The organism is Paenibacillus wenxiniae (assembly GCF_039822605.1).
Lineage (GTDB): Bacteria > Bacillota > Bacilli > Paenibacillales > Paenibacillaceae > Saccharibacillus > Saccharibacillus wenxiniae.
On record NZ_JBCGUH010000002.1, the window covers coordinates 1 to 230686 of the forward strand.

Genomic DNA, 230686 nt, shown 5'->3' on the forward strand with positions numbered 1-230686 from the left:
CTGGTTCTGGTTCTGGTTCTGGTTCTGGTTCTGGTTCTGGTTCTGGTTCTGGTTCTGGTTCTGGTTCTGGTTCTGGTGGTTCCTTGAATACGTCTCAGGTAGCGCCTGAGACTGAGAGGGCAGCAAGGGACTCCAATGAGATAGCTACTGATACAGAGTCTGCGCAGTTATCTGGAGATAGCAGCTTATTAGATCACACAAACCAAGCAAACCAAGCTCCTACTTCCGACGGCTTTGCATGGATAACGAATATGCCGCTGTCAGAGCTATTACGCAATTTTACAAATGCTCAGCTGGAGGAAGTGGATTTTCGACTCGGTTTGGATGAGCAAATCGTCACTATGCACGACACGTTACTTACCGTGCGTTTATGTCAGGCTGGAATCGATGTTTCATTTCAACGTGATCATGATGATCCGGCGACAGCACTCTGTTCTGTAAAAACGAAAGATGCTCCAATCTACCGCTTAGAGGCGTTGCTTCGCTATCGGCAGCAGCAAGGAATCGACGATCAATTGTCGCTGGAGCAGCAGCTATATACATTTGCTGCTCATCCACATGTATTTCAGGAAGCGAAGCAGCTTTTTTGTGAACTGTTGTTGACCGGGCTGGCAAGGCTACCGCAAACGGTAACTGCTCGACTGGAAACGCTAGCGATTACCGCACGAAGTCAAGGCATGCCCAATCTGGAGCTGCTTTTGCGAGGGATTCAAGGAGAGCTGGAATTGTTTTTTGCGCGTCATGTTCGTTTTCAAATGGCTGTCCTGCGCACACGCTTGATGGAGGCGTATTTATCGCTGGAGTCATGGCAGCAAGAAATTAGTGCTGCCCAGCGTGCCCGTCTGGCAGGAAGTTTTCGCACCAAATATTATACGGTGTCCCAGCTCCAGTTATACGGTATGGGTGCCGAGCCGTGGGAGACGCGATCCGGTTATCGTGGCATTACCTGTTATTTATACTGTCCGGCGGATCAACGTATGTATACCTATACCGATACACGTCCGGTTTATTATGAATCGACGAATTTCAATTACAGTACACAGTATCAACAATCTATACCGTGGCGTCATGCGATATCGTTGCAGCGATTTGCAAAAGGGCACTGGTCATTCCGCGCGGTCAAAATCAATCGGGATCGCCGGTTATCCACCGGAGAGGTCGCAGGTTTGGAAGAACATTCACGTCAATGGGTAGAGGAATTGGATTTTGAACCGTATGCGCTAGGGAAGGATGGAATAATACATTTCACTACAGCGCTGACGATGCAGCCGTCTTTATTTGGTGAAAATAACAGACGGTTGCATATCCTATTCATCGCTCGGGTGGAGTCGATTGATTTTGATCGTTTATCCCAGACGACTCGGATGATCGTGGAAACCGAAGCAGCAGAAAAGATCGAGCTGACTTTGCTGGATCATCCTGAATGGCGTCAACAGTTGAAACGGATTGAGCGTAGTGAAGCGATTCGCAAGCTAGTTCATTTTCGAGCGCTGGTCCAAACGGACGGACGTCAATGGTATCCGATTAGCTTTTTGCAAGAAGATCGGATATTGAATCTGATGCTGGATCAGTTGTAGTTGTATGGCTCCATTATGTGCTGTACTACTTTATATGTGCTGTCATTGCATATAATCGAGCAATATACCACGTATCGTTAGCGATACACAACGTGTCGTTAGCAGTGCATAGCGTACACATGAGCCACATCGTACACAGGAGACATTCGGATTGCACTCTGATTTAAGAAAGGCAATGTATCGGTATCCTCACATGCCCTGGCACAGTGACGATACCGAATAAATATAAATAGGGAATATGAAAATAAAGATGGGATAGTAACTTGAACACTATTGGCATGCTGGAGGGAGTAGCTTTACATGAATCCGACTGAACAATTAATATCAGAGCTTACCGCATGGCTGGATAGTGCATTGCTGCGCGGACTTCATCAGCTACGACTGGACGATCTGCCAGAATTGGAGCGTTTGATTCAAACTGCTGAGCGATTAGGCATGGATACACTGGTCAAGCTGTTAAAGGAACAAACGGATTATATTCGTCAGTATACACTGGAGCAGTTGGAGCCGAATGACTGGATCGGCAGCTTTTTCCGACTGGCTGCTTATGCGAAGATGGCAGCTTAAATTGCCGTATAATTACTATATAATAGTTACGTTAAAAAGTCATACGCAAAAAATTACACAAAAAAGTTACACAAAAAAGTTACACAAAAAAGTTACACAAAAAAGTTACACAAAAAAGTCACGTGGAGCACGTTATACTAAAAAGCAGGAGCTACAGGCAATATGCCATAGCTTCTGCTTTTTGGTGTGTATCGTAGATTAGACTCCATTATATATAGTGTTCTATGCTTCGGGTAGCTTGACCAGGTTAAATCGTATGATGGATCGCGCGCTGGCATTTTATAGCGCTGGATTTGAATCGGATATCAAGTTGAAATTCATCTCGGTCAACGTACTGGTATGTTGACCGTAGTAAATTTTAATCATGATTATATGTCGGACTGGCTATGATTCAGTATGTGATAAGCCATCCTTCGTCGACAGATGATCTGGCTCTTTCCATGCCTGCCCATCAGATTCCAGCTCGGCGGTTTGATGGGATGTAGATGTAGATGCAAGAGTAGAAGACCTTTCATAACGCGCTAAGGCACGAAGCGCGGTATCTTTCATACGTCGTTTAAAATCGTCCCCTTCTACAATCTGTACGCGTTTACCTAGAAAACGCAGGCGATTTAGCACATATTCACGTTCACTATTCGTGAATCGTACCTCAATAAAATACGTATGCTGTTGTTCGTCAAAGCGGACACGTTTATCAAAGCAGGAAAAAGCATGCAAAATACGAGTAAGCTCTTTGTTATAAATCGGCAGTACCTGTACCGAAATTTCCTGCTGCTCTGCCTGCATATAGGATTCCATGCGCCGGCGAACAAATTCGTGTTGCTGTTGTCTAAACGATTGCTTCGTTACCGTCTGAATATGCTTTAACCGCGTCGTCATCGGTGCGGAACGCTGTAGATTGAACCAGTACAAATACCATTCCTGACGCGCAGCTGAATATTCCAACTTCCACGGTACACCATGTTCTGGAGCGATCTCTTGTCCATACTTGTTCTGACGCTGGAGCAATACGGCTTGCTGTTGACGCATAATCCGGCGCAGCGGCGTTAACACCGATGGGAAATCGGTATGTTGACTGGAAGCAGCTTTCTCCACGATCACGTCCTGTACACCTGGCATCGTATCCGATTCCAATCGTTGCTGTAAACGGACAAGCGTCGTTTCCTGGAAGGCCTGTTCAGCAGCAGTGCTCGATAGCATTAGTTTCAGCCATGCACGCTCCTGCGAAGTGAGTGTGAAGATTTGCTGTTCCTCCAGCCGGGAAGCGAGCTGATAGCTAAATATTTTCTCAAACGGATTCATAATATCCAGCCAACTCCTTCCATTCTTCAATCAATGAGTTGCGTAAGCCGATCGGTTCCAGCACTTCGCAGGAGGAGCCAAAGCTGCGCAGCCACGGTCGAATCTCAACCCAGCCATTGACTTCAATTTCAAACATAAAGCTAGTCGCATCCTCTTCGGTAATCGTACCCCATTGACCCTGCATACAGACACGTTCACGGATAAAATCATGCTGCGTAACCGGTGGTTTGAAAAAGCGTGCTTTGACTTTCACCGTATCGCCGGTATCGACCAGCCAGCTATGACGAATTTTACCGTCCACACGAGCACGTCGATTCGTAAATGTATTCGGTTCGACTGTATCCTCTCCAGTAATATCGACGATTCCGTCCATCCGAAACTTGACGATTCGCCCGCCTTCCAGTGTACCGAGCAAATACCAGCGTCCATATTGATGGTCATAAATGATACGTGCTGGCAATATACGCTGACGCAGTGGCTCCAAGCCGCTACTAAATAGCGGATTCGTGTTGCGTGCAGCATAGGTACGTTTACGACTGGGCGAATAATATTGAAACGATACATATCGTTGTTGCTCGATCATACTTAACAATGCGGACAGATGAGCTTCATCGAGAATACGTGCTTCATAATGATAGCGATAGCAGAACGGTTCCAGCAGTGTATCATTCCATTGCGACTCTGGCACAGCTGCACGAAGCGCAATTTTCAGATTGTCACGTAACAGATAACCCTGTACCGATGGAATGCGTGTATGTGCCATCACATCGACGAATTCATACAGATCGAGCAGTTCGTCAGCAGACAGTTCCTGGATCAGATCATGATTAAGTCGGTAACGATAAGGTCGTCCGCCAGCTTCACGCCGCACGACGCCCATCTCCTCTAAATAACGCAGATCAGAACGAATCGTCTTTTCATCCGGTGGGGCGGTTGCATAATCAGCAAGCTGTTCATCGCATAGCTCTAACAATTCAGACGCAGTATGTGCTTGTTGCTGTAGAGCCGTAAGCAAAATCGGCAGGCGCCGGCTTTCCGATTCTTTCATCGATTTGGCACGGAACAGAAACATCAATGCCGGCTCAGCCGAATCTGTATAGCGGTAACGGAACAGTTCAGTCAGATCATTTTCGCCATTAAGTTCTTTGAGTCGTCGGATCGTTTTATCAAATGTATGTACAGAAATACCGAGTCGCCCTGCAAATTGCTGCCGATCAAACGCATCTCCGGTTAACGCCAGCAGACGCAAAAACTGAATTTCTTTATCAAAGCTTTCTTTTGCCATCGTTGTCATCCTCCAATCTTACCTGTATGGCTTGCATATATATGCTATATAGCTGAGCGATAATACGATCAATTGCCGCTATTCATACTGCTATTATTGTAGCACCAATTGCTAATGTAGCCAGTCCAGCTTATAAACACATTCCATCATAACTATACATTCCTTATATCATATCTCATATATGCTTTATAGTTTTGCGATCGGAGCCTGCCAACCTAACTGTAGCTTTTTTGGACATAAACAGCAATTCGCCATACTTTCGCCCTGTTGCTGTATTCTAATCCATGAGAAGATAGGTTCAACAAAGGAACGGTGCACAACATCATGCACCGACCATCATATCCGAGGCGCTTGAAAGGGTTACTTCGACTGTTAATCGACAGGTCGCCGGTTCGAATCCGGCTTCTGCCGTTCATGGCAGAATAGCTCAGTGGTAGAGCGGTACCGTACCTTTTCACCATTTTCCTCGGATATGTCCTTTTATTAAAAGTATTGAACATAATTACTATAAATTTCATCATGATGCTTGTAAGGATGAAGCGCTTGATCATTATAGTTTCTATCCAAAGTCTTTTAAAAAACAATGTATCCATATCCGAGGCGCCTGGAAGGGTTACTTCGAATCTAATCGACAGGTCGCCGGTTCGAATCCGGTTTCCGCCGTTCATGGCGGAATAGCTCAGTGGCAGAGCGGTAATGTACCTTTCCACCCTTTTTCCTCGGATATGATTTTAAGTTTGTATAGGATGTAGGAGATGTAAGATAAGCGTATTTCTGTGTAGTGGATGAGTGGAGAGCAAAGAACGTAGGAAAGGCAATAAAAGTGAGCAAGGAAATAAAGGATTAGGACGATTTTGGAACCGGGAAAGCTACATTTTCTATTGTATCGATTCCCGTATTTCACCTAAGCATGTTCTTTATTTCTTACCGAAAGTGATGCATCATTTCACCTGAGTTTTTATAGAACGCCTAGCAATCAACGATACACATAAGTTATAGCACCCACATAAGTAACATTACCAAATATCATAATTAGCAATTTATAGCTTTATATAAAATATATAGTCTTATAAAAAATCACCTAACAACGTACAGAAAACAAAATAAAGGTGATCTGAGATTTGCTTAATTCCAGTTCCCACCATCCACTATACAGAAATGCATCTTATCACTATAAGTCATCTACACTCAATGATGAGTTCACTTTAGCTGTATCACATAAGCAACATGACCAGTTACTTACTCATAGCTATCTAATCTATAAAACAAACCAACAACCCGTAAAAAGGAGGAACGATCATGAGCCAGGCTAAAAAATTATTCGACCGTCCGACAGCATCCATTTCCAACCGTGAAGGGTACAGAGCGTACAATCGCAGCGTAGAAGAGGAATATGTACAATTGCTAATGACCAATACATTTGCTAACACCTTTTATGCGGATAGCCAGCAGTTGATCGCTGAAGCACGTAGTATGCATGAGACGATGCTGGAGCTGGATGCTGAATTTATGGCGCGTGCATTAGTATTTGCACGTAATGAAGGCTTTATGCGGATGCAGCCATTATTCGGACTGGCACTACTGTCTAAAGCGCGTCCGGATTTGTTTGCCGCTGTATTTTCCCGCGTTGTACGTATTCCGTCTGATCTGGCTGATTTTCTGACCATTTTGCGCGGGATGGGACGTGGACAGGGAGGACGTGCCGTGAAGCGTCAGGTCACTCGTTTTCTTGGCGGAGTGAGCGAATACTGGGCGCTTAAATATAATGGTCGCGGTCGTGGATTTAGTCTCGGCGATGCGATTGCAACTGCACACCCAACGCCACAGAACGAGCAACAGCGTGAGTTATACCGATATTTATGCGGACAGGACGCAGATTTAACGCAGCTTCCACAGCTACAGGCACTGGAGCAACTGAAAATAGCCCAAACTGACGAGGAGCGTCTTCAACATATCCGTGCCGGTAAGCTTCCTTATGAAACGGTAACGAGTACACTGCAACCAAGTCGTCGCGTATGGATTGAACTCATGCAGCAAATGCCTGCGTTTGCATTACTGCGTCATCTGAATACACTGCATCGTCAAGGCGTATTTACAGGAGCAGGTACGCATAAAGTGCGTAAGCTAAAAACACAGCATATCAACTATATCCGGAGCCGTTTGCATGATACCGAGGCACTGCGGAAGGCGAAAATTTTACCGTTCCGCTTTGCACGCGCTTATCGTGAGATAGAGCTGCCGGAGTTGCGCGATATTCTTGCCGAAGCGGTGGAATTAAGTTTTAACAATTTGCCAAGTATGCCTGGACGAACTGCTATTTTCCTCGATATTTCAGGTTCGATGAATGGTGAATATTTGCAAACCGGTTCGATCTTTGCGCTCGCCCTGTATAAAAAGACGAGTGGTAACTCGCTATTTTGGACATTTGATACGCTGGTGCAGGATGCGCGTCCTTCGCATGAAGAAAGTATTATGAAGCAAGCGGAGCGAATTCATGCACGCGGTGGTACTGATACAGGAGCGCCGGTACGCGAATTGATTCGTCAAAAATACAAAGTAGATCAGATCATTATGATCACCGATGAGCAGCAAAATACAGGCAGCCCATTCTACAAAGAGCTGCAAACGTATCGTCATAGCGTAAATCGCGATGCGAAAGCATTCATTATTGATATTGCACCTTACCGTAGCACGATGACACCACCGGAAGATCTCCATACCTTTTATGTGTATGGTTGGAGTGATACAGTGCTATCGTTTATCGCGCAGGCTTCGCGAGGTTTTGGCGGTATGGTGAAGACGGTTCAGCAGATAGAACTTGAAGACGATTCTATGTCATCGCGTTAACGCATAAAATAGTAACATATAACGCTATATGAAAATTCAACGCTACAATGAAAATTCACTCCTGAAAATCGTAGTTTTATAGCTACGGTTTTTAAGAGTGCCTAATCGTATTTTAGACTTATAACATACTGTAAGCACGGATAAAGGTGAATTCGTTTATCATTATAGTCTGATAACTATAATCTCGTTACATTCAGCTAATGATTATAATAACTTTACGATCATCATAGTAGTATGATCATGTCAGTCCGATCGCATAAAGCTGATCTATAAAAGTTCATTTGAACGATTATGCTACAAGCGCACAAACAAAGATTTTAAAACTGCTATCCAAAAACTATCCAGGCACACTACGCAAACAGATCGCACCCTTCACGCGGATGCGATCTGTTTTGCATAGGATGAAATTAAGAAGCTGTACCTGTTACATTATTACCGTTTTTCGTAATTTTATACGTCACCGTCTCGCCGCTCCAGAAGTAGAACTTCAAATTGACGACACCATCCTGTGTTTCATTAAACAGCTCAGGCTGTAGCTTGATGGAGTTACCGCTGTAATTTGGGCTAAAGGTCGTTTCAAATTCTTTGTACGATGTCCAGTTTTGCGGGCCGGCATTGCCGCCGTTCGCATACGTTGCTTCCATTGTCGCCAGTTGATCTCCGTTAAACGTAGTTGGGATACTGAATGAGCTTGTTGTTCCCTGTGTGCTCGACAGTTTCGGTGTATTGTACAGAATCACTTTGAATTTCCAGTCTGCCCCTTTATTAAACTTGGCAGTTAACGTAGCGCTTGTACCCAGTTGACCGGATGCGGTGAGCTTGGACAGCTGACTTGCTTTGATCGTTAGCACATTACCATTGATATCGTAGTCTGTTCCTTTTTGCAGCACTGTATTGCCTGCACTAAGGGAAACGAATTGATTGCCGTTCAGATTCAAGTTGACCGACTTATCCTGTACCGCAGCGCCTTTTTTCACGTAGATCAGATCGCTATCGGCTGTAGAGGAGCGTGTCGTCCAGCTCGTTTTGATCATGTTGAACAGCTCTGGATCAGACCATTGGGAATTGGTACGGCTAAAGTGCTGGCCATTATCCCATAACATGGTCGCGATTTTTTTCTGTTTGGTGTAATAGCCGATATATTCGAAAAATTTAAGCTTTTCGCCCTGTTCGATGACACCTGTGCTTTTATCAAATCCGAGTAGACCATACTCGCCGAGAATGACGGGAATGCCGCGCGCCGTAAACGTATTGTACACATTATCAAATGTAGTCGTCACATCCTGCTGGACTTCGCTATTGAATTTAGTATAGCCAGCGATGTTGACGCTAAATGGCCAGAAGCCATAATAATGCACAGTAGCGATCAGGTTGCTGTCATTTAGCTTGGTCATCATATTATATAATGCGGTCATCCGTGTCTGTGTTGGCGATGCTTCCAGTGTAGACAGAACGAGTGGACGAGTTGCATTTTGTCCGCCGGAGCTACGTAAAATTTTGTGGAACGAGACATTCAGTTCATCAAGCAGTTGTTGTTGCTTGCCTTCATCTGTCGTTCCTCCTTCTTTAAAGCGCGGTTCGTTTACACTTTCAAACATGAGCTTCGTCGACGTGTTTTTGAAGCGATTGGCGATCTGTGTCCAGACGGCATTGTAGCGTGCCAGTGTCGCATCATGCTGCGGTTCCATTTTGCTAATCCAGACCCACGAATCATGGTGCACATTAATCATCACGTACAGATTTTCGTTTAATGCCCAGTTTACCACTTCTTCTACACGATTTAAGTAAGTGGCATCAATCGTGTAATTAGGAGCAGCACCGATATGTGAATCCCAGGTTACCGGAATGCGGATACTTTTATAGCCTTGAGCAGCAATTTGTTTGATCAGCGATTGGGTAATGCGCGGATTGCCCCAGGCGGTTTCATCCGCACCGACCGAGTCCAGTGAGTTGCCGAGATTCCAGCCAGGCTGCATCGCATCTACGTAAGACTGCATGTTAGCCGCAGCAGCGACAGCGGTTTGGGGCTGATCGGTTTCTTCCAAACTTGCTGCGGCTGCAAATGAAGCAGGAAGAAGAGAAAGTAACAGTGCGGTAGCCATAGTGAAGGAAAACCAAGCGTTATACCTGCGTTTAGTCATTATATTCTCCTTTGGCATCGTTATTTTTAATATTGAAAGCGCTTTCTGATTTATAAATTATCATACTACTAATTTAAATAACACCTAAAAAATTACAGATAAAATCATATGGAAATTAGTGATTTTCCATATAACGTATAAATATATAATATATAGGAAATTGGGATAATGAGCTATGTATGGTTGTTGTGCAAAGAGTTTGAAAGTGAATAAGAGAAGGGGCATACCTATTTTATTCATTGTTATATGTAGTAAAGGGTATGGAAAGGAACGAAGTGGAAAGATTATAGGGGGGAAGAAGATAGCAAGACCAGCACCATTTAATACGGTAGTTTATGTTGTTTGTTCTAAGCAGCGGTGACTTATACCGCCATTTACAAACTGATATCACTCCAGATTCCCATAATTCACCTTGCGTGCGAAAAGAAGATATTGTGTCATGTGAAGCCGCATTCCTGCCCACAGCAATACGGCATGTCACACAAGGTCATTTTCTTGTACCGACTGATTTGAACTGGGATATAAGCTTTAACAGATACGAGTCATTCTATTTATAAATCTTGAATGGCGAGCAAATTACAGAAACATCACCATCAGTTCTTCATCATGATACGCATCATCGATTTTGAGCGCACGCCAGTCTTTACCGTAAGCTTCAAAACCGAGTGCCATATACAGACGTTTGGCAGGCTCATTATGCGCCATAACGGACAGATAAATCTGTTCGATCCCACCAAGTCCGCGCGCCAGATCGATCGCCTGCTCCATCAATTGGCGACCCGTGCCGGAACCGCGATGCTCGGGGCGAACATACATCGCTACAATGTTAGCGCGATGCTTGAGCTTTGTGCGTTGTTCAGGAATGAGTGTAACGGTACCGATCAATAGCTGATCCAGCCAGGCACCGAGTGTGAATTTGTCCTCTGTACTTAAACGCTGGCCAAAGCGCTCAATCGGCCAGGCTCGTTCTTCTTCATAGCTGGAAGCAAACGCTTCCGGGTAATGCTCCAGTGCTTCCAGTCGCAATTGCCGATAGGCTTCAGCATGACTGGCGTCCAATGGATGGATATTCATTATGACCCTCCTTTTGTCCGCAACAAAGATGGAATTCGTAAACCAATCTCCTACATTATAGCTTGCCAGATCGGTATTGTCTGCTTTGATTATGAACAATCATAACGAATTTCTAGCACAAAGACAAAGAGCCACCGCGATTCATACACGGTGACTCCTGCTTTGATTCGGGCATGTATTGAAGTTGCTATATCAGCCCATACATAAATTCGAGATGTAGAGCAATTAGCAAGATCGGCGTATTTTAACAATGAAATAGGGAAGCCTACTTTACCGTTTTAGCTTATTGGAAAATGCCTGCTTTTTTCGAGGTGGCTTTAATTCCGTTCGTGTCATTGACGACTGTATTACCAAACGAAGTCAGGCTACCATTTGGCCCTGTAGCCAGATCCAGATAGCTCAGATCGCTATTGTTACCGTACCAGGACCAGGCTAGCCAGCCGACTCCTTTTTGCTGACCATAGCGCATAATCGCCAGCTCATCCACATCGCCATTCGTATGCTGTCCGCCAAATTCACCGATGATCAGCGGTAGACCTTTGTTCAATACACCTTCCATATTCGCTTTCACCATCGCATCGGTTCCACCTGCATACTCATACATATGGATCGAGAAGACGGTATTTTTTAATGAATCGGCAGCAAATACACTTTGACCATAGTCAACGATCGATTGTGGATATTGGCCCCAACCGGCAGCGTCGACAATCAATGTATTTTTGATACCGGCATTACGCAGCTTAGGGATCGCCTGTTTGTAACCGTCTGCCCATGCGCTACCATTCCATGTGCCATACCATTCATTGGCGATATTGACGATAACACGATCTTCTTTGCCAATCAGCGCATCTTTAATGCTAATCCAGTAGTTTACTGCGGCATCGAGTGATGCATAATCGTCTTTGCCTGTTGCATCATGAACCTCCAGTACTGCGATCATTTTGTTCTGGTTAACGAGGGAAATAATATTTTTAACAGAAGTTACATCATCTTTTGTATACTGCATGCCGTTGGACAATACGATCCGTACTGTATTTGCGCCTGTTTTAGCGATAGCAGGGATCGCGGCGTTCAGGTCATTTTTGAACCACGTATGTGAATGATTCACACCGCGCATGACAAATGGTTTGCCTGTCGAATCATATAGTTTGTTACCGCTTACATAAAAACCTGTAGCAGCCGAGACGCCACCTGCCAGTCCAGTCAGTCCATACATTGCTAACATGACAATTAAGGTCGACAGTATTCCCTTGCGTAGTAGCCTTTTCATACATCAGCCTCCAGTTGTTCATTTTATTTATTTTAACCTGCGGCAGCGCTGTATCATGCATCTACTTCACAGGCTGGCCAGCCATGCGCCTTCGCAAGATTAAAATCATAGGGAAGAAGGGTAAGCCATCCAGCGATCATAATTTCATTATTAGTATCTTATTCATAATTTCATCGTTTTAAAATTACATTTTATTAAAAATAAAGCAATATTATACAGTAGAATTGATGGGGAAATATAGCGATTTTATACAATGTATATCGCATCATTCGCTTAACTTATTTAACCGTTGCGCCTGTAGTCTGTGCTATTTACAAACTCTGCTAACTCAATTAACTGAATCAACCCAATCAACTAAATCATTTTAATCAACCCGATCCATTCAATCCTATTAGTCATGCCACTATGTCCATCATGTTAAACTGCCGACCACCGACCACATGTGTAGTCGATGGGGCAGCTAGCTTATACAGATAACATATCGTCCATCGCTTACAACAGCGATTGGACCGAATTACGATAAATAATTTTCCCCTGAACGAGTACGCGTCCGAAACGCGTTTCCGGTGAGCTGATCTTTTGGATCATCGACTGTACAGCGGTGCATGCCATTTGCTGAATGTCGACCTCTACGGTTGTCAGATGAGGTTCGGATAACGTGGCATAGATGTCATTGTCAAAGCCGACGACCGAACAATCCGCGGGCACATGATAGCCTTTAGCTTGTAACTTTTGTAAGAGCAGATGAGCGACCTGATCACAGTTACATACAAAAGCAGATGGCATCTGCTCCGGTAGTTCCAGTTCAAGAAATGTTCCATGCTCATCCCGATCGCTTACGATCCACTGTGGTTTTAGCTCTAACCGATGCTCCAATAGGGATTTATAATAGCCGAGAAATCGATCCTGAATACTACTCGTAGCGTACAGATTACCAACATAAGCGATATCGCGATGTCCCTGACGGATGAGCGAATTAGTTAATTCGTATGCACCGTAAAAGTTATCGGTGATGATCGCATCGATATCGGAATGCTCATCGTAAAAATCGAGAAACATTTTCGGCTGCTCAATTTGCTCGATAATCTCAATATATTCCTTGCTTACCTGACCGAGCATAATGAAGCCGTCGACTTTTTGTTCATGGTAAATACGAGGCAGGTTTAGCTGCTCTTCATCCTGATGGCTTAAAATATGCAGGATGCCATAATAGTTATGCTGCTGCAAAGCAACCGCAATTTCTTGATACAGACGCAGGTAGAACGTTTGCGTTGTATCGGTGAAGCGTTCGGGAATAATGACGCCTATGTTGTAGGTCAGTCCTTCACGCATTGATTTAGCGACCGAATTGATACGATAGCCCATTTCCCAGGCAGCTAGCTTGATCTTTTCTTTTAGCTCGTCGCTAACGCCGTCTTTATCGTTCAGTGCTTTCGATACCGTAACACTGCTAACTCCCATCTTCAGGGCAATATCGCGCATGGTGATATTTTTATTCATCTCTCATCTCCTGGGCTTCTGTAGGTTAACTGCCGTCCGCCGTAGAGCAGCCTATTGCTTCCTCAGAAGCAACAAGCATGCCCAATAACGTGTGCGATAATAACAACAGTATAACGTTTCGCTATCTAGTAATAAAGAGATGTTGGCTGACGGTACGGCAAATGACCTATTCAGCTGGAGTGAGGGTGGAAGCAAGCAGTTGTTCGTTGCGTTCGATCAGCTCGCCGCGCTGTTTGGCACAATCAAGCGAGCGAAGTGGATCAGCAGGCGTGTTGAACGCATAGTCGAGTAGGCGTTCAATCGTTGTTGTAGCCACATGAATACGCGTATCGCTGGAAGCATAATAAATGAACACCTGACCGTGCTCATTCACAACCGCACCGTTGCAAAAAATAACATTGGACACATCACCTACACGCTCCGCATCATAAGGAGCGATAAAATGTCCGCCAGGCTTTGCGATCATCTGTGCCGGATTGTCCAGACTCGTAACAAACACATACAGCACATAACGTAAGCCGGCTGCCGTATTGCGCACACCGTGGGCGATATGAATCCAGCCGCGATCCGTTTTGATAGGAGCTGGACCCTGACCATTTTTCGTTTCATAGACCGTATGATAACGACGTTCGTCAATGACCGTTTCGTGATCGATAACCGGATGATGGATATCATCGCAATAGCCAAACGCGATCCCGCCGCCAGAGCCAGTCGAGATAAAGCCATCCTGTGGACGTGTATAAAATGCATATTTACCATTAACGAATTCCGGATGTAGCACAACATTGCGCTGCTGTGGAGAGGAGGTCGTAATATTAGGCAGACGCTCCCATGTTTTCAGATCGCGTGTACGTACAAGACCTGCCTGCGCCACCGCACTGGACGTATCATGAGCAGGTGCCGCCGGGTCTTTTTGCTCGGAACAGTAAATGCCATAAATCCAGCCATCTTCGTGCTTTACCAGCCGCATATCATACATATTCGTTTCATTCGGATCGATATCATCCCACACCAGTGGCTTGCCGACAAAGCGGAAGCCATCGATTCCGTTATCGCTTTCCGCCAGTGCAAAAAACGATTTGCGATCCAATCCTTCTGTACGGGAAACGAGAATATATTTCCCCTCATGATAAATCGCCCCCGGATTTAATGCTGCATTCACGCCAAGCCGCTCCAAAAACAACGGATTTGTCTCCTTGTTCAGATCAAAGCGCCAGTGTAAGGGCACATGATGGCGTGTGAGCACCGGATACCGATAACGTTCATACACGCCATTGTAAAATGATGAATCTACTCCATTACTGCGCTGGATCAGTTCCTCTTGTCTGGCTGCATACACAGCATATTGTTCATGAATCATTGCTCATTCATCCTCTCTATCAATTCAATGCAAAAGCGGCTGTTATGATACGGACATTTCCACATGCCAGCCATTTCGCGTGTACCTGGTTGTCCATCGTCGCCGACGGACCAAAACCACTCACTGCCTGGACGCGTATCGATCATATAGGAGCGGGTATAGCGCCATAATCCAGCAACCTTTTCCAGAAAAGAGGCATCGCCTGTACGCTGATACGCATTGTAAAATCCGACCATCGCTTCCGCCTGTACCCACCAGATTCGCGTCGTATCGATATGTTCATCTTGCTGCTCGTTCATTAACGAGCCATCCGGTTGAATGGCATCGTTAGCTACACGATAAGCGAGACCTTTAACCATATCGATATAGTCTGGCTTTTCGCAATCAATCGCCTTCATTGCATCATCAATTAGCCAGCTCGCTTCAATATCATGTCCAAACGATGTTAGATTAAGTAGCGAATTCCAGTTTCGATCGAAAAATACATTCAGGCGTTGTTTAACTCCATCATACATATGCTCATGCAAAATGGTCAGCAATCGCTCCAGAGCAGCCTTCACGCGCGTATCCGGCCAAATTCGATAGAGCGTCGTATACGCTTCCAATACATGAATATGGGTATTCATCGTAATGTCTGCCATGATCCCATTTTCGCTCAACATTTCATTCGGTTGCTCCTGCCAGAAGCGGTCGAATTCTTCACGATAAGCGCCTGTATGAGTATCATAACCAATCGTTTCGATCAAATGGAATAACGCAATCGCTTGTTCCAGCGCGGATTCGGTTGCGGTTGCACGATAATATTCACTGAGTGCATAGACCGCAAATGCCTGATTGTACACATGCTTGCGTGTGTCGAGTGGCTTGCCTGTATAATCGACCGACCAGTAAATCCCTTGATGCTCCTGATCTGTAAGCGCTCCGGTCAAAAAAGAATAGGCATGATGCGCATGGTCAGCAAGCTGCGGATCGCCAGTTACCCGATAAGCAGCTGCGAACGACCACAATAATCGTGCGGTAGCGATACCGCCCTTCGCATAGTTATCCATACGTTCCAGCTCAATATTCACTTCTCCATAGTAGCCACCATATTGCTCATCCTTCAGCTGCATCCAGAAAGGAAGAATATGTTCCAGCCATTCTTGCTTAATTTCATTGCGTAGTTGCACGGTTGATATGATTGACACATAAACACCTCTATCATAACTTTATCGATTACTTTATAAATCAATATAATAACATTGGCAGAGCATTGTCAATTGAAAAATATAGAAATAAAAGTATAGCAAGCTTAAACAATAAAACAAAATAGGGATTGACTGGAAAGCGTTATCATTATAGAATCCATTTGTAACCTAATCGATTAGGTTAAATTAAGTAACGGAATGAGAAAGGGGATTATTATGAAGATGCGCAAATGGGTTATCGGTGCAGTAGCATCTGTGCTCGCAGTTTCACTTCTTAGTGGATGCGGCAGCAACAGTTCAGAAGCCGGTAACGATCCAAATCAGATTTCTGGCGAGATTACCGTCATTACTCAACGTACAGACATTGTCGATACGGTATTTCAAGATTACGCTAAGGAATTTGAAAAGTTGTACCCAGATGTAAAGGTGAATTTTGAAGCTTTGTCCGATTATGAAGGTCAGATCAAAGTACGGATGAGTACGAAGGACTACGGGGATGTACTGCTCATTCCAACGAGTATTCCGATTAAAGATATTCCCGATTTCTTCGAACCACTCGGTTCTTACGATGAAATGAAGGATCAATACACAGGCATTGAAGAGCGAATGGTAGACAATCAGGTGTACGGCATCCCGGTTGCGATTACATATTCGGGAATTATTTATAATAAAGCCGTATTCAAGCAAGCCGGCATTACTGCAATCCCACGGACAACAGAACAATTTATTAGCGCGTTACAGCAGGTGAAGCAGAAGACGCAGGCGGTGCCGCTGTATACGAACTATGCTTCCGGCTGGGCGCTCACACAGTGGGAATCTGATCTGACTACAGTAGCGGGTGACCCGGACTATGTGAATATAAAGCAGCCTGCTTCAGACGAGAATTTTGTAGCAGGTCAGCCGCATTATGATCTGTATAAAGTGATGTATGATGCAGCCAAAAACGGACTGATTGAGAAAGATCCGACGACTACCGACTGGGAAACGTCCAAAGCTGATCTAGCTAGCGGCAAAATCGCTACGATGGTACTCGGCTCGTGGGCCATTGATCAGGTGAAAAGTCTGGCTACGAATAAGGATGATATCGGCTTTATGCCATTCCCTACCAACGCTTCCAACGTCATCGTACCGCTCGCAGCTGACTACAATCTGGCTATTAATGTGAACAGTGAAAACAAAGCGGCTGCGCGTGCATGGATTGACTGGTTTACGAACAAATCGAATTATGCCGTCGAGCAAGCAGGCAGCATCAGTCCGGCTAAAGGTGCAGAACTGCCAGCTATTTTAAAAGAGTATGAACAAGATGGCGTGGAGTTCAAAACGATCACCCCAGCCAAAGCCGGTGAAGAAGGACGGGTGGATAAAATCGATAAAGAGGGCGAAATCGGTCTGTGGCAACCTGATTTCAAAAAACGCATCATTGAAGCGGCCATTGGAAATACGAATGAATCCTATGATGACATTATGAAATCGCTGAACGAGGCATGGACGAAAGCCAGAGCAGCGGTTGCACAATAAAAAGGTTGTCGGCAGCGGAGTATGGCGGAAAGGGCAACACGCCCTTTTCCGCTCTTTCCGCCTGCTTATACACGGGTATGTGAGCCAGGCTGGATGGAGGTCATGGAGTTGAAATTTGCTAATCTTAGTTATGCAAACCAGCGTAAAGTCATTATTGTTGGTTTCTCGGCATTGCCGTTATTGTTACTAATCGTATTTTCATACTTGCCTGTGATTAATATGTTCAAATACAGCTTTACCGACTGGAATGGTTACAGCAAGCATATGGATTACATCGGCTTTAAAAACTATATTCGCATTTTTACAGAGCCGGAATATTTCTCGGTCTTTAAAGTGAGCTTGTATTATTTCTTTGCGACATTTATACAAATGGGGCTGGCGCTATATTTTGCGACGATTTTGAGTTTTAGCGTTCGCTTCAAAAATTGGTTTAAAGGCATACTGTTTTTCCCTTATATGCTGAACGGGGTAGCAATTGGCTTTATTTTCTTATTCTTTTTCCGTCCAGACGGTACGCTCGATACGTTGCTATCAGCACTTGGGTTAGGGCAATATGTGCAGCTATGGCTCGGTAATCCGAATATGATTAACTATTCGCTTGCAGGTGCATCGGTATGGCGCTATATGGGCTTTAACTTTATTATTTTCCTCGGTGCGATTTCATCGATTGACCGTGATGTGTACGAAGCGTCAGATATCGATGGAGCGAATCGCTGGCATCAGTTCCGTCATATTATTTTGCCAAGTATTCAGAAAATTGTGCAGCTCAATATCATTCTGGCGATCAGCGGGGCGATCAGTGCCTTTGATATTCCGTACATTATGGTGGATGGCTCGAACGGCAGTGAAACGTTTGTCATTCAGACGATCAATCTGGCGTTCAAATATAGCAAGCTTGGTCTTGCTTCTGCACTGGCTGTCGTGCTGTTATTTATCGTTATTATCGTTACGCTGCTACAGCGCACATTGATCAAGGAGGATCGTTAACTTATGTATACGCTCAAATATTCAACGATGTCGGTTCTCAAATACGCTTCCCTGATCCTCGGTGCGCTGGTTGCGCTGCTGCCGATTATCGTCGTCTTTTTCGCTTCTTTTAAAACCAAACAGGAATACGCGGCGACCAGTCCGCTCATGCCGCCAACGAACTGGCTGAACGTCAGCAATTACACCAAAGCTTTTGTCGATGGCAAAATGCTGCTTGGCTTCGGCAATACTGCCTTTATTTTGATCGTCTCTATTGTCGGTGCGACACTGCTCGGTTCGATGATTGCCTTTGTGCTGAATCGCTTCAAATTTCGCGGCAGCAAGCTGATTATGGCTGCATTCCTGCTGGCGACACTCATTCCAAGTGTAACGACGCAGGTGGCGACATTTCAGATCGTCAATGCGCTCGATCTGGTCAATACACGCTGGGCAGCGATTATTTTGTATCTCGGTACAGATATTATCGCGGTGTACATTTTCCTGCAATTTCTCGATTCGATCTCAACCGCACTTGATGAGTCGGCAATGCTGGATGGTGCGTCGTATTTTACGATCTACTGGAAAATCATTCTGCCGCTGCTTAAGCCGGCAATTGTAACCGTCATTATCGTCAAAGGCGTTAATATTTACAATGATTTCTATACGCCATTTCTGTACATGCCCAAGTCAGGGCTACAGGTGATATCAACCGCTTTATTTAAATTCAAAGGACCGTATGGCTCGCAGTGGGAAGTCATATGCGCTGGGATTATGATTGCAATTATTCCGACGTTAATCATTTTCTTGATTTTGCAAAAGTATATTTATAACGGCTTTACGAACGGTTCGGTCAAGTGATCTGCTGGGTCAGTTTGTATCGTTGGTGCATGTAGACAAGTAAGATCGCCTTTAGTTGCTATTCGTTTACCCTAGCGATACTGGCATGCAAATGGGATGACCGAACAATCATTCAACAGCTACACCACACTTATCTTTGTATAGAGACAGGAGAGAACATAACGATGACGAATCTTACACAGTCTATTCATATTATTGGTGAGGCATTACCTAATCTACCGTGGCAAAACAAGCCGGAGGGCTATGAATTTCCAGTCTGGCGGCATACCGATAATCCGATCATTCACCGTAATCCTGTCAAAGGGGTAGCACGTATTTTTAACAGTGCGGTCGTGCCGTATGAAGGTCGATTTGTCGGTGTATTCCGCGCCGAGACGACGAATGGGCGTCCGCATCTTCATCTGGGCTGGAGCGAGGATGGACTGAACTGGCAGATTGAGGAGCAGCGTATCGATTTCCGTGACGAACAGGGCGAATCATTCCAGCCGAATTACGCCTATGATCCGCGTGTTGTGCGCGTCGAAGATACCTATTATGTGATCTGGTGCACGGACTTTTACGGTGCGGCGATTGGTTTCGCCAGCACCCAGGATTTCCAAACGTTTACCCGTCTTGAAAATCCATTTTTGCCGTTCAACCGTAATGGCGTATTGTTCCCGCGCAAAATGAACGATAAATTTCTGATGCTGTCCCGTCCGAGTGATAGCGGTCATACGCCATTTGGCGATGTGTTTGTGAGCGAAAGCCCGGATCTGGTGCACTGGGGCAAACATCGTCATGTGATGGCAAAAGGCGGTCAGGGCTGGTGGCAAGCTGTGAAAATCGGCGGTGGGCCTGCACCGATCGAAACGAGTGCAGGCTGGCTGATGTTCTATCATGGCGTAACCGGCACCTGTAATGGATTGGTATACAGTATGGGTGCTGTTATTTTGGATCGTGATGAGCCGTCTCGCGTCAAATATCGTGCATCGACTTTTGTGCTCACACCGGAAGAGTGGTATGAGGAAAGAGGCTTTGTATCGAATGTGGTGTTCCCCTGCGCGACTTTGCATGATGCAGACACCGGACGCATCGCTATCTATTATGGCGCTGCCGATACGTATGTTGGCGTAGCGTATACGACGGTGGAAGAGATTGTTCAATATACGATTGATCATCATGAAGATATCGCAGACGATCGTGAAATTGGTCGTATGTAAATGAGAGATTCGTACAATCGGTGTATACGCTGTGCGGGTTGAATACTCATTGAATACAGATCTAATCGGGATCAAAAACTTATCGAAAACAGATCAAAGACAGATCAAAGACAGATCAAAGACAGATCAAATATCGTTTGTCTACAACTGTACAGTAACAGAAAGGACGGATCATGGACTATATTAAAGGTTTTACTTACGGCTGGCTCAGTGGTCGTGGCGATTTTCGCACTGAAGCAGCTAAACAATCGTTACGTCTGCTACAAGAACGAACAGGAAGCGAGTACGTTATTTTCGCATTAGCAGCACTTCAGGACACACCCCATACAACTGAGGTTGATTATACAGGCGAGCATATAGTAGATGATGAAGAGTTGCTTGAGATGCTGCACTATGCCCATTCGCTCGGTTTACGGACGATTTTGAAACCGACCGTAAATTGCCGCAATGGTACATGGCGTGCACATATTAACTTTTTCGATCGAGATGTACCCTGTGAACCACAATGGCATCAGTGGTTTGCCAGTTATACCGACTATCAGCGTCATTATGCCCGTATGGCGCAGCAAGCAGGCTGTAGCATGATCATCATAGGCTGTGAAATGGTACAAACCGAGCGCCGTTCGGCACAATGGCGTCAGCTCATTCATCAGGTTCGTCAGCATTATTCCGGCTCGGTTAGTTATAATACAGATAAATATCAGGAAGCCAATGTAGATTGGTGGGACGCGGTCGATGTGATCTCATCCAGCGGTTATTATCCTCAGCATGATTGGGAAGGACAACTGGATCGGATTGAGCAGATTGTGAAGCCATATAGTAAACCGTTCTTTTTCGCTGAAGCTGGTTGTCCGAGTCGTACCGGTTCCGCAGCGATCCCTAACGATTGGGGATTAGCAGGGGCAGCCAATGCGCAGGAACAGGCAGCATATTATGAAACGATGTTTCAGCATGCAGGCCAACGTGACTGGGTAAAAGGCTTCGGTTTATGGGATTGGAGTGCGCTGCTGTATGATGAGCATGCAGCTAGTATGGATGATGGCTATGGTGTATTTGGCAAGCCAGCGGAGCGCATTATCCGTAACTTTTACAGATCGGTTCAGCGTTAATAGGGACAGCGTAGTTAGGATTTATATTGCTAAATGCACAAGTATGAAGTGTCGAACTACCGAGATTCGTCTTCACAAATATAGGATTACCCGACAGCTTAGTCTCGGGATTCAAAGTATCGGATACAGCAGCATGAGCTATTCTAGTGTGAGTGGTCGATATCAATAAACCGAATCAACAGAAAGACAATAGTAAAAAACCAAAATATACAATAAGCTAGCAAACAAGTACAATAGAAACCGGATACAGTACAACCATACCTATGATTTGTGATTTTGGATCGATTTGAAGGAGGAACTCATATGCCAGATATGCCACTTACACAAATGAAAGAGTATAAAGGCAGCAGCCCCAAACCTGCTGATTTTGACGAGTATTGGAAGCGAGCACTGGAGGAATTGGATCGCCAGCCGCTTGATTATGAGCTAGTACGAGCGGATTTTCAATCGCCACTGGCAGAATGCTTTCATTTGTATTTTACAGGAGTCGGTGGAGCTAGAGTACATGCCAAACTCGTTCGTCCGACGGAACGTTCTAATGCAAAGCGGGGACCCGGGCTGGCGATGTTCCACGGCTATACTGGCGATAGTGGAGAGTGGTTCAACAAAGTTAACTATGCCGCTCATGGTTTTACCGTACTGGCACTCGATTGCCGCGGCCAGGGAGGTCTTTCGCTTGATCCTGTCACCATTAAGGGCACAACCGTCCGCGGTCATATTATCCGCGGCATCGACGACCCTGATCCAGATAAGCTGTATTATCGCAATGTATTTCTCGATACCGTACAAACCGTACGTATTCTGATGAACATGGAACATGTCGATGAGAATCGTATCGGTGTATACGGTGAATCTCAGGGCGGCGCACTGGCTACCGCCTGCGCTGCATTGGAACCACGCGTCCGCATCGCTGTGCCTGTCTATCCGTTCCTGTCCGATTACAAACGAGCATTTGAAGTCAACCCAACGACATCTGCCTATGAAGAACTCGTCTATTACTTCCGCAAGTTCGACCCGAACCACCTGCGTGAGGACGAAATTTTCAATAAACTGGGCTATATCGACATTCAAAATTTGGCAGATCGTATTCAGGCTGACGTGTTATGGGTAACTGCCTTCAGCGACATCGTCTGCCCACCATCTACACAATTTGCAGCCTACAATAAAATTGAGTCTACTAAAGAACTGCTCATCTACCACGAATACGGTCATGAAGAACTTCCATATCTGGGTGATAAGGCACTCAGCAAGCTGATGAATTTATAAATATCTTATACTTACTAAGGTATAGATTGGAGCATCGGAGCATCAACCACTCTGGCAAGGACATAAGGGGAAAGAACGATTTTGGCAAGGCGGGAATCTACATTGTATTCCTAATCCGTAGATTCCCGCGGCTCCACGGAGTCTGTCCGCTTATTGCTTGCCGGAATGATTCCTGTCTGCCCAACACATGATATTGCCCCCCAATCCGTTAACATTTATGTAAACAATTATCCCAAAAAGGACATGGATTATTTACCAGAAGCTGGTGTACACTATGTTCATACTTTCATTTACAAGGAGGAAAGAATATGGAAAACGCCAAGTTTGGTTCGCTGTTTTTGGAAATTTCCGTCCAACGTATGTGTGAGCTATATCGCAATAAGTTTAGCGCAGCTTTGGAGCAGTTGACTACCGAGCAACTGTGGATTCAGCCCTATGACGGTGCCAATACGACAGGTGGCATTGTGCTGCATGTGATTGAGCATATTCATCGTAATGTGCTTCGTCTGAATGAACGTGAAAGTCTGCTGCCCTCCGGCTTTTCCAACTATTTCCCCGATACGTATGAGTCGCCGCAGATCATTATGGTGCGGCTGGATACCGAACTGTCGTTATGGCGTGAAACAGTCAGCCGGCTGATGGAAAATCCGACCACCATTCAATCTGATCATATGCATGATATTTATCACCTGGTGGAACATACAAGCTATCATCTCGGTCAGTTGTTAGATCGTACACGTGCTGCAACCGGAGTCGAATTTGATTTTGCGCAAAATGGCTTGAATGAACGCAATCTGCGTAGCAGTATTGAACACAATCGCCGTCGTCAGGAATTTATAGCACGTAAACATGCAATGGCAATGTTACCAACCGAAGCGCTATAAAGCAGCGTAAACACAAAGAGGGTACTATTTTCTATGTAACGAACTTCTATGTACCGCACTTTTATGTACCGAAATTCATCCACTACCGAGCAGTGGATAGCTGTTCATCTCACGACGAACTACAGAAGGAATGATTATGGATAGAACGGACAATTTCAATATAATTCTAGTCTGCAATGGAATGGCATAAAAGCCTTAGACTGCTCTCATGAAAACAATGAGCAAGCTAAGGCTTTTGTGTTGCATAGATGACCGCAATTCCTTACACGAGCATAGCAATACTAACGGCTACAGATACAAGCTCGACTTCCGATTGCAATCAAGCCATACATACTGGATAATACAATAGACTGTCCTGCACATATACTGCCTACTTTTAATGCGGTAAAATACATTACTGTCATTTTCTACACGATACCGAAATAAAGATATGGAGAATGAAATGTCTGAATCTAAACAACATCAACGACGCTTATATACCAAAATGGCTATTCGCGTCATCCTTACGTTAGTGATTGCTTATGTCGTCCTATTTGCCTTTTCCGCGTATACGATCTGGACGTTTGGTCAGAAAAATGAAGTGGCCACGACAGATGCAGCGATTGTGCTTGGCGCAGCTGTAGATGGGGATCAGCCGTCACCTGTATTCCGCGAACGTATTCGGCATGCCGTCTGGCTATATAAGCAGGAGCTGGTGCGTAACATTATTTTCACAGGTGGAACCGATCATGCCAGTCAACCGAGCGAAGCTGAGGTAGCGCGTCGTTACGCAATAACGCAGGGGGTAAAAGAGGACGATATTTTCACCGATACGACCTCACGTTGGACGACTGAAAATATACAGCATGCCGCAGCGATTGCTCGCAGTCATGGTTGGCAAACATTCACCCTTGTGAGCGATCCACTGCATATGAGACGTGCCCAGTTGATTGCCGAGACGGAAGGACTCAAAGCGTATTCTTCGCCAACTACGACTTCAGCATACACCAGTCTCAGCACGCAGATTCCATTTTTGCTGCGTGAAACGTTCTTTTATACCGGATATTTAATGACGATACCGTTTCGCTGAGTTCCGTTTAGGAGCGGCAAGAAATGATGAGCACCTGAATGTACAGCACATAACGAGATAGGTAGACAGACTATAAGTAGGGTAGACGAGTTAGAAGACGAGTAGAGTAGAAAACGACGGTATCGATAGCTGTAAAAGAGGCGATGGAATAAGCCGTAGCGAAGATACCGAGAGCATATACCAGGAGAAAATATCAATAAGAATGACGGCAAACGAGATGCTTCTATATATTGTCTACTTGAAATTAATTTTTAAGTGATCGCTTTCAAGTGATCATGAATACACAAAGAAAAAATAAAGATAGAGACAAAAACAAAAACTTATCGCAAAAGCACCTGCATTGGATCGCGACTTTCAACCCTGAGAGTTGGCGAAAGTAGCAGGTGCTTTTTGATGAGTAGCGATAGGTATTATCCGATTGATCTTACTGCTTATAATGATCCTCACGGTTCCATCGTATCATTATGCCATTCCAGTAATCGTTTCGCATTGTTATGACCACTAACTACGAGCCAGCCGACATTGTCATTTTGCATAATCAGCTTACTGTCCAGCGGAACAGATTCACCGCGTTTATTCAGATAAAAGTTAAATCGATATTTAATTTACGTGAAATAGAGCATTTCGTTTAGACAGGCGTATTATAATCGCTAATTAAACAAGCACAGTATACGCCAGTCATGTGTTAAGCTGATTGATGCAAGAGATGGGCAGGGTAATTAGAAACAGAAAGCGAGATGCAGTATAGCGATGTAGAAGATGACAATGTATCAAAATGTACAGGTCAGTAGATTGCCAGTCAGAGGGCATCCATTAGATTTTTTGGAGTGGCTTTTCTGTTTTTTCAAAGAGTTTCTACAAAGAGTTTCTACAATGTAGCAAAAATACGATTAGTTCTAACTTTATTGCCTGGAAATCCAATTACGTAGTACATTTTGATTCTATCCTCATTCATCCCATTTCAAAGGAGCACGATATGATGCGTTATATTTTGCTGGTCATCTGGCTTGCTTTTATCGGATATGCTCTATTTTTCACACCGGATACGGGAGGTGCTGATCCTTATTTGCGTTCCTTGCTCACCTTGCAATCTAAAGAGCCTTCCTTAATGGCGATGTTCTCCTTGCTCGGTTTATATCCGCTATCATATGCCTGTTTGTTGCTGCGCGGGGATGATCGCCGCGTTCCGGCATGGCCTTTTGTGCTCGGTTCATTTGCGCTTGGAGCGTTTGCATTGCTGCCTTATTTTATATTAACAGCGTCAGGTCGCTGGGCAGAGCATCGCCCTCGTATTCGCACGGCTCGTTCGATTCGTGGCAGTGTAGAAGGTGCTGCAACGCATTGGATTTTGCTACTTATTACTGTAGGGGTAATTGCATACGGATGGATAGGTGGTCATAGCGTCGCCTATGCGCAGGCATTCAACAGCTCATCGTTTGTGCATACGATGACGATTGATTTTGTGGTTTTGACACTTTTATCAGTATACGCAATTCATCAGGATCAGCGAGTAACAAGGCAGCCAGCAGGTATAATGTGGATCGGTCTTATTCCGGTGATCGGACTGCTGCTATATGTATGGCGGACGAGAGAGCCTGTGCGTTCATAATGTAAACAATAGATAGAGAATACTATAATGATATCAAAGGAGCGTCTACATCAGTGAAAGTTCTGCATCGTGAACAGAGTCAATACGAGCAGATTGTCGTATATGAAACCGATCAACTTTATGAAGAAAAAGGTCATTTTCGCGTATTACAATTTGCCAATGCCGATATCCAGGGAGCGCTTGATCTTCATCATCCGCAGCGGATTGTATTTGAGTATCCACGCGCGATTATTCATCTGCTGGAGCATAATGTGGAGGATTTACAGCGGTTATTTATTATCGGTCAGGGGATTGGCACGCTGGGTCATTATTTTGCCGATCGTGAAGTACAGATTGCCGAGCTGGATGTGGCAGTGGCGCGTGTGAGTGTGAATTATTTTGGCTGTGATGCGGATTCGATTCTAATCGGTGATGGGCGTGATATTTTGTCCCTACAACCTCAGCAGCATTATGATGTGATTGTACTGGATGCATTTAGTGAAGAGGGAACACCGCTACATCTCGTTTCGCTAGAATGTTTGTATATGATGCGTACCAAGTTGCATGATTCCGGTTATATCATTATGAATCTGATCGGACGGGGACCGAATGATATGCGGATTCATGCGATTTATACTACACTATGCGAAGTGTTTGAACAGGTGCAATGCTTTCAATTGCCAGTTGAAAAGAATAGCGATGTGCGCAATATTGTTATGATGGCAGGCAATGATCCGATCCGCTATCAATTGCGACAGATGGCAGGCTTTACGATGATGCAGCCGGAACTGGCGTATATTTTGTATGATAAATAGACCAACGGTTCAGCTGTACTTGCATTTCAGCGGTACATTTATTCGTTCAACCGTACCTGATTCCGGCATGACATTTGCCCAATAAACCAAGTCGTAATCGATATAAGGAGACCCTATGACAAATAGTGTTCATTCGCATTCGATAGCAGCTCCGCCAGCACTTACCGAAATGGAAACGATTGTATGTCGCATGAATCAACTTGCTGTGCGCGAAGGAAGTTATGCGTCTGCACTGGAATGGTTGTATTTAAATCGGTACTCACAGTCACAATCTACCGAACAATTGTATGCGATGAATTGGCCGATTGTAGGCATTGCTGTGCAGGGCGGCAAACGTATGCGTGTCGGTGAGCAGAGTTTTACATATGGTGGAGCGCGCCTTTTTGTAGCACCGGTGTCGCTTCCGATTACGTTTCAGACGATGCAAGCGAGTATAACGGAACCATTTCTTGGCATCGGCCTCTATCTTGATCCGCAGCGAATCGCTGAACTGGTTCCGAATGTGTATCCGCAAGGATTACCTCCTATGGACAAACGCGAAGCTGGCTATGTGATCGATGCGGATGCTGCGCTGTTAAATGCAGTAGCACGATTGCTAGAATGTTTGCAAGATCCAGGCGATATGCACCTGTTAGCACCATTAATACGCGATGAGATCTATATCCGCTTGCTGCGCAGTTCAGTAGGCGTGTATATAGCTGAAACGGTATTCGCTGATTCGGTCGTGCAGCGGATGGTACAGGCTATTTCATGGCTACGTGACCATTATGATCAGCCATTTAAAGTACCGGAGCTGGCAAGTCGGATTCATTTGAGCGAATCGGCTTTTCGGGAACAATTTAAGGCAGTGACCGGTTTCAGTCCGCTGCAATATCAGAAAATGCTGCGTTTGCAGGAATCACGGCGTTTGATGCTATCCGCAGGTATGGACGCAACTAGTGCAAGTCGTATGGTAGGCTATGTGAGCGATTCTCAGTTCAGTCGGGATTATAGTCGATTGTTTGGCGATGCACCGAGTCGTGATATTGCCCGTCTGAAAATGGGCAGTCGCCCTGTTGTCCGTTGAATCAGGCAAACATAGTGTTAAAATGTGTAAATATGCACCTTATCCTCCTCCTATAATGTAAGAAAAGAAAGCCAACCGCTGCATTGTCTATACATGTGGCAGTTGAGCCTAGCAGAGAAGTGGTATCGTAAACCCGATATCATAGGAGGAGCATCGTATGCGTGTACTCGTTACAGGAGCAAGCGGCTTTATCGGTTCAGCCATTATCCAGGAATTGATTGCAAACGGTCATGAAGTAAGAGGTCTTGTCCGCTCGTCAGAAGCAGCAACAGCATTGCGACGTCAGGGAGTGGAAGCGATTCAAGGCTCGATTGAACATACCGCTATTTTACGTCAAGCGGGGCAGCAGATGGATGGTGTTGTGCATACTGCTTTTTTTCATTCATTTGCTCATGCAGGCTGGCGTGCCAAGCTGCGCATTATGTTTGGCGGGCACTTCAAGCATGCACCTGTACGGTTTATGAAAGCGGCGGTACAGACTGATCAACATGTGATTGAAACGATGGGGAACCTATTATCGTCTTCCGGCGGTTCGTTGGTCATTGCGATGCCAACGATGACGATGACTGCTGGGCGGCTAGCTTTAGAAGAACATGCAGCAGATGTTCAGTCGGTGGGCGGGCCGCGTGCTGCTTCGGAACATACGGCGCTGGCGATGGCACAGCGCGGTGTGCATGCTTCTATTGTACGACTTCCGCCGATTGTATATGGTGAAGGTGATCGCGGAGGACTGTTGCCCTCGTTAATTCAAAGCGCACGAAAGGCAGGAAAGTCTGCTTATATCGATGATGGTAGCAACCGCTGGGCATCGATTCATCGGTTGGACGCTGCCCGTGTATTCCGTCTCGCTTTGGAAAAAGGTAACGGATCATCACGCTTTCATGCAGTCGCAGATGAGGGCATCGCTTTTCGTAAGATTGCCGGTTATATCGGAGACTCCTTGCAATTGCCGACTGAAAGTCTAACGACAGAGCAGGGAAATGCACATTTCAGCTGGTTGTCTTCTTTTGCAGCGACCGACAATCCGGTATCGGCGGATGCAACAATGAAAAGCTTAAACTGGCGACCAGAGCAGCCTTCTTTACAGGACGAATGGGCAAAAGGATATTATATTCAGTCTAGCCGCCAGCGATAATATGCAATAGATTGACTACTAAATAATTGAACGGCAAAAAGAACTACAAAAAACGATAAAAAGAACAATAAGAGAAAAAATAACATTGATTCTAAAAAAGACAATAAAAAAACCGACAATGACGAATATCGTCGCTGTCGGTTTTTTTGTGTACTTTTACTTTTTACTGTATAGACGATGACTTACACATTCACTTCAACTTCCTGACCAAGTTGACGACGAATATCGTGAGCCGCTTCCACCATCAGTTTCAGCGCAGCGACCGTTTCTGGATGCTGACGCGTTTTCAGACCGCAGTCCGGGTTGATCCAGAACAATTTCGGATCAAGTACACGCAGGGCGCGCTCGATTAGCTGTACGATTTCTTCTTTGGCTGGTACACGTGGGCTATGGATATCGTATACGCCAAGACCGATTCCTTTGTCATAGCCATGTACTTCAAATGAAGAGATCAATTCGCCGTGGCTACGGGATGTTTCGATCGAGATCACATCCGCATCCATCGCTTTGATCGCATCGATAATATCATGGAATTCCGAATAGCACATATGTGTATGGATTTGTGTCGTTTCTTTCACCGCAGCGGTGGAGAGACGGAACGAACCGACTGCCCATTCCAGATACTCCTGCCATTTGGAACGTTTCAGTGGTAAGCCTTCACGCAGTGCAGGCTCATCGACTTGAATCATTTCGATACCCGCCGCTTCGAGCGCCAGAATTTCATCGGAGATCGCGCGTGCAATCTGGTACGATACCTGACTACGTGCAATATCGTCACGTACAAACGACCAGTTCAGAATCGTAACCGGACCTGTCAGCATGCCTTTGACCGGCTTGGAAGTGAGGGATTGTGCATATTTCGTTTCTTTGACCGTCATCGGTTTCACAAAGCTGACATTACCGTAAATAACCGGCGGTTTCACGCAACGGGAACCGTATGATTGTACCCAGCCATTTTTCGTAAATGCAAAGCCATCCAGCTGCTCACCGAAAAATTCAACCATATCTGTACGTTCAAATTCACCATGTACAAGCACATCAATACCAAGCTCTTCCTGAATATCGATCCACTCGCGGATTTCATTTTCAATAAATTGCTCGTATTGTTGTTGCGACCATTCACCGTTACGCCATAAGCGACGGGCACGACGAACTTCAACCGTTTGCGGGAAGCTACCGATCGTTGTTGTGGGCAATACAGGCAACTGCCATTTTTGCTCATGGATGCTGCGACGCTCTTCGAATGGTACATTACGAGTAGCCGAATGATCAGTATGCGGCTCTTTGGCTGTGCGCCATGCAGAGGACGCGAGACTGGATACCGCTTTGCGGCTTTGCTCCAGTTCTTCCTGTACAGCCGCTCCGCCCGCATTCGCAGCGCGTGCCAGCAATGCCAGCTCGCCCAGCTTCTCATCGGCGAAAGCAAGCGCATCACGCAATACAGGTTCCAGCGCGGTTTCATGCTTCGTTGTTACCGGAACGAGTTGCAGGCTGCAAGACGGTTGAAGCAGGATGCGGTCACGGGATACCGTTTGCGCGATCACATTAATTAGACCGAGCTTTTCCTCCAGATTCGAGCGCCAGATGTTACGTCCATCGATCAGACCGACACCGATCACTTTATCTTCTGGGAAGCCCCAGTCGTCCAGTGCGTTCAAATTTTGCTCCAGACCGTATACAAAGTCGAGACCAATACCCTGTACAGGCAGCTCGATCAGCTTGCCGAAGCCGTCTACACCTTCAAAGTACGTTTGCACGAGCAAGTTGCTTGTACCAGAAGCTTCATTTAGCTTAGTATACGCTTGTTGTACAAGTTCCCACTCTTCTGCCGATACGTCCAGTGCGAGAGAAGGCTCATCGATCTGAATCCAGTTTGCGCCAGCTTCGTTCAGCTCGCTCAGCACCTGTGCATATAATGGAACGAGTTTGTCCAGCCAGGCTGCCAGTTCATTGTTTTCATAACCTCTGGACAATTTCAGGAATGTAAATGGCCCTACAATGACCGGTTTACCTTCGATACCGAGTTCTTTTTTCGCTTCCAAATATAATTTCAGCACGCGGTTTTCCGTCAATTGAGGAGTTAAACCGTTTAGCTCTGGCACGATATAATGGTAGTTGGTGTTAAACCATTTGACCATCGCGCCTGCCGCTGCATCCTTCGTACCGCGAGCGATGCCAAAGTATTGCTCCAGCGTCACCTCTCCACCTGTATAGCCGAAACGGGAAGGTACAAGTCCGAATGTAACCGCCGTATCAAGCACATGATCGTAATACGAGAAGTCGCCAACCGGGATCAGATCGATGCCGGCTTGTTGCTGCTTACGCAGATGATCAAGGCGAAGTTCTTTCATCGTTGCCAGGAACGTTTCTTTATCCGTTTTACCGCTCCAATAACTTTCCAGTGTCTTCTTCCATTCACGCTGTTCGCCGAGGCGAGGGTATCCGAGGTTACTGCTGAGAACTCTTGGCATATTCATTTCCTCCTAAGTTTTGGACTGCGCTGCAATCGCTTGAGTTGTTTATCATATTACATGATCCTGCGTAAATGTGGTTATACGTTTTGGCTATACCATTTAATGGTATTGAACTATACCAGGCCGATTAGTCGGCGAAAAGGCTGTAGCTACGCGCTTTTTGAGGAATAGAAACAAACAAATCGGCTATTCCGATATGACCGATTTATATGGTTGGTTTTATAAACGGCTATTTGGGAAAATGGTTGGAGGATGGTAATATAGTAGAGTTCCTGCCCTTTGAAGACGTTTCGTACCTAGCAGGTTATAGCGATAGCATATAACAGACGATAAGCTTCGTTATACGGGGATCAAAATGTGCTAATTGTAGATGTCGGCTTTGCTATCTATCGTATATTCATATTCAAGTACATATGGAAAGATAGCAACGGTATGGCATCTTAAACGGAGGGCGAAGAGGCAAAAGGGGGATTAGCATGAGTTTTATGTATTTTTTCTGGGGATTTTTAAGCCAATGGGCGCTGGGACTTGTCACATCCGCATTCAGCACTTCCGGTATGACAGGATCGTGGATTGATCAGGTTCCGCTGCTGGTCGGTTATTTGTTCCATTTTATCGGCTTTATGAAGTTAAAACCTGCTAATGTAGCCTTTGGCAAAGGAAGCATTAGCGCGCTGGTCTTGATTTTACTGTCTATTGTGCAAATGCTGTTACCAGTGAACAGTACACTCACCAGTCAGCCGTGGTGGGGCAGTGTGCTGACCGTTATCGTCATTGTGCCGGAAATGTTTATGATCTATTATTTGTGCCGTGGAATTGGCGAGCTGGCAGAAGCACAGCGGCGTCCGAATTTACGAGAAATCGCAGCACGTCGCTGGCGGTTATTCGTGTATTGCCAGGTAACGATTGCACTTGCATTAGTAACGAGCATATTCGCAAATCCAAGCGAGCCGAATGCGTGGGGGGTTGTAGCGGGTATACTTAGTATTGTCTATGTCATCCTTAATCTGATTGTGTATATTATGTTGCTTACGTTCACCTGGCGTACCCATAAGGAACTGGAGCTTGATTCATTGTAAGTAGGATCGTACTGGAACAACGGAGTAGCAGTGGATGGTACATGCACCTGCTCGGAAAGTGATTGATTATAGTTATCATTTTATCAACTTATTGCTATCGTTCTCTCAACATATAGCTAAAGTTCTTTTAACGAAAACGTAGCAAAGGATCAAGACGAACGATAGCAAAACGACATCCATTATCATCCAACTGGGAGGTTGAAGTGTTATGGCAAAAGTATTAGTCATTGGTGGTACCCGTTTTTTTGGCAAAAATTTGGTCGAGCTACTGCTATACCGCGATCATAACGTTACTTTACTAACACGCGGTCAAACAAATGACCCATTTGGTGATCAGATTCAGCGACTGGTAGCCGATCGTACGGATGAAACTGCCTTGCGGCAAGCCGTTGGTGAACAACAGTATGATGTCGTATATGACAATATCTGTTATACACCGCAGGAAGCATTAGCTGCATGTCGTATTTTTAGCGGTCAAACGAAGCGGTATATTGTCACTTCATCGCTGTCGGTATATTCGTTTGGTCGTGATCCGCTCCAAGAGCAGGATGTGGATACGAAGCAGATGTCGATCAATTATGATCCAGAAGCCGAATTTGATTATGCAGAAGGCAAGCGTCAGGTGGAAGCTGTCTTTTTGCAGCAAAGCGATTTTGCGGCAGCGGCTGTACGTTTCCCAATCGTACTCGGCCCGAATGATTATACAAAAAGATTGCATTTTCATGTAGGACGCGTGCTGCGCGCGGAGACGATTGTCATTCCTAATCCCGATGCACAGATGAACTTTATTCATGAAGAAGAAGCCGCGCGTTTTCTATACTGGCTTGGTTTGGATAGCGAGTTGACAGGTCCAGTCAACGCTCGTTCCGAAGAGGAGATTACACTCGTTGCGCTCATAAATGAAATTGAACGTCAAACGGGCTGTCGTGCAATTGTGAAAAGCAAGGGTGAAGAGGCGGATCAATCACCATTTGGCGTACCGGACTCATGGATCATGGACACGTCGCTGGCGTTTCATGAAGGATTCCGCTTCTACCGTTTATCCGAGTGGTTACCGGAACTGATCAGTTATATAGCCGCAGAGGAAAAGGGCGAACAGTAATCTGTATTCATTCAAAATTAAATTTGATCCCAGCAGAGACTCTGCATATTAATGCATAGTGTCAGTACGAGATCGACTGTACACGAGACTGACTTTAAATATACAAATATACTGCAAATAGCAAATCCAATTTAGACGTTATGTATGCTGTATAAAATATAAAAGTAGGAGACAGGAAGGAGGATGGTTGCACATGAATAAACCAGTTATACGCAATGATCTATTTGCAGCAGATGTACCGCTCGTGGATGGGACTATTGAGCATGTCGCTTTGCTACGCGACCATACCAAAGTGCATTTTCGCACCGAGCAGGGAGAGCAGGCTATATTTACATTTCAGCAGACAGTAGGCGTATGGGATCGTCGCGCAGTAGGGCAGGAGATCGGCGGACTGTCTACGCTTCCTGTAGCATTAGCTAATCTGTACCTGAAAGAACTATTGTATAACGATGTGGAATTTGGCGAGCTAGATCAACAGACACTGGATAGCGTATCGGTGTATTCGTTTACAAATAGCTGGAGCGAAATGCCGATTTTGGAAATCGCGGCGGTTGAAATGTTAGTGCAGCGAGGCGGTTTATAAAGCGAGTGGATTGGATCGAATCGTAAAAGTGGCAGTAATTGTTGATCGATATAAGACTGCTACAAAACCGTTACAAAACCGCTGTAAGAAAGCTAAAAGATCGTTAGCTGTAAAAAAGCTAAAAGATTGTTAAAAGATAGTTGAAAGATCGCTAAGAGATCGCTAAGAGATCGCTAAGAGATCGCCAAGAGATCGCTAAGAGATCGCTACAAGGCTGCTATAACACTGTTTAATCCTTAACCTATCGTATCGAATGAATATGCAAATTATCCAAAATTCGTATAAAATCGATACAGCAATCAATGAAATCAATATAGAAATCAATGCAAAAAGCAGACTGCTTACAGGTCTGCTTTTTTATGTTCATTCCATTGCTTTTATACATTCGCCAGTCTCTATTTTCGCGTATATTTATCCCAATTAAGTGGCCTCCCAATGAACTGAAAATAAACTAAAAACGAATTATATACGGACTAAAAGTGAATTAAAAACGAATTAAAAACAACCTGTAAATCAACCTCAATATCAACCTCAATATCAACCAATTCACCTACCAAAAATTAGCTATGTACAAAACAATAGGATGTTTGTTTTTCCAACGATCCGGTTAAAGGATACCCAGACGCCTTGTTAGTTGCAAATGGTTAGTTACAAATTTGCATAGAGCAGAACCTTGCAAATAAGGCACAAGAATCCAGCATGTCGGTCACCGAAACGCTACTTGTATATCGAAACGCTACTTGTATATTTTTAGCCAATTGAGTATAACTTTAGCCGATTGAGCAGATTGTACAGCTTCAGCATCTTGATCAGCGATACCGATCCAATGAAATAACTCTGGTAACTAAAGTTATAGCAGCCGAAGTTATAACAATTGAAGCTGTCGCAAGAGCACAAGAGCACAAGAGCACAAGAGCACAAGAACACAAGAACAAACCAATAGGAAGGATTGCCCGTTTCCGATAACAATTGCGAGCAATCACGACTTATTATGGCGCATCCGCATGCTAATCATAGGAGGAAAACAACATGACACTCGTACAATCGAAATTTGCAAAATGGAGTAAACAATATATTGCAGGTGAATGGATCGATGGCAGTTCGGATAAAACGGTGAAAAACATTAACCCATACAATGGCGAACTGCTCGTCGAAATGCAGGCATCCAGCGAAGAGGATCTGGATCGCGCCTATCGTACAGCCGAAAAAGCAGGGAAAGAATGAGCGAAAACGCCGCTCGCGACCAGAGCACAGGTAATGTATAAAGCCGTTGCCCAGTTAGACGAGCGCAAAGATGAAGTGATCGAGCTGCTCATCGCCGAATCCGGCAGTACGCGTATTAAAGCAGAGCGTGAATGGGCAGCGGCAAGGCGTGTAGTGGAAGAATCCGCCTCGTTCCCTTATCGAATGAAAGGCGAGATTATCGGCTCGGATATTCCAGGTAAAGAGAATCGTGTTGTACGCGAGCCAAAAGGCGTGATCGGTATGATCGGGCCGTGGAATTTCCCCTTGCATCTGTGTCTGCGCTCGGTTGCACCTGCACTAGCACTTGGAAATGGTGTTGTCATTAAGCCTGCATCTGATACGCCAATTACAGCCGGACTGCTCATCGCAGATATTTTTGAACAATCAGGCTTACCTAAAGGTGTGCTCAGTGTTGTGAGCGGCAGCGGTAGCGAAATTGGCGATGCGTTTGTGAAGCATCCAACGCCGAAACTTGTATCCTTTACCGGCTCGACTGAAGTAGGACGCGGCATTGGCAAACTGGCTGGCGAGCATTTGAAAGATGTAGCGCTGGAGCTGGGCGGAAACAATGCGATGATCGTGCTGGACGATGCCGATCTGGATCGTGCGGTCGAAGCCGCTGTATTCGGCAAGTTTTTCCATCAAGGACAGATTTGTATGGCGCTCAACCGTATCATTATCGATGAATCGATCTATGATGCGTTTACAGAGAAATTTGTAGCGGTTGTACAAAAATTGCCTTATGGCGATCCTTCGCTAAAAGAAACAGTTGTAGGTCCGCTCATTCACGAGAAAGAAGTAGAGCGCCTGCTGGGTGTTGTGGAAAAAGCACAGGAGGCAGGAGCAAAGCTACTATATGGTGGCAAGGCAGAAGGCACTGTGTTACAACCAACGGTACTGAGCGAAGTGAAACCAGACAGCGACGCTGCTCAAAATGAATTGTTTGGTCCGGTAGCACTGTTGATTCGTGCCAAAGATGAGCAAGATGCGATCCGTATAATGAACAATAGCGACTACGGCCTTAGCGGTTCGGTATTCACAACGAATCTGGAACGTGGCTATGATGTGGCCCAGCAGATGGAGACAGGCATGATTCACGTCAATGATCAATCGGTCAATGATGAGGCACATGTGATGTTTGGCGGCGAAAAGGCATCGGGTGTCGGTCGTTTTGGCGGAGAATGGGCGATTGATAAGTTTACACGCACCCGTTGGATTAGTATTCAAAAGCCGTATCGTGACTTTTTCTAAGAGGGTATTTGCGTAATTGCACCGTCTCGGTAGCTTTGTTTATGGGACTAGAGTCAGTCCAGTAACATGCAAAATTAGGACCCACCTCTATACGTAAAACACCGAGAAAACGGTTTGAGCATAGGCAAAAAAGGTTATTAAAGAATACCGGAAATGAACAGCAACTATTATGCTCACATTACCGGAATCAAGAGATTGGCGAAAGAATAAAGGAGTGAACGGGCATGTCTATCGATCGTTTTATTTTAGAAAAATTAAGAAATGCTGATCAGCATACACGTACGAATTTGTTGCGTTTATTCATTATTCGTATTCGTCGAGCAGAAAAAGTAGAAGCCGGCAGATCAAGGCAACCCGTTAGCCACTAATCGCACTCTCTATGACCTTCTAATTCAACCATGCCTTCATCGAATATCGGAATCGTTGCCGCATTGTGATAGACGTCCGGGTGTACCAGCGTATCGCAATAGCACATAAATAGAATGGCTAGTGCTGTATTAGCCATAGCAAATAACCGGCTTCCTTATGGAAACCGGTTATTTGTTGTACATTAACGTATCGTCGTTCATTAATTGGCAAGCTCGCTATAGGCCTCTTCTTTGCAAGTAGAAGCAGGTTCTACCCAATCCTGGGACCAATCTTGAATGCCACGGATGACACTTTCAAGTGCAAGACCCTTCGAAGTCAATTCATATTCAATACGCACGGGAGTCTCCGGATAAACATGACGAACAACCATGCCTTCATGTTCAAGATCCTTTAGACGCTCGGATAGCAGACGGCCGCTTACAGGCAAGGACGACTGAATGGAGCAAAAGCGCTGTGGACCATTAAGCAGTTGATAAATAATCAGACCATTCCAGCGTTTACTTAAAATTTGCATCCCTTTTTCAAATCGGGGACAAAGCATTGAAGTATCCATCTATATCACCTCTTTTGTAGTTCTATTATAACACACAATATACATTTGATACAGACTAACCTTTTTGATATAAGATAACTTTTTACGTATCTCTTTTAAAAAGCTATCAAATTACTTAAAGTCATATTGTGTTCAATTGGGTTTGATTCAAAGTAGTTAACATGGAGTTTACGTACACAATTATAATTTGACATAAAAATACCGAACTCCTGCAATAGTTAAAAAATCGCTGGAATTCGGTGTCATGATTATATGTACTATGGACGAGCTGGATCGTGAAAAGGGTTCTAAAAACAGAAAGGGCCGTGTGCGGAATCAAATTCCGTGTTCCAGGCCCGTCTATGCAACCAAATATGTTGTTATGTTCTTTCTCTCTCTGCGGCTCAATAGAGCGAAAGTGCTAACGTGTCACTCTCACGATAAGTATGCAAAATTGCTTCAGAGCCGACTACCTCAATACTGATTACTGTATCCAGGCAGTTTTTGATCATTTTTTTGCCGTTTGTAATTTTATTCTCAAGGGTTCTGCGCAGTAGTCTCAACAGTTTGGATACTGGCTGTGTATTATCGGCGTTAAAGTAAACAGGAACGATTTTGTCCTCTAACAGAATTGTCGTCTTCACTATTAATCACCTCATTCATAATAGATAATTCAAAGTTAGAAGTTAAGCGGTTGAAGCTCGTTTGCAATACGCTTGGTAGTTGTTCATATCCGCTAACTTGAGTTTATTGTAATCACCTTTCCTTAAAGAAAACTTAAAAGAACCTGATATTCACCTAAAACCTCGCACGATTTGTAGGATGGAGACACAAAATATTCAAAACCACGGTAGGCTTTATCACTTCAAATTCGGGTTAATTACGAATAAGCGTTGTATTACATTACGGCGTTAACAATAGACTGCACAAACATTTGAAAATAATTGACAAATTTAAGTCTATAGTGCTACATTTAAATGGGAAATAAGAACCTTACAAATAAAGAAAATGAACATGAATACCCTTTTATATAGATATAAAAGCTTACATGTCAATATTGAAGGGAGAAGACCCGCCATATGTTCGCTCTTGATTCTTTTAACAGTAGAAAGCTGACCTTAGACGAAAAAGAGCTTTTTTTCCTGGCTGGTATGATGGGCTTTAACCGGGTAGCGGGAATTCGTAATCCTTTTCCGAATGATCGAATGGAAGAATGGATTACCGGTTGGAAACAGGTCGGGGTGTCATTATTGCAAAAAGGCTGTATTAGTGGCGAAGTGCTAGAACAGCTGCTTGCGCATCCACCTTATGGACACACAAACCTTGATCGACATATAGTATACAAGCGCGGTTGCTGCCTGCGTTATAGTCAGGTTCCCGAATCGGGCCAGCTTGCTGTCAATGTACATTATTATTTGAACGACGATGGAATTTTTAAGATTTCTCTGGCAGATGGATTATCAGGACAGTATGAATTGACTCGGCTGGGAACGTTACAGCAATCTTCCGATCATGTGCTGAATCACCTTCAATTAAATAGTTATGGAGCAGCAGAAATGCCTGCGCTAACGTTCCCGCGCCAATGGTTTGATGAACATGTGCATTTGCGGGATCTATTTTATTTGCCAGAACTGACGCATGAACTGTTTGCGATGACAGGTGATGAAGAAGGTGCTCATTTGTTTGCTGGTGTTATTGCCGATAATCGGTTATATGCTGAGCTACAGTTTTCACATTTGGAGCCTTCAGGCTGGCAACGGCAAGGTGCAGTATTGCTTGCAGATCGCACTACCAACTGGATTGTGCGTCAAATGAGCCGCCAGGAAGAAGAGTGGGTAATCGCTGTGCCGCTCGACAAACAACATTTTCATAATATTTTGTTAGATTGGATTGATCAATCAGATGCAACGCAGTGAGCTATGGAATTCAGCTAACGGGGCTTCGAAGTGGACCAATCAGTCATAAAACCGGATTGCTGAGAGCAGTCCGGTTTTTTTGGTCGCATTGGAAGCGTTTCAAGAAGGATAAATATACATTAATATGATTTCATAACAGGATCTTTTGGGTAATTCCTGTAGCAAGATACCAGGCATTTTGTCTACACTAATTATTCTGGAGGAGTGAATGAATATGGAAACGACCACACAGCCACAGCGTTTTACAGGTCAAGTTGCTCTGGTCACGGGAGCTGGATCGGGAATTGGACGTGCCACAGCGCTCAAGTTTGCCCAGCAGGGTGCGCGTGTTATTATTTGTGATCTGTCTCCTGAACGCATTCACGAGACGGAAGCAGAAATTAATGAGCAGTATCCGGATGCGGCGAAAGCGTTTGTTACGAACATTACCGATGAAGACCAGATGAAGCATGCGGTGCAGGAAGGTGCGGCTCACTTTGGTGGCTTGGATGTCGTATTTGCGAATGCAGGTATTAATGGAGCAGTAGCACCGATCGATGAGATTAGCTATGAAGACTGGCAACGGACGATCAATACGAATCTAGGTGGTACCTTTTTAACGATCAAGTATGCGTTGCCTTATTTAAAAGAACATGGTGGCGGTAGTATTGTGATCACGAGTTCGATTAATGGCAATACGACATTTGCAAGCTTTGGGATGTCGGCCTATAGTGCATCCAAAGCAGGTCAGGTTGCTTTTGCGAAAATGGCAGCATTGGAACTGGCTCGCTTCAAAATTCGTGTAAATGTCATCTGCCCAGGTGCAATCTCAACTAATATCGATCAAAGTACCGAACGCAATGAATTAGTAGAGAAAATTGCCATTCCGATGGAATTTCCACAGGGTAGACAGCCGCTAGCAGGTCAGTCGGGATCTGGAGAAAATGTTGCCGATCTGGTCACATTCCTTTCTTCATCGGAAGCGTCTCATATTACAGGTGCACAAATTACAATTGACGGGGCAGAGTCGCTACTCTGTTAAATCAGGAACAGGATGGAGCGGCGATAAAGGGATAGTTAAGGCTATACTTTTATCCGATACGTATGCTGAATACCATGTATACTTATTAGGCGGTTTGCGCTTGAACCTGAGAATCAGCTTTTGTATGAATGTAGTACTGTATGAAATGATGCACAATATTGCAGACCGTAACCGTTTAGGCATAGAGAATGCACAACAATGTACATTATTATTCCACATAAGTATACGTGAGCTGCTCCAATCTAATCATGAGAAAAGTAGCTGTAGGGTGACGATAAGCTAGTTATATAGCCGCAGTTGCATAGATGATTACAAGATGATGATGAGCTAGTTATATAGCCATAGTTGCATAGATGATTACAAAGTGATGATGAGCTAGTTATATAGCCATAGTTGCATAGATGATTACAAAGTGATGATGAGCTAGTTATACAGCCATAGTTGAATAGATGACTATATGATGTTTAAAATTTGTGATAATTGTTATTTTTGTAATATAAACTCATGTTATGATGCAGCATTGTAATTTTGTGATATCAGGTTGTATAAGTAAAAAAAGGCTGTATGAATATAAAAAGATTGTACAAATGAGAAAAGACTGTACGAGTGCAAAGAGATATGTGCATGCAAAGACATCATCATAAAAAGTAATCTTGATGTTCTGGTTACGCTTACAATCGAGATGTTAGAAACAATAGCTGCTTATCCTGTGATGAAATCGAAAGATGGAACACTGGGTAAGCGGCTATTTTGATGGTATATTAAGGCTAGGAAGCGCAATAACAACAACGATGAACAGACGAGTATGTAAACAGACAAACGAATAAACTGATCATTAGATGAACGACGAAAAGTGATAAAGAGGTGAATCGATATGCTATCATGGCTGGCGGATCAGATGATTGAAGAGGCAATGAAGCGTGGCGAATTTGATGATTTGCCGGGTAAAGGGAAGCCATTAGAACTGGACGACCTTTCCCATGTACCAGCAGAATTGCGTTCTGCTTATAAAATAATGAAAAATGCGAATATTGTACCAGAGGAATTGACGCTCCGACAGGAAATGCTGACATTGAGCGATCTAATTGCTGCCTGCCAGCATGACGAGGAGCGACATCAGTTACGGAAAAAACTAGATGAAAAAACGCTGCGGCTCCATATGCTAAACGCGCAACAAGATTGGAGTAACAACTCCGCGTATGGGAGATACGAAAGCAAAATTCGGCAACGGCTTACAGGCTGGTAAATGAGACGACAGCCAAATTTAACGGGAAAGGACCTGTTTTTTTGACGGATTTATACAATGACAATCAACATAAAACAGAACAAAATAAAGCGCAGCCACATAAAGTACAGCAAAATGAAATGCGGCAAGATGATAAACAACAAGATAAAATACAGCAATATAACAAACAAAAATATAACAAACAAAAAGACCATACTATACAGGCTACACAGGGACACGGTTCTTCATCTTTGCCAGTAGATGAATTGATTCCTGCTTTAACCGAGCATTTGCAAGACAAAGGTGTCGCTGTACTTATCGCTGAGCCAGGTGCAGGCAAAACGACACGTATTCCGCTGGCGTTGATGAAGGCATCGTGGCTGGATGGTTGGCGTATTGTGATGCTGGAACCGCGCAGATTGGCGGCGATCTCGGCGGCACGCTATATGGCAGCTACACTCGGTGAAAAGGTCGGTCAGACTGTCGGTTACCGAGTCGCGTTGGATACACGGGTCAGTGCAGCAACACGGATTGAAGTGGTGACAGAAGGTGTACTCACTCGCATGCTACAGCATGACCCATCGCTGGAGGGGATCGGACTCGTTATCTTTGACGAGTTTCACGAGCGTAATCTGAATGCGGATCTGGGGCTTGCTTTCACGCTGGAAAGCAGGTCTCTTTTGCGTGATGATCTGCGTGTGCTGGTGATGTCGGCTACGATGGAACCTGAGCCTGTAGCACAGCTGCTAGGCGAGGCACCTATACTGCGCAGTGGAGGACGAACTTATCCAGTAGAAACGTATTATGAAGCAGGGGAATCGGTATTTACGCTCTATCGTAAGCGGGGGGCACCGATCCAAGCTAAAATCGTAAACGTTATTCATAAAGCATTGCATAAGCATGATGGCGAACTGCTTGTCTTTTTGCCGGGCATACGTGAAATTCGGCGGGTGCAACATGAGCTGTTAAGCGCCAAACAACCACTACCTGCTGGTGTCGAAGTCGTTATTTTACACGGCGGTTTGAAGGCGGAGCAACAGGATGAAGCCGTGCGTGTTCGCACGGATGGTACACGCCGGATTATTTTATCGACTTCATTGGCGGAATCGAGTGTAACGATTGAAGGCGTAACGATCGTGATCGATAGTGGGTTGATGCGAACTCGTGTATTTTCACCGACAACAGGTATGGAACGGATGGAAACGCGGCAAGTATCAATCGATGCAGCCGACCAACGGCGCGGACGTGCAGGCAGACAGCGACCGGGCGTATGTTATCGGCTATGGAGCGCGGAAGAACATCGCATATTGCCAGCTGAACGTAAACCGGAAATACTGCAAAGTGATCTGGCACCGCTGGCGCTGGAAGTTGCTGCCTGGGGCAGAGATGTGCAGGAGATGGCATGGCTAACATCGCCGCCTGAAGCCGCTTATCGTGAAGGACAGCGTTTGCTTCAGCAGCTCGAAGCGCTGGATGAACAGCTGCGGATGACGACCCACGGGCGGCATATGACAGTCATCGGTGCTCATCCTCGGCTTGCCCATATGATCATCAAAGGAGGCGGGTTAGGTGGCATTGCCGAAGCATGCGATCTGGCAGCTTTGCTACAGGAACGAGATATTTTACCGCCTGCCGCGGGGATTGAGCTGGTGGAGCGTATGCGCGCATTATATGGACAAAGCAAACATCGTGTAGAGTCAGCGGCTGTTCAACGGATCAAGGAATGGAGTGAGCGCTTTGCGCGTCAATGGCATGAATTGGAGCTTGCTAAGGATGGTAAGACGCTGACAAAGGATGCTGTTGTGAAAAAGTCGCTTTTTGCTTCGGAGCAGCATTCAAAAGAGCATCCAGAGCAATCTTTAAAGCAGCAGTCTTCTATCAAAGAGCAGTATTCAAAAGAACAGTCTTTAAAAGAACAGCTTTCGTCATCCACCAGCTGGATCGGTGCACTATTATCGTTCGCATACCCGGATCGTATCGGGCAAAATCGCGGTGATGGACGATTTTTGCTGCGGTTAGGACGCGGAGCATTGTTGCCAACGGGATCTGGCGGAACGCATTTGCTTGCAGGTGCACCTTATATTGTAGCGGCTGAGCTAGAAGATAGCGGCAGCGACAGCCGTATTTTACTGGCAGCTGAGTTACAGGAAGATATACTACAGCAGCTTCATGCCGCTTCGATTACAGATCGTACTGAAGTAACCTATGATGCAGAGCGAGAAGCCATTCGTGCGCAAAAGGTACAGCGACTCGGCGCTATTGTACTGCGTGCAGTCAATGATGCTGCCCCATCTGTGGAAGCGATTCGAATCGCGCTCATGGAGGCGTTACAAGCTCATCCACGCGGACTGGACTGGTTCAACTGGACCAAACCAGCGGTGCAATTACGTCAACGCATGGCACTGATGCATGTGTTACAGCCTGAGCATTATCCAGCGGTGGACGATGCAGCGCTATTGTCGCGAGCAGAAGATTGGTTACTTCCTTATATGGGCGATATTCGGCGTTTATCCGAGTTGCGTCGCCTATCTGTTAACGAGCTATTGCTCAGTATGCTCGATTGGCAACAACGTCAGGAAATGGAGCAAATGGCACCTACTCATATAACCGTGCCGAGCGGATCACGGATTCCGATTGATTATAGCGATCCAGCGCAGCCTTTTATCGCGGTACGATTACAGGAAATGTTTGGCTGTACGTCTACACCATTGCTTGGTGGACGCATTCCACTGACGATTCAACTGCTTTCGCCAGCCAATCGTCCTGTGCAGGTCACTCGTGATCTAGCAAGCTTCTGGGCAAATACGTATTTTGAAGTGAAAAAGGATTTGAAAGGACGCTACCCCAAACACTACTGGCCGGATGATCCGTTGCAGGCACAGGCGACGAATCGAACGAAGCCGAGGCAGAGTTAATGCGTGGACACAAGTTATAGGGAATGCTAATTCATATGGGGTACTACAGTGTACTAAAGCGTACTGAAGCGTGCTGAAGTGTGATGAATGCTTATCTATGCTGATGATGAATCTTATTCATACGACGTATAGTAGAATGATAAAGAATAAATAGCATAGAGAAAATAAATATACAAAATATAAAGATCAGGTCATGGAGTGTAGTTTGGGGCAGTGCTTTGGCGAATCCATCTGTCTAAGCACTCTCCTCTCCTTCATAAGCAAACATAAGTAAAGTTGTCTATAAGCACATTATAGATGAACAATAAATAACAGATAGACAATGAATGATAGACGAACAATCAATAATCATTATCATATATTGTATATCACACATCACATATCGCGTCGCGAAAATAATGCACCGTCTGTTACCTCGCAATGAACAGTTCGAGATCCGTTCAACTTTCACTTTTCGTTTAAACAGATGCCCATAAGGGTAATAGAGAAGAAGCCGGATAATCACGGCATGTAGATGAGTGAATTTGCGACAGGAGGCTATCAACATGACAGATCAAGACGAACAACACGTAAACAAAGATAATCAGCCGCATAACCATCGTACCGAGGATGATCCGAAACATTCGGAGACACGCAAGGATGTCAAGCCAAAGGACACCAATGAGGACAGCCAAGGCTCAGACAACAAAATCACTTCTTATTCGAATGGTGGATACGGCGTGTAAGCCGCATCACCAGCCACGATTATATACAAGCATATATGGATGAGCGTACTCTACTGGTGAGTTCTGAATGTATGACATCCCGCTACTTCTAAGAAGGATTGATTTCTTCCTGAGATGTAGCTCTTGCAGACCCATTCTCGGGCTTTAATCTCTCGAGAATGGGTCTTTCGTCATTATTTGGCAAGGTTCGACCTCAATTCTAGTGAATAATTATGGATTCGGTTATAAATGCCCTATTCGTTTCATGGAATTGAAGTTATACTGACAGTGGAAGGCTGAGTGCCTTTCAAAATAAATGGGGAGGTAATTCTGATGCAAGCAATGATGTCAACTGGCATGACGGACAATTATCAGACACCCGGCCAGACGTCAAGTTCGCTGAAAGAGAAAAAGAAAGCTCGCCGCAAATGGATGAAAAAGCTTCGCAATGAACTACGTATGCCAGGTGCACCACAATCACCCAATCCAATTCCTGCTCCCAAAATGCCTGTTCCACAATCGGCGCCTCAGCCGGAATGGAGCATCGAGGGCGCTCTCATTTGTAAATAATGCCGGAGCACAGCAGCACGATTGGCATCGGAAGGATGATAGAAAAGAAGAATGAGTTCAAAACAAAGACTTGGCGAAATCGAGATTTTGCGTGGCATGGCCTTTGCCGCCGTTGTGCTACAGCATTCGATCGCTCATTATTCCGTTGCGCCCGAACTAGCCATGGCAGATGGCGCGAGGCTCACACTTTTGCTCATAGCGGCCAAATTTGCAGTACCGGCCTTTATTTTCATTACGGGGCTGGTGCTTTTTTATAACTACGATGGCGAGCTGGCGTATGGCTCGTTTATTCGTAAACGATGTAAGGATATTGTTGTTCCTTATCTCGTATGGACGCTATTTTATACGGTACTGGCAGGCACGTTTGCGATGAAGCCTGTACAGGAGTGGATACCGACCGTACTCCGTTATATATTTACCGGAAAATCGAGCTATCATCTATGGTATATCGTAATGATTATTCCGATGTATCTGCTTTTTCCGTGGCTGCGTAAACTTGTACGAAAGTTATCGGAAGCGTTCAAAGGAAATGGACGGCGTGCACTGTTCATTATGATGGGCTTAACGGTTGCTTATGAGCTATTGCTAATGCTGCTTCCGTGGTTCATCAAATCTTTTCAAGCATGGCAAATTCCAGTGTTGACGCCGTATTTTACGACGTATGCAGATCGGAATATCGTATATTATTTGTATTATTTTGTGCTTGGTGCACTGGCTGGTCTACATATAAAGGTATTCCTGGATGTTTTGCAGCGGATCAAATGGATAGTGCTGCTCGTATGCGGGGTTTTTGCTATGTATTACACCGGTGTCGTGCTGGGTAATTTCCCGGTGGACACAGGTTTTGGACGGCGCTTTATGTCACTGGTATTATTGCAACCATTGATGGCGCTGTTTCTTGTCGCCCTTGTGCTGCTTGTCTATGCAGTGGCACTCCGGATCAATCGTACTGCCAGTGAACGCACAAAGCAGTTATGGCTTGCACTCAGTCGTTATTCATACGGAGGTTATCTGGCGCATGCTTATATGCTTCGTCTGACTTATTCGCTTGACGAATGGCTGTTTAGCAGCTGGAATGTTACGCTGCGTATGACGATAGTATGGTTGCTTGCTCTCGCCCTGTCGATTGTATTGACTTATATGCTGTCACGCCTTCGTTTTGGCGTATGGTTGACTGGAATTCCATATCGAAAAGCCCGTTAGGGCTTTTTTTGTTGTTCAAAACGGTGAAAATTTCATATAATAGAGAAGGATTCCATTTGCCTTAATGCGAAAGGAGTGAGCAGGATGGCATTTATGATCGCACAGCGAGCATTTATTAAGCTGTATTTAATTACAATGGTCGAAGAGCATCGCGGTTACGGTTATGAGATGCTGGAAAGTATGAAAGAACGCTTTAAAGATTTTGGCTATTCACCGCCACAGAGTGAGATTTATCGTGCGCTGCATGAGCTGGTGCATGATGGTATTTTTTATCGAACCAAGCAGCTGAAAGGTAATGATCCTAAAGTTGATTTTCAGGAAATTGTTATTTATCATTTTACAGATGATGGACCTGAAAAGGCGAAGCTGTATAAAAAGCAGGTGAAAACCGATCTGGATCGGTGCATCGGCATGTTGACGCGAGCAGAAGCGGACAATTACAGGTAGTGATCGCAGGCAGTGACCATCGGAAGCGATGCTGAACAAGGTCACAGGTACAAGGCAGATCGGGAATCTATCAAGCCAGCCTAGTAGCGTATCAGTTCGCCTGAGTGTATCGATAGCTGGATATTTGCCGATTGCAAACGGTTGCCACTGCTATCCAAATGACATGCTAGAGGCAGGTGATATGCGGAATATATATGCATATTTGTCAACAAGGGCGCCACAATGATGATTGGATTTGCCTGCCTTTGCCTGCTTCTGCTTGTTGGGCATGATGCTGAAGAAGCTTTGTCCAGCCATGCGTTTTATAAAGTGAAACGGTCTGACCTGCTCTCAAGGATGAAGTGAAGGGAGAGTGCAATCGTGACGGAGCGTAAATTGCAATGGGGAATCATCAGCACAGCCGAGATTGCTGTAAGCGTCATCATACCGTCGATTCAGGAATCTGCGCGCAATGAGATACTGGCGATTTCCAGTCGGCATATCGAACAGGCTGCCGAGGTCGCTGAGCGCTGTCATATTCCTCGTTTCTATGGCAGTTATGAGGAGATGCTGGCTGACCCGGATATCGATGCTGTCTACATTCCATTGCCGAATCATCTGCATAAGGAATGGACGATCAAGTCGGCGCAGGCAGGCAAGCATGTATTATGTGAAAAGCCCGCAGCATTGGATGCGGCTGATGCCGCGGAGATGGTTGATGTGTGCCGTAAGCAGGGCGTGACCTTTGCCGAAGGATTTATGTATCGCTATCATCCGAAGCATGATCGCGTTCGCGAAATTATTCATTCAGGTGAGATTGGAATGCTGCGCAGTATGCATGGTCGTTTCACTTCTAACAATGCGGATGATCTGGAAAATGTACGGTATCGGCGTGAGATGGGTGGCGGCTCACTGTATGATCTAGGTGTATATCCTGTCTCGGCAGCACGTATGTATTTTGGGGCGGAGCCAACAGCGGTAACGGTGCATGCGATGTTTTCCGCCAAGCATGATCATGTCGATATGATGGCTTCTGGCTTGCTGGAATTTCCGAATAGTCGCTCGGCTACATTTGAGTGCGGCATGTGGGCATATCCAAGCTGTGCGCTGGAAATTATCGGTACGAAAGGTCGAATTAAATTGCCATATGCTTTCCGACGCGATGATAGTGAAGAGGAGCCGCAGATTACCATTTATACGGATGAAGGCAAGCGTGAGGAACATATCGAGCTTGCCAATCATTTTACATTACAGGTGGATGCTTTTGCGGCGGCAGTGCTGGATGGAACGCCGCTACCGTACAGCCCGGAGGATGCAATTCGCAATACGCGCGTCATTGCCGCCTGTCTGGAATCTGCTCGCAAAGGTGAAAAGATTCGTATCGTGTAATACGTATTGTGCACACTAATTAGGATAGGGAAAAGGGGAATTGTAATGTCTAATCATGTCAGTGCTTTTGAACAAGCTTATCAAGGTGAACCAGCGGTATGGCTTCGCTATCATGATCTTGAAGCGGTTGTACTGCCCGGCGTGGGTGCCAATCTGATCGCTTATCGTGATCATGCCCACGGTTATTCTTTCCTGCGCGAACCACAGGAGAATGAGATGGATGATTTCCGCGCAAGTCCAGGTACACATGGTATTCCGGTGTTGTTCCCGCCGAACCGGTATGAAGATGGTACATTCACATGGAACGGACGTACTTACAATTTTCCAATCAATGAACTAGCGACGAACAACCATTTGCACGGATTCCTACATACGATTGTGTGGGACGTCGATTATTATGAAGCGAATGAAATGGAAAGTCGTGTTGCGCTGAGCGTGACGATTGATGAGTCACATCCGGTGTATACGTACTGGCCGCACTCTTTTACAGCACGCCTTGTGTATACGTTATCCGAACGTGGCTTGCAGCAGCAGATCAGCGTACAAAATCTGGGCAATGACCCGATGCCGATGATGCTGGCATTCCATACGGCACTCAATGCTCCATTTGCTCCAGATAGCACGGCAGACGATATGAGTTTCAAAGCGACCTTTGGTCAGCGTCGGGCGATGAGTGAGCGTATGCTGCCTACCGGACAGTTCCAGCCATTATCCGATTGGGAAGAACAGCTGAAAACAACCGGTGCGAATCCATATACCGAAGCGATGGACAATCATTACACAGCAGCCCCGCAAAATGGACGCAATCTCGCTGAACTGGCGGATAAGCGTCTTGGGGTGAAGCTTGTGTATGATGTGGGCACAGGCTACAAACATTGGATGATCTGGAACTGTGAATCGTCAGGTACATTCCTCTGCCCGGAACCGCAAACGAATCTGGTCAATGCGCCGAATGTGGATTTGCCAGATGAAGAGAAAGGTTTCATTCATTTAAATCAGGGTGAGATCTGGGAAGAAACATCCCGTCTGTATGTGGTGAATCAGCTGTAAAGTCGTCTACTAGATGGGGATGAGATGGGTTTGGCTAATTCCACGATTGTTAGTTGACTTTGCGATTGTTAGTTGAAGCAATCAGACGTAGCTAGGCAGTATGAGCTATTGTATGATGAAATAGATCATATTGTGTGATCAGTTAGCCTATTCGTATAATAGTTATATAAGAGTATAGGAAATAAAAGAGGAATCTCTATGCGAGGTTCCTTTTTTATGCTGTGTGCGGTTGATCGTTAGGAGAAAGTATTGCGCGTGATTATGTATTTTATCGTGATTATGTATTCTATATAGAAGAAACAGATACGGCTAAGGCATTATACGTTTTTAGTAGATAATCTAATGCGTATTGTTATCCCACATTCACAACGATTAGATCGTGGCTAAATCGTAATTATTTTGTTTAAAGCCTTGACAATGCTAACATGGCAGGAGTAAAGTAAATCAGGTGATATTCGTAATACTTACGAAGAAAAGAAAAATGACCGGAATACCAATGAAAAAGGCATACGCTGATGCCGATATGATGATATAGATCATGAGTAATTGTGCAGCAAAGACTAGCATGGCAATGGGAAAGGAGTGCTTTACGTGTTATTGGCTTCTATGGAAGATGTCGTATTTGGTTATGATCGCGAGCCGGTGGTAAATCGGTTATCGATGGACATATATAGCAATGAGTTTATGGCACTTAGCGGACCGAATGGTGCCTCCAAAACAACCTCGCTCAAACTGCTACTCGGTATTTTGAAGCCGTGGAGTGGACGAGTACAAATTAATCGTAATGAAAATGGAGGCAAACCGATCATCGGTTATGTGCCTCAACAGGTGGCTTCTTTTAATAGTGGCTTCCCTAGCACCGTGTATGAGCTAGTACGTTCGGGCTGCTCGATGCGTTTGGGATTGTTCAAGCGCTTTGGTAACAAGCAGGCCGCACTGGTACAAAGCTCGCTTGAAGCCGTCGGCATGTGGGAACTACGCGATCGCAAAATTGGCGAGTTATCCGGTGGTCAGAAACAACGTGTCTGTATTGCGCGTGCGCTGGCACAGGAACCGGATGTGTTAATTTTGGATGAACCGACGACCGGGATGGATCTGGAAAGTCGGAAAGGATTTTATGAACTGATGCGCCACCATGTGAAGGCGCACGGACGAACTGTTGTGATGGTAACGCACGGTCTGGAAGAGGCAGAGCCTTATCTGGATCGTACGATTCGTCTGGAACGAGAGGAGGGCGGAGGATGGGCATGTTTGACTACGAGTTCATGCAGCGTGCATTTTGGGCCGGAGGCATGATCGCAATTATCGCCCCTCTGCTAGGTGTGTATCTCGTTTTACGCAGACAGGTACTAATGGCAGATACGCTGTCTCACGTATCGCTGGCTGGTGTAGCGATCGGTGCGATTGCTGGAATTAACCCGTCTGTAGGCGGATTTTTGATTGCTGTGCTAGGGGCACTGATTATTGAACGACTGCGGCAAAACTTCCGCGGTTATGGCGAAGTATCGATTGCTGTCATTATGACCGGTGGTCTGGCACTGGCTCTCGTATTAATGAGCATGGATTCCGGACTTAATCGTAGCTTTAGCTCGTACCTGTTTGGCTCTATCGTTGCCGTCAGTACAGAGCAGCTATGGATTATTGGGGCGGTATTCGTGATTGTGCTTGGATTCTGGGTAGTGATGCGGCGTCCGCTGTACAATATTACATTTGATGAAGAAACTGCGCAGATTGGTGGCACACATGTGCGCTGGTTGTCGCAGACGTTCTCTGTACTGACAGGGATGACGGTAGCAGCGGCGATGCCAATTGTTGGTGTGCTGCTCGTATCTGCACTGATGGCTTTACCCGCAGCGTTATCGCTGCGTTTTGCACGAGGCTTCGCTTCGGCACTCATTATGGCAGTACTGATCGGTTTGACCGGCATGTTCGGCGGTCTGACCACTTCCTATTATGTGAACACACCTCCGGGTGCTACTGTAGCTCTGTTATTGCTTGCATTTCTGCTGATTGGACTAGGTATTCAGCGTATTTTGCACCGTATGCGCCGGGGCAACGATATGTTGGAAGGGCCGGATCTGGATAGTCGTCGTTTCTGGCAACGCCAGAGTGGTCATTCGCAGAAGAGCAAAGTGCAAACCGAGGTGCTTCATAAAAATTAAATATAGGGGCAGGTCGCTAACACGGCTTGCCTTCACTATTCTATGGAGTGGGAAGGAGAACACATATTCATGAAAAACAATGGAAAAAAACGCAATTGGTTGATGATGTCTTCAGCAGCTTTGCTGAGCCTGGGAGTTGTGCTTGCTGGCTGCGGTAATAGCGGCAGTAATCAGGCAGCAACGAATAGTACAGCAGGATCGGAAACGTCCGGTACGTCCAAGCTTCATATTATTACAAGCTTTTATCCAATGGAGGAATTCACATCCAAAGTTGCAGGTGATCTCGCTGATGTTGAGGTTCTGATCCCACCAGGTACAGAGCCGCATGATTGGGAACCTACTCCACAGGATATCGCTAAAATGACCCAGGCCAATATGATCGTGTACAATGGCGCAGGCATGGAAGGCTGGATCGATCAGGTCAAAGATTCGCTCGGCAGCAATGGTCCGGTACTCGTCGAAGCAAGTAAAGGCGTTCAAATTCTTCAAGGTACAGAAGAAGAGGATCATGAACATGAAGGCGAAGCGGGAGATCATAGCGAAGAAGCAGCCGGTCATAGCGAAGAAGGCCACGATCATGGCGGATATGATCCTCACGTATGGCTGTCACCAAAACAAGCACAAACCGAAGTGAAAAACATCGAAGCCGCACTCGTACAGCTTGACCCAACCCATGCTGACCAATACAAACAAAATGCGGATGCATATATCAAGGAATTGTCGCAACTCGACAGCGACTATCAAACCGGTCTGTCCAAAGCGAAACGTAAAGATTTCATTACCCAGCACGCTGCTTTTGCCTACATGGCACGCGACTATGGTTTGACACAGGTACCGATCAGCGGTCTGTCACCAGAACAAGAGCCAACTGCTGCACAAATGGCGAAAGTCGTTGATTTTGCCAAACAACATAATGTGAAAACGATCTTCTTTGAAACACTCGTATCACCCAAAATCGCCGAAACGATCGCAAACGAAGTCGGTGCTAAAACAGCAGTGCTCAACCCACTCGAAGGCCTAACCGACGATCAGGTTAAAGCAGGCGAAAACTACATTACCGTTATGCGCGAAAACCTGAAAGGTTTGGAGCAAGCGCTGAACGAGTAGTTGCACAGACCGTATCGATCAAACGGAGTCGTAACTCGAACAGCAAAGTGAGTGGTAAGCAGGTTGAATAACATAATAAACGATATGGATTCAGCAATCAGCTAACCACAGTTTAACAAATGAAAAACCCGTATGCAGATCAGTGAATTGCATCATTGACCACTTTCACACGGACACCAACATATATGGCTCCATAACAAAACCGGAAGATTCTCCACCAGAGAACTTTCCGGTTTTTTGCGATGTTAATTTGTTTACATATACATACAAGCGAATTATAAATAAAGCCATAAATCAAAAAATAGTGAAAAATTTACATACACCACGTTTGACTTTCCAAATAACGAGGTATAAAATAGTAAGTAAGAACTGACGGGTTCTCATAGTACCGTCAGGTTTTGTTTTGAAGGGGTATAAACAAACCTATCAATTACTCAACCTTGTAGGAGATGCATCTGTATGGGAAACGATCGTAAAAAAGCAGTGTTAAAAGCGGGCGGCCAATTGTTTGCAGAAAAAGGATACTTTGCGACGACCGTACAGGATATTGCGGAGCAATGTAATATGTCCAAAGCATCCATATATAAAATGTTCGAATCCAAAGAGGACATTTTGCTGCAAATTATTCGTACCCTGCATGAGGAAATTGTAGGCTCGACCAGCTCGCTTCATTTTGAGGATGATGTGGCTCTGCGCGATCAACTTATTCATAAAATAGCTGTACAGTTGCAATCATTTGTCGTGAAGCACGATTTCTTTGTGAATTTAAATCAAAATATGCCGATGGAACTCGGTTCGCAGATTCGTCAGGTGATGCTCGATTTTAAACGAATGATGCTGAACTGGCAAAAAGAAGAGTTGCTACTCGCGTATGGAAGCCGAATTGAGCCGATGGTATGGGATCTATCGGTATGTATGCAAGCGATGTCCAGAGAGATGCTATTTCTGACCCGTCTGGATCGTAAGCGCCAGATTACGGAAGCGCATATTAGTCATGTCGCCGAATTAATTGTTGATGCAATTGAAGGCATGATGGAAAAGCGTCTTGGACGTCCGCCGGTCATTGATGAGGAAGCAGCAGAGCGTATGAAGCTATACGAGCCTGATTCCAGCCGGCGCTATTTTGGCGAGAGTGAATGGCGTAAAAGTGTGCGTGAGCTACTACAAGCGATTCGTAAACATAGCCCGGCATCGATTCAAGCGGATCTGATTGCAGCGGTGGAACGTCTGGACGTTGAACGTAGAAAAAAAGTTCCGCAAACCTTCATGATGGATGCATTAATCTCCTATCTGAAACAACGCGACGAACTTCAGGCCGAGGTTGCCTACTTACAACAAGTTTATTTTGCCAATGGGGAGGACGAGAAACATGGCTAACACAGCGCCTAATACGGTAGAAGAGCCAAGGCCTAAAGTGAATATTAAGGTCATTGTCGGAATTATGCTGGCAGGTGCGTTTGTGGCGATTCTGAATCAGACGCTACTCGTTACCGCACTACCGCATATTATGAGAGATTTAAAAATCGATGCCACGGCTGCACAGTGGCTAACTACGATTTTTATGCTGGTGAACGGGATTATGATTCCGATTACCGCATATTTGATTGATAAATTCAATACGAGAGCACTATTTATTACCTCGATCGGCTTGTTTGCACTCGGTACATTGATTGCAGCGATCTCGCCAACGTTTGGCGTGCTGCTTGTAGGTCGCGTCATTCAGGCAGCAGGTGCAGGTATCGTTATGCCACTCATGCAAACTGTATTCCTCGTTATTTTCCCAAAAGAAAGTCGCGGGGCAGCGATGGGGATGATCGGTCTCGTTATTTCGTTTGCACCGGCGATCGGCCCAACATTGTCGGGCTGGGTAGTGGATACATTCTCCTGGCGTGATCTGTTCTATATCATTTTACCAATCGCTGTGCTTGACCTTGTGATTGCGATCTTTGCTTTGAAAAATGTCGGTAAATTGCGCGATCCGAAGCTGGATATGACATCTGTCGTATTATCGACGATCGGGTTTGGTGGTTTATTGTACGGATTCAGTACTGCTTCCAAAGGCTGGAATGATCCGATTGTGATCATTACAATCGCGGTTGGCGCGATCAGTTTACTGCTGTTTGTACGCAGACAGTTTAAGCTGGAACAGCCACTGCTCGAATTCCGTGTGTTTAAAGATCGTCTGTTTACGATTTCGATGATTATTACGGTAATTGTGTTTACTGCGATGATCGGTGCGTCGACACTATTACCATTATATATTCAAAATGCACGTCATCTGTCTGCCGTTCAGTCCGGTTTGATCGTATTGCCGGGGGCGATTTTGATGGGAATTATGTCTCCGATTACAGGTCGTATTTTCGATAAAATTGGTGCAAAGACGCTCGGTGTAACCGGGCTTGCGCTGCTGCTCATCGGTACGGTTCCATTTACGATGCTGAGCGATCAGACGCCAGTATGGCTCATTATGGTTATGTTTGCGATGCGTATGCTTGGCCTATCGATGGTTATGATGCCAGTAACGACAGCAGGTCTGAATCAACTGCCTACCCATCTGCTATCTCACGCCACAGCAATGAACAATACGCTGCGTCAGGTAGGCGGCTCGATCGGTACAGCCGTGCTAATCACGGTGTTTACAAATGCGTCAGCTTCTGCCGCTATGTCGGGTAAACCAGCCGATCTGTCGATGATTCATGGTACAAATATGGCGTTTATGGTTGCTTCGATTTTGTCAGCAGCTGCACTGGTCATGATTTTCTTCTTAAAAGAACCACCTCGCCGAGACCGTCAATCCGGTACAGCAAAAGCGGCAAAGAGTGAAGGTCAACGCAATTCGTCATCTCAACAAGCCAAACCGGTATCGCAATCTTGATACCGGTTTTTCCTTGCATCTCATCATGTTGGAGCATGTTCATACTCATGTTCCGCTTCTTCTACAACGCCATCCATCAGCCACTGTAGAAGACAGATGACTGTGTAGTGACAACAACTGTAGAGCATAGAGGACTGTCTAGTTGCAACGATTCACAGACTATAGCATAGTTACAGCAACCCCAATGAAGTTACTGCACTTTCGTTATATCGCCTATAATACGGTGTAAATATACATCGACCTTCATTTCCATTGATACATCGTAGTGGACTAATCGGTTCACCGTTAAACGGTAAAGGTAAAAGTAATAGTAATAGTAATAGTAATAGTAATAGTAATAGTAAAGGCAAAGTTTAGGCTCCTAAGTAAGATTGGATACAAGAAAAACTTGCGCAATGTTAAATTGTTTACTATACTATACTTTGTTACTTATAATAATAATGATCTGGCAATAATAATTTGCAATTGACCAGCTCGTACATTAACCTCACGATAGAGATAGGAGAGATCCACTATGAATTCCAAATATCAAGCATTATTTCAACCGTTCACATTGAACGATGGGATTGAACTGAAAAACCGCCTCGTACTGGCGCCGATGACACACTCTTCTTCCAATCCGGATGAAACGGTATCCGATGCGGAGCTAGAATATTATGCAAGCCGCACAGCAGGTGTAGGGATGGCGATCACAGCTGTTGCACATGTCACTCCAAATGGTAAAGGTTTTGCTAACCAGTTCCGTGCCGTAGGGGAGCAATTCACACCGGGTTTGACTCGTCTGGCAGATACGCTAAAAAAGAACGGCTCTAAAGCCGTATTGCAAATTTTCCACGCAGGTCGTCTGTCTCCGCCTGAGCTAGTTGATGGCGATGTTGTTGCACCAAGCGCTGTGCCAAGCGAACGCGGTGATGGCGGTCAAGGCCCAACGCCTCGTGAGCTGACCGACCAAGAAATTCAAAACATTATTAAAGACTTTGGTACAGCTACAGCAAACGCGATTGCAGCAGGCTTTGATGGCGTGGAAATTCACGGTGCGAACGGCTACCTGATCCAACAATTTTTCTCCCCACATTCCAACCGTCGTGAAGACAAATGGGGCGGCGATGTGAATGCACGTCTGGCGTTCCCACTGGCTGTTGTGGATGAAGTCCAACGTGTCGTAAAAGAGCAAGCGAAAGGACCATTTATCGTCGGTTATCGCTTCTCGCCAGAAGAACCGGAAACTCCGGGTATTACGATGGCAGACACACTGGTGCTGATCGACGCACTGGCTGAGAAAAACCTGAGCTATCTGCACGTATCCCTGATGGAATACAACTCTGTACCTCGTCGTGGCGTAGACGATACACGTTCCCGTCTGACGATCATTCAAGAGCGCGTCGGCAATAAAGTACCGGTGATCGGTGTAGGTTCGGTGAAAACGCCGGATGATGCAGCCGCTGTACTGGAAACCGGTGCACCGCTCGTTGCGCTCGGTCGCCAATTGATCGTTGATCCAAACTGGGTTGAAAAAGTACAATCCGGTCGTGAAAACGAAATTCTGTACACTCTAAGCAAAAATGATCAAAAATCGCTTATTTTGCCTGATCCACTGTGGAATATGGTCATTAACATTCCAGGCTGGTTCCCTGTTGTTGAAGCACAGGAAGTTAATAAATAAAATAAGCTTACTCTAATGAATAGCCCTGCATGTGTTAAAGCATGCAGGGCTATTTTTGTGATGATTCGCGATGCAGATGGAGTTTTTTTAGGTAGCGTAGTTTCTTTTATGTAGTGTAGTTTCTTTCATGTAGTGTAGTTTCTTTCATGTAGTGTAGTTTCTTTCATGTAGTGTAGTTTCTTTCGTGTAGTGTAGTTTCTTTCGTGTAGTGTAGTTTCTTTCGTGTAGTGTAGTTTCTTTCGTATAGGTTAGTGTCCTTTGTGTAGCGTCATATGTTTGAAATAACGCTCTATTAAGATAAGTCCGTACAGCACTATACTTTTAATGTAGCTATAGCCATGTCCCTCACAGATCCTCGTGACATGTATGGCATGTTATACACTTAGGTAGTGCAATGTCATCAGATTAGCATAACGTTCACAGCGATACATTGTTAACATAAGGCGATGTGCTCGTAAGTGATTGAGCGCTACGCTATCCATTACGAGCATTATCAGTTAAGACGAGATTAGATTTAAAATAAAGCCAATGAGGGGTTCGTATCTAATGAAGCAGTCCTATTTATAGCGCGAGCTACATGTTCATATCATATGCAACATGTAGATCTACATTATTCATCACCATTCCGATGTCGTCTTATTCCGAATACGTCTGACCGTTCGCATCCACATAGACAGATTTAATTAACGTCCGCTTGTATGGCTTGCCTGCTGCGGTTACACCGCTAATATCCGTGGTGATCACATAGTTAGAAGGTTCGCCTGTAGTCGGTGTTGGAATACTCGTTTCCATTTCACCGGCGATTAGCGAACGCTGGGAGGTGGTCGGTGGAGCGATGCGTTTACCGTCTGCATCATAGTAATCAACAGTATATTTGGCTGTTGTACGTTCGGAACGCAATCCTTCCGTTTCCAGCTTCATATCAAGTGTATCGCTGGAAAGGGATGTGTGTAGACTTGCATTGCTCGTGTTGGAGGCATAGACAGCGGTCATCAAATACGCGCCGGAGCCATCGTTCACACCGCGTACTTGCCAGTTTCCTGCAACAGGCTGATTCAGGCGTGCAATCTGATGATAAGCCCCTTTGAAAATATCGTCATCTTTGGCGCTCTCTACGCTGATCTGCTGGCGTTTGCCATCTGGAGCAATAATTTGTAGTTCACGTAATGGTTTGTTGCTTATCCAATCGAGCGTGATCGATTGCACGCCATCTTCTACCGTTAAGGCTTCGCTGGCTGTACCGTTTGTTTGACCTCCGCGCACATATAGATGGCCATTCGGCAATGCAGCATCTGCGGATGCATTGCTGACAGAATCATTTGAAACTGAAGAGCTTACCGTTCCATCTGCCGCTGGTGAAGTAGGCGCTGTTCCATACACATTGCCTGCGACTGTCGAGTCATGATATACATTAGCGCTAACGGTAGTTGCAGTAGCCGAGCGAGTGAGCGAGGAAAAAGCTGGTACGGCGCTTGTAACCGCTCCGCTAACTGTACCAATATACGATTTGAACAGATCGAAAGTGTAGGAGCCAGTACGTACCGTTGCATGATTCCACGAACCTGAACGAATGAGAGTAGCTCCTGGCAGTTGTGCGCTTGCTGTCGTAACTACACCATCATTACTGCCAAATACCGATAAATACGCACCACCAAACGTATACGCGGCTTTACCAGAGCCAGACCATTTGTCACCGCTCATGGTGTAAAATGGAACTTTATTCACATCCGGGTCTTTATCCATTTCAGAGCGAAAATATTGCATATACGATGTTTGCAGAGAACTCGTACCCGGACTTTGCGAACCGACCAGATCAGCAAGCCAACCCGCCCAGCTGCTATAAGCAAGATCAGCCAGTTCAGAGCCATGATGGGGTGTGCTCAGCGTAATGACGCGGCTCACATAGGGATACGCATTGTAGCGCACGAGCGCAGCCTGTGTATCGACGCCACCTTTACTGTGAGCGATAATAACGATTTTTTTACCGCCGTAACGCTGGCTGATTTCTTTAATTTTGGCTGCCAGTAGCTCGCCATCTTTCCACATATCTTCCGGCGTGCCCGTAATATCATACATGTTAATAAATGCCGTTTGGTAGCCATTATTGTAGGCGTACTGATACATATCATTGTTCTCGTACCAGATTTTTGCCTGACTGGTCAGTCCGTGCACGAATAGCAAAACAGGTTTATCCGGTGCCAGATTCGGTGGGGTCTGTCCGGCTGACCATGCCCCAGGCGTCGCTGCTACTGCCGGATTAGCCGCTGCCATATAAGCGTGATCCGGCATCAACGGGAATGCCATACTCATCGCAAGTACACCCGCCAGCCATTTGTTTCGTACCATCATTATTGTCCTCCTCGACTATGTAATATATGGAAAAATTCAATCCTCAATCAATGTATAGCACTTGTATTAAATGCGTTACTTAAATTTGTGATCGCTATGTTTAACTGTACAAAATGCTTGTTAAAATTTTAATTACTCAGCATGTGTATAAATGTGAGGTATTTTTTATCATTTTGGGTATAATAGAGGTCGTGACTACATATATGACGATAGGCGAGTAGCATACTGATATTATTCATAATGGAAAAGTATGTAACAAAAAGTACAAGCCTATCGAGAAAAAGGGGTTATGGGATGAATAATATGGAGCTACTGCGTAATCCAAAGCAGCGTAAGCTGTTATTCAGCGCGGGTTTCAGCTGGATGTTCGATGCGATGGAGGTAGGCATGATCTCCTTTATTGCGGCGGCGTTAGCGAAAAGCTGGGAGCTTAGCCCACAACAAATCGGCTATCTGACCAGCATTAACTCGGTCGGGATGGCGGTCGGTGCAATTGCAGCCGGTTATTTGGCAGATCGGTATGGACGGAAATCGATCCTGCTCTGGACGCTGCTCATTTTCTCCATTGCCAGCGGATTATCTGCACTGGCAACTGGATTTGGTGTATTGCTGTTGCTGCGCTTTATTGCAGGCTTTGGTCTCGGCGGTGAACTGCCAGTAGCTTCGACACTTGTATCCGAGTCGGTATCGGTAAAAGATCGCGGACGGGCGGTCGTGCTGCTGGAGAGCTTCTGGGCATTTGGCTGGATCATTTCCGCTATCGTAGCGTACTTTGTCATCGCCAAATACGGCTGGCAATGGGGCTTTGTGATCGGTGCAGTGCCTGCATTATATGCGCTCTACTTGCGCCGTGCGATTGAAGATTCACCTCGTTATTTGAACAAGAAAGCCATAGAACGCACTTCATTTAAACAGGGATTAAAAGACATCTGGAGCAGCCAGCATCGCCGTGCGACAATCATGGCGTGGATTTTGTGGTTTACGGTAGTCTTTTCCTACTATGGCATGTTCCTATGGTTGCCCTCCGTTATGGGCTTGAAAGGCTTCACGCTAATCAAAAGTTTCGAATACGTGCTCATTATGACGCTGGCACAATTGCCGGGTTATTTTACAGCCGCCTATTTTATCGAGAAATTCGGTCGCAAATTCGTGCTCGTACTGTACCTGCTGCTCACCGCAGTAAGCGCAATCTGGTTCGGTTTTGCCACAAGCGAATTGTCGCTCATTCTAGCAGGCATCTGCCTGTCCTTCTTTAATCTGGGCGCATGGGGCGGTCTGTACGCCTACACACCTGAACTGTATCCAACCCGGATCCGCTCCACCGGCACAGGAATGGCAGCCGGCTTCGGACGAATCGGCGGCGTCATCGCCCCATTCCTCGTCGGCATGCTCATCGGAAACGGCGTAGCTGTAAGCAGCATCTTCATCATCTTCTTCATCGCCATCCTAATCGGCGCCGCTGCGGTACTATTCCTCGGTAAAGAAACCAAAGGAATCGAACTGGATTAATCGCTAGTGATCTAAGCAATAAAGAGCATCCGATTACACGTAATGATGACCAAAAGGAAACTAAAGGGTGTGCAGGCAAACTTTTTTGCTGAAACAGACACCACTCTGGCAAGGAATAAGGGATGGATTCCAGTCTTGCACAGCAATCTACGGAGTAGGATATTATTGTAGATTCACGTGCTCGAAAGAAGAAAGATATTTTGCTTCGCAAAAATCGTTTTTCATTAAACCCCGTGTTAGGAAACCACTAACACTAGAAGAAGAAAGATATTTTGCTTCGCAAAAATCATTTTTCATTAAACCCCGTGTTAGGAAACCACTAACACTAGAAGAAGAAAGATATTTTGTTTTCGCAAAAATCACTCTCTCATTGCACCCTGTGTGAGGAGATCGCTAACACTGTAAGTCGTCCTTTTTCCTTATTTCCTTCCCACAGTGAAGTGCTACTGACACACATACGAGTTTATGTACACGCCCTAACTAATCCATCGTTTTTCACATAAAAGCTGCACGTCATCGCTTCAAATTAGCGATCCAACGTGCAGCTTTTATGGTTTATAGATCTTTTACATCAACTGCTTCTCCACCCCCATCATTTTGCAGCATGAACTGCACTATGCACGTTTTGGCTCAAGCACATACATACCACTCATGGTGCATCAAGCACAGAACGGAGGCAAGGAAATAAGGGGAAAGGACGACTTTGGAGGGGCGGGAATCTTCATTCTCACCCAAATCCAAAAGATTCCCGCGGCTCCACCCGAGTCCGTCCCCTTATTCCTTGCCGAAGTGGTGTACCTTATACCTCCCATCCCCCCCCCATATGCGCCCACCAACTCCCCCCATTTCATCTGCAATTTCACCCAATCTTCATTCACAAATTGGACAAAAAAAAGAAATGATTCACTTTTTCGTTGGAAATTGTTTTATAATGAATCCATGCAGGTAAAAAAAGGTAATGTAACCGTTTAATCCGTCACATTTGTTACGTCATCGCCAGATGCGCAATCTGCATCAGTCTGTAACCATAGTGGCAAAAACGGCTATCGATGCCAATCATGGACGCGCTACATGCTACACAGTGCGGTCCCCTATCTGTACTCGTTCCACCTGATCCAGTCGGCGGCAGAGATGTTGCCTTGTTTTCCGTGTCACCATGTAGGCAAGGTTTCAGCAAACTTATACTTTCTTGAAAGGCGGAAGATTTTATGGCAGATGATAACAAAAAGCAACCGCAATCGAATGATCAAGAAGAAAATGTAACGCTGACGAATCGACAGGGACATCCTGTCACAGACAACCAGAATGTGAGAACGGTAGGCAACCGTGGACCCATTACGATGGAAAACTACAATTTCCTCGAAAAAATTACTCATTTTGACCGTGAACGTGTGCCTGAGCGTGTCGTTCATGCTCGCGGAGCAGGTGCGCATGGCGTATTTGAAGCGTATGGCACAGTAGGTGACGAACCGATCTCCAAATATACACGTGCGAAGCTGTTTCAGGAAAAGGGCAAGCAGACACCGGTATTTGTACGCTTTTCAACGGTTGTACATGGTGGACATTCTCCAGAGACATTACGCGATCCGCGCGGTTTTGCGACTAAATTTTATACCGAAGATGGGAACTGGGATCTGGTCGGTAACAACTTGAAAATTTTCTTTATCCGTGATCCGCTCAAATTCCCAGATATGGTGCATGCGTTTAAACCTGATCCGATTACCAATGTGCAGGATATGGAGCGCTTTTTCGACTTTATCGGCAATAGCCCTGAAGCTACACATATGATTACATTCCTGTTCTCACCGTGGGGCATTCCTGCCAATTACCGTGAGATGCAAGGTTCCGGTGTGAACACCTATAAATGGGTCAATGAAGCAGGTGAAGCGGTATTGATCAAATATCACTGGGAGCCGCTGCAAGGTATCCGCAATCTATTGCAGGATGAGGCCAACCAGATTCAATCGCTTGATTTTAACCATGCGACGATCGATCTGTACGATGCGATTGAGAATGGGAATTATCCAGAGTGGGAATTGTGTGTCCAGATTATGGAAGACAATTACCATCCAGAGCTGGATTTTGATCCGCTTGATCCAACGAAGCTGTGGCCAGAAGATAAATTCCCCTTTTTGAAAGTGGGCAAAATGATTCTGAACCGCAATCCAGACGATTATTTTAATGAAGTGGAGCAGGTAGCATTCGGTACAGGGGTACTCGTGGACGGTTTGGACTTCTCGGACGATAAGCTATTGCAAGGACGTACATTCTCGTATTCCGATACGCAGCGTCACCGTGTAGGCTCCAACTATCAGCAACTGCCGATTAATGCTCCGCATAGCCGTGTAGCGACGAATCATTCCGGCGGCCAGATGCGTTATCAGAGCGATCGTGCGCCTGGACAAAATCCGCACGTCAACTATGAGCCATCTTCGCTCGGTGGTCTGAAAGAAGCGCCAAAACCCGGCAAAGATCACGAGCCAGAATATTATGATGCACGTCTGATGCGAGAGAAGATTGACCGCCCGAATGATTTTGCTCAAGCTGGCGAGACGTATCGCAATTTCGAAGATTGGGAACGCGATGAGCTGGTGAAAAATCTCGGTGCGAACCTTGCTCAGTGCAACGAAGAAATTCGCAGTCTGGTACTTGGCAATATCAAGCAGGCAGACGAAGAATACCATCGCCGTGTACAGGAAGAGCTGGACAAAGTGCTGGCTGATCCGAATATGGGTAAGCCACTGCATCGTGCTCATGCGGCTGCGAAAAAAGCGGAAGATAAAGGGCATGACGCGAAGCCGTATTAAGAGAGAAGCGAGCGCTGAAGTGCTATGCTTCATTTGATCGTCGTTAGGGTAGATGGATGGCTATAGTAATAAGCATCCGATCGGTCGTTATGTCTACTATTTGAATCAATGTATAGCCCAAAAAGACCAATTGCCTTTATGCGAATTGGTCTTTTTGTTACGTTTATATACTGGACTCGTGGGAAGCCTGCTGTTTAACTGACTCAGCAATTCGTTTAAATATACGTAGAAGTTCTTCATCCGATGAACTATACAACAACAGCTGCAATCCATTTATGTAAAGCAATCGAATAATCACGTAAAGTGACTCCAACAAAGGCGGCGATCAATATGAAAATTATCATCACACAGGAAGAAGCAGTGCAAAAAGGCGTCTGGAACGACGTGATGAGTATGTTCGGCGTACAAAATGAAGATGAGACGTACCCGCAGGAACAATTCATTTTGACCGAGGAGCAAGCGAAGCAATTAAAGTTGATTTCTTGATTGGATGATATTCATGTAAAAGGAGCCTTCCTTATCGAAGGCTCTTTTTTAATTTAGGATTGAGAAGACTTAGCCTATTGAATCGTGAAGAACACAATAATGAAGACGACGCAGTAATAGAGTGGATTTTTAAAAACACTCATGTTCAATGCAAATTGCCATAACATCCACAAAATAAAGATCACACTCAGCAACAACATATTCACCAAATGTCCACCAGATTGCCTGAAACCAAACCCATTTTCAAGGGTAAACAATAGATAACCAGTAGGTTGTTAGCAGATATTCAAATAAATACATAACAGCCGCAGGACTTTATCGGGGACAGGAGTGGTGAGAATGGAGTTTTACCGTACCGGTGAACAGGAGACACTGGCAGAGGTAGAAAGTACAGAACAGGGACTGTCACAACAGGAAGCACAGCGCAGGCTGGAGCAGGAAGGATATAACGAGCTAAAGGGGAAGAAACGCACACCGACCTGGAAGTTATTTGTTGAAAATGTACGTGATCCGATGGTAATCGTGTTGCTGATTGCTTCGGCAGTACAGATTGTGCTAGGTCATGTGGTCGAAGCAGGCATTATTATTTTCGTGCTCATTTTGAATGCAGTGATCAGTGTCGTTCAGACACGTAAGGCAGAAAGCTCGATTGAAGCGTTACGACAAATGTCAGCCCCGGAAGCGAAAGTAAAGCGGGATGGGCATGTACAAGCGATGCCTGCGCGTGAGCTGGTGCGAGGGGATATTATTGTCCTTGAAGCAGGAGATTATGTGCCGGCTGATGCACGTTTGTTAGAGTCGAGTAGTTTGAAGGTTGATGAAGGGATGCTGACAGGTGAATCGGAAGCGGTGGAGAAACATACCGATATTATTGCCGATGAAGCACCGATCGGTGACCGTAAAAATATGGTATTCAGCGGTGCATTGGTCGTATACGGTCGTGGATTGGCTGTCGTTACCGGAACAGCGCAGCAGACTGAGATCGGTAAAATTGCCGGTTTGATCGAAAGTGCAGAAGCCAAACAAACGCCATTGCAGCGTAAGCTGGAAAGCTTTAGTAAAAAGCTCGGTATATTCATTTTATTGCTCTGTATCGTGATCTTTGGCGTAGAAGCGCTGCGTATCTGGTTTGGCGACGATTCGATCGATACGACAGCGGCGATTCTGGATGCGCTTATGTTTGCAGTCGCTGTTGCAGTGGCGGCGATTCCAGAAGCATTATCTTCAATCGTCACGATCGTCCTCTCGGTTGGCACGAACAAAATGGCACGTCAGCATGCGATCATCCGCCGTTTACCTGCGGTCGAATCGCTTGGTTCGACCAGCGTCATTTGTACCGATAAGACAGGCACATTGACGGAAAATCGGATGACGGTAGTCGATTACTTTTTACCGGATGGCAGTCGGGATGATTTTCCAGATGATCCAGACAAATGGTCGGTTGGCGAGCGCAGGCTTGTGCATATTGCGGTGCTCTGTAACGATTCTGGTATTGATGAAGAAGGCAAGGAAATGGGCGATCCGACCGAAGTGGCGCTCATTGCTTTCAGTAATGCGAACAATAAACCATATACCGAAATTCGCGATAGCTTTCCACGTGAGCATGAAATTCCATTTGATTCGGATCGCAAGCTCATGTCGACTGTGCATACGTTTGACGGTAAAAAGGCGATGCTGACCAAAGGTGGCCCGGATGTGCTGATCAGTCGCTGTCGTCATGTGTTGCTGGGCGACCAGGTCGTACCACTTGACGAAGAGATTCGGCAACGAGTATTTCAGGCTAATGAAGACTTCTCTGAGCGCGCACTGCGTGTGCTTGCTTACGGCTATCGCGAGCTACCAGCAGGACAGGATCGGATCGGGCTAGACGATGAGTATGATCTGGTGCTGGTTGGTCTGACCGCGATGATCGATCCGCCACGCGAAGCGGTATACGGCTCGATTGAGCAGTCGAAGCGTGCTGGCATTCGCACAATTATGATTACCGGCGATCATAAAACGACAGCACAGGCGATTGGACGCGAAATTGGTCTGATGGAAAAAGAAGATGTTGCTTTAACCGGACAGGAACTCGACAAGCTGTCCGATCAGGAGCTAGAAGAGAAACTGGAACATATTTCGGTCTATGCCCGTGTATCACCGGAAAACAAAATCCGCATTGTGCGCGCATGGCAAAAAAAAGGACGTATTACCGCTATGACAGGCGACGGTGTGAACGATGCGCCTGCGCTCAAACAAGCCGATATCGGAGTGGCGATGGGCAGCGGTACAGATGTGGCGAAGGACTCTGCCGCGATGATTTTGACCGATGATAATTTCGTTTCGATTGTGAATGCAGTTAGCGTAGGCCGGACGGTATTTGATAACATCAAAAAGTCGATTGCTTATTTATTTGCCGGCAATCTGGGTGCGATCATTGCGATTTTGTTCGCGCTGGTCATGGACTGGGTGAATCCATTTACGGCAATCCAGCTCTTGTTTATTAATCTAGCGAATGATTCTCTGCCTGCTATTTCACTCGGGATGGAAAAAGAAGAGCCGGGTGTGATGGATCGTAAGCCGCGGGATATTAACGAGGGGATTTTTGCCGGCGGTACGATGCGGGCGGTCATTACACGCGGATTATTGATCGGAATCGCGGTCATCATTTCGCAATATATCGGACTTCAGCATTCGCCAGAGATGAGCGTGGCGATGGCATTTACAACATTGATTCTTGGACGCACATTGCAAACGTTTGCCGCTCGTTCCAATGTACAGACAGCGATCGGTGCCGGACTGTTTAGCAACAAATATGTGATCGGTTCGGTCGTGCTCTGCTTTGTATTGTATGGTATGACATTGCTGCCGGGAGTTCGTCCGTTTTTCGCGATTCCGGATAGCTTTGGCGTACAGGAGTGGCTGATTGCGACTGGTTTGGCGGCAGCAGCATTATTGCTGATGGAGATTGAAAAGTTAATCCGCCGTGCGACCTCCGGTCAACAGCCTAATATGGCAAAAGGGTAACCTGCACTTGTTCATATATTGCTGGATGACTCGATAAAAGGTACAAAAAGCGAAGGGAAAGTGGGATGGGCATGTGCAGGCAGCATTCCTAATGATTGTATATATACGATAATGCACATCGTATGCTGAGCGAATACCAAAAGGAGCCTTCTAAAGTGAAGGCTCCTTTTGGTATGGGTGTAAAATGATTAACATTCATTACACAAGCCTGTACATCAAAAATGACATGAACTCGTACATCAAACACATACTATGCAACCGTAGATCGTATGCAGCAAAAAGCCGTTCATCGTATGATGCAAGTGTAGGTTGTATAAGATCATAAGATACAGTAACTGAATAAAATGATCTGTATACGCATAGTTCGGTTAACAAAAAAAGACAACATCGATCATCATGACCGATGTTGTCTGCTATGTGAGTGATCACAGTTATAAGTCTAGTTCATAAAAAGATAACGTGCGACCGGATTACTTGTCGGAATCCTTTTTATCCTGATCTTCGTCACCTGCGGCAACTGGAGATGGCTTGGCTACCCAGTCATCTGCCTGCGTTTCCGGGTTGGCGCCATTTTCCTTTTTGCGCTTCTCCATCAATGTATCCTCTGAATTCGGGTTTTCCATTTTGTTATCTTCTGCCATGTTACTCTCCTCCTTATGTTGTCCTAAGCTGATGTTGTCTTGACTCTTCTTTACATTACCCGTTTGACAAGAATGAAAACATGACGATGGAGTCGGCGTGATCTGCTCTTTAAAAATGATGATACAAAAAGGGTTGACATTTATCTTAAAGTAAAGTAATATTGCCTCATAACCAATTATCTTTAAATTAAGATTTATTAAATAAGGCGAATATAGCCGATAAAATAATGACGCATCACTGCATAATCCATCACACAAACAAAGGGGACGATAATGATGAACAAACACACAATGGGTATTCACCACATTACAGCAATCGTAGGGCATCCACAGGAAAACGTTGATTTTTACGCAGGTGTGCTTGGCTTGCGATTGGTGAAACAAACCGTGAATTTTGATGACCCTGGTACATACCATCTGTACTTTGGTAATGAAGGCGGCAAGCCGGGTACGATCATTACTTTTTTCCCGTGGGCAGGTGCTCGGCAAGGTGTCATTGGAGATGGACAGGTGGGCGTGACTTCTTATGTTGTGCCACAAGGAACACTCGACTTTTGGGCGAAACGGTTAGAGCAGTTTGGAATTAAGTATCATACGGACATGCGTTTTGGCGAAACATATCTGGCATTTGATGATCCGCATGGTTTGCATCTGGAACTGGTTGCTCGCGGTGGAGCCGATCGTAACGGCTGGAACTTTGGTGGTGTGAGTGCTGATATGGCGATCAAAGGTTTTGGAGGAGCGACATTGTACTCCTCGCAGCCTGCACAGACGGCTCAACTGCTGGAGCAGGTGATGGGATTGGAGCGTGTAGCAGAGGAAGGTGACTATACTCGCTATCATTCGCAGGCAGAAATCGGCAATGTGATTGATCTGAAAATGACAGCTGGCGTTCGCGGTGAAATGGGTGTCGGTACTGTACATCATATCGCATGGCGTGCAGTTGATGACACGGATCAACTGGAATGGCAGGAGTTTGTAGGCAATCAAGGTTATGGTGTCACGGCTGTGCGTGATCGTAATTACTTTAATGCGATTTACTTTAGAGAGCATGGCGAAATTTTGTTCGAAATTGCTACCGATCCGCCGGGCTTTGCTCATGATGAGTCCTATGAAACGATGGGTCAGAAATTGATGCTGCCCGAACAGTATGAACCGCATCGTGCCAAATTAGAGCAAATCTTACTGCCGTTTGAAGTGCGCGAACTGGATTGAGATGTAAGGATCGGATGGAGGCAAACGTACAATGAGACACATGATGAGAGTGGAGTCCAAGTTGTAGCGATGACGATAACAACGTATGATGCCTTGCTGGCAACGTAACTAGCAACATAGCTAACAAGGCTAAAGCATAGTAGATCATGATTAAGTTATAGCGGTAATAGGAGCACAAGCAATCAGGCAATCCATTACCAAATTCAAAAAGAACAAAAAACAAAATCATATAATCAAAAAATCATACAATCAAAAACAAAACAGATACAAAAGTATAACAGACTCATCATGTTTGCAGTGTGAAAATATTTAAATATCTATTACAGCTAAAGGAGTGTTTTACAATGGAAGATTTCGGTTTATTGCTTATTCGTTTGATGATCGGTGTCGTGTTTCTCTTTTACGGTACACAGAAATTGTTTGGCTGGTTCGGCGGTTATGGGATTAAAGGAACAGGTGGCTGGTTTGAGTCGATCGGTATTAAACCGGGCCATGTAGCTGCAACATTAAGCGGTATTGCTGAGCTGCTGAGCGGTCTTCTGTTCGTGCTCGGTCTGTGGTTACCACTGGCAGCTGTACTCGTTGTTGTTGTAATGCTGGGCGCAATCGCTAAAGTTCACGGCCCGAAAGGCTTCGCTAACGGTGGTGGTGGTTTTGAATACAATTTGTTTCTGATCGTTGTCGCGATTGGTCTTGCTTTGATCGGTCCAGGCGCATGGGCGTTGCATTTCTAAATGGAATACAGGTTGAGGATGTTTGTTAAAGATGTAAGTTAAAGTAGATCGTGATGACTATCCATCATCGTAATGCCATATAGGTAGCAACTAGAGCATCGATGCAAACTCGTATAGGTGTCAGTCTCAGCACACACATTTTGCCTCAGCACAAATATTTGGCGTATACACTCTAAATTAAATAAAACAATTTAATCCTTCACAAGGCTCTGTCAGCTGCAAGCAACATTCAATGCAGCTGGTAGGGTCTTTTTATAATGAAAATTTTATGATGAGCATACAATAAAGACATGTGCTCTATAAAGAAATTTTATTTATTTTATTCTGTTTAAGCGTTACCAATTTTAAATATATTTTTGTTTATTTCCGTTTTATATATATTCAAACCAAAACAAAAATGATATACTGCTGAAAAAGGAACCCTAACGTCGAATCATCATCAGTCCGAAGCAGCGGGTTCAATAGCAGGAAGCAGCAGTTATAGCGCATGTACTAGATTGTCCAAAACTGCTGTGACCAAGCCAATATATGGAGGATGAAGCATGATACCAAATCAATGGGATTCCAGTCAGGCAGCAGCGATTCAGGAAGGTGTCGATCAGCTTGTGTATCGTTCCAATCTGATCGGTTCGGATCGTCGGGTGTGTAACTGGGGCGGTGGCAATACGTCGACCAAGACGGTGATACAGGATTTTCGCGGACGTGATGTGGAAGTGATGTATGTGAAAGGCAGTGGCTCGGATCTAGCTTCGATGAAGGCGCAGCATTTTACCGGATTGCGGATGGAGGATATTCGCCCATTGTTCGAACGCACGGAAATGTCAGATGAGGATATGGTCGCTTATCTTGCCAATTGTATGATTGATCCGAAGGCACCGCGTCCATCGATTGAGACGCTATTGCATGCCTTCCTTCCATTTCGTCATGTCGATCATACGCATCCCGACTCGATTATTAGTCTATGCTGTGCACATAACGGCAAAGAGATAGCGAAAGAAATTTTTGGAGACCGGTTCGTCTGGGTGCCTTATATTCGCCCAGGTTTTACCTTATCAAAAATGATCGCTCAAGGTGTGCTAGATCATCCAAACGCGGAACTGGTGCTGATGGAAAAGCATGGTCTGGTCACATGGGGCGAGACGCAGGAAGAGTGTTATAACAAAACGATTGAGATCATTAATCGCGCGGCACAATATATTGCGGAGCAGGCAAGTAAAAAAGAAGCGTTTGGCGGAGCAAAAGTGCAAGCGTTATCATCTGAGCAGCGCCAGCAGCTGGTAGCCAGTCTGATGCCAGCGCTGCGTGGAGCGGTGAGTGACAGCAAGCGAATGATCTTAACATTCGATGATGCAGACGATGTGCTCACCTTTGTTAATGGACAGGATTCGGCTGCTTTATCTCAGGTAGGAGCAGCTTGTCCGGATCATCTCGTCCATACGAAGATGACGCCCTTGTATATCGATTGGACACCAGCAGCCGATGATTATGAAGGTTTAAAGCAAGCAGTGCTTCAAGGTGTACAACAGTACAAACAGCAGTATAAAGCGTATTTTGAACGTAACCATAGCGAAGGCGATGTGATGTTTGAACCTGCGCCCCGTGTCATTCTGATTCCAGGAATAGGGATGATCAATACAGGTAAAAGTCATGCGATGTCACTCGTCAGCGGTGCACTCTATCATCGTGCGATTGCAGTCATGGGTGGGGCGACAGCACTAGGGCAATTTGTGTCCTTAAGCGAATCGGAATCGTATCATGTGGAATACTGGCCGCTGGAGCTGTATAAGCTAACACTGGCACCGCCAGAAGCGGAATTTTCCCGTCAGATTGCGCTCATTACAGGTGGAGCAGGTGGCATCGGCAGCGCAACTGCACATCGTCTCGTCAGCGAAGGCGCACATGTCGTGCTGGCAGACCTGAATTTGGAAGGGGCGCAACAGGTAGCGGATGAACTAAATGCTAGCTTTGGCGTTGGCCGCGCACTAGCGGTACGTATGGACGTGACGAATGAAGCGCTTGTAGAAGCGGCATTTGCTCAGACGTCGCTCGCTTACGGCGGTGTTGATATTTTGATCAATAATGCAGGACTAGCAACCTCCAGTCCATTTGATGAAACATCGCTCAAAGAATGGGAGCTGAATATGAATGTGCTCGGTACCGGCTACTTCCTCGTCGCACGCGAAGCATTCAAGGTGATGAAACAGCAGCAACTGGGCGGTAGCATGGTATTCATCGGCTCCAAAAATTCCATCTACGCAGGCAAAAACGTCACTGCCTACAGTTCTGCCAAAGCACTTGAAGCCCATCTGGCACGCTGTATCGCAGCCGAAGGCGGCGAACTCGGTATTCGTGTTAATACGATTTTACCTGACGCGATCTTGCAGGGATCGGCGATCTGGAACTCGAACTGGCGCAACGAACGCGCCGCTGCCTATGGTATCGAACCGGATCAGCTGGAAGATCATTACCGCAAACGGACAACACTGCTCGTCAATATCTACCCCGACGATATCGCCGAAGGTGTAGCTTACTTTGCCTCATCGAAAGCAGCCAAAACGACCGGCTGTATGCTCACGATCGATGGCGGCGTGCCTGCGGCATTTACGAGATAGAGAGTGGATACGATGACAGTAATTGCAAAAAGTAAAGCGCTGCAAAGCTCCAAATGTTTGCAGTGATAACTGACATAAGTATTGGTACTACTCCTAGATAGATAAGCTAAGTTCCTTAAAAAACCAATTACAAAAGTACAAAAGCAATCGAAACATGAGATTACAAAGTAACTGTGTATGAAGTAATCCTATGCAAACAACCCTATATAAAATAATGATATATTTTCTATCATTAGAGCTTATCAGCGTAAGGATTAAAATTAAATCTAAACAACGCGCTGTCTGTTATCACGGTGAGATGTATAGCTGTAAAAACTGAAATAAACCTATCTTGACCAAAATAAAGTCATAACTGTTATATCTAAAAGTTTTTCAGATACTCCCTAGCACATTGAACACCATCAATTGAAACTTTGAGTTCATTCATGTTTTGTTCTATATAGATCAGCATCTGATCAACATTCATATGTAAAGCGATCAACGTACTAACAAGTAAAGTACCTTAACCGCATTAAAGGTAAAGTTTGATGTTATACAACAGATGCAATAGAAATGAGTTTATTGTTTGGTATAAGCCTAATTTCATAAGGTAAAGCAGATTAGCTTTTCGATTTGAATTGATCAAGATACCAGTATGCTAAAAGCGAGCCATTTTAAATTTGAATCGGTTTCCAATTCTGAATGATAGAAATGTAAGCAAACAATCAAAGTTAACATTTAACATGTTCAATCTACCAGGTTTAGACCCTCATGCTCCCAAACTAATTGTGTGTGCGAACAGGCATGTTGCGAGTATCGCTGAACGGAGGGAAGGAAATAAGGGATGAGGACGACTTACAGTGTTAGTGATTTCCTAACACGAGGTTCAATGAGAGAGTGATTTTTGCGAAAGCAAAATATCTTACTGCTTTAGTGTTAGCGATTTCCTAACACGAGGTTCAATGAGAGAGTGATTTTTGCGAAAGCAAAATATCTTACTGCTTCAGTGTTAGCGATTTCCTAACACGAGGTTCAATGAGAGAGTGATTTTTGCGAAAGCAAAATATCTTACTGCTTCAGTGTTAGCGATTTCCTAACACGAGGTTCAATGAGAGAGTGATTTTTGCAAAGCAAAATATCTTACTGCTTCAGTGTTAGCGATTTCCTAACACGAGGTTCAATGAGAGAGTGATTTTTGCAAAGCAAAATATCTTACTGCTTCCGAGCACGGGAATCTGCATTTACTACACATTCGTAGATTCCTGTGCGAGACGGGAGTCGATCCCCTTATTCCTTCCCGGAGTGGATGCTGCTCAATTACATCTGTTCGCACACCACAACACTGAAAACAAGGAGGCACCACCATGACCGATAAAGCGTATGCCTTATTCGAAGAACAGCAGCAAGCACGCGGAATGGACTTGAACAAAATCAAATCCCGGCTCAAAGCGCTCCAGATCGAGACCCCATCCTGGGGTTATGGCGATTCGGGTACACGGTTTAAAGTGTTCCAAAAAGAAGGCGTGCCACGCGATCCATTTGAAAAGCTGGAAGATGCCGCACAGGTTCACCGCTTAACCGGACTATGCCCATCCGTTGCCATTCATATTCCGTGGGATCATGTGGACGATTATGGCAAGCTACGCAGTCATGCAGAGAGTCTGAATTTGCAGATTGGCGCGATTAACCCGAACTTATTTCAGCAAGAGGATTATATGCTCGGTAGTGTTACGCATACGGATCCGGCAGTACGGCGTAAGGCAACTGCGCATTTGCTGGAATGTGTAGATATTGCGCGAGCGACAGGTTCGCGCGATATTAGTCTCTGGTTTGCCGATGGGACGAACTATCCGGGACAGGGGAGTATTCGTCAGCGTAAACATTGGATGCTGGAAGCGCTGGCAGAGATGTACAGCGCATTATCGCCGGATATGCGGATGCTGATCGAATATAAGGCGTTTGAGCCAGCGTTTTACCATACCGATATTGCGGATTGGGGCATGGCGTACAATCTGGCGCTCAAACTCGGTGAGCAGGCACAGGTGCTTGTTGATACCGGGCATCATCTGCCAGGTGCCAATGTAGAACATATCGTATCGTATTTGATCGATGAAGGACGATTGGGCGGATTTCATTTTAATAGTTATAAATATGCGGATGATGATCTGATCGTGGGGGCGATTAATCCGTATGAGCTGTTTTTGATCTTTTATCAGATTTTGGATGCGGCCGAGAGTGGAGAGCAGCGTCTGATCGATGCGGTGAATAGCATCGCCTACATGATCGATCAGTCGCACAATATTGAGCAGAAAATTCCAGCGATGATCCGGTCGGTGCTGAATGTACAAACGCAATATGCCAAAGCGCTGCTGGTCGATCATCGCGAAGTAGCCGAGGCGCAGCAACGCGGCGATGTGCTGGGGGCGGAAGATGCGGTTAGACGTGCATTTGAGTTTGATGTGACACCATTGCTTCATGCCGTGCGTGAAGAGCAGGGGTTGCCAGTTGACCCGATGCGAGCCTATCTGGATGATTCATATGGACAGCGTATTCTCGTCCGTGGTAAAGGCGGTGCCAGCTGGTGACGATCCTTGCTTATGATCTGGGCGCAGGCAGCGGCAGAGCCATTGTCGGCAGACTGACAGACTACCAGATCGTGACGCAGGAGATTCACCGTTTTGCGAATGAGCCGGTAAAGGTTGGTCAGCATCTGTACTGGGATATTTTAAGGTTATACTATGAGTTGCAACAAGGTTTAGTCACGGCTAAACAGGAACGGATCATACCGGAAAGTATCGGTATCGATTCGTGGGCGGTTGATTTTGGTTTGATCGGACGTAGTGGCGAGCTGCTGGGCAATCCGTATCATTATCGTGATCCGCATACGACCGGAATGATGGAAGAGCTAATGGCTGAGCTGACAGCGGAACGAATTTTTGAAGCGACCGGGATTCAGTTTCTGAGCTTTAATACGCTGTATCAGCTGGCGGCAATGCGGCGTGATGATTCGTCGATGCTTAAGGAAGCCCAGCGTTTGCTGATGATTCCAGATCTGCTGCGTTATTTTATGACCGGTGAGATGATCAATGAATTTACAAATGCGACAACGACGCAGCTGTACAACACGCGTCAGCATGAGTGGGATCGGAAGCTGTTATCGCATATTGGCATTCCATCGTCATGGTTTGGTAAGCCTGTGCAGCCCGGTACAGCGGCCGGGCGTTTGCGCTCTTCACTAATGGAAGAGCTTGGGTTGCCTGCCATTCCGGTTACCGCAGTGGCAGAACATGATACAGCATCGGCAGTCGTAGCGGTTCCGGCTTTGTCCGACACATTTGCTTACTTAAGCTGTGGAACATGGTCGCTGATGGGCACCGAAGTAACGGAGCCGGTCATCAATGAGCAGGCGCTAAAGCTTAATTTTACGAATGAAGGCGGTGCATATGGCACGTATCGTCTGCTCAAAAATATTATGGGCTTGTGGATTTTTCAAGAGTATAAGCGTGAGTGTGAGCGAGATGGGCACTATGCTTCCTATGCGGATTGGCTGTCTGGCGCCGAGCAAGCGCCCCCATTTCAGTCATTTATCGATCCGGATGATCCCGTCTTTCTGCATGCAGGGGATATGGCGAAGCGGATTGCGGATTATTGTCGTCGCAGTCATCAGCCTGTTCCACAATCGCGCGGTGCCGTAGCACGCTGCATTTTTGAAAGTCTCGTATTAAAATATCGTTATGTGTTAGAGCTGACCGAGCAACTGTCAGGTCAAGCCTTCGATGGTCTGCATATGGTAGGCGGTGGCATTCAAAATCGTCTACTTTGCCAGTGGACGGCGAATGCGATTGAACGTCCGGTATGGGCAGGACCAGCCGAAGGAAGCGCAATTGGCAATCTGGCGGTACAATGGATAGCACAGGGGACGTTTCGAGATATTCGGGAAGCGCGCGCTGTTATCCGTGATTCCTTTCCAGTGGATGTGTATGAGCCACAGGAGGGAGACATGTGGCAGCAGGCGTATCAACGCTTTTGCCGATATATTGAAGTGCCCGTACAATAACGAGTCGGAGTTGAGGATATGATGCTAGTGGCACAGCGATATGACAAGATTGTGAAGCTGGTCAATGAACATGGAAGTATGCGCGTGACGGAGCTGAGCGAACGCTGTCAGGTGACCGAGGAAACGATTCGCCGCGATTTGGATCGTCTGGAACGGCAGGGTCTGCTGCGGCGCTCGCATGGCGGTGCGATAAGCGTACAGGGTGAACAACCGGAGACACCGTTCTCCGAACGTGAAATTATGCATGCCGAAGAAAAACGTCGCATCGCCGAGCAGGCGGTAGGACTGATTGAGCCACATGATCGGATTCTGCTTGATGCGAGTACGACGGCGTGGTATATGGCAGCATCGCTACCGGATATTCCGCTGACCGTACTAACCAATTCGATTCGTGTAGCGACCCAGCTGAGCAATCGGGAGAAAATTGAAGTTATCGCGACTGGTGGTCAGCTGGTGTCGCGCTCCCTGTCGTTTGTCGGCCCGCTGGCAGAACGTTCGTTGGAGACGTATTATGTAAATAAGCTGTTTTTATCGTGTCAGGGTGTGCATTTGGAACGTGGTGTAAGTGAATCGAATGAGCTGCAAGGACGGGTAAAGCAAAAAATGGTCGGTATGGCAGACCAGGTCATTTTACTGGCAGATGCAAGCAAGTTCGGCGTGCAAGCATTTGCCCATGTGATGAATCTGAACGAGGTGGATCAGCTCATTACCGACAGCCGTATTGAACGTAGTATTGTAGAGCGATTGCAGGAACAGGATATCAATGTGACGGTTGTCTGATCATCATACATCACGTTCCGCATGGTCATAAGTAGCTAGATCCTATTTTAAAATAAGCATGGATATAATAAGTAGGGATGAATAAGATGGCGGTCATGCGGCGAATTGCATGTGTATGCCCGGAGCGCCGGGTGTCGGGTACGTTTTCGCAGCGGGATGTCATCTTTTTCATTTTCCATGAAGAGGAGGTACGGCAATGAAAGTATCGCTATTTATTACCTGTCTGAGTGATGCAATCTATCCACAGGTTGGCGAGGCGATGGTTCGTCTGCTGGCAGCGCACGGAGTGAAGCTGGATTTTCCTTCCGTGCAGACATGCTGCGGACAGCCTTCGTACAATAGCGGCTATTGGGAAGAGACGCGTACAACCGCAAAGACGATTTTGAAAGCGTTTCAAGATAGTGACTTTGTCGTCTCGCCATCAGGTTCGTGTACGTATATGATTCATCATTATGCAGAGCTGTTCAAAGATGATCCGATCTGGTTAGAACAGGCACATGCGCTGGAAGCGAAGACGTATGAGTTTACTCAATTTCTCGTACAGGTGCTTGGCATTACCGATGTGGGTGCTCATTTTCCGCATCGCGTAACCTATCATCCGTCCTGCCACGGTAGCCGTCTGCTGGGCGTAAAAGAAGAGCCGATGGCGCTGCTAGCTCACGTAAGCGGATTGGAGCTAGTACCATTGCCGTTTGCCGATGATTGCTGTGGCTTTGGCGGTACATTTGCCGTGAAGATGGCGGACATCTCCGGTGCGATGGTCTCGGAAAAGGTAGATCATATTAAGGAAACGGAGGCGGAAGTGCTCGTCGGTCTGGATATGGCGTGTCTGATGAATATTGCGGGCAATTTGCGTCATCGCGGTGAGCAGGTACGGGTCATGCATCTGGCAGAACTGCTGTATGAGGGGGTGGCGGTGCGATGAGTACGAGCGAACAGCGATCTACAACTGTAAAAGAGCGTGCCGATATTGCGCTGAACAATGACTTTCTGCGTAAAGCCGTTCGGTTTACGACCGAGCGACTGCGTAACGGCAAGCAAATCGCTTCAACCGAACATGGAAATTGGGACGAATGGCGTGAACGGGGCAGACAGATTCGTTTGCATACGATCGCGCATCTGGATTATTACCTGAATCTATTTGTAGACAATGCGCGTGCTAATGGGGTGCATGTACATTTTGCCGAGGATACAGCGGCTGCAACCGAAATTGTAATGACGATTGCCCGGCATAAACAAGCCCAATCGGTCGTTAAATCGAAATCGATGGTGTCGGAAGAACTGCATATTAACCATGCGCTGGAGGAAGCCGGTATTGAAGCGGTGGAAAGTGATCTGGGCGAGTATATTATTCAGCTCGCCGGTGAAGGCCCATCCCATATCGTCATTCCAGCCATTCACAAAAACCGCTATCAAATTGCCGAGCTATTATCCGAGGATGCCGGCGAACAACTGCCGCCAGATACAACGATACTGGCAGGCTATGTACGGCGGAAGCTACGGGAGAAGTTTCTGGATGCCGATATCGGGATGACGGGGTGTAACTTTGCCATTGCCGAAACCGGCTCGATGGTGCTATTTGAAAATGAAGGCAATGCCCGTATGGTGACCACGGTGCCCAAAACGCAAATTACACTAATGGGCATGGAGCGCATCATTCCATCATGGGAAGACCTGGAAGTTATGGCTACATTATTGCCCCGTTCGGCGACCGGTCAGCGATTAACGATGTATATGTCTGGCATTACCGGCCCTAAACGTCAGCAAGACGGCGACGGACCGGAAGAAATGCATATCGTGATCGTAGATAATGGACGCTCCAGTCAGCTCGGTGATCCGGAATTTCAGGAGTTGCTCAATTGTATTCGCTGTGGTGCATGTCTAAATGTGTGCCCGGTCTATCGGCAAATTGGCGGACATTCGTATGGTGGGACGTATAGTGGCCCGATCGGTGCGGTATTAACACCTGCATTGAATCGCAATGTAGCTGAATGGGATGATATCGCCAATGCCTCCAGTCTGTGCGGAGCTTGTTATGAAGCCTGTCCGGTGAAAATTCCGCTGCATGATATGCTCGTCTATTTGCGTCGTCGTAAGGTCGAACGTGGTCTCGGCAATCGCTGGGAATCGCTCGGTATGAAGGGCTTTGCAGTCGTGATGGGCAATTCCAAACGTCTTGGTGCAGCGCTAAAGATGGGACGGCTGTTCCAGAAGCCGATCGTTCATAACGGCACGATTTCATTGAAAGTCGGTCCGCTCAAAGGCTGGAATACGTACCGGGATATGCCGTCAATGGCAGATGATCCATTCCGCGAGCGCTGGACGAAGTTAGAGCAGGAGCTAGATCAGCAAAGCGTGACGATGGATCAGACGATGCAGGATCGGATGGAACAATTGATTCAAGCGAGACAACGAAGACAAAGAGGTGACCGCAATGAGTCGTAATACGAATCCATCTATGAACGAAGCGAAATTTAGCGATACGGAAAAGGGAGCATCGTCTGTTCCTGCCCATGTTGAACACACGATGAATACTCCACTTACTAGGAACAATGGAAATTCTGCAACTCATAAAAATACTATAACTAATGAGAATTTTATAAATCCGGCAAATATAGAAAATGCCGAACATACAAACAATATCGCAAGTGCCACGAATACCGCGAATAACGCGAATGACGAACAGGCTCAACCATCATGGCTAGCTGAACTGGAGCAGCAATCGCGGCGCCAACAGCAAACATTTATCGATCATATTTCGTCTCGACTCGGACGTCCGCGAGCTACAGAGCCACCGCAACATCCATTTCGTGGTGCGCCCACTTTTTGGAATGAATGGAGCTGGAATGAACAGGAGCGCATAGAGCGCTTTACCGCTCATTTTCAAGAAGTGGGTGGACATGTCGTATCGGTTGATAGTTTGGAAGCCGCAGGAGAGTGGATCGTTCAGTATGCGCAGGAATTAAAAGCACGTGAAATTGTAAGACAGCAGCTGCCTGAGTTGCAGCAGCTCCGTTTGGAGCAACGTCTGCCTGATGTGCATATCGCCGTCTGGAATGAAAATGTACAGATCGACTGGCGTGCCACAGCCGCAGGTGCGGATATCGGCATTGTCATGGCAGACGGCGCGGCTGCTTATACCGGAACGGTTATGGTCACTTCATCTGCCGTGCAGGGACGATCGGTAAGTTTGCTGCCGACCGTATGTATCGTGCTGTTGTACAAAGAAAACTTGCATACACGACTCGGCGAGCTGTTAATTCCAATGGATCAGCGCGGACGTGAGCAATTGCCGGCAGGTGTACATTTTATCTCAGGTCCAAGTCGTTCATCCGATATTGAAAATGATCTGACGATCGGTGTGCATGGTCCGGGCATTATTTATACATTGCTGATCGGCTGAATGCGATGCTGTATCAGATGATGCAAGGTAGATACGAACATGAACTGCATTAGCTTTCTAACTGGGCAGGTTGTGTATGTAAAGTTATGTAGTGAGACAACGACTATTCTGATGAAGGAGAAGGGGATAGACGCTGGTCTCGTATCGTAATCGACGTAGTAGAAAAGAAAGCAAATTCCGCTGTATTGGGCATCGAAAAAAATTTACCTGTACAGCCTAAATTATGTTCAGATAGGCACAAATCGGCTGTAAGCTAGATGTAGATGTAGCAATTACAGCGATCACACCTGCTCTAATATCTAAGAAAAGGATAAGCGCCGACAGATGTATATGGTATCGGTGCTTTTTTCTTGGATAAAATGCTGACGGATGGATATGTTAATGGCTATGTTATCGGTGCAAAGCGTAAATTGAAAAGCTGAGGGATTGAATCGCAGATAAAGTTAAATGGTGCAACTTCAAATGCTCTTCACCTCTCTAAATTAACAAAACCTAAAAACCTCAAAATCCCAAAATCCCAAAATCCCAAAATCCCAAAATCCCAAAATCCCAAAATCCTCCTACTGCTACCCCAGCGATTGCAAAAATGAAATCGTCATCCTTCAAAATTGTTTCTTTTCCCGTGTATTCATCCTGTAAGCTAATAAAGAATCCCATAATTATACATATGTAGCGTGAGCAGTTTGCTTATGTTCACTCAGGAGGTACACGTATGCAATCGTTAAAACCAATCCAACGCAGTTCACTACGCATCTATGCCGGCAAAAAGTATTATCGTGCACGCCGCTATGTTCGCTGGTTACTGGATCATAAATCCTATGCAACAGAGCGGCAGCAAGACCTGTTGCCCCATGTCATTTTCACCCATCAAACGCCGCTATTACGCGAATTGAAGGACGTAGACATGTGGCTACAGCACAATAAAGTGGTCAATCTTAAACTCGCCGTCAACCAAATTCACGGACTCATAATCAAGCCCCAGCAAACTTTTTCCTACTGGCGTACGATTGGCAATACGACGCGCCGCAAAGGATATGTGGATGCGATGATTTTATTTTACGGACAGGTGCGTACCGGAGTGGGTGGTGGGTTATGTCAGCTATCCAATCTGATCTATTGGATGACACTGCATTCGCCACTTACCGTGACTGAACGTTATCGACATAGCTATGACGTGTTTCCAGATGCACGCAGAAGCCAACCATTTGGTAGCGGAGCGACATGCGCGTACAACTATCTTGATCTGCAAATTAAAAATGAAACGACACAATCGTACCAGCTTGTGCTTTATGTGACGGATACGCATCTCGTCGGCGAATGGCGTTCCAACCTGCAACCGCTACACAGTTATGAAATTTATGAAAAAGATCACTGGATCACGTCCGAATACTGGGGTGGTCATGTGCGTCATAATACGATTTATCATAAAACGTACAATCGGGAAGGCGAATGCGTGCGCGACGAACAGATTACGGAAAACCATGCGATTATGATGTACGAACCCCTACTACCCGCAGGAAATGAGGAGAATAAACGGTGAAATAGAAGCCAAAGGATAACGAAGTCAAAATATAAAAGAGGAACGTAGCATTCACTTTAAACATAACGAGATCAGCAGTCATAACCCGACAGTCAGCTATGGATTGCGTGTACAGTCATAACCCGACATTCAGCTATGGATTACGTATACAGTCATAACATAAGCAGTCATGCTTTAGGCGAGGCAAGCAATCGAAATCAATATAAGAAATAACAAAAAAGGTCATCCTTCAGAGGATGACCTTTACATATAATTTGTTCTCAAAAATAACGACTTGCCAGACAACCGACAGGTACAAAATTAGGAACTTAACAACATCCTTATTTCGCACTTTTACACGTTATCCCCATCTGGGTAACGTCGCTATTCCGCTCTGTCAAACACCCTAATGATCTTGTTAGCCTTATGATGCCGCACTGTCACGCACAATCATGATCTATCTGTTCAATATCGTGCATTCGCTTTTTAAAATACGATCCTGATCTCGTTAATCTCATGATTCCGCTTTAGCACAAACCATAATCATCAAATCAGAAGAAGGGACAAACGGCGTTCGATCCCAATCCGCATATTGATGCTGAATCTCAAATCCATTGGAAGTTAGCAGCTCTATCAGCGCATCATGATCGGTAAACCGACAGGCAATCCGCGATATCGTCCGTTTGTGCGGCCATGTGCGATACGTGACCCAGTGCATAATGCTGCGGCTTGCATCATACGTTTGGCTGCCAGACACCTGAACCAGCTGTCCGTCCTGATCCGTAAATGTACTCCACGGCGATTCTTCTTCATCGGACAGATCGGTAGCAGCCGGATTCCTGGTTTCAAAAATAAAACGACCACCTGGCTGCAAATGTTGATGCACGGTACGCAGTAAAGCGAGCTGATCCTCATCACTCAAAAATGCCTGAAATGCATTCCCCGTTAGATAAATTAAAGAAAACCGTTGATCCGACTGAAAAGTTCGTGCATCCGCCTGGATAAAATGAGCCGGCAATCCTTGACCTTTCACTCGTGCATACGCGAGCATCGGTTCTGCAATATCGACACCGACGATAGCAATCCCTGCTTCGGCGAGAGGTAAGGTGACCAGACCTGTTCCACACGCTAATTCCAGCACCGTACCGGGCATTTCTTTTGCCGAGTCCAGATAAAATTGATATTTTTTCGTCTCGCCGCCGAACTCCAGATCGTAATGGATCGGGTCGCTATATTCTTCTAAATTATCGTGGTCGATCATCGTTCATTCCTTTCCGGATGGGCATAGGATGGAGCTTGTCTATAATGTTAATGAATGTCTGCATCACAGGCTACAAGCGATCGATTAATTTGCCAATTCTTCAGTTTCTTCATTCGCATCATTCAGCATCTTTTCAATATATTCACGCAAGCGTGCTTCATTCACTCCAAGTACAGCCGCACCACGCACCGTTTTCGCTTCTAGCAACGAATTAGGCGGAATCTGTACCTTCACCGTGCGATTCACATTCACATCCAGCCCAAGCCGTGACAGCTTTAACATCGTAGAGGTAGGCATATTCGTTTCAATATAAGGGGCAACGCTATTAAGAATGCCGGGCAGCTTGATCAGCGAGCTTGAACTTTGCAATTTCGCCGCCAGTGCGGTCAGAAACTTGCGCTGTCGCTCGGTACGGGTGAAATCCGATGTGGCATCATGGCGGAAACGAACATATTGTAGCGCATGGGTGCCATCGAGTGTTTGTAATCCTTTTTTCAGATCGATATCGTAGCGATGTCCATCACCGCTATCGGTATACTTCATATCTTTTTCCACATCGATCTCAACACCATCGACCGTATCGACCAGTGATTTGAAGCCTTCAAAATCAATTTTTACATAATGATCGATAGGAATACCGAGCAGTTTACCGACCGTTTCCATCGCCAGCGGTGCACCACCATAAGAATAAGCAGCATTGATCCGACTGTAACCATGACCAGGTATATCTACATAGGTATCACGCAAAATAGACATCAAGTACGTCCGCTTGGTGACCGGATCAATCGTAGCAACCATCATCGAATCAGATCGTCCATTACTGTCGGCATCCCGGCTGTCTGTACCGAGCAATAACAAATGCACAGGCTCCGTACCATCCCATTCCGGAATGACAGGCAGCTCGCCGCCCGTACCTGCGCCAGATGGATCAACCTCCGAATGACTACGCTCAGCTGTAGAAATGGATGAAGCAAAATGAGCAATAGAATAGGCGTAATAACTAGCTATACCGCCGCCTGCCAGCAAGATGACAAGCAGAAACCATTTCCATACTTTAAATGATTTTTTCAAAATAACGCTCCTTCCACCATTCATTATGATTTGAAATTAGGGTCAACATAACGAATGGATCACAACATATTCCGGTCATTCGACCTGTAGCAACCTTATAAATCATAGACAGAAACAAACATAATGTCAATTTTGGAGCGATATAATAGCGAATTTGAAATCAAAATCATCATTTAATTTGCGAAAAGATCTCATATGTCATTATTGGATTACATAAATTACTTTAATGGATAAGATGGTACTTCAATAGCAGAATAACCTTGCATCCTATCACAATATGCTCTATACTTTATTAATAGTAATTATTACGATTAAAATGATAAAGAAATGGAGTGTTTATTTTTGGCTAAAAAATCAAAAGTAGTTCGCCAACGCCAGCGCGAGGCATTGGTTGCCAAATATGCGGAAAAACGTCGTCAGTTAAAAGAGGCAGGAGATTACGAAGCGCTGAGCAAGTTGCCACGTGATTCTTCACCGACTCGTTTACACAATCGTTGTCAGGTAACAGGACGTCCGCACGGATATTTGAGCAAATTCAAAGTATCTCGGATCGTATTCCGTGAACTGGCCTATCAAGGACAAATTCCTGGTGTGAAAAAGGCAAGCTGGTAAGTACAAGTCAGTCATCTGTACACATAATCCAACCTAAACGGTCTGCTATCGGTAAAAGGATAGCAGATCGTTTTCATCATTTCATATTGAAAGCGCTTCAAAAAATGCTATAATGAATAGCAAATGATGGATTGTTACCGGAACTCCGGGCGAAACCTGATTTGGCAAACGTCTGTACCTGTGTGTACATACGGTTGTCGGATCAGGTTTTTTGTTTGTCCGCAGGACTACAGCGTATTACTGCGTTCGCTTACATAGCTGTCGTCTGCATAACAATCTTCATTCGATGATAAGCCCAACATGCATGAACACGAGAGGTGGAGGTATAATGAGTACAACGAACAAACGGTATATGGCGGCAATAATGACATGGCTACTGTTGCTATGTACATGGGGTACGAATAATGTAGCGGCAGCAACAAGTAGCGAGATAGGAAGTGAACAGATGACCTATACGTATCAGGCAAGTCTCGTCCAACCGACATCACAGGCGATCGTAAACGGTGTAAAGGCAAAATCTGCTAACACGTGGACATGGCTCGGCGTGCCTTATGCCAAACCGCCAGTCGGTGAGTTACGCTGGCGTGCGCCACAAGCACCTGAACCGACACCAGCGCAAACGATCGCTGCGACGCAATTGCCGCAAGTCTGTACGCAGTTAGCGAACGGCAAAGTAATAGGTAGCGAAGATTGTCTGTATTTAAATATTTATCGTCCAGCAACTGCGGATACTGCGCTGCCTGTGCTTGTCTTTTTGCATGGAGGTGGCAATGTAACGGGAAGTGGCGGTTCATTGGATGCGAGTAAACTGGCTGAGCAGACCGATTCCGTCATCGTTACAGTTAACTATCGGCTGGGCTTGCTTGGCTGGATGCGTTCGGCGGCACTGCAAACGGGCAATGCTGCCGAAGATTCCGGCAATTTTGCCCTGCTGGATCAAATTCAGGCGCTAAAATGGGTGCAGCAGCATATCGCCAGCATTGGCGGCAATGCAGCCAATGTTACACTTGGCGGACAATCAGCAGGTGCACGTGACGTGCTGGCATTAACTATTTCTCCACTGGCAAAAGGGCTATTTGCTAAGGCGATGCCACTAAGTGGAGGAATGACCACATCCACACCATCAGAAGGAGAAGCGTATGATAGCCAAAAGCTAGCTGATGTGCTGGTGAAAGCTGGCATCGTGCAGACGGCAGAAGAAGGGGTTCGTTATTTGAAAGAAACCGATCCAGCTCAATTACAGCAGACACTGCGTAGCCTGGACAGTCGCTTGCTGGTCGAAGCGGTTGGAACGGTCATGATCCGTATGTCTGAATTTCCGCATCTGTTCACAGACGGTACAGTATTGCCAGAGCAGGGCTTTAATGTCGTCGATCATGGGCAGTACAATCGTGTACCGATGTTAATCGGCAGTATGCAGCATGAGTTCAACGCGTTTGCGGCGTTTGATCCGACATTTACGACCAGCTTCATGAACAACACATGGGAGCCAGCGTTGCAAAAGCAGTTCTGGCAAGCGACTACGTATGGAAGCGAGCTGTATTCTTCCTTTAACGCGGATCAGGTAGCAGCGAAGTATAGTAAAGATCCACAGGCGAAAAATATGTATGCGTACCGTTTTGCATGGGGATTGGATGGAGTAAGTGTAAAAGCACCGGCGAAATATGTAGCCGCTACGCATGGCGTAGATCTGGACTTTTTGACCGGCGCTTTTGATAAAAGTGCATTTGCAGCTCTGTTTAAAGATCAATTTTATACAGCTGCAAATGAAAAAGGTCGTCTGGCACTGGCTGATCGCTATCGTGACTATGTGTCTAACTTCCTGCATGGACGTTCCATCCAGTCTGGTGGTTTGCCATCATGGAGCACATGGCAGCAATCCGGTAAGCTGATGAGACTGGATGCTTCTGTATCGACCGTGCGCACCACGATGATTCCAGGTAGACCGGACGTTAATGTATTGAAAAAACAGATTGTCACTTCACTTACACCGCAAGCGAAAGCAGTCGTATGGGATAACGTGCTGAATGGACGGTTTTTCTTTGATCCACAGTATCAATAACAGGCTGATTTATTTTGAAATCAAGAAGGGAAGGAAAAGCGATTTTGAAGTATAGCAGGAACAGTCTATGTGCTCGCTTACATGAATAGCATGATGCGTATGAGGCTGTATCATTGCGCAGACTTATAACCGATGGAGTAGAAGCACGATGTATGTTAGCTAAAATAAAGTAGCCGCCGCTAATCGGATCTAGTCCGTTTGGCGGCGGCTGTTCGTCTATGTTGGAATGAATACGTCTGCTATACGTATGTTGCTATACTATTGCAATGAAGATGATTTGCTCGCAGACGGATCGACTTTGCGAATCGCTTTATAATATTTATTTTTGTGACTCACGATAATGCAGTCGCGTGTACTGCGATTACGGAATTTGTAGATCGGTGTGTCTACATTAAGCACATTACTATCGCCATTTTTATAAGAGGTGTCGATGAGTGAATTGTCATCATCCACCCCATCAAAGCTGCTAATATTACGTTCAATCTTGCCCAGCTTCGGTCCCACTTTAACTGTATTTACCGCCGGGTCCATCATAATCCGATACGTGCTATTACGAAAATGCACGATGGGATACTCCCATGAAGAGCTGGAGACGATCTGGCTGGTATTGTCCTGAGCAGACGGATTAACCGCATCGATCACATCTTCAGCGTATGACGTGGCAGGGCCCGCCACCAGAGACGCAATAATCGGTGCAAACAGATACGCTTTCATGATTGTTCCTTCATACTCCTTTCGTTCAGCGAATGCCAGCTGATCACGGATAAGCCACATGCTATGTTATATCATAATACAAAGTAAGTATATTTTTCAAAGCATACCGGGTTGCTTTGCTGTTCACTGTGTTTATAATCGAGTCTTGTTCTAGTTTGTAAGCATGCGGTGTAAGGAAGAGTAAGATACGAGCTTGCATCACTTCGTTGATCGTATTGTACCGATAGAGCAAGCTTTATGTCTAGCAGATCGAACTATTCGGATTATATACTATATTTAAAGGAGAGCGGTAAGGAAAATAAGCGAATTTCGACTGAAATCTGCTGAATTTCGGCAAATTCATGTAAAAAGGAGGAAAATAGCATTGAAATCATATATCGTTGTCCAAGCTCATAGCAGTAATTACCCGAATCCGATTCATTTGCGCCAGGGAGAACGTATCCAAATTGGTCACAAATACGAAGGACCGGAGCAATGGAATGACTGGTATTTTTGCAAAAATGAAGCGGGTATCGCAGGCTGGGTGCCCCGGCAAGTATTTACGCGGGATGCACCTAATGATGCAGAAGGGGTGGTGATCGAGGAATACAATGCTTTTGAAATGGACGCTGTGCCTGGTGACCGAGTAACCGCGCTACGTGAGCTAAACGGCTGGATCTGGTGTAGACGTGAAGCAGATGACACACAGGGCTGGTTACCGCTGGATCATTTACAATTGTTGTTGAATGAATAGGAAGAATAGCAGTGTTCCATCAATGATTTGTTTGATGATGGTGCAGCTTGCTGGAGCAGCGGTTAAGAGTACATATGGGATGAATAAACGAACATCGATTTTGCTGCTTTTCTCCACTATAATGGATAAAACGGGCATCTGCTAGTTTTTACTTTTATACGTGCATGCAATTCCTTCATTCAGTAACGATCCAGTATGAACATAGGAGTGATAGTCATGGCACCAACAACAAGTTTGCATAAAGACAGGTCCAAGCAATGGCATGATGTGCTAAGTGAATTGTACGCTAAGTTTCAACAGCATGGACAGCAGGCAGTCGATACATTCCATGACGAAGATGTGCATCAGGCGAGAGTAAATTGCCGTAAACTAATGACCTTATTGCGCATTCTGGACCCTAATGATGAGACCGAGCTGCTGCCATTATTCAAAAAAGCACAAAAACGTCTCGGCAAAGTGCGCGACGAAGACGTGCTCATCGATGCGTTCAAAGAGCGGCGCAAACAGGCTAAAGAGCAGGAACAAGATCAACTCGCTAAATTGTTAAAAGCGGTTATTAAAGAGCAAAAAGAACATCGTCGGCTGTACCGTAAAAAGCTCGTTAGCAAGCTGCCCCCATTACAGGGCAAAAAGCTGCATAAGAAATGGAAGCCTTTTTTAGAGGAACAATTGCCTGCGCTGGTCGCTGCTTCCGATGTGAACCGATTAATGCGAGAACTGGAAATCTCCTATGAGCAGAAAAAAAAGCATTATCGGCAGATCGCCAAAGCACAGGGACTGGAAGCAGAAGAGACACTGACTGCGCTGCATAAAGTGCGTATCGCTGCGAAAGAGCTGCGCTACACAGCCGAAGCGGCAGGCTTTGCCTTGAATGCCAAGTTTCGCGAGCATGAACAACTATACAAAAAAATTCAAAAAGAACTCGGTCATATTAATGATCGTCATGTATGGATCGAAGCGCTGGAAGAACTGGAGCCGAAGCGTGTCAAATTTGACGCCAGTGTACGAGATGAATTTGTCGGCGAGTTACGCCGGGAGATGAATACTGCCATTCATGAAAATGAGCGAGTGATATAGAACGATTGATATAGAATAAGCTACACATGCGGGTAATATGTAGATACTAACATTCCAGTCCTACTAGCTATCATTCTACTAAAAGGAGCGATTCTCATGTCCAAGCACAAAAACTGGGTTCTTGCAGCAGGCGATTCGATTCATTTGAAAGAGATCGATCCGAAGGACACGGGCAAGTATAAAAATAAGGCAGATGCCGAGCAGGAGAAGATAGAATTGTCGGCGGTGTTCGAGGATTTGCAGCCGAAGCTGTTTGCCAGTAAAAAGCATGCGGTGCTATTCGTATTTCAGGGCATGGATTGCAGCGGCAAAGACGGCGTCATTAACAAAGTGTTTAGCATTTCAAATCCTGCCGGTGTGAACACGTATAGCTTTAAGGCGCCAACACAGGAGGAGCTGAGTCATGACTATCTATGGCGCGCACATCAGCATGTGCCATCCTACGGCTATATCGCTACCTTTAACCGTTCTTATTATGAAGATGTGCTCATTACGCGTGTGCACGGTCAGGTGAGCGATGAGCAGGCACACGCACGCTTCCGACAAATTAATGATTTTGAACGGATGCTGGAGGAAAATGGCGTGCGTATCGTTAAAATATTTCTGCATATTTCCAAACGCTTCCAGTTGGAAAAACTCATTGACCGCATCGAAAAGCCGCATAAAAACTGGAAGTTTGATGAAAGCGATCTGCATGAACGTCAATACTGGGATCAATATCAAGCGTATTACGAGGATCTGTTCAAGCATTGCGCAACCGAAAAGCATCCCTGGCATATCGTACCTGCGGATCATCGCTGGTATCGCGATCTGGCAGTATTGCAAATTGTGACCGAAACGCTGGAAGAGATGGGATTATCGTATCCTGATCCGATTCCAGCACTCCAAGACCATTTGCCAGATATGTATGCGGAGCTGGAGAAGATGAAGAAGAAATAATACTTGTAAAGTAAAACCTGCATCAGGGGCGGCACCGTTATGGAGTCGTCCCTGCCATATTGTGGAACACCAATCGATCGGATTGTCGATATGGAGCAATGTGGTGATGTATCCGGGCTGAAGCTGCACGCATGTACATAAGGAAGTACAAACACATAGGTGAGCGTAGAGGTGGAAGTAGAAATAGAAGTAGATTCGATGCAGAAAAAATGTAAAAAAAAGTGAATATCGAAGGGAGCATGAGTATGTTTGCCAAATGGATCAATCGTATTCCGCGTGACTGGCTTGTCTGGATGTATAAGCATATGTCACTGAATCGTTTTAAAAATTGGATCGTTCGACGTAGCCAGCAATCCTTCCTCGTTGCAGTGCTTGGTGTATTTACGAATGATAAAGGCGAGGTGCTTTTGCTTCGCCATTCCTACCGAGAGCAAGAACCGTGGGGCATTCCGGGCGGCTGGATGGAGCAGGAGCAACCGGAAGAAGGGCTGTTGCGCGAAGTGAAGGAGGAAACCGGACTGGATGTACAGATCGAGCGTCTGGAGCGCGCTATTCGCCGTAGCGATCCGAACTGTGTAGATTTGATTTTCAAAGGCACGGTGCAGGAAGGCACCTTTTTACCAAGTAGTGAGATTAGCGAAATGATGTATTGTAAAGTGGGCGAATGGCCTGCTGGCCTGCCACGCTCGCAGCAGTTGATTATTAGCGCTATTTTGGGATAGTGTCTATAACAGGTACTCAACATGAGGACGGTATGAATGAATACAAACAGCAGATGTAAAGTTGAAATCAATCTCCGTCAAGCTGCTAGAACCAAACCTACATTAGAATCGGAACCGCGTCCAAGTTAGAATGACAATTTAAAAAGACCACCTATGATATGAGCCATATACCTTCTCCTATGCATGAACTCACCTTACGTAGAAAGTAGTGATGTTCATATAGCATGGGGATGGATACTTCATATAATAGATGGTCGCTTGCTTACGTTTATGATGTACAGCCTATCATTTACATCAGTACGATTTATTTGGCAGATAACTTGTAGGTGGCGCGCTCTGTATTTAGATGTACATGTTCATTATTCATTTCATCAATACGCAAATCATGAGTAATGATCTCATACATATCACCAGGTACAGGTACGCTTTCGCCTTCAGCATTTTGCGTGCGACCTTCGCCGCGTAGCAAAAGGGCGCTTTCCAAATAATCATCCACCTCATTATCCTGGCTACGCTCGTCGATACTGGACAGCGTAAAGTGGACGATATCGGTGTCATCCAGCTCCTGCTTTTCAATGATAAGGGTCGTTCCAATGTAACGATTCAGCCATTCTTGCACCTGTTTAATATCGTTTTGTTCTGTCATTATGATCAGTCCTTTGTTATAAAGTAATGGCATATTTTAGGGGAGCAACTTCATATGAAGCTTGATCGATGCTATGCCCTCTAGCTACCTTTTACCCGATCGCTTGCTTTCATAATCGGAACCAGGTCGTACATCTGTAGAAGCCATCCATTTGTGGGTCTTTTACCGCATTTACAGTTTCGGTTGACTCGTTCATAATTTTGTATGCAAGACAGCTTGCAAGGGAAATATGGAAATGACGTTTAAGCGCATAACGCACATCGCCATATCGTTCCATTTAAGTGGTTTTTTGCTTGTTTTCTGCAATTGTTCTTCGGCAAGAATGATTGTAAACAAACGCGCGGTAACTGGGGAGTTGTGGAAGAGAGTCCGGAATACGGATAAGCTGGATGATAGACTTGGTGCTTTCAGCACATTGTCTTTTGGCAAAACTGCGGCTTCTTACGCATTTATGCCAGAATGTGATTCACTTGTGAATCGTTGCGGTATATTCGATAGACTTCAATATTCTTCCCCATAGACCTGCTTGTACTTTGCCTGATGGCATGCTGACATTGGCACGGAACAGGTAGATTACTTCTTTAAGCCATAGAAGTCCAAAATCACTGCTCATATATACAGACAGAGCATCTCCGGGTAGCCGGAGCATAGGAGGAATATGGATGAATAGCAATCATGGTGGGAATGTCCATCAACGTGCGTACTCTATCGTTGCGCTGCATATGATGGAATGGAACCCAATGAAGTTACGGGAATGGTGTCTGCCTGATGAATATAATATTGAGATTGAACATATTATCAATGTATTGCCGCATGTCCATTCGTCCGACGAACTGGGCCAGCAGCTATATTGGATCATGCAAAAATATTTCGGAGCTTATGCCAAATGTACAGATCGCGAATGCTACGATGTAGCTGAGCGCATGTATGCCGATCTGCAAGCCGTCCCCCAACAGGCACGCCCGCTTGCCTCTTTTCACGTATGCGAAGACCGCATCATCTTCGGCATCCGAGAAGGCAGTCTATATCGCCGTTCCAACACTTCTGACTAATGAATATAATAAATACATTTACAGTAGATCATGCAGTCCTTCACGGGGCTGCATTTTTGCTATGCTCGGATGAAAAGAAAATGTACCCTCGTAATGATTAAATTCGGAATGATCTAGCTCAGAATGATTAGGCTAGGAATGATCAACTTTTGGATGATCAAAGAAAAACAGCTAAGGTATTCAGATGGGCGCGTTTTTAAATATAATTTGTATTAGTTGGATGGGAGATTTACATGGGATGAAGTTGCTTCTACCACTCCAGTCAGAGAACATGCCAACGACCTCCGGTTAAGCCGTGATACTCCGAATGGGAAGAAAGCAGTCGTATCCCGGCTTAAAGGTCGGTCTTATGGCATCGTTCTCTGTCTTCCGTTCAGCAGGTGGAAGGACTTTTGGCGTTTTTAAAACATGGAGACCTTCTTGCAAATTTCTTGAAGGTTTTTAAAGTTTCTTGAAGCTTATTAGATTGCTTGGATCTTCGCAGCTCTTATTAGCTCTTGATAAGCCTTTGTAGACTGTAGACCTACTTAGGTTTTTTGGACTTTCTGAGACCTTATATACGCTGCTACTCCATAATTTTATTGAAATTGCGATGTGCTCCATTCGATCTTGAGGTGAATATAATAATCTAAAGCGTAAATGCATAACGTACACCTATTTGTGCAAAGCATGATGAATTTCTGTAATGTTGCATTTATGGCATTGCTGCAAACAGCGGATTAATTTTCTAAATAAAAGAAAAAGTGATTCTATAAATCGAAAAATTCACCTGGTACATAACGGTAGTCATTTAGCTAAAATGTTACTTATTAAGGATACTTTTTACTTCACTAACTATGAAATCTGAAGTAGAAACAAACTATGCCTGGTCGAAATGGCGGATTGCGGACTATAGTAGCATTTAGCATATATCTAGTACAAGATGTATTTGCAAAACCTTGCAAACTATAGCATAAGCTATGTTCCAGAGATCACAATCGGGTGTATCTGTATCTGTATCTGTATCTGTATCTGTATCTGTATCTGAGGCATTTATAAGAAAATTGATTCCTATGACAACGTAGATTCAAAAACGGTCATGAACGCAAACGTGTTTACATATGTTGCGACTAGCACGGAACGGAGGGAAGGAAATAAGGGAAAAGGACGACCTTTGAGCACGGGAATCTACATTCTCTCCCAATTCATAGATTCCTGTGCGAGACCGGAGTCCGTTCCCTTATTCCTTACCGGAAGTGGTGTAATTCTCAGCATGACAGTTTCAGGCAAACTCCAATCCTCAAGTAGTTCCCATACTTACAAATAACCTCCACATGCTGAACACTCATCCAGCATATTCAATCCCTATACAACAAGCATAATACCCAGATGGTAACCATTACTAGCATCATCATCTTACTAGATTGCTTTCACAACAATGGCTCATTTTCCGAATATTACTGAAAAGCTTAAAAAATTCATATTTACGATACATTTTCATCTTATACATTGCAAAAGTTCGTGAAATTACATAATCAGCTCAGATTTATGATTGTATAAGCATCATTAATCATAAAAAAACGAACATTAATTTATTTTAACTATTGACCATTCGTGTATTATTCGTTAATATACGATATGTAGCTCGCTGTTAACTAGTGTGAGCGGTACGCTATTCCGACGATAAGCGTATATTGAATAGTATAAATAATATTAATATTCGTATATCCTCGAAAATAAGGTTCGGGGGTCTCTACAAGGAACCGCAAATTCCTGGCTACGGATAGGATGCTTTAGCATACCTGTTCGCTGGCCGGGGATTTTTTTGTTGTCTTGTCGATCGAGGTTCTGTTTTGTCATGCCCGAACTGGCCGTTTTGGAGCAGGATGGATGTACAGAAGACGTGGGTCACTCGGATAGGTTGCCGCCAGTAAGCAGAAGCATGCAACTAAAATGAATGAACACAGGTGGGGGATACGATACTATGAATAAGTATGATTGCATCGTTGTAGGAGCAGGACCAGCAGGAATTTTCGCTTGTTATGAATTGACACGGATTGCGCCGGATTGGAAAGTATTGTTGATTGATAAAGGTCATAATATTTACAATCGGAATTGTCCGATCATGCAGGAGAAGATTCAATTTTGTCCACCGCCAGCAGGTAAAAAAGACTTTGCTGGCTGCTTGCCTGCATGTTCCGTAACCGCCGGATTTGGTGGAGCAGGTGCCTACAGTGATGGCAAATTTAATATTACGACTGAATTTGGTGGCTGGTTAACCGATTATTTGCCGGGTTCGCGCGTTGAAGATCTGATTCGCTATGTGGATAGCATCAATCTGGAGCATGGTGCGACAGAGAGCATTACCGATCCAACGACCGATGTGATTCGCGATATCGAGCAACGCGGCTATGCGTCCGGGCTGAAGCTGCTGCGCGCTGAGGTGCGCCATCTGGGAACCGAGCAAAATCTGGAGATTCTAAAATCGATCTATGAATACCTGAACACTCGCATTGATATGGTATACAAAGCTGAAGTGGAAGATATTATTACTGTCAAAGAAGACGGTAAGCACCGTATTACCGGCATCGTGACGAAAAAAGGCGAAACTTACGAATCCAACAATGTGATGATCGCACCGGGACGTGATGGCTCGGCATGGCTGACCGATATTTTGAAAAAACGTCGTCTGAAAATGTACAACAACCAGGTAGACGTAGGGGTGCGTGTGGAAACGTCCGATGTGGTCATGCAAGAAATTAACAAGCATCTGTATGAAGGCAAATTCATTTTTAATACGTCGGTTGGTACACGGGTACGTACATTTTGCAGCAATCCGTCCGGTCACGTTGTGGTGGAAAATCATAGTGGCGTGATGGCAGCCAATGGTCATTCGTTTAAAGACCCGGCGCTCGGTTCGCGTAATACGAACTTTGCCCTGCTCGTATCGCATAAATTTACAGAACCATTCGACAAACCGAACGAATATGCACGTGAAATTTGCCGTCGTGCCAATGATCTGTCGAGTGGCGGCGTGATCGTGCAGAAGTTTGGTGATATTTTACGTGGACGTCGTTCGACGGCAGACCGTATTAAAGAAGGCTTTTTGGAGCCGACATTGAAAGAAGCGGTACCGGGTGACCTCGGCTTAGTATTGCCATACAATACGATGAAAAGTCTGGTTGAAATGGTGCATGCACTGGAAGGTGTCACACCAGGTATCGCCTCGGAGCATACGTTATTCTACGGTGTGGAAGCGAAATTTTATTCCGCTCGTCCCAAGCTGAGTGAAAATCTCGAAACTGAAATCGATGGCTTGTACTGTGGCGGTGACGGCGCAGGCGTAACACGCGGTCTTGCTCAAGCGGGCGCTGCTGGCGTCTGGATCGCACGCAGCATGCACACACGCAAAGGCAGCAGCAGCCGTGTGCCGGCAACAGTAGTATAATATATACAGCCATCCAGCAAACCGACCCATCCATAAGCATACGAAACCGGCTTTTCTATATCGGAAAGTCGGTTTTTTTATGATCTGATTTCTTATGAACGTGATCGGGTATAATCAAACGAGTATCCAATCAGCTGTGAAAGTTGACACCGTATTCATCTATCGCCTATAGTTTGATTAAAACTTACTTTTCGTAAGCTTTTACAACGATTATAAACGATCATAAACGATGATGAACGAATCCCAATTCGAGCTGAACGCGCGGGTGCTTGTACAACCTCCGCTAGGATCTTGGGTGTGCGTATTTTGGCATCAGTAAGATGAATCGACGAATGGAGAGGGCACGCTATGAAAATGATTATTTTCGGAGCTACGGGGAAAACAGGCCGCGAGTTAGTGCTACAGGGGCTGGAGCAAGGGCATGAAATTACCGCTTTTGTACGGAATCCGGATAAGCTAAACATGGAGCATCCACTATTGCATATCGTGCAGGGGGATGTGACAAGTTATGATGAGGTGAATGCAGCACTGGCGGCGAAGCATTATGATGCTGTCTTTTCCGCACTTGGTGCCAAAAGCCCGTTTCAGCGTGATCTTCGTCTGGTGGAGGCTGTTCGTCATATTACACATGCTGCGGCAGCGCAGCAGGCTGGTAAAATTGTGCATATTTCCTTTATTGGCACGAGAAAAGATGCCGGAAAGCTGGGGCTATTATATCGCTGGATCACGCCGCTGCTGATGAGAAACCTGCTAGCCGATCACCGGGATAAAGAGCAAATCATCTCGTCCGGTGCCGCTAACTGGGTGCTTGTACAACCTCCGCTATTGACGAATGGAGAGCGTACCGGCAGCTATTATTATGAAACAACGATTCGTCAGCTTCCTTCTAGTAAACTCAAACTTTCCAGAGCGAATCTAGCTGAATTTATGCTCAAGCTGGCACAGCAATCGGAGCAAGATCGTAAGGCGGTTATGGTCAGTGAATAAACAAAAAGCTGCAATGAATGTAATGAACCGTTCTGTTGAATCAACAGGAGCGTATCATACGATCATTGCAGCTCTTTTTGTAGCCATATTTTATAGCCATACTATACCATTTAAGCGGGGCCTTGTAGCCAGTCGAACATACGTGCAATCGCCTGCTTATGCACGTCTTCTGGCATATGATGCCCATAATGCTCGTACCAGTGCACAGCAAATGGCTTATGCAATTGCTCCAGTCGTTCGCGCATGAGCTTGCCGTGTCCTGGATCGACCTGCTGATCCTGTTCGCCATGAATGATAAGCACAGGACAGGCTAACTGTGGTGCCAGCGCTACAGGTGATCTCGCTTCATAGCGCTCTGGATATTTGCCTGTGGAGCCGCCAATGACACGTTTTAGCATACGGCGCAGATCGATTCGTTCCTCATACGTGAGTGCCAGATCAGCTACACCACCCCAGAGCACCAGGCGATAAATGCCATTTTCGCCATCTTGATTGTCTAGTTCACGCTGCTTCCATGTTGCAGCCGCCAGTGTCGCATTGACAGAGCCTCGTGAAAAGCCCATCAGGCTCATACGGGACGCATGTACAAAGGATAGCGTACTAAGCCAGTCCAGAGCAGACTGCACATCCTGTGCATCCGCACCGCCAAACTGATCCCAGCCTTCGCCGCCCTCGGCACCACGATAACAGGGAGCAAAGACGAGCTGACCATGCTGCGCAAATCGTTCTAACCATGTCGCACGTACGCTACCGACTCGCCCAATTCCACCTCGACAATACACCAATACAGCTAAACGCTGTCGCTGCACATCCTCATGGGGATGATGCAGTGGACAGGCAATTTCTTCGACCTCCAGATCGGTTCGATCATAAAATTGATGCAGTGAAAGCTGGAGTGTTTCTTTATCGATACTCATACCATAGGGCAGAGCTAGATAACCTTTCACTTTATACGTATCCGATATATAACTGACACGATAAATCATGCCATCCTCTCCCATCTTGCCGAAGCACATGCTGTCTTTCGTATTATTCCATACATAAACATCATCGTCGACCGCCAAACGTGAATGACTCGTTTGGAAACTTTATGAGAGGCACGATGAAATAGTCTATGCCATACTTTATGAATCGTTTTATAAATGTGATATGAATTGTTTTATGAAAGACTTTATGAAAACTTTATGCAAGAATTGTGGACATCATTATAATCATTCTTAATACCAGAACTATGTGTGGTAGTAAATATACGATGTACATGATGCACAATAAACGGTATATGAAACCGGATATAGATCATCATTCGACAGGGATACGGACAATCGGTAAAATGGAACAATTAACGAGAATATAGACGTATGATATAGACAGATACAGACATGAACACAGATAAAGATATAAAGACAGTAATGCCCATGCTACTAGGGCATGTATGTAAACTGCTTGTGTATAGTTTTTAGAAAAGAGGGATGGTCAAACATGAACTCGAACTAGCACCACAGGTAAAATAATTTCATCCTGTACCGTATACATAAGCAATTTGGTATATAAAACGGTTCCTTTATTTAAATAAAATAAACATGGAGGCATACAGATGGTGCAGAAAAACTGGCGTATGGAGCCGCTTGGTGATGCTGTGGTATTGATCGAATTTGGTCGTGAAATCGGGCTGGAGGTGTTGGCTGATGTGCAGCAAGCATTACGTATTTTTGAACAGGAACCGATTGCAGGCATTATAGAATATGTACCCTCGTATACTACGCTGGCAGTATATTATGAGATAGAGCAATGGGCAAATAGCAGACAACTATCCGTTACGCCCTATCAAGCAGTTTGTACAGCGCTGGATCAGCGTTTAACAGCTGGATTTCAGCTGTCATCCGACTCACAGCCATCAGCACAGCAACTCATTCGCATTCCTGTATGTTATGGCGGCGAATATGGACCGGATCTGGATGAAGTGGCTACTTATCATGGCTTGTCTCCAGCAGACGTTGTCCGTATACATAGCAGTGCGTCCTATACGATCTATGCGCTTGGTTTTGCACCGGGCTTTCCGTATCTGGGTGGAATGCCGGAATCGATAGCTATTCCTCGCCATGATACGCCGCGCGTGCACATACCGGCTGGCTCGGTTGGGATTGCGGGCATGCAGACCGGTATTTATCCACTCGATACACCTGGCGGCTGGCAATTGATCGGGCGAACGCCACTACGTCTGTTTCGACCGGAGCAAGAGCCGCCGGTTCTGTTGGAAAGTGGCGGAGCGGTGCAATTTTATCCGATTACGCCTGACGAGTATGAACAATGGCGCTTACAAGAAGAATCGGTTATTTCATCGTCTGCTAAAATAATGCAGCCAGATACGTTATTGGCGACAGAACATGGTGACCAGAGACAAGTGAATCATGAGCTGGATACAGAACCGGGAAAAGGGGAATGAGCCAGATGAGCATACAGATCGAAAAGCCAGGTATGTTATCGACAATTCAAGACAGAGGCAGAACAGGTTATGGACGCTATGGTATCAGTCCCAATGGAGCGATGGACACACTTGCTCATACGCTGGCAAACTGGCTTGTCGGCAATGACGAATCAGAAGCTACACTGGAAATTACATGGTCTGGATTTGCCGCTCATATGATGAAAGATGGTTGGATTGCTGTAACAGGTGGTAATTTGGAGCCTATGCTAGATGATACGCCACTTCCGATGTGGAGACCGGTTTACGTCAGCAAAGGTAGCCGGATTGCCTTTCGCAAAGTGAGTACAGGTTGCCGTGCCTATATTGCTATTGCAGGCGGCTGGTGGGTAGAGCCGGTGCTAGGCAGCTACAGTACCTATTTGCGAGCAGGTATAGGTGGACTAGCAGGTCGTGCTTTGCAAGCAGGCGATCGTCTGTATAGTCGTTTGGATGAGAATACGAAACAGGATACGAACGTAACCGGATTACGTCGAGCTGATGAGAACATCACACATGGACTTTATCCAGAAATACATCAATTTGATAAGGAATCGGCTACCCTTCCACTACATGATGTTACTAGAGTAGTAGCGATCAACAGAGCTATGGATGAGCCATTGCTGTCACACGACTCTATATCTGAATACGCTCCATTAACTGCTTCTGAAAACGTAGTTTTTGTAGAAACTACGCCGATATCGGGACGAGAACTAGAACAGGAATCAGAATTAGAATTAGAAAAAGAATCAAAATTAGAGCCGAAATTAAAACCCGAATTTGCATCAGAGTCAAAGCAAGAGTCAGTGCCAGCATCAGTTCCAGAACTAAAGCTAGAACGAAAACCAAAGCCAGAACCAGAACCAGAACCAGAACCAGAACCAGAACCAAGATCAAAGCCAAAGCCTGTACGTTGGATGGTAAGTTATCATATCCTACCACGCTATACCAATGAAGTGACGATTCGTATCATAGCGGGCAGACAATGGGAAGACTTTACGGAATCGTCTCAAAAGCAGTTTTTAACGCAGGCGTATCGTGTTACACCGCAATCGGATCGCATGGGTTACCGTTTGTCCGGTGAACCGCTGCAATTGAAGCAAGCGATATCCTATTTATCTGAGGCGGTCACAGAGGGAACGATACAGGTTCCGACAGATGGACAGCCGATTATGTTAATGGCTGATCGGCAAACGCTTGGCGGCTATGCCAAAATAGCTCAGGTGATCCGCCTTGATCTGCCGCTGTTAGCACAGCTTGCACCAGGAGCAGTCGTGCGTTTTCGATGGATCGAACTGGAAGAAGCACAGCGGCTTTATGTGGAATGGACGTATGAATTAAAGCTACTGCGTCGCATGATTGAGCTGCGACTTCAAGCGCTAGGTTTGCCAATTCAAAACGATTAATGATCGGAGGGAACGGTATGGGTCTGCATGCTTTTACATAGAAATATGATATGGACGACGACGTTTATGCAATAATTTTAATAAATGAATGGATCAACGCTGTCATAAATGACTTTATAAACGATATGACTTTATAAACGGTGTATGTATGACCTTATAAATGAACTCATACGCAACTGTATACAAACCTTCATCAATAACTTCATAGATGACCCTATACATGTATACCATTATTGAAGCAAGCCAGAGCCGAAAGGATGTGGATGGACAAATGATTTCGATCGATATCAATTGTGATATGGGAGAAGGGTTTGGTATTTATGAGCTGGGGCATGACGAAGAGCTGCTTGCCGAGGTGACTTCAGCCAATATTGCGTGTGGCTTTCACGCTGGTGATCCTTCTGTTATGCGTAAAACAGTACAGTCTGCGCTTCGACATGGGGTTGCGATTGGTGCTCATCCAGGCTTCGCTGATCTGGCTGGGTTTGGACGGCGGAAGCTGCAATTGTCACCAGCTGAGGTACAGGATTTGATCACGTATCAGATTGGTGCACTGCAAGCTTTTGTACAGCAGGAAGGTGGCATATTGCATCATGTAAAGCCGCATGGTGCGCTGTACAATATGGCAGCGGTATCTGCGCCGCTGGCGGAGGCGATTGCAGGTGCGATTGCGGATCTGGATCGGTCGCTTATTTTGTACGGATTGTCTGGCAGTGAGCTTGTTCGCGCCGGTCATGCAGCAGGTCTGAAAGTAGCAAGCGAGGTGTTTGCTGACCGTACCTATCAGGCAGATGGTACATTAACTCCGCGAACTCGTGCGGATGCACTTTTACATGATGCCAGTCAAGCTGCTGCGCAAATCATCCATCTCTTGAATACAGGTACAGTACGCGCGACTGACGGTACGATCGTTACCATCGAAGCCGATACGGTCTGTATTCACGGCGACGGTGTTCATGCTGTAGATTTTGCGCGTGAGCTAAAGCGATGTTTATTAAGCGAAGGGATCGCGCTGGCAGCGATCTGATCCAAGCAGGGGATTCCATGTTATAGACGGGTTTATACACGTTTGCCACAATGCAATCGAATAGAAGCTAAAGTTCTACCTGCACATATTAATTCGATCAAGCTGCTGCAAAAGCTGCATGTTGTGTTTGAAAATACACTGCGCGAGTACGACGAGAACAATCGGCAATTTAACAATTTGCATATGTATGCGCGATTAAAGGCAAATTAATACGACTTTAAGCAGTAAGCAAGCGAGCAAGAAAGCAAGCAGTATAGTTGATATGTGATGTTTAGCTTAAATGTTATGATCTTATCCGCTCCTATCGAGTTTAGTTTATAGGTTGCAATAAGTCACTCTTTATGGAGAGTGACTTATTGTCATGTAAGCACTCCAATTATCGTTACGTTCATAACATGTAGCATCTACTATTCCATTAACTACTGAATTGGCTTCCGAAATGAACTTCAAGTTTGATTTGCACAGTGTATTCTTCTATATCGTATTTTTCTAGCAGTGTTCCTCTTATGTTGATGCACTATGCTGCATTTATGCAAACTCGTATGTATGTAAGCAGCACAGACCGGAGTCCGTCCCCTTATTCCTTCACGGAGTGGTGTCTGCCCTAACAAAAAAAGTTTGCGTACACCCCTCAGATAAAATATCAAATTCGATTCAACGAACATACCAGCATTTGGCAACTGGATCATATACATTTAAACGTTTACAGGAAAAGCTTGAAGTAGTCATTTTTTTGCCGTTTTCAAGTGCAAATAATTGAGTATTCGATCGGGCTAGCATTACCCTATAATAACGTTACATCACGAAATGAAAGGGTATACAAAATGAACAATTACAGATTGGATTACCATATTGCACCGATTTCCGGATTTATGAATGATCCGAATGGACTGGTGCAATTTAAAGGGAAATATCATGTGTTTTATCAATGGCTGGATCGGATTCAGGCACAAGGGCCGAAAAGCTGGGGACATGTCGTTTCCACCGATCTGGTGCACTGGGAACATTACGAATGTGCACTCCACCCGGATCAATGGTATGACAAAGACGGATGCTATTCCGGTAGTGCTATTGTGCATGGAGATACGCTGTACCTTTTTTATACCGGCAATGTGCGCACGGAATCCGGTGAGCGCGAAACGTATCAGTGTTTGGCGACATCTACGGATGGAGAGCAATTTACGAAGCATGGTCCGGTCATTTATCTGCCAGAAGGGTATACAGCGCATTTCCGTGATCCCAAAGTATGGAAAGATACAACTGCGCAGCAGTGGTGGATGGTCATTGGCGCTCAGACGGAGCAACTGACTGGTAATGTAGCGCTGTATCGATCAGATGATCTGTGGAATTGGACGTATGAGGGCAATATGCTGTCTGATGATCGCAACTGGGGCTATATGTGTGAATGCCCGGACCTTGTTACCGTGGCAGAGCAGCAGTATATGATTGTCAGCCGGCAGGAAAAGATCGAACAGGATGGTCGGGAGCTGGATCAATGTATTCCGTACTATTTTGCCGGACAAATGCAGTCGGATGCTCAATTCCTGCTCTATTCGGGACAGGAACAGCAATTGGATGAAGGCTGGGATTATTATGCACCGCAGTCATTTGTAGATGAGCAGGGAAGAGTGCTTTCCTTTGCCTGGATGGGTGGCGGCGAGATCGATTACCAGATGTCACAACCGACTGTAGCGGATGGCTGGCTGCATGCGCTAACGATTCCGCGTCAGCTAATCGCTGGAACACAGGGTCTAAAGCAGCGTCCGGTTACTGAATTGCAGCAGTTACGCCAAAATGAGCGTGCTTACAATCTCGTGTCGGCAGGCAGCGATGAAGTTAGCGAAGCGGTATGGACTGTCACTTCTCATGTACAGGAAATGCTACTTGAGTTTGATAATGTTCGCCATTGGCAGTTGTTGTTGCTGGATCGTGTACAGCTGCATTATTCCGCCGAGAGCGGGCAAGTCGTACTGAAACGGCGCAGCTGGTGGACAGGGCAATGGGATGAACGTGTGATTGCGCTACCGGATCGTTTAGAGCGGCTGCATCTATTTATAGATCGCTCGTCGGTAGAACTGTTTATCAATGATGGCGAAAAAACAGCTACGATGCGCGTGTTTTTCGATGCGGCAGCCGACACGATTCGTTTATCCGGTTGTGCAAATGTAAGTGGTAAGGTGTGGGAGTTATCGAAGGGGGAATTGTAAGTGTCCAAAAATTATAAACAAATTGCCAGCGAGATTGTAGAGGCGCTTGGCGGCGATGAAAATATTATTTCGGTGGCGCATTGTGCGACCCGGCTGCGCGTCATTGTGAAAGATCGTGAAATTATTAAAGACTCAGAGGTGACCGATATCGATCTGGTCAAAGGGTCTTTCTTCACATCGGGTCAGTATCAGGTCATTCTTGGAACCGGTATCGTAAACAAAGTATACGAGGAAGTGCTGGCACTCGGATTGTCCGGTAGCAGCAAGAACGAACAGGCAGAAGCCGCGTCCAAATACGGAGACAACTGGTTCAAACGTATGATTCGCATCTTTGGTGATGTGTTTGTACCGATTATTCCGGTACTCGTTGCGACCGGTTTGTTCATGGGTGTACGTGGTCTAATTATGCAGGAGCAGGTGCTGGCTCTGTTCGGAGCTACACCATCGACGGTATCGCCCGATTTCCTGCTGCTTACTCAAATTTTGACCGATACGGCATTTGCCTTTTTACCTGTACTTGTCTGTTGGTCGGCTGTTAAAAACTTTGGTGGTTCGCCGGTACTGGGGATTATTCTTGGATTGATGTTGGTCCATCCAGCTTTACCGGTGTCATGGGATGTCGCTCAACATAAGGCAGATCCGTTATACTTCTTCGGTTTTATTAAAGTGGCCGGTTATCAAGGCTCCGTATTGCCTGCCTTTATCGCAGGTTTGTGTCTGGCTAAGATCGAGAAATGGCTGCGCAAACGCGTACCAAATGCACTTGATCTGATTTTGACACCGTTTCTAACTTTGTTAATTATGGTCGTGCTGTCCCTTATGGTAATCGGGCCGATATTCCACCAAGTGGAAATCTGGCTGCTGGCAGCGGTTAACTTCCTATTAGGATTGCCTAGCGGATTGGGCGGACTAATCTATGGTGGTATTAACCAGATTATCGTTGTCACGGGCGTGCATCATGCGCTCAATCTAATCGAAATTCAGATGCTAGCAGAAACAGGCTGGAATACGGTCAATCCGATCAGTTCAGCGTCGATTATTGCGCAAGCAGGGGCAGCACTGGCTGTAGCGGTGAAAACCAGCTCGCCTAAAACGAAATCACTTGCTTATCCTTCGGCAGTATCCGCCATGCTTGGCATTACAGAGCCAGCTATTTTTGGGGTTAATCTACGATTTGTGAAGCCGTTCATTATGGGCTTGATCGGTGGTGCAGTAGGCGGCTTCCTGTCTTCGTTATTCGGTTTGAAAGCAACCGGGATGTCCATTACGGCGATTCCAGGTACATTACTTTATATGAATGATCAGTTGCCGTGGTACTTGCTAGTCAATGTAATTTCGATGGCAACGGCGTTTTTGCTCACTTATTTCTTTGGCTATTCGGACAAGATGAAAGAAGCGCTAGAAGCGAAAAAGGGCTAATATACAACGGGTACAGGAGCAGAGGATGAATACAACACAGATTGAAGCACTGATCAAACAGATGACACGGATGGAAAAGATCGGACAGATGACGCAGATTACAACAAGCTTTTTCAATGTAGATGGTGCGAAGGCGACAGGTACCGCTTCCCGTATGAAAGATGTTGAACAGCATAAATGGATCGTTGGTTCTGTACTGGGCAAGCTGGATGCAAAAAGTATGCTGCGTATCCAGCGCGACTATTTGCAGCATAATCGCCTGGGCATTCCGCTGCTCTTCATGACGGATGTTGTGCACGGCTATAAAACGATTTTCCCGGTTCCACTAGCATTGTCATGTAGCTGGAATCCAGATGTGCTGCGACGCACAGCGCGCGTGTCAGCTGTCGAAGCTGCCGCTGCCGGTTTTCAGGTGACCTTTTCACCGATGGTTGATCTTGTACGTGATCCGCGCTGGGGCAGAGTGATGGAAAGTTTTGGTGAGGATCGGCTGCTGCTGGGACAATTTGGGGCGGCGATGGTAGAAGGATACCAGACGGACGATTTGCAGCAGTCCGATACGTTGGCTGCATGTGTGAAGCATTTTGCTGGCTATGGCGCGGCAGAGGGCGGCAAAGATTACAATACCGTCGATCTGTCTCCGCTTTCCCTGTATAACGACTATTTGCCTCCTTATCAGCAGGCACTTCAGGCAGGAGCGCGCTTGATGATGGCGGCGTTCAATACGCTAAACGGAGTGCCTGCGACAGCGAATACATGGCTGTTACAACATATATTGCGCGAACAATGGGGATTCGATGGCACGCTTATTTCCGATTGGGGTGCCGTGAAAGAACTGATTCCACACGGCGTGGCTGCGAGTTCGGCAGATGCAGCACGTCTGTCGCTGCAAGCTGGTATCGAGATTGAAATGATGACGACCGCTTATATCGAAGCACTACCAGAGCTATGTGAACAGCATCCAGAACTGGAACAAAAGCTAGATGAAGCGGTCAAACATATTTTACAGTTAAAACAGGAGCTTGGCTTATTCGATGATCCGTATCGCGGCGTGTCCGAAGCGCGTGAACAGGAAATGATTTTGCATCCGAATCACCGTCACGCTGCTCGTGAAGCAGCAGTGCAGTCGATGGTATTATTGAAAAATCAGCAGGTGCTGCCGCTGAATAGTACGCAGAAGCTGGCGCTGATCGGACCGTATGCAGACAATCGGCATTTGCTTGGTCCGTGGTCGGTCGATGGCGATCCACAGCATGCTGTTACCGTGCTGGAAGGTTTACAGCAGCAGGGCATGCAAGTACAGTCGCTATCTACTGATGATAGTCACATCGAAGAAGAAGTTCTGCATCAGGCGATCGAGCTTATTCAGCAATCAGACGTTATTTTGCTTGCATTAGGTGAGAGAGAAGAATGGTCAGGTGAAGCTGGATCACGTGCTCATATCGGATTGCCGCACGATCAGTTAAAGCTACTGCGTATAGCCGCTGCTGCTGGCAAGCCAATCGTTGTCGTCCTGTTTGCCGGACGACCGATTGAACTGGAGGAAGTGGCACGCTATGCGGACGCCATATTACTAGCATGGTTTCCAGGTACAGAAGGTGGACATGCGGTTGCGGATATTGTGACCGGTCGCTGTAATCCGAGCGGACGTCTAACGATGAGTTTCCCGTATCATAGCGGACAAATTCCAGTGCATTACAATCATCTGAACACCGGTCGTCCCGCGCATCTATTGACGCAGGAAAAGCGCTACAAAACACAGTATCTAGACGTTCCGAACGAAGCATTGTATCCATTCGGATATGGATTAGGATATTCTGAATTTGGATATGGAAATATCGATGCGGGCACAGGCGAGCTATCAGCGAATTGTCCGCTACACGTTAGCATATCGGTAACGAATCATGGACCATATGCCGGTTGTGAAACGGTGCAGGTTTATATTCATGACCGTGTGGCCGAGATTGCTCGTCCGGTGCGAGAACTGATTGCTTATGAGCAAATTCAGTTGAATCCAGGCGAGACAGCCCAAGTAGACTATACGATTAGCGCAGATATGCTCGGTTATTATCATACGGATTTGCAATATCGCGCTGATCCTGGTGAGTTCGAGCTGATTATCGGGCCAGATAGCCGCCACGGCTCATCGGTAACGATTCGGCTTCTATCCAATGAAACGTAAACGTCAGCACTTGGTTAAAAGTAGACCTTAGCGAAAAGTAAATTAAAGCGAAAATAAAACCGACTCATTCACCAGCCATCCTTCTCCAATGCTATAATTAACATAGTATGGGGAGGGATTGTTGTGCGTGCAAGAGAGATTATTATACTGCGCATGCTTTTGCAAAAAGAACATGTGCTTCCAGCCGAATTTACGAACAGACTGGCAATCAGTCTGCGTACGGTGCGTATGGATATCCGTTCCTTGAACGAATATTACAAAGCCGTTTACGAACATTCCAGTGATACGCTGATTCGTTCTTCGCCCACACGTGGATATTATATTCACCCATCCGATGGAGCGGGTGCACGTTATTGTCTGGAACAGCTCATTGGAGAGGCACGTACGAAAAGTTACCCGGAAACAGCGAACGAACGTTTTTTGTTTTTACTGCTGCATCTTTCCTTTTTGGATCAACCGATCGCGACTCGTGATCTCGCTGAAATTATGTATGCTTCCAAAACCTCAGTTACACACAGTTTAAAAGAAATCGCTCACTATCTGACCGGCTTTGCTGGGATTCATTTGCAAACTTCTCTTAAGGGGGTACAGCTGGTTGGCTCCGAGCGAATAAAACGCCATGTCATCACAGCGACCTTGAATTATTATACATTCGGCTCGATTTTGATGGACAAAGCACTGCGCTTTATTTTCGGCGAATCCTATACGCAGCTATATACATGGCTGCAAAGTTACTTGCCGCAACTGCTGGAACGATATCAATATGATCTGATCGATAAGTCGGCAGAAGGCTTTCTGCTGGATACATTTATTACGATCAAACGGGAAGAAAAAGGCTATACTTTGGAACCAGAACCAGAACCAGAACCAGAACCAGAACCAGAACCAGAACCAGAACCACCTGCTACCTGGACAAAAGAACTGTTGCAAGCGCTTGCTGATCAGCAGACGGAATTGTCGTCAGCTGGCGCCGCCTTTTTGCAGGCATGCATGGGTGCGAAACGTGTCATTTATCATGAACCGGCGCCCCATCCGGCTGCCGCGGAAAGTGTATCGTTCACAGAGCAATTTTTACAGCTGGTGGATCGTCAGTATGGTACTTCCTACACATTGGATACCGCGTTATGTGCGCGCTTGTCCATTCACAATGAAAGCATGTTGAACCGAATCCGGCAAGGGCATTTTGAGCATAATCCGATTTTTGAACAGGTGAAAAATGACTATCCTCGACAGATGGAAATGGCTGCGTTATGCCGTCATTTACTGCCGGACACCGATCTGTCTTCGATAAACGAACACGAAATTAGCTATATGGCGCTTTATTTTGCCTCATTTGCCCGGCAGACAAAAAAAGCCGTCTTGATCTGCGATCTCGGCGAAAGTGTAGCGCATCATATGACAGGGCAGATTTACCAATCATGCGGAGAACGACTGGAAATTACGAAACGTATGTCGTTATCGCATTTGCGGCAACATATGCCGGAAACGGATATGATTATTACCGTATCACGCATATTTGACGTGCAGCTACCAGAGCATATACAGGTCGTATATGTGAATTATATACTGAACGATGAAGATATTCGCCGGATTCAGCAGCTGCTCTAATAAAAACTGCCGGTTGCGGATAATCGGTTTATCGTGCTGGCATTATTGCCGTACAAGCTTGTAGTAAAGCTTAAAGCTCTTTCCGTCATCAATGTGCTATATTAATCTACTATACGCAACTATTAAGATGGCAGTATTTTACTGTAACAATCGAAAAGAGGCACAAAGATGACTGACGATCGAGCTACAAACACAAAGAGAAACACAAACAAAAATATAAAGACAAATATAAAAACTAACGAGTATACAGCTAATCGTGCATTATGTACGCCAGCGCTGCACGACTATATTTATACGTATGCCTGCCATGAAGATGAACAAGAACTGTGCTCACTAGAGCTTCGCCGCTTACTCACGACCGATCCAACGGCGCATTATGTACGCAGTCCTATCTGTATTGCGCCAGAGCGTAGTCCATTTATCCACCAGCGACTTGATAGTTGGATTACGGCGGACACGTTGGAAGAGTTGGAGCAAAATGCACGTGAGCTGCAATTAGCAGCATACAGCGCATTGGTGGATACTGGAATAGAATCAGCCATAGGAGCAGACTCATTAGCCGAGCGACCTACACAGTTACCTGTAGAACGGTCAGCAGAAAGACGACTGGCACAGTTACCAATACTTTCAGAATTACGACAACCACCAGAACAACCAGAACAACTAGCACCACTAGAACAATCGGCATTACTAGAACCATCAGAACAACGAGAGTCGTTAGAACCATCAGAACCATCAGAACCATCAGAACCATCAGAACCATCAGAACCGTCAGAGCTGCTAAAGCTTCCAAAGCTTCCAAAGCTGTCAGAACGACCATTAGCTACCCCGCCTATAACGTTCAAACTGATCTGCCTCAATGGCGATCAGTCCTTTACGTATGAAGAAAAACGCAAATTGGAGCGCCGGATCGGGATGAATGTTCGTGCCAAAGCACAGATGAAGCAGCCCGATATATGGCTGGGCATGATCTATGTAGACGGGCAATGGCTGCTTGGACAGTTATGGCATGGAAAATCGGTATGGCTTCAGCATAATGAGAAGCCGCGTCATTATTCTACCGCGCTGAGTACGCGTGTCGCTCGCGCAGTCGTTAATATCGCTATGCCACAAATTGAAGGACGCACATTGCTTGATCCATGCTGCGGTATTGGTACAGTGCTAATCGAAGCGTTATCGATGGGCATCGATGTGACAGGCTCTGATCTGAATCCGCTCGCTGTACAGGGAGCACGAGAAAATCTATTCTTTTATAACATGCCAGATATCGTGCGCGTTGCCGATATGACACAACTGGACGGTACGTACGATGCTGTTGTACTTGATCTGCCTTATAATCTATGCTCCGTGCTAGAGGAAGCTGAACGGTTGAAGATGCTGCGCGCGACAGGTAAGCTGGCACCGCTACAGGTCATTATTTCTACCGAGCCGCTGGAGTCTTCGCTAGCTGAGGCTGGATTGGAACTGATCGAAGTCTGTCATATTCGCAAAGGACATTTTACGCGTTATGTATGGCTTTGCGAGCATTATGTACAATCAAGTCTATCATACAGATGGAATGAAATAGGGCCTATGTCCTAGAACGGATGGGAATAATTGCATATTTAATCGATGCTGCTATCGTTCAAGCCGCTCCCTGTATGGAGCATTTGTAGAATGTTTTGCAGTTTTATTCGACCAGCGGATAAAAAATCTGTTCACTTAGTGTGAAATTTAGTAACATAGAGTTAGCCGGTACATTCCGAGACTATTACAGTGAGGTGCAAGTGCATGAAGTTTAGCGAGTTTACTTATCAGCGTCCGAATATGGATGAGCTGAAAACGAATTTTGATTTGCTGCTGAACCGCTTTAAAGAAGCGTCCAGCTTTGCGGAGCAGGACGGAGCGATGGCTGATATTAACAAGCTGATCAATACGTTTTCCACACAATCCCAGATTGTATCTGTGCGTCACTCGATCAATACAGAGGATGCGTTTTACAAGGCTGAACAGGAGTTTATGGATGAGATTGGACCGGTATTCCAGGAGTACATAGATAGCTATTACAAAGCACTTGTACATTCTGCTTTCCGTAGCGAGCTGGAGCAGAAATGGGGCAATCAGCTGTTCAACTCTGCCGAGCTGACACTGAAAACATTCCATCCTGACATCATCGCTGATTTGCAACAGGAAAATAAATTAACGACCGCTTACGGACAATTGATCGCGTCGGCGAAAATTCCGTTCGAAGGGGAAGAGCGCACATTAACTCAGCTCGGACCATTCGAGCAATCGAAAGATCGCTCTATGCGTCAACGTGCAGGTGAAGCACGATATGGATTTTTTGCTGAAAATAGCGAAGAGCTAGATCGCATTTACGATGAACTGGTGAAAGTGCGTACAACGATCGCACGCAAACTGGGCTTTAACACCTTTACCGAACTCGCTTATGCGCGTATGAACCGTACAGACTACGGACCAGAGCAGGTAGCTGCATTCCGCAAGCAAGTACAGGAATATATCGTACCGGCAGCTGCTCGTTTGAAAGAGCGTCAGCGTCAACGTCTCGGTCTGGATCGTCTGACGTATTTCGATCAGTCGTTTAGCTTTGAGAGTGGTAACCCGACACCGAAAGGTGATGCAGACTTTATTATTAATAATGGTGCAAAAATGTACTCGGAGCTGTCGCCAGAGATTGATGCCTTTTACCGGATGATGCAGGAAAATGAGCTGATGGATCTGCTTAGCAAAAAAGGTAAAATGGGCGGTGGTTACTGTACATTCCTGAACGACTACCAAAGCCCGTTCATCTTCGCTAACTTTAACGGTACGTCCGGTGATATCGATGTGTTAACACATGAGATGGGTCACGCCTTCCAGGTGTACGAGAGTCGCCATTTTGAAGTGCCGGAATACATCTGGCCAACGTATGAAGCCGCAGAAATTCATTCGATGAGCATGGAGTTTTTCACCTGGCCGTGGATGGAGCTGTTCTTCAAAGAAGATACCGACAAGTACAAATTCGATCATTTGTCCGGTGCACTTAACTTCATTCCTTATGGTGTAGCGGTTGATGAATTCCAGCATGTCATCTATGACAATCCGGAATTTACACCTGCTGAGCGTAAGGCAGCGTGGAAAGCAGTGGAAGAGAAGTACTTGCCATACTGGGATCAAAGCGACAACGCATTTCTCGCAGCAGGCGGTTACTGGCAAAAGCAAGGTCATATTTATGAAGCGCCGTTCTACTATATCGACTATACGCTTGCTCAAATCTGTGCATTCCAGTTCTGGAAAAAGATGCACCAGGATCAGAAAGCTGCATGGGCAGACTATGTCAATCTATGTAAGCAGGGCGGCAGCAAATCGTTTACCGGACTCGTTGACGTGGCAGGTCTGATCTCGCCATTTGAACAGGGCTGTGTCGCTTCGGTAATCGACGATATCGAGAACTGGTTGAACGGAATCGACGATAGCAAGCTGTAAACAGTAACGGTTTGATTTATTGTATGGGAGTTGTCCATTTTCCAGCCTAATATTGAACGTAGAAGCATTGTGAGACTGAAATAGCAGTACAACAACCCCACTATTTGCGATGGAAGTCGAAACTTCCTGATCCAGATTGTGGGGTTGTCAGCATCCATATATTCATATTTAATATTGTTAGGTTACCTGGTCGTTTTTTTTGGAATCAATAATCCATCTTTTATACAGGCTGGACATGACCATAACGTTATACTCAATAAACGAAGTAGATGGAGGGAACGAAGCATGTATAATCTGCCACGGGATATTCTATTGCATCAACTGGATGTTCCTCAGTCTATATCGATTTATTTTCCAGCCATGACCGAATCGCTAAATGAACAGAGACGGTTACACGAATATATGGCATCTTTTTTTAACCATAATGAGACAGTGGATACGTGGGTACATAGTCAGGAAGTTGCGGATCAGGCGCAGCAGCTAGCAAGGCAGTATGACCAGGATGTCGAGATTGCGGTACTGGGCGGTTGGCTGCACGATATTTCAACGGTAATTCCAGATGAACATAAATTGGAGCTGGCGTTGCAATGGAACATAGAGGTGGTGGAGGCAGAGCGACAAGTTCCGTTTCTACTACATCAAAAACTATCAGCCTGGATTGCGAAAAATGTATTCGGTCGGAACGATCCAGCGCTACTGAGTGCGATCTGTTGTCATACTACTTTAAAAGGACATATGAGGACGATGGACAAACTGCTGTTTATCGCGGACAAGCTGTCATGGGCATCGTCGGATTCAGCGCCGTATATTGCGTTGATGCGGCAGGCTGTGGAGCGTTCGTTGGATGATGCGATTGATGTGTATGTAGATTATATGTTCGGTGAAAAGGGCAGGTTGGCGGTCGTGCATCCGTGGATGCAAGCCGCGCGGCGTACATTGGAAGTGGAACACTATTATCGTTCGTTAAACACGCTGTCGGCTCCAATCATATGGGGATCTGTGACCGCTTCTTTTCAGCCTATACCAGAATTAACGACCGAACAGCAAGCATTAATCAGCAATGTGTCGATTGTGCCGATGGTAGGAAATAAAGTCGTCATGATTCGTTTAACGGATGGACGCTGGGAATTGCCGGGTGGCACGCTGGAACCAGGCGAATGGCTGCTGGATGGATTACGGCGCGAAGTGGTCGAAGAAACGGGAGGGACATTGCTGGATTATACGGTGTTTGGCTATTTTGATTGTCGTTCTTCCTCGGATACGCCGTATCGTCCACATATTCCGCATCCGCAATTTATTCGGTTGGCGGGATATGGACAGGTGCAGTTGGACGGTCAGCCGCTAAATCCGCTGGATGGGGAACAGGTAGAGATTGTGGATGTGGTGAGTATGGAGGAGGCGGAGCGTCGCTTCCGCAGCACAGGACGCCATGATCTGGCAGATTTTTATCGGATGGGTTATAAGGTCTGGCAGCTGGATCAAGCGGAGAAGTAAAAGTTAGAAGATCAATAGGAAACCCATACGAAAACACTTCCGATTGGAAAAGATGCGCGGTTGTTACCAGACGTTCCTTTTCCAAACAGGAAGTGTTTTTAGTTATCCATCCTCTGAAGCAAGTTACCTGGCAATGCTTTGAAAACGTATTAGATAAACATACTTAGAATCATTACGATACCAAAAGCGACAAAACCGAGCAGCGTTTCCATTACTGTCCATGTTTTTAGCGTATCGGGTACAGACAAATTCAAATACTGCTTTACAATCCAGAAGCCTGAATCATTCACATGGGATAAAATAATCGACCCTGCACCGGTTGCGAGTACGAGCAATTCTGGACTCACCCCCGGCATTGTCACTGCAATCGGTGCGACGATACCAGCCGCCGTCGTCATAGCAACCGTAGCCGAGCCGACAGCGGCACGAATCAGACCGGCGATGAGGAAGGCGAGCAGTAGTGGCGATAAATGCGCGGTCTGGGCAAAAGCAGCGATAGCGTCACCGACACCGCTGGCGGTCAAAATTTTGTTGAAGCCGCCACCTGCACCGATCAGCAGTACGATGGAAGCAACCGGACCGAGACAATCATTCGTAAACGCCAGCAACTGCTTACTGTTGAAGCGACGTGCATAACCAAATGAATAGAGTGAGAACAGTAGAGCGATCAATAGCGCAATCACTGGACTGCCGATAAAGTCAACGACCTGACGAAACATATTCGTTTCGGGCAAAAGTAGACTGACGATCGTCGAGATCAGCATCAGAATAACCGGCAGCAAAATAGTAAATAAAGTAATGCCAAAGCCCGGCAGTTCTTTTTGTTTCGTTTCCGTAAATTGTTCCATTAGTTCGCTACTGCCCTGGATCATCACCTTCTTGGAAATCCAGCTACCGTAGAGAGGACCGGCAATGGCTGCTGCCGGTACGGATACGATTAACGCGAGAAAGATTGTTTTACCGACATCGGCGCTGAAGATGCCCACTGCCAGCATTGCCGCTGGATGCGGCGGGATCAGACTGTGTACAACTGCAAGTCCAGCGAGGAGGGAGATACCGATTTTGATCAGCGAAGTGCCGGTCTTCTTCGCGATCACGAAGACAAGCGGGAACAGCAGCACGATACCGACCTGAATAAATACAGGAATTCCGCAAATGACAGCGACGACCATCATCGCCCAGTGAACATTTTTCTCGCCAAACACGCGTACCATCGTATTGGCAATACGCTCGGCACCGCCCGATTCCGCCATCAACTTACCGAGCATCGTACCCAATCCCAGCACAATGGCGATAAAGCCGAGTACACTGCCGACCCCTTCCTGAAACGAGCTGACGATATTTTTGAGTGGCATACCTGCGATCAGGCCCATGAATACCGCGCCGAGAATGAGAGCGATAAACGGATTCATTTTGAAGCGGGCAATTAGTACGATCAGCCCGATAATGGAGATAGCTGCATAGAGCAGCAGACTGGTATGATGACTTAAACCGAATACAGTGTACATTGTTTTCCCCTCCTGCATACATTCGGTAAGGAGAGCTATGCCCTCCATGTACCGAGTTGAATTTACGAGTGATGCTGTTGGATGATCTCGACCGTTTCCCGTAGCGTAGTATCGTTGCCGACATTACCGGGGAAGACGATGTAAGGAATACCATTGAATTTGGCTTCTGCACCGGTGAGCCAGACCGGGATACCTGCGCTCACCTGACCAAGCACAAGCGCACGCTTGATAGACAGACCACGGGTAGCGACATCGCTTGAGGTAATTCCACCTTTGGCGATGATGAACTTCGGAGCGACCTGTAACGATTGCACAATATGAACCAGTGCCGTAGAAATGGTAGCACTAATCTGGAAATGATCTACGTTGTTATTCGCAGTAATCAGACGACGACTGCTGTAGACAACGACATTGATTCCGTTGGACAAATGCGTATTGGCTTCGATCTGCACACGCTGGATTTCCTGTTCACGAGTGGCATCGTCCAGCAGCAGCTCCACATTCATTTCCAATCCGATCACATCATCCAGTTGCAGTAACTGCTCCAACTGACGCGTCGTCTTCTGTACATAAGAGCCGACGATAATAATGCCACCGTGCTTACTTTGCGCATCCGCAATCAGCCGATCCGCAGGCAAGTAATCCACATCACGAATGCCAGCATATGATTTGACAAATGACGCCGCTGTACGAAAAATAAAGCGTTTTCCGTTTTGCTCTGCACGCAACAGTGCTAGCGACAACAGATCCATATCGGCATACGAGATCACATTGACGATAATTGGCACATTGTCAGTTGCCTGCATCAGTAGCGCATCGACCTGCTGGGGATGGCTGCGTAGTTGCTCCAGCGAAATGACCAGACATTGGGAAGCGGTGAAGCGACCTTCTGTTTTCTCCGCTACCCATTCGGTAAGATCACCGTTCTTATATCCGAATACGCGATCCTGTGCAAATTCAGTTTCGTGCACCGGCACCAGCACATCGTGATCCAGCATATAGTGGGTATTGTTGATCGTAAACCGTCCGCCTTCTAAAAAAGCTGGAATGATCAGATGCCCGTCAAAACAACGGCCCTGTCGCTGCGAAACTTCCTCTGCCAGTACATCAATTTCTAGCGGATAATACCCGCGTAGCATCGAATCACTACGGCTGATAAAGGTAAACTCCTGTCCAACTTCGTCCGCTACTTTACATACATTGGCGGCAATCTCGCGATTAATCCATTCAGCGCTCTCCGCTTCCATTGCACGTGTGTTGGTCAAAATATAAAATACTGGCTCCGGTGCGAGAAAAGCCTGCCGCAACAGTTGTTCATCCCACTGTGTTAGTACATAGATATCATGTACGGTCTGTACACCGGTGGGATCATCATCAAGCACGATGATTTTACGATTGCGTTGTTGTTGACACTGCGCAATCTGCTGCCGCGCACCATCCAGCGGCGCTTCAGCAGGCAGGTGCTGTGAAAGTTGTTCCAGTGTTACTTTGGAAAAATGGATGTTCATCCTGTTCACCTCATATCGTAATTTTGATCGTATGTGTACAGCAGGCTGATAAGGGGCGATCGATCGGTGAGTGTCGGTAAAAATGACGCTTAGCCCATGCAGTCATGCCAATGATCTGCGATACAATCATGTCAATAAATAGCAGATCGACCGTATTAATTTGTGGGATTTGCTCGAACTTCAACACCTGCTAATTTTTCAAAATACTGCACGATCCCACCGTGATCATCTGCCGCTTTGCCGTCTACTTTTAGCGCATGGAAGATTTCTAACAGTTGACTGCTCAGTGGTAGCGGAACTCCGATGTCATGCGCAGTTTCCATAACATTGGTCATATCTTTCAGATTAATATCAATCCGTCCGCCGGCGACAAAGTTACGTTCCAGAATGAGCGGTACTTTAGCATCCAATACAGCACTGCCTGCGAGACCGCTGCGAATCGCCTCATACATCTTACCAATATCGATTCCCGCTTTGGCGGCGAAGACGAGTGCTTCGGACATCGCAGCGATATTCAAATTGACAATAATCTGATTGGCTAGCTTGGCGGTTGCCCCGGAACCGTTAGCTCCGACTCGAATGACCTGACTGCCCATAACTTCCAGCACCGGTAGAATGGAAGTGAATACGCTCTCATCTCCGCCCACCATAATCGCCAGCGTACCATCAATCGCTTTCGGTTCACCGCCGCTGACAGGTGCGTCGATCATATGTAAACCGGCAGTTTGTACAGCTACGGCGATATCGCGTGAGATGACGGGCGAGATTGAACTCATATCGACAATAATGCTACCCGAAATAGCCCCTTGCAGTACGCCATGCTCACCGAGTACTACTTGCTGTACATGACTGGAGTTTGGCAGCATCGTAAAAATAATTTCGCTCTGCGTCGCGACTTCCGCTGGAGTTGCCGCGCTGCGCGCACCTTGCGAAACTAACTTCTCCACAGCGGCTGTATTAATATCGAATACCGTCACCTCATAACCAGCTTGCAGCAAGTTACTTACCATAGGTCGTCCCATAATGCCGAGCCCGATAAATCCTAAACGGTTGTGCATCTATCATTCCTCCTATTCCTCTTTTGAAAGCGGTATCAATTTCTATTTGAAAGTTATTGTACACAAAAAAATAATTTTTGTATACATTTTTAATTAAAATGTATTCTTTTACATTTGGAGTGCTGGAAGCTTCTTGGTATGAGGTTGTGCATTAAAATGATTTTCGCTAAAGTAAACAACAGAGGTGAACAACAATGGAACAGGATCATGGCAAAGCACGTTCCGCTTATGCGCAGTCGTATGAAGTGTTGCGGGATATGATTTTGAACGGTCAGTTAACACAGGGAACGAAACTAGTAGAGGAAAAGCTAGCTGCCGAGTTAGGTGTCAGTCGCACACCGATTCGCGAAGCAATCCGCAAATTGGAGCAAGAAGGACTGATCGTCAACAAACGAGTAGTCAAGCTGACGGAAACCGATTTGCGCAATACTTTTGAATTGCGAATGTTGTTGGAAGGCTATGCTGCTCGTAGTGCCGCCACATTTCTATCTGCCGCCGAGCTTAATAAGCTGAAGCATTGTGTGCAGATTGGACGTGAAGGCAGCAAGGACGAGATTATGGAAGCCAATCGCGAATTTCACGAAATCATTATGCAGGCGAGTAACAATACACGGATGATCGATCTGTTTGACCAGATGCAATCGGTTATTTACTTGTTTCGGCAAAAAGTTGTGCTGCATGATCGACCGTTTCTGATCGAAGAACATGCGCGTATTTGCGAAGCGATTCAAGCGCATGACGGCGATACAGCGGAGAGGTTGATGAAGGAGCATTTACAGGCAGATTTGGACTTTTGTCTGCATTTGATTCGCTAACCGATATGTTGATCCATACAACCATATCATGCAACAATAGGATCAAACTAGCCGAAGGAGGTCGTGCACATGATCATCCGCCAAGCCAGATCGGGCGATGAAGCAGGCATTGCCATCGTTCATGTACAGAGCTGGCAGACGACCTATGCCGGCTTACTGGATATGGCGTATTTGCAGCAGCTATCTGTGCCACAGCGTCAGCAGGCATGGCAGGAGCAATTGAAACGAATAGACGAGCAGTATCAACTGTTAGTTTTGGAAGATGAAAGGGGAGTCATTACCGGTTTTATCAGCGGTGGAAGGAGCCGTGAACCGGTTATATCCAATGGACAGCGCGAGGGGGAAATCTACGCGCTGTATTTGCTATCGTCGGTGCAAGGAAAAGGGGGGGGCGGACAATTGCTATCCCGGATGCTGCAATGGATGCAACAACAGCAATATGATCATGCAATCGTCTGGGTACTGCGCGACAATCCGACTGTGCGCTTTTATGAGCATTATGGAGCTGTACCTTACAGGGAGCAAACTATTAAAATTGGCGGTCGATTGTACCGTGAGATTGCGCTGCGCTGGAGCAATTTACACAAGCACTCTTACATAGAAAAGGAGACCTAACGATGAACATACGCATCTCCTGTCTCTGCCTGTTTGAGCAGGCAGGACGGTATCTGTTTCAGGAAACGATATATGCCAGTAGCGGAAGGATAATGTATCGTCCTATTGGGGGCACGATGGAATACGGGGAGCAAAGTGTGGATACAGTCGTTCGCGAAGTGCAGGAGGAGATTGGCGCGATGATTGGGCAGCCTACTCTGCGTTATATTATCGAAAATCACTACGAAACCAACCGGCAGGAAGTCGCCGAAATGAATGGTGTAATGGTGGAGGAATTGCCTGAGCAGCCGCAACATGGACATGATCTAGCTTTTATTTATGAAGGGACATTGCCGGATCAGCAATGGTATGAACGTGAAGTGATCGAGGGGATTGAAGGAGAAGTGACGTATCGATCAGTCTGGAAAACGCTGGAGGAGATTGAGCACCAACAGCATGCGCTGCTCGTACCGAATGGGTTGTTGGAATTACTGCTTGCCGATACGAAGGGCGAACACTATCGTTCGTTTGTGCATCATCGTGTACAGTCTTCACATTCGATGCCATCTTTAGGATGAATAAGAGACATGCGACTTTTTTAATGATCGGTTATACGCTTTTGCTGCTGTACTGGATGTTTTTTGGATTTGGTCGTCATGCGCCAGATCAGGATACGCCGTACCGGTATAATGTGATTCCGCTGCGTACAATTACCGATTTTGCAACGATGCGTATTGGAACGGTGATCGATCAGTGGATTAATTTGCCAGGAAATATCGCTGTGTTTGTGCCGTTTGGGCTGTTGATTCCAATGATGTGCAACGTGCGATTGTTGCCTTTTGCAGGTGGATTTGCGCTGTTCATTTTGTTGCTGGAGCTTTTGCAGCTTGTGACGAGACGTGGCACATTTGATGTGGATGATATTATACTGAATACGCTTGGCGCTTGTTTAGGTTATGTTGGTTTACATTCGGTTTTGCATCTATGGGCACGAAAGAAATAATAAACATCCCCTGTAGCTTTACCTGGATCATACATTAACCTGCTAGCGGATGAACTTCTACGTTCCGTTACATAAAGGTCAGTGTGTAAGATGGGAGCAGCACAGGGGATTTTAGGTTCACAATAGGAATTGCACAGCCAATGAGCATTTACTCTAACGTAGTCCAATTCGTATCTAAAATAGATTCATATCTATATTAGGAAAGATAACCGCCTGACTGCATATCGAAAGTTGTAACGCATCGTTACGGTTAATTTGTTACGTTCAACCAGCCTTTGTTCTCAATTCAGCGTCTGAACAATAGTTCCGTGGCCATCTATGACCGTAAGTTCCGCTTTCGCTCCATTAATTAAAGTGACCTGGGGCGGGATATGTCCAATATCCACACCATAAACGACCGGAATTCGCAGTTCATCAAACACCATATGCAGTGCATCCAGCAGTTCAAATTCTTGCAGCGGCTCATAGCCCGCCGGTCTGCCGATCAGTACAGCACGGGTATGCTGGAACCAGCCAGCCTGTTGCATTTGCCACAGATGTCGATAGATAGCACCCGCATTCATTTCACAGCTTTCCAGATACCAGATCATTCCGTCTTTTGCGCCATAGTGCTGGATAAAATCATTTACCGGTGCCCACGGCGTACCCACTAACGCGGCTAGCACATCCATACATCCACCGATAAGACGCCCAGACATATGTAGCTCAGCATCGGGCTGCTCCTCGTGACCAAGCCATTCCCAGCGCGTTGGCGCATCCAGATTGAATCCAGCTTTAGTGTAATCGGCCTTCGATTGATACTTTGCCGATGATTGCTGCTCGATCGGTTGTCCTGCCGCTGCGGTCAACAGATCATGCCAGCGTGACGTTGTCTTATCTTTCGACTCAGCGATATCGATCCCGCTTGGCCCGTGTGCACTCCCATACCCGGTTTGCAGTGTATAGGCAAAAGTAAGCGTGCTAATATCCGAAAATCCCAGAATCCATTTCGGAGGTAACTGACGGATACGATCCCAATCCAATAGCGGCAACAACTCCATTAAAAATTCGCCACCCCACGGTGGAATGATCGCTTTCACCTCTTCATCAAGCAAATAGCGCTCCAATTCCGCCGCACGCTCCGCTCTAGGCAAGCTCACGCATTTATAATTCGTCCACATACTCTCGCCGATCATTGGCTCATATCCAAGCTCAGTCAAATAATCGCGCATACGATGTGCAAGTGGATGGAGATCAGCACGTAGACCGCTGGAAGGAGCGGTCAGGGCGATACGATCACTAGGCTGAAGTGGTGGAGGGAAAGCGATAGTGGATGGATAGTCTACACGATGTGTACCAGCTATTGGTGCAGGTATAGCGTCTTTCGCATTAAAGTTAGAAGATGAATTCATCGAAGCCCTCCTGTAGGAAGTAATAGATTGAACTTTTATAAGATATTGAACCTGTATAAGGTGATGTAGCGTGCTGCGTAATAATCACTTTTTTGCGAAGTCATCATTGTTTTGCTGTGCTTGACATAGTATGTCTCATATTAGACATGTATTGTTAAAGGAAGAGATATCGATTTAGATCAGAGCCACAACGGGATGAATGTCTTACCACAGACGATAGGTAGCGAACGGTTCACTATATCGGAATGGCTTGCTCAGATGCTCCAGTTCTGCTTTGACCTTATCACTAAGCACGACGTTGACACTGTTTAGATTATTGTTCAGCTGGGCCACAGAGGTTGCACCTGCAATAATGCTCGATACGGCAGGCTTTTCCATTAGCCAGGCAAGTGATAATACCGCTGGATCGATTGATAAGGAACGCGCTGACCAGCTAATTCCGTCAGCCAGACCGATGCGCTCGCCGGTCATCAGTCGATTAAAGGAAGGGTCTTTGTCTGCACGCGAGCCTGCTGGCGCTTCATCTTCCTGCGAATATTTACCGGTCAAAATGCCGCCTGCGAGTGGGAAATAAGGAATAATGCCAACACCTTGATCCAGACAGAGCGGTATCAATTCTTGCTCGGGTGTGCGGTCAGCAAGCGAATACGATGTCTGAATCGATACGAATCGTTCTAGTCCCAATCGATCGCTAATACCGAGCGCCTTCATGAGTTCCCATGCAGCATAATTGGAAGCGCCGATATAGCGAACTTTACCGGATTGTACAAGATGCTCCAGCGTACGTAGCGTCTCTTCAAGCGGTGTATGCGGATCAAAGGTATGAATCTGATACAGATCCACATGATCGGTTTGTAGACGGCGGAGACTATCCTCCAATTCTCGTTGTAAATGATAACGTGACGAACCGCGCTGATTGGCGCCATCTCCACGTGGCAAGCCTGCCTTGGTGGCAAGAATGACCTCGTGACGTTTCGCTCCTTGCAGCCCTTCACCGATAATTTCCTCGGAAGCGGTATTGGCATAAATATTAGCTGTATCAATAAAATTCACACCGCTATCGATAGCGGCATGCAAAATTTGGATCGATGTTTTTTTATCGGCGCGTTTACCGAAGGAATTGGTGCCGAGTCCAAGCAGAGAAACCTGCAAGCCACTGCGACCAAGATATCGATATTTCATAAATAGGTAAACCCCTTTCGCTGGATGATGATTAGTTAAATAATATAGCTGAATACTGCTAGTATGAGCCAAAAGGAAGCGACTGGTGTCGTTCGAATCTACCTATATCCAAGTGAAGTAACACCACTACACTATACAGGTATGTCTCTGGAAAGAGACATGATTCGTCAGAGTGAAATGTACACAGGTTGGTAGGAGAGAATCGTTAAGCAGCAGATCATTGATCCATAAGCCCTATGTTTTATACAATAACGATTATGTCTGCGAGCGATCCTCCTGTCCGGTCAGCCGAATCGAATAACGTTCACCGGGTTCAGGACGTACATCGACAGCGATGTTGAAAAATGTACTTAACCGTTCGGAAGACAGCATATCCGCCGTATTTCCCGCATCGAATACTTGTCCACCACGTAGCAATAACGTTTTGTTAAAGCAGGGCATAATTTCTTCGATATGATGGGTCACATAAATGAGTGTCGGCGCCTGTGCACTTGTTGCAATATGCTGCACACGATGCAGCAGTTGATCCCGTGCAAAAATATCCAGGCCTGTACACGGTTCATCCAAAATGAGCAATTCCGGCTCAGCCATCAATGCGCGCGCAATCAGGATACGTTGCCGCTCTCCTTGAGATAAGGTATCATAGGTGCGTCCAGTCAGATGCTCTGCATCCAGCTGACGCATAAGCGAACGAGCCTGTTCTCGTTCCTGCTCACCAATTTGGCTATATACGCCAATGGAGGCGAATTTGCCGCTTAACACGATACTTTCTGCTGTATCACGTCCATGCAGACGCTGCTGTAACGATGTGCTCACCCAGCCGATCTTTTTGCGATGTTCTCGCAGGTCGACTTCGCCATATTTTTCGCCAAGTACCGCTACATTGCCGTTGGTCGGCCATATGTATCCATTAATCATATTAAGCAGCGTCGTTTTGCCGGAGCCATTAAGCCCGAGCAAACACCAGTGTTCCCCCGGCTGCACCTGCCAGGAAATATCGTTGATAATAGTACCTGTCTCACGTTGCCAGTTCACATGCTGAATATCGATAATCATGGTGGTCGCTCCTTCAATTCAGATTCAGCTAGCTGTGCATTACATTGGTCTGTATGAGATCGGGACATGCTTATCGATGTTGCCAAATAAAGCAGCGTGCCGATCGTATCCTAAATGCAAGCTGTATATTAAAATGATTATATCATCAATTGTCTACCGTTTGGCATATAGGGCAGGAACAGCCAGACGATCTAACCGTCATCGATGAAAATGAATAGAAGTAGAAAGGAAGTACATACGTATGAACTATAATGAAGTTACTCCTCTTCATCACCCACTACACCATGTACGCGATGGCATTATCGGCTTGTTTGTCGGTGATGCGGTAGGCGTACCCTTTGAATTTATGTCCCGTTCCGACATTGCTCGTCGTCCAGCTACCGATATGATCGGCTATGGTACACATCGTCAGCCGCCAGGCACCTGGTCCGATGATAGCACAATGACGATGTGCCTGTTATCCAGTCTGAAGCTGCATCCGATGCTCGATACTGACGATCTAGGTCGTCGATTTATCCAGTGGTATCGTCAAGGTTTATGGACAGCCCATGATGAGTTATTCGATATCGGAATTGCGACAAGGCAGGCGATTCAGCGGATAGAAGAAGCTCATATGCCTGCTGAGGAAGCAGGCGGAATCGATGAATACAGTAATGGGAATGGCTCGTTAATGCGCATCCTGCCGCTTGCTTATCGGCTCCTACATGAAGAGCGAGCGACACGTTATGAATGGATTCGCCGCGTGTCTTCGCTCACTCACCGTCATCCTGTTTCCATATTAGCAGGTGTCATCTATATTGAATTTGCGATTGGATTGTTGACATATGGGCAGCAGCGCACGCTTGCTGAGCATTACGCTGCTCTTTGCCAGACGATACGTGAGCATTATAGTGAACATGCGGAAGTAGAACGATTCCAGCGGATTATGGATGGCTCGCTGGCAACACTGTCAGAGGAACATATCGCTTCAAGCGGCTATGTACTGCATACACTGGAAGCAAGCTTATGGACGCTACTGCATACGCATAGTTATCGCGAAGCGGTGTTGCAGGCGGTTAATCTGGGCGAGGATACAGATACAACTGGCGCGGTCACCGGTGGACTTGCCGGTATATACTATGGATATCAAGCGATTCCGCAAGCATGGCTAGATCAATTGGTTCGTCGTAAAGATGTAGAAGAGCTATGTGAAGAATTTGCGGAGAGCTGTGCAGGGGTGAGCAATGGAGGAATGAAAGATGAATGAAACCGTATGGGGCACTAAACCGTGGACAGGCAAGTTGATCATGTTGTGTGCACTTGGGCTGGCTACATTGTTTTGCTTTTGGATCGGTTCCCATTTGCGTGTGTATACCGGACGTGAGCTGTATCGCTTTTTAAACTGGGATATGTTTCTCGCCTGGGTACCTGTATTGCTTGCCCTTTTGCTGGACGGTGCGATTGCGCTTCATCGTTACTGGCGTATGAGATGGGGCGGTACAGTGCTGATTGTGCTGATCGGTATGTGCTGGTTGCTCTTTTATCCGAATGCCGCGTATCTGGTAACGGATCTGATTCATCCATTTGTCCATTATCGGCCGAGTGGACGTTTTGCCGAGGATCTGGAATTTTGGTATCATCTGTTTCTGTTTTTCAATGCCGGACTGCTCGGACTGGGGTTAGGTACATATGCATTATCATCCGTCCAGCAGCATATCGCTGAGCGGTACGGCAGCTTGATTGCGTGGATTTTTGCGGCGATAGTGCTCGTTCTGAGCAGTATTGGCATTTATATTGGACGCTTTATTCGCTGGAATAGCTGGGATGTATTTACAAAACCACAGAGCATTATTAATAATGTTATGATGATCATTAACGATCCATCCGAGTTGCGATTTATGCTTGTGTTTACAGGCATGATCCTGGTCATTAGCGGAATCGGCTATATTTTAATGCGCGGCGGTATGTATATGATCCGCCGTACCGGCGGTTATAGCTGGTAGAGATAAAGGAGTGCGAAAGGGATGTCCCGCTATAACCTGTTCACCAAGATTGTCATTCTTGTCGTACTAATGCTGATTCCTGTCATTGTACTGTACAGTTACTCTAATCGGACAACAGCGAATGTGCTGCGCAAAGAGCTGAATCAATCCAATATGAATCAGCTTAGCTTTTTTCAAAATCAGGTAAATACGAATATTGAGCTGCTCGCTTCATGGCCGAATCTGCTTATTCATGATCCGGATATTGTGAGCTTCAACGATTTGTATTTGCAAAATGATTATTTAAACCTGGATGCGATCAATCTAGTCAAACGCATCCAGGGTAAACTCGCGATTCAGGAAAGCTCCTCGAACTGGCGCAGTCGTCTATCCATCTATTCGCCTTCTCTTCAACGTCTAATTACCGATAATGACGTCACCACGATTAGTAAAAAGGATGCCCTGCAAAGTTTTCATTCCGGTTGGCAGGTGAGCCAATTGCCTAGCAGTAATGAGAGCGTCCCAACCGAGTTTGAATTTTCATGGACATCGATTCTACCTTACAATGCGACGGTAGAGGCGGACAATATTAGTACGGTGGTTAAGGTTGAATTTGATAGCGGTAACATTCAGGATATGCTGGACAAGTTCAAAAGCGATGGACGGCGTGATCCATTTTATTATAATCCTGCTTTTGGTACGATTTATAATCGTTCAGCTGATCATGAGCTGACCGATGAACTTATTTCCTCGCTGCACCAGCAGCCACTACAGGATTTGGAAAGTCGGACGATTGAGGTGGAAAATAAGCCGTATATGGTCAATGTAGTTCGATCCGAAGCGACGGGCTGGTATATGATCGACTATATTCCGCTCGATGATATATTAAAACCGATCGATGATTCCAATCGTTTGTTTTATCTGGCGATGATCGTACTGTTGCTGATGAGCTGTATTGCTTCCTATCTGCTCTATGCGCAGGTACAGGTGCCGATGCGTCAGCTAATTGCTGGCTTTAACCGTTTGAAGCAGGAAGACTATTCGGTACGAATCAAGCCGAAAGGACGCAATGAATTTGCTTATCTGTCCGATCGTTTCAATTCGATGGTGGAGCAGATTCAGATGTTGTTTGAGCATGTGTATTTGGAGAAAATCCATGTGCGCGAAGCGAGGCTGAAGCAGCTGCAATCGCAAATTAATCCGCATTTCTTTTACAATTGCTTCTCGTTTATTACAAGTATGGCGAAGCTGAACAATCAGCAAGCGGTCATTGCGATGTCGAAAAATTTGTCTCAGTATTACCGTTATACGACCAGACAGGAGCGCGATCTGGTACCGCTATCTGAAGAAATGGCATTTGTGAGTAACTATTTGGCTATTCAGCAAATGCGCATGTCGCGTCTGATGTATACAATTGAGCTGGAAGAAGCGCTCAATGCGGTGCCCATTCCGCCACTATTGATCCAGCCACTCGTAGAAAATGCGGTAATCCACGGTATCGAACCGTATTCATCTGCCGGTCAGCTGATTATTAAAGGCTGGCGAGACGGCGATCACTGGCAGATCAGTGTAGAAGATGATGGTAAAGGGCTGGATGAGGAAGAACGCTTCAAGCTCTGGACCAGTTTACAAGAGCCGCTTGGCGAAGAAATGGGTTGCGGTTTGTGGAATGTACATCAGCGGATGCAGCTTCGGTTTGGCGAGGACGCAGGGGTAACATTAAGCTCATCTATGCTGGGTGGTCTTAAAGTGACGCTTAGCTGGCGAGTAGAAGGTAGAACAGACCAAGAAGTGGATCATCCCAATGAGATAGCCTAAAATGCAGCATGCTAAGACGTAACTTTAGAAAGAGATCAGGGAAGTGAATAAAGTATGGTTAATATTTTGCTTGTAGATGATGAATCGTATGTAACCGAAAGTCTGGCGCTAACTATTCCGTGGCAAGAGCTGCGTATCGATAGAGTATATCGCGCCGATTCGGTCGATGGGGCGTTAGAGATGCTTCGACAGCATGAAATTGAGCTTGTCGTTACCGATATTCGTATGCCAGATCGCGATGGATTGGAGCTGCTAGGAGAATTGGCTAAGCACTGGCCTGGTGTACGCTCGCTGGTGCTTACCGGACATTCGGATTTTGAATATGCGCAGAAGGCGATCCGCTTGAATGCCAGTGATTACATTTTAAAACCGGTCGATGATGATCAGTTTATGGAAAGTGTGAGTAAGGTGGTAGAGACGATCGAGCAAGAGTGGGGGCAGCTAGATAAATACAATCGGCTGGCCTACCGCCGTCAATCGGAACTGGAGCTGCTGCGAGATGGACTGCTAAGCGATATGCTACTCGGACGCGATCTGGGTGGACGAGAGCTGCATGAACGTCTGGAAAGCTACGAAATTGCTCTGGAGCCGGAACGACAGACGCGTATGTTGTACATGTCTACAGGAAGTTCTTTACGTGGAATGGAGGAAAGTGAGGCACGTCTGCTGGAATATGCGCTTGGTAATATTGCGGTTGAACTGCTCGGTGAGCACGACCCGGTCTGGTTCGGTCGTACACCGCATAGTGGACTCATCCTACTCTGGCAAAATGGCGAACAGCCGGATGTTCACAATCGCGAACGTTTACAAGTGCTCACGACCAGTGCAGAAACGTATTTGAAAATCCAGCTCACCCTGTATGTGAGCGAGCCATTTCTGTTCCCAACCGAGATGGCAACCGCCTATCGTCATGTGCTGCGCTCTGCACAGCATCCTGTAGCCGAAAGTCGCTCCCGTATCCAATGGCTACAGCAAGATGATGGTATTCAAGAGCGCCCGGCGATGATCAAATATATGGAGCCACTGTATAAACCGCCAACCTTGATTCATTTGCTCGAATCCGGTCAATGGAATGGAGCACGCGATAAAGTATTGTCTGTGCTCGATTCACTGGAGTCATTGCCGCTCACACATGAGCATTTATATGAAGTGTACCTCGCCGTTAGCAATGCGCTTGTGTACATGTCTCATCATCATGGACATATGCTCGGTGATAGCGATGCAGGTAGCCTTGATCCTTTTGCCGCTCAACATATTACAGGTTCATTGGATCGTCTGCGCAACTGGTGTATGAACGTACTCGGACGATTGGAAGTACAGCAAAATAACAGCACTGCCGAACCGAGCCGTAGCCGCATCGTCAAACAAGTACAGGAGATCGTGTCCGACAGTCTCGGTCAGGACGTGTCCGTCAAAAGCATCGCCGACCGCGTGTATCTACATCCGGTGTATCTGTCCAAAATTTACAAAACCGAAACCGGCGAAGGTTTAGGCGACTACATCATTCGCATTCGCATGGAAAAAGCATTGTATATGCTCAAACACACCAACCGCAAAATCTACGAAATTACCGCCGAACTCGGCTACCAAAACCCGCAATACTTTAGCAAACTATTCAAAAAACACTACGGCATGACACCGAACGAATTCAGGGATCGCTGAGGACGACATAAACATATGTGCTGGGCGGGGACCGCTCCGGAAAGGGATAAGGGCATGGGCTTCGGTGGAGTCGCAGGAATCTACGGATTAGGAAGGCATGTAGATTCCCGCACTCCAAAGTCGCCCATCGCCCTTATTCTCTTTCCTCCGCTCCGCCGCATCAATGTTTATTTCGCAGCGGGAAGGGGCAGGGGAAAGACGAGGTGCGGACAGGGATGAAATTGCAGGATGAAGTTGAGATTTGATCATGCGTGTTGAAAGGCTTATTGGAATGATACTGGAGGGGAATAAATCCTAAATGAATGCATAAGTCCAATGCAAACATTTAAACATTGGAAGATTGAAGTAATTAAATAGTAAAAAGAATAAACTATTGAAAGAAAACTACATGGCCCTACATAGAATAATTAGCTTAGCATAGGCTTTTCAATTGCCGCCCCTCTCCAGGGTCGAATTATTACCACCTCCCACCTCGAACAAGAAGTTTTTACAAGAATCTTTTAAAGATCTACCGCTACCGACCAAATGGTATAAACCCCATCAGAGCGAAGGGAAGGGAATTGGGGAAAAGGACGACTTTGGAGGGACGAGAATCTACATTCCCTCCTAATCCGTAGATTCTCGCCCCTCCACCTGAGTCCGTTCCCCAATCCCTTCCCGTAGCGGCTGCTGCACCACCACCATCCCCACTAGGTACAATCTCATCTAAAGCTTCAAAACACCGAAGAAAGTGGTAAAATTCCACCCAACACCTTGCAAAAGGTGCAGGAATATTAACTTCGTGACATAGGCGTGCCTTCACCCCTCAAGTATAATAAAAACATGAAACAACAACAGTTCACGTACAATACATGTACAACGAGCGGTGTTTAACCTGAAGGGGGAGCAAGCAACATGGGAATGAAGAAAATAGCGGCAGTTTTGCTGACCACGATGTTGACAGCAGGCAGTCTGGCTGCATGTGGTGGAGGCGGCACTTCGAGTAATGGAGCTGCATCGGCGACTACTGAAAACGCATACAAAGAAAAGTACGATCCACCGGTAACCGTAACGACAGTATGGGGGGTAGACCCAGCACTGCAATTTAAAAACGGTGAATCGATCGAAAATAATGTAGCGACTAAATGGGCAAAAGACAAGCTCGGCATCGATATCAAATCACTCTGGTCGGTAACGGATACGAATGGTGCATTTGCAACCAAAATGCGATTGGCCATGTCTTCTGGTCAGGAAATGCCAGATGTAGTAACAATCGGCGACAGAGATTTGCAACTTGCCCAGGATTTGATCGATTCCGGCATGTTTAGTGAGGTTGGGCCACTTTTTGATAAATATGCTTCGGATACATGGAAAAAAGCAATGTCACAAGATCCGAACGCATGGAATCCTTACATGCGTGAAGGCAAAAAAATGGGTATTCCGGTACTTGACTATGCCTACAACCACGATTATGTGCTGTGGATTCGTCAGGATTGGCTGAACAAGCTGAACATGAAAGCACCAACAACGATGGATGAGCTAGAAAAAGTGATGGACGCATTTAAAAATAAAAACCCGGACGGTTTATCCCCGGACAAAGTCGTTCCACTGAGCATCGGTTTCAAAACATCAATGAACACATGGATGGGCGATCCGTCCTGGATCTTCGGCGCTTACGGTACATTGCCACAGCAATGGAATGTTGCTGCTGACGGTACCCTGCAATACGGTTCAGTACAGCCAGGCATGAAGGAAGGTCTGTCCAAGCTGAAACAATGGTTTGATAAAGGCTATATTCCAAAAGAAGCTGCATTGTGGGATGAGAACAAAACATCCGAGCCAGCTGTAGCGGGTACGGCTGGAATTATACCGGGTCCATACTGGATGAGTGGCTGGCCGCTAAAAGATACAGTCAAAAATGTCCCAGATGCAATATGGAAGCCAATTACGATTCCGGTAGGTCCAAATGGTAAAGCGATGCGTCACGGCACAAGCACAACGAATGGCGTAATCCTGATCAACAAAAACATGAAGCATCCTGAGGCGCTGTTCACGTATGAAAACTATATGTTTGACAATCTGGCTAATCCAGATGCAAAAAGTGAATTTAAAAATGGTCTGTTCAAAGGCTATGACTACGATCTGGACGCTTCCGGCAACAATGTTCCAATCGATAAAATCGCTGGCGGTTATGTGAATAGCGTACGTTACCTGCTCGTTCGTGATGGCGCACGTATTCCGAATGCACAAATGGATGCATTGCTGAAGCTGGCAAATGGTGCAAAACCTGAAACACGTCTGGAACGTGATGTCGAAACGACTTACGGCAAAGAAACATCAGAAGCAGCTAAAGTGCTGATGTCCCAAAAAGACATATCTTACCCTGACATGTTTACCGGCCCAACGACACAAAGCATGAAAACAAAAATGGATTACCTGAACAAAATCGAAAGCCAGACTTTTAACGAAATCATCTACGGCAAATCCCCAATCGATGCGTTTGATACCTTTGTGCAAACGTGGAAATCGTCGGGTGGCGATGATGTGACGAAGGAAGTTAACGACTGGTATAGCAGCATCAAAAAATAAGCAAGCTAAATAGTAAACCATCTGTAGCAGATACAGCAGCATACGAGGAGAATAACGACCTGGTCTCCGGGTCGTTATTTTATTCAGTCTGACTTGCGTCTGCATGGCTTGAAAGTAGGAGGAGAGTATATGAAAACATTAAAGAGAACATGGCCGTTTCATGTAATGCTGCTACCATCGATGATTTTCCTGCTGTTATTCAGTTATTTGCCTATGGGCGGCATTGTAATGGCTTTTCAAAATTACAAGCCGTGGCTCGGCTTTACCGGCTCGGAGTGGGTTGGTCTGGATAACTTCCGGTATTTGTTTGAACGTCAGGACAGCGTACAGGTGATTTGGAATACGTTGATCATTGCGGTATTAAAGCTTATTTTCAACCTGCTCGTTCCATTCGTGTTTGCAATTTTGCTAAACGAAATTCGGCGGGTGAAGCTGCAACGGACGATTCAGACGCTGGTTTATTTACCTCATTTCCTGTCCTGGGTCATTCTGGGCGGTATTTTGATCGATCTGCTCGCAACTGATGGGTTTGCTAACCGCATCATCAGCTCGGTGTTTGGCATTCAGCCTATCTTTTTCCTCGGTGATAACGACTGGTTCCGTTTCACCGTGATCGTCTCCGATGTATGGAAGGAGTTCGGTTACAACACGATCATTTTCCTTGCAGCACTGGCAGGGATTAACCCGGCGCTATATGAAGCGGCAGAGATGGATGGAGCGACTCGCTGGAGACAGACGATTCATATTACGATTCCAGCTATCATTCCAATCGCTGCGGTAGTAGGTACACTGGCGCTTGGTAACGTACTGAACGCTGGCTTTGATCAGATTTTTAACCTGTACAATCCGCTCGTTTATCAAAAAGGCGATATTATCGATACGTTTGTGTATCGGACCGCGATTTTGAATGGCGAAATGGGCTTTGGTACAGCGATCGGTCTGTTCAAATCCGTAATCAGTATGGTTCTGATCCTGCTTGCTTACCGTGCGGCTGCCAAATGGGCGAATTACCGCATCTTCTGATGACTTACGAGGGAAAAGAGGGAAACTATGTATTACAAAACAACAGGCTATCGTATCTTTAATGTATTTAATATTGCACTGCTCATCCTGCTCGCAGTGATGTGTGTCGTGCCTCTGATCCACGTGCTGGCCGTATCGTTCAGCTCAAAGGCAGCCGCTGATGCTAACCTTGTCGGTCTGTGGCCAATCCAGTTTTCCGTCGAAGCGTACAAAAAAACGATGTTCAATCCGGTATTTCTGCATTCGATCTGGATTTCGGTATTGCGTACCGTAATTGGGACAGCGATTACGCTGTTTCTCACCTTTCTAGCTGCCTATCCACTGTCAAAGGAAGAGTCTGTATTTAAAGGTCGGACGATTTACTCCTGGCTGTTCGTATTCAGTATGGTATTTACGGGTGGTCTGGTGCCCTTTTATATCGTCATTCAAAAGCTCGGTCTGATCGATTCCTTCTGGGTACTCGTCCTGCCGGGCGCAGTGAATACGTTTCTTGTTATTTTGATGATGAACTTCTTCCGCGGCATTCCAAAGGAGCTGGAAGAAGCGGCATTTATGGACGGCGCAGGCCCGTTCCGTACTTTGTTCACGATGTATTTGCCGATCTCAATGCCGTCGATTGCAACGATTACGCTGTTCAGTATGGTGTTCCACTGGAACTCCTGGTTTGACGGTTTGCTCTATTTGAACAACTCTAACCAGTTCCCATTGGCAACATTCCTGCAAACGGTCATTATCCAGCAGGATATGAGTTCGATGAGCGCAAGTCCGAAGGAAATGGAATTGATCTCGCAGACAACAGTTAAAGCAGCACAGATTTTTATCGGTGCAGCGCCGATCTTGATCGTTTATCCATTTTTGCAAAAGTTTTTTGTTAAAGGGATGACGCTTGGTTCGGTAAAAGAGTAACCATTTCAGGCAAATAGCGTAAGGTCTGTTCCTATTCATCCTATCCTTTGTCCCCTCAAAGAATGGTGGATGGTGACGGGCTTTATGCTTTGTCTGTTAGATGGAAAGTGTAAGTGCAAATCCAATCTCAATCCCAATCAAAGGAGCTTGTCATGACAAATTTCACTACAAATGTTACACCAACCTGGACAACGATGTTGCATGGTGCAGATTATAACCCGGAGCAATGGCAACATCGGCCAGATATTTTGGAAGAAGATATTCGCCTGATGAAGCTGGCGAAATGCAATGTGATGTCTGTAGGTATTTTCTCATGGGTATCGTTAGAGCCGGAAGAAGGTGTGTATACGTTTGAATGGCTTGATCAGGTGCTGGATCGTTTTGCAGCGAATGGCATTCAAGCATTTCTAGCTACACCGAGCGGTGCACGTCCGGCCTGGATGTCGGCGAAGTATCCTGAAGTACTTCGAGTAGAGAAAAATCGTGTGCGCAATCTGCATGGATTCCGTCATAATCACTGCTTCACTTCGCCGGTATATCGCGAAAAAGTAACGGAAATGAATACGCTGCTGGCTGAGCGCTATAGCGACCATCCTGCTGTGATCGGCTGGCATATTTCCAATGAATACGGCGGCGAATGTCATTGTGATTACTGTCAGGAAGCTTATCGTAATTGGCTGAAAAAGAAATACAATAACGATCTGGAGCAGCTCAACCGTGCATGGTGGACGACATTTTGGAGTCATACGTATACCGATTGGGCACAGGTTGAATCTCCAGCACCGCACGGGGAAACGCAGGTTCACGGTATGAATATCGACTGGCGCCGTTTTGTCACCGATCAGACGGTCGACTTTTGCCGTCATGAAATCGAGCCGCTGCGTAAAACCGAGCGTCTGTTGCCGGTAACGACGAACTTTATGGAATTTTTCGAAGGATTGAATTATTGGAAATTTGCTGATCTGCTCGATATTTTGTCATGGGACAGTTATCCAACATGGCATGATCATGATGGCGATACGATGCAAGCAGCCAAAATCGCTATGATGCACGACATTGTACGTTCGATCAAGCAACAGCCATTCCTATTAATGGAGAGCACGCCAAGTCTAACAAACTGGCAGCCGATCAGCAAAAATAAGCGTCCAGGTATGCATTTACTGTCTTCATTGCAAGCGGTCGCGCACGGTTCAGATTCGGTACAATATTTCCAATGGCGTAAAAGCCAGGGTTCGAGCGAAAAGCTGCACGGCGCTGTCGTTGACCATGTTGGACATGAACATACACGCGTTTTCCGCGATGTACAAAGTGTTGGCGATGCACTGGAACGTTTGCAAAGCGTTCGTGGAAGTGAAGTACAAGCGGAAGTTGCTGTTATTTTCGACTGGGAAAATCGCTGGGCAGTTAAAGATAGTCAGGGACCACGCAACTCCGGTATCGGTTATGAAGAAACGGTGCTGAGCTTCTACCGTGCCTTCTGGGAACGCGGTATTGCTGTCGATGTGATCGATATGGAGCAAGACCTGTCCAAATACAAAGTCGTCGTAGCACCGATGCTATATATGGTGCGCGAAGGTGTAGGGGCAAACTTCGAACGCTTCGTTGAAGCAGGTGGTACACTGCTGAGCACATACTGGTCAGGCATCGTCAACGAGACCGATCTATGCTTCCTCGGCGGTTTCCCCGGTCCATTGCGTAATGTACTTGGCATCTGGTCTGAAGAGATTGACGGTCTGCACGAAAATGACCGTAATCGCCTAATCGCCAGCAGCGGCAACCCATTGAATCTACAGGGCGAATACGAAGTGCGCGATCTGTGCGATCTGATCCACCTTGAGCAAGCACAAGCAATCGCAGTATACGGCGACGATTTCTATGCTGGACGCCCAGCACTAACCGTAAACGAGTACGGTCAGGGCGAAGCCTACTATATCGCAGCTCGCACCGCAGACCATTTTATTAGCGACCTGATCGAGCGCATTGCAAACAAAGCCAACGTCAAACGCACACTCAGCACCGACTTGCCACAGCACGTCACCGCACATACACGTGTGCAGGGGAACGACGAATTCGTATTTGTACAAAACTATAGCAACGAAACAAAGTCCGTCCAGTTAGACGACCAGGGCTATGACGATCTGATCGAAGGAACTGTATTGTCTGCTAACAGCACAATCGAGCTAGAACCATATGGTATTCGTATTTTGAAGCGTGAATTTAATCAGTAAGTAGTATTAGCAAGCGATAATGAATCAGTACACAATAAAGCAACAAGACACCACCAATAAGAACCAGCAGAAAAACAAGGTACAGGTTATTCCTGTACCTTGTTTTTGTTTGCAGATTGCATCCCGTAATGATCGAGAGGGAGGTATAGCAAAAGCTTATTTCGCAAAAAACTTATTTCCATTTGCTAATGTAAAAAAATAGGCGTTCTATACATTAATAATTTGGACTCTGTTTTACTTTTGCTATTAAGGTTTGCGCTTAAAGCTTTGATATTAACGTCATGCGCTTAAAGTCGAGATTACACGCTGTTCATGAATGTTTAGCAAGCGTAGAAAAAGAAAATAGTAGTAAAACTATACCTTGAAGCGCTGTAGAGAGCGCAAGGACAGGCGGTTTAAGTGAAAATAAGTTTGTAAAGACGAAGTGCTCACTACTTACTGTGCACTTATTATATTTATATAGCTCAATAGCAGTTTTGGTGTGCCTGTAAACGCTTAGATTCGATTAAGAGGATAAATGATGAAATGATTATATTAGATGTAAATATTGGTGTGAAATATAGTAATAATTAAACAATCAGCAGGGAATAATTAGTGAGGAGGATTGGATAGGAGTGAAGAAGTGAAGGGTGATTTTTTACATTCTGATTTTCTAAAGAACTATCTTTATTTGATGGGTGTAGAGGTTCTAATTATCGACTTTAAAGATGGTACAATAAAAAGCTTTAATGTTCACAAGTCACTTTTTAATGATTTTTGTAATGCAAAACATCCTGATCAATTCTATACCAATGAAATTGAACTACTAATTTCAAAGGATTAAGAGAAAATTAAGAGGAGTAGCTACATTAATTTAATACAATCAGGATCATATACAGATTGCCGCCTGAGCGCCGATACGCCGTATGTTGCGAACCGCACAGAACGTAGGGAAGGAAATAAGGGGAAAGGACGACCTATCGTGTTAGCGTTTTTCTAACATGAGGTTCAATGAAAGGTGATTTTTGCATAAGCAAAATATCTTCCATCTTCCGAGCACGGGAATCTACACGTTCTCCTACTCCGTAGATTCCTGTGCGATACCGGAGTCCGTCCCCTTATTCCTTGCCGGAGTGTTGGTTGCCGCAGCACATAGTACCCTGGACAGCACCATTACTATTCATAATTCACATTAAAATAGCAGTAAAGCTCATATGGATTGCACATAACCTCTTCGTTATAAATCAACTTTTTATTGTACAGCAAACTCCATCACGCATGCCCAGCAAACGACTAATTCAAAAACGCATCCAACGCAATCGTCACTTTGCCTTTTGAATCAAATGCACCTTTTGTATAGGCATACCACGTACCGTATTGCTCCGGTTCCCAGTAAAATACACCAAGACCTTTACCACCCGAAACCGCACGCGTCTTATTCAAAATATCACTCAAGAACGCCTTGCTCGTAGCTGGATCACTAGCGTCCATGCCCACTTCACTAATCATCACTTCCTTGCCATAACGAGCGACCATATCGTTCATATTGTTTAATGTTTGCTGATTCAGCGTCTGCCAGTTGCTCTTATCTGGATATAGCGACATCCCGATCACATCGTATTTCGCACCGTTTGCTTTCAGACCGTCAAACATCCAGCGGAATAGCGAATTGTCATAGCCATTGGATAGATGAACGATAACCTTTGTGCCCGCATTTACTTTTTTCACCGCATCATAGCCGGAATTGATCAACTGAGCAAAATTGTTCATACTTTTGGAAGCACGACCATCTTCCCATAGCATACCGTCATTCGTTTCATTACCAACCTGCACCCATTCAGGTGTGACGCCCTGCGATTTGAGTGTGTTCAGTACATCGTAAGTATGATCGTATACCGCTTGTTTCAGACCGTTAAAGTCTTTACTTTTCCAGGCTCCCGGTTTAGTCTGATGTGCCGGATCTGCCCATACATCGCTATAATGGAAATCAATCATAATACGGAACCCCATATTTTTGGCGCGTACCGCTTGCTTGACCACATCGGCTTTGTTGGAGAAATTAATCGATGGATTCACCCATACACGCAGACGAATCGAGTTGATACCATGATCTTTCAGAATTTGAAGTGCATCCTGTTTGTTACCCGCATCATTGTAAAAAGCCCAATTGTAAAATTCCATTTCCGATAGCCAGCTGACGTCGGCTCCTTTGGCAAAAGCAGTCGCTGCTTCGGCTTTCGGTGCAGGGGTAGCCGCAACACTAAGTCCGCCAATCATCGTCAAACTAAGTGCGAGTGCCGTTAATCGCTTCATGATTTTCTTCATCGGTTTTCATCAGCCTCCAACATATTGTATGCGTTTACAAAAATGTGTGTTCTTCGCGAAGGAACAGATTTATTGTAGCTTGAATTTGTCAAAGTCGGTACGATACAATCTAAATATTTAAGCACTTTTCTCAAGATTATGAAGATATGAAGAGCAGATGTTAACAATCAATGAGAAACAAGTTACCTACAATAATGTAGATACGGCAGGTTAATACGCTCCCGATCGTTATTCCGCATAGATGAGCATAATATTGAACTCCATTATCGTGCTATTTTTTGGTAAAAGGCGTAGTGATGCACCCTGTGCGAGGCAAAGTTTACAAGCTTGCTAATTCTGATTATCATAATAAAAGATATACATAGCGCCTCATGTCTGATTAAAATGCTCTCTAGCTGGATGAACTTTAGCATGGAAGCAATTTTCGGTACAGTCAGCGATTTCTGCTTGCAGTATGCGCAGGCACAGTCATCAATCATTAAAGCGGTTGTGCATTAAGGCGAAGGGGGAGTGAATGGAATTACTGTTATGCAGTTAGCTACTGTTAAGTAGTTATCGCGTGCAGTTATTCGTCACCTACACATATTGCGAACAAAGTAAAACATTCGTTGTCAGCCATTCGTCAATGTAAGCGAACAGTATACAAGCATCAGAGCAAGCGATCTGCATCATCTGCCTATCGTATGAAATACAAATTATAATCAATCCATATTCCGATATAAATAGAATAGATGCGATTGCAACACTTTCTGCTTGTCATCTGTTATTTATATAGAAAAAAGCGGCTATAGGCGGCTAGCCGTTCGTCGGTGTCCGACTGAGGACAGAGGCAGCGACCATTATGGTGATGCTTCTAGTGCACTGAAGTCAGGCAGGTTAACAACAGGGACAGACTGGACGCTCGTTTATCAAATTAATGTCAACCAGAGAATGGCAGGGGAATGTATGAACAAAAAACACAATTGGATATTGGGAATGCTGCTAGTGCTATTGCTGATGGTTATGCCATCAGTTGGACATGCAGCACAGCAGGCGCACATCAACTTGAACGGCAAAGAACTTAGCATGCCGAGTAATGTGGACATCGTAAGTATGAAGGGAAGCGTCATGATTCCACTGCGCGTCGTTGTGGAACAGCTTGGTTACAAAGTGAGCTGGGCAGGTCCGAGCCAGACGGCTACGATTAGTCAAGGTTCTAATGTGGTCGCACTTACCGCTGGCAGCACCACAGCGATCGTCAATGGCAAACAGTTCGATCTGGAGGCGGCGCCGATCATCCAGCATGGTACTACGCTTGTGCCGCTGCGTTTCCTGGGCGAAAATACCGGTGCGACAGTCAAATGGGACAATAGCTCGAAGACGGTATTTTTAACAATGAAGCAAAGTCAGCCAGATTCTTCTGGCGATAAAGGCAGCTCGACGGACAAGGGAAATTCGTCAGGCTCCAATCAGTCAGGGAATACAGGTAGTCCGAGCAGCAATTCCGGTGCTGGTAGTGGGGATCAGGGAAACACAACGCCAGCCCCAAGTGCGATGATTAATGCGATGAGCTTTAGCGATAATCGTCTTACAGTGACAGTAGATGGTACTGTGAAGCCCAAATACAGCTCGCTTACGAATCCGGATCGAATCGTTGTCGATTTGCCGAAGACAGGCTTGTCCGATGCTTTCCTGGGTGGACAGACGATGTCGGTTGGACAGGTAGGCAAATTGGATGTGACAGGGTATCCGCAGGTGGCAGGTGTACGTTACTCACTCTTTAACAGCAGTCCTTCAACCGTTAGAATCGTGCTTGATCTGACACAGGCGCAAAAGTACAAAGTGATTACTGATACTAAAGGTTTGGTTATGGTTGAGCTAAACGCTACGACCGATACTACCAATACACCGGGCGGTACAGTACCATCTGGATCAGGCGATACCACGACACCAGGTACAGATCCTTCGAGTAATGGAGCGGGAAATACTGATAATGGCTCCACACCGATCACACCAACACCTGGCTCAGGCCCTGGACAAAATGGCAAAAAAGTCGTTGTCATTGATCCCGGTCATGGCGGTACCGATCCAGGTGCGATCAGTTTAAACAAACGCAACGAAAAGGACTTTACACTTGCGGTTGCACTCAAAGTACAAGCATTGTTACAGCAAGATCCGAATATTGATTTTGTGCTTACGCGAAGTGATGATACGTATCCAACATTGCCAGATCGGGTAAAGCTAGCTAATAATTTGCATGCAGACGTATTTGTATCGATTCATGGTAATAGCACGACTTCTAAAGTATCTCCAAGTGGAACCGAGATTTACTATACCCGTCAGCAGAGCCTTGACTTTGCGAAAGTCATTCATGATCATGTGGTGCAGGCGCTAGGTCTTCCGGACCGTGGTATCCATGCCAAGAGCCTGCATGTTACTCGTGAAACGACTATGCCGGCAGTCCTGATTGAAGCAGGCTACCTCAGCAATGCGGGAGACGAAGCATTGATGTATACGGACGAATTCCAGCAAAAGCTGGCACAAGCGGTCGTAGACGCAATTAAGCAATATTTGAATGTACAATAGGTAACAAAAGCATGAAATACGTGTAATTTTTATTCGACAGCGTTTGATTCATTGTGGTATAAATGTGGTAAGCAACTGTGATACAAAAATGACGTGTTTGTCATTTTGTTAGTGATCGCAGACTTGTTTACCACATTTTTTTGTTTTGATACACATCATTGTTGCATCAATCGGGTGATTCCTGCTGCTAGAAGGCTAGTAATGGAATAACAATTGGAACTGCGTCTTAAGTCCTGCACAGCGTATTGTTGATAACGGCTTCATTTATCATTTGTGTAATTACTTTATCATTTATGTAATTACGTTATCGTTTCTCATATGACCATCCATGTATACATAACTTCATGATCAGACAGCATGACAGACAAAGAACCGCTGAGGAGGACATCCATGAAAAGAAAGCTCATTACACTACTGACTGCTGCCGTATTGTTAACTTCCGTGCCAGAAATTAGTCAGGCGGCGGTAACTCCCGTTCCGATTGGCAAAATCAATATGCCGGTTAACTTTCGTTCGGGTCCAAATACAGACAGTACCGTGTACAGCACACTTCAGCCTGGTACAAGTATTAAAGTTTTAAGCGAAGTAAGCCCTCACTGGCTTCGTATCAAGGTTGGTGTAAAGACAGGTTACGTATCGGCTACTTACGTCGATTACAAGCCGCTGACGACGGCATCCAGTGCTTCATCTGCTTCCAGCAGTAAAAGCAGCACGACGTCTTCTGGCAGTGCAAATACAGCTAACAGTAGTACAGCTAGCAAAAGCACATCCAGTTCTTCCAGCACGACGATATCTTCACCAGCACTCGCTTCTTCCACAGCAGTGACAAGCACAGACGTGACGACTAATACCGCTCCTTCGGTAAATGTCAATCCGAACGCACCAGGCACAGGCATCGTGGAAAAGGGCGTTAATTTCCGCGCTGAGCCGAATACGACTAGCAGTGTACTGCGCGTACTTACGGCAGGTGAGACTTTCAGTGCATTGGAACAGCCAACGGCAGCCTGGGTGAAAATACAGGATAAAAATGGAGTCACCGGCTATGTATCTACCGATTATGTATCCTATACATTACCTGCTTCACAAACAGCCATTCTAGCTGAGGTGCCACAGCAGACGGTCGATCAGGTGGAAGATAAGCCATTCAATCCGCCAGCACCAGCTTTTAACTTCCCAACGCTGTCCACAGGTCAGCCGCTAGATGAAGCTTCTGCGGATCGCATCCTTGCGAATGCACTTGCTTTACAGGGCATTACACAATACGGCTACGGTAAAAATGAGGCACCGACATTGTTCGATTGCTCTTCTTTTACTCGTTATGTGTTCGGGCTGGAAGGCATCGATCTGGCGTGGGGAACACGCTATCAGAAAGATGTAGGGATTGCGGTAGACCGCGGACAATGGCAAAAAGGTGATCTGCTCTTTTTCTCGGCAGGTGATCCAAATGTGATCACACACGTAGCTATTTATGCAGGCGATAATAAGATTGTACACAATAGTCCAAGCTTGAATGGGATTACAATCTCTAACCTGGATCTTGCTTACTGGCAGGATCATTACGTAACAGCTCGCCGGGTATTACGTTAAAATCGTATAGTTTGTGTGCCCGTTCGGTGTCATAGGCGATACCTAACGGGCTTTTTATGCCGAAAGGGTTAGCGGCATTTATGCAGTATAGGGGGTTTATACATGGTAAAAGTCAGCCTTTATATGTTATGCTATTGATATTATGAAGATAACGTTTGCTTACTGCAATTGATTATACCCACTCAGGGAGGCAGCATGAATATCGATCCTAAAGCACCAGCAATTGACTGGGAGTATGTAGTTCAAAATTTAAAATCATCTGTGACCATTGCAGACGCACGCAAGCCGGATTCCCCGCTTGTATTTGTGAATGGGCATTTTACGGATCTGACTGGCTATACTCGTGAGGAGGCAGTAGGCTATAACTGTCGCTTTTTACAGGGAGAAGACACGAATCCAGAGACGGTTCAGGCGTTTCGCGATGCGCTGGCGAAGCAGGAATCCGCAACGATTGAGATTCTGAATTATCGTAAAGATGGTTCTCCTTTCTGGAATGAAGTCAATTTGGACCCGATTTTTGACCAGAATGGTGAATGTCATTATTTTGTAGGCATTCAGTTTGATATTACGAAGCGCAAAGAAGCAGAGCTTCAGGTGTTACAAGCGAAGGATGCGGCAGAGATTGCCAATGTTGCGAAAAGTCGCTTCCTTGCTAATATTAGCCATGAGATTCGGACACCGCTCAATGGGATTATCGGCATGACCGAACTGATCCTGTTAAACGAAGTGGAAGAAGATCTGCGCGACAATATGAAGATTGTACAAAACAGTGCCGAGACATTGTTAACACTGATCAATGATATTCTCGATTTTTCCAAAGCGGAAGCTGGGAAGATGAATTTGGAGAGTATCGAATATAATTTGCATGAGCTGATGGATATGACGATTAAGGCACATCGCCCACTCACATTGGAGAAAAGAATCGCTTTAAATCTGCATATCGATCATAGTGTACCGGAACGAGTATTTGGTGATCCGCATCGGCTTAAGCAGGTGCTAAACAATCTGATCGGCAATGCTGTCAAATTCACACGCCAGGGTTCCGTAGATGTATCGGTCACTGGATTTGAAGATCAAGGTGAAGAATTGAAGCTGCGATTCCGTGTAAAAGATAGCGGCATTGGTATTGCCAGCAAAGATCAGGACAAGCTGTTCCAGAGCTTCAGTCAGGTTGATGATTCACAAAGTCGTGAATTCGGCGGTACCGGTCTTGGACTTGTGATCAGTCAGCAGATTGTTGAATTGATGCAAGGTACGATTACTTTAGAAAGTGAACAGGGCAAAGGTAGTGTGTTTGAGTTTACGATTCCTGTTCGTTATCCAGTAATGTCTGATCCGCGTAGCGATTCAAACACACTGGTGAAAAAGCTATCAGAAACAGTCGCCCGTCAACCAAAGTCGCCTGATGGGCCTGACAGGGAGAGCGCACGTCTGAGCGTACTGCTGGCAGACGATGATCGAATTAGTCGTCTGATCACATCGCGTATGCTAAACAAGCTTGGTTACTACGTAGATACGGTGGACAACGGTCTGGAAGCAATCCGCCTATTAGAGCAAGATGATTCTTATGATCTGATACTGATGGACATTCATATGCCAGTCATGGATGGACTGGAATCGACCTATGCGATCCGCCATTCCAAAACGATCCAAAACAAAGACATTCCGATCATTGCGATTACCGCCAATGTGTTCAAAGATAACCATGATCATATTGTCGAAGCTGGTATGAACGGTGTATTGTCCAAGCCGGTGCAAATGGAACGTCTGATGGAGCTAGGACAGCAGCTGGAAAAGCAGAAACGTCTGTAAAAGCAGAAACGTCTGCAAAAGCGTATACTAAATCTATTCAAGTCTATTCAAGTCTATTCAAGTCTATTCAAGTCTATTATTGAAAATTCACCTTTTATGAAGTGTTTTTTAAGTTTTTATTGAGTAGCGAAAGCATAACGAATGTAGCGTAAGTATAATGCTACTTGTGCTATAGATAAACAATGTACGCGATCACCGTTTATGTGTACATGTACATCATACATTCATATCATACATTCATATAAAGAAAAGGCTGTACCTCTGTCAGGTTTACGACAGGTGTACAGCCTTTTTTGCGTGTCTGTGTGTTTATAGGTTGAATACTAAACTGTCAAAATGGAGACATAGCGGCATAGCAGCGTATTGCAAATCATTGAAATAAATCAATAGTTCAATTAAATCAATAATAGAAAGAAGATAGACCGCGAAACAGTGGGGCATTCGTCAGACGTGTACGTATCCATATGACCATAAATCACAGGAATCGCATAAGCAGAAAGGGATACCGGTTTACCCATCATGACAGGAAGGATTAATCTTCCAATGTGGACAGATCGCCTGTCGGCAATTCCAGTTCCCATGCTTTCAACACACGCCGCATAATTTTACCACTTCGTGTCTTCGGCAACTTGTCTTTAAATTCAATCTCACGTGGTGCAGCGTGAGCGGACAATCCTTCTTTGACAAAACGGGTAATTTCCTGCTTCAGCTCGTCAGACGCTTCATAACCTTCACGCAGCGAGATAAACGCTTTGATCACCTCACCGCGCACTGGATCAGGCTTCCCGATTACCCCTGCTTCCGCAACGGCTGGATGTTCAACCAATTTACTCTCGACCTCAAATGGACCTACACGTTCGCCAGAGGTGTTGATCACATCGTCAATGCGGCCCTGAAACCAGAAGTAACCATCTTCATCCATATAGGCAGAATCACCGGAAATATACCAGCCATCGATTCGCATATACTCTTCGTATTTGGCTGGGTTATTCCAAATTTTGCGCATGATCGACGGCCACGGTGTTTTAATAGCGAGATTGCCCATACGCAGTGGGGGTAATTCATTTCCTTGATCATCCAGAATAGCTGCTTCAATGCCAGGCAATGGACGCCCCATCGAGCCTGGACGCATATCCATACGTGGATAGTTACAAATAAGCTGTGCCCCGGTTTCCGTCATCCACCATGTATCATGGATACGCTGCTTGTACACGCGATAGCCCCAGCGAATCACTTCGGGATTAAGCGGCTCACCAACGCTCAGCACATGGCGGAGCGAGGACAGATCATATTGCTGCACCGCTTCATCACCTGCACCCATCAGCATACGAAAGGCGGTTGGTGCGCTATACCATACGGTTACGTTGTAGCGTTGAATCGTCTCGTACCAATCCTGCGGACTAAAGCGACCGCCACGAATCACATTCGTTGCACCATTTAGCCAGGGAGCAAAAATACCATACGATGTACCGGTTACCCAGCCTGGATCGGCGGTGCACCAGTATACATCGTCCGGTTGCAGATCGAGTACAATCCGTCCGGTATATTCATGTTGTAGCATCGCACGATGCACATGATACACGCCTTTAGGCTTACCAGTCGAACCGGATGTATAGTGCAGAATAAGACCATCTTCACCATCGACCCATTCGATCTCAGCTTCATCTGAAGCTTCAGCCATCGCATGACCGAGATGGATATGATGTTCAGCCAGTTCAGACTCATCGCCATAGACGATAATATGTTTTAGCTCAGGCAGCTCGGCTTCCGGCACACGTCCAACAAGTTTAGGGGTCGTTACAATCGCGACCGCACCGCTATCTTGTAAACGATCACGTACAGCGGTCTCCATAAAAGCTTCGAAGAGAGGACCAGCAATCGCGCCAATTTTAATAATGCCGAGCAGGGTGAAATACAGTTCAGGTGTGCGTGGCATAAAAATAAACACGCGATCTCCTTTGCCAATTCCAAGCTTGCGCAGCATATTGGCCGCCTTATTGGACTCACGGCGTAATTGCTCAAATGTATAACTTTCATCACGCTGAGGATCGCTGTAGTGAAGGGCAATTTTATCCTTCAACGCGGAAGTGGCGTGACGATCAATAGCTTCATAAGCAAGATTCAGTTTCCCGGTTTTATGCCAGCTAAATCGTTGTTCAACATCAGACCAGTCAAATTCCTTACGGGCTTGCTCATAATCCATCATATTGGCTTGTTTGGCTTCGGCAGCAATGATTTCGATCGTGTCTTTTCCCATAATGACCTCCACATGATTTAAAGTGTCGTAACCACTTCCATATATAGCGCTTACATTTTAAGATACTACCATTTCACAAAATGTTCAAATTCTTTCTGGCCGTTTATCCAAATCTCGATGCGAAAAAGTGTTGAATTTTCGAGTATTAACATACATAATATTACAAAAGTTATTCATATCGCGAAACTTTTTAGGTAATTAAGCGTCTATACTATCGAAATTTACAAATATCGACGTAAATCAAGATTGGTATACCGCCTGATGAATGTTCCTGAACAACTCGGTCGATCTGTCATTGAACAAATAAGGCGTAGAGAGGATGAGGCTCATACTAAGAATGATATGTAATCGAATAGAATCTAATTTATAAAGAGGGGTGTATAACGTTATGAGTCGTCCATCTATTCCTGCAAAACCGAGGCAAACGATTGATGAAGTGTCGATCATTCGTGTCATTGCCTGTCTGAGTGTCGTTCTGCTGCACTCGATCAAATTTTCTACAGGTGAGAGCACCGATGGGGCGGTAGAGTTCGGACTGTGGTCACTGGCGGGCTTATTGTCGTTTGGTACATCTACATTTGTGTTTATTTCAGCGTTGATTTTGGCGTATTCATATCCAAAAAGTTTGCCGAATGGCTTTTATATGAAAAGGATTCGCTTTTTGCTCATTCCATTTGCATGTATGGCGGTCTTTTATGCGATTATATCGGGCTTGACTAAAGATTGGTCGATTCCGAAGTTAGTCGTATACAATCTGCTTGGTGCGTATCATGGCTGGTTTGTGCTCGTTATTTTTCAATTTTATGTGCTGCATCAATTGTATGCGAAGTACATTGATCGGTTTCGACCAGCAGTTGTACTGGGCGTATCGTTTGTAGTGACGGTCGTGTATCTTGGGTTTTTCAATCTGGTGCCACCGCCGGATGGTCAACTGGCAGCTTACATATGGGAGCGCGGGTACTGGATGCCATTTACAGGCTGGCTGTTTTACTTCTCGCTTGCTTATTATTGCGGACGTAATTATCAGCGTTTCCTGCGTGGGCTGGAGCGGTATAAATGGTGGATTGTAGCTGCATTGCCGCTAACGGCTGGTTTGATCGTGTACAATAATGCTTTTTCAAGCTTTGGCTTTGGTTCGAAGCGTGTCGATATGATTGGGTTTACGGTTGTGATGATTTTGCTATTGTTCTTGTCGTTCCGCGGCGTGAAGCGTATACCGCCGATCGTTACGCTCATTAGTCAGTATTCGTTTGGTATTTATCTGGTGCACTGGTTTTTCCTTGATATGATGGATCGTGCGGTGGAGCGCTTTGGCATACAGCTTGGTTATTTGGAAATTCCGCTGTTGTTTGTCGTGGGGATTGCCTGCTGTATGGCGACGATCTGGGTGTTTAATCATGTGGTGCCGTTTGGACAGTATGTGGTGGGGCGGATTAATGTTGGGCGCTCTACGCGTGCGCAGGCGAGTGGACGAGCGACTGGGGCGGCAGCAGCGGAAAATTGATTGTTGGTGTGCTGTAGTAGGGTGAATGTCGGGAAGTAAATGTAGTGCCATACATGCACTAAAATAAATGCAGTGCAATACATGCAAAACAGTGAATTAGATTCAAAGATCTGAATACATTTTGTAATGCGAATGGCGAATTAGAATTTATAAAGTATCTGGGTACAGTTACTTGTCATTGTATGACCTACACTTAAAGCTTATTCCGTAATCGATTTTAATTGAAACATCACAGTCGTTTAAAAACCTCTGCAATGCTATTTAACTCTTATGAGTATGGCAAAGCGGAGGTTTTTCTTTTTAGAACACTTTGATAGAGCATGATGCGGTATTACGCTGTATAATAGTCAATCTTAAAATCAGTAATTGTAGCGACAGCGATTAAGAGAAATCAACAGAAACTAATAGAAATTAAGAGCAATTAAGAGAAATTAAGATGAACCGAGAGAAATCAAGAGAAATCAACAGCGCTTAGCGCAAAATATGCAACTTGTTGAAATGACTTCTTTGACGATAGGAATATTGCTGAATCGCCTGAACGTACAATATACAATTATAATCTTTACCCTGAACACCACACGTTTTTGAGCTGCATGCAATTCCTGTAAAATCGGCTATAATCAAATCAGGCACCTTTGCCGTAAGCGTTATCATAACGTTCAGGAAAGGAACCCGTATGGAACATATTAAGATGAAGCAAACGGAAATACTTCAACGTACAGACGGAAAAGGGGAATTGGTGCTGGAAGGGCCGGTGTCGCCGCAGCGGGTGGCAGCCTGTCATATGCATCCGCAGTTGGATGCTTTTCGGCGTCCGGCAGAGCAGCATGAAGCGCTAGTGGAGATTGCCGATCTGCCGGAAGGGCGGATCATTATGGCGACGGATGGAGATCAGATTGTAGGTTATGTGACTTTCCATTATCCAGATGAGTATGAGCGCTGGTCGGAAGGCAATATGGAGGATCTCGTTGAACTGGGGGCGGTAGAGATTGCCAATGACTACCGTGGCTTGGGGCTTGCCAAAAAGCTAATCCAACTCGCTTTTCAAGGGCAGCAGCTTGATAATGTGATTGTATTTACAACGGAATATTATTGGCACTGGGATCTGGAAAGCACCGGACTCAGTGTATGGGATTATCGCAAAATGATGGAAAAGCTAATGAAAAATGTCGATATGGTCTGGTTTGCAACCGATGATCCAGAAATATGCTCACATCCGGCGAATTGTCTGATGGTGCGTGTAGGCAGAGGGGTGCCACAATCATCGGTAGAAGCATTTGACCGCTTACGGTTTCGACAGCGATTCATGTATTGATTTATAGGGCAAAGGAGGCAATGGATACGATGCTACAGGCAGCTTATGTATATCATCCGGACAGTCTCAATTATGTATTTCGCCGGGATCATCCGTTTGATCAGCGCCGCTTGGTGATGACGATGGAGCTGCTGGAGCAGGTGCAGGCTTTACCGAAGGAAGCGATTCATATCCCGCCAAATTCACTGGATGAACAATTATTACAGCGTGTACACATTCCCGCCTATATTGAAACGGTAAAGCAGCTCAGCGTGAGTTGTCCAGCTGAGCCGTATATTAGTCAGGCAGGGCAATACGGTCTGGATGATGACGAAACTCCATTTTTTGAAGGCATGCATCATAGCGCAGCGGCGATTGCAGCCGGTTCGGTACATGCAGCTGAACTGGTGATGAGTGGAAAGGCTCAGCATGCGCTACATCTGGGCGGTGGACTGCATCACGCTTTGCCACAAAAGGGAGCCGGCTTTTGCATTTATAACGATGCCTCCATCGCGATTCGTCATATCCGTGATCAGTATGGAGCCAAAGTGCTGTATATCGATACCGATGTGCATCATGGTGATGGGGTAGAGATGAGTTTTTACACCGATCCGAACGTGTTTACCTATTCAATTCACGAGACTGGTAAATTTTTATTTCCAGGTACAGGTCGTGTCGAAGAGCGTGGGGAAGGCGAAGGTTTTGGTTGTACGATCAATGTGCCGGTAGAGCCGTATACAGAGGACGATTCATGGCTGGAATGCTTTAGTAATGTGCTACAAAAGGTGCTGGAATGCGCAAGGCCGGATGTGATTGTGAGTCAGCATGGTTGTGATGCACATGCGCTTGATCCGCTATCGCATATTCATTGTTCGATGCGTATTTATCGGGAGATGCCGAAGCTCATTCATAGAGCGGCACATGATTTTTGCAATGGACGCTGGGTTGCACTTGGGGGTGGTGGCTATGATATATGGCGAGTCGTACCACGTGCCTGGTCTTTGTTATGGCTGGAGATGAGCCAGCATGCTCTGCTTCACGAAATTGATCATCATCCGCTGCTCGACCTGCCTTCTGAATGGTTAACACGCTGGCAGCAGGAAAGTCCCGTGTCTTTACCAGACACCTGGCTAGACGATGTGAGTCGCTGGGAGCCGATGCCACGCCGTAGCGAAATTACCGAGCGTAATCGTCATATTTGTGAGTTAGCGTCATCCTATTTGAAATAGAACGATACATTAACGTTTATCCTTTCCGCATCTCCACATGAATGTAAGCGGTAACTGAATAAAAATGTTTGTAAAAAGTGACATTACATCCAGAATCGGGTATATAAGCAATGCCGGAGCAGACAGGGCTGCTTTTATATTTTGTACAAAATCGTTCAGATTGTTAAGCATCTGTAGAAGGAAATTGCCCCTCCTGTGTCGAATTGGAAATACAGCAGGTTTATAGCGAACAGAATGGAAGAACAGGGTGAGCATTTGCCTTGTTCGAGCCGGACTGGATGCTGCGAAAGTGTGAAAGGATGAGTGATCTATGTGTTATCTCCTGCTGCCGGCGGACATTTATCCAGACCGCTATTGGTTCAAGTACAACTTCAATGAATCGCCAGACCATCTTAGCTTTAAAAAGGGTACTCCGCAGCGCGAGTGGGCCAAAGCACCTCGTTTTCATTTGCAAGGTGAGATTGATCTGGATCGGCTGCTGTTATTTGACTGGTTTATGACAGATGGTCCTGATCTCATCGGACCGCGGCTATCTGCGCTTATTCGCCAGTATGCACCTCATGATGTGCAATTGATTGATGCCGAAGTGTTGGTGAATGGCGAGCCGCTGCGTGGCTTCCAGGTGCCGAATATTACGACGGTCATCGATTGTCTGGATATGGAGGAGTCGGTCTACGTACCGCTATTGCCTGGTGTGCATGGCAGTCCGCCTCATTTCATATCGACCATTTTCCGTCCTCATGCTTTGGATGGACATGGACTTGTACGATCCAACGAGGATATCAGCCTTATTGTCGCATCTGCTGAATTTGCAGAAGCGTGCCGGGCACAAAATATCACCGGCATTCGTTTTCAAGAAAACTTAACATGAATAGCCGGTGAACGGTACAGACGCCTTAAGGGCCGATGCGCATGGGGAAAGTCTCCGCTTGATCAGTGCAAGAATAGTTTCAAGCATAGTTCTATTTTTTAGTCTCTCCACGTTATTAAATTTCGCGTAATGCATATTCAACTTACACGAAGGAGGCTTTTCCATGAGTAAAAAAGAAGTTGTTGCTATGCTGCTTGCCGGAGGACAGGGCAAGCGATTGAAAGATCTGACCAGAGCACTGGCAAAGCCCGCTGTCTTTTTTGGCGGCACATATCGTATTATCGATTTTCCACTTAGCAATTGCGCCAATTCGCGCATCGATACTGTGGGCGTTCTGACACAGTATGAGCCGACCGTCTTGCACGCATACATAGGCGTGGGTAACGATTGGGACATGGACCGTAAAAATGGCGGTGTGTTCGTCCTGCCTCCACATGAACGCCAGGAAGGTAGTAGCTGGTATCAAGGTACCGCAGATGCTATCTATCGTAACCTCAAATTTATCGAAAGCTTTGACCCCGAGCACGTATTGATCCTCTCCGGTGACCACATTTACAAAATGGACTATCAAAAGATGGTCGATTACCACAAAGAAAAAAATGCCGATTGCACCATTTCCGTTGTGAATGTCACGCTGGAAGAAGCATCCCGCTTCGGTATGCTTAATACCGATGATGATTTGAAAATTTATGAGTTTGATGAAAAGCCTGCTCAGCCGAAAAGTACACTGGCTTCGATGGGTGTATATTTGTTCAAATGGGATGTGCTCAAATCATATCTGATTAAGGATGAAGACAACCCAGCATCCTCTTATGATTTTGGTAAAGACTTGATCCCTCTGCTGCTGAATGATGACAAAGTGCTTTATGCGTATCCATTTGAAGGATACTGGCGCGATGTCGGTACCATTCAAAGCTTGTGGGAAGCGAATATGGATATGTTATCCGAAGATCCGCTGCTCGATCTGAACGATTCGAACTGGCGCATTTTCACGCGTAGCCCGAACCAGCCTGCTGCCTATATCGCGCCGTCTGCAATCGTGCAAAATAGTATTGTCAATGAAGGCTGCATGGTACATGGCAATGTGGAGCGTTCGGTACTCTTCTTCAATGTTGAAGTAGGAGAAGGTAGCCAAATTACCGATTCCGTCATTATGCCAGGCGCTAAAATTGGCAAAAATGTACGTATTCATCGCGCGATTGTGAATGAAGGTATGGTTATTGAAGATGGTGCACAGATTGGTGTTGGACATACCGAACAAGATGAAATCATGCTCGTAACGAGCGAATCATAACAGAGGGACGGTGACAGGAATGAAAGGATTTGTAGGTGTAATCAATCTCGATCATGAACTGGATCAACTCAAGGAACTGACCTATTTTCGTTGCGGCGCAGCCGTCCCTTTTGCCGGTCGTTACCGGTTAATTGACTTTGCACTTTCTAATATGATGTACGGAGAAGTGGGCGATATCGCTTTGTTTGTTCGTCGCAAATATCGTTCGTTAATGGATCATCTGGGCGAAGGCCGTCCGTGGGATATGGATCGCAAGCGTGGCGGACTGTTCATTTTGCCTCCAGACTGGCATGATCCGACCGATACATCACTGGGCGATCTGCAACATATTCATAACAATATGGACTTTTTCTATCGCAGTAGCGGCGATGTGGTCGTGCATACCGGAACACAGCATGTGAACAAGATCGATTACAAAGACGTATACGCGTATCATCTGGAAAGAGGCGCGGACATTACGGTTGTATACAAAAAGGTAGACGAACTGCGTCCAGAGCATGGAGCTTGCCGCCGTGTTGAAGTGGATGCGGACGGTTTTGTCACCGATATTCATCAAGATCGTACCCACAACAATATTTATGTGGAAACGTTTATTATGAGCAAAGAGCTGTATCTGGAGCAGGTCAATTACTGCATCGCGCACGGTAAAAGCTATTTCTTCCGCGATGTAATCCAGAGCAATCCGAACGGTCTCAAAATTGCTGGTTATGAATACACAGGCTACAATGCAGTGATCAACTCGGTCGAGAGCTATTATAGCAATAGCATGGATCTGCTCTGCCCGGACAATTACCAGCAGCTGTTCCGTGAAAATCCAGTTCAAACGAAAATCAAATACGAAGCCCCTGCCAAATACCTGGAAGGCGCGAAAGTGAGCAATTCACTCGTTGCCAACGGTTGTGTACTTGGCGGTGAAGTGGAGAATAGTATTCTGTTCCGTGGAGTCAAAGTGGAAAAAGGCGCTCGTGTCGTCAATTCCATCATTTTACAGAAGTGCACCATTGAAGCTGGAGCCGTGCTGGAAAATGTTATCCTCGATAAAGACGTACAGATTTCCCATAATCGTACGCTGATCGGTGATAACAAACACCCCTATGTTACAGCTAAAAGCACCTCTCTCTAAGTTGATAATCTGACTGCAGGAGGAATAGCCTTTTGTTCAATACTAAAGAAGAATTTAAACAGGTGTTTCAACATAATGTCGTTTCCAAGCTCGGTAAGCCACTGGAAGAAGTATCGTCTGAGGATGTCTACACCATTCTTAGCCGGATGATGCGTGAATTCGCCGGTAGTGAATGGGCCTCTACGAATCATGAGCTTCGTCAGGATGCAGAAAAGCAAGTTTATTATTTGTCACTGGAATTTCTGATTGGTCGTCTACTTGGCAACAATTTGCTCAATATGGGGCTGTTCGATATTGTAAAGGACGGTCTGGCTGATCTGGGCATTGCACTGGATGAGATTGAGGAGCAGGAAGCCGATGCGGGTCTTGGTAATGGCGGTCTGGGCCGTCTGGCAGCTTGTTTTCTCGATTCGCTCGCTTCACTCGGTTATGCCGGACATGGCTGCGGTATTCGTTACCGCTATGGCTTGTTTGAACAAAAGATCGTCGACGGCAATCAGGTCGAACTACCGGACGATTGGCTGCAAAAAGGGTTTGAATGGGAAGTTCGCCGCGCCGATCGTAAAGTTGAAGTTCGTTTTGGCGGCTATGTCGAAACAGGTGAAGAGAATGGCGAGCTGCATTTCTCCCTGCGTGACTATGAAGCGGTCTGGGCGATTCCATATGATGTGCCGGTAATCGGCTATCGGGGCAATCAGACGGATTCTCATGTGAATACGTTACGTCTGTGGAGTGCAGAGCCGATGCCGGAAATGGCGAACCGCAATCTGGGCGGTTCAGGTAACTATTACAGCTATCTGAATTACAATCGCTCGGTAGAGTCGATTTCCGAGTTCCTGTATCCAGATGATAGCCATTATGAAGGTCGTTTATTGCGATTAAAGCAGCAATATTTCCTTTGCTCGGCGGGTCTGCAAAGTATTCTGCGCACGTATGATAAGCTCAATCTGAGCTATGATCATTTGCCAAATAAGATTGCGATTCATATTAATGATACGCATCCGACACTCGTTATTCCAGAACTTATGCGTATTCTAGTCGATGAAAAAGGCTATGCATGGGATAAAGCATGGAATATCGTATGCCGTACCGTATCATATACGAATCATACGATCTTGAGCGAAGCGCTGGAGAAGTGGCCAGCTCAAATGATTCGTGATCTGATCCCACGCGTATATATGGTGATCGACGAGATCAACAAACGTTTTTGCAAGCTGCTTATGGAAAAGTATCCGAATGATCCAGAGCGAGTGGCACATATGGCGATCATTTTCGATGATCAGGTCAAAATGGCTCATTTGGCAATCGCGGGTAGCTATAGCATTAACGGCGTAGCTGCGCTGCATACAGATATTTTAAAAGAACGCGAAATGCGTAACTTTTATGAACTGTATCCAGAGCGGTTTAACAACAAAACGAACGGCATTACCCATCGCCGCTGGCTGATGCATGCCAATCCAGAGCTAAACGATCTGATCACCGAATCGATTGGTTCACGCTGGAAGACGCATCCGAAAGAGCTGGTCGGTATTTTGAAATATAGCGAGGACGCTGCATTCCAGAGCAAAATCGCTGCGATCAAGCAGCATAATAAACAGCGGCTCGCACACTATATTGAGCAAAAGTACGATGTCACCGTAAATACCGATTCGATCTTCGATGTACAGATCAAACGTCTGCATGCGTATAAGCGTCAGTTGCTCAATATCCTGCATGTGATGTATTTGTACAATCAGATCAAATCGATGCCATCCGTGAGCATGGTGCCACGTACATTTATTTTTGGTGCAAAGGCAGCGCCGGGTTATTATCTGGCGAAAAATACAATCAAGCTCATCAATCGTGTAGCCAGCGTCGTGAACAACGATCCGGATGTGAAAGATAAGCTGAATGTGTTTTTCCTGGAAAACTACTCGGTCTCACTGGCAGAGAAAATCATTCCTGCTGCGGACATTAGTGAACAAATCTCGACCGCGAGTAAAGAAGCTTCCGGTACAGGGAATATGAAGCTGATGATGAACGGTGCGCTGACGATTGGGACGATGGATGGCGCCAACGTGGAGATGTATGACATGCTGGGCGATGATAATATGTTCATTTTCGGTCTGAACGCAGATGAAGTGATGGACTATTACCAGCATGGCGGCTACTCGGCTCGCGATGTGTATAACAGTGATCCACGCATTAAAGAAGTCGTAGATCAGCTCGTTACACCGGGACCTTTTGCATCAAATACGTATGAATTTGCATCGCTGTATCAGTCGCTGATTGATGGCAATGATGAATATTTCATGCTCAAAGATTTCGATTCGTATGCTGAGTCGCATGTACAGATTGAGGCGGCGTATCGGAATCAAAAGGCATGGCTGAAAAAATCGATTCACAATATCGCACATTCCGGTAAGTTTTCCAGTGATGGTACGATTCAACAGTATGCGTCAGAGATTTGGAAGATTAAGCCTGTGCAGGGATAGTAGATGGAATAAAGTGGAAGCTGGCATTCTCCTTTGGGAGGGTGCTGGCTTTTTGTATTTGGGTTAAGGATGGGGGATGATGCAAACTTACCGTAAGATAAAATGCAGTTGCTTGTAAAATAAAGTGTATATGGGGTGCATCCACTCTGAAAAGCAATAAGGGCACGAACTCCGGTGGCGTATGAAATCTACGAATGAGAAGTCAATGTAGATTCCATACGCCAAAGTCGTTCTTTGCCCTTATTTGCTTTCCTCCGTTCTGTGCTTATCCAGCATATGTGCTAGATAAATAATGCACGTGAAAGGAATATTCGATTTTAACTGTTTATTACTTTGTCTTGTGCTCTCGCACGGAGAGCGACGGCGATTAATCGGAGGTAACTATGACAGATAAAAAAGTTTCAATCCGCGCTTTCGCACGGAGAGCGACTTTCTTTTCCGGACATGTGGCTGAGTGATGACATAGTTTCAATCCACGCTCTCGCACGGAGAGCGACGCGAAATTACGCTGGGACCGCAACAAGGACAGTATCTGTTTCAATCCACGCTCTCGCACGGAGAGCGACCGCGCCCCATACCGCCGCTGGGCGTATCCTTTTTAGTTTCAATCCACGCTCTCGCACGGAGAGCGACCATGACTGCACACGTCGGTGTGGACAACGTAGACGAGGTTTCAATCCACGCTCTCGCACGGAGAGCGACTTGTCGAGGCGTTCGGCGGCGTTCTGGAATGGAATAATGTTTCAATCCACGCTCTCGCACGGAGAGCGACACAAATACAGCTTTCCAAATGCTCGGACTGGATACAGAGTTTCAATCCACGCTCTCGCACGGAGAGCGACAGTACCAGAGAGGAGACAGCATGGATTATAAACAGTTTCAATCCACGCTCTCGCACGGAGAGCGACGGCGATGGCATCGGGGTTGTCGTCAGCAATAGGCTCGTTTCAATCCACGCTCTCGCACGGAGAGCGACGATTTAAGCACTCGCATGCACTCGGCAAAGCCTTTCTGTTTCAATCCACGCTCTCGCACGGAGAGCGACGATGTCCTTTTGGATCGAAGGATTAACACAAGAAGTTTCAATCCACGCTCTCGCACGGAGAGCGACACGGTGAGCTTTAAAATTATGAGCACGAGCGGCTAGGTTTCAATCCACGCTCTCGCACGGAGAGCGACCAACACTCATTTTCTTCTCATCATTACAATAATGAGTTTCAATCCACGCTCTCGCACGGAGAGCGACATGCTCATCACCATGAATGAGTAACCGCCGTCCTTGTTTCAATCCACGCTCTCGCACGGAGAGCGACCGTGCGTGTCGGAACAGAGCGGACAACTCAATTCGGTTTCAATCCACGCTCTCGCACGGAGAGCGACTTGATGATCTGGATAATCCTGCATACGTGTTCAATCCGTTTCAATCCACGCTCTCGCACGGAGAGCGACTGTAGGCACTTTCAGCCCTTACAGAGCAAGGCATTTCAAGCCCAAAAGTGCGAACCTCTTTTTTAGAGTAGCGGAAAAGGTGACAAAATACAATAAAAACGCTGAAATCCCTTATATAGCAAGGGGCGCGAACCTCCCAGGGATTTTATGTGAGCTTGGGGTTCGCACCCGAGTAGTGGAATAAAGGATTAAATGTTAAATATTACTACGAATCGATACAAGGCGTCATCACTGAAAAAAGCAGTAGCTATATTTCAATTTAATCTCATTTACCGATGTATATGAAATATGTTGATTCGTGATAATTTTCATTCATACCTAATTTTTATCCTAAACCCTAAACCCTAAACCCTAAACCCTAAACCCGTGCCAGCGGCAAATTACCGCCACTAGCGGCAGACTGATATTGCTTCGGTGTTTGAGTAGTATGCGCTTTAAAGATTTTAGTAAAATAACTTTGATCGTGAAATTGCAGCATCGTAGCGATAGCGGACAGGGAATGAGTCGTACTGGACATCAGGCGTTTGGCTTCTTGAACGCGGTAGTATTGGATAAAGTGAATAGGAGACAGACCGGTCTCATTTTTGAAACGTTTGGATACATAATCGCCATTTAAGCCGGTAAGTTCAGATAAATGTTCAAGCTGGATCGGTTCGTACAGATGATGGAAAATATAGTTCCGACACAGATTGACCTCTCTGGAATAACGCTTTTGCTGGCTTTCCAGTACACGATCGACAAAGTCGTTGTAACAACGGCGTAGCATAGCCTGCACTTCACCGGGATTTTGACATTCTTCAACGGCTTGAATGTAAAAGTCACTCAGCGTATAGCCAATTTCCGCATTCACACCGCCCGCCATTGCCGCGCGAGTTGCCAGTGTAATCGAACAGATTGCCAGATTTTTTTCGCTGCGAAGCAGACTCTTTTTCGATAATACACCCAGTTTTTCTGTCGGAAAGCCAATTTCCCAGCGTACCAGATCTTCTTTACGTCCTTCACGTATATATTGCAGGAAAATTTGCTCCATCTCCGGATTGCGATGATAGCTCGCTGGTGCAATATAGGCTTCTTCCTCATACGGAGAAGAGACGATAGTCTTCTGCGCATCCGGCTCAATATGAATGTGCAAATTGTGCTGAATCACCTCGGCGAGATCAAGTGGTTCCTGGTACAACATATAATGAATCATCGCCGCCGCATTGTAGATGCGTTCTTTAGAGATGAGCGGAATTCCCGCATAAAACTGACGAATCGCATCCTGCTGTCGGAACGATAGTTGATAATCGCGAATAATGCCGCTGATCAGCTCATCCGGTACAATCGCATGAAAGAAAGGCCCTGCAAGGAGTGCCCCTGTATACGTATCTCCATCCCATAACGGTACGGTCAAATACTGCTCCAGCACATTCGTTGCCTGCACAACCGGATAATTCCCATTCAGATGTTGCGCCAGCAGAGCAAGGGTCTGACCTTTATGATCATAAACGGGATTGAATCCGCGCAAAGGCTGCTCATCTACTAATTGCCCACTCGCATCCATCCAGTACAGCGTCATTTGAAATTCGGTATATATCATGTTCATAATGAGTTGAATTGAATCAGGTGTAACATTCGGCATACGAATCAGCTCCTTTACGATGTGAAATGGTATCTATATTAAAATACATGGTGAGACGTAGTGTTTTATCTTGAATAGGCAACTCTCGATATGGATAGTTTGATTGGATTGGGATTCTAAATGGAGATTTTTGGATGTTCATCCGACATCCATCCACCTCAACGGACTTGCATCACATCTGATCTATCATAGACGGGGCTGGAGCTTAGGTATACTATGGATGGATCAACCATGCCTTTCAATGGATCGTATAATCATCCTAATAACATCTATATTAGCAAACGGAGGTCAGATGAGATGAATTCAGCGAATAATGGACAGCAAACAAAGATACCATTTAACCGCAGCCTATTTAAGGTTGATCGTCAGTATGTACCTGCATTACTAAAGGCTTTACATACAGAGCAAGAAGATGCGCTTGCAGAGCAGCTGGTAGGAGCAGATGATGCACTTTATCTGCTATTAGCTGTAGAAGCTGCACAGCAGCGAGCGAATAAACTGGTTGAAATAGCTACACGCTGGTCGCCTCCATTGCATATTGATCTATCACTCTGTTCTATCAATTGTTCAGAACAACATTTTTCCGATGGAACGAAACTGCTCGTGTTCTGGTTTTATTCAGAAGATGTTCCGGAAGATTGGATGGAAGGGTTTAGCGAGCAGTTTTTTGATTTTACCGTGGAGATCGATTTGGAACAGTTAAGTGTGCATAGCGTAAGCGGACCGAGCCGATAACTTTGATGTGTTAGTAGAATGGAATCCGATCTATTCTTCATTTTAATTAGCTAGCCTATATGTGTGATGCTCGTCGCTTATTTATGTATTTATTTGGATTTTGCAGATTGCTTAGCCGTTCGGATGTCTACCATCCATTCCATACATTGATATACCAATGCCATACCTAGTGCGACTTCAATTCCTTGTATTGTCACACCAGGTAACAGCTCTGAAATGATGGATATGAGTAACGTATTTATTACAATGGTGACTAGATCGCCGATCCATTTGGAAAGTGGATGCCGAAGGACGAGCGTTAGCAAGGATTTGGCAATCGGAATGATAACGAGTTCTCCTACAGAAAGTATGATTAATAATGCAATCACATACACCACTGTATCCCAATGACTGGAAAATTGAATAAATGGCGTAATCGATACTATATCCATGAATAAATAACCGATCATAATTATTGCTACCAATACTGCGGTTGGAATAAGAGCCAGTGCAGCCATGACGAATAAGCTCATAGCTACCGACAGACTATGATCTTCTTTATCCCGTAAACGAAAAAATATAGGGATCATGAATAGGTATAGAACGATAAAAATAAGGATACTTAATCTAATGAAGTCCATGTTTGTAACATGCTCCTTTTCTATTTATTTACTTTTTATGTATTTAATATAGAACAAAAGAATACATTGAAAAATAGGCTCCATTTTTATTCTGTTATTTTACCAAAAAATAAGGAATAAGACCATAAATCGATTGCGTAAACGCCTACATTAGTACTATATCACTCACACCAATCTGCTCATCAGCTTCTAAGCTACTTATTAATAGACTAGCGGATTGCGTACTACATTTGAAATGAGGTCGTTTACATGTCCAATATTCACCATCAAGATACAGATACACTGGCTGCACTCGTTGCACCTTATCGTAAAACAGGCGTCACCAAACGAAGCGAGGACAATATTCGGCAATCTGTCGAAGAGCTGCTTTCACAAATGACATTGGAAGAAAAGATCGGACAGATGAGTCAATGTGCAGATTCCGAGTTTTCATTTGGCGCGGATATCGAAGCAGGGCCAACCGATGTGCTTGTGCGCGAAGGACGCGTAGGCTCGATTCTTGGTGCTTTTAATAGTCACCGTACATTTGAATTGCAAAAGCTCGCTGTCGAGCAGTCTCGCCTCGGTGTTCCGCTATTTTTCAATGCCGATGTGATTCACGGCTACCAGACGATTTTCCCAATTCCACTCGCCTGGGCGAGCAGCTGGAATATGGAGCAGATTCGTGAAGCCTGTGTTATCGCTGCGCGTGAAGCAACCGCTTCCGGTATTACGTACAATCACGGACCGATGGTCGATATTAGCCGTGATGCACGCTGGGGACGCGTAATGGAAGGTGCAGGAGAAGACCCGTATCTCGGCTCGCTGATTGCAAAAGCACAGGTAGAAGGTTTTCAGGGAGACAACCTCTTTAATGAAGAAACATTGATCGCCTGCTTAAAGCACTTTGTCGCTTATGGTGCTTCTGAAGCCGGACGGGATTACAATACAGTCGATATTTCCGAATGGATGCTACGCAATATTTATTTGCCGCCATTCCAGGCGGGATTGGAAGCAGGTTCAGCTTCAGTTATGAACGCATTTAACTTTTACAATGGAATTCCGATTGCCGGGAATCGTTTTATCCTGAACGATCTGCTGCGTAAAGAGCTTGGTTTTGACGGCATGTTGATCTCGGATTATGGCGCGATCGATGAAATCTATGTGCATGGTGCCGCGCGTGATCGTAAAGAAGCTGCACGTCTGTCGCTGGATGCGAGCATGGATATCGAGATGGTCACACAGCTGTATGAGCAGCATTTACCAGCGCTTGTTGCTGAAGGTAAAATACAGATCGAACAGATCGATGAGGCGGTTCGCCGTATTTTGACGTACAAATACGAGATCGGTCTGATGGATGACCCATTCCGTTATATTCGTCCGGAAAAAGAAGTGGAATATCATTTTAACGCCGAGCATTTGCAAGCAAGTCTGGAGCTGGCGCGCCGCTCAATCGTACTGCTGAAAAATGAACGCCGTATTTTGCCACTGCCGCAGGAAGGTCTGTTACAGGGTGATATGACGGTTGCGCTGATCGGTCCTTTTGCAGATAGTAAAGATATGCTGGGCACATGGCAGTTTTCTCGTTACAAAGAGGAGACCGTTACACTGCGTGAAGGTCTACAAGCGAAAGGTATTGCAGATACGACACTGCTTTATGCGCAGGGCAGTGGCGTGAATGAAGCAATTCCGGGTGGAATCGAGCAAGCGGTGAAAACGGCGCGTGCAGCGGATGTGATCGTACTTGCACTTGGCGAACATAGCGAAATGACCGGTGAAGCTGCGTCACGGATGGACATTAGCATTCCAGCGCCGCAGCAGCGTCTGGCAGAAGAACTAGTGAAGCTAGGCAAGCCAGTCGTACTTGTGCTGACCAATGGACGTCCGCTGGTGCTGGATTGGTTTGAGCAACATGTAGATGCAATTGTAGAAACATGGTTCCTCGGCTCGCAGGCAGGACATGCGATTGCAGATGTGTTACTGGGCGATTACAATCCATCCGGTAAGCTGACGATGAGCTTTCCCAAACATCTCGGTCAGACACCGATTTATTACAACCATTTCAATACCGGTCGTCCTGTCACCGAGGAAAATCGTGAGGAGAAATACATTTCCAAATACTTGGATGGCCCGAATGATCCACTGTATCCGTTTGGCTACGGTTTGAGCTATGCACACTTTACGTATTCTGCGCTCAAACTGGATCGCGATATTATTAAACAGGGTGAATCGATTACCGTGCGTGCGACGGTTACGAATACCGGTAATATGGCAGGCGAAGAGACGGTACAGATGTACATCCAAGATCTATATGGCAGTACCGTGCGTCCAGTTAAAGAACTGAAAGGCTTCCATAAAGTATATTTACAGCCGGGACAGAGCACAGGTGTGGAGTTTACGATTACGGAAGACGATTTGAAGTTCTGTAATGCTGCACTGGAATGGGTGGCGGAGCCGGGAGAATTTAAAGTCTATGTCGGTACGAGTTCGGTCGATGTGTTGGAGCGTACATTTGAATTGATCTGATGATGCGGCACAGTTTTAATATATGGTGCTGTAGTAATACAGTGACAAAGGGATAGAATGATACAACGATGAATTTGAGAAATAGATGGTAGAGTTGATCAAGTATAGCCTAATGTCACTATAAAGTAACCGTTTGTTGCTTCCCAATCACTGGATGTTCCCAATACGGAGGTGCCTGATCGTTGCAGAAAAGCTCGAAAAATAGACGTTGGTGGCTTATTGCTGGATTCGTATTTTTAGTGTTATTTGCAGCATGGGTAACGATCGTTGTTACGGTATATGCAGTCTCTACTGCTGTATAAATGCCTAATTTATGCGCTCTAACGGAAACGGAATTATCCATTTCAATCCGTCTTAGGGCGCATAAATAGTTTATAATAGAAAAGGCTTTCAAAAAACGGTTGTCATTTTATGTCGCCTATGGTAGTATAGCAGTATCGAAACCAAAACACGGATTGTTACTGAGAGATCAGGCAAAACCGAAACTGACAGGCATTGTCATTTTTGGTTTTGCCTTTTTGAGCATCATATAAAAAGGTGATGAAAATGAGAATATCGCAGGTTCTGAATAACAATGTCGTCACCGTTATCGATTCTGGCAAACAGGAACTGGTCGTGATGGGCAGAGGGATTGGCTTCAAAAAGCACCCGGATGACCTGATCGACGAAGCGAAGATTGAAAAGGTATTCAAGCTGGAGAGCAAAGAAATTTCTGACAGGCTTACTGCGCTATTGTCGGATATCCCGATTGAATACATGGAATGCTCGGATGAAATTATCCGTTATGCGCAGACGGTGCTGGGCAGCCAGCTTCATGATAGCATTTATATTTCGCTTACCGACCATATCCATTTTGCAATTGAGCGGCATCGGCAAGGATTGGAAATTAAGAACGCCCTTTTATGGGAAATCAAGAAGCTGTATCGCAAAGAGTACTATATCGGCATGAAGGCATTGCAAATGATCGAGGATAAGCTCGGCGTTTCATTGCCGGAAGATGAAGGCGGCTTCATTGCACTGCATTTTGTCAATTCCCAGCTGAATGGACAGATGAGCGAGACGGTCAGCATGACGAATATCGTCAAAGATGTGCTGCGTATCGTTACGCGTCATTTTGTAATTGAGCTGGATGAGGAATCGCTGAACTATTTCCGTTTCCTCACCCATTTGAAATTTTTTGCTCAGCGTGTCGTTAGCGGCGCAGCGAGTGAGCAGGGCGATAGTCCACTGCACGATATGGTCAAAAACCAGTATCCACAAGCTTATGCCTGCGCACTGAAAATTCAGGATTACACGCGTAAGATTCACCAGCGTGATCTGTCGAATGAGGAATTGTTGTATTTGACGATCCATATCGAGCGGGTTACGAAAAAGGAAAATGCCGAGCAGAACGAGGCATAATCGCACAATCGCAAGCGTTAGTGAAAAGTTATAGTTATCGTAGTTGGTACATCAAGTCAACTACACTCTACATGAACAACAAATCGAATAAACTTCAGCTCTGTATGCTGTATGAAGCGACGTATGGAATGAACCACAGCTCTGTACACTGTATGAAGTTACGTATGGAATAAACCACAGCTCTGTACACTGTATAAAGCAACGTACTGCATGAACTATAGTTGTATAAAGTGCATATACTGACGTATTGAACGATTATAGTCTATATATGCTGCAAACCAATCGCATACTGGCAAAGGGATTGTTACTTTGGGTAGGCAAAACCTAAATGTCGATAAATGAACGATCAGAACGTCTAATCATAACCGATCAGCGTCTGCACGTCATTGTCCTCATTTAGGTTTTTTTATTTGTCTCAATCGCTCAATAGGGCTAGTTGAAGGCGATTACACCACATCATTATAAGTAAAAATATGCTATGAAAGTAAATATGTTATTGAAATGAATAAGCCATAATCAAAACTAAATATAAGTAAATATACGTAGTCAAAACTACCTATAGTCAGTCAAATAAACCCAAACGATATACAATGATCGATAAGAAACAAAGGAGTGTTCAACGTGGATCAAGCAAAAGTAGCACAGGACGTATTAACACTAGTCGGCGGCGAGGAAAATATTGATCAGGTAACGCATTGTATGACAAGACTGCGCTTTAACCTGCATGATGATAACAAAGCGAACAAAGCACAATTGGAGAAAACACCAGGCGTCATGGGTGTGATGAAAAATGGCGGTCAATTTCAGGTTATTATCGGCAATGAAGTAGCCGGTGTATATAAGGAACTGGCTGGATCGATGAAAGGTGGCGGAGCCAAACCTGCTGCTTCTACAGGTGAAGGCACAGCGAAGAAACGTAACGCGATCAGTTCGCTGTTTGATTTTATCTCCGGTATGTTCACACCGATTTTGCCTGCGATTACAGGCGCAGGGATGATCAAAGGGATTGTGGCGATTCTAGTTGCACTTGGCTGGATGTCGAACACAAGCTCGACGTACATTATTTTATCCGCTATTGGCGATGGCGCGTTCTACTTCCTGCCGATTATTCTGGCAATCAGTGCGGCACGTAAGCTGGGCAGCAATATGTACATCGGTGCAGCGCTTGGTGCAGCGATTATGCACCCAACGATTACAGCGCTACTGGGTTCCGGACAGCCGGTTACATTCGCTAGCATTCCGGTCATTGCAGCTACGTATTCGTCCACCGTTATTCCGATCGTAATCGCTATTTGGATTGCTTCTTATGTTGAAAAAGCAGTCGATCGTGTGACACATGCCTCGGTCAAATTGCTCGTTGTACCGACCGTTACTTTGCTCGTTATGGTTCCACTCACCTTAATTGCGATTGGACCGCTAGGTTCGATCATCGGTAGTGGATTGTCCGGCGGTATCTCATGGTTGTTTGATAATATGTCGATTCTGGCAAGTATTTTAATCGGTGGGACGATGTCACTGCTCATTATTACAGGTATGCATTATGCGCTAACGCCAATCGTAATCGGCTCGATTACTGCGCTCGGTTATGATTTTATCATTCCACTCATGTTCGCAGCGAACTGGGCGCAAGCCGGCGGCGCACTTGGTGTCGGTCTGCGTTCCAAACATGGTCAAACGAAATCGCTAGCCTTTTCCACCAGTTTGACAGCCATTATGGGCATTACGGAGCCGGCGATGTACGGTGTGAATATGAAATTCAAAAAGCCGTTTATCGCAGCTTTGTCCGGTGGTGCGATCGGCGGTGCATTTATGGGCCTTTTCCACGTTAAAGCTTATGTGATTACAGGTCTGGTTGGTTTGCCAAGTGTGGCTGCATTTATTAGCCCATCGATCAGCACATTAATCTATGCGCTGCTGGGCGGTCTAATTGCATTCGTAGCGGCGACTATCATTACATTTATTATGGGCATTCAAGAAAATACAGACACAGCGGCTGAAGCTACAACTGAGCCAGTCGCTTCGACTTCAGCATCCCAGCAGCCAATGGATGCAGATGCGGTTGCAGCAACACTGATCCAAACGGAGACCGCTGCACGTCAGATGAAAGCAACCGAAGTGTGGAGTCCGATCACAGGTGAAGTGAAACCGCTGAGCGAAGTGCCTGACCCGGCTTTTGCCGAAGAAATTATGGGTAAAGGGGTAGCGATTGAGCCGACCGAAGGTCGCGTTGTCGCTCCGGTAAATGGAACGGTATTCTCCGTATCGAAGAGCGGTCATGCGATTGGTCTGGTGAGCGAGGATGGCACCGAGATGCTCATTCATATCGGGATCGATACGGTGAAGCTGAAAGGTAAACATTTCACGCCACATGCTCGCTCCGGTCAGGAGATTCAAAAGGGCGATCTGCTGATGGAGTTCGATCTGGATGCGATTCGTGCCGAAGGCTATGTAACGATTACGCCAGTCATTGTGACGAATATTAATGATTATAACGAGATGATCCGCTCGGCAGAGAAGCAGGTACAGACAGGAGATTCATTGTACACGCTGACATGATAATTTTGCTACATGTATAAGACTATATGACGACTACGTAAAATCGTTTTTAATGGATCTTTATGCCAGGAGGTATACGCAAACTCGTATAGGTGTAAGCAGCGCGGAAAGACCCTTCTTGGAGTGGTTGATGCCCCAGTACAACAGTTTGCGTACACCTTAGAAGATCGCAATGCGATAAATTGTCTTTGACTTGCTCATAGATAGGTTATATGTTCTATAGTCATATGTTTATGACATCATCATTTCATAGGGTATATTACGAAATAGAATCGATTTAAAGCTTTATACAGCCCCAAAAAGCCAGCCCCTTCTGAACGGTTCCTCTACAGTTAGTTCTAGCTAACGAAGAGAGGCAGTTCAGTCTATAGGCTGGCTTTTCTGTGCGAGAGAACAGAAGAGTTGTTAAAATATCCCTCGTCTACTCACATGTACTACGCTTATTACATTTTATAATATGCTTTATATGACAAACAAAGACGCCGACGAACTCGTACATCGTGCAAATAGGAAAGCGGTATGCTTACCTTCAATCGCTGCCAAAACATTCTCGTATCTGTATCATCACATAATGAAACATACACATAACGAAAATGAGGCTGATCGTCTACGTCTTTATGGGGAGTGCGGTTTATAGATCGCCGCTGAATAATTTAATAACGACAACGCCGCCCCAGACAATAGCAATTCCAAGTACTGCATACCAGCGGTCTTTCACAGATGGATTCAATGTTCTAGCTCCTTTGTTTTAATGGTTTTGTAGCTCACATCATACTATCACATTGTACCAGAATGTACCTTCATTTCAAGGGTGGACAGGTAAAAAAATGACAGCATTATGGATAAAATTTCTTTTGCTGGAATTAATGTGATTTATGCGCTTATCCAAAATACAATAGGAGCGATATGTTTGCAGATGACCCTAAACAAATGAGGTCGATTGGTCGATAAAAACTATAGCATATGCACGAATGTGTAAACAGTAGAAACTAGTTGAGGAGCTAAACGCTATGAAAATGGAGCTTATTGTTTTTTATGTGGCGAAGCAGCCGTATGCGATCAGCTTTAGCGAAATCGAAGAAATTCAAACCGCTAAAAAAGGCACACCGTTGCCATTTGCCGATGAATGGCACGAAGGACTGATCACGATCCGTGGCTCCCTGTATCCACTCGTAAACCTGCGCAAGCTACTGGCAGTGTCGTTTGACGGCCCACAGGAAACCGATAAAATGATTCTGTTAAGCCGCGCTCGTGTTGCCCTGCTCGTTGACGAGCTGGACAATACTGCAATTATTGACGAAAGTGAATTGCGCGAAAATCCGGAAGTCAACAGCCGCGATATTTTGCCCAATGCATTCGAACTCAGCGATGGCCGGATCGTGCCAATCGTTAACGTAGAGACATTGCTAGCCTACACACGCAGCTCCTATGTATAAGTAAATATATGTCCATCATCCCCAGTATATGCGTAATCGACAATCGTCTGATTACGCATGAACTGGGGATTTTTAGTTACTGTTCCAACACCTTAGCACAAGATATGATAAAATACGTTAAGTACAGCAACACATTCAAATAAGTACATATATTGGAGGGAGCGTAACAAATGAAAGTACAAGATGTATTTGGACAGATACCGGTATTGGAAACAGAGCGGGTAATTTTACGTCCGCTTCGAGCAGAAGATCGCGAAGATATGTTTGCTTATGCCTCCGATCCTGAAGTTACACGTTATGTGAGCTGGTATGCGCATCAAACATTAGCGGATACCGATGAATTTATCAATCATGTGCTGCAAAGCTATGCCGAAGGGCAACTGGCACCGTGGGCGATCGAGGATCGTGAATCCGGTAAAATGATCGGTACGGCAGGCTATTTAGGCTGGAATTTACGCCATTTTCGCGGTGAAGTGGGTTACGCATTGGCGCGTCCATACTGGAATCGTGGCATCGTCACCGAAGCGATGGGACCTGTCATGCAGTTTGGTTGGGATGAAATGAAGCTGATTCGGATCGAGTCTCGTTGTATACCGGAAAATATCGGCTCTGCTCGTGTGATGGAGAAGCTCGGTATGCAGTACGAAGGATTACTGCGTAAGCATTTGTACACAAAGGGCAGCTTCCGCGATGCAAAAATATATGCAGCCATTCGTTCTGTAGAATAGTTATACATCGGTAGCTATACATCGCAGGAATCCGTAGATAACGTTGACTGTCATTTGTGTAGGTGTTAAAGCCGACTCAGGCTTTGCATGATTGCCGTATATATACATGATCTCAATGAACAGGTAAAACGGTCAGGATAAGGATACTTGCGGGTCGTTAGCTTGTCATATTTGGCTATCCTCTATTAGTCAAAAATCAAACAAGCCAGAGAACTGTTAGAGAATAAACAAAAAGAACTAGAGTATCAAGCCAAACAAATAAGAGATCAACAAAGTTCTTTTGCTTCACCATGTGTACACTGCTCATCTGGTTGGCGATATGGAAACGGTAGCGAACATAGGAGGCTACCGTTTCCATATCCATTGAACTGGTGAAACATAGGGTGCAGCTATACGATAGATCTGTAGATCGCAAGAGGGGAGAATCGTAAATGAATTTTGATGCGGAACCGAATGTGCATTTGCCGATCTCTAAAAAGTTGCCGCAGTCGGTACGGTTGGAGCGACTACAGCCCCGGCATTTAGAGCAACTATTGTCGTTTGAACTACCGGAGGATCAGCATTGCTTTACCGCTTTGCCAATTGAAGTGCTGGAAATTTCAATTCGTGATCCGGAGCGGCATCCGATTGTGATTACAGCAGACGAACAGGCGGTAGGCTTTTTTGTATTGCATGAAGGTTCAGGCGTTTCTACGTATCTTTCGTACACTTCTACCCCTTCTGAGCAATTGATGCTGCTACGTGCACTGTTGATTGATCATAAGCAGCAGGGGCATGGATATGCTCGATTGGCGATGGAAGCGTTACGTGCGTTTGTAAAAGAGCATTTTCCGCATATTCGCGAAATCGTGCTTGCTGTCAATGTAAGCAACGAGCCTGCACAAAAGCTTTATGTACGTACCGGTTTTGAAGATCGTAGTATGCGGCGCCCAGGTGTCATGGGTGCGCAGTGGATTATGCATTATGTGGTGGAATGAGCTGAAATAGACGGGGGAACGCAGCATGCAAACGACGTTGGAATTTATACCTGTTCAAGAGCAGCATGTTGAACAGATTGTCGATATTTATAATTATTATGTACTGCATACGACCGTTTCTTTTCATACGGAGCCGCTGACATTAGAGGAGATGCGTGCGCAGTTGTTCGATCTGCCTGCTCATTATTGTTCGTATGCAATTATAGAGCGCATGGATGAGCTGGATACGGATGAGCAGCTAGCTGTAGCCAGCGATGCGGCTTATGAATCATCATTGCTTGGCTATATTTTACTAACTCGTCACAAAGCCAAACAAGCGTATGACACGACGGCTGAGATTACGATTTATTTAAAGCCGGATCAAGCAGGTAAAGGCATCGGTAGCCGAGCACTCGTCTTTATTGAACAGGCGGCACAGCAGCATGGCTTCCATGTACTCGTAGCAACGGTTTGTGCGGATAATACGAGCAGTATTCGTTTGTTTGAGCGGTATGGATATGAGAAATGTGCTCATTTCCGTGAGGTTGGTCGTAAATTTGACCAGTGGCTTGATATTGTGAGCTACCAGAAAATGATAGGCAGACGGGAGGGTGTGGATGGCTAGTATATTAATTGTAGAGGATGAACATAAAATTTCTCGCTTGCTACAAATCGAGCTTGAAGCCGAAGGTTATGAGGTCGCTCAGGCATACAACGGTGCTCAGGCATGGGATGTTTACCGTGAAGGGGTATGGGATCTGGTCCTGCTGGATGTGATGCTGCCTGAGCTGAGCGGGATTGAGATTTTGCGCCGAATTCGTGCTACAGATCCGGCAACGATGGTCATTTTACTAACCGCGCGCGATTCAGTGGAGGATAAGGTGGCAGGGCTTGATCTGGGTGCTAACGATTATGTGACCAAGCCTTTTCAGATCGAAGAGTTGCTGGCACGTATTCGCGCAGCGATTCGTCTCAAGGAGCAACAGGCACGCAGTACAGATACGGTGGAGACAGGCAGCTGGCTCGTAGCTGGCGATTTGCGTTTGAATGAGAGTACTCACGAGGTGGAGCGTGCCGAACAGCCTGTAGAACTTACGCCACGTGAATTTGATCTGCTGGCGTATTTGCTCAAAAATAAGCGTCAGGTGCTCAATCGAGATCAGATTCTGGCAGCGGTGTGGGGCTATGATTATTTTGGAGATACGAATGTCGTGGATGTGTATATTCGTTATGTACGCAAAAAAATCGATCACGGTCATGAGCAAGAACTGATCCATACCGTTCGTGGCGTAGGATACGTGCTCAGGGAGCCATCATGAGGCTCAATCGACGGATTCATCTGTATTCGTCGGTGCTGTTTGCACTCGTATTAATTGTGACGAATGTGCTTGTTTATATTGTATTTAGCTCATTAACGATTCGTGAACAGCAGACTCGAATTGTATCCCAGACGGAGAAGACAGCAGATAACATCCGCCTTTCAGCAGGGGATATCGCTGTAGCCGATCTGCTGCGCGCTTATGTTCCGCTGGAAGGAATGATTCGTATCGTATCGCAGCAGAGCAGCAATAGCTTGCTCGTTACATCGCCAGATGAACAATCATTGTCTCAGCGTCCAGTTACATATGAGGCAAGTTTGATGTCGCAGGTCATTCAGGACAATGGACATCGGTATGTATTTGTCTCCGTTCCGATCATTTGGAATGATGGTCGTGTCGTCAACATACAGGTGACGGAAAGTTTAAAACAGACGGAAAGTTATTTGAATGTGTTGCAGCTTGTTTTGCTCATCGTTACAGGAATCGCTATGATTCCGGTCTTCTTATCCGGACAGCTGATCGGCAAAATTGTTATTCGCCCGATCGCTGCGCTCACGTCAACGATGAGTGAAATTAGGCGTAGTGGGCAATTCAAACGAATTCAGCTGGAGGAACGATCCAAAGATGAATTGTATAAGATGGGCGATACGTTTAACCAGATGATCGATCTGTTGGAAAATAACTATGATAAACAAAAGCAGTTTGTATCCAACGCTTCGCATGAACTGCGCACACCGCTAACGATTATTGAAAGTTATGCAAGCCTGCTTAAGCGCCGCGGATTGGATCGACCGGATCTGTTTATGGAATCAGTGGAAGCTATCCATTCAGAAGCCGTGCGAATGAAAGAAATGACAGAGCAACTTTTATTGCTGGCGCGTCATGAAGAGCAATGGAATCTGAAGCTGGAAGCGGTAGATTTGAGCAGTCAGGCAGAGCAGTTGTCACGCGAGTTTTTGCAGGCGTATAGCCGACGAGTGGATGTCGTCCTATCTGAGGAACTCCTACAGACACCCGCGCTTACAACGATATGGACAGATGCAGGCAAACTGCGTCAGTTGTTATTTATTTTGTTAGACAATGCACGCAAGTACAGCAGCGATATAATTACGCTTGAGCTGGGACTATATCCGATTCCGACAGAAGTATCGTATTCTGGCAGGGTAGCTTCGTCTAATGCAGAACGGAATCGTTATATTCGTGTAGTCGATCGTGGTATCGGTATACCGGAAAGTGAATTGCCGAAAGTATTTGATCGATTTTACCGTGTAGATCAGGCGCGGACGAGACAGGATACAGGTGGTTCCGGTCTCGGTCTGACACTGGCACAGCGCATTGCAGAGGCGCTTGGTGCTTCTGTACATCTCCAAAGTGAAGAAGGTCAAGGTACGACTGCAATCGTTACGTTACCTGCGACCGCAAAGCATATGTCCGGCTTCTCAGCGAATTCTAATTAAACACCTGTATACTGTCATGGAGATTGTTGTCGACGGTATACAGGTGTTATTTGTTGTGTACGGATTAACGGATGGATTAGCAAAGTTAACAGAAAGAAAGGATGAAGATGATGTCGAATCGACGTTTATGGATTGCAGGTGGAGCGGGAGTGATCCTGATTATTCTCTGCGCCTCGATCCTAATCTGGAAAACAAACGGGCAGGCACAGCCGCTGCTGACGGCTGCTCAGATCGGGGATCGGGTAGAAGGAAAGTATCCTGGAAAAGTAACAAGCATTGTGCAGGATCATGATGCCTATCAAGTGAAACTGGAATCAGAAACAGGCGTGTACGAAATTACGATGAGTGCGGCAAGTGGCGAAATTCAATCGATTCGTCAGCTGCAAGGTGTACTGAGAGCGAAGACCGATCAATCGACAAACGGTACAGCCAGCGCTTCAGGTAGCACGACTTCTACAGCATCTAATGATGCTACAACAGGTACAGATAGCCAGACGACCAATAATCCGGCAACGGGTAACGCCGCTTCCGGAGATGACGGTACGTCCAATTCGACAGCTTCTACGAATCAACCGGACGCATCATCAAGCGGTACAAGTTCTGCTCCCTCCTCATGGAGTGATGCAGCCGGTTCGGCTGCTGCCAGTCCTTCACCGAACGGAATGCCTGCTAGTAGTGCAAGCGGCAATACCGGTTCCGATGCTAGCAGTACAGGAACGAACACCAATCATCCACCTGCGCCCAATGGTGGCCCTGTTCCACCAGATGATACAAATTCACCCACTACGAACAATAAACGAGAGCCAGCTCAAGCAGGTCCAGGCAAAAGACCATCTTCCTCTGCCACCTCGATCACTGAAAAGCAAGCAGAGCAGATTGCAATAGGACAGGTGAAAGGCGAAGTGGATGATGTAAAATTCAAGCATAGCGGTAAAACGGGACAACAATATTATCTGGTCGAAATGGATACGCCGGATGATCGGGAAGCGGTTGTGCAGATCAATGCCATTTCAGGAGCGGTTATGTCTGTAACATGGGACGATGAAGAAGACTCGGACAAAAAAGATAAGGATCATTAATTGAGTTTGTAGGCGCTGCTGGATTGTCCTTGTTGCTGTTCAATACGGCATCGCATCTGGCATGCCATATTGAAGAACGAGTAAGCGGTATACAGTGCTCCATGCATTCTCATCAATTTCTAATCTGATTATCAGAGTCATCTCATTTGGCTGCTTTATATTGATATCATAGCCCGGCAAGCAAGTCATACAGAAGCATCGTGAATCGGGTTCACATCGTATAAAAGCTTGCTGCATGGGACAGGAAACAGACCGCTGAATAAGTATAGAGGTTCTGTATTCCATCAATAATGATCACATATGAAATGATCAAACATAATCATCAAGGAGGACATTACACATGACGAAAAAATGGATGAATCGTAAAGCAGGCATCGGTGTACTGGCAGCAGCATTGACGGTAGGAACGGCGGGTACTGTCGTAGCGGCGGCATCAAACAATAACAATAGCGCAAGTCAGAACAATGCGAATGTGATCGGTATTCAGCGTGCAGAGACAATTGCACTGCAAAAAGTACCGGGTGGCACGGTAGAAAGTATTGAGCTAGAGCGCGAGCGTGGTAAGCTCTACTACGAAGTGGACGTGAATCGCAGCAACGGTAGCGATGTCGATGTGCATATTGACGCTGTAAGCGGTGCGGTAGTCCGCACAGTAAATGACGACAATGATGATGACGATGCCTATGTCGTACCTGGCAATAGCAACAATGCGGCATCCAACAATCTGAAAGTCAAAACCGTCGATCAAGCGATCGCGATTGCTAAAAAGGCTGTTAACGGTACAGTGACCGATGTAGAACGCGAGCGTGAAAAAGGTCGCATCCAGTATGAAGTGGAAATTCGCTTCACTGGTGGCGAAGCTAAAGTCGAAATCGACGCAGCTACAGGTAAAGTGACCAAAGTAGACAAAGACTATGATGATCAAGATAACGATCAAGATGATGATTAATACGTGCTATTCTAGCATCAAGTAAAGCTGTGAAATCAAGCCAGTTCAAGCTGCTATGAAGCTAGCTAGCAAATAATTAATCCTAACAACAAAGCCTCCATTCCGTATAAAAGAATGGAGGCTTTGCTATGCAATGAAACGTTTCATGCATACGATATACAATCAGAAGTGAAACTTACTTCAGAGAATGATGTTCTAACAAATCGTAACGATTGCGCAATTCAAGATGGAAACGAATGCTTTCGAGCAGGATAGGATCATGTTCTTCCTCTGCTTCAGCCAAACGTTCTTCCTTGATGGAATCGGGGCTGCACAAAAATTGAGTCATCCACATGGACAGATCAGCGTCCTTTTTCATGATGAAGCCCTCCCTAAACATAAAGTGAGTGTTGATGCACAGTACGTTGACTGATACATATAACACGGAATAAGTGATAAGAAAATATCGACTAAGCGACTTGTCTCGTCCAGACAGACAGCAGTTAAAAATAAAGTGAACTCGTTTCTTTTTAAAAATCCAAGTTAGAAGTACAAGTGTGAGGTGTCTGCTTTTCTTATTTGTATTGTAGCGCCTGTTCGTTAAAGAAACGTGATGTGTTCCTTAAAATTGCATTAAATATTAGCTTGAAGTCAGAAAAAAATGGGTATTGCTATAAATATAATTTGGCAAAGTCAACGCAAATATATATTCGATCCCAGCAATAACATGTCTATGTTATACAAGTAAAATCGAGTACGAATACGATGATATGTATATATACGCTAATTATTACTAAATAGATTTTGAAAGAATGGCAAAGTAGATAATAAAAAAGCATCCACTTTTTCTGGATATCCAGAAAAAGTGGATGCTCGATGAAATTGGAAAAACTATAGTTACTATATTCGCTAGATTAGATTCAAAATTATAAATAGCTTACTGTGAATGAACCGTTGCTACCACCTGTGCTAGAAGTAACAGTTAAATAATAATCTCCCAATATAGCGTTATTGCTAATACGGAAAGTATAAGGGCTACTTCCACTATAAGCTTGGTTAGCAACAATATTACCTTTTAAGTCTTTCAGTTGTAAGTTGAATGTGGCATAACGGGCAGGAGTGACCGTAACGGCTAGTTCACCACGTAGTGTAAGAACAATACGCTCACTACCAACTGGATAAGAAATGGCATTCACAGAAATAGCATTTGGTGCAGAGACAAGCGGGTTGTTTACTGTAACATCAGGTGATACGGAACTGGCAAAACTAGTAGGAGCGGCAGTGAGAGCAAGAGCTAACGACAGAGTGGACAATATAGCAATGTTTCGAGTTTTCATAATCATGTCTCCTTTATGTTAGATTTACAACCAAAACCATCATAACCTCTTATTTTATATAATTCCACAATATGGAATATAATTAAAAAAATAGACACATTTTAATATACTAGATAAATGATGCACTTATTTGTTTATATGTTCATATTCAAATGATAAAGAGCCGCCTATATTCTATTCCAGCACAACACAAAAAATACCAAATATCCTGACTCTCTTCCAAACGTTCGATTACGAAGGGAAAAGGAGTCAGGATATTTTTGCTAAATATTGTATTTGTGGATAGTGTATACATGTTATTTTGCCTATAGAGGCTTCATAACAAACTTTTTAAAGCGTAGGAGGAGACATCGGCGCGGATGGCGAGAACATCGACGATTCACGTAGCACGAGGCGATGCGGAACGATATGCCGCTGATAGTGAATCGTCTCATCGACTTTGTTTTTATCCTGAATCGATTGAATAAGCGCTTGGGATGCAGTATACCCTAGATGATAAATGCCAATATCGATACTTGTCAGCGGAGGGGTGGACAGCTCCGACAGGGCGATATTGTTAAAACTAACAATTGCAACATCTTCAGGCACACGGTAACCAAGCTCATACAAACCGCGCAAAATGCCAAAGCTCACCATATCATCCACCACGACAAGTGCAGTAGGGCGTTCCGGTAAATTCATAAAAAACGACATCGCCCGATAGCCGCTTTCTTGCAGGAACTCGCCTTCCACAATCCAATCTTTCCGATACTCCAGTCCTGCTTCTTGCAGTGCACGCTTAAAGCCTTCCATCCGATCAACCGATACGACCAGCTCAGGCGGGCCACTCACAAAACCGATCCGGCGATGCCCCATTTGAATAAGATGACGCGTCGCATCAGCTGCGGCCTGAATATTATCGGTATCCACCGTAATCATATTGCTATGCTGTTCGCTACGTCCTACCAGCACAGCAGGAAATTGATTCCGACTTAAAAAATCAACAACCGGATCGTTTTTGCGTGAATACAGTAAAATGGCACCGTCGATTCGTCCGCCATACACAAGACGGGATACCGCATCCACTTCCTCCTGTTCGCTAGAACCGGAGCTGAGCACAACATCATAGCCACTGCGATTCGCCTGAGCGACAATACCGCGGATCAATTCCATAAAAAATGTATTCAAGAACAGCTCTTCCGCTGGTTTGGGCAAAATAACGCCGAGACTCTGTGTCGTTTTGGACACAAGACTTTTAGCCATAATGTTAGGGTGATAGCCCATATCCTGCATGATCGCTCTAACTTTCTCCGAGGTGGCATGACTAATACGAGGGTGATTGGATAGCACGCGCGACACGGTAGAAGGAGATACGCCCGCCCGTTTGGCGACATCTTTAATAGTTACTGACATATGTACCTCCTTAGTTTATGTTGATGAATGGATGTTGCATACGATGATATAATGTTGTGCAATCGAATTCAGAGACCGTATAACTTGGATAACAATCAGCATCTCTCAGCTTGTGTCTCTATGTTAATCGAAGTGTCACAGACGTGTAAACCTTGATTTAATAATAACCCTAAAGGCGTAAAATGAAAATATATTGCCTGCGGAGTAGATAAAACAAGCATAATGGTGGTTACACTGTCAAAATCGCCCAAAATCAGCTTATATGATTTGTGCAAACGTTTTAACAAAAAGGAAATATGAGTTATGATGTAATCGTTGAATTAAGCGCTTCCATGAACCGTTTACATAATATTATTGTCAGAAATGGAATCGAAATGGTGAATAAATCATATTTCGCGCAAAAATGAACAAACGTTTGCGCAAATATTTACACAGTGTGTGATCTCAAATGTGTAGACAAACTCCTATGCGTATAAGCCGTAGTGGTGTATGCCGCAGCAAAAGCAGTTTGCGTACACTCCCCAACACCTCTGTATTCGCCGTTACGCCCACTGACATAACTGTATATCGGAAGCGCACAATTTGAATTACATAATGGAAGGATGAATGACTATGTTACGTCAAAAATACAGTGCGCTAGTAAGTGTGCTTATGATCATGCTGCTGCTTCTGTCAGCATGTAGTGGAGGAGGCGCAGGTAGTGGAACGGCAAGTCAGCCTGCGGCAGACCCGGCTGCCAGCGAGGATATGCAAGAACTGTTGCCAGAAGAAGGTGCCAAGCTGACGGTATGGGATAGCGGCGATCAAAAAGAATTTATCGAAGCCGCAGCGAAAGCATTTAAAGAGAAATACAATGTTGACGTCACATTTGCTGAACTGGGACCGGATAAATCGATGGGGCAAATGGTAACGGACGGACCAGCAGGTGTGGGTGCTGATGTGTTTGCTGGTGTGCATGATCAAATTGGACAGGGTGTATCGGCTGGCGTTGTGATGCCGAATGACTGGTTTGAAGAAGATACACGCTCCCGCAACAGTGAACTGGCGATTAAGGCGCTCACCTACGACAATATTTTGTACGGATATCCAAAGTCGGTTGAAACAACAGCGGTATTTTATAACAAAGATCTGATTGATGCTGTACCCGCGGATTGGAACGGTGTGATCCAGTTTGCTAACAAATTCAATGATACGAAAGCGAATAAATTTGCGATCATGTGGGAAGTTGGTAATGGCTATTATGTATTCCCGTTCCTCGGTGGCTATGGTGCATATGTATTTGGTAAAGATGGTACCGATCCACAGGATCTTGGTCTGAACAGTCAGCAGGCGGTAGAAGGCGCAACGTTTATCCAAAGTTTGAACAAAATTTTGCCACTGAAAACTTCTGACATTAACGCAGATATCAAAAAATCGCTGTTCTCCTCCAATAAACTGGCGATGAACATTAGCGGTCCGTGGGACACAGGTTCACTTAAAGAGTCGGTGAAAAATCTCGGTGTCGGCATGTATCCAAACTTGCCAAACGGCAAGCCTATGACACCATTTTCCGGTGTGAAAGCGTACTTCGTTAATGCGTATACAAAATACCCGAATGCATCCAAACTATTTGCAGACTTTATCACATCAGAAGAGTGGCAAGTGAAAAACTTCGAGATGAACGGTGCATTGCCATCGAACAAAAATGCAGCAGCTAGCGAAACAGTGCAAAAGGACCCCATCGCATCGGTTTTCCTAAAGCAGTTTGAAAACTCAGTTCCAATGCCATCGATTCCAGCTATGGCGCAATTCTGGTCTCCAATGGAAGCAGCGATGTCATCGATCTGGAACGATAACAAAGATCCGAAGCAGGCGCTTGATAATCTGGTGAACCAGATGAAGAGCAATATCTCGACAGGACAATAACGATGAATAAGGCAGCTATTCATCCTAAACGAACAGCCGGAATGGGGAGCGCAGCACTTGCTGCTGTGCTCTCCGCTATTATTATGGGATCAGGTCAGATGTATAATCGTCAGTGGGCGAAAGGCGTGCTATTTTTGCTTGCTGGTCTGGTCAGTCTGTATTTGATTGTGAATGGACTTTTCAGCAATGTATGGGGACTGGTCACACTGGGTGAGCAACCGGCTCATATGGAAAAAGTAGGACGATTGTATCGCAACGTACCGGGGGATCATTCGATTTTTATGATGATCTACGGGCTGGTGGCGCTATTGTATATTGTTTTGCTCGCTTTCTTTTATGTAGCTAATATTAAAGACGCTTATCGGATCGGTAAACAGCGTGAGCGTGGAGCCAAAGTGAACGGCTTCCGTGATACATGGCGTTTGCTGGGCGACAAAGGTTTTCCATATGTGCTCCTCGCTTTACCGGCGATCGGTGTGCTCGTATTTACCATTTTACCGATTATATTTATGGTGTTAATGGCATTTACGAACTATTCTGCACCGGATCATATTCCGCCGAAAAATCTAGTCGATTGGGTCGGCTTCCGCACCTTTACGAATTTGGCTACACTGGAAGCATGGAGTCATACGTTTATCGGCGTACTCACCTGGACGATCATCTGGGCGGTTGTGGCGACGATTACGACGTATTTTGGCGGTATTCTGGTTGCCCTGCTGATCGAGCAGCAGGGGATTCGTTTTAAAGGATTTTGGCGGACGCTGTTTATTTTGCCGTATGCGATTCCGCAGTTTATCTCTTTGCTGGTCATGCGCAACTTGCTCAATTATCAATTTGGGCCGGTCAATCAATATTTGCGTATGCTTGGATTTGGCGGTGTACCGTGGCTGAATGATCCATTCTGGGCAAAAGTAACCGTTATTCTCGTTAATATGTGGATCGGGATTCCGGTGTCGATGATTCTCGTGCTCGGCGTATTGACCGCGATTCCGCGCGATCTGTACGAAGCGGCGGAAGTGGATGGAGCGACAGGCTTCCAGAAGTTCCGCAATATCACGATGCCGTTCGTGCTGTTCCAGACGGCGCCAATTCTGATTATGCAGTTTGCCGGTAATATTAATAACTTTAACGTGATTTTCCTGCTGACGAATGGGTTGCCGGCAAATGGCGATTATGCGTATGCAGGCAGTACCGATTTACTTGTCACCTGGCTGTACAAGCTAACGCTGGACAATCAGCGTTATAACTTTGCTTCGGCGATCGGGATTATTATTTTCATTATTATTGCGGCATTCTCGCTTTATAATTATCGACGCAGCCGTTCCTTTAAAGAGGAGGATATGATCCAATGAAAAAGAAAAGACGCATCAAGCTTACGATCAGTTATGTATTGCTGGCGCTGATCGCGATCGCCTGTATTTATCCGGCGCTCTGGATCATCCTGTCCTCTTTTAAAGTAGGCGATTCGCTGTATAGTGAGACCTTAATTCCGCAAAAATTAACATTTCAGCACTATGCCGATCTGTTCCGCACACAGTCAGACAAAGATTTGCCCTATGTCAAATGGTACTGGAATACGCTCAAAGTAGCGGTGAGCAGTATGGTGCTCGGTACGCTGGTGCAAATTTTAACAGCGTATGCGATGTCCCGTTTCCGGTTCAAAGGTAGACAGACGATGATGTCGGTCATTTTGATTTTGGGCATGTTCCCGGGCTTTATGAGTATGATCGCTGTCTATGTCATTTTGTTACAAATGAATCTGCTTAACTCGCCGTGGGCGCTGGTGCTCGTCTACACGTCCGGTGCCGCGCTGGGCATGTTTGTGGCAAAAGGATTTTTTGATACGATTCCGCGTGCACTTGAAGAATCGGCATTGCTGGATGGTGCGAGTCATTTTCAAATTTTCCGCCGTATCATTTTGCCATTATCCACGCCGATTATTACGTATATTGCGATTACGACGTTTACAGGGGCATGGGTCGATTTTATTTTCGCCCGTCTGATCCTGCGCTCACGTGAAAATTGGACACTGGCTGTCGGGTTGTATGAGCTAGTGAACAGTTATTCCAGTACAGAGTTTACACTATTCGCCGCAGGTTCGGTGCTTGTTGCCCTGCCGATTACGATTCTGTATATGTTCCTGCAACGCTTCCTTGTGCATGGATTGACGGCGGGGGCGACAAAAGGATAATGATCGTACTAGCTATTTCAGCGTAAGAATCATCCTGAATTTCTACATCATATCCTGCATAACATTTAGAACAACCTCTATTTGTCCGAACTCTTGGCTATACGAAGAGAAGGACGAATGGAGGTTATTTCATTGCTCTATTATGATAGGTTGTATAATTATTTGCTTCTAAATCCACAATTTTGAAATTATAAATAGCTCGTTGAATGATGAAATGTTACGATGGAGGTAGACCGTACATAGATAAGGTCAATCTTGCAAAAGGTGGTTATGAAGTATGTTTAAACAAGTAACTGTGTTTGTGCTAGCGATGTTTGTGCTAGTTGTCAGCTCTGTCGCATCTGCGCATCCGGGGCGTACCGATTCGGATGGCGGACATTATTGCCGTACAAATTGTGCGAAATGGGGATTGTCGAACGGCGAGTATCATTATCATAATGGTGGTTCGTCCAGTTCTTCAAGCTCTTCAAGCTCTGCCAGCAGCACTCCATACGTGGCTCCAACTCCGGCTCCACAGCCACCGAAGCCCGCCTATACGTCTTCCAGTCTGAAAGTATATGTGAACGGACAGCGTGTGCAATTTAACAGTAGCCCGTTAACGTACAAAGGTACAACACTCGTTCCGTTACGTGAGCTTGCTAAAGCCACTAATGCCAAACTGACATGGAATGAGGATGCAGGTGCGATCGCCGTGAGCAAAGGCAAGTATAAAATGACACTGACAATTGACAGTAAGATCGTGTACTACAATGGTGTACGCACCACCGTAAGTACAGCACCCGTTGTACGTGATGGCATAACGTATGTGCCTGCGCAAGTGTTTGCGCGTGGGATTGGCGCTAGTATAAGTTATAGTGAAGCAGCCAACACACTCAAGCTTACTGTAAAATAAAGCTGATGTAGGCGCGACATTCGCATATGTAAATGTATTGGACGGGATGGTCTGCAAGGTTAAATAATGATTCATATTCGTTCAACACATATAAGCCTGTCGTTCAACATATATAAGCCTGCTAATCGAAACGCGCTTACTTCAACTAACGCGCACGATAGCAGGCTTATTGTTAATTAGAGCTACATTCGCATGACAGCTTGCCTTAACATTGGCTCACAATTTTATCAATCAAACCATATTCCAGTGCTTCTTCCGCAGTAAAAAAGAAATCGCGATCCGTATCCTTTTCGAGACGTTCCAGCGGTTGTCCGGTGCGTTCTGCCAGTAGCTTGTTCAGCTTTTGGCGACTACGGATGAGACGTTCGGCGTAAATGATCACATCGGCTGCCTGACCTTTCGCTCCACCAAGCGGCTGATGAATCATAATTTCACTATTTGGTAATGCCATTCGTTTGCCTTTCGTACCGCCAACGAGCAAAATCGTTCCGAAGCTTGCCGCCATACCTGTACAGATCGTAACGATATCCGGTTTAATAAACTGCATCGTGTCATAAATGGCAAAGCCGGCACTAACCGAACCGCCGGGGGAGTTAACATACATACTGATATCTTTTTCACTATCTTCAGCGGCGAGATGGAGTAGCTGAGCGACGATCAGATTCGCCATTTGATCTTCAATCTCGCCATTAATCATAATGATCCGATCTTTAAGCAGTCGGGAATAAATATCGTAGCTGCGTTCACCACGCTCCGTCTGTTCAATTACATAAGGAATTGTTGTCATCGTGAATCATCCTTTCGCTCGTTCAGAAATGGAAAATAGAATCACGATAGTCAGATGTCTGGATTAGCTACGGTCATCGGGCAGGATTACACATCACTAGAAGGTATGCGGAAGATTAAAAGAGCATCGAGCAGCCTCAAACAGCGTTAAACAGTCTCAAGCAACATCAAGCAGCTATAAGTTAAGTAGAACCAAGTAGCATGAAGCAAAATCAAGCAGCATCAAGCAGTATCAAGCAACCATACATTGCACTGAATGGTAGCTTTTATCCAGGTCTGCATCATCCCCATATAGCCATGCATGAGGATACCTTCTTTGCCCCTGCACTGTTTGCTTGGAAGCACCTGAATGCAGTTGGCCTACAATCTGAGGGGCAAGTCCAGCTGGATCAGCTGCTTGGTTTAGAATCAGCTGCACGAGATGCGCCGCATTGCCATTACGAAAAGCGGCGAGATACGTAGCCAGCAGCTCATATTCTTCATACGCTGGTATAGTCAGCTCTGCATCGTCGTCATCAGAGCTACGCTTTTGCAATAAAGCTGCTCGCGCACGGCGTAGAGCTGATTTGACCGCACCTTCCGTTGTATTCAGTAGACTTGCTGCTTCGCTCGCTGTATAGCCGAGTAGCTCGCGTAGGGCATACACGGCGTGTTGCCACGGTGACAGCGTATCTAGCAGCAGCTTGATTGCTGCTTCTGCCTGCATCGTTTGCTCCAGTGTCGCACGCTGATGAGCCTGCTGTTCGATTAACAGCTCATGCAGCAGAGGTAAGCGCTGTTGCAAACGCATTGCGCGCCGTGTTTCATCTATCCGCAGATTACGTGCGATACGCAGTAGATAGGCTTGTTGCTCACTTTCCGAACGCTGCCAGTGCTGGTAGGGTAAGGTGAGTGCTTTGAGCAGCGTATTTTGCATCAGATCCTGTGCATCCCAATGACTAGCCGTCAGACTACGGCAATAGCGATATAATGCGGGCATCGATGTCGTAAGATGATTATCATCGAATGAGAACGTAGCCTGTTGCTGTGTAGCATGATCCGTTGACGTTCTGGCTATCCTATATATGTTGGTATAAGGGATCTGTTGAAGCGTATCGTTGGCGCGAACGTTCGCCAAATCAGGTAGGGAGTGAACAAAGGCCATATTGGGGGCCCTCCTTTGTTTATCCGCAAGTAAAATCGCGTTAATAGTACATAACGTTATGTGCAGCAGTCTATGGTCAATGGGCATACGAACGGCTATGCTATTAGGTTCGTCGCCTGTTGATCAGCTGCTGATACTATGTAAACGAATAAAGAATGCTAAAAGATACGCAAGTTGAAAAAAGTTTGATCGTGCACAGGAGCGGAACGATTCGGATCATGAATCATGCCTGGTGACTGGTTTCATCCGTATGCACGTTCTGGTAGTATTATATCAGATGATCTGGCTACCAACGAAGCTAGGAATGATGGGGAGGGTATCGCGATGCCGTCAGCAAAAAAGATACATATTGTTGGTGCGCCGGGAAGCGGCAAAACGGAGCTGGCAGCAAGGCTGTCCAGCAGACTGGGGATTCCCAGTTATTCGCTGGAAACATTATTGTGGACACGAGAAGGCAAGCGGAAGCGACGCAATACGCCCGCAGAACGCCAGCGGATGCTGCTGGATATTATTGGACAGGACTCCTGGATTGTCGAAGGTAATCTGATGGAATGGTTACTGCCAAGCTTTGCGCTGGCAGATCAAATTATATTTTTGACACCATCTCCCTATGTGCGCGATGGGCGTATGCTACAGCGCTTTCTCCGGCAAAAGATCGGCACTGATCCCGATAACGAACGTCTCAGCCTGATCGGCTTGCTGGATCGACTGTATTGGAATCATCGGTTTGAACGCGAATCGAAGCCTGCCATTATGCGGATAGCGGAGCCGTATAAGCATAAGCTGGTGGTGACGAGGCAGGTAGAGTAGGGAACCGCTCCGATCGAAACGGCCGCTACTTTATAATTCCGTAATTACATGTGCAATAAAATCAGGTACAGATCGGTAATCGGAGTAACGAACAGTGAAGCAACAGTGGAGTAACAGTGAAGTAACAGTGAAGTAACAGACATTGCATTAACCTATGAGAAGCTCCATATGTATTCTATTAAAAGCTCCACATGTATCCTATAAAAAAACTCCATCTATACTTTGCACAAGCGTACAGACACAAATAGACATTAAAAGCATGAATAAAAACATAAAAGCCGGACAGCAAGCACAAGGATATCGTCCAGGTGCTCGTCCGGCTTTTACTTGTTATATGTTAGTTCATCAATACAGCAGGATTACACCTCATCATACCGCTTCAGCACAATCACCGCATTATGACCGCCAAACCCAAACGAATTAGACAGACCGATTTTCACCCCAGCCTTACGTGCTGTATTTGGCACATAATCCAGATCGCACATTGGATCAGGACTGTGCAAATTGAGCGTTGGCGGAATCAAGCCTTCCCGCAGTGTTTGCACAAGTGCAATCGCTTCTGCGCCGCCTGCGGCACCTAGCATATGTCCGGTAATCGATTTATTGGCCGTTACCGGAATGTGATATGCTCGCTCGCCGAACAGTTGCTTGATCGCTATCGTTTCGGAAATGTCACCCACTCCGGTACTCGTTGCATGCGCGCTAATCACATCCACATCGTCTGTCGTAATGCCTGCATTATGGAGCGCCTGTCGCATTGCCTGGGATGCTCCGCGACCTTCTGGATGAGTGGCTACCATATGATGGGCATCTGAACTTGCCCCATATCCAATCACTTCCGCATAAATCTGTGCACCGCGTGCTTGGGCATGACGAAGAGACTCCAGTACGACAATTCCAGCCCCTTCTGCCATCACAAATCCATCCCGATCCCTGTCAAAAGGTCGACTGGCTACGGTTGGATCATCGTTACGCTCGGATAATGCAGTTGAATTGCTAAAGCCAGCTACGGATACTTCATTAATCGCTGCTTCCGAACCGCCGGCAATAACGACATCCGCATCGCCCGAACGAATCAGACGCATCGCTTCACCGATTGCTGTATTACCGATCGAGCAAGCAGTAACCGGGCAAAGGGTCGGACCCCATGAACCGAGGCGAATGCTGATCGTTGCTGCGGCACTATTGGCAATCATAACCGGTACGAGTAGAGGACTAATGCGTTCTGGTCCACGCTGAAACAGATTCATTTGCTGCTCAATCAATGTGTCGATTCCTCCAATGCCGGAACCTACATATACGCTTACCCGCTCCCGATCGACCTTTTCCATATCCAAACCTGCGTCCTGCACGGCTTGTTCTGCGGCAGCTACGGCAAACTGAGCAAAACGATCCATTCGCCGTGCTTCTTTACGTCCAAATATAGCAGCTGCATCAAAATCACGTACTAAACCAGCGAATTTCGTTTTGTACCGCTCTGTATCAAATGTATCGATCGGACCAATTCCAGATTGTCCCTGACTCAAATTGCTCCAAAATGTATCCACATCGTTGCCGATTGGCGAAATCACGCCCATCCCTGTAATGACGACTCGTTCCATTTAACTGTCTCCTTCATATTCCTTATGTGTGTTCTTAATGACGAGCCAATGCTTTGGCGGCGATACAACAACGATACTGCCCCTACCAAGTACGTCAACCGTACAATAGAGCGATTGCTTATAGGATTTATATGACCACTACATTGACCGAGATGAATTTCACATCGGATTCCTATCCTGAACTACAAATAGATCAGCACACCATTAAAGTTAATAGTTAACTTGGTCAAAGTACCAGGTTGCAAACGAGCTGCTGGATGATTCGCTCTGCTGGGTAATATCCGTATTTGTGCAAGAGCTTATTCTAGGCATATGACAACTATAAAGTAGCCTATTTGCCGCTCTTTGCTAACCGAGCCATTGTACAACTACCTGGCTAATGCTATCATTTTGGCATGGAAAATATCCTATTACAAGTTACCGTTTATCCTGGTATAAATTATAATAGGCTAATCGATATTGAATCGTGTCTCCATTTTATGATGGGCAATCGCCTTGATTAGGCACTTTAAAATAGGAACAGCGCAGCGTGGTTACAACTTTGTTTAGAAAGGAACAGACATGAATAATGAGACAAGATTACAGGCATTATCCGATTTTTTAAAAGGCAAGCGTGCACGTATTGCTCCACAAGCGGTTGGTTTGAATGGAGGGTTACGTCGGCGTACCCCTGGCTTGCGCAGAGAAGAGGTGGCGCAGCTTGCTGGTGTGAGTACAACATGGTACACATGGCTGGAGCAGGGTAGAGATATACAGGCATCCGCTTCAGTATTGGAAAATGTCGCTTCTGCACTGCAACTGAATGCGGATGAACGTAAATATTTATTTTCGCTGGCGCTTGATAAAAGCTCTCATCTGTTGCCTGCTGCCAGTGTGGAAGAACAGCCGCAGATTAGCCCTTCACTGGCGAAAATTTTAGAGCAACTACGTTATTGCCCAACGATTATCTCTGATCGGCATTGTAATATTGTAGGCTGGAATGAGGCGGCACGGCATGTATTTCTTGATTTTGAGCAAATACCGCAACATCAGCGTAATATGATCGCGCTTTTATTTGATCGCAAAGAGTTTCGCAGACTGGCTGTGAATTGGAAAGATTTTGCCGCGGATTTTCTAGCGATTTTTCGCGCTTATTATGGGCAGTATATGGAGGACGATTGGTACGAAACGTTTTTGCGGGAGATGAAGAGCACGTATCCTGATTTTAATCCGCTGTGGGAGGAAAGTAAGGTCAGTTCTGCGCCACACGTAGTGTTAGAATTCCGACATGCACGTGGGGGGAAGATGCTATTTGAACTGAGTTCGCTCATTGTACAGGGGAATACCGAGTTGCGATGCAGCATTTATACACCGGTACAGGATTCTGCGACAGAGGTCAAGCTAATGGCATTGATGGAGCGGACGAAGGGGTAGGGAAGTATAGACAGGCGTAAACAAAGGAAAAACTATTTTACACATTAAAAGAAAACTACAAAAGAAAACTACGTTACACATCAAAAGAAAAACTATATTGCATATCAAAAAATAGCGTTGTATTCTGTGCTGACAAGCATAGAATACAACGCTAAGTGCTAAGTGCTAAGTGCTAAGTGCTAAGTGCTAAGTGCTAAGTGCTAAGTGCTAAGTGCTGATTACTTAGCACTGGAAAATGGGAACATGTCATACTGGATACTAACATCTTTTAGTGAGCACTTCACATTTCTATTATGGAATGAGTAGTGCTTCTGTTATTGATCCACTACCATGTCCATTAGTGATCGATTAATGATTTTCGTAGGCATCGATTAGTAGATCTGCTCATAATCGAGTAACAAATCGAGTAACGAATCTATTCATAATTCCTGATCGGTTAACGATCTTTCCAGCGAGCTACCGTTGCATTGATCGTTTGACTGCCTTGTGTGACAGTATACGTGCGATTCGCAATATCTGAGCCATTTGCTGCCGTTTCCACACTATTCCATGAGCCGCGTGTCAGCTTATAGCTGATCGCAGTCCCTGTCGGTGGTGTTAACGTTAGTGTGTACGTGCCATCCGACTGCCGGCTTAACTTGCTTGCTGCGTCTGCCGGATTCCAATTATTCAAACTGCTTGCTACATATACGGTATCCGATGCCGTTGTATTAGCAGGCACGGTCACTTTAAACGTAACCTGTTGTACAGCGGTAGCTGGCTTCTGGTCATACCAGGTGGTGCCATCATACCAGCCTTCTTTACTGCGTAGCAAACCGGGCTGACTTGCACCAGGCAACTGATGCGTCGCATCTTTGAAAATAAGACGTGCGCTTGTCACAGCCGGAATCGTATAACGATACCATCCGTCCCCTTCGTCGATCATCGCCGGAGCGGATGCCCACGCTGGTCCGGTGACAGCAGGTGTTGTTTCGTAATAGTAGAGCTGTGGTGTAGTCCAATCCGCAGGCTTTTTAAAATGAATCGTTAACCCTGTCGGTTCGGTAGGCTGCTCTCCGCGTGTAAATGTATACGAAGCAGTTGCGGATTTATCGCCACTACCGGCGAACAGCTTCAGTGTGACCGATTGTCCAACCGCCAGATTACTGCCAATGGTGAGGGTATCACCGCTGGCAAAAGCTGTACCTGCGGTCGCGGTCGGTGTGGTGCCATCGACAGTATAACGATTTACGGTGCTATTACTTGCGCTCAGTGTCACGTTGACACCTGCTGTCGTAAAGCTTCCGCCTGCTGGAGAAGCCGATACCGTCGGCTCCGTAGATGCTGATCCAGCTGCTTCAATCAGGATGACGCCACGTGAATGAGCTGTAAACGTTGCTTTGCCACCGCTAACCGTAGCCGTTGCACCTGTATACGCATCACGAACCGATGTGCCATCCGCAAATACCGGGCTAACAGTAACCGCCGTACTACCTGAAGCGCCAGTTGCAACGACGACACGATCGTTTATGCCTTTTGCTGTATTCGTGTAGGTGCGGCTAAATGTGTACGGTGCAGAAGCAAGCTGCTTATGTGCACCTGCGCCAATCGCTGGATGATTATAGCGGAACTGTCCTAGTTTCTGCCAGTGGGTTAGCAGATCGGCATTCGTGCTGTTCCAGTTCATATCAGAGCGTGTGCCTTGCTGCGCATCTGAACCGGCAGGACCAACGGGACGTGCGCTTTCATCACCATAATACGTTTGAATGCCGCCCGGTGCTAGCAACATTGCTGTTCCTGCCTGGAACAATGCATTGCGATCGTACAGCTTGGTATCGTGAGAAGAAATATAGCTGAGTACGTTAAAGCCTGGATCGGTGTTGATTTTGTTGGCATAATTACTGAACAAGCTTTCCAGATCGTTCAGGTTCGTATCCTGGAAGGAGAAGTTGATAAGCGAGTCAAAGCCATTATCATAATAGCTGTTACGACTGACGCCCTGTCCCCAGACCTCGCCTGTCATCCAGAATGAATCTTTCCAGTTCGCACCTGCTTTGGTCGGGTTGTTTTGTCTCCATTTTTGTAACGCAGTGTTGGCTTCATTTTTTAGTTGCTTCCAGCGGAATGGATCCACATGCTTGGCTGTATCAACGCGGAAACCATCAATCCCGAATTCCTCTACCCATGCGGACAACCAGCGAATATTATAATCGGTTGGCGTGATGCCCAGATCTTTACGCAGCGGAGCGGCTGCGGGTATGACCCATGCGTTGCTATTGCCTTCTTTGTTCCATTTCGTTTGCAATACAGGAGCAAGTCCCTGATTCGTCGTCACTTCCGTACGGAAATCAGGCAATCCGGACAGTGTGAGTGTCAGATCACTATTGCCGCCTGCCGGATAACCGCCAATGCCTGCACGCACCCAGCCGCCGCTCCACCAGCCTGCCCATGCCTGGCTGTCGGTGTAATCGATACTATCATGATAGCTATGCCATGTTTGACCAGAGGCCGGCTTCCAGCTGCTGTTAAGCCCATTCAGCCGTTTACCAAAATTATATTCCTCCATATCTTTCAGCGTGCTATAGCCGGGATGGTTCATCACGACATCAAGCACAACACGAATGCCTTTGGCATGCGCCAGATCGACAAATTCGCGCATTTCCTCGACGGTACCCATATTTTTATCCATCGACGTGTAGTCAAGTGCATAATAGCCATGATAGGCATAATGAGCAAAATCACCGCCACTACCACCACCTACAAAACCATGAACCTGTTCATACGGTGCGGTAACCCAGATCGCATTAGTACCGAGTTTGGTAAAATAGCCATCCTGTAGCTTTTTCGTCAAGCCCTTTATATCGCCGCCGTGAAATGTCCCGATCTGGCTTCCGGTTGCATCTGTAGCTGGGCGACCATATGAATTATTGTTACTTGAATTGCCATCATAAAAGCGATCCGTCATGACAAAATATACATTGGCATTGTCCCATGTGAATGGATCAGACGGACTCGCCGCCTCAGCGGTAGACGATCCCATCGGTGTAACAGTCGTAAACAAAAGGCAAGCAAGCAATAGCCATGCAGCCCATCTGCGATATGTAATCATAAAAACCTCCCTGATCAATGTAGTAAATATAAGACAACATGTACGATTCAAAATCGCGCTTAACTTATGACTTATGTGATGTTAGGCCAGCGTGTGTACTTCATTGATGTAAAACTTACAAAAAATTCAATACATAGCATCCCTCCATATTTCAAATTAACATTTAAGCAGTAATGCGTTTAGTAATGCGTTTAAGCAAACGTTTGCATAAATAGGAGTAGTGAACGATCGTATCATGTGATGTATTACAAGGCAGACGGAAGTTTAACCAAAATCTCCTTACACAGAGCAGTAGAGTGAATGAGAATGCATCCACCAGCAGCTTAGCAGCTTCTATGCACATCAGTAATCAGTACATCATTACTGAGTCATACCGTATTTACGCAGCAGCATGTCACAGTTTCGCTCTATCATTATGCTAAAAATAATATGAACACATAGGAATAAGCTTATACAATTGACAATTTAATTAGGCAGTTATCGACATTCATGTAAACGTTTTCTTTAACATCGCTAATGATAACGTGGGTGCTATATAATGTAAAATATGGTTTATAGGAGGTTTTAGCGGAATAAAGAATAGAAGGCTTTTAAATGCTCGCTTTTACGCTGGATTTCGAACGATTTCAACCTTTTTATATGTATAGCGTTGTACGATATGTACATTCATACAAACGTTTGCACTAATCTGCTTTACAGGCTGATTTGGGGGCAGGTGTTTGCGTGTAGTACAATATATGAATACAGAAAGCGAGACAGCGACATGGGCTGGATGGTAGCGAAGCTCGCGCTCATATGATGTAGAGATAAGGAACAGACGATCTGTCATTCTGTTTATTATAGGTTACTCCGATCGAATGATCCTGATTCATTCGGTTAGGAAATGTGTTATTTTTCCACAATGTGCACCGTTTTTTTATAAAAACGAACGTCGTACAAGTAACGATATACGTATGATCTTATGAACAGGATGTGTATAATCGCAATATGTATGATCGTATGGAGCTAACCTACATCATTACATGAATATCTTGACGAGTAAATCGATTCGCAGCCAGCCACACGCTTTTTTCATTTTGTAAACTGACCATAAGGAGTTTTATAATAATGCAAATTATGCAGCAACTATCTTCACATATTCACTACTTAACACCGTATCAGGAAACCGATCGACCGATTCTAGGAGCGATCACCGGTACGCGTTCTACTTTGCTTGTCGATGCAGGCAATTCGTCTGCGCATATTCAGCTTTTTATCGATCAGCTGGTGAAGCTGGATATTTCACCACGCTGGGTTGTGCTAACACACTGGCATTGGGATCATGTATTTGGCATGAATCAGGCGAATACGACCATTATTGCGCAGACGCTAACGACAGAATATATCCGCCGTATGCAGAAATGGTCATGGGATGATGAGTCCATGGATCGGCGTGTAGCCGAAGGGACTGACATTGAATTTTGTACCAGTGCGATTAAAAAGGAACTGGGTAGTGAGCGAGATATCATCTTACCAACGCCAGATATTACATTTGAGCGCAAGCTAGAGCTTGATCTGGGAAGAGTTCACTGTGTGATTGAGCATGTGGGTGGGGACCATTCAGATGATTCGACCGTCATTTATGTACAGGAGGATAAGGTTTTATTCGTTGGCGATGCACTGTATCCGAATATCCATGTGGAGCCAAATGAATATACGGCTGAAGCAACGCTACAGCTTGTTCGCATGCTGCGGCATTATGATGCGGAGACGGTTGTACTGTCCCATCATGCAGACATCTGGGACGGAGCACGCTATCAGCAGGAGTTAGATCTGCTGGAACATATTGCTCGTCTCGTCCAGCAACCCGATCAAGAGGAAGAGCTGATTATCGGGCAGCTAGAGCGGCAGTATGATCGCGAGCTGGATAAATATGAGCGCGAGACCATTACGTTGTTCATGAATGGACGTCGCCGTCAGCAATGGATGGAGCCTGTAGCTGAAAGCGGAGCATAATTGCTGATCTGATTTGAATCGAGCCGACATCGATCGATTAACTGCACATCATACCGATAGCTCAACACTGGCGCAACTATTGAGGTTTTTTATTGGACATTTCTGCATGCAGGGCAGCACTGGATTCGGCGTCGCGAAACAGATGCAGCTTGCCATTCTCAACCATACGCATACGGGGACCGGTAAAGCCGCGGCGGATCAACTGCTTACGCATGTAGAGCATAAGCGCCCAATGACTAACGATCAAAATATGCTCGGCGTCAGATGACAAAATAATATCCAGCGCACGATCAATACGTGCGTTCGCCTCAGCAACCATACGTTTGTAACGCCTGCTGAGTAGTGGAGCGATGCGGGCAAAAACTGCCCAGCCGATAAAAGGAAAGCGCAAGCCTGTATTGAACGTCGGCGGCGTAATCTCACGCAGCTCTGGCATAATAACGATTTCACCGGGATAAATGAACTGTGCCGTTTTGATCGCACGGGGTAAATCGCTTGTAAAGCATATTTCCCAGTTCAGCCCGCGTAGATCGGTTGTGCCTTCTTCAATGTCAGCCACATCGTATTCTTCCAGCCAGGTGACCAGTTCGTTTACGGTCACCATCTGGCGAATTGGAAACTCTTTATTCACTTTAAAATGGCGCACAAGTCCAATAGTCTTCATCAGCAGTATGGTGTAACTCCTTCTATTTAGTATGCTACAATATTGATTATACCCATTTATAGCCAGTTATACTGCAACTGATAAAGTGGGCTTTCATAGATTTGTATTATTGTTTCGGAAAGGAAGATCATACCATGATTCAGTGGGAATATAAAACAGTAAAATTAGCAGCCGGCGGCTTTCTCGGCGGCAAGGTAGATGAGCAACATTTGCAGGAAACATTAAATGCGCTCGGCTTTGAAGGCTGGGAGCTAGTTTCCAGCTTTGATACGGCGATGTCGCAGGGAGCGTCCCGCGAAATCATCCTTATTTTCAAACGCAGCGCCTTGCTGGAATAGACCGGATCGACTACGTACATAGTATACGTACAATGATGGTTTGCTGTCCAACAAGATCATCTTGGCATAAACAGATAAAGGAGGCAACCGCATGATTGGAACATGGATGGAAGAAATCAAATCCATGCTGCGCGGCAAGCTGAGCAGTCTGGAATCATCCTTACTCGCTTCAGCTAGCGATGAGGACATTTCGCAAGCCGAGCAGGCGATGAACGTTACGTTCCCAGCACAACTTAAGCAGTTGTATCGACTTCATAATGGGGAATCACATAGCGGTCCCGGTTTGTTTTTTGGACTGCAATTTTTGACGCTTGAAGAAATGGTGAATGAATGGAAAATATGGTCGGATTTGCAGGAGGAATACGCAGATATGGGCGACCATTATTCAATTCCTGCCGATTGGATTAAGGAGCAGTATATCAATCGGCAGTGGATTCCATTTTGTCATGATGGCGGTGGGAATCACCTGGGCATCGATCTTGATCCAGGTCCAGACGGTATCGTCGGTCAGGTGATCAATTTTGGTCGTGATGAAGAAACGAAATTCGTCATTGCTCGTGATATCGAACAATTTATTCATTTTATGCATCATACGATCCATACAGGCAATTATACAGTCGTGCAGGAAGAAGGAACGAGCTACTGGATGTATGGACGTCATGAACAAGCTCGTTTGCTTTGTGACGCGCAGGAGTATGCATTTGGTGCAGAATGGGATACCGCCAGCAAGCAGCTGTCTGTGGAAGAACTGGCAGCCTGGGAAGCCGGGTTACCACATCCGTGGCGAGAATGGATGGAGCAGGATTACGGTTCAGCCCAGCAATTTACAAGCTTATATCAGCTCTATTTGCCCAATAAACAGATTAGCGATATTAGCCCACTTGCAGCGTGTACACAGCTACGCGAGTTAAGTCTGTCTCGCAATGTAGTCGATGATCTAACACCGCTAGCTCATTGTCGTGAGCTGAAAAAGCTATATGTGCTGGACAATCCAGTCGCAGACCTAAGACCACTGGCACAATTGCCTTATTTACGCCAGTTGAATATTAGCGATACCCGTGTGGCTTCGCTGGAACCACTCGCTCATCTACAACGTCTGGTTGAGCTGGAGTGCGAGCGGATTCCAGCAACAGATTATACACCGTTGCTTCATATCCCAACGTTGGAATGTCTGACCATCTCTACTCCCGATGCGGAGCAGGCTGTCGTTATGAGCCAGTTAAAGCAGCTGAAGCAATTGACTATAATCGATGCACAGCAGTGGGGCGAACAACAGTGGGCAGCACTTGCTAACCTGTCACTCGTATCGCTGACCGTTACAGGGGTTCGCTGGAGCGATATGCGCTATATAAGTCATTTTACTTATCTAAAAAGCTTGACGCTGGCTAATGTTGAAGTGAACGATATTTCGGGACTCTCTTCCTTACCTGCTTTGCAAAAGCTTAAGCTAGCAGGCGATAATATGATCGCGAATCCTGAAGCAATCGCACAGTGTAGTGCCTTGTCTTCTTTTACAGGAAATGAGAACGATGTAGAGTTGCTACAGGCAGCGTTTAAGCAACCTGTGAGTTTCTCGATCCAGTATGATCGACGTTATACGATGTAAATAATAGCCCGTCCGGCGTATGAGCGGACGGGTTTTATATGATGGAAAATGCAAATAAAATAAATGCACATTGCACACAAACCAGATGAATAATCTATACGCAATAACGTCTTTTTCGATCGTGAGTATCGTTAGATTAATATTAGCGCTGACCGTACATAGCAGCACAATAGCAGGTATTTACTATCGATAATGATGTGCTGACAAATACTCGGATCGCCTCGTTTTTGCAAATGTGAATAATGACATATCGATTTGCGAAACTGGATGAAAAGCTAGATGAAAATGGTGAAATGTAATGTAAAATCTAAGCTGATGAGCGATATAGGGAGTAAAAAAGAGCTTGAGGGAGGTATCCCTCGTCTGCATTTTCAAAAGAGAAAGCTGTGGGAAATCACGGCTTTTTTTGCCTTTTTGATCTGCTTTACACTTCGGAATTACAGGAGTAATATACATTTCAGGATTTAGAGATTTGCGCTTGCAACGACTTCTACTATGCTGGTAGAACCGCATAACAGCAGGAAAGCACAGCGGTGCTAAGCCAGACTGTTCCGGCGATCCGTCCAGCAGGAAGCGTGAAGATGCAAATCGGTATTTGTCCAGATCAAACAATTGAATTTCAGAAGTTTCTTGTTCTTATTGCTGAGTTTCCGGTTATCGCCGGAAAACGGGGGAACCAATTCGCAGCATGTCAAAGGTGTGAGAGCCGATGACCGTCTGCATGGGGTGAATCCGTCAGCACCGGTAACCATGGGACCGGCGCTGATGGTAGGGCGACTCTCACCGCCCGAATCCGACAGCTAACCTCGTAAGCGCAGGTCGGGAGAGGAGTGCAGAACTTGTGCCATCATGACACAGGGTATACACGCTCTGTGTTTTCTTATGCCCTGTTAACGCTCATCAGCTTCTGAAGTCAGACGAAATGGACGGAATATAGTATTGCAATGGCAGTGCACGCACGATACGAATGGAACGATACATGTACTTTTTGAAACGGTAGAAGTCGATTTGGCCGTTATGTCATGTGACACCTGGACAGTATGAATATGTACGCTCAAACTGCTGAACGCTGTACAATTACGGGCAATACGATGATAGATTCGTTTTCGCTCTGCTTATGCGATTTTCGCTGTATGGATTTAATCTTTGCTCTTTTACATGTACGCTTAATTTCCTGTTGGTTCGTGCTTACGTACCGCATACAGGAAAGCGGGGGAACCAATCGTCAGAACTAGCTTGGAGCAAGCGGTCTGACACGGGGTGAATTCCGGCATCGCCGGAACGGGCAATCTTCCAGCCCGAACCCGACAGCTAACCTCGTCAGCGATTCAGGAAGAACTTATATCCGGCTTACGTCATTCTGGTCTACACATATCGATGTGTCTGATCGGTTACACACGGAAGAAGCCCGGTGAAAAGTTCGATTTTTACCGAGGCTTCTTTTTTTGCGCCTAATTTCGCTTTTATTGACGCAAAATCGTTCGATTGGCAACTTGAACATTATCTACCATCAAATTTAATCTTACGCATGTTCATGCTGAAGGGGAAAGAAATCATGTTGGATATTTTAATGATTGTGCTCATTTTACTCATTGCATTCGCGCTTGGCGGACTGGGCATCTGGTCATCCAGAGTGATCGGAGAGCGAGGGAAAGAACAATGATCTGGCTATTATGGCTTATAATTGCAGGCTTGCTAGTGTACTTGTGTTATGCCCTGATCTATCCGGAAAAATTTTAAACAGGCAGGAGAGAGTGAGTGAGTATGTTCGCATATATCGGAGTTGCCTTAACTTTATTAATTGCGCTATTGCTGGCGCGTCCAATGGGTGCTTATATCGCCCGTGCATTTGATTATACACCGGGAAAGCTGGATCGTTTCTTCGGTCCACTGGAAAAGATCATGTATAAGCTGGGTGGTATCCGGCAAAATAATCAGACATGGAAGCAATATGTTGTCGCTTTACTTGTCAGCAATACGGTTATGGCATTGATCGTATATGTCATTTTCCGTTTACAGGATAAGTTGCCGCTGAATCCAGCAGGCATTCCAGCGATGAGTCCAGAGCTGGCATTTAATACAGCGATTAGCTTTTTGACGAATACGAACTTACAGCATTATAGCGGTGAAAGCGGATTGTCGCTGTTCTCGCAAATGTCTGCCATTGTGTTCATGATGTTTGTCTCACCGGCAACAGGGATTGCCGCAGCGATTGCGTTTATGCGTGGTCTTGCCGGAAAGCCAATGGGAAACTTTTTCGTCGATCTGGTGCGGGCGATTACACGTATTTTGCTGCCATTGTGCGTTGTTGCTGCCCTGATCTTCATTAGTCAGGGGGTTCCGCAGACGTTACAAACGTCTGTAACAGCCACTACATTAGAAGGCACCCAGCAACAGATTGGCATGGGACCGCTCGGCAGCTTTGTTGCTATTAAGGAAATGGGTAATAACGGCGGTGGATTTTTCGGCGCTAACTCGGCGCATCCATTTGAGAATCCTGATGCCATTAGCAATATGCTACAAATGATTCTGATGTTGCTCGTACCGATCTCGCTTCCATTCACGTATGGGCGTATCGTTGGTAATCCGAAGCAAGGACGGGTGCTGTTTGTATCGATGGCAATCATGTTCTTGATTATGCTCAGTTCGTCGCTCTATGCAGAGCATCAAGGGAACCCTCTGATCAATGAGCTTGGATTACAACAAAGTGCAGGTTCGATGGAAGGGAAAGAAGTACGATTCGGGATTGAACAATCGTCGCTCTATTCAGTCGTAACGACAGCGTCAGAGACCGGCGCCGTGAATACGATGCATGATACTTTAACACCGCTCGGCGGTATGATCGCCCTGAGTAATATGATGCTTAATACCGTATTTGGCGGTTCAGGTGTCGGTATGATGAATGTGCTTATGTATGCGATGATCTCAGTATTCCTATCCGGTCTGATGGTTGGACGTACACCTGAATTCCTCGGTCGTAAAGTAGAGGGGAAAGAGATGAAGTTGATCGCGGTCACATTACTCATTCAGCCGCTACTTGTGCTGGCGCCAACGACGATTGCGCTGATGGTATTTCCGAATACGATCTCGAATCCGGGCTTCCACGGTCTGACGCAAGCGCTGTATGAATTCACATCATCTGCGGCTAACAACGGGTCAGGGTTTGAAGGATTGGGCGATAATACGATATTTTGGAACATATCGACCGGGATTGTGATGATGATTGCGCGCTTTTTCTCGATGGTCACATTGCTTGCGGTTGCTGGCTCCATGCTGGCGAAAACACCTGTGCCGGAGAGCAGTGGTACGCTGCGTACCGATCAGGCGCTGTTTGGCAGTGTATTTATCGTGGTGGTTGTCGTTGTCGGCGCGTTAACTTTCTTCCCGGCGCTTGTACTCGGCCCGATTGCTGAGCAATTGACCCTTTAAATGTTAAAAAAGCACATATACAGATGGTGAAGCATATTATTTGAGGATAATCAGGTGGAGGAATCAGCAATGAAAAATCAAGCTTCCGTGATGAACCGGGATCTGATAACGAAAGCATTACAGCAATCCTTTGTAAAATTAAACCCGGTTTTAATGATGAAAAATCCGGTCATGTTCGTAGTCGAGATAGGTCTGTTAATTAGCTTACTACTCGTGTTTGTACCGGGGGCATTTGGTGATTCGGTATCGGCAAGCTTTAACATTGCCGTAGCGGTTATTTTGCTGCTGACGATCTTATTTGCTAACTTTGCCGAAGCACTCGCGGAAGGACGCGGTAAAGCACAGGCAGATTCACTCAAAAAGACGAAAAAGGAAATTACCGCACGTAAGCTGGAAGGCGATCGCATCGTAGACGTGCCATCGACTTCTTTACGTAAAGGAGATCTGGTCGTCGTTCGCCAGGGAGAGATGATTCCTGGTGATGGTGAAGTGATCAAAGGGCTTGCGTCAGTGGATGAATCAGCGATTACGGGTGAATCCGCTCCGGTAATTAAAGAAGCAGGCGGTGACTTTAGCTCGGTCACCGGCGGTACGATGGTCATCAGTGATGAGATTACGGTACGGATTACTAGCGATCCAGGCGAATCGTTTATGGATCGTATGATCAGTCTGGTCGAAGGCGCAGAACGTCAAAAAACACCGAATGAAATTGCGCTCAATACCGTACTGATTAGCTTAACGATTATTTTCCTGATGGTCGTCGTGACGTTACCATTTATGGCGCAGTATCTCGGTATTCATATTCCAATTCCTGTTCTGATTTCACTGCTCGTCTGTCTGATTCCAACGACGATCGGTGGTCTGCTGTCCGCGATCGGTATTGCCGGGATGGACCGTGTCACTCGTTTCAACGTGCTGGCGATGTCGGGTAAAGCGGTGGAAGCATCCGGTGATATTAATACGATCATTCTCGATAAAACCGGTACAATCACATACGGTAACCGGATGGCGAGCGAATTTGTGCCAACTGAAGGGCATACAGCCGAGGAGGTAGGGCACTGGGCAGCCGTCAGTTCGGCGCAGGATGAAACGCCAGAAGGACGCTCCGTGCTGGAACTGATGAAAAAGCAAGGCTGGACGATCGATCAGGAGCTTCCATATGGAGCAGAAGTGGTCGAGTTCCGAGCAGAGACGCGAATGAGTGGTCTGAATTTGAAAGATGGCCGTAAAGTACGTAAAGGTGCGGTAGACGCTGTGAAAAATTGGGTCATTGAACAGGGCGGTCATGTACCCACTTCATTGCAAGCAAGTAGTGACCGCATCGCGACAGCAGGGGGTACACCACTGGCAGTCGCTGTCGATGATGTGATCTATGGTCTGATTTATTTAAAAGATACCGTTAAAGCAGGGATGCGCGAACGGTTTGAACAGATGCGCAGTATGGGCATCAAAACGATTATGTGTACCGGTGATAATCCGCTCACCGCAGCAACGATTGCTCGCGAAGCAGGGGTCGATGACTATATTGCTGAAAGTACACCAGAGGATAAAATTGCCGTTATTCGCCGTGAGCAAGCACAGGGCAAACTAGTTGCGATGACAGGGGACGGTACGAATGATGCACCTGCACTGGCACAGGCAGATGTCGGGATTGCGATGAACAGTGGTACGGTAGCGGCGAAGGAAGCAGCCAATATGATCGATCTTGATTCTGACCCTTCCAAAATTATCGAAGTAGTGGCGATCGGTAAGCAGCTACTCATGACCCGTGGCAGTCTGACCACATTTAGTATCGCGAATGATATTGCCAAATATTTTGCGATTATTCCAGCGATGTTTATGGTGGCTATTCCACAAATGCAAGTGTTAAACGTGATGAATTTGCATTCGCCAACGTCGGCTATTCTATCTGCCTTGATTTTTAACGCGATTATTATTCCGATTTTGATTCCACTGGCGATGAAAGGTGTCGCTTATCGTCCGATGAGTTCGACCCGGTTGCTGCGTCGTAATCTGTTCATTTATGGTCTGGGTGGTGTCGTTGTTCCATTTATTGGCATTAAGCTAATTGATATGCTAATTCAGGTAATGGTCTGAGCGATCGTATAGTGAATCGATAAGCATCCGTAACAGAGGACGAGTACTGGAGAATAAGCACTAGAAAACCATTACTAGAGAGCCAAGCATACGAGTAGTAAAGAGCGATGGAATGAACGAGTAAGCGCAGTGAGGATAAGTACAACAGCAACATGCAAGTAAATAACTATCCCAAACGCTATCAAAATGGTGAACAGACGTGTAGCCTGCCATTTATCGGATATCGGATGGACAGGGCAGGCTGCCCTTATTCACAATCAGGAACAGGAGAAGACAGATTATGCCTATGAAAATCGTATGGACGACGCTTAGAACGAGCGCGGTTTTATTTATCGTATGCTGTGTCATTTATCAGCTTGCCATTACAGGCATCGCCAAGCTCATTATGCCGCATCAGGCATCAGGTAGCTTGATCTACAATAGCCAGCATCAGGTGATCGGCTCCGAATTGATCGGTCAGCAGTTTAAAGATCCACAATTTTTTCAGGGACGGGTATCGAGTGTCGATTATAATGCGAACGGTTCGGGTTCCTCGAACCTGGCTCCATCCAATCCAGCGCTGATCGAACGGATGAAAGCTTCGATTGAAGCGTGGAAAAAGCAAAACCCGGATGTGCCGGTATCTTCACTGCCAATGGATCTGATTACGAATTCTGGTTCCGGTCTTGATCCAGACATTAGCCCGGGAGCGGCGCTGGCTCAAGTACCCCGTATTAGCAAGCTGACCGGTGTATCCGAGGACAAGCTACAAGCTCTGATCGCACAAACGACGACTTCGCCACAGCTCGGTATGCTTGGTAATTCGGCAGTCAATGTGCTGAAGCTGAACATCGGTCTGGAGCAATTACAAGCAGGCTCGAACTCATGAGTACATTTAGACGCAAATCGCCTGAAGAATTGCTGGAGATGATTACCCGTCTCAAACAGGGCAAATTAAAAATTTATATCGGAGCCGTTAGCGGCTCCGGTAAAACGTATCATATGCTACGGGACGGTCAACTGCTCAAGCAGGATGGACTGGATGTAGCATTATGTGCGGTTTCCACGTTACGGCGACCGGAGACGGTACAGCAGCTTGGCGATCTGGAACGGATTCCGAGTATTCACTGGATAAAGCACGATGCGGAGGGACAGGCGTGTGAGCAAAAGGATTTGAATGTGGAAGCGATTGTTCACCGTAATCCGGAGGTACTGCTCGTTGACCATCTGGCACACCGCAATCGTCCTGGTGCAGAGCACGCCACACGCTGGGAAGACATTCAGTATTTGCTAAGCAAAGGGATTAGCATTATGGTCACCGTCAATGTGTATGAGCTTCAAGGTGCGGCGCAGCTTGCCCGTCATTATCTTGGGCGAGAAGTAGAATGCACCGTACCTGAAGATGTGCTCGTACAGGCGGATGAAGTAAGGTTAATCGATGTGACACCTGAGGTGATTTTACAGCGTGATCTGGCAGGGCATTTGAACGGCAGTACAGATCGAGCTTATTTTGAACGTGGTAATCTGGCGGTGCTCCGTGAGTTGGCATTGCGAACAGTTGCTGAAGGTGTGGGCGATCTGCTGGAAAAGCATCGTGCAGAACAAGGATTAACAGGACCGAGTGGCACAGCAGAGCGTATTATGGTACTGGTGCAATATCACTGGAATGGTTCGATCTATATTCGTCGTGGACAGCAGATTGCTCGTCGGCTAAGCGGTGATCTGCTTGTCGCTTGCTTTCGCAAGCGCGGTGTGAAGCTGTCAACAGAAGAACGCACATTTAAACGGGCTTTTCGAGAATTGACCGAGCAGATCGGCGGCGTATTTGAGGAAATTGTCATTCGCTCACGTTTTTCCTTATCCCGGCAAATGGTTAACTATGCCCGCGAGCATCAGGTGACCCGAATCGTACTCGGACACTCCCGGCAAAAGCGTTGGCAGGAGCTAATTAACAGTTCCATTGTGAATGGACTGCTGCTGCACACACGTCATATCGACATTTTCCTGATGGCGGATCGTGCGGAGCAGGAGGGGGAACGCATTTTACCCGCACGCACCGCAGCGGTGAAAAAACCGGAAACGTATCGCCGCCTGCCCTCAGATGAAATGAAACGTCAGATTGAGAGCATCAAGCGCGGTACATTTAAAGTGTATGTAGGTGCAGCACCTGGTGTGGGCAAGACGTATACGATGTTGCGCGAAGGTAGAGAGCTGCTTCGTCAGGGCATCGATGTGGTGATCGGACTTTTAGAAACGCATGGACGTAAAGAAACAGCGGAGCAAGCACAGGAATTACCGCTTATGCCACGCCAGCTTATTTCATACAGTGAGCGACAACTGGAAGAAATGGATCTGGATGCGATTATTGCACGCAATCCAGAGGTGGTACTTGTCGATGAACTGGCGCATACGAATGTGCCCGGCAGTCGCAATGCGAAGCGGTATGAAGATATTCGCGAGCTACTGGAAGCGGGTATCTCGGTCATTTCCACCGTCAACATTCAGCATCTGGAAAGTTTGAATGATGCGGTCGAGCAGATTACAGGCATTCGAGTGCGCGAGACAGTGCCGGATTCGATTTTGCATCTGGCAGATGAGGTGGAACTGATCGATGTGACACCACAGACATTACGGCAGCGACTAAGTGAAGGTAAAATTTATGCAGCTGCCAAAATTGAACAGTCGCTCAATCACTTTTTTAAACTCGGTAATCTGATTGCGCTACGTGAGCTTGCCTTGCGAGAAGTTGCCGATGATGTGGATGAGCGGCTGGAGTCATGGGAGCGCAATACATCGCTACGGGGTCCGTGGCGTAGAGAAGAAGTGATTTTTGTCGGCGTGAAGCTGGATCACGAGGCAGAGCGTCTCATTCGGCGTGGTTTTCGCACAGCGTATCGTTTAAAGGCAAAGCTTGTCGTGACGTATATTCATGATGGAGCTGAGAGTACGATGATGGAAGAGGAGCGTAGTAAGGCAGAGCGATTAATGAAGCTCACCCAGCGATTGGGCGGAGAATTTTATATTGAATATCGAACCGGTCGCATGAGTATGAAGGAACTGGCGCGCTATATTAATGAGCAAGCTACGCGTCACGAGGCAACTCAGATGGTGATCGGACAGTCCAGCACACCACGCTGGAAACGCTGGGGACGAGAATCGATTTTGAAAAAAGTATTGCGTGAAGCGCGGAATATGGACGTACTGGTCGTAGCTGACAGGGATTGAGACCAAATTTGTCACCCTGTAGCTACGGCTTTTTGTTGCTTAGGCATGATTCGTATACATATATTAATGTAGGTGTATCATCATGATAAATGAATGCTATACATAACAAATACACTGGAGCGTGTACACAAACGCGTATCTGTCCTTTATTTCTTCGCAAAGTAGGTCTACTCCAGCAAAATAATGTACACAGACGCTCTGGATCATTTTAATTTAGGGATGAAACGTAGCGCTGTATCTGCATGATCTGTACCATTCCTATCGCTTTCATCGTGTATAGGATCGTGTGCAAGCCAGCGAACTGTAAACACAAACCGTGTTCCACCCGTTGGTTCAGGCTGAGGTTCAATCCAGATCGTGCCGCCCATCAGCTCGACCAGACATTTGCTGATGGCAAGTCCAAGTCCGGTTCCGTCCTCATTGCGAGTAATCGGATTATGCAATTGATGAAAAGGCTGGAACAAATACTCGATCTGTTCATGAGGAACGCCAATACCACTATCGGTTACACTAAATTGTAACAATCCACCTTCTACCGTTTGCGAGTGTGGCGTGACGGCAATATGAATATGCCCCTGTAGCGTGAACTTGATCGCATTGCTCAGTAAATTTAACAGTACCTGTCTCAACCGCTTACTATCGCCCTCAATAATCTCAGGTACTTGCGGATGAATGGATAGCGATACATTCAATCCTTTCTCGCTGGCGCGGACAAGCATCACATCCAACACTTCGCCCATCATCGCTCCCACATGCAGCGGCTCGTATACCATTTCCATTTTGCCCGCATCCATTTTGGCATAATCTAAAATATCGTTCAGCATTAGCAGCAATGTGCGTGTACTTTTATCGATAATACGTGCATAAGCAAGCTGCTGCTCATCCATACCATCCAAATCTAACAAAAGCTGCGACATGCCCAGTATGCCATTCATGGGTGTACGCAGTTCATGACTCATCACCGACAGAAAATCTAGCTCTTTATACAGTTTGGCAGGAGATCCTTTCGCTGATGTCGCTTTTTGTACGAATGGAGCAGAAACCGGATGCGTGAGCAGAGACGGTACATCCGCCTGGGGAACAGTAGCATCAGAAGCAGACCCAGCAGCTAGACCTTTGGAGTGGATAAGATGATTCATATCGTGCTCATTCCGTACAGCAAGCTGTGGCATCAGATGTAGCAATGTGGCGGCAGGCAACTGCATGCCATCGCACGTATATACATACTGAACCAGTGGTGAACAATAGATGGAATCGATATCCGTCTCCGTGCCGGCAGAATGGTGTTGTGCATGTTGTGCATGCGAGACAGAGGCAGGCTCGGTTGTGGCATGTAAGCGTGAAGACTGAGAAGTAACGGATGTTATCGGTATCCAGCTTTGTAACGTTTCTATGCTGAGTTGTTGCCATACATGAATAGACTTATTTTCGGCCATTGCAAGCTGGATCGAATGCAATACTTCATAAGGCAATGGTGCGATTATACGATCAGTGAGATGAGGAGATAAATCATGTGCTGATTGTTGAAAGGACGCATGTAGAGAGCGTTTGGAATCGATTGAAGGAATCGGCTCCAGTGGAACCTGAGATGAATCTGGGGGAGATCCCGCTGCTGTAGGATAACCAGAGCTAGAGTTTACAGGGGGTACATCCACAGGGATATATTGAATGCGCTCAAGCCATTCCGATGAGAAGTTGAACGGTTTTAATTCCTGTTGAAGGGTATCGAGTATATACATATGATCGATCATAAACAATATAGTATCTTTACTGTACTGCAACAAAGATAAAATGTAAGCAATCATATGCTGAATATAGATCGGATGGCTTTCATAGACGTAGAGAGTGGCAAGATTCGATTCATGCCCGTTTGCTGTCTGTTTCAGACGTTGATTGGTCATTATTCACTCCAGACGACCGCTTCGAAATAAAAAGAAGCATAATCGATTAATGGACGTACACTGAAAAGGAAAGATCGCTTATATAGTTAAGCCATTTATATAAGTGATTGAAAATATCCTAATCCTGTTGTATACCAAAAATCCAAAAAAATCCAGCCATCCTAACTATATTTTTGTAATAAACAATGAATTTTATCGTATTTTGAGCTTTTATTCGTCATATTTAATCGTAACCTGCCCTGAATCAGAATAAGCATCAATATGAGCTGAGCCTGCCGCCGATGTTTGCGAGCGCTCCGTCTGCTCATTTGCTACATATGCCTGATATGTGCCTGCAAACGTAGAATCAGCATCAATATGAATATTAGCAGAGCGCACATGCACATCGATATCGTGTGAGCCAGTCAGCATCAGCTTTACATTGCCTGAATGAGACGCAATATTGGCATCACCACCCAATTGATCAATTTGCAGCGCGCCTGAACCTGTAGAAGTATAGACATGACCATTGGCTGTGCCGATTTGCAATTGTCCAGAACCGCTATGCAAATTAAGCTTTGATCCGTTCCACGTATGAATGGATATGTCGCCGCTAGATGTGGTCAGCTCTGTATTGCCGTCAAGCTGTTGCGCTTTAATACGACCGGAACCGGATTGAACACGAATCTGCTTGGCTTGCACATGATTTAGATTAGTTTGCGCAGAGCTTAAACGAAAATTAGCCAGTTGCAAACTGTCTGGCTGAGCCAGCTGCACCGTAATATACTGCACATGAGGCTGAACACGTGGTTTCACCAGTTGCCAGCGCTGCTGCTGTCTGCCCAGATTTAGCTGCAATGCGTCTCCTTGCAAATGGCTTCGTGCCAGCTGTTGACGAATGCTAGATATGACTGCTCCTTTAAGCGTCACATGATCCTGTCCATCTGGACTCGGTACAAACTGAACAGCAATTTCATAGTCGGATTGAATATCCAGCTGCTTCATCGCGCCAGCAGGGAGTTCCCAATGGTGCTCATAGGTTTGATTTTGAGGTGGATTCCCAAGTTGTAGCGTATCTTTTGTAAAAGCGGCTAATCCTAATACGCCTGCTGCGAGCAGCCCGATCCCAATCCATCTGTTCAAGTTGCTCCACCTCCGTGTCTGTACATATGATTTGTATGTATCGTACCATTCATAACTGTTCAAAGCCAACCGTGTGGGCGAGCTTTCATCATTTGAGAAAGGACGTGGCATAAAAAATGAGCAATGAACGTCTACCTCGTACACAGATTTATCGCTAAGCAAAACATGCAGATTTCAATTGAAGCAGAGACGGTTTGAATAAAGTCTCTGCCAACGTATATATAGATAAACTTGTGCTTGTCAATAGGCGCTTTTCAATTACAGAACAAAGCGTATACTATAGTGCCAAGCTTGTGTATCGTATGGCAAAACCTAAACCAAGTACGGCACAACCTAAAAAACCTCTACGCTCCAATAAAATGGAGGTAGAGGTTGATAGGTAGTACTTATTATTTATTGCGAACATGCAGAGGGATTAATAGCCCGCGTTCAGACCTACATTACGAAGCAATGAATCTGTGTACTGACCAACCGTTGTATAGTTTACCGTTGAGATTTCAGGCTGTTCTGTACGCAAACCGTTGTATATGTCCAGCACATGATTAGTGCTCAGGTCTGGATTCAGTACAGGAATGACAGCTTTACCATTAGCCTGCGCTTCAGTGGTGGCTACGATACCGTCTTTTCCGTATACCGCTTCAGCAGTCAAATCATACGAAACGACTGGCATAATGAAATCGACCGCAGGACTGAACACTTGTACATTAGGACTGGTGCCATCTGTATTCGTTACATCGGTCTGTACGCCGATCGGCAGTGCAGGCTTGATGGCGCGAATATTATTGCTTGTTTCTTTAATGTAAGCAGCCAGTTGATCTGCTTTCCAGCTGTTCCATTGAGCTACTTTGTTGGCATCTGTACTTTTGGTAAAGTCCAATTTTTTCGGGTCAAAATTGTTAGTCGAACGGAAGCTTGTGATCGTATTTGTATTCATATCCACACGATTTGTATCAAAGTCCATACCGCTCAGTACAACGCCATCGATATTGTAGTTGGTCACGACTTCTTTGACGATGGAACGTTCATAATTTTGAACATCCTGCTCAAATGGGTTTACATAGTACTCGCTACCATTTTGACCGGTATAGGTGCTAATGCGACCGTTATCGTCGATACTGCGCATTTGCCATGAAGAGTTGCGGTCAATTGCAGCTTTGTCCTGAAATTGTGGAACCCATGCACGAACTTTGATGCCGTATTGATGTGCTTGCTCAATCACAGTTGACAAAGCATCAAAGCCGTCATAACCAGGTGCTTCTTTCACGATGCTGCTATTATAAAATACATAACCGGAAGATCCGTTCACATCGCTATCTTGTTTCACACTCATATTAATGACGGATACATGATTGCGTGCCGCATTTATAATGAACGAATGAACATCATCAGCATTTTTGAAATTAGCTTCCGTTTGTACGGTAATTTCATTAGTGATTGGTGTGACGGAAACAGGTGCTTCGGCGGTGGCAGCGTGTGTCGATTGCCATGGAAGCAAGGATACTGCCAGTACGGCAGCGGAAAGCGAATAAGCGATTTTTTTCATCATAATCTCGATCCTTTCATTGTGCGTATGAAGTGTAAACCCGGATGTGACTGTGCAAAATTGTAACTCAGTTTTTTCGCAACTTTACCATTATAGTATGAATAAAGGATGAACGATAGCGACGTACACCTACGACAAACAGCGGCTTTGACAGCAAAACAGAACAAATACTGCAAATCTAGCCATCTGGCAGACGACAGCCTTAATTTCAAACTATTTTACGCTTTTTTATTAGGTATACTATATATTACGTTTGCTAATCAAAAAAGGTTGCACATTTTCTTAAAAAAGATGATGAATTTGAAAAAAGTTTTGTTGGATCGCTGTGAATGTTCGAAAACTACAATATGGCTTATACGATATAGCTTACAAAGCAGGCAATATTAGTGCCGACAACAGGCAAAATTTTAAATTGCTGGCTGTTCATGTTAATGTATAGAAAGACCTGTCATTGTCATTACCCTTTTTTGCCATTCAATACAAGCTGGCTCGCTGCATACATAAAGAAAACAGTGAACGACGGGAATGGCTTTTGGTCACTGAATGGGTACAATCCCTGATTATTTTAAAAGAGAAAGGAAGACATCATGAAGACATTCAAAACCCTTTTATCGCTCAGCCTGGTCTTGACGGCGCTCACACCAGCTATGGCTGTACATGCACATGCAGCCCGTCCTACTACTTCAACAACCGTGAGCAGTCCTTCTGCTACAGCAAACACGACATCAAGTACATCATCAAACAAATCGGTCTCCTCAACCGGTGAAACGAATACACAACAACCTGAGGTGAACAAGCAATTTTTTGATCAGCAAAAATCAGCCGTTTTACGCGATCTGACAGGTAGCGAGCCTGTAAGCACCGCAGCAGCGGATGGAACGTCCGCCGATCAGCTGCAACAAGCGGATTATACGTATATGACCGTGACAGGTGAGGTGTACAGTTCGAAGCGCGGTTATCTCGGAGCGGCCAAACGTGATGATGACAATGCGCCGGACAATCGCTCCAGCGTAACCCAATTTGATCCGAACAATCCGATTCCGGTAGAGCAGGTAAATGGTGGTAATACCGGTGCATTTGAACGCAGACAGCTAGGGTTTGAAGGTTTTGACAGCATCACGTCTGACATTACGCTGCCTACTGTAAGCGGTCTTGGACCAGGCGAGCAGCCGTGGGTCTACTATGGCTTTGATGCGGAAAGCGGCAAAGCGATCGAGGCAGGCTATTCGTATCAAACCGGTTCACATCGCTGGTTGCCGTACATTCGCTCGAACGGCTTCTACTATGGCGACTCCAGCGTGCAAAAGTATGATACCAACCAGGTGAAAAATGTAAAATTTTATCTGGCTAAAACGGTAAGCAGTGATACGTATTATAATGCATACTTTGTAGTGGATAATACGCAGGTCTTGATTGCACCTACGAAATGGACAGATAGCGATTCCAATTCCACATCGGTAAAACGTGTAACTTCGATTGCAAAAAAAGCATTTACCGGCTATGACATTGTGGGCAGTACGATGAATCAGCGTTATGAAAATGTACAGGTATCCCGCTTCTATGAAGAACAAGGATATCCGTGGTCACAGTATAGAGAATATACCGAAAATCGCAATGGACGCTGGTATGGAACACTGGATAATATGCCAAGCTATGTGCATCGCGACTGGCTTAGCACTTCCATTTATAATGGGAACAATCAGTAAGTAGCACTTGTATGATTGACGGTGCAGGCTCATGATTCGCGAGTTGAACTAGGGCATGCATGTAAACTGTTTTTGTTGATGCAGACACTACTCCGGCAAGTAATAAAGGGATGGACTCTGCTGTTGCACAGGAATCTATAAGGTACAAGTTGGCATACATGTACTCCTATAATTTCTTCCTACGATCATATAGAACAAACGGACACCTTATGGAGAGGGATTGCAAGCTCCTCTTCGACAAGGTGTCCGTTTGTTCTTTTTAAAAGTTAATGAATATGCTCGTTACCTGTTGTTACATCATTAGATTCATAACGTATCTTTGGGTATCTAATGAAGAAACATATGGATCAAATGCGTACTAAAGCAAATGTGTTTCTTCTATAAGAAGAGCATTATAGATCGGAAAACACGACAGATTAGCATAGCACGATAGATCGCCTGTCATAACTCATGTCTATTCATTCGGATCTATTAAGCAAGTAGCACCTAAACTAACAAGGCTTCACGTGCATCATACAAGCTATGACCCTTTTTAGGCGTTCACTTCAATTAGCTCCAGATGCACAGCGACCGTATCGGTATCCTTTTCCAACCGAGGAATCGAGGTGAAGTAACGATGTACACTCGCTTGAAAATGAATCCCATGTTCCGGTACACGTACTTCTACTACAGGTTGATACAACGTTGACGTAACGTCATGGTACTGTTCACCACCTGTAATGATAAAATCAATCGAAAGCAACTGGCGTTCCGTATCATTTTCCGATAAATGCTGTGTAAGTTCATAGCTTGAAGCCGTTAAAGAAAGTTCATTGATGAGTACAGTCGTTGCTTGATGATCGGACATCCGCTATTCACTCCTTTCTATAGGTAGCCTGTTCGTTTAATACCAACATACTTGAACCGTGTATGTGCAAGTGCGATGTGGATAAAGTTAATTTTATTCCACATCCCATCGATGCGGCTCATTCACCGTTAACCATGTACGCTGAATAGTAATCACATCCGATCATATGAATGAGTGTAGCGGGACAGATTTATCCAGATCGAACAGAATATATATTCAAAAGCGTTCAATCGTAGCCTCAGCGTATGTGCAGCTCTTGTTGAGATAGGCTTGCACGGCTTGCATGTAGCAGGTCTTACTCAGCTGCTGCATCGATAGACTGACCTTCTTGTATAGCCGCCTGTAGCATCGAAATCAACTCGGCGAGTGGAAGTTGCTGTTGTTCACTGGCACTATGCTGACGGACACTAACCGAACCGGATTGCTGTTCTTGTTCGCCAACGACAACGATATAAGGCGCTTTTTGTTGCTGGGCTTCACGCATTTTATAACCGAGCTTATTGCTGGAACTATCGACCTCAGCGCGCAGACCGGCCTGTGCGAGCATCGATTTAACTTGGAATGCGTAATCTTCGTAATGACCGGATACGAGCAGCACCTTCACCTGGACTGGAGCGAGCCAGAGTGGGAATGCACCGGCATAATGCTCAGTCAAAATGCCAAGGAAGCGATCAATCGAGCCGTAAATCGCTCGATGAATTACAACAGGACGATATTTCACACTATCCTCGCCAACATACCACAGATCAAATTTCTCAGGCATTTGAAAATCAAGCTGGATTGTGCCACATTGCCAGCTTCGGCGCAGCGCATCCAAAATGTGAAAATCGATCTTCGGTCCGTAAAAGGCACCATCTCCCGCATTGATCCGATACTTCACACCGCGCGCTTCCAGCACATTTTGCAGTGCTTGTTCCGCCTGATCCCATAGCTCTTCTGAACCCATATAATCATCCGGTCTTGTCGACAGCTCAATTTCATACTCGAATCCGAACACATTGTACATATCATCGATAAGCTCCATCGCGCGGGCAATTTCCGCTTCGATCTGCTGTGGTCGTGCATAGATATGTGCATCATCCTGACAAAATGTCCGTACACGCATTAAGCCATTCAATGCTCCGGAAAATTCATGCCGATGCACCTGTCCAAATTCCATCATCCGCATCGGCAAATCACGATACGAACGAAGCTCATTTTTATAAATCAACATATGCCCCGGGCAGTTCATCGGCTTCAAGGCGAAATGCTCGTGATCAACCTCGGAAAAATACATATTGTCTTTGTAATGATCCCAGTGCCCGGATTGCTCCCATAGCTGCTGGTTCATCATAAATGGAGTCCGTACTTCCTCATAGCCGCGCTGAAGTTGCTGCTTACGCGAAAATTGCTCCAGCTCTGTGCGAAGCAGCATCCCTTTCGGCAAATAAAAAGGCATCCCCGGTGCTTCATCCGAAAACATAAACAATTTCAGCTCGCGTCCCAATCGGCGATGATCTCGTCTACGTGCTTCCTGTAACCACTGCAAATGTTCTTCCAGCTCTGCACGCTCCGCAAACGAGACCCCTTGAATGCGTTGTAGAACAGGGCTGGATGAATCGCCACGCCAGTATGCACCAGCCACACTCATCAAACGAAACGCTTGTAGACGATTGGCAGATGGCAATAATGGTCCCTTTTCCAATTCCATATAATCGCCCTGCTCATAGACGATAATCGATTGCACCTCGGCAGCAATTAGCTCATTTAATCGCTGGGCTTGATACGGCTGTTGTTGCGGATCGAAGCGCTTTTCTGCTTCGGATAGGTCCAGTTCACGTCGTTGTAAGGGATGGTGTTCCGCAGCAATCTGTTTCATCATCTGCTCAATCGCAGGCAAATCCGCTTCAGATAACGAATGCTCCAACTCAAAATCATAATAAAAGCCTTGCTCTGTTATAGCTCCACCACCGAGCTTAACATGATCTACGCCATACAGACGTTGTACCGCCTGAGCGAGCAGATGAGCAGCACTGATCCGATAGATGGCTGGACTAGCTTCATGAGCGGAAGAAATGATTTCCAATTGCGCATCGGCAAAAATAGGAGTGCTCATATCGACGAGTTGTCCATTGAGCAGACCAGCAATCGCACTTTTGCCAAGCGCAGAACTGATCGAGCGTGCAATGGAGGCGATCGATTCACCAGCAGGGTAAGAACGGATCGAGCCGTTCGGCAGCGCTACGTGAATCGCGTCAGACACAGAAGCAGCATGGGATGCTAAATCAGAATGTGCAGCGATTGAAGCTTCATTGTCGTGAGCTGAATTGGCAGAAGGGGCAAGAGGATGGATATTAGCACGAGCAGATGGATGTAGATTAGACATAGATCAAACCTCCAATGATGTAAATTGAGTAGAAAGCGCAAAAAAGCACACAGGTCCCAGCAGGGACGAGTGCGCTTGGCTCGTGGTTCCACCCTAGTTCAGCCTGACCGTTCCGGTGAATCTGCAAAGCAGTGTTCACACCGGGACTGTAGGCCCTCATTGGCATCCGGTAACGAGGATGAGTCGGTAATTCCTAATGATGTAGACTGAATCGCAACATCGAGCAGTAGTTGGAGTTTGGAATAGATTGGGATGCAGTCAGCAGCAGATGCGTATGTCTGGGACCAGACACCATAAGCGATCTTTTGCTAACAACGGCAACTAACAATCGATTCATCATACCATTCTACCTTCAAACGATCCGTCCCATGTTCGGGAGTACAGCTACAGAGTGGTAATTCCTCAATCGTCGACTGGAAAAGCTCACAGCAATCGCTCTTCTCTCTGGGCAGCGCAGATAGGGAATCTTGTCTCTGGTCATCGCCAAAATGTGTTATTGGTTCTCGATTATAGGAGTCATTTGGGAAAAGGTCAAGAGGGGGAATGGAATTTTTTGCATGGTTTGTGAGTTGGATATGATGAAAAGATGGATAGGTGTACACAAATGAATTCAATGGATAACAAAAAAATATTAATTTGTAAATGATATTACATATTATATTTGCGCACATCCATGAACCGCTTACAGAAGTAATGGGCGATGGTTCTGCTTATGGAGAGGATTTGAACTAATGTTTAAAAATCACTTTATAAATCTCGCATTATGCCATCTTTCAAACGCTTTGAACCATAGTACAGATAACCATTTCAGCCTATAGTTAACCTATACCAATGTTCAGGGAGGCTGAAAGTAACATGAACAAAATCACATTCCTCGGTGCAGGCAGTACGGTATTTGTGAAAAATGTATTAGGTGACGTGATGATGACGGAAGCCTTGCAGGACTTCGAATTAGCGCTATTTGATATCGATGCAGAGCGTCTGAGTGATTCCGAACGTCTGCTAACGAGTATGGCAAGTTCGCTAGGAAGTCGCTGTTCGGTGAAGGTGTATCATGACCGCAAAGAAGCATTACGCGGCGCCAAATACGTGATCAATGCGATTCAGGTTGGTGGTTACGATCCTTGCACTATTACAGATTTTGAAATTCCGAAAAAGTACGGTTTACGCCAGACGATTGCGGATACACTTGGAATCGGCGGTATTTTCCGTAATCTGCGTACGATTCCGGTCATGCTCGATTTTGCACGGGATATGCAGGAAGTGTGTCCGGATGCCTGGTTTCTCAATTACACGAACCCGATGGCTGTGCTGACGAATGTAATGAATGTACACGGTGGCATCAAAACCGTCGGTCTCTGTCATAGTGTGCAGGTGTGTGTACCGCATCTGTTTGAAGCGCTCGGCATCGACCAGACTGGCGTAGTCGCTAAAGTCGCGGGTATTAACCATATGGCATGGTTGCTGGAAGTGACGCGAGATGGGCAGGATTTGTATCCAGAGATTAAACGTCTCGCACGTGAGAAGCAGAAAGCGCAGCATGACGATATGGTTCGTTATGAGCTAATGCATCGATTTGGCTATTATGTAACCGAGTCGTCCGAGCATAATGCGGAATACCATCCATATTTTATTAAGCGCAATTATCCAGAACTGATCGAACGATTTAACATTCCGCTGGATGAATATCCACGTCGTTGTATTAATCAAATTGCAGACTGGAAAGACATGCGAGAGAAACTATTTGCCAGCGAAAATATCCAGCATACTCGCAGTCGTGAATATGCATCACATATCATGGAAGCGATGGAAACCGACCGTCCTTACAAAATTGGCGGTAATGTGATGAACACAGGACTGATTACGAATCTGCCACGTGAGGCTTGTGTGGAAGTTCCTTGTCTGGTTGATGGCTCAGGCATTAGCCCAACGTATATCGGTGATCTGCCACCACAGCTCGCTGCGCTGAACCGGACGAATATCAATACCCAATTGCTAACGATTGAGGCGGCCATGACTGGTAAAAAAGAGCATATTTATCACGCCGCTATGCTTGATCCACATACAGCTGCTGAACTATCGATGGACGATATTGTAGCGATGTGCGATGACCTGATTGAAGCTCATGGCGACTGGTTGCCCCCATTTACTTCGTAATCCATACCAATTTCATTATAGTGGAAATACGGTTCCTTTCTACATCTGAAAGGGACCGTATTTCGTTAGCAAGCGGTTCATATTGTATCGACTGGTGAAATGATAAACGAGCCAAAGAGGAATCAAAGGGATTATTTCTTTGCAGCCGATCAAAATCCGATTACTGTTGCATAATCTGTCATCCTCCCAATCGTTTAAGAGTATAATGAACATAATGAATAGGATAAATCAACCCAATGAATCAACCCAACAACGCATTGGCGGCTTAGCACACGTATATCACATTTACGACATTTTACATCGAAAGGGTGGATCTCCATGACACGGCAATGTGCGATTTTGGACGACTATCAGCAGGTGGCTTTACGCATGGCAGACTGGTCTCTGTTGGATGGACAGGTACATATTCGTATTTACTCTCACGAGATAGCTACAGCAGATGAACTTGTACACGCAGTGAAAGACTGTGAGATTCTGGTCATTATGCGCGAGCGAACGCCATTTCCAGCAGAAGTGTTAGAGCGATTGCCGAAGCTGCGTCTGCTTGTAACGACAGGCATGCGTAACGCTTCGGTCGATATAGCAGCTGCCCAGCGACTCGGTATTACCGTCTGTGGGGCAAGAGGGAGAGGAGCTGCACCGACCGAACTGACATGGGCGCTTATTCTTGGACTCACCCGTCATCTAGTGACCGAAAATGAAAATTTCCGTAATCATGGACCGTGGCAGACGACGATTGGCACCGGTCTATATGGCAAAACACTCGGTCTGGTCGGATTAGGCCAGATTGGTAAACGAATGACACGTATTGCCCAGGCGATGGATATGCGCGTCATCGCCTGGAGTCCTCATTTAACAGCGGTACGTGCAGAGGAAGTAGGAGTGGAGGCAATCGGTACATTAAACGAATTGATGGAGCAAAGCGACATCGTTTCGGTTCATATGGTGCTGAGCGAGCGAACACGTCATCTGATCGGTGCACAGGAGCTTGCGCATATGCGTCCGGGCGCTTACCTGATCAATACATCCCGTGCAGGCTTGATCGATCAGAGCGCGATGATCGAGGCGTTACAGCATCATCGGATTGCCGGCGCCGGACTGGATGTGTTTGAACAGGAGCCTTTGCCAGCCGATCATCCGCTGCGCTCATTACCGAATGTGCTGGCGACTCCGCATATCGGCTATGTGGCAGACGATAATTATCGCTCTTTTTACGAGGATGCGGTTGATGATATTGTGCAGTTTTTAAAAGGGGAGCCTGTGCGGGTACTGAAACCATAAGCGGCACATGAAAATGACAGTAGCGATCAGGTGATGAAGTATGCAGCATGCTGATTATACAAAGCGGAGCTTACAGAGTAGATCGTACAAAAAAGATGAAGCCGATAAAACTAATAAAAACAATAAAACTAACAAAATAACAAAACTAACAATACCCGCGATTGTAAGTACGCTAACCGTATTTACAATCGTTAGCTTTACCCTTAATTGGAGTGGACTATCGGCGAAATCAACGATCATAACGTGATTTGCAACCACAACTAAATGATTTGAAAACGAAGATTTTATGCAGATTTTGTAGATTTTATTGTGCATCCAATCATCACTTTTCTCTTATATTTTTCTTTTTAAATAATAATTTCAATATATGAAAAATTCATAATAGGAAACAGCAAAATGCCGCACCTCCTCATCAGCGTGCGGCATTTTACAATCTTCAAGCTTATCCTCTATTCATCTCACGTATCAACAACGCTACCCCTTACAAAATCGGAGATAATAAACGCGCAAACGATTCAATCACCTTACGATACCACGGACGTGTTCTGTAGCCTTGCAGTGTCAACACATCGCTATCCTCAATATCTTTTAAGAACAACTCCTGTAGTTCTGTTGCTGTTTTGGAATCATACACAACCGCATTGATCTCGAAATTGAGCTTGTAACTGCGAATGTCCATATTAGCGGTTCCGACCGAAGCGATTTTGCCGTCGATCACCATCGTTTTGGCATGTAGAAAGCCTTTGTTATACAGATAGCAATGCACATCCAGCTCTAACAGTTCTTGCAAATACGAATACGATGCCCAGTATACCATCGGATGATCGGGACGCTTTGGAATCATCAGATACACCTGCACACCGGATAAAATCGCTGATTTGAGCGCCGTGATCATACTTTCATCCGGTATAAAATAGGGAGTTTGGATCATCACACTTTTTTTCGCTTCATAGATCATTTTAATATACGAGTATTTAATCGTTTCCAGACTGCTATCCGGCCCACTGGATACAATCTGCATACCGATATTACCTTCAAATGGCTTCGAGACAGCGAACAAGGAGTAATCCCGATCCATCGGTGTATTCAGCGCCAGATGCCAGTCTCGTAAAAAATGAGTCTGCAACTGTAAAATAGCGGAGCCTTCCACACGCAGATGCGTATCGCGCCAGTAGCCAAATTTTTTCACATGACCGAGGTATTCATCACCTACGTTAAAGCCGCCGATATAGGCACATTCGCCGTCAATAATAACAACTTTACGATGATTGCGGTAATTAACTTTAAAGTTAATAAGCGGAATGCTAGGTGGGAAAAAGGCTGCTGCATGTCCTCCGGCATCACGGAACGCCTTGAGAAATTTCTTGTTGATTTTGGAGCTGCCCCATGCGTCATATACGAGACGAACGGTTACGCCTTGTTTCGCTTTTTCCGTCAATGCTTCCATTAACTGGCGTCCAAGATCATCACGCTGAATAATATAATACTGCATGTGAATATATTCCTTCGCTGCGGCAATATCGCGGAATAAAGCTTCGAACTTTTTTACACCATCGGAAAAAATTTGTACTTCATTGTCCTGTGTATACAGGGCGTAGTTGCTGATCAGATGCAGATGTACCAGCTCGTGGTACTGACTGATCGAGGCATCATTAAAACGAAATTGTTTGTTCTCGAATTCGGTACGTTGATCGTTAACGACGGATTCGATGATCGAGCGAAAGTCCTTGCGTAGTCGGAAGCGTTTAACCCGGCTCAGATTTTGTCCGAGGAAGAGGTATACGATAAAGCCAACGATTGGGATAAAGAGCAATACCATAAGCCATGCCCAGGTTGCCCCAATATTACGTCGCTCCAGAAAAACGATGAATAATGCTAGAAATAAATTGATTACGAGCAAAATCCAGGAAAAATGCGAATAAAAGTTCAACATTCCCAGCTTCCCACCTTATAATAGTTGTCTGTGCGCCAATACGCGCTACTACCAGCATATCAAAAATACTGCAATTGCACACTACATACCTATTCATACCCAAAATCATCCACATAAGCATTGCATCCCATCTCATCATAATTTATAATGATAATCATTATCATTTAAACATAACGATAAAGTATACAATGAACTGTCTTTAAGGCGGTAACGATATAGGGGGCTTTGCGGATGGCGGGCAAGCATGAGCTAGAGCTATACGACGTAACGATTATTGGTGGCGGTCCAGCAGGACTATACAGTGCTTTTTACAGCGGGATGCGCGATATGAAAACAAAGATCATCGAATATAACCCGACACTTGGCGGTAAAATTTTGCTGTATCCTGAGAAAATTATTTGGGATGTGGGCGGCGTGCCACCGATTAGTGGTGAAGGATTGATTCGTAATCTGACCGAGCAGGCGATGGTCTTCGAACCAACCATTGTGCTCAATCAGCAAATTATGAATCTGGATCGTCTGGATGATGGAACACTGTTGCTCACATCCAATACCGGTGAGCAACATCATACGCGGACGGTCATTCTGGCAATGGGACATGGTATTCCGAAAATGCGTAAGCTGGAGATCGAAGGAGCCGATCGCTATGAGGTGACCAATCTGCACTATACGGTACAGGAGCTGGCGGTATTCCGCGACAAACATATCGTTATTTCCGGTGGTGGCGACTCGGCAGTCGATTGGGCGAATGCGCTCCAGCCGTTAGCAGCAAGTGTAACGGTTGTGCATCGTCGCGAAGAGTTCGGCGGTCATGAGCGTAATGTGTTACGTATGAAGGAAAACTGCCATGAAATACTAACTTCTTTCGAGCTAACCAGTTTGCATGGAAGCGGAGCGCTTGTGGAAGGTGTAACCGTGAAACATGTGGAAACAGGGGAAGCCCGTACACTGGAGTTGGACGCACTTATCGTAAATCATGGTCTGACAACCGACCTCAGCCCGATGCTTGCATGGGGATTGGAGTTGGGTGAGTACAATATGCCGATTGTAGATGAAGCACGTCAAACGAATATTCCAGGCGTATTTGCAGCCGGTGATCTGATTCAATATGATGGCAAACTGCGTCTGATCAGTGGAGCGCTGGTCGATGGCGGTACAGCGGTCAATAGTGCCAAGCGTTATCTTGACCCTGAAGCACATAGCCAGGCATACGTCTCTTCACACAATCAAAAGTTTAAAGAAAAGAACAAGCAACTGGAACAACAACCTGTAACGGTAAAATAAATGCAGTTACACAAAAGCAGTCACACAAAAGCAGTTACAAAAAATAGTTATACAAAAGTAGCGTCGTGACGTTGCCGGTCAGAAGGTATTTCAGTGTGGATCTCTGAGTTTATCTTACGCATGTATCTTATTATAATGAATAGGCATACAACGATGTGCTTTGTCCTATAAGTATAGGCTAGTTTATATCATCATTTTAATTGATATCATTGTTTCGTGTTCATGATGTACTACATTTTGGCGTGTAATCGAATGAGTTTAGCGTGTCACGCTTAGCTTGACATTCGTTAGTTACACAATATGGCTCAAAGGCTCTGTACCGATGATGGTGCAGAGCCTTTTTATTATATTTTAATTATGAATAGTTATGATGACCTGTATTTATGCTAGGGCGTGTATACAAACTCGTATAGGTGTAAGCGCCCTTCACTGCGAGAAGGAAATAAAGGGAAAGGATGAGCTATAGTATTAGCGATCTTCTAACACGAGATGCAATAAAAAAGTGATTTTTGCCAGCAAAATATCTTACAGCTATAGTGTTAGCGGTCTTCTAACACGAGGTGCAATAAAAAAGTGATTTTTGCCAGCAAAATATCTTACAGCTATAGTGTTAGCGATCTTCTAACACGAGGTGCAATGAAAAGTGATTTTTGCCAGCAAAATATCTTACAGCTATAGTGTTAGCGATCTTCTAACACGAGGTGCAATAAAAAAGTGATTTTTGCCAGCAAAATATCTTACAGCTATAGTGTTAGCGGTCTTCTAACACGAGGTGCAATAAAAAAGTGATTTTTGCCAGTAAAATATCTTACAGCTATAGTATTAGCGGTCTTCTAACACGAGGTGCAATAAAAAGTGATTTTTGCGAAGCATCGTCTGCCCTTACCAAGAAACAATAGCAGTATTTATTCTCTCTATTGACCTTAACGTTACGTCAATGTATACGCTATCCCTATCACCGCAGGTGGCTCTAGCTAATTGCGGAATAGGGGAGGCTATGACAGATGACTACAACACTATGGATTCAGCAAGCGATGATGATTACGATGTGTGGAGAACAGGACGTTGTTAAAGGTGATATTTTAATTGAAAACGATCGTATCGTTGGTTTATACGGTCAATCGCACCATGAGCGTCAGCAGCTGCAACAGCAATTAGAGCGTATGGGAACGATCGATCGCACTATCGATGCCACAGATATGGCAGTGATGCCCGGCATGATTAATGCCCATCAGCATAGCCCGATGAATTTGCTCAAATGCTTTTCGGACGATCTGAAGCTGATGGACTGGCTGGAACAGAAAATGTTTCCTGCGGAAGCAAAAATGACGCCCGAAGATATTTACTGGGGCAGCAAATTATCGATGGCAGAGATGATTCGCTCCGGTACAACCACATTTGCCGATATGTACATTCATATGAATGAAATTGCCCATGCTGTAACGGAAACAGGCATGCGTGCGTCGCTGACAAGAGGATTGGTGTTTGGTGATGAACGTGGGCAGGAGCGGATGCAAGAAGCTGTAGATCTGGTAGAACGCTGGCAAGGAGGAGCGGAGGGTCGGATCACAACGATGTTTGGCCCGCATGCACCGTATACGTGTCCACCTCAACAGCTGCGTGAAGTCATGGAGCTGGCAAAGTACTATCGTTTACCGGTGCATATCCATCTGGCGGAGACACGGGAAGAAACGGCACAGATTGCTGAACGTTATGGTCAGACGCCAACACAGTATCTGTATGAGCTGGGCTTATTTGAACATTTGCATGTGTTGCTTGCACATGGGGTGCATATAAGTGAGAACGATATGAGCTATTTGCAAGGGATGCAGGGAGGGAGCGCTCATAATCCGCTGAGCAATTTGAAGTTAGGCTGTGGTATTGCGCCTGTACTGGAACTCCAGCGCCGGGGAATTACGGTCGGACTGGGAACCGATGGAGCAGGTAGCGCCAGCACGCTCGATATGTTTGCTGGAATACGTGCTGCTTCACTGATGCAAAAGCTTCATTATGGTGATCCTGCGGTAGAGTCTGCTTATCGCTTTTTACAAATGGCGACGCTGGATAGCGCACGTCTATTGCAAATCGACGATGAAGTCGGCACACTGGAAGTCGGTAAAAAGGCAGATCTGATCTTGATCGACCTGAACAAACCGCATATTCAACCATTGCATCATCTGATCTCGGCTATTGCGTATGCGGTACATGGAGGAGATGTGCACACAATGATTGTAAATGGACAGGTGCTGATGGATAATCGGGAGCTACTTACGCTGGATGAGCAACAGGTGATGAAAGAAGGGAGAAAGCGTTCTAAGCGTTTGGTAGAAGGAATATAGACAGTTTTATACGAGCGAAATATCAAAAAAATTACGCTATATAACAATGCGTTAGAATAGTGCTAGACCATGATACTGTAAATTGGCGCTGACAGTTATGGTATTCAGTGACATGATCTAAAGAAGCTATACTATAGCGCTGATCATCATGGTATCCAGTGGCACGATCTAAAGAAGCTATACTATAGCGCTGATCATCATGGTATCCAGTGGCACGATCTAAAGAAGCTATATCATAGCGCTGATCATCATGTCATCCAGTGGCACGATCTAAAGAAGCTATACCATAGCGCTGATCATCATGGTATCCAGTGGCACGATCTAAAGAAGCTATACTATAGCGCTGATCATCATGGTATCCAGTGGCACGATCTAAACAAGCTATTGTAATGCAGTGATTTTATACTGCCACGCTATGATGCTATAGAATTGTAGTATATATCATTCCTTTCTTGATTTCATAATTGTTATGCTCGATTTCAGCGTATGGGCGTATATCGGCAACTTTACCAGCACATACTTGCGCAGGTAAAGTTACCGGTATAAACATGCTCCTTACGAGTGTAAACATATAAGGTAACTATCCTTTCCATACCAATATTTACATTAAATTTACAATAAGTTTACGTAAAGTTGATATAAGTGCCGGACTGCTTTACAATTTTACAGGGCATTACATATGCACACCCAGTACATCAGTCGATGAATAGATCGGCAGAAGGAGGCATTCTGTGGAACATATGGATGAACTGCTATTTTTGTGGATTAACAGCGGCGCGCAGCGACTCGCTTTTCTCAATCCGTTTATGGTGTTTTTATCCAAATATGCAGTGTTGTTTTTTATGATTGGAGCAGTTGTATACTGGTTTACAAGAGCACGCGCAGATCGGCGCATGATTAGTGAGGCACTTTTGTCTGCTTTGATCGGTTTTACGGCAAGCTGGATTTTGGGGCAGTTAGTGTACAGGGATCGACCTTTTGTAACATTGGACGCTATTCAGCTTGTATCGCATGAAGCTAATGCTTCGTTTCCGAGTAATCACGCACTAGGCGCGTTTGTAATTGCAATGACGATCTGGCAATTCCGTCGTCGTGCAGGCTGGGTATGGCTTTTGCTAGCATCTGGTATCGCGTTAGGACGTGTATGGACAGGAGTTCATTACCCGGGGGATGTGCTGGCAGGCGCATTGATCGGTATTTTGACGTCGGTGCTGGTACATCGTTTGTTCACACGTATTTCACTGGCAAGCAATTTGCTAGAGCTGGGCATCTACTGGTATGAACGTATCGAAACGAAAGTATGGCCGCGCGCAGGCTATCGTAATCGGTAGTAAAGCTCGTGTCGCTGTATTCATGTCAGCTCGATGGCTAGAAGGATGTTTCTCCGTAATTGTATTGTTAATCAATTCTAATTGTAATGAATAGCAAAAACGCCTTCCTAATTGCAGGAGGGCGTTTTTGCTAATGTGAAATTATATTTATAAAGCTGCTGCCTGATGAGGAATCGTATACATCAGGCGAAACGGTTCATTTACTTGTCTTCTTTTTCCTTAACCATCTTCACGAGCATATGTGCCAGTTTATGACGTTCCTCATCATTACCGACTTTCCACAGCTCATATAGCAGCTGTTCCTCGTTGTTTTGTGGTTCTTCGTGTTTGGCGAGGTAATCGGCGATTTTTTGTGCGACTTTCGCGATACTTTCTTCGCTCAAGCCAATAGTTTCAGCCATATGGATTCTTTTGCCCAGATAGCTACGGAAACTCTCAAAATCATCCAAAATTTGCTGTTTACGCTCGTCACTAATGCGATTCATTACCGGTTCGACTTTTTCTGTTGCCACTTCTCCAGACTTGTTTACGATATGCGGTTGTTCTGTCATGTTGTTCGTCCTCCTCTATCGTGATGGGTGTGGTCATTGCCACTACTATATTAACCTTAACGACACGGTCTAATCGGATGATAAAAGAATGTTTTGCTACACATGTGTCAATAATTTGTTAGCTGCTTTTATAAGGTGATTTATGCTTGCTGACTTCAATTACAAAAACTCATTATGACATCTTTATCAGTTCTTTTACATTGAATTTTCGTATGGAAAAAGTAAGATCGTGTAGAGCAGTAAAATCGTTTGCTGCACAAAAACCACTTTCCATTGGACGCTGTGTGATGAAGTTGCTAACGAAATCACTAACATAATAAATAGCACGGTAAATAGAACTCTATAAAACGCTATAAATAACACGACGCTAAATAAAACGCTATCAATAGCATTTTAAAAAATAAATTGGGCTTGTCACAATACGAAATTTGAGCGTGAATTGGCATATAGAGGGTGGTTTTAGAACCTGGTATTAATTTTGTAAATCAGAATTAACATTATTGCAACTTATTGTCGTATATGAGGGTGTATAGTGAGGATATCAAGCAAGTTGATCAGCAGTTATTTGCAGCGAGAGCTGCTGCCGTACAGATCGTTACATGATTGAGATGATGGACGACTAGCAATTTAGGAAAAAGGTGACGAGTAAAGGGTAACTGGAAAATTTTGAATGGTTCTTGTGCGGAGTGTTGTGGTTAATAAAGGCTACAATAGGAAAAACAAGTCAGTTGTCAAGCGGTGCAACTTTTAGCGCTTAAGAAACGTTAATAACAATGAAGGCATAACACCTGAACCAAAAGTGAAGCTTAAGTGGCTCACTCGCTTTTCAAACAAATTATAATATATCGAAAATGGTAATGAAGTTTCCTGGCAGGTGCCAGACTGATCGACCATTGAGAGAAGGAGAGATGCAGCGATGATGAAAACAATGATGGGTATACTAGGAGCAGGTGCTGCTTCTTTGATCTTTTTGACGTCGGCCAGTGTGGGTACAGCTACACCAGGAGGATTCACAAAAGCTCAAACGGTGCAGGCAGCTGCGGTAACGACAAGTGTTGCTAAAGATACGTATAGTGATACAACACCTGCGGATGGAACATTCACTGTATTTATTAATAAAATTGATCGTGAAGATAATGGAAGCTACAAGCTGAAAATCGATCCGATCAACTGGTACACTGGCGAAGCAGCTAACAAAATGTTTGCCAAAGACAATCCTGAAAATGCTGATATGGGCGCGCCCGACGACTATTACATCGTTAATGACGATACCCGTACTTACAACTATACCGCACCAGCAAGTGCAGAAGTGCTGATGCAAATTTATGATCATACTGGTCGTTGGGAAGATATCGACACCAACTGGAATGAGCCAGTAAGTATGTCGAAGCTAAGAGCGATTTTCCAAAAACCAGATATGCTTGATCCTACTGTTTTCCCATATCATATTACAGTGAAAAACGGTGAAATTGTGAAGATCGTTCAGCAATTCATTCCATAAGCGATAAGGCATCATGCCGGATTATAGGCTTTCATCGTAAGTACTGACTATATCCATTTCAGGGATCGTCGTTCCGGCTATATAGCAATGCCGGACGGACGGTCCCTTTTTATATATGCAGAGTGTTTGCCCCTGTGCAACATTTTATTCGCTGCATATAATCTGGTATGATGCTAGTGGATGTTCTTTTGCCTGGTTGCCAAATAAATAGCAACTTTTGCAGGCATGATGCGTTACACTATTGAGGAGGTGCATTTATGATGCAACGAAATATTCAATCATGGATCAGACGGAGTCCACTTGCATTGCTGCTATTAATGGGAATTTTGTTGCTTGCAGCCTGTGGTAATCAGGCACAGCAGCAACCCGCAGCAGCGCCTGCCGATACGAACGGCAGTACAGACACCGAGATGACAACGCCGCAGGATACGAACGAGACAACGCCCGCAGATAACAGTTCTGCTGGAACTGGAGAAGAGAGCACCGCATCTCCTGAGACAAACACAGGTACAACAAGTGAAGGAACAACAAAAGGTACAACCGACACATCTACAGGAGACGACGCAGCAGCTACTCATGTGGCCAGCGGTACGTTTTCCGGTTTAGCGGACGAGCATTCTGCTGAAATTATGGTAGATGGCAAGCCGGTTGTCTATCAGCTGACAGACAGCATCGCAGATGCAGCAGGTAAGCTGAAAGAAGGCTCTGAAATTACGTTTAAGTATACAGAGAAACCAGTTCCTGATGATGCTTCTACGATGGTTAGAACAATCGTCGAAATGAAAGCGAAGTAATACACATAGAGTGGCGTATTCCACATTGATCGTAAAGGTGACTGAGGTTGCTGCTAGGTTAGTGGTTGGATACGTATGTCGTTGCTCTATAGTGCATCATAACGTTTGCTCTACGATGCATGATCATGGTAAAGCCCCGTACACCGATTGTTCTATAACGGTGTACGGGGCTTTTTGACGATCGAAAATGAAGAGAAGGGATAAACCTTATCTCCATACAACATCAGCCCCTCCGAATGCGTCGGAGGGGCTGATTGCTATGACGAGCTTAGCATATAGCATGTACTTTTATCCATTAACTTGACGCTTCGACTTTAGCTGGGCGGCGCGATACGAGACGGACGAGATCGATCGTAAGAATCGGCAGCGGCATACCGGCAGGGTAGGCGAGATAACGAGCTTCCCATTCTGGGGAGAACTTTTCCTTGTAGCGTCGCAGACCTTCGAATCCATACCAGTGTCCGCCATATTGGAACACTAGCCGTGCCAGCTTTTCTTCACGGTGAGCATTTGCATTTTCACCTACACTGGATAACGGCGACATGCCCAGGTTGAAAAAGGCATAGCCATTTTCCTTTGCCCATTCGATCAGACGAACAAACAGCACATCCATCGTACCATTTGGCGTTTCATTCAGATGG

Annotated in this window: 169 protein-coding genes, 1 tRNA gene, 1 pseudogene, 1 CRISPR repeat array and 3 riboswitches (1 of these 175 cut by a window edge); of the genes and pseudogenes, 127 read left to right on the top strand and 44 right to left on the bottom strand. The window is 45.6% G+C overall.

Going from position 1 to position 230686, the window contains the following annotated elements; translation table 11 throughout:
- Positions 1-251: 251 nt before the first annotated feature.
- On the top strand, positions 252-1577 hold the full coding sequence (locus tag AAHF22_RS03305; RefSeq protein WP_347323553.1) for a hypothetical protein: 1326 nt from the start codon (positions 252-254) through the stop codon (positions 1575-1577).
- 300 nt (positions 1578-1877) lie between these two features.
- Entirely contained in the window at positions 1878-2144 is a 267-nt protein-coding gene (locus AAHF22_RS03310) for a hypothetical protein (RefSeq protein ID WP_347323554.1), read from the top strand.
- 384 nt (positions 2145-2528) lie between these two features.
- Here the strand turns inward: AAHF22_RS03310 and AAHF22_RS03315 are convergent, their stop codons facing one another.
- A complete protein-coding gene (locus AAHF22_RS03315; RefSeq protein ID WP_347323555.1) occupies positions 2529-3446 on the bottom strand; it encodes a WYL domain-containing protein in 918 nt (305 codons plus the stop codon).
- A complete protein-coding gene (locus AAHF22_RS03320; protein ID WP_347323556.1) occupies positions 3433-4731 on the bottom strand; it encodes a helix-turn-helix transcriptional regulator in 1299 nt (432 codons plus the stop codon). Before AAHF22_RS03320 ends, AAHF22_RS03315 begins: the two co-directional genes overlap by 14 nt.
- A gap of 346 nt (positions 4732-5077) precedes the next feature.
- On the opposite strand from AAHF22_RS03320, the gene AAHF22_RS03325 reads away from it, so the two are divergent.
- Together AAHF22_RS03325 and AAHF22_RS03330 are read left to right on the top strand one after the other, a co-directional pair.
- Positions 5078-5142 (top strand) — tRNA-OTHER (locus tag AAHF22_RS03325).
- An 888-nt stretch (positions 5143-6030) separates the two neighbouring features.
- Positions 6031-7578 carry a TROVE domain-containing protein gene (locus AAHF22_RS03330; protein WP_347323557.1) on the top strand — a complete coding sequence of 516 codons (1548 nt, stop codon included), beginning with the start codon at positions 6031-6033 and terminating at the stop codon, positions 7576-7578.
- A 407-nt stretch (positions 7579-7985) separates the two neighbouring features.
- Here AAHF22_RS03330 and AAHF22_RS03335 read toward each other — a convergent pair whose 3' ends face one another.
- The 6 genes from AAHF22_RS03335 to AAHF22_RS03360 all read right to left on the bottom strand — a co-directional run bounded on the left by AAHF22_RS03335 (position 7986) and on the right by AAHF22_RS03360 (position 16035).
- Complete coding sequence (locus AAHF22_RS03335; RefSeq protein WP_347323558.1) at positions 7986-9719, bottom strand: cellulase family glycosylhydrolase; 1734 nt, start codon at positions 9717-9719, stop codon at positions 7986-7988.
- A 576-nt stretch (positions 9720-10295) separates the two neighbouring features.
- Positions 10296-10793, bottom strand: a complete 498-nt coding sequence (locus tag AAHF22_RS03340) for a GNAT family N-acetyltransferase (protein WP_347323559.1) — start codon at positions 10791-10793, stop codon at positions 10296-10298.
- A 283-nt stretch (positions 10794-11076) separates the two neighbouring features.
- Entirely contained in the window at positions 11077-12063 is a 987-nt protein-coding gene (locus tag AAHF22_RS03345; RefSeq protein WP_347323560.1) for a glycoside hydrolase family 5 protein, read from the bottom strand.
- 492 nt (positions 12064-12555) lie between these two features.
- Positions 12556-13563: a substrate-binding domain-containing protein gene (locus tag AAHF22_RS03350; protein WP_347323561.1), complete on the bottom strand. Its 1008-nt coding sequence runs from the start codon at positions 13561-13563 to the stop codon at positions 12556-12558.
- Positions 13564-13729: 166 nt separating this feature from the next.
- Positions 13730-14923, bottom strand: coding sequence for a glycoside hydrolase family 130 protein (locus AAHF22_RS03355; protein ID WP_347323562.1), 1194 nt, complete (start codon positions 14921-14923; stop codon positions 13730-13732).
- Entirely contained in the window at positions 14920-16035 is a 1116-nt protein-coding gene (locus AAHF22_RS03360) for an AGE family epimerase/isomerase (protein WP_347324088.1), read from the bottom strand. Before AAHF22_RS03360 ends, AAHF22_RS03355 begins: the two co-directional genes overlap by 4 nt.
- A 291-nt stretch (positions 16036-16326) precedes the next feature.
- Here AAHF22_RS03360 and AAHF22_RS03365 point away from each other — a divergent pair, with 291 nt between their 5' ends.
- The 12 genes from AAHF22_RS03365 (at position 16327) to AAHF22_RS03420 (ending at position 29583) form a co-directional block, all read left to right on the top strand.
- Entirely contained in the window at positions 16327-17628 is a 1302-nt protein-coding gene (locus tag AAHF22_RS03365; protein ID WP_347323563.1) for an ABC transporter substrate-binding protein, read from the top strand.
- A 102-nt stretch (positions 17629-17730) separates the two neighbouring features.
- A complete protein-coding gene (locus tag AAHF22_RS03370) occupies positions 17731-18615 on the top strand; it encodes a carbohydrate ABC transporter permease (protein WP_347323564.1) in 885 nt (294 codons plus the stop codon).
- A 3-nt stretch (positions 18616-18618) separates the two neighbouring features.
- Positions 18619-19452, top strand: coding sequence for a carbohydrate ABC transporter permease (locus AAHF22_RS03375; protein WP_347323565.1), 834 nt, complete (start codon positions 18619-18621; stop codon positions 19450-19452).
- A gap of 164 nt (positions 19453-19616) precedes the next feature.
- Complete coding sequence (locus AAHF22_RS03380) at positions 19617-20651, top strand: glycoside hydrolase family 130 protein (protein WP_347323566.1); 1035 nt, start codon at positions 19617-19619, stop codon at positions 20649-20651.
- A 173-nt stretch (positions 20652-20824) separates the two neighbouring features.
- Positions 20825-21760 (top strand): glycoside hydrolase family 113, encoded by a 936-nt coding sequence (locus AAHF22_RS03385; protein WP_347323567.1) that lies wholly within the window; start codon positions 20825-20827, stop codon positions 21758-21760.
- Positions 21761-22063: 303 nt separating this feature from the next.
- Entirely contained in the window at positions 22064-23026 is a 963-nt protein-coding gene (locus tag AAHF22_RS03390; RefSeq protein WP_347323568.1) for an acetylxylan esterase, read from the top strand.
- Positions 23027-23334: 308 nt separating this feature from the next.
- Entirely contained in the window at positions 23335-23910 is a 576-nt protein-coding gene (locus tag AAHF22_RS03395) for a DinB family protein (RefSeq protein WP_347323569.1), read from the top strand.
- 442 nt (positions 23911-24352) lie between these two features.
- Positions 24353-24979, top strand: coding sequence for a YdcF family protein (locus AAHF22_RS03400; RefSeq protein WP_347323570.1), 627 nt, complete (start codon positions 24353-24355; stop codon positions 24977-24979).
- A gap of 979 nt (positions 24980-25958) precedes the next feature.
- Positions 25959-26588 (top strand): hypothetical protein, encoded by a 630-nt coding sequence (locus AAHF22_RS03405; RefSeq protein WP_347323571.1) that lies wholly within the window; start codon positions 25959-25961, stop codon positions 26586-26588.
- A gap of 53 nt (positions 26589-26641) precedes the next feature.
- A complete protein-coding gene (locus tag AAHF22_RS03410; protein ID WP_347323572.1) occupies positions 26642-27382 on the top strand; it encodes a spermidine synthase in 741 nt (246 codons plus the stop codon).
- 115 nt (positions 27383-27497) lie between these two features.
- Positions 27498-28448, top strand: coding sequence for an AraC family transcriptional regulator (locus tag AAHF22_RS03415; RefSeq protein ID WP_347323573.1), 951 nt, complete (start codon positions 27498-27500; stop codon positions 28446-28448).
- A 157-nt stretch (positions 28449-28605) separates the two neighbouring features.
- Entirely contained in the window at positions 28606-29583 is a 978-nt protein-coding gene (locus AAHF22_RS03420; protein ID WP_347323574.1) for an SDR family oxidoreductase, read from the top strand.
- Between the two features lie 182 nt (positions 29584-29765).
- On the opposite strand, the gene metE is transcribed toward AAHF22_RS03420, so the two are convergent.
- Positions 29766-32054, bottom strand: a complete 2289-nt coding sequence (metE, locus tag AAHF22_RS03425) for a 5-methyltetrahydropteroyltriglutamate--homocysteine S-methyltransferase (protein WP_347323575.1) — start codon at positions 32052-32054, stop codon at positions 29766-29768.
- Between the two features lie 479 nt (positions 32055-32533).
- Between metE and AAHF22_RS03430 the strand changes: the two genes are divergently transcribed.
- From AAHF22_RS03430 to AAHF22_RS03450, 5 genes and pseudogenes are all read left to right on the top strand, one after another.
- Complete coding sequence (locus AAHF22_RS03430) at positions 32534-33136, top strand: hypothetical protein (RefSeq protein ID WP_347323576.1); 603 nt, start codon at positions 32534-32536, stop codon at positions 33134-33136.
- Between the two features lie 208 nt (positions 33137-33344).
- Positions 33345-34238, top strand: a complete 894-nt coding sequence (locus AAHF22_RS03435; RefSeq protein ID WP_347323577.1) for an NAD-dependent epimerase/dehydratase family protein — start codon at positions 33345-33347, stop codon at positions 34236-34238.
- Between the two features lie 193 nt (positions 34239-34431).
- The gene (locus AAHF22_RS03440) at positions 34432-34821 is read left to right on the top strand and encodes a hypothetical protein (RefSeq protein ID WP_347323578.1); all 390 of its coding nucleotides are present in this window, start codon (positions 34432-34434) and stop codon (positions 34819-34821) included.
- Positions 34822-35850: 1029 nt separating this feature from the next.
- Positions 35851-37317, top strand: a pseudogene (locus AAHF22_RS03445) (aldehyde dehydrogenase family protein).
- 224 nt (positions 37318-37541) lie between these two features.
- Positions 37542-37685 carry a hypothetical protein gene (locus tag AAHF22_RS03450; protein WP_347323579.1) on the top strand — a complete coding sequence of 48 codons (144 nt, stop codon included), beginning with the start codon at positions 37542-37544 and terminating at the stop codon, positions 37683-37685.
- Positions 37686-37885: 200 nt separating this feature from the next.
- On the opposite strand, the gene AAHF22_RS03455 is transcribed toward AAHF22_RS03450, so the two are convergent.
- Both AAHF22_RS03455 and AAHF22_RS03460 read right to left on the bottom strand, forming a co-directional pair.
- On the bottom strand, positions 37886-38239 hold the full coding sequence (locus AAHF22_RS03455) for a winged helix-turn-helix transcriptional regulator (RefSeq protein WP_347323580.1): 354 nt from the start codon (positions 38237-38239) through the stop codon (positions 37886-37888).
- Positions 38240-38622: 383 nt separating this feature from the next.
- Positions 38623-38862: a hypothetical protein gene (locus AAHF22_RS03460; protein WP_347323581.1), complete on the bottom strand. Its 240-nt coding sequence runs from the start codon at positions 38860-38862 to the stop codon at positions 38623-38625.
- Between the two features lie 435 nt (positions 38863-39297).
- Here AAHF22_RS03460 and AAHF22_RS03465 point away from each other — a divergent pair, with 435 nt between their 5' ends.
- The 16 genes from AAHF22_RS03465 to AAHF22_RS03540 all read left to right on the top strand — a co-directional run bounded on the left by AAHF22_RS03465 (position 39298) and on the right by AAHF22_RS03540 (position 58444).
- Positions 39298-40134, top strand: a complete 837-nt coding sequence (locus AAHF22_RS03465) for a hypothetical protein (RefSeq protein ID WP_347323582.1) — start codon at positions 39298-39300, stop codon at positions 40132-40134.
- Between the two features lie 214 nt (positions 40135-40348).
- Positions 40349-41155, top strand: a complete 807-nt coding sequence (locus tag AAHF22_RS03470) for an SDR family oxidoreductase (protein ID WP_347323583.1) — start codon at positions 40349-40351, stop codon at positions 41153-41155.
- Between the two features lie 874 nt (positions 41156-42029).
- A complete protein-coding gene (locus AAHF22_RS03475; protein WP_371834011.1) occupies positions 42030-42401 on the top strand; it encodes a DnaJ family domain-containing protein in 372 nt (123 codons plus the stop codon).
- Between the two features lie 41 nt (positions 42402-42442).
- Positions 42443-45295 (top strand): ATP-dependent helicase HrpB, encoded by a 2853-nt coding sequence (gene hrpB, locus AAHF22_RS03480; protein ID WP_347323584.1) that lies wholly within the window; start codon positions 42443-42445, stop codon positions 45293-45295.
- Between the two features lie 545 nt (positions 45296-45840).
- Positions 45841-46020, top strand: a complete 180-nt coding sequence (locus tag AAHF22_RS03485; RefSeq protein ID WP_347323585.1) for a hypothetical protein — start codon at positions 45841-45843, stop codon at positions 46018-46020.
- A 312-nt stretch (positions 46021-46332) separates the two neighbouring features.
- Complete coding sequence (locus AAHF22_RS03490) at positions 46333-46569, top strand: hypothetical protein (protein ID WP_347323586.1); 237 nt, start codon at positions 46333-46335, stop codon at positions 46567-46569.
- A gap of 51 nt (positions 46570-46620) precedes the next feature.
- Positions 46621-47772, top strand: a complete 1152-nt coding sequence (locus tag AAHF22_RS03495; RefSeq protein ID WP_347323587.1) for an acyltransferase — start codon at positions 46621-46623, stop codon at positions 47770-47772.
- An 84-nt stretch (positions 47773-47856) separates the two neighbouring features.
- Positions 47857-48219, top strand: a complete 363-nt coding sequence (locus AAHF22_RS03500; protein WP_188774950.1) for a replication termination protein — start codon at positions 47857-47859, stop codon at positions 48217-48219.
- Positions 48220-48579: 360 nt separating this feature from the next.
- Positions 48580-49587, top strand: a complete 1008-nt coding sequence (locus AAHF22_RS03505; protein ID WP_347323588.1) for a Gfo/Idh/MocA family protein — start codon at positions 48580-48582, stop codon at positions 49585-49587.
- Between the two features lie 45 nt (positions 49588-49632).
- A complete protein-coding gene (locus AAHF22_RS03510; protein WP_347323589.1) occupies positions 49633-50637 on the top strand; it encodes an aldose 1-epimerase in 1005 nt (334 codons plus the stop codon).
- A 591-nt stretch (positions 50638-51228) separates the two neighbouring features.
- Positions 51229-51933 carry a metal ABC transporter ATP-binding protein gene (locus AAHF22_RS03515; RefSeq protein ID WP_347323590.1) on the top strand — a complete coding sequence of 235 codons (705 nt, stop codon included), beginning with the start codon at positions 51229-51231 and terminating at the stop codon, positions 51931-51933.
- Positions 51879-52799 (top strand): metal ABC transporter permease, encoded by a 921-nt coding sequence (locus AAHF22_RS03520; RefSeq protein ID WP_347323591.1) that lies wholly within the window; start codon positions 51879-51881, stop codon positions 52797-52799. The genes AAHF22_RS03515 and AAHF22_RS03520 overlap by 55 nt, the downstream gene beginning before the upstream one ends.
- Before the next feature lie 69 nt (positions 52800-52868).
- Positions 52869-53906 (top strand): metal ABC transporter substrate-binding protein, encoded by a 1038-nt coding sequence (locus AAHF22_RS03525; RefSeq protein ID WP_347323592.1) that lies wholly within the window; start codon positions 52869-52871, stop codon positions 53904-53906.
- A gap of 459 nt (positions 53907-54365) precedes the next feature.
- Positions 54366-55283: a TetR/AcrR family transcriptional regulator gene (locus AAHF22_RS03530; protein ID WP_347323593.1), complete on the top strand. Its 918-nt coding sequence runs from the start codon at positions 54366-54368 to the stop codon at positions 55281-55283.
- Positions 55276-56781, top strand: a complete 1506-nt coding sequence (locus AAHF22_RS03535; RefSeq protein ID WP_347323594.1) for an MDR family MFS transporter — start codon at positions 55276-55278, stop codon at positions 56779-56781. The genes AAHF22_RS03530 and AAHF22_RS03535 overlap by 8 nt, the downstream gene beginning before the upstream one ends.
- A 514-nt stretch (positions 56782-57295) precedes the next feature.
- Positions 57296-58444 (top strand): NADH-dependent flavin oxidoreductase, encoded by a 1149-nt coding sequence (locus tag AAHF22_RS03540; protein ID WP_347323595.1) that lies wholly within the window; start codon positions 57296-57298, stop codon positions 58442-58444.
- Positions 58445-59080: 636 nt separating this feature from the next.
- Here AAHF22_RS03540 and AAHF22_RS03545 read toward each other — a convergent pair.
- Positions 59081-60793 (bottom strand): alpha/beta fold hydrolase, encoded by a 1713-nt coding sequence (locus tag AAHF22_RS03545; protein ID WP_347323596.1) that lies wholly within the window; start codon positions 60791-60793, stop codon positions 59081-59083.
- A gap of 294 nt (positions 60794-61087) precedes the next feature.
- On the opposite strand from AAHF22_RS03545, the gene AAHF22_RS03550 reads away from it, so the two are divergent.
- From AAHF22_RS03550 to AAHF22_RS03565, 4 genes are all read left to right on the top strand, one after another.
- Positions 61088-62302, top strand: a complete 1215-nt coding sequence (locus AAHF22_RS03550; protein ID WP_347323597.1) for an MFS transporter — start codon at positions 61088-61090, stop codon at positions 62300-62302.
- 1208 nt (positions 62303-63510) lie between these two features.
- The gene (locus AAHF22_RS03555; protein WP_347323598.1) at positions 63511-65109 is read left to right on the top strand and encodes a catalase; all 1599 of its coding nucleotides are present in this window, start codon (positions 63511-63513) and stop codon (positions 65107-65109) included.
- A gap of 330 nt (positions 65110-65439) precedes the next feature.
- Positions 65440-65595 (top strand): hypothetical protein, encoded by a 156-nt coding sequence (locus AAHF22_RS03560; protein WP_250343251.1) that lies wholly within the window; start codon positions 65440-65442, stop codon positions 65593-65595.
- A 339-nt stretch (positions 65596-65934) separates the two neighbouring features.
- A complete protein-coding gene (locus tag AAHF22_RS03565) occupies positions 65935-68601 on the top strand; it encodes a cation-translocating P-type ATPase (protein ID WP_347323599.1) in 2667 nt (888 codons plus the stop codon).
- A gap of 470 nt (positions 68602-69071) precedes the next feature.
- Here AAHF22_RS03565 and AAHF22_RS03570 read toward each other — a convergent pair whose 3' ends face one another.
- The gene (locus AAHF22_RS03570; RefSeq protein WP_347323600.1) at positions 69072-69242 is read right to left on the bottom strand and encodes a hypothetical protein; all 171 of its coding nucleotides are present in this window, start codon (positions 69240-69242) and stop codon (positions 69072-69074) included.
- Between the two features lie 276 nt (positions 69243-69518).
- Here AAHF22_RS03570 and AAHF22_RS03575 point away from each other — a divergent pair, with 276 nt between their 5' ends.
- The 10 genes from AAHF22_RS03575 (at position 69519) to AAHF22_RS03620 (ending at position 83562) form a co-directional block, all read left to right on the top strand.
- Entirely contained in the window at positions 69519-70457 is a 939-nt protein-coding gene (locus tag AAHF22_RS03575; protein WP_347323601.1) for a ring-cleaving dioxygenase, read from the top strand.
- A gap of 344 nt (positions 70458-70801) precedes the next feature.
- Entirely contained in the window at positions 70802-71191 is a 390-nt protein-coding gene (locus AAHF22_RS03580; protein WP_347323602.1) for a DoxX family protein, read from the top strand.
- Between the two features lie 542 nt (positions 71192-71733).
- Positions 71734-73803 (top strand): bifunctional aldolase/short-chain dehydrogenase, encoded by a 2070-nt coding sequence (locus AAHF22_RS03585; protein WP_347323603.1) that lies wholly within the window; start codon positions 71734-71736, stop codon positions 73801-73803.
- Positions 73804-75146: 1343 nt separating this feature from the next.
- Positions 75147-76367: an L-rhamnose isomerase gene (gene rhaI, locus AAHF22_RS03590; protein ID WP_347323604.1), complete on the top strand. Its 1221-nt coding sequence runs from the start codon at positions 75147-75149 to the stop codon at positions 76365-76367.
- Positions 76364-77839 carry a rhamnulokinase gene (gene rhaB, locus AAHF22_RS03595; protein WP_347323605.1) on the top strand — a complete coding sequence of 492 codons (1476 nt, stop codon included), beginning with the start codon at positions 76364-76366 and terminating at the stop codon, positions 77837-77839. Before rhaI ends, rhaB begins: the two co-directional genes overlap by 4 nt.
- 21 nt (positions 77840-77860) lie before the next feature.
- Positions 77861-78619, top strand: a complete 759-nt coding sequence (locus tag AAHF22_RS03600; protein WP_347324090.1) for a DeoR/GlpR family DNA-binding transcription regulator — start codon at positions 77861-77863, stop codon at positions 78617-78619.
- Between the two features lie 196 nt (positions 78620-78815).
- Entirely contained in the window at positions 78816-79544 is a 729-nt protein-coding gene (locus tag AAHF22_RS03605; protein WP_347323606.1) for a (Fe-S)-binding protein, read from the top strand.
- A complete protein-coding gene (locus AAHF22_RS03610) occupies positions 79541-81064 on the top strand; it encodes a LutB/LldF family L-lactate oxidation iron-sulfur protein (RefSeq protein WP_347323607.1) in 1524 nt (507 codons plus the stop codon). Before AAHF22_RS03605 ends, AAHF22_RS03610 begins: the two co-directional genes overlap by 4 nt.
- 196 nt (positions 81065-81260) lie before the next feature.
- A complete protein-coding gene (locus AAHF22_RS03615) occupies positions 81261-82022 on the top strand; it encodes a LutC/YkgG family protein (RefSeq protein WP_347324091.1) in 762 nt (253 codons plus the stop codon).
- A gap of 712 nt (positions 82023-82734) precedes the next feature.
- Entirely contained in the window at positions 82735-83562 is an 828-nt protein-coding gene (locus AAHF22_RS03620; RefSeq protein ID WP_347323608.1) for a VanW family protein, read from the top strand.
- 493 nt (positions 83563-84055) lie between these two features.
- Here AAHF22_RS03620 and AAHF22_RS03625 read toward each other — a convergent pair whose 3' ends face one another.
- Both AAHF22_RS03625 and AAHF22_RS03630 read right to left on the bottom strand, forming a co-directional pair.
- The gene (locus AAHF22_RS03625) at positions 84056-84802 is read right to left on the bottom strand and encodes a class I SAM-dependent methyltransferase (protein ID WP_347323609.1); all 747 of its coding nucleotides are present in this window, start codon (positions 84800-84802) and stop codon (positions 84056-84058) included.
- Between the two features lie 84 nt (positions 84803-84886).
- A complete protein-coding gene (locus AAHF22_RS03630; protein ID WP_371834012.1) occupies positions 84887-85897 on the bottom strand; it encodes an LCP family protein in 1011 nt (336 codons plus the stop codon).
- Between the two features lie 318 nt (positions 85898-86215).
- Between AAHF22_RS03630 and rpsN the strand changes: the two genes are divergently transcribed.
- Together rpsN and AAHF22_RS03640 are read left to right on the top strand one after the other, a co-directional pair.
- Positions 86216-86485, top strand: a complete 270-nt coding sequence (rpsN, locus tag AAHF22_RS03635; RefSeq protein ID WP_347323610.1) for a 30S ribosomal protein S14 — start codon at positions 86216-86218, stop codon at positions 86483-86485.
- Between the two features lie 328 nt (positions 86486-86813).
- A complete protein-coding gene (locus AAHF22_RS03640) occupies positions 86814-88547 on the top strand; it encodes a carboxylesterase family protein (protein ID WP_347323611.1) in 1734 nt (577 codons plus the stop codon).
- 258 nt (positions 88548-88805) lie between these two features.
- Here AAHF22_RS03640 and AAHF22_RS03645 read toward each other — a convergent pair whose 3' ends face one another.
- Positions 88806-89261, bottom strand: a complete 456-nt coding sequence (locus tag AAHF22_RS03645) for a hypothetical protein (protein WP_347323612.1) — start codon at positions 89259-89261, stop codon at positions 88806-88808.
- A gap of 364 nt (positions 89262-89625) precedes the next feature.
- On the opposite strand from AAHF22_RS03645, the gene AAHF22_RS03650 reads away from it, so the two are divergent.
- The 4 genes from AAHF22_RS03650 to AAHF22_RS03665 all read left to right on the top strand — a co-directional run bounded on the left by AAHF22_RS03650 (position 89626) and on the right by AAHF22_RS03665 (position 92732).
- Positions 89626-89994 carry an SH3 domain-containing protein gene (locus tag AAHF22_RS03650; RefSeq protein WP_347323613.1) on the top strand — a complete coding sequence of 123 codons (369 nt, stop codon included), beginning with the start codon at positions 89626-89628 and terminating at the stop codon, positions 89992-89994.
- Between the two features lie 216 nt (positions 89995-90210).
- A complete protein-coding gene (locus AAHF22_RS03655) occupies positions 90211-91071 on the top strand; it encodes a CHAD domain-containing protein (RefSeq protein ID WP_347323614.1) in 861 nt (286 codons plus the stop codon).
- A gap of 96 nt (positions 91072-91167) precedes the next feature.
- Positions 91168-92010 (top strand): PPK2 family polyphosphate kinase, encoded by an 843-nt coding sequence (locus tag AAHF22_RS03660; protein ID WP_347323615.1) that lies wholly within the window; start codon positions 91168-91170, stop codon positions 92008-92010.
- A 245-nt stretch (positions 92011-92255) separates the two neighbouring features.
- Entirely contained in the window at positions 92256-92732 is a 477-nt protein-coding gene (locus AAHF22_RS03665) for an NUDIX hydrolase (protein ID WP_347323616.1), read from the top strand.
- Between the two features lie 304 nt (positions 92733-93036).
- Here AAHF22_RS03665 and ymzB read toward each other — a convergent pair whose 3' ends face one another.
- Positions 93037-93378 carry a protein YmzB gene (gene ymzB / locus AAHF22_RS03670; protein ID WP_347323617.1) on the bottom strand — a complete coding sequence of 114 codons (342 nt, stop codon included), beginning with the start codon at positions 93376-93378 and terminating at the stop codon, positions 93037-93039.
- 662 nt (positions 93379-94040) lie between these two features.
- Between ymzB and AAHF22_RS03675 the strand changes: the two genes are divergently transcribed.
- The 3 genes from AAHF22_RS03675 to AAHF22_RS03685 all read left to right on the top strand — a co-directional run bounded on the left by AAHF22_RS03675 (position 94041) and on the right by AAHF22_RS03685 (position 98844).
- A complete protein-coding gene (locus tag AAHF22_RS03675) occupies positions 94041-94430 on the top strand; it encodes a hypothetical protein (RefSeq protein ID WP_347323618.1) in 390 nt (129 codons plus the stop codon).
- A 1679-nt stretch (positions 94431-96109) separates the two neighbouring features.
- Positions 96110-96209, top strand: a riboswitch (purine riboswitch).
- Positions 96210-96393: 184 nt separating this feature from the next.
- Positions 96394-97857, top strand: coding sequence for an NAD(P)/FAD-dependent oxidoreductase (locus AAHF22_RS03680; protein ID WP_347323619.1), 1464 nt, complete (start codon positions 96394-96396; stop codon positions 97855-97857).
- Between the two features lie 348 nt (positions 97858-98205).
- The gene (locus AAHF22_RS03685) at positions 98206-98844 is read left to right on the top strand and encodes an NAD(P)-dependent oxidoreductase (protein WP_347323620.1); all 639 of its coding nucleotides are present in this window, start codon (positions 98206-98208) and stop codon (positions 98842-98844) included.
- Positions 98845-98954: 110 nt separating this feature from the next.
- Here the strand turns inward: AAHF22_RS03685 and AAHF22_RS03690 are convergent, their stop codons facing one another.
- A complete protein-coding gene (locus AAHF22_RS03690; RefSeq protein WP_347323621.1) occupies positions 98955-99830 on the bottom strand; it encodes an alpha/beta hydrolase family protein in 876 nt (291 codons plus the stop codon).
- 608 nt (positions 99831-100438) lie between these two features.
- Between AAHF22_RS03690 and pxpB the strand changes: the two genes are divergently transcribed.
- From pxpB to AAHF22_RS03745, 11 genes are all read left to right on the top strand, one after another.
- On the top strand, positions 100439-101287 hold the full coding sequence (gene pxpB, locus AAHF22_RS03695; RefSeq protein WP_347323622.1) for a 5-oxoprolinase subunit PxpB: 849 nt from the start codon (positions 100439-100441) through the stop codon (positions 101285-101287).
- 5 nt (positions 101288-101292) lie between these two features.
- Positions 101293-102711, top strand: coding sequence for a 5-oxoprolinase subunit C family protein (locus AAHF22_RS03700; protein WP_347323623.1), 1419 nt, complete (start codon positions 101293-101295; stop codon positions 102709-102711).
- A 271-nt stretch (positions 102712-102982) separates the two neighbouring features.
- A complete protein-coding gene (locus tag AAHF22_RS03705; protein WP_347324093.1) occupies positions 102983-103738 on the top strand; it encodes a LamB/YcsF family protein in 756 nt (251 codons plus the stop codon).
- Positions 103739-103780: 42 nt separating this feature from the next.
- On the top strand, positions 103781-103948 hold the full coding sequence (locus tag AAHF22_RS03710) for a GNAT family N-acetyltransferase (RefSeq protein WP_347323624.1): 168 nt from the start codon (positions 103781-103783) through the stop codon (positions 103946-103948).
- A 614-nt stretch (positions 103949-104562) separates the two neighbouring features.
- Positions 104563-105945 carry a glycoside hydrolase family 32 protein gene (locus tag AAHF22_RS03715; protein ID WP_347323625.1) on the top strand — a complete coding sequence of 461 codons (1383 nt, stop codon included), beginning with the start codon at positions 104563-104565 and terminating at the stop codon, positions 105943-105945.
- Complete coding sequence (locus AAHF22_RS03720) at positions 105946-107364, top strand: sucrose-specific PTS transporter subunit IIBC (protein WP_347323626.1); 1419 nt, start codon at positions 105946-105948, stop codon at positions 107362-107364.
- Between the two features lie 25 nt (positions 107365-107389).
- Entirely contained in the window at positions 107390-109546 is a 2157-nt protein-coding gene (locus tag AAHF22_RS03725) for a glycoside hydrolase family 3 N-terminal domain-containing protein (RefSeq protein ID WP_347323627.1), read from the top strand.
- 123 nt (positions 109547-109669) lie between these two features.
- Positions 109670-111154 (top strand): BglG family transcription antiterminator, encoded by a 1485-nt coding sequence (locus tag AAHF22_RS03730; protein ID WP_347323628.1) that lies wholly within the window; start codon positions 109670-109672, stop codon positions 111152-111154.
- 168 nt (positions 111155-111322) lie between these two features.
- Positions 111323-112735 carry a TRM11 family SAM-dependent methyltransferase gene (locus AAHF22_RS03735; RefSeq protein ID WP_347323629.1) on the top strand — a complete coding sequence of 471 codons (1413 nt, stop codon included), beginning with the start codon at positions 111323-111325 and terminating at the stop codon, positions 112733-112735.
- Between the two features lie 189 nt (positions 112736-112924).
- On the top strand, positions 112925-114619 hold the full coding sequence (locus tag AAHF22_RS03740; protein WP_347323630.1) for a M3 family oligoendopeptidase: 1695 nt from the start codon (positions 112925-112927) through the stop codon (positions 114617-114619).
- A gap of 285 nt (positions 114620-114904) precedes the next feature.
- Positions 114905-116113 (top strand): NUDIX domain-containing protein, encoded by a 1209-nt coding sequence (locus AAHF22_RS03745; RefSeq protein ID WP_347323631.1) that lies wholly within the window; start codon positions 114905-114907, stop codon positions 116111-116113.
- 149 nt (positions 116114-116262) lie between these two features.
- On the opposite strand, the gene AAHF22_RS03750 is transcribed toward AAHF22_RS03745, so the two are convergent.
- The 3 genes from AAHF22_RS03750 to garR form a co-directional block, all read right to left on the bottom strand.
- The gene (locus tag AAHF22_RS03750) at positions 116263-117621 is read right to left on the bottom strand and encodes a GntP family permease (RefSeq protein ID WP_347323632.1); all 1359 of its coding nucleotides are present in this window, start codon (positions 117619-117621) and stop codon (positions 116263-116265) included.
- Between the two features lie 62 nt (positions 117622-117683).
- The gene (locus AAHF22_RS03755; protein ID WP_347323633.1) at positions 117684-119129 is read right to left on the bottom strand and encodes a four-carbon acid sugar kinase family protein; all 1446 of its coding nucleotides are present in this window, start codon (positions 119127-119129) and stop codon (positions 117684-117686) included.
- A 155-nt stretch (positions 119130-119284) separates the two neighbouring features.
- Positions 119285-120187, bottom strand: a complete 903-nt coding sequence (gene garR, locus AAHF22_RS03760) for a 2-hydroxy-3-oxopropionate reductase (protein ID WP_347323634.1) — start codon at positions 120185-120187, stop codon at positions 119285-119287.
- Between the two features lie 194 nt (positions 120188-120381).
- Here garR and AAHF22_RS03765 point away from each other — a divergent pair, with 194 nt between their 5' ends.
- The 4 genes from AAHF22_RS03765 to AAHF22_RS03780 all read left to right on the top strand — a co-directional run bounded on the left by AAHF22_RS03765 (position 120382) and on the right by AAHF22_RS03780 (position 122599).
- Positions 120382-121002 carry a GntR family transcriptional regulator gene (locus tag AAHF22_RS03765; RefSeq protein WP_347323635.1) on the top strand — a complete coding sequence of 207 codons (621 nt, stop codon included), beginning with the start codon at positions 120382-120384 and terminating at the stop codon, positions 121000-121002.
- A gap of 69 nt (positions 121003-121071) precedes the next feature.
- Positions 121072-121617 carry a GNAT family N-acetyltransferase gene (locus AAHF22_RS03770; RefSeq protein ID WP_347323636.1) on the top strand — a complete coding sequence of 182 codons (546 nt, stop codon included), beginning with the start codon at positions 121072-121074 and terminating at the stop codon, positions 121615-121617.
- A gap of 2 nt (positions 121618-121619) precedes the next feature.
- Complete coding sequence (locus AAHF22_RS03775) at positions 121620-122174, top strand: NUDIX domain-containing protein (RefSeq protein ID WP_347323637.1); 555 nt, start codon at positions 121620-121622, stop codon at positions 122172-122174.
- Entirely contained in the window at positions 122171-122599 is a 429-nt protein-coding gene (locus AAHF22_RS03780) for a VanZ family protein (protein WP_347323638.1), read from the top strand. Before AAHF22_RS03775 ends, AAHF22_RS03780 begins: the two co-directional genes overlap by 4 nt.
- A gap of 281 nt (positions 122600-122880) precedes the next feature.
- Here AAHF22_RS03780 and AAHF22_RS03785 read toward each other — a convergent pair whose 3' ends face one another.
- The 3 genes from AAHF22_RS03785 to AAHF22_RS03795 form a co-directional block, all read right to left on the bottom strand.
- Positions 122881-123990: a S66 family peptidase gene (locus tag AAHF22_RS03785; RefSeq protein WP_347323639.1), complete on the bottom strand. Its 1110-nt coding sequence runs from the start codon at positions 123988-123990 to the stop codon at positions 122881-122883.
- 204 nt (positions 123991-124194) lie between these two features.
- The gene (locus tag AAHF22_RS03790) at positions 124195-125172 is read right to left on the bottom strand and encodes an aldo/keto reductase (protein WP_347323640.1); all 978 of its coding nucleotides are present in this window, start codon (positions 125170-125172) and stop codon (positions 124195-124197) included.
- A gap of 255 nt (positions 125173-125427) precedes the next feature.
- Positions 125428-126228 carry an ABC transporter ATP-binding protein gene (locus AAHF22_RS03795; protein ID WP_347323641.1) on the bottom strand — a complete coding sequence of 267 codons (801 nt, stop codon included), beginning with the start codon at positions 126226-126228 and terminating at the stop codon, positions 125428-125430.
- A 241-nt stretch (positions 126229-126469) separates the two neighbouring features.
- On the opposite strand from AAHF22_RS03795, the gene AAHF22_RS03800 reads away from it, so the two are divergent.
- The 8 genes from AAHF22_RS03800 to AAHF22_RS03835 all read left to right on the top strand — a co-directional run bounded on the left by AAHF22_RS03800 (position 126470) and on the right by AAHF22_RS03835 (position 138394).
- Positions 126470-127474, top strand: coding sequence for an ADP-ribosylglycohydrolase family protein (locus AAHF22_RS03800; RefSeq protein ID WP_347323642.1), 1005 nt, complete (start codon positions 126470-126472; stop codon positions 127472-127474).
- Positions 127467-128210, top strand: coding sequence for a DUF1361 domain-containing protein (locus tag AAHF22_RS03805; RefSeq protein WP_347323643.1), 744 nt, complete (start codon positions 127467-127469; stop codon positions 128208-128210). The genes AAHF22_RS03800 and AAHF22_RS03805 overlap by 8 nt, the downstream gene beginning before the upstream one ends.
- Positions 128211-128231: 21 nt before the next feature.
- The gene (locus tag AAHF22_RS03810; RefSeq protein WP_347323644.1) at positions 128232-130007 is read left to right on the top strand and encodes a sensor histidine kinase; all 1776 of its coding nucleotides are present in this window, start codon (positions 128232-128234) and stop codon (positions 130005-130007) included.
- A gap of 54 nt (positions 130008-130061) precedes the next feature.
- On the top strand, positions 130062-131669 hold the full coding sequence (locus AAHF22_RS03815) for a response regulator (RefSeq protein ID WP_347323645.1): 1608 nt from the start codon (positions 130062-130064) through the stop codon (positions 131667-131669).
- 894 nt (positions 131670-132563) lie between these two features.
- Entirely contained in the window at positions 132564-134237 is a 1674-nt protein-coding gene (locus AAHF22_RS03820) for an extracellular solute-binding protein (RefSeq protein ID WP_371834013.1), read from the top strand.
- A gap of 129 nt (positions 134238-134366) precedes the next feature.
- Positions 134367-135260, top strand: coding sequence for an ABC transporter permease (locus AAHF22_RS03825; protein WP_347323646.1), 894 nt, complete (start codon positions 134367-134369; stop codon positions 135258-135260).
- A 27-nt stretch (positions 135261-135287) separates the two neighbouring features.
- On the top strand, positions 135288-136166 hold the full coding sequence (locus tag AAHF22_RS03830; RefSeq protein WP_347323647.1) for a carbohydrate ABC transporter permease: 879 nt from the start codon (positions 135288-135290) through the stop codon (positions 136164-136166).
- Between the two features lie 152 nt (positions 136167-136318).
- The gene (locus tag AAHF22_RS03835; protein ID WP_347323648.1) at positions 136319-138394 is read left to right on the top strand and encodes a beta-galactosidase; all 2076 of its coding nucleotides are present in this window, start codon (positions 136319-136321) and stop codon (positions 138392-138394) included.
- Positions 138395-139666: 1272 nt separating this feature from the next.
- Here AAHF22_RS03835 and AAHF22_RS03840 read toward each other — a convergent pair.
- Positions 139667-140698 carry a glycoside hydrolase family 53 protein gene (locus AAHF22_RS03840; protein ID WP_347323649.1) on the bottom strand — a complete coding sequence of 344 codons (1032 nt, stop codon included), beginning with the start codon at positions 140696-140698 and terminating at the stop codon, positions 139667-139669.
- A 945-nt stretch (positions 140699-141643) separates the two neighbouring features.
- On the opposite strand from AAHF22_RS03840, the gene AAHF22_RS03845 reads away from it, so the two are divergent.
- From AAHF22_RS03845 to AAHF22_RS03855, 3 genes are all read left to right on the top strand, one after another.
- Positions 141644-143263: an N-acetylmuramoyl-L-alanine amidase family protein gene (locus AAHF22_RS03845; RefSeq protein ID WP_347323650.1), complete on the top strand. Its 1620-nt coding sequence runs from the start codon at positions 141644-141646 to the stop codon at positions 143261-143263.
- A 390-nt stretch (positions 143264-143653) separates the two neighbouring features.
- A complete protein-coding gene (locus tag AAHF22_RS03850; protein ID WP_347323651.1) occupies positions 143654-144850 on the top strand; it encodes a C40 family peptidase in 1197 nt (398 codons plus the stop codon).
- 195 nt (positions 144851-145045) lie between these two features.
- On the top strand, positions 145046-146662 hold the full coding sequence (locus tag AAHF22_RS03855; RefSeq protein ID WP_347323652.1) for an ATP-binding protein: 1617 nt from the start codon (positions 145046-145048) through the stop codon (positions 146660-146662).
- A gap of 532 nt (positions 146663-147194) precedes the next feature.
- Here AAHF22_RS03855 and acsA read toward each other — a convergent pair.
- Positions 147195-148919, bottom strand: a complete 1725-nt coding sequence (gene acsA / locus AAHF22_RS03860) for an acetate--CoA ligase (protein WP_347323653.1) — start codon at positions 148917-148919, stop codon at positions 147195-147197.
- 388 nt (positions 148920-149307) lie between these two features.
- Here acsA and AAHF22_RS03865 point away from each other — a divergent pair, with 388 nt between their 5' ends.
- The 7 genes from AAHF22_RS03865 (at position 149308) to AAHF22_RS03895 (ending at position 158708) form a co-directional block, all read left to right on the top strand.
- Positions 149308-150423, top strand: a complete 1116-nt coding sequence (locus tag AAHF22_RS03865) for an acyltransferase family protein (RefSeq protein ID WP_347323654.1) — start codon at positions 149308-149310, stop codon at positions 150421-150423.
- 676 nt (positions 150424-151099) lie between these two features.
- Positions 151100-151738 carry a GNAT family N-acetyltransferase gene (locus AAHF22_RS03870; RefSeq protein ID WP_347323655.1) on the top strand — a complete coding sequence of 213 codons (639 nt, stop codon included), beginning with the start codon at positions 151100-151102 and terminating at the stop codon, positions 151736-151738.
- 29 nt (positions 151739-151767) lie between these two features.
- A complete protein-coding gene (locus AAHF22_RS03875; RefSeq protein ID WP_347324095.1) occupies positions 151768-152946 on the top strand; it encodes an acetoin utilization protein AcuC in 1179 nt (392 codons plus the stop codon).
- A gap of 310 nt (positions 152947-153256) precedes the next feature.
- The gene (locus tag AAHF22_RS03880) at positions 153257-153817 is read left to right on the top strand and encodes an imm11 family protein (RefSeq protein WP_347323656.1); all 561 of its coding nucleotides are present in this window, start codon (positions 153257-153259) and stop codon (positions 153815-153817) included.
- 163 nt (positions 153818-153980) lie between these two features.
- Positions 153981-155111 carry a glucose-1-phosphate adenylyltransferase gene (locus AAHF22_RS03885; protein ID WP_347323657.1) on the top strand — a complete coding sequence of 377 codons (1131 nt, stop codon included), beginning with the start codon at positions 153981-153983 and terminating at the stop codon, positions 155109-155111.
- A gap of 19 nt (positions 155112-155130) precedes the next feature.
- Positions 155131-156234, top strand: a complete 1104-nt coding sequence (glgD, locus tag AAHF22_RS03890; RefSeq protein ID WP_347323658.1) for a glucose-1-phosphate adenylyltransferase subunit GlgD — start codon at positions 155131-155133, stop codon at positions 156232-156234.
- 32 nt (positions 156235-156266) lie between these two features.
- Entirely contained in the window at positions 156267-158708 is a 2442-nt protein-coding gene (locus tag AAHF22_RS03895; RefSeq protein WP_347323659.1) for a glycogen/starch/alpha-glucan phosphorylase, read from the top strand.
- 398 nt (positions 158709-159106) lie between these two features.
- Positions 159107-160157: direct repeats of the CRISPR family, unit length 32 nt; unit sequence GTTTCAATCCACGCTCTCGCACGGAGAGCGAC.
- 358 nt (positions 160158-160515) lie between these two features.
- On the opposite strand, the gene AAHF22_RS03900 is transcribed toward AAHF22_RS03895, so the two are convergent.
- Positions 160516-161778: a helix-turn-helix domain-containing protein gene (locus AAHF22_RS03900; protein WP_347323660.1), complete on the bottom strand. Its 1263-nt coding sequence runs from the start codon at positions 161776-161778 to the stop codon at positions 160516-160518.
- A 297-nt stretch (positions 161779-162075) separates the two neighbouring features.
- Between AAHF22_RS03900 and AAHF22_RS03905 the strand changes: the two genes are divergently transcribed.
- Positions 162076-162513 (top strand): hypothetical protein, encoded by a 438-nt coding sequence (locus tag AAHF22_RS03905; protein ID WP_347323661.1) that lies wholly within the window; start codon positions 162076-162078, stop codon positions 162511-162513.
- Between the two features lie 89 nt (positions 162514-162602).
- Here the strand turns inward: AAHF22_RS03905 and AAHF22_RS03910 are convergent, their stop codons facing one another.
- Positions 162603-163133: a hypothetical protein gene (locus AAHF22_RS03910; protein ID WP_347323662.1), complete on the bottom strand. Its 531-nt coding sequence runs from the start codon at positions 163131-163133 to the stop codon at positions 162603-162605.
- Between the two features lie 249 nt (positions 163134-163382).
- Between AAHF22_RS03910 and AAHF22_RS03915 the strand changes: the two genes are divergently transcribed.
- The 11 genes from AAHF22_RS03915 (at position 163383) to AAHF22_RS03965 (ending at position 177519) form a co-directional block, all read left to right on the top strand.
- Positions 163383-165638 carry a glycoside hydrolase family 3 N-terminal domain-containing protein gene (locus tag AAHF22_RS03915; protein WP_347323663.1) on the top strand — a complete coding sequence of 752 codons (2256 nt, stop codon included), beginning with the start codon at positions 163383-163385 and terminating at the stop codon, positions 165636-165638.
- 546 nt (positions 165639-166184) lie between these two features.
- The gene (gene licT / locus AAHF22_RS03920; protein WP_347323664.1) at positions 166185-167039 is read left to right on the top strand and encodes a BglG family transcription antiterminator LicT; all 855 of its coding nucleotides are present in this window, start codon (positions 166185-166187) and stop codon (positions 167037-167039) included.
- 621 nt (positions 167040-167660) lie between these two features.
- Positions 167661-169595 carry a beta-glucoside-specific PTS transporter subunit IIABC gene (locus AAHF22_RS03925; protein WP_347323665.1) on the top strand — a complete coding sequence of 645 codons (1935 nt, stop codon included), beginning with the start codon at positions 167661-167663 and terminating at the stop codon, positions 169593-169595.
- 1010 nt (positions 169596-170605) lie between these two features.
- Positions 170606-171031 carry a chemotaxis protein CheW gene (locus AAHF22_RS03930; RefSeq protein ID WP_347323666.1) on the top strand — a complete coding sequence of 142 codons (426 nt, stop codon included), beginning with the start codon at positions 170606-170608 and terminating at the stop codon, positions 171029-171031.
- A gap of 170 nt (positions 171032-171201) precedes the next feature.
- The gene (locus tag AAHF22_RS03935; RefSeq protein ID WP_347323667.1) at positions 171202-171759 is read left to right on the top strand and encodes a GNAT family N-acetyltransferase; all 558 of its coding nucleotides are present in this window, start codon (positions 171202-171204) and stop codon (positions 171757-171759) included.
- 431 nt (positions 171760-172190) lie between these two features.
- Entirely contained in the window at positions 172191-172736 is a 546-nt protein-coding gene (locus AAHF22_RS03940; protein ID WP_347323668.1) for a GNAT family N-acetyltransferase, read from the top strand.
- Positions 172737-172761: 25 nt separating this feature from the next.
- Complete coding sequence (locus AAHF22_RS03945) at positions 172762-173340, top strand: GNAT family N-acetyltransferase (RefSeq protein WP_347323669.1); 579 nt, start codon at positions 172762-172764, stop codon at positions 173338-173340.
- Positions 173333-174034 (top strand): response regulator transcription factor, encoded by a 702-nt coding sequence (locus AAHF22_RS03950; protein ID WP_347323670.1) that lies wholly within the window; start codon positions 173333-173335, stop codon positions 174032-174034. The genes AAHF22_RS03945 and AAHF22_RS03950 overlap by 8 nt, the downstream gene beginning before the upstream one ends.
- Positions 174031-175491, top strand: coding sequence for a sensor histidine kinase (locus tag AAHF22_RS03955; protein WP_347323671.1), 1461 nt, complete (start codon positions 174031-174033; stop codon positions 175489-175491). The genes AAHF22_RS03950 and AAHF22_RS03955 overlap by 4 nt, the downstream gene beginning before the upstream one ends.
- Before the next feature lie 110 nt (positions 175492-175601).
- Positions 175602-176570, top strand: coding sequence for a PepSY domain-containing protein (locus AAHF22_RS03960; protein WP_347323672.1), 969 nt, complete (start codon positions 175602-175604; stop codon positions 176568-176570).
- Positions 176571-176910: 340 nt separating this feature from the next.
- Positions 176911-177519 (top strand): PepSY domain-containing protein, encoded by a 609-nt coding sequence (locus tag AAHF22_RS03965; RefSeq protein ID WP_347323673.1) that lies wholly within the window; start codon positions 176911-176913, stop codon positions 177517-177519.
- 175 nt (positions 177520-177694) lie between these two features.
- On the opposite strand, the gene AAHF22_RS03970 is transcribed toward AAHF22_RS03965, so the two are convergent.
- The 3 genes from AAHF22_RS03970 to AAHF22_RS03980 all read right to left on the bottom strand — a co-directional run bounded on the left by AAHF22_RS03970 (position 177695) and on the right by AAHF22_RS03980 (position 180227).
- On the bottom strand, positions 177695-177877 hold the full coding sequence (locus AAHF22_RS03970; protein ID WP_347323674.1) for a hypothetical protein: 183 nt from the start codon (positions 177875-177877) through the stop codon (positions 177695-177697).
- A gap of 547 nt (positions 177878-178424) precedes the next feature.
- Positions 178425-178835 carry a hypothetical protein gene (locus tag AAHF22_RS03975; protein ID WP_347323675.1) on the bottom strand — a complete coding sequence of 137 codons (411 nt, stop codon included), beginning with the start codon at positions 178833-178835 and terminating at the stop codon, positions 178425-178427.
- A 330-nt stretch (positions 178836-179165) separates the two neighbouring features.
- Positions 179166-180227, bottom strand: coding sequence for a LacI family DNA-binding transcriptional regulator (locus AAHF22_RS03980; RefSeq protein WP_347323676.1), 1062 nt, complete (start codon positions 180225-180227; stop codon positions 179166-179168).
- 612 nt (positions 180228-180839) lie between these two features.
- On the opposite strand from AAHF22_RS03980, the gene AAHF22_RS03985 reads away from it, so the two are divergent.
- The 4 genes from AAHF22_RS03985 to AAHF22_RS04000 all read left to right on the top strand — a co-directional run bounded on the left by AAHF22_RS03985 (position 180840) and on the right by AAHF22_RS04000 (position 185215).
- Positions 180840-182132 (top strand): sugar ABC transporter substrate-binding protein, encoded by a 1293-nt coding sequence (locus AAHF22_RS03985; RefSeq protein WP_347323677.1) that lies wholly within the window; start codon positions 180840-180842, stop codon positions 182130-182132.
- Between the two features lie 2 nt (positions 182133-182134).
- Positions 182135-183484 (top strand): carbohydrate ABC transporter permease, encoded by a 1350-nt coding sequence (locus AAHF22_RS03990; RefSeq protein ID WP_347323678.1) that lies wholly within the window; start codon positions 182135-182137, stop codon positions 183482-183484.
- Complete coding sequence (locus tag AAHF22_RS03995; protein WP_347323679.1) at positions 183481-184323, top strand: sugar ABC transporter permease; 843 nt, start codon at positions 183481-183483, stop codon at positions 184321-184323. Before AAHF22_RS03990 ends, AAHF22_RS03995 begins: the two co-directional genes overlap by 4 nt.
- Before the next feature lie 277 nt (positions 184324-184600).
- Positions 184601-185215, top strand: a complete 615-nt coding sequence (locus AAHF22_RS04000; protein ID WP_347323680.1) for a copper amine oxidase N-terminal domain-containing protein — start codon at positions 184601-184603, stop codon at positions 185213-185215.
- 205 nt (positions 185216-185420) lie between these two features.
- Here the strand turns inward: AAHF22_RS04000 and clpP are convergent, their stop codons facing one another.
- Positions 185421-186002, bottom strand: coding sequence for an ATP-dependent Clp endopeptidase proteolytic subunit ClpP (gene clpP / locus AAHF22_RS04005; protein WP_347323681.1), 582 nt, complete (start codon positions 186000-186002; stop codon positions 185421-185423).
- Positions 186003-186233: 231 nt separating this feature from the next.
- A complete protein-coding gene (locus tag AAHF22_RS04010; RefSeq protein ID WP_347323682.1) occupies positions 186234-187145 on the bottom strand; it encodes an RNA polymerase sigma factor in 912 nt (303 codons plus the stop codon).
- A gap of 324 nt (positions 187146-187469) precedes the next feature.
- On the opposite strand from AAHF22_RS04010, the gene AAHF22_RS04015 reads away from it, so the two are divergent.
- The gene (locus AAHF22_RS04015) at positions 187470-187955 is read left to right on the top strand and encodes an AAA family ATPase (protein ID WP_347323683.1); all 486 of its coding nucleotides are present in this window, start codon (positions 187470-187472) and stop codon (positions 187953-187955) included.
- A gap of 359 nt (positions 187956-188314) precedes the next feature.
- On the opposite strand, the gene fabF is transcribed toward AAHF22_RS04015, so the two are convergent.
- Complete coding sequence (gene fabF, locus AAHF22_RS04020) at positions 188315-189556, bottom strand: beta-ketoacyl-ACP synthase II (RefSeq protein WP_347323684.1); 1242 nt, start codon at positions 189554-189556, stop codon at positions 188315-188317.
- A 561-nt stretch (positions 189557-190117) separates the two neighbouring features.
- Between fabF and AAHF22_RS04025 the strand changes: the two genes are divergently transcribed.
- Positions 190118-190969 (top strand): helix-turn-helix transcriptional regulator, encoded by an 852-nt coding sequence (locus tag AAHF22_RS04025; RefSeq protein WP_347323685.1) that lies wholly within the window; start codon positions 190118-190120, stop codon positions 190967-190969.
- A 436-nt stretch (positions 190970-191405) separates the two neighbouring features.
- On the opposite strand, the gene AAHF22_RS04030 is transcribed toward AAHF22_RS04025, so the two are convergent.
- The gene (locus tag AAHF22_RS04030) at positions 191406-194057 is read right to left on the bottom strand and encodes an alpha-amylase family glycosyl hydrolase (protein WP_347323686.1); all 2652 of its coding nucleotides are present in this window, start codon (positions 194055-194057) and stop codon (positions 191406-191408) included.
- Positions 194058-195164: 1107 nt separating this feature from the next.
- Between AAHF22_RS04030 and AAHF22_RS04035 the strand changes: the two genes are divergently transcribed.
- Positions 195165-196052, top strand: a complete 888-nt coding sequence (locus AAHF22_RS04035; protein WP_347323687.1) for an MBL fold metallo-hydrolase — start codon at positions 195165-195167, stop codon at positions 196050-196052.
- Positions 196053-196128: 76 nt separating this feature from the next.
- On the opposite strand, the gene AAHF22_RS04040 is transcribed toward AAHF22_RS04035, so the two are convergent.
- Positions 196129-196716, bottom strand: a complete 588-nt coding sequence (locus AAHF22_RS04040) for a histidine phosphatase family protein (RefSeq protein WP_347323688.1) — start codon at positions 196714-196716, stop codon at positions 196129-196131.
- Between the two features lie 134 nt (positions 196717-196850).
- Here AAHF22_RS04040 and AAHF22_RS04045 point away from each other — a divergent pair, with 134 nt between their 5' ends.
- From AAHF22_RS04045 to AAHF22_RS04070, 7 genes are all read left to right on the top strand, one after another.
- Positions 196851-197054 carry a DUF4177 domain-containing protein gene (locus AAHF22_RS04045; protein ID WP_347323689.1) on the top strand — a complete coding sequence of 68 codons (204 nt, stop codon included), beginning with the start codon at positions 196851-196853 and terminating at the stop codon, positions 197052-197054.
- Between the two features lie 91 nt (positions 197055-197145).
- Positions 197146-198660: an SMI1/KNR4 family protein gene (locus tag AAHF22_RS04050; RefSeq protein ID WP_347323690.1), complete on the top strand. Its 1515-nt coding sequence runs from the start codon at positions 197146-197148 to the stop codon at positions 198658-198660.
- Positions 198661-199290: 630 nt separating this feature from the next.
- Positions 199291-199490: riboswitch (cyclic di-AMP (ydaO/yuaA leader) on the top strand.
- A gap of 323 nt (positions 199491-199813) precedes the next feature.
- A riboswitch (cyclic di-AMP (ydaO/yuaA leader) is annotated at positions 199814-200001 on the top strand.
- A 318-nt stretch (positions 200002-200319) separates the two neighbouring features.
- A complete protein-coding gene (gene kdpF / locus AAHF22_RS23845) occupies positions 200320-200400 on the top strand; it encodes a K(+)-transporting ATPase subunit F (RefSeq protein ID WP_371834022.1) in 81 nt (26 codons plus the stop codon).
- A gap of 24 nt (positions 200401-200424) precedes the next feature.
- Entirely contained in the window at positions 200425-202089 is a 1665-nt protein-coding gene (gene kdpA, locus AAHF22_RS04055; RefSeq protein ID WP_347324096.1) for a potassium-transporting ATPase subunit KdpA, read from the top strand.
- Positions 202090-202158: 69 nt separating this feature from the next.
- Entirely contained in the window at positions 202159-204186 is a 2028-nt protein-coding gene (gene kdpB, locus AAHF22_RS04060; RefSeq protein ID WP_347323691.1) for a potassium-transporting ATPase subunit KdpB, read from the top strand.
- 280 nt (positions 204187-204466) lie between these two features.
- Positions 204467-205054 carry a potassium-transporting ATPase subunit KdpC gene (gene kdpC / locus AAHF22_RS04065; RefSeq protein ID WP_347323692.1) on the top strand — a complete coding sequence of 196 codons (588 nt, stop codon included), beginning with the start codon at positions 204467-204469 and terminating at the stop codon, positions 205052-205054.
- On the top strand, positions 205051-207390 hold the full coding sequence (locus AAHF22_RS04070) for a universal stress protein (protein WP_347323693.1): 2340 nt from the start codon (positions 205051-205053) through the stop codon (positions 207388-207390). The genes kdpC and AAHF22_RS04070 overlap by 4 nt, the downstream gene beginning before the upstream one ends.
- Before the next feature lie 203 nt (positions 207391-207593).
- On the opposite strand, the gene AAHF22_RS04075 is transcribed toward AAHF22_RS04070, so the two are convergent.
- The 3 genes from AAHF22_RS04075 to AAHF22_RS04085 form a co-directional block, all read right to left on the bottom strand.
- On the bottom strand, positions 207594-209291 hold the full coding sequence (locus AAHF22_RS04075; protein ID WP_347323694.1) for a sensor histidine kinase: 1698 nt from the start codon (positions 209289-209291) through the stop codon (positions 207594-207596).
- A gap of 210 nt (positions 209292-209501) precedes the next feature.
- On the bottom strand, positions 209502-210413 hold the full coding sequence (locus AAHF22_RS04080; protein WP_347323695.1) for a DUF4097 family beta strand repeat-containing protein: 912 nt from the start codon (positions 210411-210413) through the stop codon (positions 209502-209504).
- Between the two features lie 415 nt (positions 210414-210828).
- Entirely contained in the window at positions 210829-211959 is a 1131-nt protein-coding gene (locus tag AAHF22_RS04085; protein ID WP_347323696.1) for a family 10 glycosylhydrolase, read from the bottom strand.
- 584 nt (positions 211960-212543) lie between these two features.
- Here AAHF22_RS04085 and AAHF22_RS04090 point away from each other — a divergent pair.
- Entirely contained in the window at positions 212544-213662 is a 1119-nt protein-coding gene (locus tag AAHF22_RS04090; protein WP_347323697.1) for a hypothetical protein, read from the top strand.
- Between the two features lie 532 nt (positions 213663-214194).
- Here the strand turns inward: AAHF22_RS04090 and AAHF22_RS04095 are convergent.
- Both AAHF22_RS04095 and thrS read right to left on the bottom strand, forming a co-directional pair.
- Positions 214195-214509, bottom strand: a complete 315-nt coding sequence (locus tag AAHF22_RS04095) for a DUF3219 family protein (RefSeq protein ID WP_347323698.1) — start codon at positions 214507-214509, stop codon at positions 214195-214197.
- A 295-nt stretch (positions 214510-214804) separates the two neighbouring features.
- A complete protein-coding gene (gene thrS, locus AAHF22_RS04100; RefSeq protein ID WP_347323699.1) occupies positions 214805-216874 on the bottom strand; it encodes a threonine--tRNA ligase in 2070 nt (689 codons plus the stop codon).
- 855 nt (positions 216875-217729) lie between these two features.
- Here thrS and AAHF22_RS04105 point away from each other — a divergent pair.
- Positions 217730-219031, top strand: coding sequence for an alpha-glucosidase/alpha-galactosidase (locus AAHF22_RS04105; RefSeq protein ID WP_347323700.1), 1302 nt, complete (start codon positions 217730-217732; stop codon positions 219029-219031).
- Between the two features lie 318 nt (positions 219032-219349).
- Positions 219350-220312, top strand: coding sequence for a D-2-hydroxyacid dehydrogenase family protein (locus tag AAHF22_RS04110; protein WP_347323701.1), 963 nt, complete (start codon positions 219350-219352; stop codon positions 220310-220312).
- A 481-nt stretch (positions 220313-220793) separates the two neighbouring features.
- On the opposite strand, the gene cls is transcribed toward AAHF22_RS04110, so the two are convergent.
- A complete protein-coding gene (gene cls / locus AAHF22_RS04115; protein WP_347323703.1) occupies positions 220794-222245 on the bottom strand; it encodes a cardiolipin synthase in 1452 nt (483 codons plus the stop codon).
- Positions 222246-222476: 231 nt separating this feature from the next.
- Here cls and AAHF22_RS04120 point away from each other — a divergent pair, with 231 nt between their 5' ends.
- The 3 genes from AAHF22_RS04120 (at position 222477) to AAHF22_RS04130 (ending at position 227199) form a co-directional block, all read left to right on the top strand.
- Entirely contained in the window at positions 222477-223529 is a 1053-nt protein-coding gene (locus AAHF22_RS04120; RefSeq protein ID WP_347323704.1) for an NAD(P)/FAD-dependent oxidoreductase, read from the top strand.
- Positions 223530-224533: 1004 nt separating this feature from the next.
- Complete coding sequence (locus AAHF22_RS04125) at positions 224534-225868, top strand: amidohydrolase (protein ID WP_347323705.1); 1335 nt, start codon at positions 224534-224536, stop codon at positions 225866-225868.
- Between the two features lie 740 nt (positions 225869-226608).
- Positions 226609-227199 carry an undecaprenyl-diphosphatase gene (locus AAHF22_RS04130; RefSeq protein ID WP_347324097.1) on the top strand — a complete coding sequence of 197 codons (591 nt, stop codon included), beginning with the start codon at positions 226609-226611 and terminating at the stop codon, positions 227197-227199.
- A 200-nt stretch (positions 227200-227399) separates the two neighbouring features.
- On the opposite strand, the gene AAHF22_RS04135 is transcribed toward AAHF22_RS04130, so the two are convergent.
- Positions 227400-227750 (bottom strand): DUF3243 domain-containing protein, encoded by a 351-nt coding sequence (locus tag AAHF22_RS04135; RefSeq protein ID WP_347323706.1) that lies wholly within the window; start codon positions 227748-227750, stop codon positions 227400-227402.
- A gap of 916 nt (positions 227751-228666) precedes the next feature.
- Here AAHF22_RS04135 and AAHF22_RS04140 point away from each other — a divergent pair.
- Positions 228667-229251 (top strand): hypothetical protein, encoded by a 585-nt coding sequence (locus AAHF22_RS04140; RefSeq protein WP_347323707.1) that lies wholly within the window; start codon positions 228667-228669, stop codon positions 229249-229251.
- 257 nt (positions 229252-229508) lie between these two features.
- Entirely contained in the window at positions 229509-230045 is a 537-nt protein-coding gene (locus AAHF22_RS04145; RefSeq protein WP_347323708.1) for a LytA/YqiH family protein, read from the top strand.
- Positions 230046-230340: 295 nt separating this feature from the next.
- Here the strand turns inward: AAHF22_RS04145 and mprF are convergent, their stop codons facing one another.
- A protein-coding gene (gene mprF / locus AAHF22_RS04150; RefSeq protein WP_347323709.1) for a bifunctional lysylphosphatidylglycerol flippase/synthetase MprF crosses the window boundary here: on the bottom strand, positions 230341-230686 show its 3' end. It continues 2303 nt past the right edge of the window; the window shows 346 of its 2649 coding nt (coding positions 2304-2649); its start codon lies off the right edge, out of view; it ends in the stop codon at positions 230341-230343.

Bases quoted from the DNA above. Each gene is read 5' to 3' on its own strand.
- AAHF22_RS03785 (WP_347323639.1), bottom strand. From the start codon at position 123,990: ATGAATTCATCTTCTAACTTTAATGCGAAAGACGCTATACCTGCACCA.
- AAHF22_RS03455 (WP_347323580.1), bottom strand. From the start codon at position 38,239: ATGGATACTTCAATGCTTTGTCCCCGATTTGAAAAAGGGATGCAAATT.
- AAHF22_RS04015 (WP_347323683.1), top strand. From the start codon at position 187,470: ATGCCGTCAGCAAAAAAGATACATATTGTTGGTGCGCCGGGAAGCGGC.
- AAHF22_RS03660 (WP_347323615.1), top strand. From the start codon at position 91,168: ATGTCCAAGCACAAAAACTGGGTTCTTGCAGCAGGCGATTCGATTCAT.
- AAHF22_RS03640 (WP_347323611.1), top strand. From the start codon at position 86,814: ATGAGTACAACGAACAAACGGTATATGGCGGCAATAATGACATGGCTA.
- AAHF22_RS03795 (WP_347323641.1), bottom strand. From the start codon at position 126,228: ATGATTATCGATATTCAGCATGTGAACTGGCAACGTGAGACAGGTACT.
- AAHF22_RS04145 (WP_347323708.1), top strand. From the start codon at position 229,509: ATGATGCAACGAAATATTCAATCATGGATCAGACGGAGTCCACTTGCA.
- AAHF22_RS04125 (WP_347323705.1), top strand. From the start codon at position 224,534: ATGACTACAACACTATGGATTCAGCAAGCGATGATGATTACGATGTGT.
- AAHF22_RS03855 (WP_347323652.1), top strand. From the start codon at position 145,046: ATGAATATCGATCCTAAAGCACCAGCAATTGACTGGGAGTATGTAGTT.
- AAHF22_RS03490 (WP_347323586.1), top strand. From the start codon at position 46,333: ATGCAAGCAATGATGTCAACTGGCATGACGGACAATTATCAGACACCC.
- AAHF22_RS03415 (WP_347323573.1), top strand. From the start codon at position 27,498: ATGACAAATAGTGTTCATTCGCATTCGATAGCAGCTCCGCCAGCACTT.
- AAHF22_RS03965 (WP_347323673.1), top strand. From the start codon at position 176,911: ATGACGAAAAAATGGATGAATCGTAAAGCAGGCATCGGTGTACTGGCA.
- AAHF22_RS03790 (WP_347323640.1), bottom strand. From the start codon at position 125,172: ATGAAATATCGATATCTTGGTCGCAGTGGCTTGCAGGTTTCTCTGCTT.
- AAHF22_RS03435 (WP_347323577.1), top strand. From the start codon at position 33,345: ATGGCAAAAGTATTAGTCATTGGTGGTACCCGTTTTTTTGGCAAAAAT.
- cls (WP_347323703.1), bottom strand. From the start codon at position 222,245: ATGTTGAACTTTTATTCGCATTTTTCCTGGATTTTGCTCGTAATCAAT.
- AAHF22_RS03620 (WP_347323608.1), top strand. From the start codon at position 82,735: ATGCAATCGTTAAAACCAATCCAACGCAGTTCACTACGCATCTATGCC.
- AAHF22_RS04045 (WP_347323689.1), top strand. From the start codon at position 196,851: ATGATTCAGTGGGAATATAAAACAGTAAAATTAGCAGCCGGCGGCTTT.
- kdpF (WP_371834022.1), top strand. From the start codon at position 200,320: ATGATCTGGCTATTATGGCTTATAATTGCAGGCTTGCTAGTGTACTTG.
- AAHF22_RS03340 (WP_347323559.1), bottom strand. From the start codon at position 10,793: ATGAATATCCATCCATTGGACGCCAGTCATGCTGAAGCCTATCGGCAA.
- AAHF22_RS03380 (WP_347323566.1), top strand. From the start codon at position 19,617: ATGACGAATCTTACACAGTCTATTCATATTATTGGTGAGGCATTACCT.
- AAHF22_RS03975 (WP_347323675.1), bottom strand. From the start codon at position 178,835: ATGAAAACTCGAAACATTGCTATATTGTCCACTCTGTCGTTAGCTCTT.
- clpP (WP_347323681.1), bottom strand. From the start codon at position 186,002: ATGACAACAATTCCTTATGTAATTGAACAGACGGAGCGTGGTGAACGC.
- AAHF22_RS03375 (WP_347323565.1), top strand. From the start codon at position 18,619: ATGTATACGCTCAAATATTCAACGATGTCGGTTCTCAAATACGCTTCC.
- AAHF22_RS03850 (WP_347323651.1), top strand. From the start codon at position 143,654: ATGAAAAGAAAGCTCATTACACTACTGACTGCTGCCGTATTGTTAACT.
- AAHF22_RS04110 (WP_347323701.1), top strand. From the start codon at position 219,350: ATGACACGGCAATGTGCGATTTTGGACGACTATCAGCAGGTGGCTTTA.
- AAHF22_RS04025 (WP_347323685.1), top strand. From the start codon at position 190,118: ATGAATAATGAGACAAGATTACAGGCATTATCCGATTTTTTAAAAGGC.
- AAHF22_RS03725 (WP_347323627.1), top strand. From the start codon at position 107,390: ATGAATACAACACAGATTGAAGCACTGATCAAACAGATGACACGGATG.
- AAHF22_RS03835 (WP_347323648.1), top strand. From the start codon at position 136,319: ATGACAAATTTCACTACAAATGTTACACCAACCTGGACAACGATGTTG.
- AAHF22_RS03875 (WP_347324095.1), top strand. From the start codon at position 151,768: ATGCTACAGGCAGCTTATGTATATCATCCGGACAGTCTCAATTATGTA.
- acsA (WP_347323653.1), bottom strand. From the start codon at position 148,919: ATGGGAAAAGACACGATCGAAATCATTGCTGCCGAAGCCAAACAAGCC.
- AAHF22_RS03345 (WP_347323560.1), bottom strand. From the start codon at position 12,063: ATGAAAAGGCTACTACGCAAGGGAATACTGTCGACCTTAATTGTCATG.
- AAHF22_RS03780 (WP_347323638.1), top strand. From the start codon at position 122,171: ATGAATAAGAGACATGCGACTTTTTTAATGATCGGTTATACGCTTTTG.
- AAHF22_RS03765 (WP_347323635.1), top strand. From the start codon at position 120,382: ATGGAACAGGATCATGGCAAAGCACGTTCCGCTTATGCGCAGTCGTAT.
- ymzB (WP_347323617.1), bottom strand. From the start codon at position 93,378: ATGACAGAACAAAACGATATTAAACAGGTGCAAGAATGGCTGAATCGT.
- AAHF22_RS03390 (WP_347323568.1), top strand. From the start codon at position 22,064: ATGCCAGATATGCCACTTACACAAATGAAAGAGTATAAAGGCAGCAGC.
- AAHF22_RS04030 (WP_347323686.1), bottom strand. From the start codon at position 194,057: ATGATTACATATCGCAGATGGGCTGCATGGCTATTGCTTGCTTGCCTT.
- AAHF22_RS03465 (WP_347323582.1), top strand. From the start codon at position 39,298: ATGTTCGCTCTTGATTCTTTTAACAGTAGAAAGCTGACCTTAGACGAA.
- AAHF22_RS03885 (WP_347323657.1), top strand. From the start codon at position 153,981: ATGAGTAAAAAAGAAGTTGTTGCTATGCTGCTTGCCGGAGGACAGGGC.
- AAHF22_RS04120 (WP_347323704.1), top strand. From the start codon at position 222,477: ATGGCGGGCAAGCATGAGCTAGAGCTATACGACGTAACGATTATTGGT.
- pxpB (WP_347323622.1), top strand. From the start codon at position 100,439: ATGGTGCAGAAAAACTGGCGTATGGAGCCGCTTGGTGATGCTGTGGTA.
- AAHF22_RS03820 (WP_371834013.1), top strand. From the start codon at position 132,564: ATGGGAATGAAGAAAATAGCGGCAGTTTTGCTGACCACGATGTTGACA.
- AAHF22_RS03645 (WP_347323612.1), bottom strand. From the start codon at position 89,261: ATGAAAGCGTATCTGTTTGCACCGATTATTGCGTCTCTGGTGGCGGGC.
- AAHF22_RS04130 (WP_347324097.1), top strand. From the start codon at position 226,609: ATGGATGAACTGCTATTTTTGTGGATTAACAGCGGCGCGCAGCGACTC.
- AAHF22_RS03605 (WP_347323606.1), top strand. From the start codon at position 78,816: ATGAAAGTATCGCTATTTATTACCTGTCTGAGTGATGCAATCTATCCA.
- AAHF22_RS03985 (WP_347323677.1), top strand. From the start codon at position 180,840: ATGTTACGTCAAAAATACAGTGCGCTAGTAAGTGTGCTTATGATCATG.
- AAHF22_RS03680 (WP_347323619.1), top strand. From the start codon at position 96,394: ATGAATAAGTATGATTGCATCGTTGTAGGAGCAGGACCAGCAGGAATT.
- AAHF22_RS03550 (WP_347323597.1), top strand. From the start codon at position 61,088: ATGAATAATATGGAGCTACTGCGTAATCCAAAGCAGCGTAAGCTGTTA.
- AAHF22_RS03935 (WP_347323667.1), top strand. From the start codon at position 171,202: ATGAAAGTACAAGATGTATTTGGACAGATACCGGTATTGGAAACAGAG.
- AAHF22_RS03370 (WP_347323564.1), top strand. From the start codon at position 17,731: ATGGAGTTGAAATTTGCTAATCTTAGTTATGCAAACCAGCGTAAAGTC.
- AAHF22_RS04035 (WP_347323687.1), top strand. From the start codon at position 195,165: ATGCAAATTATGCAGCAACTATCTTCACATATTCACTACTTAACACCG.
- AAHF22_RS03470 (WP_347323583.1), top strand. From the start codon at position 40,349: ATGGAAACGACCACACAGCCACAGCGTTTTACAGGTCAAGTTGCTCTG.
- glgD (WP_347323658.1), top strand. From the start codon at position 155,131: ATGAAAGGATTTGTAGGTGTAATCAATCTCGATCATGAACTGGATCAA.
- AAHF22_RS03840 (WP_347323649.1), bottom strand. From the start codon at position 140,698: ATGAAGAAAATCATGAAGCGATTAACGGCACTCGCACTTAGTTTGACG.
- AAHF22_RS03930 (WP_347323666.1), top strand. From the start codon at position 170,606: ATGAAAATGGAGCTTATTGTTTTTTATGTGGCGAAGCAGCCGTATGCG.
- AAHF22_RS03800 (WP_347323642.1), top strand. From the start codon at position 126,470: ATGAACTATAATGAAGTTACTCCTCTTCATCACCCACTACACCATGTA.
- AAHF22_RS03500 (WP_188774950.1), top strand. From the start codon at position 47,857: ATGGCATTTATGATCGCACAGCGAGCATTTATTAAGCTGTATTTAATT.
- AAHF22_RS03315 (WP_347323555.1), bottom strand. From the start codon at position 3,446: ATGAATCCGTTTGAGAAAATATTTAGCTATCAGCTCGCTTCCCGGCTG.
- rhaI (WP_347323604.1), top strand. From the start codon at position 75,147: ATGACCGATAAAGCGTATGCCTTATTCGAAGAACAGCAGCAAGCACGC.
- AAHF22_RS03880 (WP_347323656.1), top strand. From the start codon at position 153,257: ATGTGTTATCTCCTGCTGCCGGCGGACATTTATCCAGACCGCTATTGG.
- AAHF22_RS03775 (WP_347323637.1), top strand. From the start codon at position 121,620: ATGAACATACGCATCTCCTGTCTCTGCCTGTTTGAGCAGGCAGGACGG.
- AAHF22_RS03610 (WP_347323607.1), top strand. From the start codon at position 79,541: ATGAGTACGAGCGAACAGCGATCTACAACTGTAAAAGAGCGTGCCGAT.
- AAHF22_RS03735 (WP_347323629.1), top strand. From the start codon at position 111,323: ATGACTGACGATCGAGCTACAAACACAAAGAGAAACACAAACAAAAAT.
- AAHF22_RS03810 (WP_347323644.1), top strand. From the start codon at position 128,232: ATGTCCCGCTATAACCTGTTCACCAAGATTGTCATTCTTGTCGTACTA.
- AAHF22_RS04105 (WP_347323700.1), top strand. From the start codon at position 217,730: ATGAACAAAATCACATTCCTCGGTGCAGGCAGTACGGTATTTGTGAAA.
- AAHF22_RS03580 (WP_347323602.1), top strand. From the start codon at position 70,802: ATGGAAGATTTCGGTTTATTGCTTATTCGTTTGATGATCGGTGTCGTG.
- AAHF22_RS03395 (WP_347323569.1), top strand. From the start codon at position 23,335: ATGGAAAACGCCAAGTTTGGTTCGCTGTTTTTGGAAATTTCCGTCCAA.
- AAHF22_RS03495 (WP_347323587.1), top strand. From the start codon at position 46,621: ATGAGTTCAAAACAAAGACTTGGCGAAATCGAGATTTTGCGTGGCATG.
- AAHF22_RS04090 (WP_347323697.1), top strand. From the start codon at position 212,544: ATGAAGACATTCAAAACCCTTTTATCGCTCAGCCTGGTCTTGACGGCG.
- AAHF22_RS03510 (WP_347323589.1), top strand. From the start codon at position 49,633: ATGTCTAATCATGTCAGTGCTTTTGAACAAGCTTATCAAGGTGAACCA.
- AAHF22_RS03420 (WP_347323574.1), top strand. From the start codon at position 28,606: ATGCGTGTACTCGTTACAGGAGCAAGCGGCTTTATCGGTTCAGCCATT.
- AAHF22_RS03575 (WP_347323601.1), top strand. From the start codon at position 69,519: ATGAACAAACACACAATGGGTATTCACCACATTACAGCAATCGTAGGG.
- AAHF22_RS03845 (WP_347323650.1), top strand. From the start codon at position 141,644: ATGAACAAAAAACACAATTGGATATTGGGAATGCTGCTAGTGCTATTG.
- AAHF22_RS03960 (WP_347323672.1), top strand. From the start codon at position 175,602: ATGTCGAATCGACGTTTATGGATTGCAGGTGGAGCGGGAGTGATCCTG.
- AAHF22_RS04070 (WP_347323693.1), top strand. From the start codon at position 205,051: ATGAGTACATTTAGACGCAAATCGCCTGAAGAATTGCTGGAGATGATT.
- AAHF22_RS03830 (WP_347323647.1), top strand. From the start codon at position 135,288: ATGTATTACAAAACAACAGGCTATCGTATCTTTAATGTATTTAATATT.
- AAHF22_RS03950 (WP_347323670.1), top strand. From the start codon at position 173,333: ATGGCTAGTATATTAATTGTAGAGGATGAACATAAAATTTCTCGCTTG.
- AAHF22_RS03385 (WP_347323567.1), top strand. From the start codon at position 20,825: ATGGACTATATTAAAGGTTTTACTTACGGCTGGCTCAGTGGTCGTGGC.
- AAHF22_RS04135 (WP_347323706.1), bottom strand. From the start codon at position 227,750: ATGACAGAACAACCGCATATCGTAAACAAGTCTGGAGAAGTGGCAACA.
- AAHF22_RS03310 (WP_347323554.1), top strand. From the start codon at position 1,878: ATGAATCCGACTGAACAATTAATATCAGAGCTTACCGCATGGCTGGAT.
- AAHF22_RS03525 (WP_347323592.1), top strand. From the start codon at position 52,869: ATGAAAAACAATGGAAAAAAACGCAATTGGTTGATGATGTCTTCAGCA.
- AAHF22_RS03825 (WP_347323646.1), top strand. From the start codon at position 134,367: ATGAAAACATTAAAGAGAACATGGCCGTTTCATGTAATGCTGCTACCA.
- AAHF22_RS03520 (WP_347323591.1), top strand. From the start codon at position 51,879: ATGGGCATGTTTGACTACGAGTTCATGCAGCGTGCATTTTGGGCCGGA.
- AAHF22_RS03530 (WP_347323593.1), top strand. From the start codon at position 54,366: ATGGGAAACGATCGTAAAAAAGCAGTGTTAAAAGCGGGCGGCCAATTG.
- AAHF22_RS04085 (WP_347323696.1), bottom strand. From the start codon at position 211,959: ATGATGAAAAAAATCGCTTATTCGCTTTCCGCTGCCGTACTGGCAGTA.
- AAHF22_RS03940 (WP_347323668.1), top strand. From the start codon at position 172,191: ATGAATTTTGATGCGGAACCGAATGTGCATTTGCCGATCTCTAAAAAG.
- AAHF22_RS03555 (WP_347323598.1), top strand. From the start codon at position 63,511: ATGGCAGATGATAACAAAAAGCAACCGCAATCGAATGATCAAGAAGAA.
- AAHF22_RS04040 (WP_347323688.1), bottom strand. From the start codon at position 196,716: ATGAAGACTATTGGACTTGTGCGCCATTTTAAAGTGAATAAAGAGTTT.
- AAHF22_RS04010 (WP_347323682.1), bottom strand. From the start codon at position 187,145: ATGGCCTTTGTTCACTCCCTACCTGATTTGGCGAACGTTCGCGCCAAC.
- AAHF22_RS03770 (WP_347323636.1), top strand. From the start codon at position 121,072: ATGATCATCCGCCAAGCCAGATCGGGCGATGAAGCAGGCATTGCCATC.
- AAHF22_RS03910 (WP_347323662.1), bottom strand. From the start codon at position 163,133: ATGGACTTCATTAGATTAAGTATCCTTATTTTTATCGTTCTATACCTA.
- AAHF22_RS04095 (WP_347323698.1), bottom strand. From the start codon at position 214,509: ATGTCCGATCATCAAGCAACGACTGTACTCATCAATGAACTTTCTTTA.
- AAHF22_RS03715 (WP_347323625.1), top strand. From the start codon at position 104,563: ATGAACAATTACAGATTGGATTACCATATTGCACCGATTTCCGGATTT.
- AAHF22_RS03475 (WP_371834011.1), top strand. From the start codon at position 42,030: ATGCTATCATGGCTGGCGGATCAGATGATTGAAGAGGCAATGAAGCGT.
- AAHF22_RS03740 (WP_347323630.1), top strand. From the start codon at position 112,925: ATGAAGTTTAGCGAGTTTACTTATCAGCGTCCGAATATGGATGAGCTG.
- AAHF22_RS03630 (WP_371834012.1), bottom strand. From the start codon at position 85,897: ATGAATGGTGGAAGGAGCGTTATTTTGAAAAAATCATTTAAAGTATGG.
- AAHF22_RS03655 (WP_347323614.1), top strand. From the start codon at position 90,211: ATGGCACCAACAACAAGTTTGCATAAAGACAGGTCCAAGCAATGGCAT.
- AAHF22_RS03330 (WP_347323557.1), top strand. From the start codon at position 6,031: ATGAGCCAGGCTAAAAAATTATTCGACCGTCCGACAGCATCCATTTCC.
- AAHF22_RS03865 (WP_347323654.1), top strand. From the start codon at position 149,308: ATGAGTCGTCCATCTATTCCTGCAAAACCGAGGCAAACGATTGATGAA.
- AAHF22_RS03705 (WP_347324093.1), top strand. From the start codon at position 102,983: ATGATTTCGATCGATATCAATTGTGATATGGGAGAAGGGTTTGGTATT.
- AAHF22_RS03995 (WP_347323679.1), top strand. From the start codon at position 183,481: ATGAAAAAGAAAAGACGCATCAAGCTTACGATCAGTTATGTATTGCTG.
- AAHF22_RS03560 (WP_250343251.1), top strand. From the start codon at position 65,440: ATGAAAATTATCATCACACAGGAAGAAGCAGTGCAAAAAGGCGTCTGG.
- AAHF22_RS03745 (WP_347323631.1), top strand. From the start codon at position 114,905: ATGTATAATCTGCCACGGGATATTCTATTGCATCAACTGGATGTTCCT.
- thrS (WP_347323699.1), bottom strand. From the start codon at position 216,874: ATGTCTAATCTACATCCATCTGCTCGTGCTAATATCCATCCTCTTGCC.
- AAHF22_RS03805 (WP_347323643.1), top strand. From the start codon at position 127,467: ATGAATGAAACCGTATGGGGCACTAAACCGTGGACAGGCAAGTTGATC.
- AAHF22_RS04000 (WP_347323680.1), top strand. From the start codon at position 184,601: ATGTTTAAACAAGTAACTGTGTTTGTGCTAGCGATGTTTGTGCTAGTT.
- AAHF22_RS03545 (WP_347323596.1), bottom strand. From the start codon at position 60,793: ATGATGGTACGAAACAAATGGCTGGCGGGTGTACTTGCGATGAGTATG.
- AAHF22_RS03320 (WP_347323556.1), bottom strand. From the start codon at position 4,731: ATGGCAAAAGAAAGCTTTGATAAAGAAATTCAGTTTTTGCGTCTGCTG.
- kdpA (WP_347324096.1), top strand. From the start codon at position 200,425: ATGTTCGCATATATCGGAGTTGCCTTAACTTTATTAATTGCGCTATTG.
- kdpC (WP_347323692.1), top strand. From the start codon at position 204,467: ATGCCTATGAAAATCGTATGGACGACGCTTAGAACGAGCGCGGTTTTA.
- AAHF22_RS03815 (WP_347323645.1), top strand. From the start codon at position 130,062: ATGGTTAATATTTTGCTTGTAGATGATGAATCGTATGTAACCGAAAGT.
- AAHF22_RS03755 (WP_347323633.1), bottom strand. From the start codon at position 119,129: ATGAACATCCATTTTTCCAAAGTAACACTGGAACAACTTTCACAGCAC.
- AAHF22_RS03990 (WP_347323678.1), top strand. From the start codon at position 182,135: ATGAATAAGGCAGCTATTCATCCTAAACGAACAGCCGGAATGGGGAGC.
- AAHF22_RS03750 (WP_347323632.1), bottom strand. From the start codon at position 117,621: ATGTACACTGTATTCGGTTTAAGTCATCATACCAGTCTGCTGCTCTAT.
- AAHF22_RS03355 (WP_347323562.1), bottom strand. From the start codon at position 14,923: ATGATTCATGAACAATATGCTGTGTATGCAGCCAGACAAGAGGAACTG.
- AAHF22_RS03905 (WP_347323661.1), top strand. From the start codon at position 162,076: ATGAATTCAGCGAATAATGGACAGCAAACAAAGATACCATTTAACCGC.
- AAHF22_RS04140 (WP_347323707.1), top strand. From the start codon at position 228,667: ATGATGAAAACAATGATGGGTATACTAGGAGCAGGTGCTGCTTCTTTG.
- AAHF22_RS03565 (WP_347323599.1), top strand. From the start codon at position 65,935: ATGGAGTTTTACCGTACCGGTGAACAGGAGACACTGGCAGAGGTAGAA.
- fabF (WP_347323684.1), bottom strand. From the start codon at position 189,556: ATGGAACGAGTCGTCATTACAGGGATGGGCGTGATTTCGCCAATCGGC.
- AAHF22_RS03685 (WP_347323620.1), top strand. From the start codon at position 98,206: ATGAAAATGATTATTTTCGGAGCTACGGGGAAAACAGGCCGCGAGTTA.
- AAHF22_RS04050 (WP_347323690.1), top strand. From the start codon at position 197,146: ATGATTGGAACATGGATGGAAGAAATCAAATCCATGCTGCGCGGCAAG.
- AAHF22_RS03600 (WP_347324090.1), top strand. From the start codon at position 77,861: ATGCTAGTGGCACAGCGATATGACAAGATTGTGAAGCTGGTCAATGAA.
- AAHF22_RS03980 (WP_347323676.1), bottom strand. From the start codon at position 180,227: ATGTCAGTAACTATTAAAGATGTCGCCAAACGGGCGGGCGTATCTCCT.
- AAHF22_RS03625 (WP_347323609.1), bottom strand. From the start codon at position 84,802: ATGATCGACCACGATAATTTAGAAGAATATAGCGACCCGATCCATTAC.
- AAHF22_RS03360 (WP_347324088.1), bottom strand. From the start codon at position 16,035: ATGCAGCTGAAGGATGAGCAATATGGTGGCTACTATGGAGAAGTGAAT.
- AAHF22_RS03870 (WP_347323655.1), top strand. From the start codon at position 151,100: ATGGAACATATTAAGATGAAGCAAACGGAAATACTTCAACGTACAGAC.
- metE (WP_347323575.1), bottom strand. From the start codon at position 32,054: ATGCCAAGAGTTCTCAGCAGTAACCTCGGATACCCTCGCCTCGGCGAA.
- AAHF22_RS03945 (WP_347323669.1), top strand. From the start codon at position 172,762: ATGCAAACGACGTTGGAATTTATACCTGTTCAAGAGCAGCATGTTGAA.
- AAHF22_RS03675 (WP_347323618.1), top strand. From the start codon at position 94,041: ATGAATAGCAATCATGGTGGGAATGTCCATCAACGTGCGTACTCTATC.
- AAHF22_RS03540 (WP_347323595.1), top strand. From the start codon at position 57,296: ATGAATTCCAAATATCAAGCATTATTTCAACCGTTCACATTGAACGAT.
- AAHF22_RS03405 (WP_347323571.1), top strand. From the start codon at position 25,959: ATGCGTTATATTTTGCTGGTCATCTGGCTTGCTTTTATCGGATATGCT.
- AAHF22_RS03430 (WP_347323576.1), top strand. From the start codon at position 32,534: ATGAGTTTTATGTATTTTTTCTGGGGATTTTTAAGCCAATGGGCGCTG.
- AAHF22_RS03440 (WP_347323578.1), top strand. From the start codon at position 34,432: ATGAATAAACCAGTTATACGCAATGATCTATTTGCAGCAGATGTACCG.
- AAHF22_RS03535 (WP_347323594.1), top strand. From the start codon at position 55,276: ATGGCTAACACAGCGCCTAATACGGTAGAAGAGCCAAGGCCTAAAGTG.
- AAHF22_RS03690 (WP_347323621.1), bottom strand. From the start codon at position 99,830: ATGATTTATCGTGTCAGTTATATATCGGATACGTATAAAGTGAAAGGT.
- AAHF22_RS03585 (WP_347323603.1), top strand. From the start codon at position 71,734: ATGATACCAAATCAATGGGATTCCAGTCAGGCAGCAGCGATTCAGGAA.
- AAHF22_RS03570 (WP_347323600.1), bottom strand. From the start codon at position 69,242: ATGGCAGAAGATAACAAAATGGAAAACCCGAATTCAGAGGATACATTG.
- AAHF22_RS03365 (WP_347323563.1), top strand. From the start codon at position 16,327: ATGAAGATGCGCAAATGGGTTATCGGTGCAGTAGCATCTGTGCTCGCA.
- AAHF22_RS03485 (WP_347323585.1), top strand. From the start codon at position 45,841: ATGACAGATCAAGACGAACAACACGTAAACAAAGATAATCAGCCGCAT.
- AAHF22_RS03350 (WP_347323561.1), bottom strand. From the start codon at position 13,563: ATGAATAAAAATATCACCATGCGCGATATTGCCCTGAAGATGGGAGTT.
- AAHF22_RS03450 (WP_347323579.1), top strand. From the start codon at position 37,542: ATGTCTATCGATCGTTTTATTTTAGAAAAATTAAGAAATGCTGATCAG.
- AAHF22_RS03915 (WP_347323663.1), top strand. From the start codon at position 163,383: ATGTCCAATATTCACCATCAAGATACAGATACACTGGCTGCACTCGTT.
- AAHF22_RS03305 (WP_347323553.1), top strand. From the start codon at position 252: ATGCCGCTGTCAGAGCTATTACGCAATTTTACAAATGCTCAGCTGGAG.
- licT (WP_347323664.1), top strand. From the start codon at position 166,185: ATGAGAATATCGCAGGTTCTGAATAACAATGTCGTCACCGTTATCGAT.
- AAHF22_RS03700 (WP_347323623.1), top strand. From the start codon at position 101,293: ATGAGCATACAGATCGAAAAGCCAGGTATGTTATCGACAATTCAAGAC.
- AAHF22_RS04075 (WP_347323694.1), bottom strand. From the start codon at position 209,291: ATGACCAATCAACGTCTGAAACAGACAGCAAACGGGCATGAATCGAAT.
- AAHF22_RS03970 (WP_347323674.1), bottom strand. From the start codon at position 177,877: ATGAAAAAGGACGCTGATCTGTCCATGTGGATGACTCAATTTTTGTGC.
- AAHF22_RS03400 (WP_347323570.1), top strand. From the start codon at position 24,353: ATGTCTGAATCTAAACAACATCAACGACGCTTATATACCAAAATGGCT.
- garR (WP_347323634.1), bottom strand. From the start codon at position 120,187: ATGCACAACCGTTTAGGATTTATCGGGCTCGGCATTATGGGACGACCT.
- AAHF22_RS03955 (WP_347323671.1), top strand. From the start codon at position 174,031: ATGAGGCTCAATCGACGGATTCATCTGTATTCGTCGGTGCTGTTTGCA.
- AAHF22_RS03900 (WP_347323660.1), bottom strand. From the start codon at position 161,778: ATGCCGAATGTTACACCTGATTCAATTCAACTCATTATGAACATGATA.
- AAHF22_RS03335 (WP_347323558.1), bottom strand. From the start codon at position 9,719: ATGACTAAACGCAGGTATAACGCTTGGTTTTCCTTCACTATGGCTACC.
- kdpB (WP_347323691.1), top strand. From the start codon at position 202,159: ATGAAAAATCAAGCTTCCGTGATGAACCGGGATCTGATAACGAAAGCA.
- AAHF22_RS03665 (WP_347323616.1), top strand. From the start codon at position 92,256: ATGTTTGCCAAATGGATCAATCGTATTCCGCGTGACTGGCTTGTCTGG.